Annotated in this window: 213 protein-coding genes and 2 tRNA genes (2 of these 215 cut by a window edge); 132 read left to right on the plus strand and 83 right to left on the minus strand. The window is 39.8% G+C overall.

Annotation, left to right across the window (positions count from 1 at the left end):
* The 4 genes from aceK to lepB all read left to right on the plus strand — a co-directional run.
* Positions 1 to 756, plus strand: the final stretch of a protein-coding gene (gene aceK, locus N523_RS0111875) for a bifunctional isocitrate dehydrogenase kinase/phosphatase (protein ID WP_028835152.1). 1,026 nt of this gene lie to the left of the window's left edge; only the last 756 of its 1,782 coding nucleotides appear in the window; its start codon lies beyond the left edge, outside the window; it ends in the stop codon at positions 754 to 756.
* A 395-nt stretch (positions 757 to 1,151) separates the two neighbouring features.
* Entirely contained in the window at positions 1,152 to 2,114 is a 963-nt protein-coding gene (locus N523_RS0111880) for a zinc-binding dehydrogenase (protein WP_028835153.1), read from the plus strand.
* A gap of 86 nt (positions 2,115 to 2,200) precedes the next feature.
* Positions 2,201 to 2,455 (plus strand): DUF2999 family protein, encoded by a 255-nt coding sequence (locus tag N523_RS0111885; protein ID WP_008113615.1) that lies wholly within the window; start codon positions 2,201 to 2,203, stop codon positions 2,453 to 2,455.
* A gap of 123 nt (positions 2,456 to 2,578) precedes the next feature.
* Entirely contained in the window at positions 2,579 to 3,229 is a 651-nt protein-coding gene (gene lepB / locus N523_RS0111890) for a signal peptidase I (RefSeq protein ID WP_028835154.1), read from the plus strand.
* A 74-nt stretch (positions 3,230 to 3,303) separates the two neighbouring features.
* On the opposite strand, the gene N523_RS0111895 is transcribed toward lepB, so the two are convergent.
* Both N523_RS0111895 and N523_RS0111900 read right to left on the minus strand, forming a co-directional pair.
* Complete coding sequence (locus tag N523_RS0111895; RefSeq protein WP_013465062.1) at positions 3,304 to 4,017, minus strand: flagellar brake domain-containing protein; 714 nt, start codon at positions 4,015 to 4,017, stop codon at positions 3,304 to 3,306.
* A 155-nt stretch (positions 4,018 to 4,172) separates the two neighbouring features.
* Positions 4,173 to 4,673 (minus strand): fasciclin domain-containing protein, encoded by a 501-nt coding sequence (locus N523_RS0111900; RefSeq protein WP_028835155.1) that lies wholly within the window; start codon positions 4,671 to 4,673, stop codon positions 4,173 to 4,175.
* A 240-nt stretch (positions 4,674 to 4,913) separates the two neighbouring features.
* Here N523_RS0111900 and N523_RS0111905 point away from each other — a divergent pair, with 240 nt between their 5' ends.
* The 3 genes from N523_RS0111905 (at position 4,914) to N523_RS0111915 (ending at position 6,592) form a co-directional block, all read left to right on the plus strand.
* Complete coding sequence (locus N523_RS0111905) at positions 4,914 to 5,444, plus strand: GlcG/HbpS family heme-binding protein (protein ID WP_036950478.1); 531 nt, start codon at positions 4,914 to 4,916, stop codon at positions 5,442 to 5,444.
* Positions 5,445 to 5,502: 58 nt separating this feature from the next.
* Positions 5,503 to 5,979 (plus strand): nucleoside deaminase, encoded by a 477-nt coding sequence (locus N523_RS0111910; RefSeq protein WP_028835157.1) that lies wholly within the window; start codon positions 5,503 to 5,505, stop codon positions 5,977 to 5,979.
* A 91-nt stretch (positions 5,980 to 6,070) separates the two neighbouring features.
* Positions 6,071 to 6,592 carry a DUF2937 family protein gene (locus N523_RS0111915; RefSeq protein ID WP_028835158.1) on the plus strand — a complete coding sequence of 174 codons (522 nt, stop codon included), beginning with the start codon at positions 6,071 to 6,073 and terminating at the stop codon, positions 6,590 to 6,592.
* Positions 6,593 to 6,606: 14 nt separating this feature from the next.
* Here the strand turns inward: N523_RS0111915 and N523_RS0111920 are convergent, their stop codons facing one another.
* Positions 6,607 to 7,149 (minus strand): Tll0287-like domain-containing protein, encoded by a 543-nt coding sequence (locus tag N523_RS0111920; protein WP_028835159.1) that lies wholly within the window; start codon positions 7,147 to 7,149, stop codon positions 6,607 to 6,609.
* Between the two features lie 135 nt (positions 7,150 to 7,284).
* Here N523_RS0111920 and N523_RS19570 point away from each other — a divergent pair, with 135 nt between their 5' ends.
* Positions 7,285 to 7,458: a hypothetical protein gene (locus tag N523_RS19570; RefSeq protein ID WP_197019873.1), complete on the plus strand. Its 174-nt coding sequence runs from the start codon at positions 7,285 to 7,287 to the stop codon at positions 7,456 to 7,458.
* Between the two features lie 224 nt (positions 7,459 to 7,682).
* Positions 7,683 to 8,324, plus strand: coding sequence for a hypothetical protein (locus tag N523_RS0111930; protein WP_231485823.1), 642 nt, complete (start codon positions 7,683 to 7,685; stop codon positions 8,322 to 8,324).
* Positions 8,325 to 8,437: 113 nt separating this feature from the next.
* Here N523_RS0111930 and metG read toward each other — a convergent pair whose 3' ends face one another.
* A complete protein-coding gene (metG, locus tag N523_RS0111935; protein WP_028835161.1) occupies positions 8,438 to 10,462 on the minus strand; it encodes a methionine--tRNA ligase in 2,025 nt (674 codons plus the stop codon).
* Between the two features lie 177 nt (positions 10,463 to 10,639).
* Here metG and apbC point away from each other — a divergent pair, with 177 nt between their 5' ends.
* Together apbC and dcd are read left to right on the plus strand one after the other, a co-directional pair.
* Positions 10,640 to 11,716, plus strand: coding sequence for an iron-sulfur cluster carrier protein ApbC (gene apbC, locus N523_RS0111940; protein ID WP_028835162.1), 1,077 nt, complete (start codon positions 10,640 to 10,642; stop codon positions 11,714 to 11,716).
* A 2-nt stretch (positions 11,717 to 11,718) separates the two neighbouring features.
* A complete protein-coding gene (dcd, locus tag N523_RS0111945) occupies positions 11,719 to 12,303 on the plus strand; it encodes a dCTP deaminase (RefSeq protein ID WP_013465052.1) in 585 nt (194 codons plus the stop codon).
* Positions 12,304 to 12,320: 17 nt separating this feature from the next.
* On the opposite strand, the gene N523_RS0111950 is transcribed toward dcd, so the two are convergent.
* The gene (locus N523_RS0111950; protein ID WP_028835163.1) at positions 12,321 to 13,106 is read right to left on the minus strand and encodes a CLCA_X family protein; all 786 of its coding nucleotides are present in this window, start codon (positions 13,104 to 13,106) and stop codon (positions 12,321 to 12,323) included.
* Between the two features lie 25 nt (positions 13,107 to 13,131).
* Positions 13,132 to 13,725 carry a tRNA-uridine aminocarboxypropyltransferase gene (locus tag N523_RS0111955; protein ID WP_028835164.1) on the minus strand — a complete coding sequence of 198 codons (594 nt, stop codon included), beginning with the start codon at positions 13,723 to 13,725 and terminating at the stop codon, positions 13,132 to 13,134.
* A 132-nt stretch (positions 13,726 to 13,857) separates the two neighbouring features.
* On the opposite strand from N523_RS0111955, the gene N523_RS0111960 reads away from it, so the two are divergent.
* Positions 13,858 to 14,202 carry an Hpt domain-containing protein gene (locus N523_RS0111960; RefSeq protein WP_013465049.1) on the plus strand — a complete coding sequence of 115 codons (345 nt, stop codon included), beginning with the start codon at positions 13,858 to 13,860 and terminating at the stop codon, positions 14,200 to 14,202.
* 128 nt (positions 14,203 to 14,330) lie between these two features.
* On the plus strand, positions 14,331 to 15,548 hold the full coding sequence (locus N523_RS0111965; protein ID WP_028835165.1) for a pyridoxal phosphate-dependent aminotransferase: 1,218 nt from the start codon (positions 14,331 to 14,333) through the stop codon (positions 15,546 to 15,548).
* Positions 15,549 to 15,581: 33 nt separating this feature from the next.
* Here the strand turns inward: N523_RS0111965 and N523_RS0111970 are convergent, their stop codons facing one another.
* The 5 genes from N523_RS0111970 to mnmA form a co-directional block, all read right to left on the minus strand.
* Positions 15,582 to 16,040, minus strand: coding sequence for a GNAT family N-acetyltransferase (locus N523_RS0111970; protein ID WP_013465047.1), 459 nt, complete (start codon positions 16,038 to 16,040; stop codon positions 15,582 to 15,584).
* 9 nt (positions 16,041 to 16,049) lie between these two features.
* Positions 16,050 to 17,192, minus strand: a complete 1,143-nt coding sequence (locus tag N523_RS0111975) for a ribosomal protein uL16 3-hydroxylase (protein WP_028835166.1) — start codon at positions 17,190 to 17,192, stop codon at positions 16,050 to 16,052.
* Between the two features lie 80 nt (positions 17,193 to 17,272).
* On the minus strand, positions 17,273 to 18,643 hold the full coding sequence (gene purB, locus N523_RS0111980; RefSeq protein WP_024603065.1) for an adenylosuccinate lyase: 1,371 nt from the start codon (positions 18,641 to 18,643) through the stop codon (positions 17,273 to 17,275).
* A gap of 31 nt (positions 18,644 to 18,674) precedes the next feature.
* Positions 18,675 to 19,277, minus strand: coding sequence for a high frequency lysogenization protein HflD (gene hflD, locus N523_RS0111985; protein WP_008113587.1), 603 nt, complete (start codon positions 19,275 to 19,277; stop codon positions 18,675 to 18,677).
* Positions 19,277 to 20,377, minus strand: a complete 1,101-nt coding sequence (gene mnmA, locus N523_RS0111990; RefSeq protein ID WP_008113585.1) for a tRNA 2-thiouridine(34) synthase MnmA — start codon at positions 20,375 to 20,377, stop codon at positions 19,277 to 19,279. The genes hflD and mnmA overlap by 1 nt, the downstream gene beginning before the upstream one ends.
* 467 nt (positions 20,378 to 20,844) lie before the next feature.
* On the opposite strand from mnmA, the gene N523_RS0111995 reads away from it, so the two are divergent.
* Positions 20,845 to 22,119 carry a sensor domain-containing diguanylate cyclase gene (locus N523_RS0111995; protein ID WP_028835167.1) on the plus strand — a complete coding sequence of 425 codons (1,275 nt, stop codon included), beginning with the start codon at positions 20,845 to 20,847 and terminating at the stop codon, positions 22,117 to 22,119.
* Between the two features lie 57 nt (positions 22,120 to 22,176).
* Here the strand turns inward: N523_RS0111995 and N523_RS0112000 are convergent, their stop codons facing one another.
* From N523_RS0112000 to N523_RS0112025, 6 genes are read right to left on the minus strand one after another with little or no spacing between them, the layout of a single operon-like run.
* A complete protein-coding gene (locus N523_RS0112000; RefSeq protein WP_028835168.1) occupies positions 22,177 to 22,854 on the minus strand; it encodes an rRNA large subunit pseudouridine synthase E in 678 nt (225 codons plus the stop codon).
* Positions 22,854 to 23,183 (minus strand): TusE/DsrC/DsvC family sulfur relay protein, encoded by a 330-nt coding sequence (locus tag N523_RS0112005; protein ID WP_008112024.1) that lies wholly within the window; start codon positions 23,181 to 23,183, stop codon positions 22,854 to 22,856. The genes N523_RS0112000 and N523_RS0112005 overlap by 1 nt, the downstream gene beginning before the upstream one ends.
* A gap of 3 nt (positions 23,184 to 23,186) precedes the next feature.
* Positions 23,187 to 23,453, minus strand: coding sequence for a DsrH/TusB family sulfur metabolism protein (locus N523_RS0112010; RefSeq protein WP_028835169.1), 267 nt, complete (start codon positions 23,451 to 23,453; stop codon positions 23,187 to 23,189).
* Positions 23,450 to 23,806, minus strand: a complete 357-nt coding sequence (gene tusC, locus N523_RS0112015; protein WP_008112028.1) for a sulfurtransferase complex subunit TusC — start codon at positions 23,804 to 23,806, stop codon at positions 23,450 to 23,452. The genes N523_RS0112010 and tusC overlap by 4 nt, the downstream gene beginning before the upstream one ends.
* Positions 23,803 to 24,156, minus strand: a complete 354-nt coding sequence (gene tusD, locus N523_RS0112020) for a sulfurtransferase complex subunit TusD (protein WP_028835170.1) — start codon at positions 24,154 to 24,156, stop codon at positions 23,803 to 23,805. Before tusD ends, tusC begins: the two co-directional genes overlap by 4 nt.
* Before the next feature lie 55 nt (positions 24,157 to 24,211).
* On the minus strand, positions 24,212 to 24,877 hold the full coding sequence (locus N523_RS0112025; protein ID WP_008112034.1) for a Bax inhibitor-1/YccA family protein: 666 nt from the start codon (positions 24,875 to 24,877) through the stop codon (positions 24,212 to 24,214).
* A 252-nt stretch (positions 24,878 to 25,129) separates the two neighbouring features.
* Here N523_RS0112025 and N523_RS0112035 point away from each other — a divergent pair.
* From N523_RS0112035 to N523_RS0112130, 21 genes are all read left to right on the plus strand, one after another.
* Positions 25,130 to 25,220 (plus strand) — tRNA-Ser (locus N523_RS0112035).
* A 51-nt stretch (positions 25,221 to 25,271) separates the two neighbouring features.
* A tRNA-Ser gene (locus N523_RS0112040) sits at positions 25,272 to 25,362 on the plus strand.
* 174 nt (positions 25,363 to 25,536) lie between these two features.
* On the plus strand, positions 25,537 to 25,917 hold the full coding sequence (locus N523_RS0112045; protein WP_028835171.1) for a hypothetical protein: 381 nt from the start codon (positions 25,537 to 25,539) through the stop codon (positions 25,915 to 25,917).
* Between the two features lie 128 nt (positions 25,918 to 26,045).
* A complete protein-coding gene (locus N523_RS0112050) occupies positions 26,046 to 26,504 on the plus strand; it encodes a GAF domain-containing protein (protein WP_008112037.1) in 459 nt (152 codons plus the stop codon).
* Positions 26,504 to 26,782, plus strand: a complete 279-nt coding sequence (locus N523_RS0112055) for a hypothetical protein (RefSeq protein WP_008112039.1) — start codon at positions 26,504 to 26,506, stop codon at positions 26,780 to 26,782. The genes N523_RS0112050 and N523_RS0112055 overlap by 1 nt, the downstream gene beginning before the upstream one ends.
* 16 nt (positions 26,783 to 26,798) lie before the next feature.
* The gene (gene proQ / locus N523_RS0112060) at positions 26,799 to 27,437 is read left to right on the plus strand and encodes an RNA chaperone ProQ (RefSeq protein ID WP_028835172.1); all 639 of its coding nucleotides are present in this window, start codon (positions 26,799 to 26,801) and stop codon (positions 27,435 to 27,437) included.
* A 27-nt stretch (positions 27,438 to 27,464) separates the two neighbouring features.
* Positions 27,465 to 29,489 carry a carboxy terminal-processing peptidase gene (gene prc / locus N523_RS0112065; protein WP_028835173.1) on the plus strand — a complete coding sequence of 675 codons (2,025 nt, stop codon included), beginning with the start codon at positions 27,465 to 27,467 and terminating at the stop codon, positions 29,487 to 29,489.
* Positions 29,490 to 29,648: 159 nt separating this feature from the next.
* Positions 29,649 to 31,133: a Na+/H+ antiporter NhaC gene (gene nhaC, locus N523_RS0112070; protein ID WP_016900378.1), complete on the plus strand. Its 1,485-nt coding sequence runs from the start codon at positions 29,649 to 29,651 to the stop codon at positions 31,131 to 31,133.
* Positions 31,134 to 31,183: 50 nt separating this feature from the next.
* Positions 31,184 to 33,778, plus strand: coding sequence for an aminopeptidase N (gene pepN, locus N523_RS0112075; RefSeq protein ID WP_028835175.1), 2,595 nt, complete (start codon positions 31,184 to 31,186; stop codon positions 33,776 to 33,778).
* Between the two features lie 3 nt (positions 33,779 to 33,781).
* Positions 33,782 to 34,003 carry a DUF2835 family protein gene (locus N523_RS19370; RefSeq protein WP_016900377.1) on the plus strand — a complete coding sequence of 74 codons (222 nt, stop codon included), beginning with the start codon at positions 33,782 to 33,784 and terminating at the stop codon, positions 34,001 to 34,003.
* A gap of 253 nt (positions 34,004 to 34,256) precedes the next feature.
* Positions 34,257 to 36,353, plus strand: coding sequence for a DUF1302 domain-containing protein (locus N523_RS0112080; RefSeq protein ID WP_028835176.1), 2,097 nt, complete (start codon positions 34,257 to 34,259; stop codon positions 36,351 to 36,353).
* Positions 36,354 to 36,366: 13 nt separating this feature from the next.
* Positions 36,367 to 37,731 carry a DUF1329 domain-containing protein gene (locus N523_RS0112085; protein ID WP_028835177.1) on the plus strand — a complete coding sequence of 455 codons (1,365 nt, stop codon included), beginning with the start codon at positions 36,367 to 36,369 and terminating at the stop codon, positions 37,729 to 37,731.
* A gap of 124 nt (positions 37,732 to 37,855) precedes the next feature.
* Positions 37,856 to 38,851, plus strand: a complete 996-nt coding sequence (locus N523_RS0112090; RefSeq protein WP_028835178.1) for a WD40/YVTN/BNR-like repeat-containing protein — start codon at positions 37,856 to 37,858, stop codon at positions 38,849 to 38,851.
* Positions 38,851 to 41,172, plus strand: coding sequence for an efflux RND transporter permease subunit (locus N523_RS0112095; protein WP_028835179.1), 2,322 nt, complete (start codon positions 38,851 to 38,853; stop codon positions 41,170 to 41,172). Before N523_RS0112090 ends, N523_RS0112095 begins: the two co-directional genes overlap by 1 nt.
* Before the next feature lie 210 nt (positions 41,173 to 41,382).
* Positions 41,383 to 46,224 carry an NAD-glutamate dehydrogenase gene (locus tag N523_RS0112100; protein ID WP_028835180.1) on the plus strand — a complete coding sequence of 1,614 codons (4,842 nt, stop codon included), beginning with the start codon at positions 41,383 to 41,385 and terminating at the stop codon, positions 46,222 to 46,224.
* Positions 46,225 to 46,330: 106 nt separating this feature from the next.
* The gene (gene pyrD, locus N523_RS0112105; RefSeq protein WP_024603052.1) at positions 46,331 to 47,341 is read left to right on the plus strand and encodes a quinone-dependent dihydroorotate dehydrogenase; all 1,011 of its coding nucleotides are present in this window, start codon (positions 46,331 to 46,333) and stop codon (positions 47,339 to 47,341) included.
* A 131-nt stretch (positions 47,342 to 47,472) separates the two neighbouring features.
* Complete coding sequence (locus N523_RS0112110) at positions 47,473 to 48,003, plus strand: cell division protein ZapC (protein ID WP_013465028.1); 531 nt, start codon at positions 47,473 to 47,475, stop codon at positions 48,001 to 48,003.
* Between the two features lie 90 nt (positions 48,004 to 48,093).
* Entirely contained in the window at positions 48,094 to 50,211 is a 2,118-nt protein-coding gene (gene rlmKL, locus N523_RS0112115) for a bifunctional 23S rRNA (guanine(2069)-N(7))-methyltransferase RlmK/23S rRNA (guanine(2445)-N(2))-methyltransferase RlmL (RefSeq protein ID WP_024603050.1), read from the plus strand.
* The gene (locus tag N523_RS0112120; RefSeq protein WP_016900376.1) at positions 50,204 to 50,443 is read left to right on the plus strand and encodes a glutaredoxin family protein; all 240 of its coding nucleotides are present in this window, start codon (positions 50,204 to 50,206) and stop codon (positions 50,441 to 50,443) included. The genes rlmKL and N523_RS0112120 overlap by 8 nt, the downstream gene beginning before the upstream one ends.
* 15 nt (positions 50,444 to 50,458) lie before the next feature.
* Entirely contained in the window at positions 50,459 to 52,372 is a 1,914-nt protein-coding gene (gene uup / locus N523_RS0112125) for an ATP-binding cassette ATPase Uup (RefSeq protein WP_028835181.1), read from the plus strand.
* Between the two features lie 11 nt (positions 52,373 to 52,383).
* Positions 52,384 to 54,123 carry a DUF3466 family protein gene (locus tag N523_RS0112130; RefSeq protein ID WP_028835182.1) on the plus strand — a complete coding sequence of 580 codons (1,740 nt, stop codon included), beginning with the start codon at positions 52,384 to 52,386 and terminating at the stop codon, positions 54,121 to 54,123.
* 92 nt (positions 54,124 to 54,215) lie between these two features.
* Here N523_RS0112130 and N523_RS0112135 read toward each other — a convergent pair whose 3' ends face one another.
* The gene (locus N523_RS0112135; RefSeq protein WP_028835183.1) at positions 54,216 to 54,722 is read right to left on the minus strand and encodes a DUF2062 domain-containing protein; all 507 of its coding nucleotides are present in this window, start codon (positions 54,720 to 54,722) and stop codon (positions 54,216 to 54,218) included.
* Here N523_RS0112135 and N523_RS0112140 point away from each other — a divergent pair.
* Genes N523_RS0112140 through tcdA form a run of 7 tightly spaced genes read left to right on the plus strand, consistent with a single transcriptional unit; the run spans position 54,702 to position 62,162 of the window.
* Positions 54,702 to 56,969 (plus strand): DNA internalization-related competence protein ComEC/Rec2, encoded by a 2,268-nt coding sequence (locus N523_RS0112140; protein ID WP_028835184.1) that lies wholly within the window; start codon positions 54,702 to 54,704, stop codon positions 56,967 to 56,969. The two genes, N523_RS0112135 and N523_RS0112140, sit on opposite strands and share 21 nt — an antisense overlap.
* A gap of 60 nt (positions 56,970 to 57,029) precedes the next feature.
* On the plus strand, positions 57,030 to 58,775 hold the full coding sequence (gene msbA, locus N523_RS0112145) for a lipid A export permease/ATP-binding protein MsbA (RefSeq protein ID WP_013465021.1): 1,746 nt from the start codon (positions 57,030 to 57,032) through the stop codon (positions 58,773 to 58,775).
* Positions 58,772 to 59,752, plus strand: a complete 981-nt coding sequence (lpxK, locus tag N523_RS0112150; RefSeq protein WP_028835185.1) for a tetraacyldisaccharide 4'-kinase — start codon at positions 58,772 to 58,774, stop codon at positions 59,750 to 59,752. Before msbA ends, lpxK begins: the two co-directional genes overlap by 4 nt.
* A complete protein-coding gene (locus N523_RS0112155) occupies positions 59,742 to 59,939 on the plus strand; it encodes a Trm112 family protein (RefSeq protein ID WP_008112074.1) in 198 nt (65 codons plus the stop codon). Before lpxK ends, N523_RS0112155 begins: the two co-directional genes overlap by 11 nt.
* Positions 59,927 to 60,691 carry a 3-deoxy-manno-octulosonate cytidylyltransferase gene (kdsB, locus tag N523_RS0112160; RefSeq protein ID WP_024603043.1) on the plus strand — a complete coding sequence of 255 codons (765 nt, stop codon included), beginning with the start codon at positions 59,927 to 59,929 and terminating at the stop codon, positions 60,689 to 60,691. Before N523_RS0112155 ends, kdsB begins: the two co-directional genes overlap by 13 nt.
* Positions 60,684 to 61,364 (plus strand): TIGR01621 family pseudouridine synthase, encoded by a 681-nt coding sequence (locus N523_RS0112165; RefSeq protein WP_028835186.1) that lies wholly within the window; start codon positions 60,684 to 60,686, stop codon positions 61,362 to 61,364. The genes kdsB and N523_RS0112165 overlap by 8 nt, the downstream gene beginning before the upstream one ends.
* Positions 61,365 to 62,162, plus strand: a complete 798-nt coding sequence (gene tcdA / locus N523_RS0112170; RefSeq protein ID WP_024603041.1) for a tRNA cyclic N6-threonylcarbamoyladenosine(37) synthase TcdA — start codon at positions 61,365 to 61,367, stop codon at positions 62,160 to 62,162. It abuts the gene before it with no gap.
* A 36-nt stretch (positions 62,163 to 62,198) separates the two neighbouring features.
* Here the strand turns inward: tcdA and N523_RS0112175 are convergent, their stop codons facing one another.
* The 3 genes from N523_RS0112175 to N523_RS0112185 all read right to left on the minus strand — a co-directional run bounded on the left by N523_RS0112175 (position 62,199) and on the right by N523_RS0112185 (position 65,252).
* Positions 62,199 to 62,615, minus strand: coding sequence for a SufE family protein (locus tag N523_RS0112175; protein WP_024603040.1), 417 nt, complete (start codon positions 62,613 to 62,615; stop codon positions 62,199 to 62,201).
* A 12-nt stretch (positions 62,616 to 62,627) separates the two neighbouring features.
* Positions 62,628 to 63,854: an aminotransferase class V-fold PLP-dependent enzyme gene (locus tag N523_RS0112180; protein WP_028835187.1), complete on the minus strand. Its 1,227-nt coding sequence runs from the start codon at positions 63,852 to 63,854 to the stop codon at positions 62,628 to 62,630.
* A 111-nt stretch (positions 63,855 to 63,965) separates the two neighbouring features.
* On the minus strand, positions 63,966 to 65,252 hold the full coding sequence (locus tag N523_RS0112185; protein WP_013465014.1) for a citrate synthase: 1,287 nt from the start codon (positions 65,250 to 65,252) through the stop codon (positions 63,966 to 63,968).
* 406 nt (positions 65,253 to 65,658) lie between these two features.
* Between N523_RS0112185 and sdhC the strand changes: the two genes are divergently transcribed.
* From sdhC to sucD, 8 genes are all read left to right on the plus strand, one after another.
* Positions 65,659 to 66,036, plus strand: a complete 378-nt coding sequence (gene sdhC / locus N523_RS0112190) for a succinate dehydrogenase, cytochrome b556 subunit (protein WP_076916082.1) — start codon at positions 65,659 to 65,661, stop codon at positions 66,034 to 66,036.
* A complete protein-coding gene (sdhD, locus tag N523_RS0112195) occupies positions 66,027 to 66,374 on the plus strand; it encodes a succinate dehydrogenase, hydrophobic membrane anchor protein (protein WP_013465012.1) in 348 nt (115 codons plus the stop codon). Before sdhC ends, sdhD begins: the two co-directional genes overlap by 10 nt.
* Positions 66,375 to 68,147 (plus strand): succinate dehydrogenase flavoprotein subunit, encoded by a 1,773-nt coding sequence (sdhA, locus tag N523_RS0112200; RefSeq protein WP_013465011.1) that lies wholly within the window; start codon positions 66,375 to 66,377, stop codon positions 68,145 to 68,147.
* Positions 68,148 to 68,157: 10 nt separating this feature from the next.
* Positions 68,158 to 68,874: a succinate dehydrogenase iron-sulfur subunit gene (locus N523_RS0112205; RefSeq protein WP_008112091.1), complete on the plus strand. Its 717-nt coding sequence runs from the start codon at positions 68,158 to 68,160 to the stop codon at positions 68,872 to 68,874.
* 87 nt (positions 68,875 to 68,961) lie between these two features.
* The gene (gene sucA / locus N523_RS0112210) at positions 68,962 to 71,781 is read left to right on the plus strand and encodes a 2-oxoglutarate dehydrogenase E1 component (RefSeq protein ID WP_028835188.1); all 2,820 of its coding nucleotides are present in this window, start codon (positions 68,962 to 68,964) and stop codon (positions 71,779 to 71,781) included.
* Between the two features lie 3 nt (positions 71,782 to 71,784).
* The gene (gene odhB / locus N523_RS0112215; protein WP_028835189.1) at positions 71,785 to 73,302 is read left to right on the plus strand and encodes a 2-oxoglutarate dehydrogenase complex dihydrolipoyllysine-residue succinyltransferase; all 1,518 of its coding nucleotides are present in this window, start codon (positions 71,785 to 71,787) and stop codon (positions 73,300 to 73,302) included.
* A gap of 176 nt (positions 73,303 to 73,478) precedes the next feature.
* Positions 73,479 to 74,645 (plus strand): ADP-forming succinate--CoA ligase subunit beta, encoded by a 1,167-nt coding sequence (sucC, locus tag N523_RS0112220; RefSeq protein WP_008464053.1) that lies wholly within the window; start codon positions 73,479 to 73,481, stop codon positions 74,643 to 74,645.
* The gene (gene sucD, locus N523_RS0112225) at positions 74,645 to 75,517 is read left to right on the plus strand and encodes a succinate--CoA ligase subunit alpha (protein ID WP_024603036.1); all 873 of its coding nucleotides are present in this window, start codon (positions 74,645 to 74,647) and stop codon (positions 75,515 to 75,517) included. Before sucC ends, sucD begins: the two co-directional genes overlap by 1 nt.
* Before the next feature lie 77 nt (positions 75,518 to 75,594).
* On the opposite strand, the gene N523_RS0112230 is transcribed toward sucD, so the two are convergent.
* Positions 75,595 to 76,665: a DUF3083 family protein gene (locus tag N523_RS0112230; RefSeq protein WP_028835190.1), complete on the minus strand. Its 1,071-nt coding sequence runs from the start codon at positions 76,663 to 76,665 to the stop codon at positions 75,595 to 75,597.
* A gap of 214 nt (positions 76,666 to 76,879) precedes the next feature.
* Between N523_RS0112230 and glnS the strand changes: the two genes are divergently transcribed.
* Positions 76,880 to 78,544 carry a glutamine--tRNA ligase gene (glnS, locus tag N523_RS0112235; RefSeq protein WP_013465005.1) on the plus strand — a complete coding sequence of 555 codons (1,665 nt, stop codon included), beginning with the start codon at positions 76,880 to 76,882 and terminating at the stop codon, positions 78,542 to 78,544.
* Positions 78,545 to 78,614: 70 nt separating this feature from the next.
* On the opposite strand, the gene fur is transcribed toward glnS, so the two are convergent.
* From fur to N523_RS0112260, 5 genes are all read right to left on the minus strand, one after another.
* Positions 78,615 to 79,058, minus strand: a complete 444-nt coding sequence (fur, locus tag N523_RS0112240) for a ferric iron uptake transcriptional regulator (RefSeq protein ID WP_013465004.1) — start codon at positions 79,056 to 79,058, stop codon at positions 78,615 to 78,617.
* Positions 79,059 to 79,241: 183 nt separating this feature from the next.
* Positions 79,242 to 79,769: a flavodoxin FldA gene (gene fldA, locus N523_RS0112245; protein ID WP_008113772.1), complete on the minus strand. Its 528-nt coding sequence runs from the start codon at positions 79,767 to 79,769 to the stop codon at positions 79,242 to 79,244.
* Positions 79,770 to 79,782: 13 nt separating this feature from the next.
* Positions 79,783 to 80,061 carry a LexA regulated protein gene (gene ybfE, locus N523_RS0112250; protein WP_008113775.1) on the minus strand — a complete coding sequence of 93 codons (279 nt, stop codon included), beginning with the start codon at positions 80,059 to 80,061 and terminating at the stop codon, positions 79,783 to 79,785.
* Positions 80,062 to 80,063: 2 nt separating this feature from the next.
* Positions 80,064 to 80,285 carry a DUF2788 domain-containing protein gene (locus N523_RS0112255; RefSeq protein ID WP_008113777.1) on the minus strand — a complete coding sequence of 74 codons (222 nt, stop codon included), beginning with the start codon at positions 80,283 to 80,285 and terminating at the stop codon, positions 80,064 to 80,066.
* A gap of 95 nt (positions 80,286 to 80,380) precedes the next feature.
* Positions 80,381 to 81,148, minus strand: a complete 768-nt coding sequence (locus tag N523_RS0112260) for an alpha/beta fold hydrolase (RefSeq protein WP_028835191.1) — start codon at positions 81,146 to 81,148, stop codon at positions 80,381 to 80,383.
* Positions 81,149 to 81,637: 489 nt separating this feature from the next.
* On the opposite strand from N523_RS0112260, the gene seqA reads away from it, so the two are divergent.
* The 6 genes from seqA (at position 81,638) to N523_RS0112290 (ending at position 89,048) form a co-directional block, all read left to right on the plus strand.
* Complete coding sequence (seqA, locus tag N523_RS0112265) at positions 81,638 to 82,222, plus strand: replication initiation negative regulator SeqA (RefSeq protein ID WP_028835192.1); 585 nt, start codon at positions 81,638 to 81,640, stop codon at positions 82,220 to 82,222.
* A gap of 9 nt (positions 82,223 to 82,231) precedes the next feature.
* Positions 82,232 to 83,869, plus strand: coding sequence for a phosphoglucomutase (alpha-D-glucose-1,6-bisphosphate-dependent) (gene pgm, locus N523_RS0112270; protein ID WP_028835193.1), 1,638 nt, complete (start codon positions 82,232 to 82,234; stop codon positions 83,867 to 83,869).
* Between the two features lie 80 nt (positions 83,870 to 83,949).
* Positions 83,950 to 85,002, plus strand: a complete 1,053-nt coding sequence (gene astE / locus N523_RS0112275) for a succinylglutamate desuccinylase (RefSeq protein WP_028835194.1) — start codon at positions 83,950 to 83,952, stop codon at positions 85,000 to 85,002.
* A gap of 265 nt (positions 85,003 to 85,267) precedes the next feature.
* Complete coding sequence (locus N523_RS0112280; protein WP_028835195.1) at positions 85,268 to 86,482, plus strand: thiamine pyrophosphate-dependent dehydrogenase E1 component subunit alpha; 1,215 nt, start codon at positions 85,268 to 85,270, stop codon at positions 86,480 to 86,482.
* Positions 86,482 to 87,459 (plus strand): alpha-ketoacid dehydrogenase subunit beta, encoded by a 978-nt coding sequence (locus N523_RS0112285; protein ID WP_013464999.1) that lies wholly within the window; start codon positions 86,482 to 86,484, stop codon positions 87,457 to 87,459. The genes N523_RS0112280 and N523_RS0112285 overlap by 1 nt, the downstream gene beginning before the upstream one ends.
* Positions 87,460 to 87,467: 8 nt before the next feature.
* Positions 87,468 to 89,048, plus strand: a complete 1,581-nt coding sequence (locus tag N523_RS0112290) for a dihydrolipoyllysine-residue acetyltransferase (RefSeq protein ID WP_028835196.1) — start codon at positions 87,468 to 87,470, stop codon at positions 89,046 to 89,048.
* An 80-nt stretch (positions 89,049 to 89,128) separates the two neighbouring features.
* Here N523_RS0112290 and N523_RS0112295 read toward each other — a convergent pair whose 3' ends face one another.
* Together N523_RS0112295 and N523_RS0112300 are read right to left on the minus strand one after the other, a co-directional pair.
* On the minus strand, positions 89,129 to 90,298 hold the full coding sequence (locus tag N523_RS0112295) for a putative manganese transporter (RefSeq protein WP_028835197.1): 1,170 nt from the start codon (positions 90,296 to 90,298) through the stop codon (positions 89,129 to 89,131).
* Positions 90,299 to 90,383: 85 nt separating this feature from the next.
* A complete protein-coding gene (locus N523_RS0112300; protein WP_024603030.1) occupies positions 90,384 to 92,012 on the minus strand; it encodes a M28 family metallopeptidase in 1,629 nt (542 codons plus the stop codon).
* 107 nt (positions 92,013 to 92,119) lie between these two features.
* Here N523_RS0112300 and N523_RS0112305 point away from each other — a divergent pair, with 107 nt between their 5' ends.
* Genes N523_RS0112305 through N523_RS0112315 form a run of 3 tightly spaced genes read left to right on the plus strand, consistent with a single transcriptional unit; the run spans position 92,120 to position 94,918 of the window.
* The gene (locus tag N523_RS0112305) at positions 92,120 to 92,932 is read left to right on the plus strand and encodes a DUF3025 domain-containing protein (RefSeq protein ID WP_028835198.1); all 813 of its coding nucleotides are present in this window, start codon (positions 92,120 to 92,122) and stop codon (positions 92,930 to 92,932) included.
* Complete coding sequence (locus N523_RS0112310) at positions 92,929 to 93,717, plus strand: ABC transporter ATP-binding protein (RefSeq protein ID WP_028835199.1); 789 nt, start codon at positions 92,929 to 92,931, stop codon at positions 93,715 to 93,717. The genes N523_RS0112305 and N523_RS0112310 overlap by 4 nt, the downstream gene beginning before the upstream one ends.
* Positions 93,710 to 94,918 carry an ABC transporter permease gene (locus N523_RS0112315; protein WP_028835200.1) on the plus strand — a complete coding sequence of 403 codons (1,209 nt, stop codon included), beginning with the start codon at positions 93,710 to 93,712 and terminating at the stop codon, positions 94,916 to 94,918. Before N523_RS0112310 ends, N523_RS0112315 begins: the two co-directional genes overlap by 8 nt.
* A gap of 159 nt (positions 94,919 to 95,077) precedes the next feature.
* Here the strand turns inward: N523_RS0112315 and N523_RS0112320 are convergent, their stop codons facing one another.
* The 5 genes from N523_RS0112320 to N523_RS0112345 form a co-directional block, all read right to left on the minus strand.
* On the minus strand, positions 95,078 to 96,802 hold the full coding sequence (locus tag N523_RS0112320; protein WP_028835201.1) for a proline--tRNA ligase: 1,725 nt from the start codon (positions 96,800 to 96,802) through the stop codon (positions 95,078 to 95,080).
* A gap of 129 nt (positions 96,803 to 96,931) precedes the next feature.
* Entirely contained in the window at positions 96,932 to 97,636 is a 705-nt protein-coding gene (gene tsaA / locus N523_RS0112325) for a tRNA (N6-threonylcarbamoyladenosine(37)-N6)-methyltransferase TrmO (protein WP_028835202.1), read from the minus strand.
* A gap of 172 nt (positions 97,637 to 97,808) precedes the next feature.
* Complete coding sequence (locus tag N523_RS0112330) at positions 97,809 to 98,378, minus strand: outer membrane beta-barrel protein (protein ID WP_013464990.1); 570 nt, start codon at positions 98,376 to 98,378, stop codon at positions 97,809 to 97,811.
* 250 nt (positions 98,379 to 98,628) lie between these two features.
* On the minus strand, positions 98,629 to 99,093 hold the full coding sequence (locus N523_RS0112340; protein ID WP_024602547.1) for an acyl-CoA thioesterase: 465 nt from the start codon (positions 99,091 to 99,093) through the stop codon (positions 98,629 to 98,631).
* Positions 99,094 to 99,194: 101 nt separating this feature from the next.
* Positions 99,195 to 100,841 (minus strand): electron transfer flavoprotein-ubiquinone oxidoreductase, encoded by a 1,647-nt coding sequence (locus tag N523_RS0112345; RefSeq protein WP_028835203.1) that lies wholly within the window; start codon positions 100,839 to 100,841, stop codon positions 99,195 to 99,197.
* A gap of 219 nt (positions 100,842 to 101,060) precedes the next feature.
* Here N523_RS0112345 and N523_RS0112350 point away from each other — a divergent pair, with 219 nt between their 5' ends.
* The 3 genes from N523_RS0112350 (at position 101,061) to N523_RS0112360 (ending at position 104,004) form a co-directional block, all read left to right on the plus strand.
* Complete coding sequence (locus N523_RS0112350) at positions 101,061 to 101,810, plus strand: electron transfer flavoprotein subunit beta/FixA family protein (protein ID WP_013464986.1); 750 nt, start codon at positions 101,061 to 101,063, stop codon at positions 101,808 to 101,810.
* The gene (locus N523_RS0112355) at positions 101,811 to 102,737 is read left to right on the plus strand and encodes an electron transfer flavoprotein subunit alpha/FixB family protein (RefSeq protein ID WP_028835204.1); all 927 of its coding nucleotides are present in this window, start codon (positions 101,811 to 101,813) and stop codon (positions 102,735 to 102,737) included. It begins immediately after the preceding gene.
* Positions 102,738 to 102,924: 187 nt separating this feature from the next.
* Complete coding sequence (locus N523_RS0112360) at positions 102,925 to 104,004, plus strand: acyltransferase family protein (protein ID WP_028835205.1); 1,080 nt, start codon at positions 102,925 to 102,927, stop codon at positions 104,002 to 104,004.
* Positions 104,005 to 104,066: 62 nt separating this feature from the next.
* Here the strand turns inward: N523_RS0112360 and asnS are convergent, their stop codons facing one another.
* Entirely contained in the window at positions 104,067 to 105,464 is a 1,398-nt protein-coding gene (gene asnS / locus N523_RS0112365; RefSeq protein WP_013464983.1) for an asparagine--tRNA ligase, read from the minus strand.
* A gap of 291 nt (positions 105,465 to 105,755) precedes the next feature.
* On the opposite strand from asnS, the gene N523_RS0112375 reads away from it, so the two are divergent.
* Positions 105,756 to 106,190, plus strand: a complete 435-nt coding sequence (locus N523_RS0112375) for an AAA family ATPase (RefSeq protein WP_013464982.1) — start codon at positions 105,756 to 105,758, stop codon at positions 106,188 to 106,190.
* A 57-nt stretch (positions 106,191 to 106,247) separates the two neighbouring features.
* Here N523_RS0112375 and N523_RS0112380 read toward each other — a convergent pair whose 3' ends face one another.
* From N523_RS0112380 to bioA, 5 genes are all read right to left on the minus strand, one after another.
* The gene (locus tag N523_RS0112380; RefSeq protein ID WP_028835206.1) at positions 106,248 to 107,258 is read right to left on the minus strand and encodes an ABC transporter ATP-binding protein; all 1,011 of its coding nucleotides are present in this window, start codon (positions 107,256 to 107,258) and stop codon (positions 106,248 to 106,250) included.
* 13 nt (positions 107,259 to 107,271) lie between these two features.
* Complete coding sequence (locus N523_RS0112385; protein ID WP_013464979.1) at positions 107,272 to 108,771, minus strand: ABC transporter permease; 1,500 nt, start codon at positions 108,769 to 108,771, stop codon at positions 107,272 to 107,274.
* Positions 108,771 to 109,817 carry an extracellular solute-binding protein gene (locus tag N523_RS0112390; RefSeq protein ID WP_028835207.1) on the minus strand — a complete coding sequence of 349 codons (1,047 nt, stop codon included), beginning with the start codon at positions 109,815 to 109,817 and terminating at the stop codon, positions 108,771 to 108,773. Before N523_RS0112390 ends, N523_RS0112385 begins: the two co-directional genes overlap by 1 nt.
* Positions 109,818 to 110,630, minus strand: coding sequence for a hypothetical protein (locus N523_RS0112395; RefSeq protein ID WP_028835208.1), 813 nt, complete (start codon positions 110,628 to 110,630; stop codon positions 109,818 to 109,820). It lies immediately after the preceding gene.
* A gap of 180 nt (positions 110,631 to 110,810) precedes the next feature.
* Positions 110,811 to 112,112, minus strand: coding sequence for an adenosylmethionine--8-amino-7-oxononanoate transaminase (gene bioA, locus N523_RS0112400; protein WP_028835209.1), 1,302 nt, complete (start codon positions 112,110 to 112,112; stop codon positions 110,811 to 110,813).
* Positions 112,113 to 112,207: 95 nt separating this feature from the next.
* On the opposite strand from bioA, the gene bioB reads away from it, so the two are divergent.
* The 6 genes from bioB (at position 112,208) to htpX (ending at position 118,796) form a co-directional block, all read left to right on the plus strand.
* Positions 112,208 to 113,248: a biotin synthase BioB gene (gene bioB, locus N523_RS0112405; protein ID WP_028835210.1), complete on the plus strand. Its 1,041-nt coding sequence runs from the start codon at positions 112,208 to 112,210 to the stop codon at positions 113,246 to 113,248.
* Positions 113,249 to 113,303: 55 nt separating this feature from the next.
* Entirely contained in the window at positions 113,304 to 114,458 is a 1,155-nt protein-coding gene (locus tag N523_RS0112410; RefSeq protein WP_028835211.1) for an aminotransferase class I/II-fold pyridoxal phosphate-dependent enzyme, read from the plus strand.
* Positions 114,455 to 115,273, plus strand: a complete 819-nt coding sequence (locus N523_RS0112415) for a methyltransferase domain-containing protein (RefSeq protein ID WP_028835212.1) — start codon at positions 114,455 to 114,457, stop codon at positions 115,271 to 115,273. The genes N523_RS0112410 and N523_RS0112415 overlap by 4 nt, the downstream gene beginning before the upstream one ends.
* Positions 115,274 to 115,291: 18 nt before the next feature.
* Positions 115,292 to 115,975: a dethiobiotin synthase gene (gene bioD / locus N523_RS0112420; RefSeq protein ID WP_028835213.1), complete on the plus strand. Its 684-nt coding sequence runs from the start codon at positions 115,292 to 115,294 to the stop codon at positions 115,973 to 115,975.
* A 156-nt stretch (positions 115,976 to 116,131) separates the two neighbouring features.
* Positions 116,132 to 117,703: an FAD-dependent oxidoreductase gene (locus N523_RS0112425; RefSeq protein WP_028835214.1), complete on the plus strand. Its 1,572-nt coding sequence runs from the start codon at positions 116,132 to 116,134 to the stop codon at positions 117,701 to 117,703.
* Positions 117,704 to 117,932: 229 nt separating this feature from the next.
* Positions 117,933 to 118,796 (plus strand): protease HtpX, encoded by an 864-nt coding sequence (htpX, locus tag N523_RS0112430; protein ID WP_028835215.1) that lies wholly within the window; start codon positions 117,933 to 117,935, stop codon positions 118,794 to 118,796.
* A gap of 72 nt (positions 118,797 to 118,868) precedes the next feature.
* On the opposite strand, the gene gloA is transcribed toward htpX, so the two are convergent.
* Positions 118,869 to 119,396 carry a lactoylglutathione lyase gene (gloA, locus tag N523_RS0112435; RefSeq protein WP_028835216.1) on the minus strand — a complete coding sequence of 176 codons (528 nt, stop codon included), beginning with the start codon at positions 119,394 to 119,396 and terminating at the stop codon, positions 118,869 to 118,871.
* Between the two features lie 368 nt (positions 119,397 to 119,764).
* Between gloA and N523_RS0112440 the strand changes: the two genes are divergently transcribed.
* From N523_RS0112440 to N523_RS0112475, 8 genes are all read left to right on the plus strand, one after another.
* Positions 119,765 to 120,499, plus strand: coding sequence for a hypothetical protein (locus tag N523_RS0112440; protein ID WP_016900358.1), 735 nt, complete (start codon positions 119,765 to 119,767; stop codon positions 120,497 to 120,499).
* Between the two features lie 113 nt (positions 120,500 to 120,612).
* A complete protein-coding gene (locus N523_RS0112445; protein ID WP_013464968.1) occupies positions 120,613 to 120,963 on the plus strand; it encodes a hypothetical protein in 351 nt (116 codons plus the stop codon).
* 216 nt (positions 120,964 to 121,179) lie between these two features.
* Positions 121,180 to 121,422, plus strand: coding sequence for a hypothetical protein (locus N523_RS19065; protein WP_051440324.1), 243 nt, complete (start codon positions 121,180 to 121,182; stop codon positions 121,420 to 121,422).
* A gap of 116 nt (positions 121,423 to 121,538) precedes the next feature.
* The gene (locus N523_RS0112455) at positions 121,539 to 122,138 is read left to right on the plus strand and encodes an RDD family protein (RefSeq protein ID WP_028835217.1); all 600 of its coding nucleotides are present in this window, start codon (positions 121,539 to 121,541) and stop codon (positions 122,136 to 122,138) included.
* 238 nt (positions 122,139 to 122,376) lie between these two features.
* Positions 122,377 to 122,748, plus strand: coding sequence for a hypothetical protein (locus N523_RS0112460; RefSeq protein ID WP_028835218.1), 372 nt, complete (start codon positions 122,377 to 122,379; stop codon positions 122,746 to 122,748).
* A 127-nt stretch (positions 122,749 to 122,875) separates the two neighbouring features.
* Positions 122,876 to 123,829 (plus strand): cyclase family protein, encoded by a 954-nt coding sequence (locus N523_RS0112465; RefSeq protein ID WP_028835219.1) that lies wholly within the window; start codon positions 122,876 to 122,878, stop codon positions 123,827 to 123,829.
* Between the two features lie 165 nt (positions 123,830 to 123,994).
* On the plus strand, positions 123,995 to 124,573 hold the full coding sequence (locus N523_RS0112470; RefSeq protein WP_028835220.1) for an excalibur calcium-binding domain-containing protein: 579 nt from the start codon (positions 123,995 to 123,997) through the stop codon (positions 124,571 to 124,573).
* A 121-nt stretch (positions 124,574 to 124,694) separates the two neighbouring features.
* The gene (locus N523_RS0112475; protein ID WP_028835221.1) at positions 124,695 to 125,003 is read left to right on the plus strand and encodes a DUF6419 family natural product biosynthesis protein; all 309 of its coding nucleotides are present in this window, start codon (positions 124,695 to 124,697) and stop codon (positions 125,001 to 125,003) included.
* Between the two features lie 176 nt (positions 125,004 to 125,179).
* On the opposite strand, the gene N523_RS0112480 is transcribed toward N523_RS0112475, so the two are convergent.
* From N523_RS0112480 to N523_RS0112490, 3 genes are all read right to left on the minus strand, one after another.
* On the minus strand, positions 125,180 to 126,373 hold the full coding sequence (locus tag N523_RS0112480) for an acetyl-CoA C-acyltransferase family protein (RefSeq protein WP_028835222.1): 1,194 nt from the start codon (positions 126,371 to 126,373) through the stop codon (positions 125,180 to 125,182).
* 231 nt (positions 126,374 to 126,604) lie between these two features.
* Positions 126,605 to 128,062 carry an aerolysin family beta-barrel pore-forming toxin gene (locus tag N523_RS0112485; protein ID WP_028835223.1) on the minus strand — a complete coding sequence of 486 codons (1,458 nt, stop codon included), beginning with the start codon at positions 128,060 to 128,062 and terminating at the stop codon, positions 126,605 to 126,607.
* A 182-nt stretch (positions 128,063 to 128,244) separates the two neighbouring features.
* On the minus strand, positions 128,245 to 129,126 hold the full coding sequence (locus tag N523_RS0112490) for a LysR family transcriptional regulator (protein ID WP_028835224.1): 882 nt from the start codon (positions 129,124 to 129,126) through the stop codon (positions 128,245 to 128,247).
* Positions 129,127 to 129,520: 394 nt separating this feature from the next.
* On the opposite strand from N523_RS0112490, the gene N523_RS0112495 reads away from it, so the two are divergent.
* Entirely contained in the window at positions 129,521 to 129,703 is a 183-nt protein-coding gene (locus tag N523_RS0112495) for a hypothetical protein (RefSeq protein WP_028835225.1), read from the plus strand.
* Positions 129,704 to 129,830: 127 nt separating this feature from the next.
* On the opposite strand, the gene msrA (N523_RS0112500) is transcribed toward N523_RS0112495, so the two are convergent.
* Positions 129,831 to 130,427 carry a peptide-methionine (S)-S-oxide reductase MsrA gene (gene msrA, locus N523_RS0112500; protein ID WP_028835226.1) on the minus strand — a complete coding sequence of 199 codons (597 nt, stop codon included), beginning with the start codon at positions 130,425 to 130,427 and terminating at the stop codon, positions 129,831 to 129,833.
* A 123-nt stretch (positions 130,428 to 130,550) separates the two neighbouring features.
* Between msrA (N523_RS0112500) and N523_RS0112505 the strand changes: the two genes are divergently transcribed.
* From N523_RS0112505 to N523_RS0112515, 3 genes are all read left to right on the plus strand, one after another.
* Positions 130,551 to 131,150: a MepB family protein gene (locus N523_RS0112505; RefSeq protein ID WP_036950509.1), complete on the plus strand. Its 600-nt coding sequence runs from the start codon at positions 130,551 to 130,553 to the stop codon at positions 131,148 to 131,150.
* A 92-nt stretch (positions 131,151 to 131,242) separates the two neighbouring features.
* Positions 131,243 to 131,437 (plus strand): CPXCG motif-containing cysteine-rich protein, encoded by a 195-nt coding sequence (locus N523_RS0112510; RefSeq protein ID WP_013464956.1) that lies wholly within the window; start codon positions 131,243 to 131,245, stop codon positions 131,435 to 131,437.
* Between the two features lie 17 nt (positions 131,438 to 131,454).
* Positions 131,455 to 131,925: a GNAT family N-acetyltransferase gene (locus N523_RS0112515; protein WP_028835228.1), complete on the plus strand. Its 471-nt coding sequence runs from the start codon at positions 131,455 to 131,457 to the stop codon at positions 131,923 to 131,925.
* A 15-nt stretch (positions 131,926 to 131,940) separates the two neighbouring features.
* On the opposite strand, the gene N523_RS0112520 is transcribed toward N523_RS0112515, so the two are convergent.
* Positions 131,941 to 132,144, minus strand: coding sequence for a hypothetical protein (locus N523_RS0112520; protein ID WP_028835229.1), 204 nt, complete (start codon positions 132,142 to 132,144; stop codon positions 131,941 to 131,943).
* Positions 132,145 to 132,277: 133 nt separating this feature from the next.
* Here N523_RS0112520 and N523_RS0112525 point away from each other — a divergent pair, with 133 nt between their 5' ends.
* Together N523_RS0112525 and N523_RS0112530 are read left to right on the plus strand one after the other, a co-directional pair.
* Positions 132,278 to 132,787, plus strand: coding sequence for a GNAT family N-acetyltransferase (locus N523_RS0112525; RefSeq protein ID WP_028835230.1), 510 nt, complete (start codon positions 132,278 to 132,280; stop codon positions 132,785 to 132,787).
* Entirely contained in the window at positions 132,784 to 133,656 is an 873-nt protein-coding gene (locus tag N523_RS0112530) for an alpha/beta hydrolase (RefSeq protein WP_028835231.1), read from the plus strand. The genes N523_RS0112525 and N523_RS0112530 overlap by 4 nt, the downstream gene beginning before the upstream one ends.
* Positions 133,657 to 133,989: 333 nt before the next feature.
* Here the strand turns inward: N523_RS0112530 and N523_RS0112535 are convergent, their stop codons facing one another.
* The gene (locus tag N523_RS0112535; RefSeq protein WP_028835232.1) at positions 133,990 to 134,511 is read right to left on the minus strand and encodes a TetR/AcrR family transcriptional regulator; all 522 of its coding nucleotides are present in this window, start codon (positions 134,509 to 134,511) and stop codon (positions 133,990 to 133,992) included.
* Between the two features lie 111 nt (positions 134,512 to 134,622).
* Between N523_RS0112535 and N523_RS0112540 the strand changes: the two genes are divergently transcribed.
* Positions 134,623 to 134,805: a hypothetical protein gene (locus N523_RS0112540; protein ID WP_024602491.1), complete on the plus strand. Its 183-nt coding sequence runs from the start codon at positions 134,623 to 134,625 to the stop codon at positions 134,803 to 134,805.
* A 96-nt stretch (positions 134,806 to 134,901) separates the two neighbouring features.
* Here N523_RS0112540 and N523_RS0112545 read toward each other — a convergent pair whose 3' ends face one another.
* Entirely contained in the window at positions 134,902 to 136,110 is a 1,209-nt protein-coding gene (locus N523_RS0112545) for a porin (RefSeq protein ID WP_028835233.1), read from the minus strand.
* Positions 136,111 to 136,728: 618 nt separating this feature from the next.
* On the opposite strand from N523_RS0112545, the gene N523_RS0112550 reads away from it, so the two are divergent.
* The 7 genes from N523_RS0112550 to N523_RS0112585 all read left to right on the plus strand — a co-directional run bounded on the left by N523_RS0112550 (position 136,729) and on the right by N523_RS0112585 (position 145,103).
* Positions 136,729 to 138,315: an ABC-F family ATPase gene (locus N523_RS0112550; protein WP_076916071.1), complete on the plus strand. Its 1,587-nt coding sequence runs from the start codon at positions 136,729 to 136,731 to the stop codon at positions 138,313 to 138,315.
* Positions 138,316 to 138,468: 153 nt separating this feature from the next.
* A complete protein-coding gene (gene purE / locus N523_RS0112560) occupies positions 138,469 to 138,951 on the plus strand; it encodes a 5-(carboxyamino)imidazole ribonucleotide mutase (RefSeq protein WP_013464946.1) in 483 nt (160 codons plus the stop codon).
* A 2-nt stretch (positions 138,952 to 138,953) separates the two neighbouring features.
* Entirely contained in the window at positions 138,954 to 140,099 is a 1,146-nt protein-coding gene (locus N523_RS0112565) for a 5-(carboxyamino)imidazole ribonucleotide synthase (protein ID WP_028835234.1), read from the plus strand.
* Between the two features lie 69 nt (positions 140,100 to 140,168).
* Positions 140,169 to 140,393 (plus strand): DUF2798 domain-containing protein, encoded by a 225-nt coding sequence (locus N523_RS0112570; RefSeq protein ID WP_013464944.1) that lies wholly within the window; start codon positions 140,169 to 140,171, stop codon positions 140,391 to 140,393.
* 4 nt (positions 140,394 to 140,397) lie between these two features.
* Positions 140,398 to 141,327: a YeiH family protein gene (locus N523_RS0112575; protein ID WP_028835235.1), complete on the plus strand. Its 930-nt coding sequence runs from the start codon at positions 140,398 to 140,400 to the stop codon at positions 141,325 to 141,327.
* The gene (locus N523_RS0112580) at positions 141,327 to 142,496 is read left to right on the plus strand and encodes an endonuclease/exonuclease/phosphatase family protein (protein WP_028835236.1); all 1,170 of its coding nucleotides are present in this window, start codon (positions 141,327 to 141,329) and stop codon (positions 142,494 to 142,496) included. Before N523_RS0112575 ends, N523_RS0112580 begins: the two co-directional genes overlap by 1 nt.
* Positions 142,497 to 142,601: 105 nt before the next feature.
* Complete coding sequence (locus N523_RS0112585) at positions 142,602 to 145,103, plus strand: S9 family peptidase (RefSeq protein ID WP_028835237.1); 2,502 nt, start codon at positions 142,602 to 142,604, stop codon at positions 145,101 to 145,103.
* 38 nt (positions 145,104 to 145,141) lie between these two features.
* On the opposite strand, the gene rrtA is transcribed toward N523_RS0112585, so the two are convergent.
* Positions 145,142 to 145,735, minus strand: coding sequence for a rhombosortase (rrtA, locus tag N523_RS0112590; RefSeq protein WP_028835238.1), 594 nt, complete (start codon positions 145,733 to 145,735; stop codon positions 145,142 to 145,144).
* A gap of 97 nt (positions 145,736 to 145,832) precedes the next feature.
* On the opposite strand from rrtA, the gene ggt reads away from it, so the two are divergent.
* The 3 genes from ggt to N523_RS0112610 all read left to right on the plus strand — a co-directional run bounded on the left by ggt (position 145,833) and on the right by N523_RS0112610 (position 150,496).
* On the plus strand, positions 145,833 to 147,611 hold the full coding sequence (ggt, locus tag N523_RS0112595) for a gamma-glutamyltransferase (protein WP_028835239.1): 1,779 nt from the start codon (positions 145,833 to 145,835) through the stop codon (positions 147,609 to 147,611).
* A 368-nt stretch (positions 147,612 to 147,979) separates the two neighbouring features.
* The gene (locus tag N523_RS0112605) at positions 147,980 to 149,674 is read left to right on the plus strand and encodes an NAD-dependent malic enzyme (RefSeq protein ID WP_028835240.1); all 1,695 of its coding nucleotides are present in this window, start codon (positions 147,980 to 147,982) and stop codon (positions 149,672 to 149,674) included.
* A gap of 111 nt (positions 149,675 to 149,785) precedes the next feature.
* Positions 149,786 to 150,496, plus strand: a complete 711-nt coding sequence (locus N523_RS0112610; protein ID WP_028835241.1) for an SIMPL domain-containing protein — start codon at positions 149,786 to 149,788, stop codon at positions 150,494 to 150,496.
* An 85-nt stretch (positions 150,497 to 150,581) separates the two neighbouring features.
* On the opposite strand, the gene N523_RS0112615 is transcribed toward N523_RS0112610, so the two are convergent.
* On the minus strand, positions 150,582 to 151,943 hold the full coding sequence (locus tag N523_RS0112615; protein WP_028835242.1) for a DUF2254 domain-containing protein: 1,362 nt from the start codon (positions 151,941 to 151,943) through the stop codon (positions 150,582 to 150,584).
* A 120-nt stretch (positions 151,944 to 152,063) separates the two neighbouring features.
* Between N523_RS0112615 and N523_RS0112620 the strand changes: the two genes are divergently transcribed.
* The 6 genes from N523_RS0112620 (at position 152,064) to N523_RS0112645 (ending at position 156,231) form a co-directional block, all read left to right on the plus strand.
* Positions 152,064 to 152,432, plus strand: coding sequence for an MAPEG family protein (locus N523_RS0112620; RefSeq protein ID WP_024602502.1), 369 nt, complete (start codon positions 152,064 to 152,066; stop codon positions 152,430 to 152,432).
* A 6-nt stretch (positions 152,433 to 152,438) separates the two neighbouring features.
* Positions 152,439 to 153,338, plus strand: coding sequence for a hypothetical protein (locus N523_RS0112625; protein ID WP_028835243.1), 900 nt, complete (start codon positions 152,439 to 152,441; stop codon positions 153,336 to 153,338).
* Positions 153,339 to 153,344: 6 nt separating this feature from the next.
* Positions 153,345 to 153,977, plus strand: a complete 633-nt coding sequence (locus tag N523_RS0112630) for a sulfotransferase (RefSeq protein ID WP_024602504.1) — start codon at positions 153,345 to 153,347, stop codon at positions 153,975 to 153,977.
* A gap of 74 nt (positions 153,978 to 154,051) precedes the next feature.
* On the plus strand, positions 154,052 to 154,624 hold the full coding sequence (locus tag N523_RS0112635; protein ID WP_013464932.1) for a tRNA-(ms[2]io[6]A)-hydroxylase: 573 nt from the start codon (positions 154,052 to 154,054) through the stop codon (positions 154,622 to 154,624).
* Positions 154,625 to 154,809: 185 nt separating this feature from the next.
* Complete coding sequence (locus tag N523_RS0112640) at positions 154,810 to 155,778, plus strand: ATP-dependent 6-phosphofructokinase (RefSeq protein ID WP_028835244.1); 969 nt, start codon at positions 154,810 to 154,812, stop codon at positions 155,776 to 155,778.
* A gap of 27 nt (positions 155,779 to 155,805) precedes the next feature.
* Positions 155,806 to 156,231 (plus strand): DUF1090 domain-containing protein, encoded by a 426-nt coding sequence (locus tag N523_RS0112645; protein WP_028835245.1) that lies wholly within the window; start codon positions 155,806 to 155,808, stop codon positions 156,229 to 156,231.
* A 396-nt stretch (positions 156,232 to 156,627) separates the two neighbouring features.
* On the opposite strand, the gene N523_RS19070 is transcribed toward N523_RS0112645, so the two are convergent.
* Positions 156,628 to 157,326: a hypothetical protein gene (locus N523_RS19070; RefSeq protein ID WP_231485826.1), complete on the minus strand. Its 699-nt coding sequence runs from the start codon at positions 157,324 to 157,326 to the stop codon at positions 156,628 to 156,630.
* Positions 157,327 to 157,577: 251 nt separating this feature from the next.
* Between N523_RS19070 and N523_RS0112660 the strand changes: the two genes are divergently transcribed.
* The 7 genes from N523_RS0112660 (at position 157,578) to N523_RS0112690 (ending at position 167,741) form a co-directional block, all read left to right on the plus strand.
* Complete coding sequence (locus N523_RS0112660; RefSeq protein WP_028835246.1) at positions 157,578 to 159,602, plus strand: AAA family ATPase; 2,025 nt, start codon at positions 157,578 to 157,580, stop codon at positions 159,600 to 159,602.
* Between the two features lie 172 nt (positions 159,603 to 159,774).
* The gene (locus tag N523_RS19075) at positions 159,775 to 161,724 is read left to right on the plus strand and encodes a hypothetical protein (protein WP_051440325.1); all 1,950 of its coding nucleotides are present in this window, start codon (positions 159,775 to 159,777) and stop codon (positions 161,722 to 161,724) included.
* A gap of 440 nt (positions 161,725 to 162,164) precedes the next feature.
* On the plus strand, positions 162,165 to 162,548 hold the full coding sequence (locus N523_RS0112670; protein ID WP_013464929.1) for a response regulator: 384 nt from the start codon (positions 162,165 to 162,167) through the stop codon (positions 162,546 to 162,548).
* Between the two features lie 8 nt (positions 162,549 to 162,556).
* Positions 162,557 to 163,462 (plus strand): AAA family ATPase, encoded by a 906-nt coding sequence (locus tag N523_RS0112675; RefSeq protein WP_028835247.1) that lies wholly within the window; start codon positions 162,557 to 162,559, stop codon positions 163,460 to 163,462.
* 4 nt (positions 163,463 to 163,466) lie between these two features.
* A complete protein-coding gene (locus tag N523_RS0112680) occupies positions 163,467 to 164,456 on the plus strand; it encodes a DUF58 domain-containing protein (protein ID WP_028835248.1) in 990 nt (329 codons plus the stop codon).
* Positions 164,449 to 166,422 (plus strand): transglutaminase TgpA family protein, encoded by a 1,974-nt coding sequence (locus N523_RS0112685; RefSeq protein WP_028835249.1) that lies wholly within the window; start codon positions 164,449 to 164,451, stop codon positions 166,420 to 166,422. The genes N523_RS0112680 and N523_RS0112685 overlap by 8 nt, the downstream gene beginning before the upstream one ends.
* On the plus strand, positions 166,419 to 167,741 hold the full coding sequence (locus tag N523_RS0112690; protein WP_028835250.1) for a Na+/H+ antiporter family protein: 1,323 nt from the start codon (positions 166,419 to 166,421) through the stop codon (positions 167,739 to 167,741). The genes N523_RS0112685 and N523_RS0112690 overlap by 4 nt, the downstream gene beginning before the upstream one ends.
* A gap of 184 nt (positions 167,742 to 167,925) precedes the next feature.
* Here the strand turns inward: N523_RS0112690 and N523_RS0112695 are convergent, their stop codons facing one another.
* From N523_RS0112695 to N523_RS0112705, 3 genes are read right to left on the minus strand one after another with little or no spacing between them, the layout of a single operon-like run.
* Positions 167,926 to 168,360, minus strand: coding sequence for an acyl-CoA thioesterase (locus tag N523_RS0112695; RefSeq protein ID WP_008114650.1), 435 nt, complete (start codon positions 168,358 to 168,360; stop codon positions 167,926 to 167,928).
* A 5-nt stretch (positions 168,361 to 168,365) separates the two neighbouring features.
* Entirely contained in the window at positions 168,366 to 169,184 is an 819-nt protein-coding gene (locus tag N523_RS0112700; RefSeq protein ID WP_028835251.1) for a M23 family metallopeptidase, read from the minus strand.
* A complete protein-coding gene (locus N523_RS0112705; RefSeq protein WP_028835252.1) occupies positions 169,177 to 170,034 on the minus strand; it encodes a 6-carboxytetrahydropterin synthase in 858 nt (285 codons plus the stop codon). Before N523_RS0112705 ends, N523_RS0112700 begins: the two co-directional genes overlap by 8 nt.
* A gap of 195 nt (positions 170,035 to 170,229) precedes the next feature.
* Here N523_RS0112705 and fabA point away from each other — a divergent pair, with 195 nt between their 5' ends.
* A complete protein-coding gene (gene fabA, locus N523_RS0112710) occupies positions 170,230 to 170,745 on the plus strand; it encodes a bifunctional 3-hydroxydecanoyl-ACP dehydratase/trans-2-decenoyl-ACP isomerase (RefSeq protein WP_008114654.1) in 516 nt (171 codons plus the stop codon).
* 63 nt (positions 170,746 to 170,808) lie between these two features.
* Here fabA and rmf read toward each other — a convergent pair whose 3' ends face one another.
* Positions 170,809 to 170,979 carry a ribosome modulation factor gene (gene rmf / locus N523_RS0112715; RefSeq protein ID WP_008114656.1) on the minus strand — a complete coding sequence of 57 codons (171 nt, stop codon included), beginning with the start codon at positions 170,977 to 170,979 and terminating at the stop codon, positions 170,809 to 170,811.
* A 363-nt stretch (positions 170,980 to 171,342) separates the two neighbouring features.
* Between rmf and acuR the strand changes: the two genes are divergently transcribed.
* From acuR to N523_RS0112730, 3 genes are all read left to right on the plus strand, one after another.
* Entirely contained in the window at positions 171,343 to 171,978 is a 636-nt protein-coding gene (acuR, locus tag N523_RS0112720; RefSeq protein WP_016900341.1) for an acrylate utilization transcriptional regulator AcuR, read from the plus strand.
* Positions 171,979 to 172,027: 49 nt separating this feature from the next.
* Complete coding sequence (acuI, locus tag N523_RS0112725; RefSeq protein WP_028835253.1) at positions 172,028 to 173,020, plus strand: acrylyl-CoA reductase (NADPH); 993 nt, start codon at positions 172,028 to 172,030, stop codon at positions 173,018 to 173,020.
* Positions 173,021 to 173,092: 72 nt separating this feature from the next.
* Positions 173,093 to 173,509, plus strand: coding sequence for a VF530 family DNA-binding protein (locus tag N523_RS0112730; protein ID WP_028835254.1), 417 nt, complete (start codon positions 173,093 to 173,095; stop codon positions 173,507 to 173,509).
* 63 nt (positions 173,510 to 173,572) lie between these two features.
* Here the strand turns inward: N523_RS0112730 and N523_RS0112735 are convergent, their stop codons facing one another.
* Both N523_RS0112735 and N523_RS0112740 read right to left on the minus strand, forming a co-directional pair.
* A complete protein-coding gene (locus N523_RS0112735; protein WP_028835255.1) occupies positions 173,573 to 174,004 on the minus strand; it encodes a DUF3859 domain-containing protein in 432 nt (143 codons plus the stop codon).
* A gap of 58 nt (positions 174,005 to 174,062) precedes the next feature.
* Positions 174,063 to 175,880, minus strand: coding sequence for a protein kinase domain-containing protein (locus N523_RS0112740; RefSeq protein WP_016900339.1), 1,818 nt, complete (start codon positions 175,878 to 175,880; stop codon positions 174,063 to 174,065).
* 240 nt (positions 175,881 to 176,120) lie between these two features.
* On the opposite strand from N523_RS0112740, the gene N523_RS0112745 reads away from it, so the two are divergent.
* On the plus strand, positions 176,121 to 177,638 hold the full coding sequence (locus N523_RS0112745) for a leucyl aminopeptidase (RefSeq protein ID WP_028835256.1): 1,518 nt from the start codon (positions 176,121 to 176,123) through the stop codon (positions 177,636 to 177,638).
* A gap of 567 nt (positions 177,639 to 178,205) precedes the next feature.
* Positions 178,206 to 179,369: a methyl-accepting chemotaxis protein gene (locus N523_RS0112750; protein ID WP_231485834.1), complete on the plus strand. Its 1,164-nt coding sequence runs from the start codon at positions 178,206 to 178,208 to the stop codon at positions 179,367 to 179,369.
* A 49-nt stretch (positions 179,370 to 179,418) separates the two neighbouring features.
* Here N523_RS0112750 and N523_RS0112755 read toward each other — a convergent pair whose 3' ends face one another.
* From N523_RS0112755 to N523_RS0112800, 10 genes are all read right to left on the minus strand, one after another.
* Positions 179,419 to 179,970 (minus strand): cytochrome b, encoded by a 552-nt coding sequence (locus tag N523_RS0112755; protein ID WP_010389965.1) that lies wholly within the window; start codon positions 179,968 to 179,970, stop codon positions 179,419 to 179,421.
* A 378-nt stretch (positions 179,971 to 180,348) separates the two neighbouring features.
* Complete coding sequence (locus N523_RS0112760) at positions 180,349 to 181,032, minus strand: DUF4386 family protein (RefSeq protein ID WP_028835258.1); 684 nt, start codon at positions 181,030 to 181,032, stop codon at positions 180,349 to 180,351.
* Between the two features lie 34 nt (positions 181,033 to 181,066).
* Entirely contained in the window at positions 181,067 to 181,966 is a 900-nt protein-coding gene (locus N523_RS19080) for a hypothetical protein (RefSeq protein WP_051440326.1), read from the minus strand.
* Positions 181,967 to 182,330: 364 nt separating this feature from the next.
* Positions 182,331 to 183,101 (minus strand): SDR family oxidoreductase, encoded by a 771-nt coding sequence (locus tag N523_RS0112770; RefSeq protein WP_028835260.1) that lies wholly within the window; start codon positions 183,099 to 183,101, stop codon positions 182,331 to 182,333.
* A 9-nt stretch (positions 183,102 to 183,110) separates the two neighbouring features.
* Positions 183,111 to 184,010, minus strand: coding sequence for a 3-hydroxyisobutyrate dehydrogenase (gene mmsB, locus N523_RS0112775; protein ID WP_013464907.1), 900 nt, complete (start codon positions 184,008 to 184,010; stop codon positions 183,111 to 183,113).
* A 4-nt stretch (positions 184,011 to 184,014) separates the two neighbouring features.
* Positions 184,015 to 185,172 (minus strand): enoyl-CoA hydratase/isomerase family protein, encoded by a 1,158-nt coding sequence (locus N523_RS0112780; RefSeq protein ID WP_028835261.1) that lies wholly within the window; start codon positions 185,170 to 185,172, stop codon positions 184,015 to 184,017.
* Positions 185,172 to 185,951: an enoyl-CoA hydratase gene (locus N523_RS0112785; protein WP_028835262.1), complete on the minus strand. Its 780-nt coding sequence runs from the start codon at positions 185,949 to 185,951 to the stop codon at positions 185,172 to 185,174. The genes N523_RS0112780 and N523_RS0112785 overlap by 1 nt, the downstream gene beginning before the upstream one ends.
* Before the next feature lie 10 nt (positions 185,952 to 185,961).
* Complete coding sequence (locus N523_RS0112790; protein ID WP_028835263.1) at positions 185,962 to 187,119, minus strand: acyl-CoA dehydrogenase family protein; 1,158 nt, start codon at positions 187,117 to 187,119, stop codon at positions 185,962 to 185,964.
* Positions 187,120 to 187,239: 120 nt separating this feature from the next.
* The gene (locus tag N523_RS0112795; RefSeq protein ID WP_028835264.1) at positions 187,240 to 188,730 is read right to left on the minus strand and encodes a CoA-acylating methylmalonate-semialdehyde dehydrogenase; all 1,491 of its coding nucleotides are present in this window, start codon (positions 188,728 to 188,730) and stop codon (positions 187,240 to 187,242) included.
* 70 nt (positions 188,731 to 188,800) lie between these two features.
* A complete protein-coding gene (locus N523_RS0112800) occupies positions 188,801 to 189,982 on the minus strand; it encodes a thiolase family protein (RefSeq protein ID WP_028835265.1) in 1,182 nt (393 codons plus the stop codon).
* A gap of 329 nt (positions 189,983 to 190,311) precedes the next feature.
* Between N523_RS0112800 and N523_RS0112805 the strand changes: the two genes are divergently transcribed.
* From N523_RS0112805 to N523_RS0112850, 9 genes are all read left to right on the plus strand, one after another.
* A complete protein-coding gene (locus N523_RS0112805) occupies positions 190,312 to 190,746 on the plus strand; it encodes a MerR family transcriptional regulator (RefSeq protein ID WP_008114692.1) in 435 nt (144 codons plus the stop codon).
* A gap of 37 nt (positions 190,747 to 190,783) precedes the next feature.
* Positions 190,784 to 191,959 (plus strand): isovaleryl-CoA dehydrogenase, encoded by a 1,176-nt coding sequence (locus tag N523_RS0112810; protein ID WP_013464901.1) that lies wholly within the window; start codon positions 190,784 to 190,786, stop codon positions 191,957 to 191,959.
* Positions 191,960 to 191,969: 10 nt separating this feature from the next.
* The gene (locus tag N523_RS0112815; RefSeq protein ID WP_028835266.1) at positions 191,970 to 193,577 is read left to right on the plus strand and encodes a carboxyl transferase domain-containing protein; all 1,608 of its coding nucleotides are present in this window, start codon (positions 191,970 to 191,972) and stop codon (positions 193,575 to 193,577) included.
* A gap of 12 nt (positions 193,578 to 193,589) precedes the next feature.
* Entirely contained in the window at positions 193,590 to 194,360 is a 771-nt protein-coding gene (locus N523_RS0112820; RefSeq protein WP_028835267.1) for an enoyl-CoA hydratase/isomerase family protein, read from the plus strand.
* A gap of 8 nt (positions 194,361 to 194,368) precedes the next feature.
* On the plus strand, positions 194,369 to 196,360 hold the full coding sequence (locus tag N523_RS0112825) for an acetyl/propionyl/methylcrotonyl-CoA carboxylase subunit alpha (protein ID WP_028835268.1): 1,992 nt from the start codon (positions 194,369 to 194,371) through the stop codon (positions 196,358 to 196,360).
* Positions 196,360 to 197,256: a hydroxymethylglutaryl-CoA lyase gene (locus N523_RS0112830; RefSeq protein WP_013464897.1), complete on the plus strand. Its 897-nt coding sequence runs from the start codon at positions 196,360 to 196,362 to the stop codon at positions 197,254 to 197,256. The genes N523_RS0112825 and N523_RS0112830 overlap by 1 nt, the downstream gene beginning before the upstream one ends.
* Positions 197,257 to 197,285: 29 nt before the next feature.
* On the plus strand, positions 197,286 to 197,984 hold the full coding sequence (locus N523_RS0112835; protein ID WP_013464896.1) for a CoA transferase subunit A: 699 nt from the start codon (positions 197,286 to 197,288) through the stop codon (positions 197,982 to 197,984).
* 15 nt (positions 197,985 to 197,999) lie between these two features.
* Positions 198,000 to 198,656 carry a 3-oxoacid CoA-transferase subunit B gene (locus N523_RS0112840; RefSeq protein WP_013464895.1) on the plus strand — a complete coding sequence of 219 codons (657 nt, stop codon included), beginning with the start codon at positions 198,000 to 198,002 and terminating at the stop codon, positions 198,654 to 198,656.
* Between the two features lie 247 nt (positions 198,657 to 198,903).
* Positions 198,904 to 199,782 (plus strand): LysR family transcriptional regulator, encoded by an 879-nt coding sequence (locus N523_RS0112850; RefSeq protein WP_028835269.1) that lies wholly within the window; start codon positions 198,904 to 198,906, stop codon positions 199,780 to 199,782.
* A 642-nt stretch (positions 199,783 to 200,424) separates the two neighbouring features.
* Here N523_RS0112850 and msrA (N523_RS0112855) read toward each other — a convergent pair.
* The gene (msrA, locus tag N523_RS0112855) at positions 200,425 to 201,711 is read right to left on the minus strand and encodes a peptide-methionine (S)-S-oxide reductase MsrA (protein ID WP_028835270.1); all 1,287 of its coding nucleotides are present in this window, start codon (positions 201,709 to 201,711) and stop codon (positions 200,425 to 200,427) included.
* 178 nt (positions 201,712 to 201,889) lie between these two features.
* Here msrA (N523_RS0112855) and pxpB point away from each other — a divergent pair, with 178 nt between their 5' ends.
* The 4 genes from pxpB to N523_RS0112875 all read left to right on the plus strand — a co-directional run bounded on the left by pxpB (position 201,890) and on the right by N523_RS0112875 (position 207,824).
* Positions 201,890 to 202,546, plus strand: coding sequence for a 5-oxoprolinase subunit PxpB (gene pxpB, locus N523_RS0112860; RefSeq protein ID WP_013464891.1), 657 nt, complete (start codon positions 201,890 to 201,892; stop codon positions 202,544 to 202,546).
* On the plus strand, positions 202,543 to 203,484 hold the full coding sequence (locus tag N523_RS0112865; RefSeq protein ID WP_028835271.1) for a biotin-dependent carboxyltransferase family protein: 942 nt from the start codon (positions 202,543 to 202,545) through the stop codon (positions 203,482 to 203,484). Before pxpB ends, N523_RS0112865 begins: the two co-directional genes overlap by 4 nt.
* Positions 203,485 to 203,779: 295 nt before the next feature.
* Complete coding sequence (gene asnB / locus N523_RS0112870; protein ID WP_028835272.1) at positions 203,780 to 205,444, plus strand: asparagine synthase B; 1,665 nt, start codon at positions 203,780 to 203,782, stop codon at positions 205,442 to 205,444.
* A 799-nt stretch (positions 205,445 to 206,243) separates the two neighbouring features.
* Positions 206,244 to 207,824, plus strand: a complete 1,581-nt coding sequence (locus N523_RS0112875) for a BCCT family transporter (protein WP_013464887.1) — start codon at positions 206,244 to 206,246, stop codon at positions 207,822 to 207,824.
* 78 nt (positions 207,825 to 207,902) lie between these two features.
* Here the strand turns inward: N523_RS0112875 and N523_RS0112880 are convergent, their stop codons facing one another.
* The 4 genes from N523_RS0112880 to N523_RS0112895 form a co-directional block, all read right to left on the minus strand.
* The gene (locus N523_RS0112880; protein ID WP_013464886.1) at positions 207,903 to 208,604 is read right to left on the minus strand and encodes a 3'-5' exonuclease; all 702 of its coding nucleotides are present in this window, start codon (positions 208,602 to 208,604) and stop codon (positions 207,903 to 207,905) included.
* 3 nt (positions 208,605 to 208,607) lie between these two features.
* Positions 208,608 to 210,503, minus strand: a complete 1,896-nt coding sequence (locus N523_RS0112885) for a putative nucleotidyltransferase substrate binding domain-containing protein (protein ID WP_016899937.1) — start codon at positions 210,501 to 210,503, stop codon at positions 208,608 to 208,610.
* Between the two features lie 86 nt (positions 210,504 to 210,589).
* Positions 210,590 to 213,670, minus strand: coding sequence for an efflux RND transporter permease subunit (locus tag N523_RS0112890; protein ID WP_028835273.1), 3,081 nt, complete (start codon positions 213,668 to 213,670; stop codon positions 210,590 to 210,592).
* Between the two features lie 2 nt (positions 213,671 to 213,672).
* The gene (locus tag N523_RS0112895; protein ID WP_016899935.1) at positions 213,673 to 214,689 is read right to left on the minus strand and encodes an efflux RND transporter periplasmic adaptor subunit; all 1,017 of its coding nucleotides are present in this window, start codon (positions 214,687 to 214,689) and stop codon (positions 213,673 to 213,675) included.
* Positions 214,690 to 214,910: 221 nt separating this feature from the next.
* Here N523_RS0112895 and N523_RS0112900 point away from each other — a divergent pair, with 221 nt between their 5' ends.
* Positions 214,911 to 215,348, plus strand: coding sequence for a hypothetical protein (locus N523_RS0112900; protein WP_028835274.1), 438 nt, complete (start codon positions 214,911 to 214,913; stop codon positions 215,346 to 215,348).
* Positions 215,349 to 215,404: 56 nt separating this feature from the next.
* On the opposite strand, the gene trhO is transcribed toward N523_RS0112900, so the two are convergent.
* Positions 215,405 to 216,412 (minus strand): oxygen-dependent tRNA uridine(34) hydroxylase TrhO, encoded by a 1,008-nt coding sequence (trhO, locus tag N523_RS0112905; protein ID WP_028835275.1) that lies wholly within the window; start codon positions 216,410 to 216,412, stop codon positions 215,405 to 215,407.
* Between the two features lie 205 nt (positions 216,413 to 216,617).
* Between trhO and N523_RS0112910 the strand changes: the two genes are divergently transcribed.
* On the plus strand, positions 216,618 to 217,940 hold the full coding sequence (locus N523_RS0112910) for a DEAD/DEAH box helicase (RefSeq protein WP_028835276.1): 1,323 nt from the start codon (positions 216,618 to 216,620) through the stop codon (positions 217,938 to 217,940).
* 2 nt (positions 217,941 to 217,942) lie between these two features.
* The gene (locus N523_RS0112915; RefSeq protein WP_008114734.1) at positions 217,943 to 218,773 is read left to right on the plus strand and encodes a CvfB family protein; all 831 of its coding nucleotides are present in this window, start codon (positions 217,943 to 217,945) and stop codon (positions 218,771 to 218,773) included.
* A 55-nt stretch (positions 218,774 to 218,828) separates the two neighbouring features.
* Here the strand turns inward: N523_RS0112915 and N523_RS0112920 are convergent, their stop codons facing one another.
* The 10 genes from N523_RS0112920 to gyrA all read right to left on the minus strand — a co-directional run bounded on the left by N523_RS0112920 (position 218,829) and on the right by gyrA (position 229,566).
* Positions 218,829 to 219,203 (minus strand): hypothetical protein, encoded by a 375-nt coding sequence (locus N523_RS0112920; protein WP_016899933.1) that lies wholly within the window; start codon positions 219,201 to 219,203, stop codon positions 218,829 to 218,831.
* A 90-nt stretch (positions 219,204 to 219,293) separates the two neighbouring features.
* A complete protein-coding gene (pyrF, locus tag N523_RS0112925; protein WP_028835277.1) occupies positions 219,294 to 219,998 on the minus strand; it encodes an orotidine-5'-phosphate decarboxylase in 705 nt (234 codons plus the stop codon).
* 33 nt (positions 219,999 to 220,031) lie between these two features.
* Positions 220,032 to 221,168 carry a lipopolysaccharide assembly protein LapB gene (lapB, locus tag N523_RS0112930; protein ID WP_028835278.1) on the minus strand — a complete coding sequence of 379 codons (1,137 nt, stop codon included), beginning with the start codon at positions 221,166 to 221,168 and terminating at the stop codon, positions 220,032 to 220,034.
* A gap of 2 nt (positions 221,169 to 221,170) precedes the next feature.
* Positions 221,171 to 221,452 carry a lipopolysaccharide assembly protein LapA domain-containing protein gene (locus N523_RS0112935; protein ID WP_008114742.1) on the minus strand — a complete coding sequence of 94 codons (282 nt, stop codon included), beginning with the start codon at positions 221,450 to 221,452 and terminating at the stop codon, positions 221,171 to 221,173.
* 21 nt (positions 221,453 to 221,473) lie between these two features.
* Positions 221,474 to 221,761, minus strand: coding sequence for an integration host factor subunit beta (ihfB, locus tag N523_RS0112940; RefSeq protein WP_024600987.1), 288 nt, complete (start codon positions 221,759 to 221,761; stop codon positions 221,474 to 221,476).
* A gap of 66 nt (positions 221,762 to 221,827) precedes the next feature.
* Positions 221,828 to 223,495, minus strand: coding sequence for a 30S ribosomal protein S1 (gene rpsA / locus N523_RS0112945; protein WP_002961176.1), 1,668 nt, complete (start codon positions 223,493 to 223,495; stop codon positions 221,828 to 221,830).
* A gap of 95 nt (positions 223,496 to 223,590) precedes the next feature.
* The gene (gene cmk / locus N523_RS0112950) at positions 223,591 to 224,301 is read right to left on the minus strand and encodes a (d)CMP kinase (protein ID WP_016899929.1); all 711 of its coding nucleotides are present in this window, start codon (positions 224,299 to 224,301) and stop codon (positions 223,591 to 223,593) included.
* 107 nt (positions 224,302 to 224,408) lie between these two features.
* Positions 224,409 to 225,686: a 3-phosphoshikimate 1-carboxyvinyltransferase gene (aroA, locus tag N523_RS0112955; RefSeq protein ID WP_028835279.1), complete on the minus strand. Its 1,278-nt coding sequence runs from the start codon at positions 225,684 to 225,686 to the stop codon at positions 224,409 to 224,411.
* Positions 225,686 to 226,768: a 3-phosphoserine/phosphohydroxythreonine transaminase gene (serC, locus tag N523_RS0112960; protein ID WP_016899927.1), complete on the minus strand. Its 1,083-nt coding sequence runs from the start codon at positions 226,766 to 226,768 to the stop codon at positions 225,686 to 225,688. Before serC ends, aroA begins: the two co-directional genes overlap by 1 nt.
* 98 nt (positions 226,769 to 226,866) lie before the next feature.
* On the minus strand, positions 226,867 to 229,566 hold the full coding sequence (gene gyrA / locus N523_RS0112965; RefSeq protein WP_008465686.1) for a DNA topoisomerase (ATP-hydrolyzing) subunit A: 2,700 nt from the start codon (positions 229,564 to 229,566) through the stop codon (positions 226,867 to 226,869).
* Positions 229,567 to 229,744: 178 nt separating this feature from the next.
* Here gyrA and ubiG point away from each other — a divergent pair, with 178 nt between their 5' ends.
* Positions 229,745 to 230,455, plus strand: coding sequence for a bifunctional 2-polyprenyl-6-hydroxyphenol methylase/3-demethylubiquinol 3-O-methyltransferase UbiG (ubiG, locus tag N523_RS0112970; RefSeq protein WP_028835280.1), 711 nt, complete (start codon positions 229,745 to 229,747; stop codon positions 230,453 to 230,455).
* Positions 230,455 to 230,686, plus strand: the 5' end (the start) of a protein-coding gene (locus N523_RS0112975) for an HAD family hydrolase (protein ID WP_028835281.1). Its footprint extends 449 nt past the window's final position; only the first 232 of its 681 coding nucleotides appear in the window; it begins with the start codon at positions 230,455 to 230,457; its stop codon lies beyond the right edge, outside the window. Before ubiG ends, N523_RS0112975 begins: the two co-directional genes overlap by 1 nt.

Below are 230,686 nucleotides of genomic sequence, written 5' to 3' on the forward strand. Positions count from 1 at the left end.
GTCATGCTTGTTTTTACAATTGATGGCCTAGACTATGTGTACAAAGTAATAAAAGATAAATTTAGTGCACCAAAAACGGCGACAAAACAGCAGGTAAAAGATAAATATAACTTTGTAAAACAGGCTGATAGAGTAGGGCGATTAGTTGATACTCATGAATTTAGATACCTAGCCTTTGATTTAAGTCGTTTTAGTGATGAATTGCTTACACAAATGAAAAAACACATTGGTGATAGCTTAATTATTTCGGGTAAAGCGTTAATACTCAAACATGTCTATGTTGAGCGAAAAATGACACCGCTTAATTTATATATCGGTCAATGTACCAGTAAATCACTGCAGCAGGTGATGGTTGATTATGGTAAAGCGATTAAAGAGCTTGCCAGTGCTAATATTTTTGCCGGTGATATGCTAATGAAAAACTTTGGTGTGACACGTTGGGGGCGAGTGGTATTTTATGATTACGATGAAATTTGCCCTCTTACTGATTGTAATTTTAGAGAAGTGCCAAATACTGACAACGCGTTAGAGGAAATAAGCTCACATTCTTATTTTGATATAGACCAAAATGATATATTCCCGAGTCAATTTAAGGTGTTTTTTAGTGCCAGCAGCAGTGCCTTTAGCCATTTTAATCATTATCATAGTGATTTATTTACGGCAAAGTACTGGAAAATGACTCAGCAAGGTATTGAGCAAGGTCAGCTTCCTGATGTATATCCTTATAAACAAAGCTGGCGCTTTAATAATTTATAGTTTTGTTTATCTTTCAAGGTTAAATTTGAAGTTGTGTTTTTAGACAATGCTTCCCCAGCAATTGCTAATAACGCAGCATAAATGCAGAACATGTACTGCCCAACGAGTTCGGTCTGAATTGAACAAAGGTTAGTCCACAAAGGCCAATAAACTGATTAAATCAGCACTGAATTTTTGTGCTTAAGGCGCTGTTAACTCCAAAAGGAGTATTATGAGTTTAAATTAGTTGGCTTTGCTTTTTTGTCAGGCTTTGTGTTTGCCAGTGCTAAAACCCCGAGGTTACATCAATAAAATTACTAACCACTACACACTTTAAATATATTACACAGAAAATAACGAGTTAGTTGAAGCCGAAGTATGGCGAAAATCAAATAGAATAAAATACGAGGAGATTTATGCAGTACATTTCACATCAAGATCAGCAATTAACGTTTGAACAAACCGACAAGCCGCAGATTAGCAGTAATGAAGTATTGGTAAAAGTAGCAGCGATTGGCGTTAACCGCGCCGATTGTATGCAGCGCCAAGGTAAGTATCCTGCTCCTGAAGGGGATAGCCCTATTCTAGGACTCGAATGTGCAGGTACCGTGTGTGAGCTTGGCAGTGAGGTAGATCCTAAATGGCAAGATAAGCGTATTTTTACTCTATGTGCCGGTGGTGCGTACAGTGAATATGTCGCGGTAGATGCGCAGCAATTAATGGAATTGCCAGATAATATTTCTATGGCACAAGGTGCTGCTATTAGTGAAGTGTATTTAACTGCCTTTGGCGCACTCTTTGAGTTAGGAAAACTACAATCAGGGCAAACGGCGCTTATTCATGCCGGTGCCAGTGGCGTAGGCGGAGCGGCTATTCAAATGGCAAAAAGTGCCGGTGCACAGGTGGTAATAACAGCAGGGTCTGATGAAAAATGTGAACACGCTAAAAGCTTGGGTGCTGACCATGTGATTAATTATAAAACCACTGATTTTGTTGAATATATGAAGGCACATAACTTAAGTGCAAACGCCATAGTCGATCCGGTTTCTGGCCGCTATTTGAATAAAAATGCCAAAGTGGCCGCAATGGATTGTCAGATTGTGATGCTCGCATTTTTAGATAGTCGCTTTGCCGAAGTCGATTTTGCACGCTTATTACAAAAGCGCATTTCGTTTCATGCCTCCACATTACGTAATCGCAGTATCGCGTTTAAGCGTGCGTTAAGAGATGCATTTGTCGCGCGCTTTTATGATGATATTGCCAATCAAAAGTATGACTTTAATATTTATAAAACCATGCCATGGCAACAAGCTAGTGAGGCACATGCCATTTTAGAGGGTAATGAAAACTCAGGTAAAGTTGTATTGTTGGTAGAGTGAAACAAGTAATGCCACAGGGATTAATATTGTTAATCCCTGTATGAGGCCATATACTTTAACAAACTATTTCGATTTTAAGGTTAATAATGAATCCAATTATTGCAATATTAAAAGAGCACAATGTCAGCGATGAAAAAGTAGCGGCATTATTTGAAGCATTTACCCAAAACCCAATGATGGCTATGGCTTTAGTACAAGAGCTGGGCATACCACCTGAAAAACTTCAGCAATTGATGGCGGTAGTAATGACCCAACCTCATTTAATTAAAGAAGCAACGGATGAATTAGGTTTAGATTTTGCAAAAGTACAAGAAGCGAAAGACAAGTTAAACCAGCAGTAAACTATCTTTAGAGACATGTTTTATGCATGTCTCTATCCCTAAACATGTTTTGTTACACACTCATTTGAACGGCTCTGCATTTATACAGTCAAATAAATACTTAACCTATAGCAGAGACAAAACATGAAGCGACTTTATAAATTTTGGAAAAATAACCGTTCTTTAATCGTTTTTATTATTTTAATGAGTGTGTTTCGTAGTGCCGTCGCCGATTGGTACGAAGTACCAACAGGTTCAATGAAACCGACTATTGAAGAAGGCGACCGAATCCTTACCGATAAAATGGCGTATGATTTACGTATACCATTTACGCATGTATCCCTGTTAAGACTGGCAGAACCACAAACCGGCGATATTATTGTATTTGATTCTAAAGTGGCGGATAACCGTTTAATAAAACGCGTTATTGGCACTCCAGGTGATATAGTTTCATTGCAAAATAACGAATTGACCATTAATGGCGAGAAAGTAAGTTATAGCACTTTAAACGAGAGTATTCGGTGGCTAGATAAAACTGAGCACTTAAAGGGGCATGCTCATACCATACGGCTTACCAAATCGGCAGCAAGCTTAGTGCAGTTTCCGGCAACACCAATAGCAGCAGATCATTATCTGGTTATGGGTGATAACCGCGATAACAGTGCGGACTCACGGGTTATTGGATTAATTCCACGTGATGAGTTGCTTGGTCGGGCAGAGCGAGTGATTGTCTCGCTTGATTATGATGATTACTACTTGCCAAGAAGTGACCGGTTTTTGAAGCGTTTAGAATAAAAAACTAACTATTACAATGGCTAAGCAAAATTGGTTAGCCATTGCTGTTTTTGCAGGTAGGATTATTTAAGGCATTAATCAATATCAATCGAGTAAGCTTCTAACAGCTTGTTAAGCTTAACTTGCTCTGAAGCATCAAACTCTATACCAACGCTAAGGCGGTTGCCTTTCATTTGGTTATTCCTAATGTAAGACGTAATAATTACAGGCTCGTTGTCTAATGGAGAAAGTATATGCACAAAAACTTGACGTTTTTTTAGTGCAACAAATCCAGAGCTTACGTGAATAGCAAAGCGACAGCCACTCGGAGAAATATCAATAATTAAACCGTGCAATAAGCTTTTATTATCAGCATCAATATCGCCTTTATGTAAACTAATTTTGGCCGGAATGTGTGTAGGCAACCTGCTAGTTTCACGTAATTGGCGGCTTTCAATTTTTTTAGGGTAAGCTAAATAAATTAATCGTTCAGGGCGAAATGAAATCGCTAATATGCTGGTTGAAAAAGCAACACATTCGCCCCGTTCGTCTTCAATGATATAACGTACAATAGCCCCATTACCTTCAACTAAAATGTCGCTGTAATCATTTTTACCTGCTTGAGCAGGGTATTTTAATATTAAATATTTACCGGTGTCGTAGCCGATTAAAGTGAGTTTAAAGCGAACCTGAATGGGATTGTTAAATTGTATATCAATTAGCTTTCCCGGGAGTAAATCGAGGAAAAACTTCTTTTGATCTTCAGTTGGTTTATCTTCAACAGTAGTATTATTTTTATTTGTTTCCACAAACACTTTCTCAATATTAACAGACGCTTAATTATCTTTTAATATAGTGTAAAAATCACTAGTATAAAAGAGGGCATTTAGTAAAAGAAAATAATACTTTGTGCTTGTAATAGTGAGCGGGGTTAGTATTTTACTCCGCTGTGGAGATTAGATTGTTACTCTTTTGGCAACAAAACAGTATCAATGACATGAATCACGCCGTTGCTCGCTTTTACATCTGCCATTACTACGTTGGCATTGTTGATCATAACAGAGCCATCATTGGTGGTTACATTCACAGACTGACCTTGTACGGTCGCTGCACTGTCTAATTTTACAACGTCTGCAGCCATCACTTTTCCTGATATCACATGGTAGGTAAGAATTGCAGTTAACTTGTCTTTATTTTCGCTCTTAAGAAGGTTTTCAACGGTACCTGCTGGTAGTTTAGCAAATGCTTCATCAGTTGGCGCAAATACAGTAAAAGGGCCATCTCCTTTTAACGTATCAACGAGGCCTGCCGCTTTGACAGCTGCAACGAGTGTTGAAAAAGAACCATTGGCAGCAGCTACATCAACGATATCTTTTTTCATACCATGGTGATCGGCATGAGCTGCTGTAGATAGGGTTAAACTTGCTAATACAAAAGTCAGAACAGACGCTATTTTCTTAAACATGTTACTTTCCTTTAAATTGATTAGATGTCGGTTAAATGTTACGCCGGGTTGCTAGCTTACGATCATTTTAAAAAAGGGTGGGTCATTGCCTTATCACAATAAAGGTATTTAATAAAAAGCAAAGCCTGCTATTAACCCTCCTAGTGAAAGCTTTTATGAGTAAACACGGTCTGTTTATTTTCAATTTTTTATATCCAGTTCAGCGATATAACGTCATTAATTAACAATAGGAAATAAACCATGAAAAAACGGGCTATTTTTACAGCGCTCATTGCATCACTTTCTTCATTAGCGTCTGTTGCTGGACAAACTGAAATGCAGATAAATACTCATAATCAACAGCTTGAAAATGTGGCTATGGTGGCACAATTAACGGGTGAAATGGCACAGCGTATAGTCAATGAAGCGTCTGCAGCGGCGCTCAAGGACAATTTAGCTGTATCAATAACCGTTGTGGATGCATCTGGGCAAACGCTGGCGGTACTTCGCGATCATCGTGCCGGTGTTCATACTCTTCGTGCCAGTTATAAAAAAGCCTATACCGCCAATTCGCAAAAGCGAGAAACCGCAGTTATAGCAAAAGGCATAAAAGAGGGCACTATTCCAGCAGACCTTCGTTATTTAGATGAAAACATTTTAATATTGGATGGCGGGGTGCCTATTTATATTAACGATACTGTGGTGGGGGCTGTGGGAGTTGGCGGTGCTCATGGCAGTGAGGATGTACGTGTTGCAAAAGCAGGGATCAAAGCGTTATGGTTAGCGCAGTAGAAAAACAGATCACGTTACTAAATATCCCCAAAAGTGATAGTAAAGGAGTTTACAGATTATGAACGAGACTGATTTAGCGCACTTAAAACGCACCGTAGCGCTAGCTAAAGAAGCGTTAGAAGCAGGTGATGAACCGTTTGGCTCTGTGCTTGTTGATGCTAATGGGCATGTATGTATGGAAGATCGCAACCGTGTTGCGGGTGGCGATCATACTCGTCATCCTGAGTTTGAAATTGCTCGTTGGGCAGCCAACAATATGACCCCAGAGCAACGCGCTGGGGCTACTGTGTATACCTCAGGGGAACATTGTCCTATGTGCGCCGCAGCACACGCATGGGTAGGTTTAGGTCGAATTATGTATGTCAGTTCATCTGCGCAATTAACTAGCTGGCTTAGCGAGCTCAAAATGACTAAGTCGCCGGTTAACCCGTTACCTATTGAAGCGGTTGCTCCTAATGTCGCTGTTTATGGGCCAGTATCAGCACTTGTTGAGCAGGTTCACGCCCTACATCGTCAATTCCACCAAGCAGATTAACAGCGCAGCAGCGCATGGTATTTAGACTAAAGCGACTACCTGCTATAGTTAACGGTAGTCACTTTTATTAAACGCAGCACAAGGGATTATTATGATCGTTAACCTGTTCGATAAGTTAATATTTGCTTGCGCTTTTATTGTTTCATTGCAACTACCGCAGCTGAGTGATCATTACAAACAACATTTAGCGGGCTTGTATCATGCGACCAAGTGGCAAGTTGATGGCTATGCAAAAACGGCCAAGCAATATAACTTTTCTAGCACGCAAGCGATGATAAACCGCCACTTAGCTAACGCTGAACCTAGCGTTAGAGCCGATGCAAATCAAAAACAGCAAACATTACTGCAATTTGCCGATTTAAAAAAAGGGATGGCTATTTTTGAACAAGGTAATTTAGTGCAAAAAATGCTGTATATGTTCTCCCCTGAGCGCGTTGACAGATTACAAAATACACTTGATAACTTTAAGTTAGGTATCCCTTTAACCGCGAGTGCAGTGTTGTTTGCATTGGTATTAGCTATTTTATTAAATCAATTACTTATGCTGCCACATACTTTATATGTTAGGCGTAAAAAGCGTATTGCATCCGATGCGGTAAAATTTAATAGCTGATCGTCAATGAATTATCATTGGTAATTTTCACTGGCCCTTTTAACAACAAATGCGCCACGAATGTCACCCAGTTTAAAATCAGTTGCCTGATCATTAGGGTATAAAGTCGCTATTTTTTTAGAAACTGTGGGGTCAATCTGACTGCCATGACACGCTAAACACGCTTTTTGAGTAGGAATCGCTTTTACAAAATACCAGCCATCCGGTCTTTGCTCTTGATATTCTATGCTTGCTACCGGCTCGCCATTGAGCTTACGTTGTTCAAAGTTTAATAAAACATTTTTGAGCCATGCATCGGGTTGATTATCTGAGTTACGAGTTTTCAAAGCACTGCGGCTAATTTGCCAAGGACTATTGCTGTGTTGTGAAGCGATAGCGGGTGCAGCTGTATTACATACACTTATTGCCGCTAGTGGGCCGCTTTGTTTCATAGTACTAACCAGTACCTGTTTTAAATCACTTGAAAATGCTTTGATGGTTTGTCGTGCATCGTCGGTATTGCTAGCAAAAGCAGCGGATGAAATAAATAAACTGGAAAAAAGTAAAATAATGCGCATAATACACCTCTAAACATTAGAAGGTTCTAATATACAGGGTGTCAGGTGTTTTTCAAGTAAATCGTTTAGCGTTTAAGCACTTTTTTACTTAAGGTACCGCGCCTAAAATCGATAAACAGTTTCAAGAGAAAAGATATGCACAATAAGCACGATGAGAATAAAATAATAAACCAACAAAATAACCATGATGCTGGTGGACTTAATGCACAAGATCCATTAGCCGCTATTAAAGCAATTCGACTCGAACAGTTAGCGCAATGTCTGCTTAAAACACAAAAAGAAATACAGCACATGCAAAACAAAAAATAGCCTTGGACGATAAAAACTTGCTAAGTTAACGTTATTAATTTTAAAGGCTGGATAGTGCAATTAATCCTTTATCTATAAAACATCCGCATCAAATTATTACTTTTATAGCTTGGCTGTGCGCTTTAGCTGTGATGTTAATAGGGCTACTTGCGCCTGAAAATAAACGTGTTTTAATGCTATTGACACTGAGTTCGCTCTGCTTACTTGTGTTTAATAGTGTAACGATGTCAGCTTGTGTATTTAAACGTTTTAAAGACCAACAATTACGCTTTATTGCTCTTTTAGGCAGTGGCGCTTTTATGTTGTGTATCGCGGGTGATGTGGTTAATTTTAATTTACCCCAACACTATTATCGCTATAGTACCTTGATAAAACATGATTACTTAGTGGATTCAATCTTATTTTTTGCACCTGGTTACAGCCTTTTATTTATAGCCTGTGTGTTAGCTTTTAATATAAAACGCCGGGTGTCGCTTATAAAAAGTGCACTTTTTTTTGTTGTTGTGTTGGTGCTAAGTAGTGCGTCGTTCTCTTCTATGTATCTTGAGGGGGCAGGAGATACTATTTTAGCTATGACAGGGGTTTATAGCTTAGTGATAACGGCTGTTGGACTTATGGGTCTGGTATTAGTTGTTGCCTATGGTGGGATTAACGCACCCAAATCAATAGTGTGGGTGAGCTTAGGGCTTTTCCTTGCTGCATTGGCTGATGCCATTATTGGTGCTTTTTGGATTTATGGTAATCAGGGGCAAGGCTTTTACCCTCAAGTGCGCTATATAAACTGGTTTGTGTATATTAGCTCGCAAAGCTTGGTGATTCACTTAGCAAAAGTTGTTGCAGTAATACCAAATCGCAATAATGCTTAATTATTTTTCAGGGAGCAAACCAGAGAATAGCGGCGTTAAAAATTCTTATTAGAATAGCTAAATAACAGATGAAAAAAAAGCCGCTAAATATTAGCGGCTTTAAGCGATAATAATTACATTACGCGCATACCCGGCTCAGAGCCGTCGTCTGGGTTAAGAATGTAAATTTCTTTACCACCAGGGCCTGCCGCAAGTACCATGCCTTCAGACATTCCAAAACGCATTTTACGTGGTTTAAGGTTAGCAACCATTACCGTTAATTTACCTTCAATGTCTTCTGGTGCGTAAGCCGATTTAATTCCAGCAAACACTTGGCGAGTTTCACCGCCTAAATCAAGGGTTAATTTAAGCAGCTTGTCAGCGCCTTCTACGTGCTCTGCTTTGGCAATTTTAGCAACACGCAGGTCTACCTTTGCAAAGTCATCAAACTCAATCTCTTCGCTAATAGGCTCTTTCGCAAGCGGGCTATTAGGATCGATTTTGTCTTTTTCAGCAACTAAACTTTCTTTTGATTCTTCAACCATTTTATTCACTTTGTCCATTTCAACACGTTGCATTAATGGCTTAAATTTATTGATAGGGTGGCTTATTAGTGCAGTTTGCACACCTTGCCATGTAAGCTCATCATTTAAGAAGGCTTCAACATTTGTGGCCATACCAGGCAGTACAGGCTTTAAGTAAGTGATCAACACGCGAAATAGGTTAAGTCCTAGTGAACAAACCTGATGCGCTTCTTCTTGCTTTGACTCATCTTTAATAAGCACCCAAGGCGCGGCATTATCAATAAACTGGTTTGCTTTATCAGCAAGTGCCATGATTTCACGAATTGCACGGCTGTATTCACGGTTCTCGTAATATTCGGTGATTGTCGCTGATGCGTTTTGGAATTCTGCAAGCAATTGAGGTTGCATAACTGTATTGCTCAGCTTACCGTCGAACTTTTTAGTAATAAAACCGGCACAACGACTGGCAATATTCACTACTTTACCCACTAAGTCTGAGTTTACACGTTGTGCAAAATCTTCAAGGTTTAAATCTAAATCGGTAATGCCACTATTAAGTTTAGCTGCGTAGTAGTAACGTAAAAATTCTGGGTCTAGGTTATCTAAATAAGTACGCGCTTTAATAAACGTGCCTTTTGATTTAGACATTTTTGCGCCATTGACCGTAACAAAACCATGGGCGAATACATTAGTTGGCTTTCTAAATTGAGCGCCTTCTAACATAGCAGGCCAAAATAGGCTGTGGAAATAGATGATGTCTTTACCAATAAAGTGATAAAGCTCAGCGTCTGAACCTTCTTGCCAAAATGCATCAAAGTCGATGCCCTGTTTATCACATAAGTTTTTAAAGCTCGCCATATAACCAATAGGCGCATCTAGCCATACGTAAAAGTATTTACCTGGTGCGTTTGGAATTTCAAAACCAAAATAAGGTGCATCACGGCTGATGTCCCATTGCTGGAGACCATCGGCAAACCACTCATCTAACTTGTTGGCCATTTCTTGTTGAATTGTGCCTGAGTGTAGCCACTCTTTAAGCATGTCTTCAAAGGCGGGTAAGTCAAAAAAGTAATGCTCAGAATCTTTTAAGATAGGCTCAGCACCCGACATAACAGAGCGTGGGTTGATTAGCTCGGTTGGGCTGTAGGTTGCGCCACAGGCATCACAGCTATCCCCGTTCTGATCTTCTGATTTACATGTAGGACACGTGCCAGTAACAAAGCGATCTGGCAGAAAAATGCCTTTTTCTGGATCGAATAACTGTGAAATAGTGTGCTTTTTGATATGACCGGCATCGTTAAGGCGGTTATAAATAAGCTCACTAAATTCTTTATTCTCTTGGCTATGGGTACTGTGGTAATTATCAAATTTGATATTAAAATCAGCAAAGTCGCGTTGGCGCTCGATACTAACGTTTTTTACCATTTCCTCAGGCGTGATCCCTTGCTTTTGCGCATTAAGCATAATAGGTGTGCCATGAGCATCATCGGCGCACACATAGTATGCTTCGTGGCCTTGTAGTTTTTGAAAACGCGACCAAATATCAGTTTGAATATACTCTAATAAATGCCCTAAATGGGTAGGGCCATTGGCATAAGGTAATGCGCTAGTAATCAGGATCTTTCGCTGTGCCATAATCATTCCGAATTAAGCGTTCCTAGTCAGGAACAGATGAAAATTATTACATTATCGATAAGCAAAGTGATAACAGAGCACACTGCTTATCGATATTTACTAATTGACTGGTGTTAATGCCCTGAATGTTACATAATTCCGTGGCACTTTTCATCAAAGAAACGCTATTTTATTGCTATGTTTGGACTGTCGAAACTATTCTCTGCAAAATCGGTGCAAAAACAACCGATTATTTCTGCTCTAGCGGCCTATCGCAGTGCCGCTTTCGCTGTGGGTATTGAGCAAGATTTCATTGCTGATATCACTCAAAACACTGATAAATCAATTACGGTTAAACTCAATCTCCCTTTTGCGGCGCAATCTGAAATGCCGCATGTGGCTCAATTTTTGACTGAGCGTTTAAAGATTGATGTAAACGTAACGGCTAATGTTCACCTCAAAGAGGCTGCGAAATTTAAAGCCATTAAACATATTGTTTTAGTCGCCTCAGGAAAAGGTGGGGTGGGTAAATCTACTACGGCTGTAAATCTTGCGGGCTCGCTTAAAAATGAAGGCGCAAAAGTAGGCATACTAGATGCCGACATTTACGGTCCGTCAATTCCTATGTTGTTAGGATTAGTTGGCAGTGAGCCGGTTACAAAAGACAATAAACAATTACAACCGTTTGATGCCAATGGTATTAAAGCGCAATCTATCGGTTTTTTAGTCCCCAGCGATGATGCCACCGTATGGCGCGGCCCAATGGCCTCAGGCGCGCTTAGTCAACTTTTAAATGAAACCGATTGGGGTGAACTTGATTATTTAATTGTAGATATGCCGCCAGGTACCGGTGATATTCAATTAACCATGAGCCAAAAAGTGCCAGCCAGTGGCACCGTGATTGTCACGACGCCACAAGACTTAGCGCTTGCTGATGCGCAAAAGGGTATTGCTATGTTTAATAAAGTAAATGTGCCAGTGCTCGGTTTGATTGAAAATATGAGCCATTACATTTGTGGGCATTGCGGCGAGGCCAACCATGTATTTGGTAAAGACGGTGCACAAAAATTAGCCCTTAAGCATGGTGTGCCTGTGCTTTCGCATATTCCGCTTGCAATTGATATCAGAGAATCCTCTGAGCAAGGTAAGTTGATTGCCGATGATACAGATGCGGTTATTAGCAAAACTTACAGCGCGGCCGCACGATTGATTGCCAGCACGCTTTACTATCAACAACATCACAACGCGATTGACGTTGTGATTACGGAAGATTAAAAATGAGACTTTCAGATACACATATTAAAGAATACTTAAACGATGGGCGCATTGTTATCGAGCCCGCGCCAACGAGTGAAATGATTTCAGGGGTTACCGCTGATCTTCGCTTAGGTAATAAGTTTAGAACATTTCATGCCCATAATGCCGCTTATGTTGATTTAAGTGGTCCAAAAGATCAGCTTAATAAAGCGTTAGAATCAATCATGAGCGACGAAATTGTATTAGCTGAAGGCGAAGCGTTTTTTCTACATCCTGGCGAGCTTGCGTTGGCAATAACCTATGAAAAAGTAACCCTACCTGCAGACATTGTTGGTTGGTTAGACGGGCGTTCATCGCTGGCACGCTTGGGTTTAATGGTGCATGTTACAGCACACAGAATCGATCCTGGTTGGAGTGGTAATATTGTTTTAGAGTTTTATAACTCGGGTAAGCTGCCGCTTGCGCTCAGACCTATGATGAAAATTGGCGCAATGAGTTTTGAAACACTTACCGGTCCGTGTGAAAGCCCTTATAACACCCGCATTGATGCAAAATATAAAGATCAGAATAGTGCGGTAGCAAGCCGTATCAGTGACGATAAATAACTAAGCTAAACAATAGCTTATTTTTCTAGTTGATGAAGCGCATAACCTAGTAGTTGAAAATAATGGTTAAGCGCTTCATTGGCGTGTAACGTGTGTTTTAGCTCAGGATAAATTAAATTATTATTGCTTAACCCGCCGACTAAGAAACTGTTTTTGATTGTTTGATGTTCATTGATACAAGCTTCAAAACACCGAGCAGCAAGCTCCTCTGGCATACTCATATACTGCTGATTATGCGCTTTATCAAACGCAATGCATTTATTTACAAATTCATTGGCATGTTCGCCGCTTTGCTCTAAAAACACCTGTTTATAAAATTGATTAAGTGCATCATTAAGTGGATGGCTTAAGTCGGGAGAGTGTGATAACCATAACTTAGAAGCGAAACCAAAGCGGGTTTTTGATTTAAACAAATGCTCACTAATATGATGATCAAAAGCATGAAACCATTCATGGGCTAAAGCGCCACCGCCTGCATTTTTAGCCAGTGCTAAGGTTTGGTCATACGCATTATAATGTGCTTGCACGCCTTTTTGTCCACCGTGACCAAAAGCGAAATTAAGTTTGCCACGCAGGCCAATGGCAGTGGGTGGTAAATGCAAAATCTGCGCTAAATCAGCCAGCGCATCATAAATTAAGTTGGCACTAATAAAGCGCTCTTCTTTAGTAACCCATTTACCAACCACCATAGAACGAAAACCAAAAGTGGTTCTTATATCATTAAAATCGACTTGATCGTCAAAACGATAGTCGGGGCCTTGGCGAGAAAAACCGCGTTTTAATCGAGATGTGGTATTACGCATTGGTTATTTTATTTCAGCTCATACATTACAAGTAACGTGCTTTTACGTGAGCGGGCATGTGTTGGGTTTGTTTTTTTATTAATTCCTCTAATAAACCATACAAGGGCGCAGGGTTTAGTGCTTCTATGAGCCATAAACTATGTGCTACTGCTTCTAGTGTCGATAAACTATCTGCTCTAGGGGCTTTACGAATAGCATAACGGTTGGTGGGAATATGGCTAAAGCTTACCGTTTTAAACTGTTGTAATAACGGGGTTAATTGCAAAATTTTAAAGGCTTTATTCCATGTACCATCAATCACAATTAAATGCGTAATCTCTTGTAGATTTTCTTTACTATTCGGTCGGTCTAATTTTACGGCGCTCTCGCTTGGGTAGAGTAATACGCTCGATTCTATAGGCAGGTTTTGTAAACAGGCGAAGTCCTGATTATTTTCGCCTCTAATAATTTTACAGTGGGTTAAACCCAAAGCTAATAGCTGCGCCGTATTTTTGCTAACTTTTGCTTCACTGGGGTGCTGCAAAATAATAACCTGTGTTTGGTTATTAACACGGGTAATTGCGCTGCAAATACAAGTGCTTAGCGAAAAGTTACACTGTTTACAAAGAGGACGTGCCATTGAATACACTATTTCGTTGGTACATTTGCCGTAATTATACATTTTTGCACTAATAAAGTTGGTTTTTTTTGTGCTTAGATATAGAGTAAGAGATAAGAAGAAAATCGATGGACCGTATTGAAGGGCATGAATATGACAGAGATCAATATTGACGAATCCGCTTTAGAAAGTATGGAATCGCTATTAGGTGAACAATTTCCAGATACGCTGGAATTTTGTTGTGCGGAATTTGAGCGATTGGGTAACGAAGCAATTGCTGCGCTTGGGCAAGATAAAGAGGCTGCTATTCGTCACTCTCATAGCCTTAAATCAAACGCCGCTCAATTTGGTGCGGCAAGTTTAGCCGAAGTTGCTCGTTTAATTGAATATAATTTAAATAACGGGAATGACGAGCAGGCTGTTAATGCAGCCGATGGATTAATGGCGCAAGTTACTGGTTCACAAGCAAAACTAAATGCATGGTTAGCTGGGCGCTAAACGCGTTTCAATAGTAATAAAAAAGAGTGTTAACGTGAATTTTTTTCAGTTTTAAGCGCTTAATTTTCCTAGTAATTCACGGCTTTATTGCGTTAGTCTAATGGCTAACTTGCTCTTTAGAGGTAACAATGTCAGAAATAAAAAAGAGTCATAAATTAGACGGCGTCTGTTATGACATCCGAGGTCCCGTTTTAGTGCAAGCTAAAAAAATGGAGGATGAGGGCCAAAAGGTATTAAAGCTTAATATAGGCAACCCCGCCGCATTTGGCTTTGATATGCCTGAAGATATGCATCGCGATATCATCCGTAATTTATATTCAGCTCAAGGATACTGTGACTCTAAAGGTCTTTATTCTGCGCGTGTTGCTATTTATCAGCACTACCAACAGCGTGGCTTACACAATTTAGACGTTGATAATATTTACATTGGCAACGGCGTGAGTGAGCTTATCCAAATGGTTACTCAAGCACTGTTGAATAATGATGATGAAGTGTTAATTCCCGCTCCAGATTATCCGCTTTGGACAGCCTCGGTAAAATTAGCAGGTGGTAATCCGGTTCATTACTTGTGTGATGAAGAGCAAGATTGGTTTCCTGACATTGATGATATTAAGAGTAAAATCACCTCTAAAACTAAAGCATTAGTGCTGATTAATCCCAACAACCCAACTGGGTCTGTGTACAGTGACGCTTTACTTGAAGAGTTGATCAATATTGCTCGAGAGCACAAGCTTTTGCTGTTAAGCGATGAAATATACGAGAAAATTCTATACGACGGCGTTACCCATACTTCTATTGGTTCATTATGCGATGATCTCCCTATCATCACCTTTAATGGCTTAGCTAAAACATACCGTGCTGCTGGGCTGAGAATGGGCTGGATGGTACTAAGTGGCCGCACCGCATTAATGACAGATTTAATTAAAGGCTTAGATATTCTTGCCTCAATGCGTCTTTGTGCCAATGTGCCCGCACAATATGCAATTCAGCAAGCATTGGGTGGCGTTCAGTCAATTGATAGCTTAATTGACCCCGGTGGGCGTTTATATGTGCAACGTGATATTGCTTGGCGCGGCTTAAATGCGATTGATGGAATTAGTTGTAAAAAACCTAAAGGGGCGCTTTATGCTTTCCCTAAAGTGGATACCGCTAAATTCAATATTAAAAGCGATGAACAAATGATGTTTGATTTGTTAAAAGCAGAAAAAATATTGTTAGTACATGGGCGCGCCTTTAACTGGCCAGAGCCTGATCATTTTAGATTGGTGTTCTTACCTAATAAAGATGATTTATCGAGTGCAATGATGAAAATGCAGCGTTTTTTCAAAGATTACCGACAAGAATAAAGAAAAAAACGAGCCAAGTGGCTCGTTTTTTCGTTAATGCACTAAAGTAAATGGTCGTGTTTCAAAGCATGCAATAGGGCACTGCATACGTTGCCTTGGGATACCTGCTTCCATAAAGACGTGGCCTTGCACAGTAAACCCATTATTTTTGAATCGTTCTACTTCGTTTAAAATACAATTAATACTGATTGCTTCAATACCTTGCTCCGCTGCTAATTTAACAATGAAATTAAGCAGTGACTTATAAACATTGCGGTTGCGATGCTGCGGCAATACGGCGATTCTACCAATTAAACCATCATTACATAATCGACCTGTGGCAACAGGTGAGTGCATATTATCGGTGACCAGAATATGTTGAGCGAGTGCATCTAAGTTATCAAACTCAATACGTTTAGGAATATGTAACTCATATACAAACACTCGCTCCCTTATATGTTGCAGTTGACTTTTTTCACTTTGCCAATCAACTTTGTCAACGGTATAAACCATGACCTCCTCCTAGCTAAACCAAATACCCTCATTAACCAGTGTAGTAAAAGTTTCGATAAAATCTAGGCTAGGTGTGGTTGCATTAAGCACGCTGCTATCAAATTCAATAAAATCAGTAAGCTGTTTTACCGCTTCTAAATCTGATAAGGGTAAAGCGTAGTTTTCGCCATTGATACTCAGAAGTAACTCTGTATCCATACATTGATAAATAGCACGTGTGCCCCCTAAACGCTCAAATGTTACTTGGTTTTCAAGCAGTTGTTGTATTTGTTCGACACTAAATGGGTCTTCTTCAGGGGCTAAGTCCATATCATGCTTAGGTTGGCTAAGGGTATTACCTAACCAGTGTTTAAATAAACTCTCGTCTTCTAGCAATGCTTGCATTAACGTTTTTACTTTATCGACTTCGCTTTGGGTTAGCTCACCTTTGGAATCACGCAGGGCGAGGGTATGGTCGGTATACCTTTTTTGGCCGCTTTCTGTGTCGATAATATGATCAGCAAAACTTGAAAGTAAATCTTGTTGATTAGGTGCTCTAAAACCGACTGAATAGTTGAGTGCATTTTCAACCGCATAGCCTTCATGAGGACAACCGGGTGGTATATATAAAATATCACCGGGCTCCAAAATACAATCAATTACTGCACTAAAGGCTTCAACTTGCAGTAATGTTTTATTTTGAGCAAATTGTTTTAGTGTTGGGTCGGGTAATCCTACCCGCCAATGGCGCTTACCTTCACCTTGAATAATAAATACATCGTATTGGTCTAGGTGTGGGCCAACACCGCCACCTGGGGTTGAGTAGCTGATCATCAAATCATCTATTCGCCAATTAGGTATAAAGCGAAAAGGTTCAAGTAACTGAGCAGCTTCTGGGTGCCAATGATCCACTGCTTGCACGAGTAGTGTCGAGTGCTGATCAGTGAGTATTTCAAAATCGTCAAATGGTCCCTGATGCGATTGCCATTGTTGATTGTGGTTAGTAATAATGCGCGATTCTATGCTGTCTTCCATAGCAAGGCCTGCGAGTTCATTCGCATCAAGTGGGTCTTGAAAATCTTTAAAACCAGCTTTGATCAACAGTGGTTTTTTTTGCCAATATTGACTTAAAAACGCTTGCTCTGATAATTCATTTATTTTTAATTGATACATAGAATGCCTATAACGTTAAGACCTAAATGAAAAAAGCGAAAGGCAGGTACCTTTCGCTTTATATTAGTAGATTTGAGTGATTAAACTAAATCATCAATAAACTTAACAGCGCGACCAATGTAGTTAGCCGGCGTTAGTTTTTTCATTTCAATTTTTGCAGCTTCTGGAAGGTCTAAACCATCGATGAAATCAGCCATAATTTCTTGATTTACACGTTTACCACGGGTTAAATCTTTTAGCTTTTCATATGGTTTTTCAATACCGTATTTACGCATAACGGTTTGAATTGGTTCAGCGAGCAGCTCCCAGTTTTGGTCAAGCTCATCTGCCAAACGTTGCTCGTTTACTTCAAGTTTGCTTACACCTTTAAGGGTTGATTGGTATGCAATTACCGCATAACCCATACCTACACCTAAGTTACGTAATACGGTTGAGTCAGTTAAATCACGTTGCCAGCGAGACACAGGTAGTTTTTGTGCTAAATGACCAAAGATAGCATTGGCTAAGCCTAAATTACCTTCTGAGTTTTCAAAATCAATCGGGTTCACTTTGTGTGGCATAGTTGATGAGCCAATTTCACCGGCAATGGTTTTTTGCTTAAAGTGATTAAGTGCAATGTAGCCCCACATGTCGCGGTCAAAATCGAGCAAAATGGTATTAAAGCGTGCAATTGCATCAAAAAGCTCTGCTATGTAATCATGCGGTTCAATTTGCGTGGTAAACGGGTTGAGTGTTAAACCTAGGCTAGTTACAAACTTATCGGCGTGGGTATGCCAATCGTAGTCAGGGTACGCACTTAGATGTGCATTGTAGTTACCCACAGCACCGTTTACTTTACCTAGCATTTCTACTTGTGCAATTTGGTCACGTTGACGCTTTAAACGCATGTAAACATTTGCAAACTCTTTACCCATAGTCGAAGGCGTTGCAGGCTGTCCATGTGTACGAGTCATCATTGGAATGGCTTTGTACTCAATTGCTTTTTCTTTAATGGCGCTTAATAACTCATCACAATAAGGTAAAACGACGTGGTTACGCGCTTCAGTTAACATTAAACCATGAGATAGGTTATTAATATCTTCAGAAGTACAGGCAAAGTGAATAAATTCGTTAATTGCGTGTAGCTCAGCATTATCAGCTACTTTTTCTTTTAGTAAATACTCTACGGCTTTAACATCATGGTTTGTCGTGCGTTCGATGTCTTTAACCCGCTGAGCATCAGCTTCACAGAAGTTATCTACAATTGCATTCAACAGCGCATTTGCTTCGTCGCTAAAAGCGGGGACTTCTTTAATCTCGCTTGCTGCAGCTAACGCTTGCAACCAACGCACTTCAACGGTTACGCGGTATTTGATTAATCCAAATTCGCTAAAAATACTGCGTAGTTCAGTGGTTTTGCTGCCGTAGCGACCATCAACCGGAGAGATAGCCGTTAACGCTGAAAGCTCCATAATAACTCCTAAATTTTAGTTTGAACGATAATTAAATTTTTGTTTTAGCTATGGCGAGAATTTTTCTTTTCGCAAAAAAGAAATGACGACGTTTGCCGCCCATTTGTCGCCATAATACTGCACTGCGAATTCCGGCTAAAAGTAATGCGCGGATTTTATTTTGCGTGAGCTGCTGTTTTAATAACTCGGGTTTACCATAAACCTGAATTCGGTGCCCAAGGGGGCTTAGCACCGACGAGTATATATCTGCTAAACCGGCAACAACACTGTCATCGGTAATAGCAAAATGATCTAAACGACGATGAATATCATCAATACGTTTACCTAATTCATTGAGGCTTTTACTGTTAGCACTAAGCGCACGCTCTAACTGCATTAAACCACCTACATATTTGACTATTTCTACATCTTTTTGAGCACCGGCACTCAGTTGTGCCATCAATGTTTTATAGCCGTCACGTAAGTTATGTTCACCTTGATAAACATCTTCTGGGGAAGCTGGCGAGGTTTGTACAATACTTGATAATAAAATCGATAAATCTTGTTCATCAGCGCGGCCATATTGGGCAACCTTCTGAACTTGCTTAGCCACTTGGCACATGGCAGCAAGCGCCATGACTTGATGTTGATTCATTATTTGATCACCGAGTCAATAATACCACCACCTAAACACACTTCATTAGCGTAAAATACCGCAGATTGTCCTGGGGTTACCGCTTTTTGTGGCTCATCAAATAATACGCGTGCCATACCATCTTCACCGACTAACAAGGTACAGCTTAGGTCTTCTTGACGGTAGCGTGTTTTTACGGTGCAACGAGTAGTACCTTGAGGACCAACACGATCTACCCAGTGTAATTGGTTGGCATTTAGGCCATTACTGTAAAGGCGAGGGTGATTTTTACCTTGGCCCACAATCAATACATTGCGTTCAACATCTTTGTCTACAACATACCAAGGTTCGCCTGAGCCTTCTTTCATACCACCAATTAACAAGCCTTTGCGCTGACCTAAGGTGTGGTACATTAAACCTTCATGTTCACCAACGTTGTTACCATCTGTGTCTTCAATAACACCAGGTTGAGCAGGTAAGAATTTTTGTAAGAAATCTTTAAATTTACGCTCACCGATAAAACAAATACCAGTACTGTCTTTTTTATCGTGGGTAATTAAATCTTGCTCTTCAGCAATACGGCGCACTTCTGGCTTGGCAATATCTCCGACAGGGAACAGCGTTTGCGCGATATGTTCATGACTCAATGTGTACAAAAAGTAGCTTTGATCTTTATTATCATCTAGGCCACGGCACATAACATATTTATCATCTCTGAGCTCACGACGCACGTAGTGGCCCGTTGCTATAAAGTCAGCACCAAGTGCTTGAGCCGCAAATTCTAAAAAGGCTTTAAATTTAATTTCTTTGTTACACATGATGTCTGGGTTAGGTGTGCGACCAGCTTTGTACTCTGCTAAAAAGTATTCGAATACGTTGTCCCAGTATTCCGCTGCAAAGTTAACGGTATGAAGTTCAATACCTAATTTGTCACAGACAGCTTGGGCATCTTTTAAATCTTCAGCGGCAGCGCAATATTCATCATTGTCATCTTCTTCCCAGTTCTTCATAAACAAGCCTTCTACTTGGTAGCCTTGTTGTTTTAATAAATATGCAGATACAGAAGAATCAACACCGCCGGACATACCAACGATGACTTTAATGTGACTATTTTCGCTCATGAATAATTTCGCTTATACAGATTACTGTTAACTTGGAAAGGCCGCGATTATAGCATGTATTTTGTAAGTGCTTAAAGAGAGGAAGGGCTATTGAATAGATTTTGTTGCTTTTTTTTATGTTGGTTAGGGATGATTTACTCTTTGTTAGTCGATTTTTACTTAGCCGATTAGATTAGACATTTTGTGGTGATATTATAGCCCCTTTGTTTGAACACATTTTAATTTGCAAAGAACAACAGGTCCTAGATGTCAGACCATTAAATTATAAACACTCATTTAAGTTATAAATGATGAGTAAATGTTGTTTATTTAAGGTGTTAGTACTATTTATAGAATATCAAAGAATATATTTATTATTGTTCATTAACAAACCTTTACAACCAAATGATTATGCAATACCTTTAGATGAGTTTAAATTGAATAAACACTCAAATAAGTATTTATAATATAGTCAATGGAATGAATATATGAATTATGCTTCTCAAGCACAAAAGGTAAAATCTTACGTTGTTGAGTTATCAACAAAGGTACAACGCGATGATTGCTTAGTAGCAGAACAATTACCACATAACGTTAAAGAATCAGCTTACAAACTGTTTTATCAAACCATTAGGGTTCCTCGCCCTTACCGCTTTGAAGAACCCAACCCTATTTCAGCGCTATTTAGGCTCATTGAACATTCTTTAGACTTTATTAATCCCTTTCAACAAGTCATTTTAAAGCAGCTAGAAAAGTGGTGGTTAGAATGGCATTTTGTTGCCACTATGAATGCTTCTCTTGAAATGAAACACGTTGAGCAGCAGCGTTTTGTTAGTAGTGCAACTGAACATCCAATGCGAAAACATGAGCTGAGCCATTATGCAAAATTATTTACTATTTTGCCTTTGCCCGTGTGTAATGTTTGTATGGTAACCGGCGATATTTTAAAGCTTAATCAACGCTTTGTAGATGTATTTGGCTATACAATTGATGATATCCCTAATTTAAAACAGTGGTGGAAGGTCGCGTATCCTGAGCCTAGTTATAGAGAGTCTGCTCAAACGATGTGGGGTGAGTCTTTAGCGCAGGCAAATAAAAATAATGACGATATTCCTGCTAATGACTATCAAATTGTATGTAAAGATGGTTCGAAAGTGATAATGCAAGTGTCAGGTATTAGTGTAGAAAGTGAATTTATTGCTGTATTTAACGATGCGACGGAGCGTTTGAAAACCCAAGAGATACTCAGCGATATGGCCTTTTTAGACTCATTGACTAAAATTGCCAACAGACGCCGTTTTGACGAAAAATTACATGCTGAATTTAAAAAACTGATAAAAGTAAATACTCAACTTTCTATGATCATTATTGATATAGATAATTTCAAAAAATTTAATGATAGGTATGGTCATATTGCAGGGGATAAGTGTTTACATAGCGTAGCGCAAAAGCTAGCAGAAACAGTCAGTCGTCCTGAAGACTTTGTAGCGCGCTATGGCGGAGAAGAGTTTGTTGTTTTACTCCCACAAACAGATAATCAAGGTGCACTCTTTATTGCAGAACAAATACAAAAATCTATTGAAGATTTAGCGATAGCTCATGAAGATAGTTTTACTGGCTTTCTCTCTGTGAGTATGGGAGTTCATACGGTAAAACATGGCGAAAAAACTAACCATGTCGATTTCTTTAAAGCAACGGATAGTGCGCTGTATTATGCAAAAAGGCAGGGCAGAAATTGTATTGCCTTAGGAAGGCATGAATAACACAGCATGTTTAACCTTTGCTTTTAATACCAGATAAGCAAAGGCTAACGTAAAGTATTAACTGTTGGTTGGTGGCCCACTGATTTTATATTGACCTGTTTCAATTCCATCGAGTGTGTATTTACCAATACTATAGCGAATTAACCGTAACGTTGGGTGGCCAATGTGTGCGGTCATTCGTCGAACTTGACGGTTCTTCCCCTCGTTTATAGTGATACTCAACCAAGATGTTGGAATTGATTTACGTTCTCTCACTGGGGGAGTGCGTGGCCAAAGCGCTGGTTCATCGATTAACTTTACCTGTGCAGGTAAGGTTAATCCATCTTTGAGTTCGACCCCTTGACTGAGCGCATCAATAGATTCTTCTGTAGGCACCCCCTCAACTTGTACCCAGTACGTTTTGTTGGTTTTTTTACCAGGAGCGGTTAAGGTATTTTGTAATTTCCCGCAATTGGTCAATAATAACAAGCCTTCACTGTCTCTGTCTAAGCGACCCGCAGCATAAACATCTTTAATAGGAATAAAATTAGCCAGTGTTTGTCTATTTTGCTCGTCTGTGAATTGGCAAAGGACATCATAAGGTTTGTTAAATAAAATAACTTTTTTATCGCTTTGGGCTATCTGCGGCTTAATTTCTCTTTTTATGGGGCTTTTTTTTACAGCACTGCGCGAATATGTGCGACCTGTATTGCGTTTACTTGTTGAAGATGACGTGTTTTTAGCTTTTTGTTTCATTAAATACACCGTGCAGGTTTAGGTAAGCCCGCAATTTTAGTGGCTTGTTTGGCCGGTCCCTTCGGAAAAAGTTTATACAAGTACATGCTATTACCTTTATCCTCACCGAGCGCTTTAGCCATCGCTTTGACTAACATTCTAATGGCTGGACTGGTGTTGTATTCAAGATAAAATGCGCGCACAAAGTTAACAACTTCCCAATGCTGTTCGGTTAATATAATGCTTTCATGTTGTGCAATAACATCGGCCAATTCTTTAGACCAATCAGTATGATCTAGCAGGTAACCTTGCTTATCTGTGTCTATTGTTTGATTATTAAATTCAAGCATAAATCACCAAGTAATTGATTGTTTAGATGATAAACTTAGGGTAACGAACTCATCATAGCTAATCGCTTTATCATTCAAATTTAAAGAGATACCACGCGCCGCTGCATCGTCCTTTAAAATATAAAGCGAATCGGCAAATTGCCTGTATTGCCCTTTAGCAAAACAGGCATCACCCACTAATAAAACCGAGTCTGTTAGCATAATCAGATTATCGAGACTGTTTGCACTGTAGTAATTCAGCGGTTTTGAAAATATATGTAAAGTGCTCATAGCGTTACCACGTGCTGCTGATTTTGAATTAACTGTTTTTGGGCATTAAAGTTAACGGTTTTTACTTCAATAAGTAGCTCATTTTTACTTAAACCGTAGTCAATGAGTGACTTCTCACACACGTAGATATTGTCAACATCATATATTTCTAGGGTTTTAATATTTTTAAAAAAATCTTTAAGTCCCAAACTATTCGGGCTTTGATTTTTTTTAAGAGCTAACACCGCAGGACCGCTAAACAACCAACTTATATTTTGATCAACTGCGGCAAAAATAAGCGTCATATCGAGTGCATCGCGAATATGCATGTCATCAAATGGACTTGATTGACTAATAACGAGTACATTAATCATTTAAATTGTATCCATTTATCTGCTTCACTGGCTAACATAGCAAATTCAGCGAGGCCTGCTACAGCGAATACACCAGTATTTTGCATATCTAAGCCACGCTTTTCAGCTGCGGTAACGCACAGCATTAAATTAATATTTTTGTCGGCTAGCTGCTGCCAAAGTGAGGATAAATTGAGCTCATCTGAGGTAAGCTCAAAATGAGTAGAAGCATGATAGATACCATCTTGGTATAAAAATATTGCATCAACACTATGCCCTTGTGCTAAACAGGCGTGAGCAAATTTAACAATTCGCTGTGTGGTATCGTGATCCGATGGTGGAGTATGTAAAGAAAGTACAAAGCGTGCCAAAACTATTCCAATAAAAAAGCCCCAATAAAGGGGCTATTTTAACAGAACTATTTAATTAGTCATTATTTGCGCCAAGTAACGCAAGTAAAGACGTAAATAAGTTGTACACACTCAGGTATAAAGAAACCGTTGCGCGGATATAATTCGTTTCGCCGCCATTGATGATTCTGCTCGTATCGAACAAAATTAGGCCAGACATGATTAGTACCACAGCTGCGTTTAGTACCATAAACATTAAAGAGCTACCTAGGAAAATATTTACAATACTTGCCACGATAACCACAATTAAGCCCACAGTTAAAAAACCACCCATAAACGAGAAATCTTTTTTAGTGTTAAGTGCATAAGCAGATAAACCAAAGAAGATTAACGCCGTAGAACCTAGCGCTTGCATAATTAGCATAGGGCCATTAGGTAATTGTGCATAGTGATTAAGGAGTGGGCCTAAACCAGCGCCCATTAATCCTGTAAACGCAAACACCCAAAATACACCAGATGCTGTGTCGGCTTTTTTGTTTACAACAAAAAGAAGGCCAAACGAAACCAGAGTGAATACTAGTCCCATGAAATAAGGTAATTGCAGTGCCATTGAAATGCCGGCGGTGACGGCACTAAATGCAAGTGTCATTGCAAGTAGAAAATAAGTGTTTTTAAGCACTTTGTTTGTTTCAATGGTCGACATTACCGGCTTTGCAGTATTGTACGATTGATTAAATGCCATTGTAGAGCTCCTGTAAGTGAAACTAAGTAGTTCCTGTAATTTAACTAAAATTAGATTACCAACTCTTATATGTTTGGGCAAACCTTTGTAGATCAATAGACAACTAAATTTAAATAAAAGTTCACTCGGCGTATAGGAATCGCCCTTTTTGCTTTATGTTTAAACAAATTAGTTGTTTTTTAATCACTTGAACAAATAATTGAAAAAAAAGCTTCACAAAGCCCATGGGTTTCCCTATTATTCAGGCCGTGCGGAGAGATGGCAGAGTGGTCGAATGCACCGGTCTTGAAAACCGGCAGGGGTTTATAGCCCCTCTAGGGTTCAAATCCCTATCTCTCCACCACCTTATTAAAATAACTATGAGTACTCTCTTACTTGTAGTTTATGCACTTTCGGAGAGATGGCAGAGTGGTCGAATGCACCGGTCTTGAAAACCGGCAGGGGTTTATAGCCCCTCTAGGGTTCAAATCCCTATCTCTCCACCATTATATTAAAGCCCGCTTATTAGCGGGCTTTTTTGTGTCTAATTTTCGCTATACCTAACCTCAAAACCAAGTATATTTAGTTAAAAAATACGACCATAGTCTCTATTTATAAGCTACAGCTCTTAGGGCATGCTAAGAAATAAGATTTATGCTTGTGTATTTAAGGTTCTTACTATGAAACATCAACTTGCTAAAAGCGTCGCACTTTCATTATTATCTCCTGTTATTATCGGCAGTATGCTAGGAATATATTACGCATTGACTATGCGTGGTGACGCGGTGTCTATCTTTTTAGGACTATTGATGACAGCCATATCTAATGCGCATATTGTTGGGTTAACGATGGCTGCGTTTGTGGTGCCAGGCTACTTACTTATGTTTAAGTATTCTAAGGTGAATTATTCTGGGGTATTAACTCTTGGCTTACTGGGTGGCGCTATTTTTAGCTATCTGCTTAGTGCGACTACTGGCGAGATATTTTTAATCAATAGTGTGATGTCGGGATTTGCTGCAGGACTGTTTTTATTTGGCTTGCGTAAATCGGTACAAAGCTAATTGCAGAATATTTAATCAAGTGTGTCGTAAAACCATGTAATTTCCTTTTTTTTACCCGCAAAAGGTTTCAATTTTTAGTGACAAAGAGTACCTTTAGCTACTGTATGTTTAATAAGAAGTAGTTTGGTATGCAAAAGCACGATTTTTACCAGTCATTAGTTAAGCAAACTGAATCGCTGATAGGCGGTGAATCAAACATAATTGCCAATATGGCAAATATTAGCGCGCTGTTATTTACTTCTTTAGAAGATGTGAATTGGGCGGGCTTTTATTTTATGGATTCACCGACAGAATTGGTACTTGGTCCATTTCAAGGCAATCCAGCTTGTATTCGTATTCCGGTAGGGAAAGGGGTATGTGGCACTGCTGCGGCAACCGAGCAAACCCAGTTAATTTCAGATGTGCATGCGTTTGACGGTCATATAGCCTGTGATGCGGCGTCAAATTCTGAGATAGTTGTACCTATCATGAAAAACGGCCGTGTATTTGCGGTACTTGATATAGATAGCCCAAGTATTGGCCGATTTGATACTGATGACCAAGCAGGGCTTGAAGCACTTGTAAAATGCTTAGAGGCTAGCCTGTAATGAAAGATTTGCTAAATGTTCAAGATTACCTATTCGCCGTTCAAGATGTAGGTGATTGGGAAGGTGAAGAAGAACATGTAGCGGAAACGCTCAATGATTTGATTCACATGGCCTGGGATCGTCTACCTGATGATTTAGACTGTGATTCAATTGATGAAATTATAAATGGTATTTGGGAACATTTACGTGGTGATATGGCTGTGATTGAAACTGACTTTGAAGAGTTAGTTGATTGGAGCATCCACTATGTTGATTCTGCCCTTGATGAAAAGATGTGATTAAATAGGTTCTAAAATGGAAACCACAAACAAGCTAAAAGATATTAATGAAGTATTGGAGTTCTTATACCAAGAATTTCCACAATGTTTTAAACAAAAAGAAGGCATTCAGCCGCTTAAAGTAGGTATCTTTAAAGATATCGCTGAGCGTATTGAAGGGTCTGAAAAAGTTAGTAAAACACAAGTACGCCAAGCACTTAGAAAATACACATCTAACTGGCGCTATCTTGAAGCGGTTACTAAATCTGAGTTCCGTATTGATCTTGACGGAAATCAAGGCGAGAAAGTTGAGCAAGAGCATATCGACCACGCACAAAAAGCGTTGGAAGAAAGCCGTGCTAAAATGGCAAAGCGCAAAAAGCAGCAACGCCCACGTCAAGACTCAGATGCAAAATCTTTTAAGAAGAAGCCAGTGCATTCAGCTAAAAATCCATCAGCTGCAGCAAAACCTGCCAAAGCCGCTGCGCCTAAGCGTTCAGGAAAAGTTGAACCTTTACCTGCAGGCGAGGTCAAGGTTAATAACAAGGTTAAAGTTAAACTTGGCCAAGCACTTGTTAATGCAGTAATCACTGAAGTAAACAAAGACGATGTTCACGTTGAACTAGTGACAGGTATGCAAGTAAAAACCAAAGCCGACAGCTTATACATTATTTAAGTTGCGAAAAAAATTAAGGAGTTGTGTATGAGTAAAAAGTTTACGCTCATTCCGTTAGTTGCTGCGCTGTTTTCAGGTTCGTTATTTGCTGCAGTAGAACCGGTAACATTAGAAGACTTACCCTTGTTAAAACAAGAAAGTCAGCACGGTACAGCCAGCAAACGAGTGGCTAATCTATTTACTCGTTCACATTACACACCCGTTCGATTTAATGATGAGCTTTCGAGTAAAGTATTTGATCGTTACATCGAATCCCTTGATTTTAATAAAAGCGTGTTTTTAAAAAGCGATGTAGACTCATTTGAGCAATATCGTAACCGTTTTGATAACGCGCTTCTTAGCGGCCAGTTAGGGTTTACGTTTGATATTTTCAACTTAAGCCTTAAACGCCGTTTTGAACGTTATGAATTTTCACTGTCGCTACTTGAAAACGAAATGACGTTTGACGAAGAAGATGAATATTTTTATGACCGCGAAGATTCACCGTGGGCAACTACCCAAGCTGAGCTTGATGAAATTTGGCGCGAACGGGTAAAATATGATGCACTGCGTTTAAAAATGACTGGCAAAGATTGGCCAGGCATTAAAGAGGTGTTGACTAAGCGCTATAAAAACGCAGAAAAACGCCTTGTTCAGTCAAAATCTGAAGACGCATTTCAAATTGTAATGAACTCGCTAGCACGCAGTATTGAAGCGCATACTTCATACTTGTCACCTCGTCGTGCTGAACAATTTAAAATGGACATGGACTTAGAGCTTGAGGGGATTGGCGCAGTATTAACGCCCGATGAAGACTACACAGTTATTCGTAGTCTAGTTCCAGGAGGCCCTGCGGACAAATCTGAGCAGATTAAAGCCGATGATCGCATTATTGGTGTGGCTCAAGAGGGCGAAGAGTTTGTTGATGTTATTGGTTGGCGTTTAGATGACGTGGTTGATCTTATAAAAGGTCCTAAAGGCACTAAAGTACGTTTACAATATTTAAAGGGTGCTGATGCTCACGGTACGCCAAAGGTAGTTGAGATTACCCGTGATAAAATTCGTCTGGAAGACCGAGCAGCAAAATCAGAAGTATTTGAAGCCAGCTATTCGGATCTAACCAGTAAGATTGGAGTAATTGAAATCCCTGGTTTTTACAACAACCTTTCTAAAGATGTAAAAGTAGAACTTGCTAAATTAAAAGAGCAAAAAGTTGACGGTATTATTATAGACCTACGTCAAAATGGCGGTGGTTCGCTATATGAAGCGACGCAATTGTCAGGCTTGTTTTTTGATCAAGGCCCAGTGGTACAAATTCATACATTAAATAATCGCATTGAAGAGCAAAAAGACCGTGATGGCATTACCTATTACGATGGCCCACTGACGGTACTTGTTGATAGATACAGTGCGTCTGCATCTGAAATATTTGCAGCGGCAATGCAAGACTATGGCCGCGCAGTTATCATAGGTGAACAAACCTTTGGTAAAGGCACTGTGCAGCAGCATAAAGGCCTCGCACGCGCTTATGATTTATACGATAACCCGCTAGGCAGTGTGCAATACACCATTGCTAAGTTTTACCGTATTAACGGCGGCAGTACGCAGCATAAAGGTGTGATCCCAGATATTACGTTCCCATCTGCCATTGACCCAGCTGAGTGGGGCGAAAGCAAACAAGACAATGCATTGCCATGGGATAGCATAGTAAAAGCACAGTATAAACAAATAGGGCGTTTAGATCCGGTCATCAGTCACCTTGAAAAACAACATGATGAGCGAATTAAAACAGAGCCTGAATTTAATTATGTGTTTGAAGATATTACCCGTTACAACGAAGAAAAAGATCGTAAAACGATTTCTTTAGTTGAGAAAAAACGTATTAAAGAAAAAGAAGAAAATGAGGCACGTGCATTAGCTCGTACTAACGAGCGTTTAAAACGTTTAGGTAAAGAGCCAGTAGAAAACCTTGACGATGTACCAGAGGTGATTGAAAAGCTCGACCCATTCCTTGAAGAAGCGGCACTAATAACGCAAGATTATATTAGATACGGTCGTATGGCTAAGCGCTAATTAAGGCTTTGCTCGTTAAAAAAAAAGGCGCTTAGGCGCCTTTTTTACTATCGATAATTTGCTAAATTGTTATAATCGCGGATTACCAAAAGTTGAGCTAGATCAACACTGCTCAATAAATGCGCGTACGTGCTAATAAAAATAATCAACATGCATCGAATGTGTGTAGGAGTCTATATTTTGAAGCCCATTGAAGAAAAACCACTTAAAAGTGCCACACTTTTTGATGCACTCATTCCAATTGCTGTATTAATTTGTTTGTTAGGTGCCGCCGTGTACTTATTTGGCGATGATTCATCATCAGGCCCGAATCAAATTGCATTACTGTTTGCAACTTTTGCTGCAGCACTGATTGGTTTAAAAAATGGCTACACATGGAAAAAATTAGAAGATGCAATGATTGAGGGAATTACCTTATCTCTTAGCGCTATTTTAATTTTACTCATGGTGGGGGCACTTATCGGAACATGGTTATTATCAGGAACGGTTCCGACCTTAATTTATTACGGCTTACAAATTATCAACCCTAGCTGGTTTTACGCCGCGAGTTGTTTAATTTGTGGCATTGTAGCAATGAGTATTGGTAGTTCGTGGACCACGGCAGCGACCATAGGTGTCGCATTACTTGGCGTTGCTTCTGGACTTGGCCTAGAGCCGACAGTTACCGCCGGTGCAGTTATATCAGGCGCTTACTTTGGCGACAAGCTTAGCCCATTGTCAGAAACAACCAATTTAGCACCGGCTGTTGCTGGTGCTGATTTATTTGAACACATTCACCATATGTTATGGACAACTGTTCCAAGCTTTGTGATTGCATTAATCATTTTTGTATTTATGGGCTTCAATGCCACCGCGGCAGGCGAGTCGGGTCAAATTGATGAAATAACATCAATTCTTCAACAAAACTTTAATATTGGTTTAGAAATGTTGGTGCCTTTAATCGTGTTACTAGTTTTAGCAATAAGAAAAATGCCAGCGTTTCCGGCTATTTCTATTGGTGCTGTAATAGGGGCTGTATGGGCATTGTTATTTCAATCTGATTTAATTGCTAACCAAATAGATATGACTCAAGGTGAGTTTGTTGGTTACTTTAAACTGGTTTGGACCACCTTTTTTGACGGTTTTACTATTAGTACCGGTGATGAAAAAATGGACTCTTTGCTCAGTGGCGGTGGCATGTCAGGCATGCTAACAACCACATGGTTGATCATGACGGCACTTATGTTTGGTGCGATTATGGAAAAAACGGGTCTACTTGATATATTTGTTAAAAGTATTCTTAAAATCGCAAAAAGTACCGGTTCATTAATTGCTTCAACTATTGCTACCTGTATTGGTACCAATATTATCGCAGCCGATCAGTATATTGCTATTGTTGTACCCGGGCGTATGTTTAAAGAAGAATATAAAAAGCGCGGGTTAAAGCCGGTTAATTTGTCACGCACACTAGAAGATGGTGGCACAATTACCAGCCCGCTCATACCATGGAATACCTGTGGTGCGTATATGCAAAGTGTCCTATTAATCAATCCGTTTGATTATGCACTTTATGCATTTTTCAACCTTATAAATCCTTTCTTAGCCGTTATTTATGCTTACTTAGGTATTAAGATACTGCGTATCAAGCCTAAGCAAACGGCTTAATTTAAGTAGCTCCTTTTATCACTAAAAGGGGCTATTTTTTTGGAGTGATCATGACTGAACTACAAAAACCTCAAGCAGAATATTTAAAAGACTATAAAGCCCCCGATTTTTCAATCGAGCATACTGAGCTGACTTTCGACTTACAGCCATTAACGACTCAAGTAAATGCTTTATTAACGCTTAAACGCGTGGGTGATTCAAATGCGCCTCTGGTATTAGATGGTATTGACTTAACTTTGATCTCTTTATCGATTGACGGTGCAGAGCTCACAGATTATAAAATTATAAATCAGCAATTAATCATTAATAATCTGCCTGATGAATGTCAGTTAAGCATAGTGACGCAAACTTCACCGCAAACAAACACATCACTTGAGGGATTGTACTTATCGGGAGGCGCTTATTGTACTCAATGTGAAGCGCAAGGGTTTAGAAAAATAACCTACTACATGGATCGTCCTGATGTACTTTCAACTTTTGATGTCACTATTATTGCCGATACGGCATTTCCGCATTTGCTCTCTAATGGTAACCAAGTGGACAGTGGTGAAACGCAAGATGGACGCCATTTTGTAAAATGGCAAGATCCGTTCAAAAAGCCGAGTTATTTGTTTGCTCTAGTGGCAGGGGACTTTGATGTTTTACACGATAAATACACTACCCGCAGTGGTAAGGATGTCACCCTAGCGTTATTTGTCGATAAAGGAAACTTACCTAAAACAGAGCATGCTATGACGTCGCTTAAAAAAGCGATGGCTTGGGATGAGTCACGTTTTAATTTAGAGTATGACCTTGATATTTATATGATTGTTGCCGTTGATTTCTTCAATATGGGAGCAATGGAAAATAAAGGGTTAAACATTTTCAACAGCAAATGCGTGCTGGCAAATCAAGAAACGGCAACCGATAAAGATTACCACACCATTGAGTCTATTGTTGGCCACGAGTACTTTCATAACTGGACCGGAAATCGTGTAACTTGTCGTGATTGGTTTCAGCTGTCTTTAAAAGAAGGTTTAACGGTATTTAGAGATCAAGAGTTTAGCAGTGATTTAGGCTCTCGTGCGCTAAATAGAATTGACGCGGTAAAAGTGATGCGCACTCATCAATTTAGCGAAGATGCCGGCCCAATGGCACACCCAATACGCCCAGAAAAAGTCATCGAAATGAATAACTTTTACACCGTTACAGTGTATGACAAAGGGGCTGAAGTTATTCGTATGATGCATACATTGTTGGGTGAGGAAAATTTTCAAAAAGGCATGACACTGTATTTTCAGCGTCATGATGGCCAAGCGGTTACCTGCGATGATTTTGTTGCGGCAATGAGTGATGCATCATCAATTGATTTATCACAATTTAAGCGTTGGTATAATCAGTGTGGGACACCACGTTTAAACGTTACCAAAGCGTATGATGAAAGTGCACAAATCTTCACGCTCACTATAGAGCAACTTGCGCCCCTGAATCAGCCTGATAATGCGATGTTACATATTCCTTTTGCGATTGAACTTTTAGATCAGCAAGGCCTTGGTATTGCATTGCAATACCAAGGTAAAAAGGTTGATAGCGTATTAAATGTTACTCAAGCTAAACAAACATTTCATTTTGATAATATTGAACACAGTCCAACCGCCGTATTGCTAGAAGATTTTTCAGCACCGTGTATTTTGAATCAACAGATCACTGAAGCTGATTTATTACATATTATGCGTTTTGCACGCAGTGACTTTTCACGCTGGGATGCACAACAACAATTGTTTATTAATGCACTCAAGGCAAACGTTATTTCAGCTAGTAATGCACCACTAAGCGATGCCGTTATTGATGCACTTAGGGTGCTAATATCGCAACGAGAGGGTGATTTAGCGCTGATTGCTGAACTCTTAAAACTGCCTAGTTTTGATACTTTAGCTGCGGAGTTTGACGTTATTCCGGTTGATGACATTATTGCCAATATTGAGCTATTCGAACAACAAATTGCCAAACAACTACATACTGAGTTTTTAAGTTGTTATCAGGCAATCACCGATGATGGTAGTGTGAGTGCCAAAGCGGTGGCTATTCGCGCTTTAAAACAACTTTGCTTGCACTATTTAGCAAAAACAGATAGTGCTGAGGCGGCAAGCTTAATTGAGCAGGCAGCAGCATCAACAAATATGACTAATGTGCTTGGCGCTTTGAGCAGTGTAGTTAAAGCTGCGCACCCATTATCAAATCAATTACTTGCGCATTTTGACAGCCAATGGCGCCATGATGTGCTAGTAATGGATAAATGGTTTGCTTTACAAGCAATGAATAGCGCTGATGATGCCATTGAGAAAATTAAGGCCTTGTATACACATCCATGTTTTGATTTTTCAAATCCGAATCGAGTTCGTGCATTAGTGGGGAGTTTTTCGCACTTTAATACCGCACAATTTCATCGCTTAGATGGTCAAGGTTATACATTACTTGGCGATTTATTAATTAAGCTTAATGCGATTAACCCGCAAAATGCATCACGTATGTTAACGCCGTTTATGTCATGGCGCCGCTATGATGAAACCCGTGCCAGTGCAATGAAAGCGCAATTAGAGCGCCTTTCGAATTTAGAAGGTTTAAGCGATGATTTATTTGAAAAGGTTGAAAAAGCTTTACAATAAATCATGATAGAACATTATTTTTATATAAATTTGAGCTATAACGAGTGCATGGATTATTACCATGGCCGGTATAGCTCAATTCAAGTAACAGCTGATAGCGGCAAAACAATTCGTTTTGCTGCGCATTATCTTCGGCCCTTCATGTCTAGTTTAGGTATTCGTGGTCGGTTTAGACTTATTTTAAGTAATGAAAACAAGTTCATCCGTCTCGAACGAGTAGCCTAGCTGTTGTTTTTTGTGATATAGATATACACAAATATTGCCTTTTTGTTAATTTCGATTTGTTCTATTGTTAATTTACGTGTATAAATTATCTGGTATGACGTCTTACCAATACGTAAACGTTAAACAAATAAAAAACTTATAACTGATTGAAGGCGACCATTTGTAATTTGTTTAATTCGCTTCTATCGTTACGATTACACTAAAAACAATAACTTGATCACACAAAAAATACCCGCGACAGGGGGGAACCAAAATGATAAGAAGATCGCTTTTTGTTAAAAATAAAATAGTACTCGGCTTAACAGCTGCGGCTATCGGTTTATCAGCAGCACAGACACAGGCTGCAACATTTGAGGTAGGCGGTTTTGATATCGCTTTCGACTCTACTTTTTCTTATGGGCAAAGTATTCGCGTAGAAGACCGTGACTTTAACCTCATTGGTAAAAGTAATAACCCATCATTTGATTGGACAGGTTATAACCCAGCAATCAATACAATTTATTCATCTCAAGATGTCTGGGCTCAACCGGGCTCTTACTCAAATAATGGTGATGCAGGCGATTTAAACTTTGATAGCGGCGAAACTTTTTCAAAGCTATTAAAAGGCACGCATGACCTATCAATAAGTAAAGATAACTACGGCTTATTTACTCGTTTTATGTATTTTTATGATTTTGAATTAATGGACGGCGATCGTGCCTACGTTAATCCAACATCTGGTCAGGGTGTAGATCCGTGTGATGATGATGATACTAAAGAGCAAAGCTGTGCTGACATTCGTTTACTTGATGCGTATGTGTGGGCAAACTTTGATTTAAATGAAGGCAAAAACCCGCTTTCTATTCGAGTTGGTCAACAAGTGGTTAACTGGGGGGAAAGTACATTAATCTCTCATGGTATTAACGTAAACCCGGTTGATATTGACCGATTAAAAGCACCTGGTGCTGAACTAAAAGAAGCGTTTATTCCGGTTGGTATGTTGTGGGCCTCATTAGGGCTTACAGAAAACATGACCTTAGAGGGCTTTTATCAGTATCAATGGCATGAAACACGTTTACCTGCAGCAGGGACTTATTTTTCTACCAATGATTTTGCGGCTGAAAACGGTTATCAACAAAATGTACAGCTTGGTTTCACCTCAAACCCTGATATTGACTTAGCGTTTTTAACAGATAACTTGAATAACCTGATGGCAACTTATGGCCAAGTGGCTGCGAGCCAAGGTATTGACCCTTCAAGTGCAGCTGGACAACAATTACTGGCCAATATGTACTTAGCGTACCCAACTAAGGTTGCCCTTAAAGGTAAAGGCTATGATGGAAAAACCGAACCTGATGATGGCGGTCAATATGGTCTGCGCTTAGGTATGTTTTTGCCAGAGTGGAACGATACAGAAGTGGCACTTTATCATGTAAATTATCACAGCCGTCGTCCACTTATTTCGGGCCGCGTATCTAATTTCACGCAAGCATCATTGCAACAAGATTTAGCGATGATTGCCACCACTGAAATTACCTCTGATAACGTCTCTGACTTAAAAGCATTTGCTAAAGCGACAAACGAATACCCTGAAGATATTAAACTATATGGTTTGAGTTTTAATACCTCGCTGGGTGAAACCGCGTTTGCAGGTGAATTCACTTTCCGTGAAGACGAACCACTACAAATCGATGACGTAGAATTACTTTATGCAGCTATGCCTGAGCAATTAGCGATTGCCGGCTTACGCCCTGAATTTGCGGGTATTTCGCAAATGAGTAAAGGTGATGCTGCAAGTGTTGTAGGTCCAGGCGAGCTGGCTAAAGGTTACATTGAACGTAATACTTCACAGCTACAGTTTACGGCAACGCATTTATTCGGCCCTTCATTAGGTGCTGATAGCTGGGCAGTTGTCGGTGAAATTGGTGGTGTTCGCATCAACAATATGCCTGAATACGATGAAATGCGTTTAAATGTTTCTGGTACTGGTCGAAGCGGTATTATGCAAGGCCCAGGTAGTTCAGACTATTCTGCATTGCATATGGCTTTATCAAATGGTCCTGAGCAAAAATCGTTTGCTACGGCGTCGTCTTGGGGTTATCGCTTAATTGCCAAAGGTGATTACTTTAATATTTACAATGGTATTAACTTTTCACCTCGTTTTGTGTTCTCGCATGATGTTAATGGTAATACGCCTGATCCAATGTTCTTATTCATTGAAGATCGTAAGTCACTAGGTGCTACTATGAGCTTTAATTACCAAAATGCATGGTCTTTAGATGTAAGTTACAACTCATTTTGGGGTGGTGGCGACACCAACACTTTCTCTGACCGAGATTACGTTTCTTTTAACTTAAAATATTCTATCTAGGGGTAACATTATTATGATTAAAAAACCTACCCTCATTGCTACAGCGTTTTGTAGTTTGTTTGCAAGTCACGCAGCACTGGCTAAAATTAGTCCAGAAGAAGCTGCGCGTCTAGGTAAAGACCTAAGCCCAATTGGGGCAGAAAAAGCAGCTAATGCAGATGGTTCAATCCCAGCGTGGAACGGCGGTATTACTGCTGCACCAGCAGGTTATGAGCCGGGTATGCACCACTTAGACCCTTACGCAACTGATGAAGTATTGTTTACTATAGATAAAAGCAATATTGATAAGTACAAAGAAAATTTAAGCCCAGGGCAAATAGCATTACTTGAAGCGTACCCAGATACGTTTAAAATGCCTATTTACAAAACACGTCGTTCAGCGTCATACCCACAGTTTGTATACGATGCGACAAAGAAATTTGCTACTACAGCTGAATTAGTTGAAGGCGGTAACGGCATTAAGAACACAGCAATTGGTATTCCATTTCCAATTCCTAAAACAGGTTTAGAAGCAATTTGGAACCATTTACTTCGCTATCGTGGTCAATCAATTGAGCGCTTCGGTGGTCAAGCAGCGCCAACGGCATCGGGATCGTACAACTATGTTGGCTTTGATGAGCAACTATTAGTTAAATATTCTGATCCAAATGCAACGCCTGCTGAGCTGCAAGACTCTAATATTTTGTTTAAGTTTAAACAGCAAGTGACAGAGCCAGCACGTTTGGCAGGTACGGCATTGTTAGTACATGAAACCATGGATCAAATATTAACACCACGTCAAGCGTGGACGTATAATTCAGGTCAGCGTCGTGTTCGTCGTGCACCTAATGTAGCGTATGATGCTCCGGGTACAGCAGCAGATAGCTTACGTACAACCGATGATTTTGACATGTTTAACGGCTCGCCAAATCGTTATAACTGGACGCTAAAAGGCAAGCAAGAGCTTTACATCCCATACAATAGCTACAAGCTTCATAGTGATAAGCTAACCTATGATGATATTTTAAAGCCGGGCCACATCAACCCAGAGCATACACGTTATGAAAAACACCGTGTTTGGGTTGTTGAAGCAAACTTAAAAGATGACACGCGCCATATTTATAAAAAACGTGTGTTCTACATTGATGAAGACAGCTGGCAAGTACATGTTACCGATATATACGATAATCGCGACCAACTGTATCGTGTAGCAATGGCTTATGGCCTTAACTACTACGAAGTACCGACTCAGTGGAGTACGCTTGAGGTTTACCACGACCTTAACTCACGTCGCTACTTAGCCATTGGTTTAGATAACCAAGAAAAGATGTATGATTTTTCTCAGTCATTTAATGATAATGAGTTCACATCGAGCGCTTTACGTCGCGCTGGCAGATAGTATAAAAGCAGGCACCTAGTTTCCTAGGTGCCTTTTTTCTTTCACATCGCGTTTGTCTATTAACGCACAGGTTTTCCTCTTTATAACAGACAAACAAATCCTCAGTTCAAGGCGAATTTAATTTATGAAGTATTTGGTTTATGCCAGCCTGATCCTAAGCGGTGCGAGTTTTGCACAAGACGCACCTTTAAGTGCGATTAGCGCGATTAATGCAGATAAAACACTCCTTACCGATATCACACAAACCTCAGCAGGGCTTATTGCTGTGGGTAAACACGGTACGGTAATTAAAAGTGTTGATGGTAACAATTGGCAACAAGCACAATCAGTGCCTACACAAGTATTATTAACGGCGGTTGAATTTACTAATGATTCTCACGGCTGGGCATGTGGACATGACGCCACAATTATAAATACCACCGACGGTGGTGAAAACTGGCAGTTACAACAAGCAAAGCCCTCACTTGATAAACCCTGTTTAGATATTTATTTTAAAGACGATTTACATGGTTATGCCGTGGGCGCCTACGGTATGTTTTATCAAACCAGTGATGGCGGCGAACATTGGCAAAAACGGTTTTTAGATTCACTGTTATTTAGTGAAGATAGAGCGTACTTAAACGATTTAAAAGAAACCGATCCCGAAGGGTATGAAATAGAAACTTCGTCTATTTTGCCACATTTTAACCGCATAGAACCGACTAGCACGGGTTTAATGCTAGTGGGAGAGATGGGCTTAATGGCAAAAAGTGATGACGATGGCCAAACTTGGCAACGGATAGATGAAATTTACCCTGGCTCGTTTTTTGGTTTTGCTTCTGATTCATCGCAACAAATCGTCGCGGGGCTACGCGGTAATATTTTCGTAAATAAAACCGACAGTGGACAATGGCAGCATTTAGAAAATGACAAAACCGCCACTATTAACAGCATTATCAACTACAACAATAAACAATGGCTATTACTGGCTAATAGCGGTGTTATTTTTCATCTAAAAGATGATGAGCTGTCATACGAGCAATTGGCCGATGGTAAGGCAATACTTGATGGTGTAATTGTTAAAGATAGACTTATTATGGCGACAGAAAATGGCATTAAAGTGAAGGAGTTGACCCCTTAATGCAAGCAATTTTAGATTTCTTAGAAAAAGCGATTTTTAGGCACCGCACAGTAGTACTCATAAGTTTTGTGCTAATTACCTGTTTGTTGGTTTTTAAAGCAACACAGATTCAACTTGATGCGTCATTTAATAAAAATATTCCGCTCAATCATGAATACATGAAGGTATACACTAAACATGAGAAACAGTTTGGTGGTGCAAATAGTATTTTAATTTCCGTATGTGACGACAGCGGAGATATTTTCAATCCTGAATTTTTTACCCAATTAAAAGCAGTGCACGATCAGCTTTATTTTATTCCTGGGGTAAATCGTCCTTTAGTAAATTCTATCTTTTCACCCAGTGCCCGTTTTGTTGAAGTTGTTGAAGACGGCTTTGCTGGTGGCCCTATCATTCCAGCTAACTTTAAAGCAGACAAGCAAGGGTTAGGCGTTGTAAAAGAAAACATTGAAAAGGCAAAAGTAGTTGGTCGTATGATAGCAAGCGATTATTCGTGTGCCATGGTCACCGCCCAACTGTTAGAGACTGATCCGCAAACACAAGAAAAATTAGACACCCTTGCGTTTGCAAAAAAATTAGAAACCGAAATTCGTGAACCTTTAAGTACTGATAATATCAGTATTCATATTATCGGTTTTGCAAAAATGGCTGGCGATATCGCTGAAGGTGCAAAAGGGGTTGTTTTATTTTTTGCCATCGCGATTGCGTTTACATTCGTCATGGTATGGCTATTTTGTGGCAGCTTGAAACTCACTATTTTACCAATTGTGTGTTCTATTATTGCCGTTATTTGGCAGTTAGGCTTATTGTCTAGTTTAGGCTTTGGCCTTGATCCTATGTCAATTTTAGTTCCCTTTTTAGTCTTTGCAATTGGTGTAAGCCACGGTGTGCAGATGATCAACGCCATTGGTAAAAAAGTCACTGAGGGCAAAGCGACCGCCGTGTGTTGTCAATCTAGCTTTAGAGCTTTGCTGGTACCAGGTGGGATTGCGTTGTTATCAGATACGGTTGGCTTTTTAACACTTTTAACCATAGATATCGGCATCATTCGTGAACTGGCTATTACAGCAAGTTTAGGGGTGGCTGTTATTATATTTACTAACCTTATTTTATTGCCTGTATGGGCATCGTATATGCGTTTTGAAAACAGCATCCATATTCAATCGGGTGATGCCAACAAACCGAATATACTCGATGCAATGCGCGATTTATTAGTTAAAGCAACCGACCCTAAAACAGCAAAAATGATCATAGGTTTCACCTTGGTTTTATTTGCATTAGGTTATTGGCAAGCAGATAAAATGCGAATCGGTGATTTACACGCGGGTGCGCCATCGTTGCACCAAGATGCACGTTACAACCAAGATACCTTTTTAATATCGGACAAATACACCATTTCGTCTGATATTTTAAAAGTGATTGTGGAAGCATACCCTGCGGCCTGTACAGAGCATGATGTAATGGAACGTATATCGCGTTTTCAATATAAAGTTGAAAACTTAGCAGGTGTGCAGTCAGCGGTGAGCTTAAGTTCAGTGGCACAATCAGTCAATGCCGGGTACAACGAGGGCAATTTAAAGTGGCAAAGTTTGCCGCGCAATTCTGCCAGTTTAGTGCAATCAACGTCACGTGTAGAAACCAGTACAGGGTTATTAAACGGTGATTGCTCGGTAATGCCGGTGATTATATTTTTAGACGATCACAAAGCACAAACAATTGATAACGTGATTGCAAAAGTAAAACAATTTGCTGATGAAGAGGGCACAGATAAACTTGCCTTTAAATTAGCGTCAGGGCCAGTTGGTGTTATGGCTGCAACGAATGAGTCTGTTTCAGCAGCGCAAATACCTATGATGTTGTATGTATACGGTGCGGTTATTATTTTATGCTTACTTAGTTTTAAGAGTGTAAAAGCAACAATTGCGGTGGTATTACCCTTGTACATAGTATCAACCCTTGCACAAGCACTGATGGTACAGCTTGAGATTGGTCTGACTGTTTCAACGTTGCCAGTGATTGCTCTGGGTGTAGGTATTGGTGTTGATTACGGTATTTATATTTTGTCATCGATGATGGGGCAGTTAAAACAAAACGTACCATTGAGTATTGCTTATCGTAATGCATTAGTTGAACGTGGTAGTGCGGTGTTATTTACCGGTATTACATTAGCGATTGGTGTAAGTACGTGGATTTTTTCTGATTTGAAGTTCCAAGTTGATATGGGAATTCTGCTTACCTTCATGTTTTTAGTAAATATGTTGGGCGCAGTGTTACTTTTACCTGCAATTGGCAGCTTGCTCTGGACTGACCAGAAAAAATAAGGTGAATAAATTTGCTCCAAAATGGCCAGTAATGGCCATTTATATCTATATTTTGTGAATAGATGACCAAATAGCTGAAATGCTTAAAATGTTTTCATCGAAAAGGCTGTTTATTAGTTTCAAAAGGGTTAGAATTTAACTGACTCCACGCTAATAAATGGCTGTACAAATACTCTGCTAAACTAGCAGTGATAGATTAAGGAACATACAATGACACGAAATGAAGGCCAAGCCTCGGTTATTTTAGATAACGTCTGTAAGCTTATCCAGAAAAAAGTTCGCGCTGATAATGTGTTACTCGTTGAGAAATTCGCCAAAGCCTTGTACAGCAATATGTCTAAAGAGGATTTGGCAAATCGCAACGACAGTGACTTATATGGTGCTGCACTTAGCCTTTGGAATTCGCTAGAAAAAAATACATCAGATGACGCAGTTATTCGCGTTTTCAACCCTGAAGTGGCAAAAGATGGCTGGCAGTCATCGCATACCATTGTAGAGATCATTGCTAAAGATATGCCATTTTTAGTTGACTCTGTGCGTATGGCCATGACACGAGAAAACATTGCCTCTCACTTACTTCTACATAGCCCACTGAAAATTCAACGTGATAAAAACGATAAAATATCAGGGTTATCAAGCTTAAAAGCAGAGCAAGAATCAACATCAACAAAAACAGTATTCTTCATAGAAATTGACCGTCAAACAGATGCTACTGTTATTGAGTCTTTCAAAAAAGAACTTGAATCTGTACTCGTTGATGTATCGGTTGCGGTTGAAGATTGGCAGCCTATTCGCGAAAAACTAATCGCAGTTAGCAAAAGCTTACCTAAAAGCCACAAAGATAAAAATGATAACGAAATAAATGAAACCGTTGAGTTCTTAGATTGGCTAGTAAAAGACAACTTTACATTAATGGGTTACCGCCAATATGAGCTCTCGCCAGTCCAAGGTGATTATCAATTAAAAGGTAAAATGGATACCAGCTTAGGGTTAATGAAAAACTCGGATGCTGAGCATACTCGTTTGCTTTCTGAGTTACCTGAAGTGGCTCGTCAAGAAGCGCGTAGTAGCAACTTATTAATTTTAACGAAAACCAATTCATTATCTCGAGTTCATCGCCCAGCCTATATTGATTATGTGGGTGTTAAGCGTTTTGATGACAAAGGTAATGTGATTGGTGAAGACCGTTTTATAGGTTTATTCTCATCTAACTTTTATAATAACAGCGCTGCTGATGTCCCGGTTCTTAAAAGCAAGATTAATCGCATTATGGATATGTGTGATTTTGCTAAGGGTACACATGCATACAAAGCGGTATTAAATATCTTAGAAACCTACCCACGTGACGAATTAGTGCAAGCTCGCGAACATGAGCTACTTGAAGTTGCTATGGGCGTGTTACAAATTCAAGAACGCGATATGTGTCGTTTATTTGTTCGCAAAGATGCATACGGTCGCTTCCTATCTTGTATGGTGTATGTACCACGTGAACGTTATAACACGGCGCTGCGCCGCGAAACGCAGGCTATTTTAGCGAATGCATTTAATTCTGACGTTAAAGTCGAATTTACTACCTATTTCTCAGAGTCAACACTGGCGCGTACTCATTACACCGTTCGTGTGACCGATAACAATATTGAATATAACGTGAAAGACATAGAAAATAATCTAATTGAAGCCGCTCGTACCTGGGAAGATAAACTCCAATCAGCCTTACTGGAATCTGCTGGTGAAGCACGTGGTAACGAATTAAACCGTAAATACTGCAACGCTTTTGCACGTTCATACAAAGAAGAAGTACTACCAAGTGCCGCTGTTGTTGATATTGAAAAGCTAGAAATGCTAAACGATGACAACAAACTTGAGATGTTGTTTTATCGTCCACAAGAAGAGGCGAGCAGCAATATTGTTCGTTTAAGCTTATTCCACAAAGATGAGCCAATTCACTTATCAGATGTGATGCCAATGCTGGAAAACTTTGGTTTACGTGTTGTAGGTGAAACACCTTACTCAGTTAAAACCAGTGATGGTGGCATTAATTGGATCATGGACTTCTCAATGCTGATTGATAGCAAAGGGATGGCCGATTTTGATAAAATTTCCGCACGTTTTCGTGCCGCACTAACCAGTGTGTGGGCAAATCGTTTAGAAAACGATGGTTTTAACCGTTTAGTGTTAATGGGTGGGTTAACCGGTCGCGAAGCATCAATTTTACGTGCGTACGCTAAATACATGCGCCAAATTGGGGTTACTTTCTCGCAAACGTACATCGAAAGCACCTTTGCTAATTACCCACACATCGCGGCTAAAATCGTTAATTTATTTGCTAAAAAATTCTCAGTTAAAAGTCCTGCAAGTGCTAAAACACTTGAAAAACTAGGCTTAGAAATTTATGCAGAGTTAGAAAACGTAGCGAATCTTGATGATGACCGTATTATCCGTTTATACGTTGATATGATTGTTGCAACGCTGCGTACAAACTACTTCCAAAAAGATGGTGAAGGTAAGTTTAAGTCATATATTTCACTTAAAATTCAACCAAGTTTAATTCCAGAAGTACCACTGCCTGTTCCTGCGTTTGAGATTTTCGTTTACTCGCCGCGTGTTGAAGGTGTGCATCTACGCTTTGGTAAAGTTGCGCGAGGCGGCCTTCGTTGGTCAGACCGTCGTGAAGACTTCCGTACTGAAGTTTTGGGCTTGGTAAAAGCGCAGCAGGTTAAAAATACCGTAATTGTACCGGTTGGTTCAAAAGGTGGCTTTGTATGTAAACAACTACCTAGTGAGCGCGAAGCGTTTATCAAAGAAGGCCAAGAATGTTACAAAATCTTCATTCGTGGCTTATTAGATATCACAGATAATATTGAGCGCGGCGAAGTTGTACCTGCTGTTGATGTTACTCGTCATGATGAAGACGATGCGTACCTAGTGGTTGCAGCGGACAAAGGAACTGCGACTTTCTCTGATATCGCGAACGGTATCGCAATCGAATATAACTTCTGGCTGGGTGATGCGTTTGCATCAGGTGGTTCAGTAGGTTACGACCATAAGAAAATGGGTATTACTGCGCGTGGTGCATGGGAGTCTGTTAAGCGTCATTTCCGTGAAATGGATATTAACTGTCAAACCACAGACTTTACTGCCGTTGCCATTGGTGACATGGCCGGTGATGTATTTGGTAATGGTATGTTGTTATCAAAGCACATTCGTTTGCAAGTGGCGTTTAACCACTTACATATTTTTGTGGATCCAAACCCTGATGCAGCTGCTTCTTACCCAGAGCGCGAGCGTTTATTTAATTTGCCACGTTCATCATGGGAAGATTACAACAAAGAGTTAATTTCAAGCGGCGGTGGTGTGTTCTCTCGTGCAGCCAAGTCGATTACGCTAAGCCCAGAAATGAAAAAAATGTTGGGCACTAAAAAAGCCAGCATGACGCCTAATGAATTGATCAAAGCCTCACTTATGATGGAGTTCGATTTATTGTGGAATGGCGGTATTGGTACATACATTAAGCACTCTAAAGAAACAGATGCGGATGTAGGGGACCGTGCAAACGATGCACTACGCATTAATGGTAAAGACCTTGGCGCTAAAGTCTTTGGCGAAGGCGGTAACTTAGGGGCAACCCAGTTAGGTCGTATTGAATTTGCTGCTAAAGGTGGCCGTGTAAATACTGATTTTATCGATAACGTAGGCGGTGTTGCGTGTTCAGATAACGAAGTAAACATTAAAATCTTACTTAATGGTTTAGTTGCCGAAGGTGATTTAACACGTAAGCAACGTGATGAGTTACTTTACTCAATGACCGACGAAGTATCTGAATTAGTGCTTAAAGACTGTTATCGTCAAACACACACTTTATCGATTACCCAATCGAAAGGGACCTCAACGCTTAAAGAAAAAATTCGTTTTATTCATGCGCTTGAAAAAGAGGGCAAGTTAGACCGTGCGATTGAATTTATTCCGACGGATGAGGAGTTAGCAGAGCGTGCTGCCGCAGGCAGAGATTTAACACGTCCTGAGCTTTCAGTGTTGGTCTCTTATGCGAAAATGGTTCTTAAAGAGTCATTAGTAACCGACGAAATTACCGAAAACCCTTACTATCGTCAGTTATTGGTTAAATCATTCCCACGTCCATTACGTGAGAAGTTTAACGATGCTATGAATAATCACCCACTACGCAAAGAGATCATTGCCACTAAGTTAGCAAATAATATTGTTAACGATATGGGCTTAAACTTTATGGTGCGTATGAATGAAGAAACAGGTGCAAACGAAGCTGAGATTGCATTATGTTATTCAATCGCAAGTGAAATATTCCAAATGCGTGACACTTGGTTATCAATTAGTGACTTAGATAACAAGATACCGTCTAACGTACAAACAGAAATGTTGTACCAGTTACGTCGTACTGTTCGTCGTGCAACTCGTTGGTTCTTACGTCACCGTACGAAAGCACAAACAATTGAGCAATCAATTGAAGCATTTGCACCAACATTTGCCGATTTAAGTGAAAACTTAAATAAATACATTGTTAAAGCAGAAAGCGATCGTATAGAAAGTGCACGTGAAGAACTAACGCAAAGCGGTGTTCCGGTTGAGATTGCTCAGCGTATTGTATCGTTATCAAGCTTGTTCTCTGTAATGGACTTGACACAAATTGCGCAAAACTCTAATCGTAAAATCGATATGGTATCGCACACTTACTTCAAACTTGGTGCGCAAATGGGGCTACATTGGTTCTTAGACCAAATTACTAATCAACCTGTTTCAAACCATTGGCAAGCACTTGCTCGTGCTTCATATCGTGAAGAGTTAGATTGGCAACAACGTACATTATCTGAAGTAGTGTTAAACAGCTTTGAAGGTGATAGTAGTGATGTTGATGGCCAAATTGAACAGTGGATGGATAGCCAAGATCTGTTGTTACAGCGCTGGAAACAAATGCTCACTGAATTTAAAACATCGCAAAGTCATGACTTTGCAAAATTCTCAGTTGCACTGAGAGAGCTTATGTTACTAGGCCACAACTGTGATACCTCTGCAAAGTAATAAACTGCAACTGATTAAAATTAATCGTTAAACAGTTTTTTGTTATATAATACCTCAGCCTTGTCTGAGGTATTTTTTTGTCTACAACTTTAAGAGGATTATATTCATGTTTTACGATTTAGCTCGCCGTTTTATGTTTACCCGTGATGCGGAGTGGGCCCATGATTTTGCTCTTAATAACTTACGTCGCTTTGCTAATACACCGTTAAGTGCCGCGTGGTCACAAAGCGTGGCAAATAAGCCTGTGAACTTTTTAGGCCTCGAATTTAAAAATCCCGTAGGGCTTGCCGCTGGTCTTGATAAAAATGCCGAGTGTATTGATGCATTTGCCCAAATGGGGTTTGGTTTTGTCGAAGTAGGCACAGTAACACCGCGTCCACAAGCAGGTAACGATAAGCCTCGTATGTTTAGATTGCCACAGTCGAATGCAATTATTAATCGCATGGGCTTTAATAATAAAGGCGTTGATAATCTAGTAAATAACGTAAAAGCAGCAAAGTATGATGGCATTTTAGGTATTAATATTGGTAAAAATAAAGATACGCCGAATGAACAAGGCAAAGATGATTACATTCACTGTATGCGAAAAGTGTTTGAGTATGCATCTTACATAACCGTCAATATTTCATCACCTAACACACCAGGATTGCGTGACTTACAATATGGTGCAGCATTAGATGACCTATTGCAAAGTTTAAAAAATGAACAGTTAGATTTAATTGCCAAGCATAATAAAAATGTACCTATGCTGGTTAAAATTGCGCCAGACTTAGATCCTATTCAAATTGAACAAGTGAGCGAATCATTATTAACGAATAAAATTGATGGTGTGATTGCCACAAATACCACCCTTGAGCGTAGCCTAGTGCAAGGTCAGCAGTATGCTGATGAAGCAGGGGGGTTATCGGGTGCTCCGGTAAGAGAACGTTCAACTCATATTGTTTCTGAACTAAAACGTTTAACTAATAATCAATTACCTATCATTGGTGTAGGCGGTATTGATGACGTTCAATCGGCTAAAGAGAAGATGAACGCAGGGGCTGATTTGATTCAAGTTTACACTGGATTTATTTATAAAGGACCACAATTGGTCAAGTCGATCATTAACGACTTATAAGGATCAGTTATGTAAGCTTTTGATCGTTCGATAAATGTTCTAAAAAGACGTTTTAAAAATGGTCAAAAGCAGCTATACTCTAAGCTTATTGTCTTATTTTATTTTTTTAAGTACTAAGTAGGGAGGAGCAAATGTTACAAGCGTCAAAGCAATGGCAGTGGATAGCGTGTGCTGAAAAAAACCGCTTACTGCTTGATTTAAATGACGATATGCAACTATGCACCCCTTATAAACTAAGGCAATTAACGGATTGCACCTTTAAAAACCCTTACTTTAGTTTAGAAGACGCCGCTTTTTATGAGCAGGTATATTATTACCTCGAGCAGTTTAACTTATGGAATCCTGCGCAATTATGTCAAATAGCGCTCAATGCCACCGCGGTTAAGTTTCAATTAAAGCCTGTTTTAGCTAAGAGTTGGTTTTTTAAACCCTACACGGGTACAACACCTAGTACTGAAGCCGTTATCAACTTGAGCTCTGAATCTCAAACTGGCGAGTTTTTAATTGTGGAGCATTGCCCTGATGCTTCTGTGTGTATTAATTTAAGCGAAACCTTTGCGCTTGACGATAATTTATCACTCTCACAGTTTGAAGTGATCCGCGTATTAAACAACCGTGTTCACCCGCTTATTATCTCACAGTACGATAGTCAAACCGCTTAATCTAATTTAGTTTTCCCACCGTGTTTATGGCGTATTTGTACGCAAACCTATGTTATAATCCCGCGCAATTAGCTATTAAGGGTTTTTACTTTGCAATTTATCGCACTTACTTCTATCGGAATCGAAAATTTATTGGTTGATGAACTTACAGAGCTTGGCGCTACGGTGTCAAAACAAACTGTGGGTTCTGTTCGCTTTGAGGCTGACTCATTGCTAGCGCAAAAGGTGTGTTTATCAACACGCTTTGCTACGCGTGTACTTATGCTTATTGAAGAAAAAGAAGGCGTAAATGACAAAGACAGCTTGTATAAATTTGCACGCTTACAACCTTGGCAAGAGTGGTTTGGGCCTACGCAAACCTTTGCTGTTGACTTTAATGGCACAAACGACTCGCTTAAAAATACCCAGTTTTCAGGGTTAGTGATTAAAGATGCGATTGTTGATTATTTTAATGATCTGTATGAACAGCGCCCAAATGTTGATAAGCAAGATGCGAATGTACGAGTGGTTGCACGTTTAAATCGCCATGGTGTTTCACTTTATATTGATTACTCTGGCCCGCGTTTATCAGAGCGTGGTTACCGTCAAGGTCAAGGTAAAGCACCAATTAAAGAACATTTAGCTGCAGCAATTATTAAGCGCAGTGGCTGGCTTGAAAATGTTAATCAGCCTTTATTTGATCCCTGTTGTGGTGCTGGAACTATTTTAATTGAAGCCGCTGGAATGGCGCGTAATGAAGCGCCAGGTCTATTTCGTGAAGGCTTTGCGTTTGAGCGTTTACCTAGCTTTAGAGTGGCAAAATTTAAAGAACTAAAAGAGCAGCTTTTAGCAAATATTACCGACCCTAAATTGTGGTTGATTGGCCATGATTACGACGCAAATGTCCTTGATAAAGCCATTGCCAATGCGCAGCGCGCAGAACTTGATACGGTAATTAAGTTTAAACAAAGCGATGCAACTAAATTGACTGCGGTTGCTAAATTGCCGGGTGTTGTTATTTCTAATTTACCTTATGGTGAGCGAATTGGCTCTATGGCTGAGCTGGTTAACTTACATCGCAGTTTAGGTGTTGGCTTTAAAAAACACTTCAACCACTGGAAACTAGCTTTATTAGGCATGGATGAAAGCTTGTTTAAACTGCTTAAATTGGTGAAGCAAAAACGTTATAAATTTAAAAATGGTCCACTTGATGTTGAATTAAACTTGTATCAACTTGATGACAAGCAAGTGAGTCTTACCACGGATGACAAACCGGCTTTAAACTTTGAAGGCTCAATGGCTTTTGCTAATCGCTTGAAAAAGAATAAGCAAGGCTTAAAAAATTGGCTTAAGCAAAATCAAGTACATGCCTATCGCGTGTATGATGCGGATATTCCTGAATATAACGTTGCGGTTGATATTTATGGTGATTCAGCGGTTATTTTTGAATACGCAGCACCAAAAGAAATTGATGAAAAAACCTCAGAAAAACGCTTGCAAGATGTTATTAGCTTAACAGCGCAACAACTGGATATTGCACCTGAAAACATTGCGGTAAAAGTACGTAAAAAGCAAAAAGGTGAAGAACAATATACCCCCATGGCTAAGCAAAACAGAACCATGGTGGTAGAGGAGTTTGGTGCTAAGTTTAAAGTTAACTTATTTGATTACTTAGACACCGGACTATTTTTAGATCACCGTCTTGCACGTCGTTACATTCAAGAAAATGCAAAAGATAAGCGCTTTTTAAATCTGTTTGCCTACACGGGAACAGCGTCGGTTCATGCTGCATTAGGCGGTGCAAAAGCGATTACTACCGTTGATTTATCTAAAACCTACCTAAAATGGGGGCAAGATAACTTTGCGCTTAACGATATTAGCAATACGCGTTATCGGTTTGAGCAAGCCGACTGTTTAAAATGGCTAGAGCATGCACAAGGCCAATACGACTTGATCTTTTTAGACCCTCCAACATTCTCTAACTCTAAGCGAATGAAAGATGCGTTTGATGTACAAAATGATCACATTAAGCTGTTAACTTGGGTTAAAAAAATATTGAGCCCATCGGGTACGCTTATATTTTCTAACAATAAACGCGGCTTTGTGATGGACGAAGTAGGGCTAATGGGCTTAGGCTTAAAAGCAGAAAATATTTCAGAAAAAACCTTATCTCCCGATTTTAAACGTAATAAAAAAATTCATAATAGCTGGTTAATTAAACATGGCTAAGTGGGTTTTATATCACACAGACGGTTGCCACTTGTGTGAGCAAGCTGAGCAACTGTTAAAACCGTTACTTTCATCAGCTGATGAATTACAACTTATTGATATTATGAGTGATGACTCCTTAATTTTAGAATATCAAATCAGTATTCCGGTTTTAAAAAATCAACAAGGCCAGCAATTATTTTGGCCTTTTACTGCACCTCAGGCGCAGCAGTTTTTAGCGCAAGCAGAATAAGAGTAAAGATTAACTATGGATTTAATTAGAATTTCAAAAGCACAATTAGCCTACGGTACGCACCCATTATTAGATAATGCCGATGCGGTTATAGAAAGCGGTGAACGTGTGTGTATTGTAGGGCGTAACGGTGCAGGAAAATCAACGCTTCTAAAAGTCTTAGATGGCCAAGTAATACTCGATGACGGCGAAATAAACCAAGTCGGTAGTTTAAAAATATCGCGTTTAGAACAAGATCCGCCTAAAGGCGCAAGCGGCACTGTATTTGATTATGTTGCCCAAGGTATGCCTGAAATTGCTAACTTACTGATTGATTTTCATCATGTAAGTACACAATTGCAAACAGATTGTACTGATCAGTTACTCAATAAATTAGAGCACTTATCAAATAAGTTAGAAGCAGCTGATGGCTGGCGTTTTGATAGCCGTATTCAACTGGTTTTAACCCAACTAGAATTAACCCCCGATGCAAAACTAGAGTCACTTTCTGGTGGTTGGTTACGTAAAGTTGCACTTGCGCGTGCGCTAGTGAGCGAGCCTGATTTATTATTACTCGATGAGCCTACCAACCACTTAGATATGACAAGTGTAATGTGGTTAGAGCAATTTTTAAAAGAGTTTAAAGGCGGGATTGTATTTATATCGCATGACCGTGCTTTTATTCGCGCCGTTGCAACACGTATTTTAGATTTAGATCGCGGTAAACTAATTTCTTATCCAGGTGATTATGCCACTTACTTAGAACAAAAAGCGCATGATTTAAAAGTGGAAGAAACGCAAAATGCATTGTTCGATAAGCGTTTAGCAGAAGAAGAAGCGTGGATCCGCCAAGGTGTTAAAGCGCGCCGTACGCGTAACGAAGGGCGAGTTCGTGAGCTTAAACAATTACGTAATGAGCGTAAAAAGCGTGTTGATCAAGTAGGCAAAACCGATTTCAATATTGAAACGGCAGATCGTTCAGGTAAATTAGTGTTTGAAGCGAAACACTTACACCATGCATTTAAAGATAAAATCATTGCTGATGACTTCTCTACTTTGGTTATGCGTGGTGATCGTATTGGATTAGTCGGCCCTAATGGCATTGGTAAAACAACACTATTAAAATTACTATTTGGTGATTTAAAAGCAGACAGTGGCGAAATAAAGCAAGGTGTTAATTTAGAGTTTGCGTATTTTGATCAGTACCGTGAAAAGCTTGATGAAGAAGCGACCGTTCAAGATAACGTGGCTGAGGGTAAGCAAGAGGTCATGATGGGCGGGCGCTCTCGTCATGTATTAGGTTATTTACAAGACTTTTTGTTTCCACCAGCACGTGCTCGTACCCCCGTAAAAGCGCTCTCAGGTGGTGAAAAAAATAGATTACTTCTGGCTAAGTTATTCTTAAAGCCATCAAATATATTGGTTCTTGATGAGCCTACCAACGACTTAGACATAGAAACGTTAGAGTTACTAGAAGATATCATCAATCAATACCAAGGTACTGTGCTGATAGTTAGCCATGACCGTGAGTTTATTGATAATACGTGTTCGAGTGTATGGGCCTTTGAGGGTAACGGCAAGGTAACAGATATCGTTGGCGGTTACAGCGATTATGAAGCCTATACCAACTATTTAGCAGAGCAAGAAAAGCAGCAGCAACAGCAGCCAGTGAAAAAGGTTGAAAAATCTGAGCCGGCACCCGTTAAAAGTAATAACAAAGCAAATAAACTCTCTTACAAATTAAAACTTGAACTAGAGCAACTACCTAATAAAATGGAACAACTTGAAGCTGAACTTGAAAAACAACAAGAACGAGTAAGTCATGAAGATTTTTTCAAGCAAGACAGTGATATAACAGCCAAGGAATTGAACCATTTAGCCCAACTTGAGTCTGACCTTGAAGCCGCTTTTGAGCGTTGGGAAGAACTTGAAGAATTAAAGAATCAGTAGTAAGGAATAAAATGAAATATAAATTACTCGCGGCCAGTGTTTTAGCCACACTGAGTACATCAGCATTAAGTGCAACGTACCAGTTAACCGAATTAGGTGACTTTGAAGCTGCCAAACATACTTATGTTACTGATGTGAGTGAAAACGGCCATATTATAGGTCAAGCTAACGGATTGTTTAACCTACCTATTGATATTAGTTATATCGACTTTACAGATAATATAATAAAGAGCGCATACGACACCGAAGTTAAAAGGTTTGAAAACATTGATAAAGAAATAACCTTTACCCTCGATGATATAGAAAATAATGATGCTGTTTACACTAATGCTGACGCACATACTTTTATGGTTGGCTTTCTATCTTCTCGGTCTGAAGATTTTGAATATCAAAAAATCAGTTCGCTTATTGCTACAAGCTATAATAACGGTTTAATAACTGAGCAGTCTCTTTTCGATGAATCTTCACTTGATTATGATGGGCTAACTCGATCAGTAAGTAACTTTTATACAGGTGTAGCGCAAGACGGTACTACGGTTGGTTGGGGAAGTGCAGCCTTTGATAAAGTGAGCTTTACACCAGATGGCGAAACTGATGAAGAAACGTGGTTTACTCGTGAGTTTATAGAGCGCGGAATTTTAATCTCTGCTGGTGGTGTTGAAGTGCCGCTTTTACCAGAATTTACTGAACACGGTGGGACTAGTAAAGCATCTGATATTGTTGCCACTGACACTGGTTACATTGTTGTTGGTAATGTATCGGTCAGTATTCCTGCTGAGAGACAAACCACAATTACAGACAATTGTGATGGCCTTGATGAGCCAGTTATGGCTTGTATCGAGTTAATTAATTCTCGAAATACGCGAGGTGTGTTTAATAAAACAGCGGTTAAATGGACTCTAGACAGCACTTATAATGTGACTTCAACAGAGTTGCTAGGTTTAGCGCTTACTCCGGAAGAAGATGAAGACAGAACTCCATTTAATAGTATTGCATTAGCTGTGAATAGTAATGGTATTGCTGTAGGGTCTTCAGATACCCGAGATATTGACAACGATAATAGAATCTACAGTATGCCAACTTATTTTAAAGACGGTGAGGTAGTTGACTTTATAAACCAGCAAGATGATTGGGAAGGAGGTAAAGCATTTGCAATCAATGATAATGACATTATTGCAGGTTATGCTACTAAACGCATTGAAGGCTCTTTAAGAAACAAACTTTTCTACCATGATGTAAATACAAACACGACGGTGTTTCCTGAAGATTATTTTATTAGCTCAAGCTCATATGCAAATGATATTAATAATCAAGGTTATATTGTAGGCGAAGGTGATGTTGGTGATACAGCGAGTACAAGGCGTTCAGAAGCGTTTATTTATAAAATTGGTGATGACAAAATCACTAATCTAAATAATCTACTACCATGTTTTGACAGTGATGGTGAAACTAGCTTTAGTTATAAAATGGTAGAGGCGAAATCAATCAACGAAAATAATGAAGTATTTGGTGTGGCAACTAAAACGGTTGAAAAATTAGACTCACTAGGTGAGGTCATAACCGACATAAATGGTAACATTCAATATGAAAGTGTTGCTGTTGCAGTAAAACTTTCACCGATTGCTAATGGTGAAGTTGAAAATTGTAAAGCCCCAGATGCAGAGTTTTATGAACGTAGCTCAGCCAGCTTCTCATGGTTTGGTTTATTACTGCTACCTTTAGTTGGATTAAGACGCGTTTTTCGTTTCTAAGTACTGCTATTCGTTTATAAAAAAACCAACTTGTTAAGTTGGTTTTTTTTTGTCTATAGTAATATTAACAGAAGTACTTGATGAAGTAGTCGCTAGTTATTTCTAGATATCCAAGCTTTTCTTACTGAGCGACGCCAAATTAAATCAATACCAAAATAGCCAATAACACTGGCAATAGATGCGCACACAAGCGAACCCACTAAAAAAGCAGGGCCAATGGTAGTAAGGCTTTCTATAAACCACGCCCAACTGGCCTCAAACGCAAAATGCTGCTCAGGTTGATTCAGTACTAATGTACCAACCAAGTATGAGCAGTAAAAAATAGGTGGCATTGTAAGTGGGTTGGTGATCCACACCAAAGCAACAGAAATAGGCAAATTAACTCTTAAGATTATGGCTGCGGCAGCTGCTAGCACCATTTGAAAAGGAACAGGGATGAATGCAAAAAAAAGTCCAACGGCAAAGGCACCGCGTGCTGAGCGTCGATTTAAATGCCAAAGGTTAGCATCATGTAAAAGACGACCAAATATCCTTAGTGATTTGTGATGTCTAATTTTATTTGGATCAGGTAAAAACCGTTGGATCGTTTTTTTAGCCATTTAAAGCAACCATTTACGTCTGTGTGGATGAGTCTTGGGTTTGTTATCGGTGTCGTTATTACCGTATTTTATTACCAAACCCTTGAATTTACAGTTATCACAATTTCAATCCTCATTGTGAGCACGTATTTTAAGCCGTTTTTAACTGTATTGTTAGGCTTTATTTTCGGTATTTGCTGTGTAGCAGCACATTTTATCTTGTTTTATTCATTTGAATTACCTAATCAGCACGAAAAATACGCATATTCTGTCAATGTTGTTGTCGAAGAGGTCATTTCTTCAACACATCCACAATACGTAAAAGTGAAAATAACCCGTTTGGAAGATAGCGAATATAGTCAGTTTAGAGCACCTAATGCCTTATTAAGTATTAATTCAACACAACCTGTTCAGCCAGGTGATGCTTTTACTGCTCAAGTTAGGTTAAAAAATTTTAGGGGGATTAAAAATTTTACTGTGTTCGACAGTCAACTCTATGCCTTTACACAAAAAATAGCGTTTAAAGGCACAGTATTAAATAAGCAGTTAGCGATTTACAACCGCCCACAAAATAATCATATCGCGGCTTACCGGACTTATGTCAAAAAGCTCGTAAGTAGTGCTGAACTTAATTGGCTATATTATGTGCTCTTAACTGGAGACAAGTCGTTAATGACCTTTGAGCATAAACAATTAATGCAAAGTCTTGGGTTAAGTCATTTACTGGCTATTTCTGGATTGCATATCTCTTTGGTTTTCGGCTTTTGTTATTTTGCAGTGCGCTGTTTACTTAAGTTGATTAAGCCTGAACTAAATCAATCATTAAATATTGCTATTTTTTATAGCGCTGCTGGCTTTGTTGCCGCTTTTATTTATGTTTACTTGAGTGATTTCATTATTTCGGCAACCCGCGCCTTAATTATGTTGGGTTGTTATTTGTTGCTTTATTATTTAGCGAAGCAAGCGCTTAGATGGCGAAGTATTTTATATGCGTTGGTTATTATTCTAGCGGTTAATCCATTTAGTTTGCTTAATCCTGGCCTGTATTTTTCCTTTTTAGCGGTATGTATTATTTTTATGGTTTTAAAACAGTTTCCGCTGCGAGGTCATTCATTGTTAGCCAATATTCGCACTCTTTTTATTATTCAACTGGGATTATTTATTGGCTTATTACCGCTGTCATTATACTTTTTTAATGGCGTGAGTTTAGCAGGTTTAGTTTTAAATCTTGTCGCTATTCCCATTTTATCTTTTGTATTAATGCCTGCTTTATTTTTAAGTGTGTTGCTGGGGTTATTAACCGACTGGCATGCGTTTATTGTGTTGTATGATTTTCCACTGACCTATATTTATCAAATGTTGCTGGCAATACCGCAGCACATACGTTGGCTTAATTTTGGTCAGGTAAGTATAACCACTGTGGTGATGCTTTATAGTGTCGTTCCTTTACTTTATTTTATTGAGCTTCGCGTACTGGCGTGTATTCCGCTTTTGACTCTACTGTCTAATTATTACTTTACGCAATCTAGCCTTTGGCAGTTGAACGTATTTGATGTAGGCCATGGCCTTATGGTACTGATAAAAAAAGATAAGCATGCGTTTATTTATGATTTTGGCCCGAGTTACTTTAATCGCTTTAGTCGTGTGCCTAGTGTATTACTACCCTATATTGACGCCCATAATCTAACGGTAAGTACCGCGATTGTCAGTCATCAAGATAACGATCATGCCGGAGGTGTTGCGCATTTTAAAGCGGCCGGTTATGCATGGAGTTTTGATTATTTTCATCCAAATGGTGTATATAACGACTGTATAGCAACAACACGCGATTTTAATGGATTGAGTATTCAAACTTTTGCTAAAGAGGAATTTAATAATAGTAATGATAATTCCTGTATCGTTAAAATCTCAGCTGCAAACTATAGTGTGCTACTTACCGGTGACATATCAAAAACGCGAGAGTCGCAATTAATTAAAAAGAAAGATGATTTACAAAGTACCGTTTTGATAAGCCCACACCACGGCAGTGACAGCTCCTCGAGTGACGAGTTTATTAAGGCAGTAAACCCAACGATTGTGATTCATTCAAGTGCCTATCAAGGTCAGTGGCAATTTCCAAGTAAAGCGGTAGTTGAGCGTTACAATAAAATAAACGCCAAACAATATAGCACCGGTGATGTAGGACAAGTTAGAGTTGATTTTTATGCTAAGCACCTTGAGCTTACTACAGCGAGGGCGCAGGAAAGTTATTGGTTTATCAAAGATTGACGTTTTGTTTTGCTGTTGCTAAGGATACAATAGAGGCTGTCAGTGGTTTTAGAGAGTGTTATGGATCAAAGTACTACACAAATTTATAAACGGCTTGTTTCTTACGTTGGTGCCTATAAGTCGGTTGCCATCGTCGCAATTATTGGAATGATAGGTTATTCAGGTATGGATGCATTATTCATCCAACTGATGAAGCCGTTTATTGATGAAGGTTTAAATGAGCGTAATAGTCAGGTACTTACTTATGCGCCATTTGTGGTTATTGCGTTGGTGATCGGGCGTGGCGTATTTAATTTTATGTCATCGTACTGTTTAAGCTATGTTGGTTCGCAGGTAGTGCGTGCGCTTCGCCAAGAACTATTTGAGCATATATTACATTTGCCAGTATCGTTTCATGATAAAAACTCGACTGGCGACCTTATTTCAAAAATTACCTTTGATACAGAGCAAGTACAGCAAGCGATTACCAAAGCACTGCTTATTGTAGTTCGTGAAGGCGCTTTTGTGGTGTTTTTACTTGCAGTTATGTTTTATACCAGCTGGCAATTATCGTTAATCTTTTTAGTTATTATTCCATTAGTGGCTATTATAGTGGCGGTGGTATCTAAACGTTTTCGTCATATATCTAAAAATATTCAGTCTGCGATGGGGCAAGTTACCCGCAGCTCAGAGCAAATGCTCAGTGGTCACAAAGTGATCCACGGCTTTGGTGGTCAAACTCAAGAAATCGATCAATTTTCTAAAATTAATAATCATAATCGCCAGCAACGTATCAAAATGGATGCGACTAAGGCGTTAAGTGTCTCTATCATTCAAATTTTAGCCGCCAGTGCAATGGCCGTTATTTTATGGGTGGTGTCTATGCCCTCAATGATAGACAGTATTAGCTCTGGGGATTTTGTAGTGCTCATTTCTTCGATGATGATGTTACTACGCCCGTTAAAACAGCTTGCCAATGTGAACAGCGATTTACAACGCGGTATTTCAGCTGCGCAGAGTGTATTTTTAGTGCTAGATGAAGAAATAGAAAAAGACACAGGCACCTTATCGGTTGATAAAGTTAAAGGTCATATTGAGGTAAAAAATGTCACCTTTAAATACCCAACCAAAGACGAGCCGGTATTAAATAATTTGTCTATGACTATTAAAGCGGGCGAGAGCATTGCGCTTGTTGGCCGCTCAGGCTCGGGTAAATCCACCATATCAAACTTATTACCTCGCTATTATGATTTAGAAGCGCCCAGTGAAATATTACTGGATGGTATTGCTTTAAATGAATATAAGCTCACCGATTTACGTCGTCAATTTGCTTTAGTATCGCAGCAAGTGGTGCTTTTTAATGACACGATTGCAAATAATATTTGTTATGGCCTCCAACGCGATGTATCGATGGAAGAGCTTCATGCTGTGGCTAAACAAGCTCATGTGTGGGAGTTTGTTAAAGATTTACCGGAGCAACTTAACACTATGGTTGGTGAGAATGGAGTGATGCTTTCAGGTGGTCAGCGTCAACGTATCGCGATTGCTCGCGCAATATTAAAAGATGCACCAATTTTAATTTTAGATGAAGCGACCTCGGCGCTGGATACTGAATCAGAAAAACTCATTCAACATGCCCTCGATACATTAATGAAAGACAAAACGTCTATTGTAATTGCGCATAGGTTATCGACTATTGAAAATAGTGACCGCATTTATGTAATAGACAGTGGTCAAGTTATTGAAAGTGGTACCCATACAGATTTACTTGCTAACGATGGCACTTATTCTGCGTTATGCAAAATGCAGTTTGGTGAGCAAGGGTGAGTAAAATAGAGCAAAGCTGGTATAAACCATTTAGCTTAATTACCTTATTGTTAATGCCGTTGTCAGCTGTTTTTGGCTGTATTTCTTTGCTGCGTAGATATTGCTATAAGTTCGGCATTTTTAAATCGTTTATCAGCAATACGCCGGTTATTGTAGTTGGCAATATAAGCGTTGGCGGTAATGGTAAAACGCCGTTTGTATTGTGGCTTTATGATTATTTAACTGCTAAAGGCTTATCTGTTGGTTTAATTAGTCGAGGTTACGGCGGGCGGGCAACTCATTACCCGTTATTGGTTACTGCACAAACGACTACACGAGAGGCTGGTGATGAGCCGGTGCTTTTATTTAATCGTTTACAGTGCCCATTAGTGGTTGGCCCTAATAGGCAACACAATATAGAAAAGCTCAACGCAAACTTTAAGCTTGATGTGATCATTTCTGATGATGGCATGCAGCATTACAAAATGGCACGCAGCATAGAATGTTGTATTGTTGATAGCAAAAGAAAATTTGGTAATGGTTTGCTAATGCCCGCAGGGCCACTGCGCGAAACCGTCTCTCGATTAAAGAGCGTAGACGTAGTAATTGAAAATGGCTCTGAGGATGAGTTTAGTTATCGCTTGCAGCCATCGGTTATTAAACGCGTTGCCGATAACACGGATATAGCGACGCCTTTAAAGGCTGCGCATGCGGTGAGTGCTATTGGTAACCCAGGTCGTTTTGAGGCTTCACTGCAAGCACAGGGTATTAAATTACTGTCTACACATCATTTTCGCGATCATTATGCTTATAGCGCTGATGATTTCGCTCAATTTGGCGATGACTGTGTATTAATGACAGAAAAAGATGCGGTTAAATGCCGTGATTTTGCAAAACCTAATTGGTATTACCTGCCTGTTGATGCTCAACCAACAGCGGCGGTAATAAACACATTAAATTTACTATTAAAAGAAAAAGGGATCCATCATGGCCTTTGATACAAAGTTACTCGAAATTATTGCTTGCCCTGTGTGTAAAGGTAAGTTGCGCTTTGATAAAGAAAACCAAGAGCTGATCAGTACAGCTGCAAAGCTTGCTTACCCGGTACGCGATGATATTCCGGTATTACTTGAAAATGAAGCCCGAGAATTGTCTCTTGAAGAGGTAGAAAAGTGGAATTCGTAGTTGTTATTCCTGCGCGTTACGCTTCTACTCGTTTGCCAGGTAAACCACTTGCTGATATTTGTGGCAAGCCAATGATCCAACATGTCTATGAAAAAGCGTGTTTGTCGGGAGCGAGTAAAGTGGTTATTGCCACCGATCATCAAAAAGTATTTGATGCGGCTAAACACTTTACCAATGATGTATTGATGACTCGAGAAGATCATCAATCAGGGACTGAACGGTTAGCAGAAGTCGTTGATTTACTAAATTTATCAGAAGATACTATCGTGGTTAATGTGCAGGGCGATGAACCATTATTATCCCCTGATAACGTGTCACAAGTAGCTACATTATTAGCGCAATCAACCGCGCCTATGGCAACCCTCAGTGTTGCCATTGAAGAGCGTGATGAGGTGTTTAACCCTAATGCGGTTAAAGTGGTCAGCGATATCAATAAAAATGCCTTATATTTTTCAAGAGCCAGCATTCCATTTGATAGAAGTGCCATGATGGCTGAGCAGCAACCACTTAACTTAGCGCCTTTTCAACGCCATGTGGGTATTTACGCGTATCGCGCTGGCTTTATAAAGCAATATATTCAATTATCGGTATCACCATTAGAAGTTTTAGAATCACTAGAGCAGCTAAGGGTGCTTTACCATGGCTATGCGATTAAAATAGAGCAAGCGCTGGTGACCCCTCATGCTGGGGTTGATACACCAGAGGATTTAGCTAAAGTCGTTGCGCATATTCAAAGTAAAGCGCGTGAATAAAGCAGATACGCCTGTGTTAAAGGTACAATACACGCACGATGATTTTTATATTATAACTAAACCTGCAGGGCTTAATTTTCATTCAGAAGAAAGCCCTGGTTTTGTGGTTCTTGCTGAGCAACAACTAAACGAAAAATTGTTTGCGGTTCACCGTCTAGACAAAGTGACTTCAGGGCTGATCATATTAGCGCGGCATAAAGACGCTGCGGCAAAGTTTACCCAGATGTTTACTGAGCATACTATTAATAAATTTTATTTAGCTGTAAGTGATTCTAAGCCTAAAAAAAAGCAAGGTTGGGTTAAAGGAGACATGGCGAAGTCACGTCGGGGTACTTTTAAACTATTAAACTCGCAAATAAATCCCGCTATAACGCGGTTTTATTCATTTAGTTTTAAAAGTGGTTTTAGAGCTTACCTATTAAAACCCTATTCGGGTAAAACCCATCAGCTCAGAGTTGCTTTAAAGAGTTTGGGTGCCCCCATAATGGGTGATGCGAGTTATGCAGGCAGCCCTGCAGAGCGTACCTATTTACATGCATTTGCGCTGGATTTTTTATGGAAAGGGCAAAAAATACAACATACCCTGTTGCCAGAATCTGGTGAAGAGTATGCGCAATTGATTAAACATCAAGATTTTAATTCTTGGCAAACGCCGTGGAAACTGGATTGGTAAATGAGTGAACAAGTAACTGATATCCGCTTTGGTGGTATTAAACGTCTGTATGGTCAACAGCAATTTGAGTGGTTACAGCAAGCACATTTTTGTGTTGTGGGTATTGGTGGTGTAGGCAGTTGGACTGCTGAAGCACTAGCGCGTACCGGCGTAGGTAAAATCACCTTAATTGATTTAGATGATATTTGTGCAACTAATGTAAATCGTCAAATTCATGCCTTAACAGGCACAATAGGGGAAGCTAAAGTTGAGGCGATGAAAACTCGCTGCAAGCTTATCAACCCTGAGTGTGTGGTGAATGTGATTGATGACTTTATTAGCCTTGATAATATTCAAGAACATATTCAAGGTTTTGATTATGTAATAGATTGTATTGATGCGGTTAAAGAAAAAGCGGCGTTAATAGCTCACTGTAAACGTAATAAAATGCCTATAATTACCACAGGCGGTGCAGGTGGGCAAACCGATCCGAGTCAAATTACTTTTGGCGATGTGGCAAAAACCACTCAAGATCCATTACTTGCAAAAGTGCGTTACATTTTGCGTAAACAATATAATTTCAGTTCAAACCCAAAACGTAAATTTAATATTGACTGTGTATATTCCACTGAACAGCTTGTTTACCCAGGTAGTGACGGCAGTGTGTGTCATGCGAAGCAAAATGCTGATGGCAGTATGAACATGGATTGTAATAATGGCTTTGGCTCAGTGACGATGATCACCGGTAGTTTTGGTTTTTTTGTTGCCGCTAAAGCGGTTCGAAAATACTTAGACAAGCGTGCGCGTCTAAATACTTAGATAAAGTGTTTTGGTTTAATAGTATTTAAAAAGCGCTTAAAGCGCTTTTTGTTTGGCCATGGTTTGTATTGTTTCAACCATGGCTTTTACTCCATTACCCCTTGACGCACTCAAATGACTGATTAAGCCAAGCTTTTCAAATTCATCATAAGCATTTACTGCTAACACTTCTTCGGGTGTTAAACCGTTATACAGGGCTAAAATTAACGCCAATAAGCCTTTTACTATGCGAGTATCAGAGTCTCCAATTACAACCAGTGCATTCTCGGTTAGGTCAAACTCAACAAACATCCATACTTTACTCTCACAGCCTGGCACTAACGCATCATCTGTTTTTAATATATCGGCTAAAGGTGGCAGCGTTTTACCGAGTAACATAATTTCACGGTACTTTTGTTGCCAGCTACTACTGCTTTGAATACTTTTAGTTACGAGTTGATATGTGTGTGTCATTATTTATCCAAATTAGTCTAATAAAGCAATGCATTCTTTGAGTGCGGCAATAAATTGGTCTACATCTTTAGTCGTATTATAAAAAGCAAAACTCGCTCTCAGTGAGCCATTTAGGTTTAAATGACTCATTAAAGGTTGGGTACAATGATGACCACTTCGTACAGCAACACCATAGCCGTCAAGTAAAGTTGACAGATCATAAGGATGTTCATTTTTATAATTAAAGCAAAGTGTGCCAATATTCGATTTGAGGTCGCTGTAGATAATAATACCGTCTATTTTGCCCAATGCGTTCGCTGCATAAATAAACAACTGCTGTTCATAGTGCTGTAATGTTTGCAGATCAAGCGCCATTAAATACTCAAGTGCAGCGCCAAAACCTAAAACGCCGGCGATATTTGGCGTTCCTGCTTCAAATTTAGCGGGAGCGTCACGATAAGTACTGTGCGTTAAGGTTACTTTCTCAATCATTTCACCGCCTGTTTGATAAGGCGATAGTGCATTAAGGGCTGTATAACGGCCATATAAACCGCCTAGCCCTGTCGGCCCCACCATTTTATGAGCAGAAAACACGTAAAAATCACAATCGAGCTTTTTTAAATTCGGTCTTAAATGCAGCGCCCCTTGTGCGCCATCCACTAAGGTTAGCGCACCTACCGCCTTCGCTGAGGCTATTAAGGGGGCTAAATCAGTAATATTGCCTAGTGCATTAGAGGCGTGAGTAATAGCCATTAGTGCAGGGTTGATACGCTTAATCACTTCACAACACTGTGCTATATCAAACGTAGCACCTGCATTAAGTGGTAAAGTTTTTAATGTTGCCCCGGTTTGCGCTGCCAGTTCTTGCCACGGCACGATATTAGCGTGGTGTTCAATTGGGCTAATTAAAATAGTGTCAGCAGCTGTTAATGTATTTCTTAAGCCATGAGCAACTAAGTTAATCGCTTCAGTGGCGCCTTTGGTCCAGACAATTTCGCTACTGGTTACCTGAAAATAATTGGCAACGCGTTGACGTACTTGCTCATAAGCCGCTGTAGCTTGCTCACTCAGCGTATGACGTCCGCGATGAACATTTGCATTCTGTAAGGTGTAAAACTCTGTGGTAGCGTCAATCACGCATTGTGGTTTTTGTGTTGTTGCTGCAGAGTCTAAATAAACAAGAGGGTAGCTATTAATTGTCTGATTTAGAGTAGGAAAGTCATTACGGATTTTTTTAGGATCAAACGAGGACACAGACATAGGCTCATAAAGTTAATCAAGTGGGCAGGAATTGTAATCTGTTTAAGATAATTCTCAAGTAGCAGGTAATAAAAAAGGCCGCAGAGGCGGCCTTTTAAACTAACTTAATGCTTAGCGCTTGTCAGTTGCTTTATAATCACGGTGTGTTTCACCTGTGTAAAGCTGACGTGGACGGCTGATCTTGTGGCCAGGTTGAGAAAGCATCTCGTCCCAGTGTGAGATCCAACCTACAGTACGTGCCATTGCAAAGATTACAGTGAACATGCTGGTAGGGATACCAATTGCTTTTAAGATAATACCTGAGTAGAAATCTACGTTAGGGTAAAGTTTCTTCTCAACAAAGTACGGGTCTTCAAGTGCAATTTGCTCTAGTTTCATTGCGATATCAAGCAATGGATCTTGAATGTTTAGCTCTGCTAACACTTCATGACATGTTTGACGCATTACTGTTGCACGAGGATCGAAGTTTTTGTAAACACGGTGTCCAAAGCCCATAAGACGGAACGGGTCCGCTTTATCTTTAGCTTTTGCTACGTATTCGTCAATGCGATCAACTGAGCCAATTTCTTCTAACATGTTTAAACATGCTTCGTTAGCACCGCCGTGAGCAGGTCCCCAAAGTGATGCAATACCCGCAGCAATACATGCATAAGGGTTAGCACCAGAAGAACCTGCTAAACGTACTGTAGAGGTTGATGCGTTTTGCTCATGGTCAGCATGAAGCATGAAGATTTTATCCATTGCTTTAGCTGTGACAGGGTTTACTTTGTATTCTTCAGCAGGCACAGAGAACATCATGTGTAAGAAGTTTTCTGCATAGCTTAAGTCATTGCGTGGGTATACAAATGGTTGACCGATGTTTGTTTTGTACGCCATTGCTGCAATTGTTGGTAACTTAGCAACTAATTTAATAGCGCTTGTTTTACGTTGAACTGCATCAGTGATATCCAGATCTTCATGGTAGAAAGAAGATAAAGCACCAACCACACCACATAGCATCGCCATAGGGTGAGCGTCAAAACGGAAACCTTGGAAGAAGTTTGCGATTTTTTCATCTAGCATAGTGCTACGAGTGATTTTTGTAGCGAAATCATCGTATTGCTCTTTAGTTGGTAACTCACCATTTAATAGTAAGTAGCATAACTCAACGTAGTTAGAGCTTTCTGCTAACTGTTCGATTGGGTAACCACGGTGTAATAAAACACCCTTGCCACCATCGATGTAAGTGATGGTAGATTCACAAGAACCAGTCGACATGAAACCTGGGTCATAAGTAAAGTGACCATGTGAGCCGAGTGTACGTACGTCAATTACATCTTGGCCAGCAGTACCTTGATAAATTGGAAGTTCGATTGGATCTAGCCCATCAATATGGACCGTGGCTTTCTTATCTGCCATCTATGTATCTCCTATTAAGATAACTATTCTGATTTTTATATTCTAAAATCTATTCTAAGCACATCTTTACATTTTAACGTGAAAGAGGGGTATAAAGTCAATTTTTATAAGTATTATGCACATATGTATAATAAATATTCGGTATAGATTGAATATTATACCATTGGCTAATTCGCAAACGACTCAAAGTAAACAAGAATTGTAAAAGAGTCTCCGGCTATATATACTAACGGAGGTTTTTAACCAATTTGTATTTGGGTAAACTTTTTTTTACATAATAATTTTCATAAAAAGTGAACTTTATTAGTATCAATACGTTTATTTTGATAGTTCCACCAGAAACATTTGGTGGGTTTTAGAAAAACAAGTAGATGAGCCCCACTGCGGGCAAGATGGGCAAGTAACTGTGAAAAAGCAAAGACCTGTAAATCTAGATCTAACAACTATATCTATGCCGGCAACGGCTAAAGCTTCAATTTTTCACCGCGTCACCGGTGTTGCATTATTTTTTGCTTTAACGTTTGTCATTTGGGCTTGGTCAGAGTCTCTTTCTTCAGCTGAAGGTTTTGAATTCGTCAAGAGTCTGTTTAACGGATTCATTGCCAAATTTATAGCTTGGGGCACCCTTTCTGTATTGGGTTATCACCTTATCGGTGGTATCCGTCACATTATTATGGATATGGGGCATTGGGAAGAACTTGAATCAGGCAATACTAGCGCTAAAATCGCGATGGCACTTGGCGTTGTGTTTGCTGTATTGGCAGGGGTGTGGATATGGTCTTAAATCAAGCAACTCTTAAACGTGATGGCGTACAAGATTTTGTATCTTTACGCACAACGGCATTAATAATCAGCGCGTATGCAATCTTTATTATTGGCTATTTTTTAGCAATGCCAGAAGTCACATATGAAGCCTGGACAGGCCTATTCTCAAACCTAGCAATGAAAGGGGCAACGTTAATCACCCTAGTTTGCATTATGGTTCATACCCGTATCGGCCTTTGGCAGGTTCTTACCGACTATGTAAAGAACGCTAAATTGCGTGCTTTTTTAGGCTTTGTACTAAACCTAATGGCTGTTGCTTACGTAGCTGTGGGTTTAATCGTTTTATGGGGTGTTTAAGTGAAATATTCTGTTCGTGAATTTGACGCCGTAGTAATTGGTGCCGGTGGTGCAGGTATGCGCGCTGCTCTTGCTATTACTGAATCTGGCAAAACATGTGCGCTAATCTCTAAAGTTTTCCCGACACGCTCACACACTGTATCTGCTCAAGGCGGTATTACAGTCGCGTTAGGTAACTCGCATGAAGATAACTGGGAATGGCATATGTATGATACCGTTAAAGGTTCCGATTTTATCGGTGACCAAGACGCTATCGAATACATGTGTCAAACTGGCCCAGAAGCCATTACTGAATTAGAAAACATGGGCTTACCATTTTCGCGTTTTGAAAATGGCCGTGTTTACCAACGTCCTTTCGGTGGTCAATCGAAAAACTTTGGTGGTGAACAGGCTGCGCGTACTGCAGCAGCAGCTGACCGTACGGGTCATGCATTATTACATCTTCTTTATCAACAAAACGTTAAAAACAAAACCAATGTATTCTCAGAATGGTATGCACTTGATTTAGTTAAAAACGATAATGGCGATGTAGTAGGCTGTACAGCGATTGAAATTGAAACAGGTGAAATCACCTTCTTCAAATCAAAAGCAGTTGTGTTAGCGACAGGTGGTGCAGGTCGTATTTTCGCATCAACAACCAATGCTCACATTAATACCGGTGACGGTGTTGGTATGGCTGCACGTGCTGGTATTTCTATGCAAGACATGGAAATGTGGCAGTTCCACCCGACAGGTATAGCTGGCGCTGGTACGCTAGTAACTGAAGGTTGTCGTGGTGAAGGTGGTTATCTTTTAAATAAAGATGGCGAACGCTTCATGGAACGTTACGCACCAAATGCTAAAGATTTAGCGTCTCGTGACGTTGTTGCTCGTTCAATGATGACAGAAATTCGTGAAGGTCGTGGTTGTGATGGTCCTTGGGGCCCTCACCTTAAGTTGAAACTTGACCACTTAGGCGAAGAAACGCTTAACTTACGTCTTCCAGGTGTATGTGATCTTGCTAAAACATTTGCTCACGTTGATCCTGCAAAAGAACCGATTCCAGTTATCCCAACATGTCACTACATGATGGGTGGTGTGCCAACAAACGTAAATGGTCAAGTACTTAATATCGATGCTGCTGGCAACGAAAAAGTAGTACAAGGTTTATTTGCTGTTGGTGAGATTGCCTGTGTATCTGTACATGGTGCTAACCGCTTAGGTGGTAACTCATTACTTGACTTAGTTGTATTTGGCCGTGCAGCAGGTAACTTCTTAGGTAAATACCTAAATGACGTTGAAATTTCTAAAGCGGCTTCAGAGTCTGACCTAGAAGCGTCTCTTGCGCGCTTTAACCGTTGGGAAAACTCAACAGCTGGTCAAGGCGAAGACCCAGTTCAAATCAAGAAAGACCTACAACAATGTATGCAGCTTAACTTCTCGGTATTCCGTGAAGGTGACTCAATGGCTACAGGTCTTACTGAACTTAAAGAAATCCGTGAACGTTTACAGCACGCGCGTCTTGATGACAAATCATCAGACTTTAACACCATGCGTATTGAATGTTTAGAACTAGACAACTTAATGGAAACAGCTTACTCAACTGCAGTAGCTGCAAACTTCCGTACTGAAAGCCGTGGCGCACACTCTCGCTTTGACTTCCCAGATCGTGATGACGAAAACTGGTTATGTCACTCAGTATTTAATCCGGTAACGGATGAAATGAGCAAGCGTAAAGTAAACTACGAGCCTAAAACACGTGAAGCTTTCCCACCTAAAGCACGTACCTACTAGGAGCGAGACGATGGCACAAGTACAATTTTCAGTTTATCGTTACAATCCGGATGTTGATAACGCACCTCGTATGCAAGATTACACTTTGCAAACTGAGGAAGGCCAAGACATGATGGTATTGGATGCACTTTTACTATTAAAAGAGCAAGATCCTACACTATCGTTTCGTCGTTCATGCCGTGAAGGCGTGTGTGGTTCAGACGGCGTAAACATGAATGGTAAGAACGGTTTAGCATGTATTACTCCTTTATCTACGCTGCAAAAAAATGGCAAAGGTAAAATCGTAGTGCGTCCATTACCTGGACTTCCTGTTGTTCGTGACCTTGTTATTGACATGAGTCAGTTCTACACTCAATACGAAAAAGTAAAACCGTATCTAATTAATGATGAGCCTGCAGCAGGTGAACGTCTTCAATCTATCGAAGAACGTGATAAATTAGATGGGCTTTACGAGTGTATTTTATGTGCATGTTGTTCTACATCGTGTCCTTCTTTCTGGTGGAATCCAGATAAGTTTATAGGTCCAGCAGGCCTTCTTCATGCTTACCGTTTCTTAGCTGATAGCCGAGACACAGCAACAGAAGAGCGTTTAGCTGACTTAGACGATGCATTCAGTGTGTTCCGTTGCCACAGTATCATGAACTGTGTTAGCGTTTGTCCTAAGGGTCTTAATCCGACCAAAGCAATTGGACAAATAAAATCTATGTTATTAAACCGCTCGGTTTAATTTCTAGTAGACGAAAGATGGCTAATAATTTATTAGCCATCTTGTTATATAACTATTAATTTCTGCGCTAAAAAAAAGGGCTTATAAATGCACGAAGGTGTGATGAAGGCATGGCTAGAATCTTCACATTTAAACGGCGGTAACGTTGCTTATGTTGAAGAGCTTTATGAAGCGTATTTAGACGATGCGACTTCGGTGCCAGAAGAATGGCGAGAAGTGTTCGAACAGTTACCAAAAGTAGATGGTGTGGATGTTGAAGTAAAACATTCAGAAGTTCGTTCACAATTTGCGGCGCTTGCTAAAAACAAGCATAGAGAAGTAGTGGTAGCAGAGGGCAGTGGTGGCGACCTTAAACAGGTTAAAGTACTGCAACTTATTAATGCTTTCCGTTTTCGTGGACACCAAAATGCAAACCTAGATCCACTAGGTATTTGGCAACGAGAACGTGTACGAGATTTAGAGCTAGAGTACCACGACTTATCGGATGCTGACTTTGACCGCGAATTTAACGTAGGATCGTTTGCCGTTGGCCGCGATACTATGCCTTTAGGTGAGTTATACCAAGCACTAAAAACCACTTACTGTGGTTCTATTGGCGCCGAGTATATGCACATCACATCAACAGAAGAAAAGCGTTGGTTACAACAGCGTTTAGAGTCTGTTCAGTCTAGGCCAAAATTTGATAAAAATGAAAAGCTACGAATCCTCAAGGGATTAACAGCGGCTGATGGTCTTGAAAAATATTTAGGGGCTAAGTTCCCGGGTGCTAAGCGTTTCTCACTTGAAGGTGGCGATGCGTTAGTGCCTATGTTAAAAGAGCTTATTCACCGTGCCGGTGAAAGTGGCCAAAAAGAAGCCGTTATTGGTATGGCTCACCGTGGTCGCTTAAATGTTCTTGTTAATGTGCTAGGCAAAAATCCATCAGAACTTTTTGATGAGTTTGCTGGCAAGCATAAAGAAACGTTAAGCTCAGGTGATGTTAAATACCACATGGGTTATTCATCAGATTTCGCGACTAAAGGTGGCAACGTGCACATGGCACTTGCGTTTAACCCGTCGCATTTAGAAATCGTAAATCCGGTGGTTATGGGCTCTGTGCGTGCACGTCTTGATCGTCTTAATGACAAAACAGGCAGCAAAGCACTTCCAATCACTATCCACGGCGACTCAGCAATTGCAGGTCAGGGTGTTGTTCAAGAAACGTTTAACTTATCGCAAACTAATGCATTTAGTTGTGGCGGTAGTATCCGTATTGTTGTTAATAACCAAGTTGGTTTTACAACAAGTAAAAAAGACGACGTACGCTCAACTGATTACTGTACTGATATCGCGAAAATGGTTCAATCACCAATTTTCCACGTAAACTCTGACGATCCTGAAGCGGTTGCTTTTGTAACTCAACTCGCGCTTGATTTTAGAAATCAGTTTAAACGTGACGTTGTGATTGACCTTGTTTGTTACCGTCGCCATGGTCATAACGAAGCTGATGAGCCTAACGCTACACAGCCAATCATGTACCAAAAAATTAAAAAACACCCAGTACCTCGCTTAATCTACGCGGATCAGCTGATTTCTGAAGGTTCTTTCACAGAAGATGAAGTGAAAGCGCTTGCTGATGATTACCGTAATGGTTTAGACGATGGCAACTGTGTTGTTGAAGAAATACAGCCAGAAACATCACACTCTTCAGATTGGGCTAAGTATGTAGGCCATGAATGGAGTGTTGATTACGATGCTAGCGTTTCGGTAGAAAAGCTTAAAGAACTTGGTAACATAGTTGCAAGTTACCCAGAAGAGTACAAAGCACAATCTCGTGTTAAAAAAATATACGATGATCGTAAAGCAATGGCTGCTGGCGAAAAACCACTTGATTGGGGTATGGCTGAAACTTTAGCGTATGCAACTATTGCAGCTGAAGGCACTGATATTCGTCTAACTGGACAAGATTCAGGTCGTGGTACCTTCTTCCACCGTCATGCGGTTGTTCATAGTCAAAAAGATGGTGCAACGTATTTACCATTACAGAACCTTAGTGAAGATCAAGGTACGTTTGAAGTGTTCGACTCAGTACTGTCTGAAGAAGCGGTATTAGCATTTGAATATGGTTATGCAACTGCAGAGCCGACTTCATTAGTATTGTGGGAAGCACAATTTGGTGATTTCGCTAATGGTGCTCAGGTGGTATTTGACCAGTTCTTAAGTTCAGGTGAGCAAAAGTGGGGTCGCTTATGTGGCTTAACGTGTTTGTTACCTCATGGCTATGAAGGTCAGGGTCCAGAGCACAGCTCGGCTCGTCTAGAACGCTTTTTACAGCTTTGTGCTGATCACAACATGCAAGTGTGTGTACCATCAACACCGGCACAAGTGTACGCAATGTTACGTCGTCAATCAGTTAGACCACTGCGTCGTCCATTGATTGTAATGACACCGAAATCATTATTACGTCATCCATTAGCAACATCGACACTTGAAGAGTTATCTGAAGGTGTGTTCCACAACATCATTGATGAAATTGATGAGATTGACCCTAAGAAAGTAGAACGTGTTGTATTTTGTAGCGGCAAAGTTTACTACGAATTATTACAAGAACGTCGTAAACTTGAGCAAGACAATATTGCAATTGTTCGTGTTGAGCAGCTTTACCCGTTCCCACATGACGAAATGAAAGCAATTATTGAACGTTACCAACACGTTACTGATTTTGTGTGGTGTCAGGAAGAGCCGCAAAACCAAGGCGCTTGGTACTGCTCACAACATCACTTTGTTGATGCAATTCCACAAGGTGCAAAATTGAAATATGCAGGCCGTAAGGCATCAGCATCTCCTGCATGTGGATATATGTCAGTACATACTAAAGAACAACAAGCGCTCGTTGCCGACGCGCTTACTATAGAAAAGAAAGGATAAGCAATGAGCACAGAAATTAAAGTTCCTGTTCTTCCTGAGTCGGTTGCAGATGCTTCCGTTGCTACATGGCATGTAAGTGTTGGCGACAAAGTAAGCCGTGACCAAAACTTAGTAGATATTGAAACAGACAAAGTGGTTTTAGAAGTGGTTGCACAAAATGACGGTGTAATCACTGAAATTTCACAAGAAGAAGGTGCTACGGTACTTGGTGACCAAGTGATCGGTTTAATTGGTGATGCGCAAGCAGCATCACCAAGTAAAGAGCCAAAAGAAGATAGCTCAGCATCAGAAAAATCAGAAGACGCGCCGGCGGCGCAATCAGCACCAGCATCAGAAGGTAAAGAAGTGGATATTAAAGTACCTGTACTTCCAGAATCAGTTGCAGATGCAACAATTGCTACTTGGCATGTTCAACCAGGTGACGCGGTAACACGCGACCAAAACTTGGTTGATATTGAAACAGATAAAGTTGTACTTGAAGTGGTTGCCCAAGAAGACGGCGTTATGGGTGAAATCATTCATGACGAAGGCGATACTGTTCTTGGTGAGCAAGTAATTGGTAAAGTAAAAGCAGGCGCTGCCCCCGCTAAATCTGACGCTAAAGCGGATGCACCAGAAGCCAAAGAAGAAAGCTCAAGCGAGGGTTCAGATGTGTTAACGCCATCAGTTCGTCGTTTAATTGCTGAGAAAGGCCTTGATGCATCAAAAATCAAAGGTTCAGGTAAAAATGGTCGTGTGACTAAAGAAGATGTTGATCAATTCTTAAAATCACCTGCGCCAGCGGCAAAAGCAGAAGCAGCGCCAGCAGCACCTATGGGTGACCGTACACAAAAACGTGTGCCTATGACACGTTTACGTAAAACAATTGCGAATCGTCTTCTTGAAGCGAAAAACTCTACTGCAATGTTAACTACATTTAACGAAGTTAACATGAAGCCAATCATGGATCTTCGTAAGCAGTACCAAGAAGTATTTGAAAAGCGCCACGGTATCCGTTTAGGTTTCATGTCTTTCTACGTGAAAGCAGTGACTGAAGCGTTAAAGCGTTTCCCAGATGTAAATGCATCAATTGATGGCGATGATATTGTTTACCACAACTATTTCGACATCAGCATTGCTGTTTCTACACCTCGTGGCTTAGTAACACCTGTACTTAAAGACTGTGACAAGCTATCTGTTGCAGAAATCGAAAAGGGTATTCGTGAGCTAGCGCTTAAAGGCCGTGATGGTAAGCTAACGCTTGACGATATGACCGGCGGTAACTTCACTATCACCAACGGTGGTGTATTCGGTTCGTTACTATCTACTCCAATTATTAACTTACCGCAGTCTTCAATTTTGGGTATGCACAAAATCCAAGATCGTCCAATGGCTGTAAACGGTAAAGTTGAAATCTTACCTATGATGTACTTAGCGTTATCTTACGATCACCGCCAAATCGATGGTAAAGAATCAGTTGGTTTCTTAGTAACAATTAAAGAGTTACTTGAAGATCCAACACGTTTACTGCTGGATGTTTAATTAAGTAGTATGAAATATAAGCTGTGAGTTAAAATCACAGCTTTTTTTTTGTGCCTATGGTCATACTGGGGTTTTCATGTAGCGCCATGAGATCTATACTAGGCACGCAATTTGGGATAGTTGTTTATTTGCATAAATATTCAACTCTTTTAATATAAAAAATTGGATAAAGCATCATGAATTTGCATGAGTATCAGGCAAAACAACTTTTTGCCGAATATGGTTTACCAGTTTCTCAAGGTTTCGCTTGCGATACACCTGAAGAAGCTGCAGCAGCTGCTGAAAAGATTGGCGGCGATATGTGGGTTGTTAAAACTCAGGTTCACGCAGGTGGACGTGGTAAAGCTGGCGGTGTAAAGCTAGTTAAAACTATCGACGAAGTTAAAGCGTTTGCAGCTAACTGGTTAGGTAAAAACCTAGTTACTTACCAAACAGACGAGAAAGGCCAGCCAGTTGCTAAAATTTTAGTAGAAAGCTGTACTGACATCGCTAACGAACTGTACCTAGGTGCTGTTGTTGACCGTGCTTCTCGTAAAGTTGTGTTCATGGCGTCTACTGAAGGCGGCGTTGAAATTGAAACTGTTGCTGAAGAAACACCAGAACTTATCCACAAAGCTGAGATCGATCCATTAGTAGGTCCTCAAGCTTACCAAGCACGTGAGCTTGGTTTTAAATTGGGTCTTAACCCAACGCAAATGAAACAGTTTGTTAAGATCTTCATGGGTCTTGGTAATATGTTCAACGATTTCGATTTCGCATTACTTGAAATCAACCCGCTAGTAATCACAGATGAAGGTAACCTTCACTGTCTAGATGGTAAAATCGGTATCGATGGTAATGCACTTTACCGTCAACCTAAAATCCGTGAAATGCACGATCCATCTCAAGAAGATGCGCGTGAAGCTCACGCAGCAAGCTTCGAGCTTAACTACGTAGCCCTTGATGGTAACGTAGGTTGTATGGTTAACGGTGCAGGCCTAGCAATGGGTACTATGGACATCGTAAACCTACACGGTGGCAAGCCAGCTAACTTCCTAGATGTTGGTGGCGGCGCAACGAAAGAACGTGTATCTGAAGCATTCAAAATTATCCTTTCAGATGACAACGTTAAAGCTGTTTTAGTTAACATCTTCGGCGGTATCGTTCGTTGTGACATGATTGCAGAAGGCATCATTGGCGCAGTTAAAGAAGTAGGTGTAACAGTACCAGTAGTTGTGCGTTTAGAAGGTACTAATGCTGAACTAGGTCGTGAAGTACTTGCTAAGTCTGATCTAAACATCATCGCTGCTGAATCATTAACAGACGCGGCTGAAAAAGTTGTTGCTGCTGCGGAGGGCAAATAATGTCTGTATTAATCAATAAAGATACAAAAGTTATCTGTCAAGGTTTCACTGGTGGTCAAGGTACTTTCCACTCAGAGCAAGCGCTTGAGTACGGTACACAAATGGTTGGTGGTGTAAGCCCAGGTAAAGGCGGTCAAACGCACCTTGGTCTTCCAGTATTTAACACAGTACGTGACGCTGTAGAAGCAACTGGGGCAACTGCATCAGTTATCTACGTACCAGCACCTTTTTGTAAAGATGCAATCTTAGAAGCAATCGATGCGGGCATCGAGCTAATTGTTTGTATCACTGAAGGTATTCCTACACTTGATATGGTTGACGTTAAAGTTAAATTAGATCAAACAGGTACACGTATGATCGGTCCTAACTGTCCAGGTGTTATCACTCCTGGTGAGACTAAGATTGGTATCATGCCTGGTCACATCCACAAGCCTGGTAAAGTAGGTATTGTTTCACGCTCTGGTACTTTAACGTACGAAGCAGTTAAACAAACTACAGATGCTGGTTTTGGTCAGTCTACGTGTGTTGGTATTGGTGGCGACCCAATCCCAGGTACTAACTTTATCGACGTTTTAGAAATGTTCGAAAAAGACGACCAAACTGAAGCAATCGTAATGATTGGTGAAATTGGTGGTACTGCAGAAGAAGAAGCTGCAGAGTACATCAAAGCTAACGTAACTAAACCTGTTGTTTCTTACATTGCTGGTGTTACTGCACCAGAAGGTAAGCGTATGGGTCACGCTGGCGCAATCATCGCAGGCGGTAAAGGTACTGCTGATGAGAAATTTGCTGCATTAGAAGCTGCGGGCGTAAAAACTGTACGTTCACTGGCTGATATCGGTAAAGCACTTAAAGAAAAAACAGGCTGGTAATCAGCGGTTATTCTTTAAAAAAGGCTCGCAATTGCGAGCCTTTTTTTATGTATGGCTAGAGCGTATTGCCCTTAATCTTAAAACGGGTAACTAATATGTTGAAAAAATCGCAGAGATAAATCTTGGCGCTGCTTATTAATAGCTAATTCATCACAGAATGCATGAACGGTTTTCTCTACTTGATTCATAAAGCGACCATAGCCAATCTCATGTTTATTATGCGCGGCGGCAACAATCACAAAATGCAGCGTCTCTACGAGTTTATTTTCATCAAAAAATACTTTCATTTGTGGCGCTGAATCTTCTATATCAAAACTAATTTTTTGTAACTCACCATTTCCCTCATTTCTATCTACTTCACTATTACGAATTATTGGCATTGCCCCATTGGCAACCATCGCTGCATGGGTGAGTTTATTATCTTCACAAAGTTGAGTAAATAACTGCAAAAAGTGGTTATAAAACGGTTTATAAGTATGGCTATTAATTTGTGTTTGAAATTGCGTTTTAATATTACGTGACACGGGAATAGAGAAGGTGACGTAAGTCATTTCAGCATGGCTACTAGGTATTGCGCATTGTCTGGATTGATAACGAGGATATAAACTTCTTAGTTTATATCCATAGCTTTCTTTATTACCTTTTTCTTTAGCGAATAAATCATAGGTTAAATGTTGATGATCGCGCAGCTTAAAGCTTGGCTGGTCTAAGAATAACTGATCTTGTAAATGACTCAATACTTTTTGTACATTGGTATGAAATTGCGCAGAGTGGGCACGTATATCTTCACCAGTAGCTAAAAACAATAGGCGTATTTTTTTACTTTGCTGATTTTCTGTGTGATGAAGTTTATGCGCTTCATGGTAACGAGGGTTATAAAAAAACAACATTTGCTTATCGGTTTCAAGTTGGTAAGACTCATCATGAAATCTCACCACGGGGAGTTTATCATTTGCGAGTAAATGGACATTATGCAGTTCATATTCATCACATGATGCAAATAACTGACGCGCAATTCGTTCATAGCAAGCATTAATATTACTGAAGTTTTTATAAAAATCTTCATTAGGTGTAATTTCGGCTAATAAGTAATGATTTGCACGTGCATTACTTGGAATATATATGCGGTGTTGATTTAATGAGGCCATCTTCGTTCCTTTAAGTTGGGGTTATTCGTTTACTATAAATCGCTTTAATGACTTTAATATTGCGCTAAAACAAATTTTGCTCATAAACTATCCCTTATCTAACAAACTTTGGTAATAACTGCATAAACCCGCATCTATTACTGTATGTTAAGGTTGGTTTTTGTAATAATGCAGTAGTTTTGTTATCACGCAATATACAGAGGTTTATAATCCTATGGCGGAAATCGAGAATCGCCCAAATAACTTTATTAGAACCCGAATTGATGAAGATTTAGCAAGTGGAAAACATGCCACAACGCATACCCGTTTTCCACCTGAACCTAATGGCTTTTTACATATTGGCCATGCAAAATCAATTTGCCTAAATTTTGGTATCGCCAAAGACTATAACGGTTTATGTAACCTTCGTTTTGACGATACAAACCCAGAAAAAGAAGATATTAACTACGTTAATTCAATTAAAGAAGACGTACAGTGGTTAGGGTTTAATTGGGATGGTGAGATTAAGTATTCGTCAAACTATTTTGATCTACTTTATGGTTATGCGGTAGAGCTTATTAATAAAGGCTTAGCGTATGTTTGTTTCTTAACTGCAGATCAAGCTCGCGAATACCGTGGTACATTAAAAGAGCCTGGTAAAAACAGCCCATACCGCGAAACATCACCTGAAGAAAACCTCGCATTATTTGAAAAAATGCGTAACGGTGAATTTAAAGAAGGTGAATGTGTCCTTCGCGCTAAAATAGATATGGCCAGCTCATTTATGGTGCTGCGCGATCCAATTATATACCGTATACGTTTTGCTAATCATCATCAAACAGCGGATAAGTGGTGCATTTACCCAATGTACGACTTCACGCATTGTATTTCTGATGCACTTGAAGGCATTACTCATTCATTATGTACGCTAGAGTTCCAAGATAACCGTCGTTTATATGACTGGGTATTGGATAACATCAGCCTTGAATGTCACCCGCAACAAATTGAGTTTTCACGTTTAAACCTTGAATACACAATTATGTCAAAGCGTAAGCTTAATGACTTAGTGGTTAATAAGCACGTAGAAGGGTGGGATGATCCGCGTATGCCAACCATTGCGGGTCTGCGTCGTCGTGGTTATACACCGGCATCTGTGCGTGAATTCTGTCAGCGTATCGGTATTACTAAGCAGGAAAATATGGTTGAAATGGGCATGCTTGAAGCGTGTATCCGTGATGACTTAAACGAAAATGCTCCGCGTGCAATGGCTGTACTTGATCCAGTGAAAATTGTGATTGAGAATTATGAAGCCGATAAAGTAGAAACGCTTTCTGTGGCTAATCACCCAAATAAAGAAGAAATGGGTCGCCGTGAAGTGCCTTTCACGCGTGAAATTTTTATCGAACGCGAAGATTTCCGTGAAGAAGCGAACAATAAGTTTAAACGTTTAGTGCTTGATAAAGAAGTACGCTTACGTGGTGCTTATGTGATTAAGGCAGAGCGTGTTGAAAAAGACGACAATGGTGAAATTACCACTATTTACTGTACTTACGATCCTGAAACATTGGGTAAAAATCCAAGCGATGGTCGTAAAGTAAAAGGGGTTATTCATTGGGTATCTGCGCCTGAGTCAGTGACAGCTGAAGTACGTTTATATGACCGTTTATTCAGTGTGCCTAACCCTGCAGCCGCAGAGGACTTTGAAAGCACGTTAAACCCAGACTCATTAGTGGTTATTTCTAATGCTAAACTTGAACCTTCATTGGCTAATTCTGTACCTGCACAAGGTTTTCAGTTTGAGCGTACCGGTTATTTCTCACGTGATACTAAATCAGAAAACCTGGTATTTAACCAAACGGTAGGCTTACGTGATTCGTGGGCTAAAATAGAGCACAAATAATATTGCTCTATTTTTTAGTTATAAAAAAACCTGCTAAATCGCAGGTTTTTTTATTAAACTAAATAGGCTTTTAACTATTGCTTTGCGCAAACGCTTTACACGCGTCTTTATCTTCACATTCGCCATATAGGTAAAGAGAGTGATTGGTCAGCTTAATACCGTTTTCTTCAGCTATTTCGAGTTGACGACGTTCAATTAAATCATCTTCAAACTCAACAACCTTGCCACATTTTAAACACACTAAGTGGTCATGGTGAGTGCTGCCAGAAAGTTCAAATACTGACTTACCGCCTTCAAAGTGATGACGGCTTACAATTCCTGCATCATCAAATTGATTTAAAACACGGTAAACAGTCGCAAGACCAATTTCTTCGCCTAGATCTAATAAAACCTTGTAAACATCTTCAGCGCTTATGTGTTGGTTATCTGGAGATTGAAGAATCTCTAAAATTTTAATACGCGGTAAAGTTACCTTTAGCCCGGCTTTTTTAAGTTCCAAGTTATGATCAGTCATTAAATCTGTCTCAATTTTATTTAGTTATACTAGACATCTTGCAAGATGTACTCGTCACAATAACAGTTAGGATAACGTGCCTTAGCAGGAAGTGCAAAGAACAATTGATCTATATCAATATTAACGCGGAAAATGCTAACTGTTTGATAATATTTTAAACAGTTAGCATTTAAAAGGGGGGGATTAATCTGCTAACTCACTTAAGCACATTTCATCATATACCTGAGCACACCACTGCTTAACACGCTGCTCAGTCAATTCTGGCTGACGGTCTTCATCAATACCTAAACCAACAAAATGTTTGTCATCAGCCATGCCTTTTGATGCTTCAAAATCATAACTGTCTGTTGGCCAATGGCCAACAACAATAGCGCCACGTTCTGTTACGATATCGTTGATCATGCCCATAGCATCTAAGAAGTATTCTGCATAGTCTTCTTGGTCGCCACAGCCAAAAATAGCCACTAGTTTACCTTCAAAGCTTACTTCTTCAAGCTCAGGAAAGAAATCATCCCAATCACATTGCGCTTCACCATAATACCAAGTTGGAATACCGAATAAGATCAGATCAAACTCAGCAATCTCTTCTTTAGAGCTTTTTGCAATGTCATGCACAGCAACGAGCTTTTTACCCAATTCTTTTTGGATCATTTTTGCTACGTGTTCTGTGTTACCTGTGTCACTTCCGAAAAAAATGCCTACACTTGCCATGGATTTAAACCTTTTATCTATCAATAGCCAATCTTTCTTGTAAAATTGTTTCGATCAACGCACTGCGGCTAATATTTTGTGCATCTGCCATATCACTCAGTGCCTGATACAGCTGTGACGAAACTTTAAATTCAACACGCTTTAAACCACGTGCCTTATCTCTTTTTATTTGATTACGTTTATTAACCTTTAACTGCATATCCCGAGGAAGGGGATTAGTTTTAGGTCTTCCTGGACGTTTCTCGTATTCAAATAAATCAAGCGTTGTTCTATCTGTTTCTGACTTGGCCATGCTTAACCTACACCCGCACCTTGCCAAAATACCTGAATAAGTCCTTTGGCAATAAAGCCAGAGCAACCTAAAAAGAGTACCAGCCACACAATATAACGACCAAATTTAGGCACATTGCCGCTTTTCAGTACGTCTTTAATTGCCAAGCCGATAAAAATAAAAATACCTGCTAAGCCAAAATACAACCCTAAGGTATCAAATTCGTTAATAAACTGACTGACCATCGACGTATAACCTTTAAATTAAACGGCGCGTACTATAGCACATAAATCTTTAATTATTTAGTGTGATAAATCAAAAACACGCCATAAAAATAACATTAAACTGCAGTTAAAAAATCATTGATTGCTTTGTTTACAGCCTGTGGTTTTTGGGCATGTAACCAATGACCTGCACCATGAATGATTTTTGCACTGACGTTTTTAAACAGCGCATTAATCGCTTCGCGATGCTCGGTTAAAATGTAGTCAGAGTCATTACCTTTAATAAACAGAGTTTCGCACAAACAAGAATTATTTGCATTAATGTTTGCTGTAATAGTTGAATATTTATCATCGAGCACAGGTAAATTAAAGCGCCAAACAAAGTGCCCATCATCATTTTTATATAAGCTTTTTAATAAAAACTGACGTACACCTATCTCCTCTATATACGGTTGCATTACTAAATCAGCTTGCTTTCTATCACTAATATCTGAATTTTTAACTGCATTTAAAGCCTCAAGTATTTGAGTATGGCGCGCAGGGTAGCTCACAGGCGCAATATCAAGAACCACTAGTTTATCGACTAAATCAGTATGGCTCAGTGCTATTTGCATCGCCACTTTGCCGCCCATAGAGTGCCCAACCAGATGCGCTTTTTGTATGTTTAATGCCGTCATTAATTCAACAACATCATTAGCCATTGCAGTATAATCCATTTCATCGCTGTGGGGCGAAAGGCCATGATTACGTAAATCAACGTTGGTTACACAAAAATGCTCGCTTAATGGCTTTGCAATCACATTAAGGTTTTCTAAAGAGCCAAACAGTCCATGGATCAAAATAACATTTGGACCTTGACCAATTTGTTTGTAATTTAATTGCATAGACGTCTCCTTCAATTTTGCGCATAGTTTGCCGAGCATTACCCTAAAAAGCAAAAAATACAGATATTATTTGTATGTTGGACTCAAAAATACCTAGCTTCCTGATTATTTGGTCATTATTAATTACTATTATGTTTAGGGGCGCGTGGGTTGTAACTCGCATTTCTAACTGGATTGGGTATATACCCAAACCATCACAAGATACAGAATTCAGCGTTTCACCGGGGCTTAATATCAAGGCGTTAGTTTGCAACAATGGTGATCCCTTTTAAAAATTAACAACGATGAGAGTAAGTTCCTGTGAAACGCCCAGAGGGTTGGTTTAAAAGCGATTTATACTGCGTTATTGGTTTTAGCAATAGAACGACTATTGTTTGCAATCAATGCCTTGCCTAAATCGCTTTTAATTCCAACTGAAACTCGCATCTTGAGGTGATTTGGGTATAATCATATCGAAAGAAAAATGTGACCCGTAATGACAGGAAGAACATGAAACAAATCGACATAGACGACGAGTTATATCAGTACATTGCAAGCAATACACAGAGTATTGGTGAGAGTGCATCCACTATTTTACGTCGTTTATTAAATCTCAACGGCGAAAAAATTACCACCACTAAACTAGACACTGATCATAAAAATGAAACCGTTAGTGTGTCTAATTCATCACTAGAACAACCTATAGCAGACGTTGAACAGCCAACCCAAGTGGCAAAACCGCCGGTAAATAAAAAGAATGCGAACGTATTTAACATTTTAAATAAAGAAGAGCTGGCAATGCAAAAAGGTGTTGTTGGTCGTTTCTTATTTATATTAAGTGCATTTTACCGAACGCACAAAACAGACTTCTCTGCGGTGCTAGATATTAAAGGTCGAGATCGTGTTTACTTCGCGACCAGTAAAGAAGACTTAGTGAATAGCGGTAGTAGTATGAACCCAAAAAATATCACTGACAGTGAATATTGGGTGATGACCAATTCTAATACCACGCGTAAAAAAATGATGCTGCATGAAGTTGCACTTAGTTTAGGCTATAGCAACGAGCAAGCTGAAAAAATTCGTGATTATCTTTAAGGAAAGACCATGGCAATTCATTCCGGCGCAGGTAAAACTGCACCACAATCGGCTTTAGTGAATGTACCAAAGTTAGTGTCTGCGTATTATTTAAATGAGCCTGACTTAGAGCAAAACCCCGAGCATTGTGTTGCATTTGGTACCTCAGGGCACCGAGGCTGTGCCTACGATGTAAAATTTAACGAATCGCACATATTATCAATCACCCAAGCTATTTGTGATTACAGAAAACAGAACGATATATTTGGTCCGTTATTTTTAGGTAAAGATACCCACGCACTGAGCGAGGCGGCCTTTAACTCAGCAATTGAAGTGTTGGTTGCTAATGAAGTGCAAGTGATCACCCAAGAAAATGGTGACTTTACTCCAACGCCAGTTATTAGCCATGCTATTGTTAGTTATAATAAAAATCATCCTAATGAGCTTGCCGATGGCATTGTAGTGACTCCATCTCATAATCCACCAGAAGATGGCGGTTTTAAATATAACCCGCCCAATGGCGGTCCTGCAGATACAGACGTTACAAAATGGATTGAAGACAGAGCCAATCAATTATTATTAGAAGACTTAGTTGAAGTAGAACTGTTTCCTTTTGCTAAAGCTTCACGTTCTGGTTTTATTCGCTACGAAGATTTAATGACGCCTTATATTGATGATTTAAAAAACATTATTAATTTAAAAGCGATTAGCGATGCAGGCATCAAGATTGGTATTGATCCATTAGGTGGCTCAGGCATTAACTTTTGGCCAGTGATTGCGCAAAAATATAATTTAGATTTAACGGTCGTTAATGACAGTGTTGATCCGCGTTTTGCATTTATGCCGCTTGATAAAGATGGCAAAATTCGTATGGATTGCTCATCACCTTATTCAATGGCTAATTTAATTGCCCTTAAAGATGATTTTGATTTATCGATTGGTAATGACCCTGATTATGACCGTCACGGCATAGTAACACCAGATGGGTTAATGAATCCAAATCACTTTTTAGCCGTAGCGATTGACTATTTACTAACGCATCGCGATTGGGATGCCAGTGTTGAAATCGGTAAAACGCTGGTTTCTAGCTCAATGATTGACAAGGTAACTCAGCGCAACAAGCGTAAAGTAAAAGAAGTACCCGTTGGCTTTAAATGGTTTGTTGAGGGTTTAAACAAAGGCAAATTGGCCTTTGGTGGTGAAGAAAGTGCTGGAGCGGCTTTCTTACGTTTTGATGGCACGGTTTGGTGTACAGATAAAGATGGCTTTATCATGGGCTTACTCGCCGCTGAAATTCTTGCAGTTACAGGTAAAACCCCGTCTGCGCTGTATAAAGAACTAGAGCAAGAGTTTGGTGCGCCACTTTATAAACGCCTAGATGCGCCAGCAACGCCTGAGCAAAAGTCGCGATTAAAAGCACTCAGTGCTGATGACGTAAAAGCAGATACCTTAGCGGGTGAGCCTATTTTACAAAAGCTAACTCATGCGCCAGGTAATAATGCAGCTATTGGTGGGCTAAAAGTGGTAACTGAAAGCGGCTGGTTTGCGGCGCGTCCGTCAGGTACGGAAGATATTTATAAAATTTACTTAGAATCATTTAAAGGCGAAGAGCACTTAGCCTTATTAGAAAAAGAAGCTAAAAAACTGGTTGATTCAGTGATTAGCTAATATGCAATTACAACTAAAAACGGCTGATTTTATCAGCCGTTTTTGTATCTATAATTTAAAATAAAAGGGCTTTTATCGTTATGTCAGCCACTGCAGAATATATTAATCAATTAAAACAAGATGGTGATTTTTTAACGCTTTCGCGTAACCATGAATGGCATTTAGAGGCAGGTCAATTTACGCTTAATAACAATACTCAGGTTACCATACACGATACCGGAGTGATTGAGTTTGAACCAGATTGTATAACGTCAAAAAATGTGGTGCTATCTAGTGCCATTCATGGCAATGAGACAGCCCCCATTGAAATTTGCGATGAACTGATTAAACACATTATTAGTGGGCAACTTGAATTACAACAGCGTGTTTTATTTATTTTTGGTAATCCTCAGTCAATTAATATTGGTAAACGATTTGTAGAAGAGAACTTAAACCGCTTGTTTAACGGCCACCACACTGTTGATGGTATAGCGATGAACGACGAACGCGTTCGCGCTGATAAACTTGAGCAATATGTTAGCGATTTTTACGCCCGTTCAGAGCAGGGTACGTATCGCTGTCATTATGATTTACATACCGCTATTCGCGGTTCTAAAAACGAAAAATTTGCTGTTTACCCATTCTTACATGGCAAGCCTTGGAAAAAGTCGCAACTGCAGTTCTTATTAAGCTGTGGTGTGAATACAGTATTGATGATGAAGTCGCCTGCTACCACGTTTAGCTACTATTCATCGTTTGTGCATGGGGCTGACTCATTTACTGTAGAGCTTGGGCAAGTGAAACCCTTTGGTGAAAACGAAATGTCACGCTTTGCAAAAACCAAACAAACTCTAACTGCATTAATTAGCCAAAAAGAAGTGAAATACCCAGAATTTGATGCAAGTGACTTTGAGTTGTTTTCTGTTCATCGTACTATTAACCGCACAGAGCAAAACTTTAGTTTTCCGTTTTCTGACGATGCCGAGAATTTTACAGGGTTTGCAAAGGGTGAGCTTTTAGCCACCGATGGCGATAATGCCATATATGCCGACGTAGAAGGGGAAGCAATTATTTTTCCTAACGCACAGGTTGCCATTGGGCAACGTGCATTACTTACAGTAGTCCCTATGCAAGTGGATAGCCGCTTTAGCTAAATCAACACATCAGACCACTTGTTATGAAAGTTTAACCAACTGATTAATAAGTGGTTAATTATATGTATAGTTAACTTGCCAGTTTTTTGCTCATTATTTACTTTTCTTTGGTCACAGTTTTGTTGAATAACACTTTACGTTAACGTAAAGTGTTGGCAGCTTTAATTAAATACAGTGCAGATGTTGCAAAGTTTATTCAGCAACTATCACCCATAATAATAATCCAAAGGGGCGCTGTGATACCGACAACAAAAGAAGGTAGGTTATGAGTAATCCCAATAACGTATCGCTGAATATTAATCATGAGCTTGAGTTTATTGACGGCCACGCACTTAATATTCCAACCCTGAGTATTTTAACTGAGGACGGCGACATTCATCCTAGTGCTCCTGCACCTGATATTTCTAAACACACCGCTATTAAATTATACGAAACCATGCGTTTTATTCGTTTATTGGATGAACGTATGCAGGGTGCTCAACGCCAAGGCCGTGTTAGCTTTTACATGCAGTGTTTAGGGGAAGAAGCGGCGGTAACAGCCTCTGCTGCAGCCCTTGATCAAGATGACATGATCATGGCGCAATACCGTGAACAAGCAGCCTTACACTATCGTGGTTTTACCCTTGATCAATTTATGAACCAAATGTTTTCTAATGAATTAGATTTAGGTAAAGGCCGTCAAATGCCGATCCATTATGGTTCTAAAGCACTTAACTACATGACCATTTCATCACCTTTGGGAACACAAATTCCACAGGCTACGGGTTACGCATATGGTCAAAAAATAAAACACATTGATGCTAAAACAGGTGAACTAGCAAGTACTATTGATAACGTTACTATTTGTTATTTTGGTGAAGGGGCTGCTTCAGAAGGTGATTTTCATGCAGGCTTAAATATGGCTGCAGTACATAAAGCACCGGTTATCTTTTTTGCACGTAACAATGGTTATGCTATTTCAACCCCAGCCGATGAGCAATTTAAAGGCGATGGGATTGCATCGCGTGGTGTGGGTTATGGTATTAAAACCATTCGTGTTGATGGCAGTGATGCGCTCGCCGTTTACGCGGCAACTAAAAAAGCTCGCGAAATTGCTGCGACACAAGGTGAACCGGTATTAATTGAATCGATAGCGTATCGTTTAGGTGCGCATTCAACATCAGATGATCCAAGCGGTTACCGTTCAAAAGATGAAGAAGCAAACTATAAAACATGCCCAATTGAGCGCTTTAGAAAATGGTTAGTAAAACAAAATTGGTTAGATGACGCAGAAGATATCAAAGCGAAAGAAACAATTCGTGATGATATTTTAGCGGCACTAAAACGCGCTGAAGTAATTGATAAGCCGGCGTTAGAAGAGCTAATTTCAGATGTTTACGATACGCCAATTCCATCTTTACAACGTCAATATGATGAACTTAAAACGCATATAAAAGCACATCCAGACGCCTACCCAACAACAGCAGGGAGAATTAAGTAATGGCTAAAATGAACATGCTACATGCAATTAATTCTGCTTTAGATATCACCATGAATGAACATCCTCAAGCGTGTATTTTTGGTGAAGACGTGGGTTATTTTGGCGGTGTTTTTAGAGCAACATCAGGGTTACAAGAAAAGTACGGTAAGCATCGCGTATTCAATACCCCGCTCACAGAGCAAGGTATTTTAGGCTTTGCAAATGGTTTGGCAGCCTTTGGTGCCCCCGCGCTTGCTGAGATTCAATTTGCTGATTACATCTTTCCTGCGTTTGATCAAATTGTGAATGAATCGGCTAAGTTTCGCTACCGTAGCGGTAATGAATTCAACGTAGGTAATCTAACAATACGCACACCTTATGGCGGCGGGATTGCTGGTGGTTTGTATCACTCGCAATCGCCAGAAGCATATTTTGCTCATACGCCAGGGTTAAAAATTGTCGTGCCGCGTAACCCGTACCAAGCTAAAGGCTTACTGCGTGCCTGTATTAAAGACGACAACCCAGTGCTATTTTTTGAGCCCAAACGTTTATACCGCGCTTCAACTGGTGAAGTGCCTGAAGAAGATTACAGCATTGAACTTGGTAAAGCTGAAGTGGTTCAAGAGGGTACTGACGTTACTTTATTAGCGTGGGGTGCACAAATGGAAATTATAGAAGCAGCGGCAAAGCAAGCCAGTGAACAGGGCATTAGCTGTGAAGTGATTGACCTTCGCAGTATTTTACCATGGGATGTTGAAACGATTGCTAAATCAGTGACTAAAACAGGCCGTCTTATTGTTAGTCATGAAGCACCTATTACTAACGGTTTTGGCGCAGAAATAGCCGCAACCATCGCTCAAGAGTGTTTTCTGCATTTAGAGTCGCCTATTTTACGTGTGTGTGGTTTAGATACGCCATACCCGCTGGCGCTCGAAAAAGAATATGTTCCAGATGCATTAAAAGTAATGGCCGCAATTAAACAATCAGTGAACTTTTAGGGGTTTCCATGGCTAAAGATTTTATATTACCCGACATTGGTGAAGGCATAGTTGAATGCGAAGTAGTCGAATGGCTGGTACAAGAAGGCGACACTGTAAAAGAAGATCAGCCTATTTGTGATGTGATGACAGATAAAGCCTTAGTGCAAATTCCAGCGGTACACGATGGGGTGATCACTAAGCTGCATTGTAAAAAAGGCGATATTGCTAAAGTACATGCGCCGTTATTTGCAATGGAAGTTGCCGGTGAAGCGCCTAGTGAAGAGACTCAAACAGCTTCTTCACCAACAAGTACTCGTGAACACTTAGAAGACTTTATTTTACCCGACATTGGTGAAGGTATTGTTGAGTGTGAAATTGTTGAATGGTTAGTGGCAGAGGGCGATGAAATAGAAGAAGACCAAGCCGTTTGTGATGTAATGACCGATAAAGCATTAGTACAAATACCGGCTAAATACACCGGTACAGTGCAAAAGCTGTATTATCAAAAAGGTGAAATTGCAAAGGTGCATAGCCCATTATTTCAAATGACGGTTGCAGGGCAAGTCGCAAAAGAAGACGTTGATGTTAACCAAGCAGTTGTAAAAGCACAAAGCAATGCAACTACCGATGCACCGGTTAAACAAACTCAACCACAACCACAAACTGCGATTGTTAACGAAAAAGCAGTTGCCTCACCTGCGGTTAGACGTAAAGCGCGAGAGCTTGATGTAGATTTAACTTGCGTACCAGGCAGTGGTAAAAATGGTCGTATTTATAAACAAGATATTGAAGCGTTTATAAAAAATGAAGTGCCATCTGGTATGGATACTTCTGAGCTTAACAAACCACAGACTACTGAGAGTAAAAAAACCAGCAGTACTGAACATGCAGCGAGCACAGGTGGAACGCGAACAGAAGCGATTAAAGGCATTAAAGCGGCCATGGCAAAACAAATGGTGGCGTCGGTTTCTACTATTCCACATTTTACCTACAGTGATGAAATTGACTTAACTGATTTAATTGCACTTCGAACTGATCTTAAAGAGCAATATAAAGCACAGGGCGTTAAACTTACGATGATGCCGTTTTTTATTAAGGCGTTATCGTTGGCAATGACTGAATTCCCGGTACTTAACTCAAAAGTAAACGATGATTGCAGTGAAATTACCTACTACGATGATCACAATATCGGGGTTGCAGTGGACTCTAAAGTGGGCTTATTAGTACCAAATATTAAAGCCTGCCAAACTAAAAGTATTGTAGAGGTGGCTAATAATTTAACGCAATTAACTGACTCAGCTCGAGAAGGCCGCGTAGCACCAGATGATTTAAAAGGCGGTACTATTAGTATTTCTAATATTGGTGCGATTGGTGGCACTATAGCTACGCCAATTATTAATAAGCCAGAAGTGGCGATTGTTGCCTTAGGTAAATTACAACACCTTCCGCGCTTTGACGAGCAAGGGCAAGTGGTATCGCGTGCAATTATGCAAGTAAGTTGGTCAGGGGATCACCGTGTAATTGATGGCGGCACTATCGCGCGCTTTAATAATTTATGGAAAGAATACTTAGAGCAGCCAGCTAAAATGATGATGGCAATGCGCTAACTCCTCATATTCATTTATAAATTAAAAAACCAGCAACTAGCTGGTTTTTTTATAACTTAATAAATAAAAGCTAGACTGATTTAGCTCAGAAAATACAGTCCATAACCAACTAATAACGCGGGAATAGCGGTATATAGCGTGGCAATAATAGCCGCTTTGGGTGTCATGGCAATGGCTGGGAAAAGCGCATCGCCATCGTTGGAAATGGCATTGGCCGCTAATGCGCTAAACGGAATAACCCCTTGAATATATAAAGTGGTAACAATTATTTGCGGGCCACAGCCAGGTAAAAAACCAATTAAAACCGCTATGAGCGGGGCCATATAAGCATAATTTAAAAACCATGTTTTTAAGTCAAGGCCAAACACGGTAACCAGTAGTTCAAATAATATAAAGGAGGCAACCACCCACGCGGTTACAAAATGAGTATCTTGCAGTACTTTTGTGAGTTTTGAAGGTGGACTGCATATATCATCTTCTGAGGTTACTTCTTTATAGCTTTCACCTTTTGAAGATAACGCCCACATAAATACGACAAACAACGCCATTAATGCGCCAAAATGAGTAACAGTGAATGTGGTGTACTGCCCAAATTGGCTCAAATCAATATTAAAAGCGAGTAAAAAGGCAATGAGTAACCCCGGAATAATAGCGATGTACCAAATAGGCTTACTGAGCGTAATTATTTTCGTCGGTAAAAGGGTAACCTGTGGTGTGTGCTTTTGATCAGTTGGGCATAAGTAGCCTGTTTTATGAAGTGTGTTGACGATTAAACCCGTTACTGAGCCAACCACAAACCCTATTGCCATGATGGTTAAACCCTCGGTAGGGCGAGTCGCTAACAATAAAAACGCGGCATCACCCATAGTGGCCGTTAATACAGCAACAATTGCGCCAAAGCTAGCTTGGCCTTTTGTAAATTGAGTCACCACAATAATCGCGCCACCACAGCCTGGTAACATGCCTAAAAAAGCAGCAAAGCTTACCTCTAATACCGGTGACTTAGCATTTAGGTAACGAAGTTCTAGCTGTGGTAAATGATCAATCGCGTAATAGTAAATAAATAAGGTCGCAGCAACAAATACACTGACTTGAAAAAAAGCATCACTGAGTGCAGTAATTGTTATGGTGCGTAAGCTGGGCAGGGCTAAACAGACTAAAATTAACAGAGGTAAAATTAGGCGTTTATTTTGATGAAAAACACGTTTTGCAGCTGGCGAAATAACTCCTAAATGGGATGTTAAAAACATACAGTACGACCTAATTAAAGAATGAGATCGCACTGTACTATTTTATTAAATGATAATCAATATCATTTACGTGTTGTCGCAGTAGTTACTTTTTACGTTGAAACTCTGAGTTTTCATTCCACGTAGGCCACTGAGTTTGTTGTGAAATATCAAAACCTACTTTATAAAATAATTGTAAATCTTGAACCGCACCTGATAAATCCCACTCATCGCGGTATCTATCACAAGGTTGATGGTAACAACCACGCAGTACTAAGCTCATACGCTTACGGTAATTTGCAGTTTCATCGTCAAACGCTTGTGTACCGCCACCGGCATACATGGCAGGAACACCCATATTAGCAAAGGCAAAGTGATCTGAGCGGTAGTAGCCACCTGAAGATGGTTTAGGGTCGCCCGATACTGTTCTGCCTTGCTCTTTGGCCGCAGTTGCTAATAGCTCATCCATTTGTGATTTACCAATACCCACCACACTAATATCTTTTACTTTACCTAATAGGTTTAAGCTGTCCATATTAATATTTGCAACGGTTTTATTAGCTGGAATAACTGGATTCGCAGCATAATATTTCGAGCCTAATAAACCTTGCTCTTCAGCGGTTACCGCTAAAAAGGTCATTGAACGGTCAGGGCGTTTACCTAGTTTGGTAAAGGCTTCGGCAACTTCTATCATACCGGCTGTACCTGTTGCGTTATCGTGTGCGCCGTTATAAATTTGATCGCCTTTACGGTTTTTATCCGTTCCTAAATGATCCCAATGCGCAGAGTAAATAATATGCTCATCGGGTGTTTTACTACCAGGAAGAGTGGCAATAAAGTTATAAGATACCGATTTTTTGATGGTGTTTTTTACATTTACAGTGGCTGTTAAATCGCCCATATCAACATGGTAAGCACCTTTGGCAGCGTTTGCTTTGGCGGTTTCAAAATCAAGGCCTGCTTTAGAAAAAAGCTCTTTTGCTACATCAACAGTAACCCAACCTTCAACAGCAACACGGTCCATATTATTGTTTTCTTTTACGAAACCAAATTGCTCGCCACTCCATGAGTTCTCAACCACAGACCAAGGGTAAGACGCTGGAGCAGTTTCATGAATAATAATAGCGCCTGCAGCACCTTGACGGCTTGCTTCTTCGTATTTGTAAGTCCAACGCCCGTAATAGGTCATTGCATCGCCGGTGAATAAAGCAGGATCTTTAGTTGCAAAACCCGGATCGTTTACCAGCATAACAACGGTTTTACCTTTAACATCTAGGCCTTCGTAATCATTCCAGTTATATTCAGGTGCGTTAACACCGTAGCCCACAAATACAAGCTCCGAGTTTTCAATTCCTTCTTGCGCACTAATACGGCTACTACCCATAACCATGTCTTTTTTGTATTGGTAGTCTTTACCGCCAATATTAAGCACCATATCAGAGTCTGCTTCTAACGATACAAGCGGCACTTCTTGGAAAAAGCTGTCGCCATTACCCGGCTCAAAGCCTAAAGCAGTAAATTCTTTTGTTAAGTAATCAAGCGTAAGCTTTTCACCTTCAGATGAAGGAGCACGTCCACCAAATTCATCAGAAGCTAACACTTTTACATGCTTAGCAATTTCATCCGCTTGAATGCTGTTGTAGCCTTTAGCGACATCATCAGATGTGATACTTGTTGTTGCACAACCGGCTAAAATTGCCGTTGTTATTAGGGTCAAAGAAAAATAACGTTTCATATTGGCTCTTTTTTTGTTCTAAGTGGCGTTAGTATATGAACTTCTGTTAATTAGAACCAGTTTTTGCGGTAAACTGTTGCTGATAAAAATGTACAGTAAAGGTAACAATGAAGCGTTTTACTCCCCCAGAACAATTTCAAGTAACGAGTATAAATGGAGGTGCATTTGAGCACCTTCGTCAGCTGTTTAAAATAGATCAGCAAACAGACTGGCCTGAGCCTGCGTACTTTACCCCGTATTTAAACGCCATCAATGCTAATAATCTGCCAATTCGTTTTGTCGATGATGCCAAGGTTGATTTTGCTGAGCGCTATTATGAACAAGTCATTTTTGAAACAGGGGACGTGCCCACCCGACAACAAAACTGGCATGATCTGTTTGGTGGTTTTATTTGGTGCTTATTTCCAAAAACAAAAGCCCTTATTAATCAGCGTCATGTTGATGAAATAGCGTTGCATGGGTTAAAACAACGAAGTAAACACCGTAACGCACTGACCTTGTTTGACGAATGCGGTGTGGTTTTAGCTATTAGCGAATCACAGTGGAAAGAGTGGTTAAGAGATCATCAATGGAAAACAGCCTTCATCGAACATAGAGAGCAGTGGGGTAAAACCATTGCACCTTTCATGTTTGGCCATGCCAATTATGAAATGTTAACCAAACCTTATATTGGACTAACTGGCAAAGCCTTATTTGTAAATGTACCGGATGAAATATTTTGTAAAGATTTAGTAACGCAATACCAGTACCTAGATCAGCGTCTTTATGAGATGATTAAAACTGATGATTGTTTAGCCGATAACAAACAGCTTTCACCTTTACCTTTATTAGGTGTTCCTGGTTGGTGTGATGAGAATAACAATCCATCATTTTACGATAACACGGACTATTTTAGACCGAAACGAAGGACACGAAAATGATAGAAGTTACCGCGCTTAAAAAGAAATTTAAGCTCACTAAAGATCATAAAAAAAATAAAATAGATGATATAGACCCCCGTGAAGATAAAGATTATTTTCACTCGGTTAAAAATGTCAGCTTTAGCTGTGCAAAAGGCGAAGTATTAGGGCTGTTAGGGCCTAATGGTGCAGGCAAAACCACAACATTAAGAATGATCTCTACCGCTTTAAAACCAGATGATGGCAGTATTACTATTGCAGGAAATGACATAATTAAAAAGCCACTCATTGGGCGTAAATCTATCGGTTTTTTATCCGGCTCTACTGGTTTATATGGTCGTTTAACGGTAAAAGAAAACATAGAGTACTTTGCAAAACTGCACGGCATGAGCAAGCCGGCTATTAAGGCACGCTGTGAAGAGTTATTTACCTTACTTGATATGCATAAATTTATTGATAAACGCGCTGAGAACCTATCAACCGGCATGAAGCAAAAAGCCAACATTGCGCGTGCTGTGGTACATCACCCTGACGTTGTTATTCTCGATGAGCCAACTACCGGCCTCGATATTATGACCACCCAAACGGTGATCAACTTTATTAAAGGCTTAAAAGCACAAGGTACTCCCGTTATTTTTTCTACGCATCATTTGGATGAAGTTGCGCTTTTATGTGACCGCGTTGCGGTGATTAATGAAGGCGTTAGTTGTTTTGATGGCACGCTTGCTGAATTTAAACAGGCAGGCAACAGTGAAGAATTAAATCAAGCGTTTATGAACATATTAACGGAGAAACATGATGTTTGAAGTATTTAAAAAGGAATTAACCGAGCTACTACGCGATAAAAAAACCTTATTGTTCGTGGTGGTATTTCCTATTGTAGTTTTCCCGTTGTTATTTGCTGTGGTTGCGTTTATATCCTCGCAAGCTGCGCTTGATGCTGAACAAAAAGTAAATACCTATGTGATTATCAATGGCGACTATGCACCAGAATTTACTGATAAAGTGTTTTATCACAAAAGCTTTGAGTTATATAAAGGTGATAAAACTTTCAACAGTGTTGAGGAGCTAAAAGCAGGTGTAAACGCTGGCGATATCGACATGGGAATATACCTGCCAAGCGATGCAGTGCAAACATTAAATGAGCAACAGCAAAGCGAATGGCAAGTTGTATTCAATGATTCAAAATCAATTAACTTTTTATTTGAGCGTGTCAAAGAGCTTGCTAAAGAGTACAGTGATACTTTACAAGAAAGTAAATTATTGAGCTTTGGTATAGATAAAAGCGCACAAGAAGCTATTTTAAAGCCAGTTAATGTAGTTAAAGTAGACACTGCCGATAAGCGCGAAAACCTAGGTGAAAAAGTGGGTGGGTTTTTACCTTATCTACTTATTCCGTTAGTACTGGTAGGCGCAACGTATCCGGCTATTGATTTAGGGGCCGGTGAAAAAGAACGAGGTACCTTAGAAACTTTATTACTTACACCTATTACTCGTACCGAGCTAGTATTGGGTAAATTCATTACTCTACTCACTACGTCAATTGCATCAACCACGATAACCGTTATTAGTATGGGGTGTTGGATAGCCTTAGCGCTGGCTTTTGCTGATCTTGAATTTATCAAAGCCGCTTTTAGTACATTGGCTATCACAGACTTACTAATGATTTTTGTCTTATTATTGCCTATAGCTGCAACCTTTTCTGCATTAGCTCTGGCAATATCAATCTATGCACGCTCGTTTAAAGAAGCGCAAAATTACATGACGCCATTAAGTATGGTCGTGTTTTTCCCGATTATTATTTCAATAATGCCTAACATGGAACTGACCTCGAAAACGGCGTTTATTCCGGTAACTAACGTCGCCTTAGCGATTAAAGAAATTGTTAAAGGCACCGTTGATTACACGCTGGTGGGATTGATATTCCTAGCAACAGCACTCATCGCTGGGGCACTACTGGCATTTTGTGTGAAATGGTTTAACCGTGAAGATGTGTTGTTTAGATAATTCATAAGTATAAAAAGGTCGCAGAGCGACCTTTTTTATTAATTATTATTAGGTTTTAGTGCTGAAATGAGTACTTAAAAATCTAGCTTGGCTTACAGGAATTAATAAAAAACCGCTGTATGAAAAAATCATACAGCGGTTTTTTAATTAATTTTAAGCTTATGCATTAAATTGATTTTTGATTGTTTCAATTGCGCTATCAATATCTATCATTAGCTTTTCACCAGTGCGGCGGTTTTTAAGTTCTACCTTGTTTTCATCAAGGTTACGCTCACCAATTACAAGCGTGTAAGGTACACCGAGTAATTCCATGTCGTTAAACATAACACCAGGGCGCTCTTTACGGTCATCAAATAGCACATCTAAACCTGCATCTTTCAAACCTTGATATAGATTATTAGCAATATCAGGGATACGATGCGATTTATGCATATTCATTGGCACAATTGCTAAATCGAAAGGGGCGATGGCTTTAGGCCAGGTAATACCGTATTGGTCGTTATTTTGCTCAATAGCTGCAGCAACAACACGCGATACACCAATACCATAACACCCCATAGTCATTGTTTGGTTTTTACCCGATTCGCTTAATACACCTGCTTTCATTGCTTCTGAGTACTTAGTACCTAGTTGGAAAATATGACCAACTTCAATACCGCGCTTAATTTGCAACGTGCCTTGACCACACGGGCTAGGATCGCCCTCAACAATATTACGGATATCAGCAACTTCGTAGTCTGTTACGTCGCGATCCCAGTTAATACCACTAAAGTGCTCATCGTCTTTGTTGGCACCAGCTACAAAATCAGCCATTACATTCGCTGTTCTATCAACAATAATTGGCATGTTTAAGCCAACAGGGCCTAAAGAACCCGGTTTTGCGCCAATGGCAGCCACAATATCTGCCTCGGTTGCCATTTCTAATGGTGCAGCAACCAGTGGGTGTTTTTCAGCTTTAAGTTCATTAAGCTCGTGATCGCCACGCAGTACTAGTGCAACTAAGCCACGTTTTCCGTCTTCATCAGGGGCGCCATAAACAATCAGTGTTTTAACACCGCGATGTGGTTTTACACCATAGTGTTTTTTCAGCTCATTAATTGTTTTAGCATCAGGCGTTGGGAATGCTTTTAGCTCTTTGCTTGCTTCAGGGCGCGATTCAGTTGGCGCTAGCGCTTCAGCTTTTTCAATATTAGCGGCGTAGTCACTAGCATCACTAAAGGCAATAGCGTCTTCGCCAGATTCAGCAAGTACGTGAAACTCATGCGATACACTACCGCCTATAGAGCCGGTATCAGCAATAACAGGGCGGAAATCAAGGCCTAAACGTTCAAAAATATTACAGTAGGCTTTGTGCATAACTTGATAAGTTGCATCTAAACATTCATCGGTTAAATGGAATGAGTAGGCATCTTTCATAGTAAATTCACGAGCACGCATAACACCAAAGCGCGGACGACGTTCGTCACGTACTTTAGTTTGTACTTGGTACAAAGTAATAGGCAGTTGCTTGTAGCTGTTAATTTCTTTGCGGACAAAATCGGTGATCACTTCTTCATGGGTAGGACCCATAGCAAATTCACGATTGTGACGATCGGTAAAGCGCATAAGCTCAGGACCAAACTCACTCCAGCGGCCCGATTCTTCCCATAAGTAAGCCGGTTGAATTACTGGCATGAGCATTTCAATTGCGCCTGCTTTATCCATTTCTTCGCGTACAATGTTTTCTACTTTTCTAAGCACACGTAAACCAGAGGGTAGCCAAGTGTATAAACCCGAAGCGACGCGACGGATCATTCCGGCTCTAAGCATTAATTGATGCGATACAATTTCCGCATCTGATGGCGTTTCTTTAAGTGTAGCGAGTATATATTGACTAGTACGCATGTTTTTTCCGAAATAGAGTAATATGTTCTTTTAATTAAGGCGCTCAGTTTACCAGCGGATGCATTGACACTAAAGCGCTAAGTGATTTTTTATCGCATTTTATAGCCATAGCAGGGTTTTAAAGTTAGTTTAACTGGGCTCTATATGAGAAACCAGATGATGAGAGTCAGTCACTTGCCAGGTAATGTTGTATTCATACAAATTCATACCATAACTTTGCATGCCTTGTTTTTGCTTTTTATACGCTGGGCGAGGGTCTTGTTTTAGTACATTACTAATAAACGCTTGTAGCTCAGGATAGTGGCTTTGTTTATTTATAAATTCCAAAGCTTGCTCACTAAATTCAACACTCATGTGAGTTTCTGGGCGCGTGTCGGCAAAGCCTGCACTGGCATCAGGTAAAGCGTCTGAATAGGGCAAATAAGGCTTAATATCAACAATAGGTGTACCATCAAGTAAATCAATACCGGCGAGCAATAACGCTAACTGCCCATTTTTGTATTCAATTCCCTCTAACTTAACAGCACTCATCCCTATAGCGTTAGGTCTGAATGTAGCGCGTGTGGCAAAAACGCCTTTACGTTCATTGCCACCAAGGCGCGGCGGGCGCACCATTGCTGAATAGCCTTTATCTGCGGTTTCATGAAAACGAAATAATAGCCAAATATGGCTAAATTCATCTAAACCACGAACAAATTCTTCACGATTAAAATCTGGAGCAAAAATAAGTTTAGCTTTTGCTTCTGGCACTAATCGAGGTTGTCTAGGAATGGCAAACTTTTGTTTATACGGTGATTGAATATGGCCAATAGCCGAAATCTGATAATCGCTCATAATGCTCGCTAACAAATAAAATAGGGGGGTATTCTACCTGTAATTACCATTGGTGGCATTAGCTTAATATAATCAGCATAAAGAGAGTTTAGACTGATTGGTTTAAATGTGGAATAAAAAAGGGCAAGGCTAAACCTAGCCTTACCCTTACATTGCAACTATTGAGTTGTTATTAAAACATATATTGGAAAGATACTGACGCAACGTCCATTTCTGGATCAATATCATCATCTAATTCGTAACGCTCATACTCTAAACGCACTTGCATATTGGTTGTGAAAGCATATTCAATACCTGCACCATAAAATACGTCACCACCGTCTTGTGATACGCTAACGCTGCCCACTGGTAGTTCTTGAGTTAAATCAGCATCCCATTCAAACCAACCGCCTTTTGCATATACAGAAAAATCTTCAGTGATTGGCGCTGCAAAACGCGCTGCCAGTGATACCCCATCAATTTCTGCTTTACTGTCTATGTCACTCACTTCATCAAAATTTTGATAGGCAAGTTCAAGGCTTAAATGTTCATTAAATTGAGTACCGATATAACCTTTTAACATTTGCGCGTCGTCATCGAAATCGGTGTCGTTTTCGCTATCTTCAAACTGAAATGAATATTGGCCGTAACCAATACCCGTATAAATACGTGGAGAGTCCATGTCGGTAACATCAGCCTGTGCTGCTGAATTAAAACCCAGTGTTGCTAAAGCAAGTGCAGAAAGAGAAAGTGTTTTAATCATTGTATAGCTCCTTTAAAAAATAAAATCTAATGTTCGATAGATTCATCAAACGTCGATTTACTAATTGCAGTGAACATGCCAATAATTTTTTTGTTTAATATTTGCTCTTAAAGTGTATTTATTGAACTTTTTTGGTGGTTTAAGTACGCAAAACATCCAGCTGTTAAGCGTACTGTTAATTTGTAAAAAAATAAAAATTGTAGAATTTACAGCTTGTTGTAGTTTATACATACCTGCAAAAGGTACTTAATTAAACTTGATAAAGTAAGTTTTCTGTTTCTATCGCTATTTGTTTCATTTTAATAGCGTAATTTTCTAGCTTTTTATCTTCGTCAGTAACAGATGTGAATTCAGGCACGGCAACAGGGTAACCAGTCTCATCCATAGCAACAAAACTTATAACACAATGATTAGTTTCAACTAAGTTTTGGGTTTTAGGATCGCCACAGCGTACTTGTATGAAAATTTGCATACTGGTTTTACCGGTGTGTGCAATTTTGGCTTCCACTTCAACAATTTGGCCAACCAAAATAGGACGGCTAAACTTAACGCCCGCAACCGATACGGTTACGCAGTAATGACCGCTCCAACCTGCAGCACAGGCATAGCCTGCTTGGTCAATCCACTTCATGACCACACCACCATGCACCTTACCACCAAAATTTACATCGGTAGGCTCTGCTAAAAAACGAAAAATTACACTCGACGACGCCATAACACACTCTCATTTATTCATATTACTTAACAGCATAGCGCAAAAAAGGGGCCGAAGCCCCTGCAATTTAGGATAAGTTTATAATTTCTTTAGAAAGGTTGTTACATATTGGGGTAGTTAGGACCGCCAGCACCTTCAGGGGTGACCCAGGTGATATTTTGGCTCGGATCTTTAATATCACAGGTTTTACAATGCACACAGTTTTGTGCATTGATCACAAAGACTTGCTCGCCTTCGACTTCTTGTACTTCATAAACGCCGGCAGGGCAGTATCGCTGTGCAGGTTCATCAAATTTAACTAAATTTACCTTAATCGGAATTGATGCATCTTTGAGTTTTAAATGACACGGCTGTGATTCTTCATGATTAGTGTTTGATAAAAATACCGAAGAAAGCTTATCAAAGCTGAGTTTGCCATCAGGCTTCGGATAGGCAATCTTTTCAGCTTGATCAGCGTCTTTTAAAGTGGCGTGATCGGGTACGTTATCTTTAAAACTAAACGGTAGTGCACCCTTAAATATGTTTTGATCAAGGGTGTTGTATGCACCGCCTGCAAATTTACCTAATGTATGCATTGCAGGGCCAAAGTTACGAGATTGATACAGCTCTTTATACGCCCATGATTTTTTAAACTCAGCAGTGTACTGGGTTAAATCCGTGTTAGCTAAATTGTTTTGTAGCGCATTAAAAATGACCTCAGCGGCTATCATGCCTGACTTCATAGCCGTATGATTACCTTTAATTTTTGCAAAATTAAGCGTGCCTGCATCACAGCCCACTAACAAGCCACCCGGGAAATGCATTTTAGGCAAAGAGTGTAAACCGCCTTTGGCAATGGCGCGCGCACCATAAGCAATACGCTCACCCCCTTCGAGGGTGTTTTTAAATACCGGGTGGTGTTTTAAGCGCTGAAACTCATCAAATGGGCTTAAATGTGGATTTGAATAATTTAAATCAACAATTAAACCAACCACCACTTGGTTGTTTTCGCTATGATACATAAAAGCACCACCGCCAGTATCGCCACTCAATGGCCAACCGGTTCCGTGAACTACTTTACCAAGCTGGTGTTTAGATTCATCCACTTGCCAAATTTCTTTAAAGCCTAAACCGTAATGCTGTGGCGAGCTTTCATCGTCTAAAGCAAACTGATTGATCAGTTGCTTACCTAAATGGCCGCGACAGCCCTCAGCAAATACCGTGTATTTAGCACGTAACTCCATACCCGGCATGTAACCGTCTTTTTCGTCGCCGTTTTTATCCAGCCCCATATCACCGGTGATAATGCCTTTAACAACATCATCTTCAATAATAAGTGAATGAGCACTAAAGCCTGGAAAAATTTCAACGCCTAAGCTTTCTGCTTGTTCAGCAAGCCAACGACATACATTCCCCATCGAAACAATGTAGTTACCGTTATTATGAAATGTGTTTGGGGTTGCAAAATGAGGAATAGAGGTTGCTTTTTGTTCGTTATTAAACCAATAAATTTCATCGCTTTGGACTTTAGTCGTAACAGGCGCGCCCAATTCTTGCCAGTTTGGCAGTAGCTCATCCAATGCTTTGGTTTCAAAAACAGCACCCGATAATACATGCGCGCCCACTTCAGAGCCTTTTTCAACCACACAAATCATACACTCTTGTTGTTTTTCTTGTGCTTGCTGCGCGAGTTTAATTGCTGTTGAAAGCCCAGCAGGGCCTGCCCCTACAACAACAACATCAAATTCCATGGTTTCGCGTTCAATCATAATAACCTCTTTATCTATGACGGACTCACTCTTGCCCTATAGGCAAAAAGTAAGCTAAGCAACCTGTTATTTTGTGATGCAAATTAAACGTTACAGGTTGTGAATAGTTTAAGGTTATTTCAGGTTGACGTTTACGTCAACAGGAAGTAGTCTGATTTCATAAAATAAATAGGTTGACGTATACGTTAGCTTATAGGTTTAAATAATTATGGAGTCCCTATGAAAGTTCTCGTACCAATAAAAAGAGTGATTGATTACAACGTAAAAGCTCGCGTTAAACCTGATAACAGCGGTGTTGATTTAACAAACGTAAAAATGGCAATGAACCCATTTTGTGAAATTGCGGTAGAAGAAGCGATTCGTTTAAAAGAAGCAGGTACTGCAAGCGAAGTGGTTGTTGTGACTATTGGCGCTAAAGCATCACAAGAGCAATTACGCACAGCACTTGCCCTTGGCGCTGATAAAGCGATTCATGTTGAAACCGAGCAAAACCTAGAATCTCTCCATATTGCAAAGTTACTTGCGAAAGTGGTTGAGCAAGAATCTCCTGAGCTGGTTATTTTAGGCAAGCAATCTATCGATTCTGATAATAATCAAACAGGCCAAATGCTCGCTGCATTAACTAATCGCGGCCAAGGTACATTTGCTTCAAAAGTCGTTATTGAAAATGGCAAAGTGAATGTAACCCGCGAAGTTGATGGCGGTTTGCAAACTGTTGCACTTAATTTACCAGCAATAGTCACCACCGATTTACGTTTAAACGAGCCTCGTTATGCGTCGCTACCTAATATTATGAAAGCTAAACGTAAACCGCTAGAAGTTATTGCGGCTGATTCGTTAGGTGTCGATTTAACACCGCGTATTGAAGTCGTTCGTGTAGAAGAACCAGCAAAACGCAGCGGCGGCATTATTGTTGAAGACGTTGCACAGCTTGTAGAAAAACTTAAAACAGAGGCAAAGGTGATTTAAATGAAAACTCTTGTAATTGCAGAGCACGATAACGGTGCCTTAAAACCAGAAACCTCAAAAACCATTAACGCCGCTAAAAAATTAGGCTTTGATGTCGATGTATTGTTAGCTGGCATAAACTTAGGTGCCATGAGTGAGTCACTTGCGAGCATCGAGGGTGTTACAAATGTATTACTTGCAGATAACGCGGTGTACGAACATCAACTTGCTGAAAGCATGACAGATCTAGTGTTATCACTTGCAGATGAGTATAGCCATATCGTGGCAAGTGCCACAACGACAGGTAAAAACTTTATGCCGCGTGTTGCCGCATTATTAGATGTTGCACAAATTTCAGAAATTATTGATGTTATTGACGCAGACACGTTTAAACGCCCAATCTATGCGGGAAATGCCATAGCAACGGTTAAATCACTCGATAGTAAAAAAGTAATCACAGTGCGTGCAAGTAGCTTTGATTTACAAGGCGAACAAGCGCCAGCTAATGTCACAACCTTAGATACGGTCTCTGATTCACAGTTAAGTAGCTTTGTTAGTGTTGAGCAAACCGAATCTGAACGCCCAGAGCTCACTGCAGCTGATGTGGTTATTTCAGGTGGTCGAGGCATGCAAAATGGTGAAAACTTTGCACTTCTTAATGGTATTGCCGATAAGCTGGGGGCTGCAATTGGCGCTTCACGTGCAGCGGTTGACGCAGGCTTTGTCCCTAACGATATGCAAGTAGGGCAAACAGGTAAAATTGTTGCGCCTAATTTATATATTGCCGTAGGTATAAGTGGTGCCATTCAGCATTTAGCAGGCATGAAAGACTCAAAAATTATTGTGGCCATAAATAAAGACCCAGATGCGCCTATTTTCCAAGTGGCTGATTACGGTTTAGTTGCTGATTTATTTGATGTATTACCCGAGCTTGAGCAGGCTTTATAAAGTTAAATAATCACAGCATTATATAAAGTTAAATATTCTGATTTAAAGCCGCCGTTTCATTACTGATTCTGCGGCTTTTTTAATTCAATAACGCTACTTATCTAAATTACTTGCGCTTGGCTTTTTTTTATAACAAAGTGACAGCGTTGTCATTTGTAGTCATACAAATTATTAAATAGGAGCCAAAATGACAAGGTATAAAGCGCTTGATGCTATGCGGGGGTTAACCATCGCATTAATGATACTGGTAAATACACCGGGTTCGTGGTCCCACGTGTATGCCCCTTTACTTCATGCCGATTGGCATGGGTGTACACCAACGGATGTAATTTTTCCGTTTTTCATGTTTATTATTGGCTCTGCGATGTTTTTTTCATTTAAAAAAACCAACAGCACAGCTAATGCAAGCCAAGTGTTACGGCTGATAAAACGAGGAGCAATTATTTTTGCTATTGGCTTAGCGTTAAATATTTATCCCTTTACCACGAGCATTGAAAACTTAAGAATACTGGGCGTATTACAGCGAATAGGCATTGCCTATATTTTAGCGTCTATCTGTGTATTGTTACTCAACAGGCGAGGGGTGATCAGCTTATCGGTTGTTATTTTAATTGCATATTGGTTACTGCTTTTAAGTGTTGGTCCTAATAATGCGCATACACTAGAGAATAACCTAGTTAGAACGGTTGATATAGCGGTATTAGGTGAATCGCATTTGTGGCAAGGTAAAGGATTAGCGTTTGATCCAGAAGGGCTTTTGAGCACCTTACCTAGTGTAGTAAGTGTTTTATTTGGCTTTGAGGTTACCCGCTTACTTACCAGCTCTAGCAGTCAATGGACAAGTATTAAACGTTTGTTGGTCATTGGGGTTGTTGGTATCGCTTTAGGGCAATTAGGCTCGCTGATTATGCCAATTAATAAATCGCTTTGGACCAGTACTTTTGTTATTTACACCTCAGGGATTGCCTGTATTGTACTGGCCTTTTTTGTGTGGCTTTGCGACATAGTAAAACCCGAACGTATTGTTAATCCATTAATTGTATATGGCTCGAATCCGTTGTTTATTTATGTGTTATCGGGTGTGTGGGTACTGAGCTATTCACTGGTTAATATTGGCGAGCTAAACTTGGGGGATTGGATGTATGATCAACTCGCTTTAGTTATGAGTGCTAAATTGGCATCGTTCACCTTTGCTTTATTACATGTTATTGGCTTTTGGTTAATTTCAAATATGCTTTATAAACGCAAGATATTTATAAAGATTTAGATAAAGACAATAAAAAACCAACCCGTAGGTTGGTTTTTTTATTTAACGTTACAAAGCGTGGCTTAGTACGTTGCGCTGCCTTTAGTACGAGGGAATGCAATTACATCACGTACGTTACCCATACCGGTAACATAAGCAACTAAGCGCTCAAACCCTAAACCAAAGCCAGAGTGTGGCACGCTACCGTATTTACGTAGGTCGCGGTACCAGCTGTAGTCTTCTTTATTTAAGCCCATTTCGTCAAGGCGTGCATCTAATACATCAAGACGCTCTTCACGTTGTGAACCACCAATGATCTCACCAATGCCAGGTGCTACTACGTCCATAGCCGCAACAGTTTTGCCGTCTTCGTTTTGACGCATGTAAAATGCTTTAATATCGCGCGGGTAGTTTTTAATAACAACCGGTGCTTTAAAGTGTTCTTCTGCTAGGTAACGCTCGTGCTCAGACTGTAAATCTACACCCCATTCAACAGCGTACTCAAATTTCTTGCCACACGCTTTTAGAATCTCTACAGCGTCTGTGTAATCAACTTGTGCGAAGTCTTTTTCAACAAATTCTTCTAAACGGCTAATCGCTGTTTTTTCGATACGTTGAGCAAAAAACTCCATGTCGTCACGGCGTTCTTCAAGTACGGCTTTAAACACGTACTTAAGCATGTTTTCAGCCAATTTTGCGATATCTTCTAAATCAGCAAACGCAACTTCTGGCTCTACCATCCAAAATTCAGCTAAGTGGCGAGATGTATTTGAATTCTCTGCACGGAACGTAGGACCAAAGGTGTAAATTTTTGACATAGCTGATGCATATGTTTCACCGTTTAGCTGGCCAGATACCGTTAGGAATGCTTCTTTACCAAAAAAGTCTTCGCTGTAATCAATCTCGCCTTTATCTGTCATTGGCAGGTTTTGCATATCAAGGGTTGATACGCGGAACATTTCACCCGCACCTTCACAGTCACTGGCTGTGATGATTGGTGTACTGATCCAGTAAAAGCCTTGCTCATGATAAAAACGATGAATCGCTTGTGCTAAGCAGTTACGTACACGCGTTACTGCGCCAATCATGTTGGTGCGCGGGCGAAGGTGAGCGTGCTCACGTAAATACTCAATGCTGTGGCGCTTAGCCGACATTGGGTAAGTATCTGGATTTTCAACCCAACCTAACACAGTCACTGAGTTAGCTTGAATTTCGAAAGATTGCCCTTGTCCTGCTGATTGTACTAATACACCGGTAACCGACACAGAACAGCCTGCTGTTAAGCTTGTAACTTCATCATAATTATTCAGTGAATTAGGAACTACCGCTTGAATAGGATCAAAACACGAACCGTCATGAACGGCTAAAAATGATATTCCTGCTTTTGAATCGCGGCGTGTACGGATCCAGCCTTTAATGGTTACTTGGCTGTCTACCGCAACATTGCCTTTTAATAGCTCTGAAATCGCTAAATGGCTCATCTTCACTCCAATGATATAAGTTGCCTAACTATATAAATTAATTGTGCGTTACTCATGCATTTATGTATGTAAGGTCACTGCACTTGAACCTTGTATAATACCTAGTAAAGTAAAATAAAAAAACTGTTGTGGGCAACTCTTTAAAAGTTTTTAGTCATGCGCGGTTTTTTTAACCAGTTTTTAGTGTTAAATGGCCACTATTACCATTTGTTACTCTGAAAATTCATCAATTTGTGGCATTATTAGTAAACAAACCAAATTTACGTTTACCATTAATAAAAAATGGATGCTATGAAACAAGTTTTTATTTTACGAGGACTGCCAGGCAGTGGTAAGTCATATTATGCGCAAAATCTCGCTGACGAATTATCGGGCGCAGATGAAAGCAATTATTTTATTTGCTCAACAGATGATTACTTTGTAAACGAGCAGGGTGAATATCATTTCGATAAGTTTAAATTATCGCAATATCATAACCTAAACCTAGCACGTTTTATTAACGCGTTAGCACAAGGTATTGAACTGGTTATTGTTGATAACACTAACATTAAAAAGTGGGAATTCATTGCCTATTCGCAAGCAGCGATAGCTTTAGGGTATCAAGTAAAAGAAGTGATTGTTGGTGAAGTAAAAGACAAATCAATGCAGCACTTATATGCCAAGCGCAACAGCCATAACATACCGCTTAAAACCATTAGTAAAATGGCCTACATGTTTGAGTGGTAATTATAAGAAAAGCCCAAAATTAGGGCTTTTGCATAAAACTACTCGTGTTATTACGCGCTAGCTTTTAAATGCCGCTAGGGGATGAGATGTACTGAGCGAAACATGTACCTTGTCACCTGGGTGTACAACCACCTCATGGCTTACTCGGCTAGTTACCACGGTTTCGCATGCAAGTTTAACCGCGCATAAACGGCTACCGCCTTCAAAGCGTACCCAAATTACTTCACCATTATTACCAATACTGCTTTGTACTAATAATACATCATCTGGACGAAGTAAAACTTCTACCTCACCAGTGTCACAATCAACGCCGTTTGCAGGTATATTACCAATATCGGTAAGCGCTTGGCCGTTATTTAGGGTTCCTTTTATAAAGCTGGCTTCACCTAAAAAGCGGGCCACAAAGCGGTTGTTTGGGGTACTAAAACACTGCTCTGGGGTGTCAATTTGTTGTATTTTACCGCCTTTTAAAACACCCACACGATCGCCCACCGAAAGCGCTTCTTCTTGATCGTGCGTTACCCAAATTGCCGGTACACCAGCTTCTTTTAATGCGTTGCGTATATCCCAACGCAACATATCTTTTAAGGCAGCATCAAGGTTAGATAACGGCTCATCAAGTAAGACAAAGTCAGGTTGGTGGGCAAGGGTACGCGCTAATGCTACGCGTTGCTTTTGCCCGCCTGACAGTGTGGCTGGTTTTTTATGCCTAAATGCATCTAAACCAAGAAGTTTTAGCCAGTGATCGGCAGGGCTGCTGTCTTTAAGTTTAAAACATACGTTTTGTTCAACTGTTAAATGAGGGAACAACGCAAAGTCTTGAAACACCATACCTACGCTGCGTTTTTCAGGCGCCACAGTATGCTTTGGTGTCGCTGTCCATTTAGCGACTTTAATTTCACCCTCGCTAATCGGTAAAAGCCCCGCTAACGCTTGTAAAATAGTACTTTTTCCGCAACCTGTTGGACCAACAAGCATTAATATTTCGCTTTCACCTAAGGTGAAATTTAAATCGCTAACAACACGATTACTGCCATAATCTATAGACAACTGACTTACAGATAGCATTTTTTATAAATCCTTAATGTTCAAACTGGTTGCGTTTTTCGCCAGACATCATAATAGCTAAAGCACCCGCAGAAATCACCACCAACAATAAGCCAGGAATAGCAGCACGGCCAAAATAACCGGCTTCGTAAACACGCCATAAGTAGGTAGATAGCGTTTCAAAGCCAGTGGGGCCTAATAAAAGTGTGGCTTCTAATTCACGCATTGACTCTAAAAAGACCAAGGCGCCACCTGCAATAATACCACGCATAGTCAGGGGTAAAGTAATACGCGTAAAGGCTTCGCGCGGGCTTGCGCCTAAGACCCGCGCTGATTTTACCAAGCTTGGGTCAAGATGCTCGGTGCTGGTACGCACAGAACCTACCGCAAGTGGTAAAAAACGTAGCATATAAGCAATAATCAATAAGCCCAGCGTTTGATATAAAAAGGGTAGTTGTAAGCCGCCATACACAAGCGCTGTGCCCATCACAATACCCGGAATACCAAAACCAAAGTAAGTAACGCGTTCCATTACTTTACCGGCCTTACCACTTAAAGCCGCATGGGCAACCGGAATGGCAACAATAACCGTAACAATAGCGGCAATGGCTGAAGCGTAAGTTGAATGCCAGGCAATACTAAAATCAAACGAGCTAAAGCCATCACGCACTAACCACAAAGTAAATACTGCTAAAGGTAGGCCAATAGCGAGTAATAAAATAGGCGCAAAGGTGGCAAACATAGCGCCTAGTTGCCATTTTTTAGGGAATAAAATAAGCGAACGACCTTGACGCTCTGAGGCGGTTTTTATCTGTGATTCAATCATTAATAAAAAGCCAACAATCACCATCAGTTGCAGTGACAACATAGCCGCACGGCTTAAGGCAAAAGCATTGTATTCCACATAAATAACACGGGTAAACGTATCTAAGCGCATCATTGCGGGAGTACCAAAGTCAGATAAGGTATACAGCGCAACCAATAATGACCCTGCAGCAATGCCATTTATTACGCGGGGTAAAATAACTTTAAATACGCTTTGCGTCATCGACATACCCAGTGTGCGAGCAGCGTTGACCATACTGGCATCTAAACTAAGTAAAGACGAACGGGTAGTCATCATAACAAACGGAAAAGTATACAAGGTCATGACAATGGCGGCTCCCGTTAAGCCATACATAGAAGGGGTTTCAAAACCAAGTAAGTTGTTTATTTCACCGCCGGGACCAAATGCAGCATAAAGCGTAAAAGCGCCAATGTAACTGGGAATAGCAAGCGGGGCTGCAAACACCACCAGCCAAAACTTTTTAAACGGTAACTGCACATAGGCGCTAATGAATGCCAAGGGCACACCAATTAAAATTGAACCTAATACAGTTAATCCCATTAACGACAGGGTATTGCCTAAAATAGTTAAATTATGGCTATCAAAAAAAGAGCTTGCGTCAGAGGCAAGCGTAATTAAAACAAAAATAGGAGTCAGGGTCACTAGCGCTGCAAGCAGCGCCATTGGGTAAGATGTAGGTATTCGCATTATAAAACGCCGCTGCTGCGCATTAAATCTATAGTTGGGCGTAAATCAGCCAACTGGGTTAAATCAATTTTAGGTGGCGAAATACTGGTTAACTTAGGCAATCCATCGGGTTGAGTAATGCCATTAACCAAAGGGATTTCATAGGCTTCGCTTGCTAAATAACTTTGCACTTCAATGCTAAGTAAATAGCGCATAAAGTTGATTGCCAGTGGGTCTTCAGATAACGATAAAATACCTGAAGCGTTAACTAAACAGCCAGCATCATTTTGCGTAAAGGCTAAATCAAGTTTTGCATCTGGCTTACCTGATTTTAAGCGCAGCGTGTAGTAATGATTAGCAAAACCAATGTCTACTTCACCACGTTCAACGCCCATTACCACACCGAGTTCACCTGCGTAGGTTTTAGAACGTTTTTTAACTTTTTTGAGCCACTTAGCCGTTTTATCATCACCTTCTAAAAGTCGCATAGCAGTAATAAACGATTGAAAAGAAGCATAAGCAGGCGCCCAACCAATACTTAAATCACTGTCGGCAATGTCCATAATGCTCGTTGGAATTTGCTCTTTGGTTAAGCGATCGGTATTAAAGGGTAAAGTACGAATACGGCCAGTAACAGGTGCCCATTCATCGTATCTAAATTGTGGCTGTAATTGCGCTGATAAATCACTCGGCATGGGCTTGGCAAGGCCCGCATCGGTAACTAAACCAATTGCCCCAGAGTCGACTGCCCAAAATAAGTCGGCACGTTTTACCCCTGCATTTGCTTCGGCAACAATAGTGTTGGCAAGCGCTGCGGTAGGGCCGCGACGAATGACAAGGTCAAGATCTGGGTTCTTTTTTTGAATGGCTTGTAATACGTTTTCGTATAAGCCACCTTCACCACGGCCTAAATAAAGCGTCAATGCACCTTTTAATTTAGGCAATGTATCAACAGACACGGGGTTTGCAATAGCAATATCAGCGGCAAAAGCGCGTGAAAGCGATAGCGGTAAAACACCCGCTACCCCTAACGCAGCTAAGCCTTGAATAAAGGTTCTGCGTTTCACTTAAAATACATCCTTACGTGCTTTTTCTGCTTTTTCAATCAGCGTTTGAGCGCGGCTTAGTTTGGTTTGCATATCAACAACCACATCACGAACTTCATCAACACTTTTATTATTAGAAATTGCTTGTGGAAGTGTTACGTTAAAGTCTTTTTCTAGAACTTCTACTAACTTCGCGTCTTGTTCAATTAGTGTACCTTCAACACCTTCAAATAAATGTAGGTAAGTATCGTGCACTATGTTGGTGGCTTCATCGCTTAAACGTTCTGCATATTTAGCGACCACTCGGTCTAATTTATGTTTAATTTCGTCGATAGTCGCGCTTTGCGTCATTTCTTTGGTTGCTGTTGCTTTAACGCTATCTAATAACCCTTTTTGTTGAAACTTAGCCGCCAGTTTAACTGCGCCTAATCCTTGCCATAGGGCATTATTCATTGCTTGTTGTTGTTTGCGTACTTCTAGCGCTGGTTTTTTATTATCGATAGCCATTTTTATGCCATACAAACCTTGCCAAATAGAGGCATAGACAGGCACGTAATTAGTTTCTATTGCGCTGTGGAATTTAACTGACTCCCAGTACTCAACCAAATCATCACTATTGACAGCTTTTGCGCCTTTTTTCTCGTAATCGCTTACCATGGTATCGACTTTAGAGATCATCCATTCAACGTCTTCATTGTAAGTTTTTAAATTAGCTTGAAGGTGATTAACATGCTCACCAATAGGGCCATTAGCAAGTGCCGGTTGTGCAAAAATCGCAGAGGCGAGTAAAAAACTTGCACTTAATGTCTTGGCAGGCTTAAGTAATATTTTCATAGCAAGTGAGTCCATAAATGTTATTGTAAATGATAGGCATTATCATATCCCTAAAGATCACTCAGATCAACACACTAAATGACAGGTCAGGGCTAAAAATACCAATGTTTTGGGACGAATAGGCAGCAAACTAATTATTTGCATAAATTTTAACGTAACCCTTAATAATAGTTAACCTACCTATACGTAATGTTTACCTTTTATGGCGTTATAAATAGCATCACATAAAGCGCGAATACTGTTTTTGTCACTTATATACGGTGGCATTAGATAAATTAGCTTACCAAAGGGGCGTATCCATACTCCTTGAGATACAAAATAAGCCTGAATTTTAGCGACATCAATGCTACCAGCCTCTTCTGTTAGCTCTACTACGCCAATAGCTCCTAAAGTACGTACATTCGCCACGGCGCTGAGCGCTTGGCATTTATGCAGCTGCTGTAATTGAGTATTCATTTCGCTGATACGGTGTTGCCAGTTTTGGCTTAGTAATAAATCAATACTGGCGCAGGCAACAGCGCAGGCAAGGGGATTTCCCATAAATGTAGGTCCGTGCATCAAAACCCCAGCTTCTCCTTCGCTGATTCCTGTGGCTATTTTGTCGCTAGTTATGGTTGCCGAAAGGGTCATTGCGCCACCAGTCAGCGCTTTACCTATACACAGTATATCGGGCTCTATATTGGCATGCTCTACAGCAAACAATTTGCCGGTGCGGCCAAATCCGGTGGCAATTTCATCGCAAATAAGCAGCACATTATATTGAGTGCAGAGCTTACGCACACAGGCTAAATACTCAGGATGATAAAAATTCATCCCCCCGGCGTTTTGCACAATAGGTTCAATAATAAACGCGGCGACTTGCTGGTGGTGCTTTAAAAAATAGCTTTCGAGTTCATCGGCCTCAGCTTGATTAAACGCACTATTAAATTGGCTAATAGGGGCAGGCACAAAAATATGCTCAGGCAAAAAACCAGCGTACAAACTATGCATAGAATTAATAGGATCGCACACACTCATCGCTGCAAACGTATCGCCATGGTAGCCTTTAAACGGGGTCATTAATTTTTGTTTTGTTGTAACCCCTTGGCTTAACCAATATTGCAGCGCCATTTTTATAGCTACTTCCACACTTACTGAGCCACTGTCGGCTAAAAACACCTTTGTTAATCCCTCTGGCGTTATCGCTACCAGCTTTTTACAGAGCTCTACTGCTGGCTGGTGGGTTATGCCACCAAACATTACATGGCTCATTTTATCTATCTGGGCGTGCATCGTTTCATTTAAAACCGGATGGTTATAGCCGTGAATAGCACTCCACCATGAGGCCATACCGTCAATGAGTTGTTCGCCCGTTTCTAAGTGAATAAGGTTGTGACTTGCATGTGTAACGGGGTAAACCGGAATAGGTTGTGTCATTGAGGTGTAGGGGTGCCAAATGTGCTGACGATCAAAATCGAGGTCTATCGTTTGTTTTTTATTCATATGTAAACTTTAACTAAGTGAGCTTCGTTGACAATGGTACGGCAATACGTATTCTAAGCCAATAACACCAAGAGCAAAAAATAAAAGAGAGTATTATGGAGCTTGCAACAGTTCGACACGATTGGACCCACAGTGAGGTGAAAGCCTTATTTGAAATGCCATTTAACGATTTATTATTTAAAGCAGCCTCTGTGCATCGCGCTAATTTTAATCCAAACGAAGTACAAATTTCTACGTTGTTATCTATTAAAACCGGTGCCTGCCCAGAAGACTGTAAATATTGCCCGCAATCGGGTCATTACAAAACTGATTTAGAACGCGAGCGCCTAATAGAAGTGGAAAAAGTGGTAGAGCAAGCACGGTTAGCAAAACAAAAAGGCGCCACTCGTTTTTGTATGGGGGCTGCATGGTCAGATCCAAAAGACAGAGATATGCCATACATTTCGCAAATGGTAAAAGAAGTAAAAGCCCTTGGCCTTGAAACCTGTATGACTTTAGGCATGTTAAATAACGAAAAAGCCCATGCACTGCGCAGTGCAGGGCTTGATTTCTATAACCACAACCTCGACACTTCACCTGAATACTATGAGCAAATTATATCAACTCGTACCTTTCAAGACCGCCTTGATACTATAGGCAATGTGCGAGACGCTGGTATGAAAGTCTGCTCCGGCGGTATTGTCGGTATGGGTGAGCAAGCAAGCGACCGCTATGGCTTATTAATGCAGTTGGCTAATTTACCCCAGCAGCCCGAAAGCGTGCCAATTAATATGCTAGTAAAGGTAAAAGGGACACCGCTTGAAAACGTTGATGACTTAGATCAGTTTGAGTTTATTCGTACCATTGCCACAGCACGTATTATGATGCCCCATAGCTACGTACGTTTATCAGCAGGGCGCACAGCAATGAACGAACAAATGCAGTCAATGTGCTTTTTTGCCGGTGCTAACTCTATATTTTATGGTGATAAACTTCTTACTACCGAAAACCCAGAAGCCGATGCCGACATGCAATTAATTAAAAAGCTCGGGATGAACCCAGAAACAGCCGAAGACTATTCTGATGAAGCCGTTGCTGCGTCTTTGTCATCGCAAGTGGCTGATAAAGCAACCGCAGAGTTATTTTACGAAGCGTAAAGTGCTCAGTACTATGCTAATGGTTTAAAGTATTGCGTTGAAGGTTAAAGCATTTATGTCATTTGAATTTATAAACACCCATTTAGATGAACGCAAAGCACAGCAGCTATTGCGTAAACGCTATGTAGTACAAAGCGCAACAGCGCGCACTATTACGGTTAATGATAAAACCTACCTTAACTTTGCGAGTAACGATTATTTAGGGTTTGGCGATTCGCCGGTGGAATTAACCAGCGCGCCATTACTCGGTAGCCACAGTTCAGCATTAGTGACGGGTTATCAACAACCACAGCAAGCGCTTGAGCAAGCTTTATGTAGTGCTTTGGGTTATGAAGCAGGCATGTTGTTTAATTCGGGCTTTAGCGCAAATAGCAGTGTGATTAAAGCCTTGTTTCAAGATAAAGCGACAGCGCAACACAGTGCGATTTTTCAAGATAAACTCAATCACGCCAGTTTAATTGATGGCGCATTACACGCCAACGCCGCGTTAATACGCTTTAACCATAACGATATAAACCATTTACGCTCACGGCTAGAAAAATCAAAAGCGCGCAATAAGCTCATTGTGTCTGAGGGTGTGTTCTCCATGGATGGTGATACCGCGCCAATTAAAGCGCTATTTACCTTAGCAAAGCAGCATAACGCCTGGCTAATGATAGACGATGCCCATGGTTTTGGTGCTTTAGGAAAATCGGGGCTAGGCAGTTGTGAAGCCTTAATTGCAGCCGACACCTTGCCCGATATTTTAGTGATCACCTTTGGTAAAGCGGTTGCTAGTAGTGGGGCGTGCGTATTAGGTTCGCAGCATTTTATAGATTACATGCTGCAGTTTAATCGTGATTATACCTACTCAACCGCTATGTCACCGTTTATTGCCGCTCATACTTTGGCGCGTATTAAAAGCATAAGAGACGCCAACGACAAGCGAGCTAAATTAAACGCTAATATTGCGCTGTTTAAACGCCTAGCAAAAGAGCAGCACATTGCGTTAATGAATTCTAATACCGCGATTCAGCCAATTGTTTTAGGCTGCGCCGAGCAAACGTTAAAAGCCAGTGAGCAACTAAAGCAGCAGGGCATTTGGCTAACGGCTATTCGCCCGCCAACTGTTTTACACAATACCTCGCGTTTGCGTATTACCTTAAGTGCAGCCCACACCCATGACGATATAAAACAACTCGTTGGTAGCTTACAAAAGGTCATTTCATGATAAGCCCGCAGGCAATTAAAACTAAGCCACTTAGCCCTACAACTGTGTGTTTAGCTGCTCAGGTTTTAAAAAAAACAACAGCGCATAACTTTTCAAAGGCAGCAAACAGTTACAGCCAGCATGCCAATGTGCAAAAACAAGCGGCAAATGATTTATTTAAACTCATTAGTGCAAACCCTAATAAGCTCTGTGTTGACCTAGGCGCAGGGCCGCTTGTTAATACTCAGGCTTTAAGGACATTATTTGGCCAAGTTGTTGCCATAGATTTGAGTTTTAACATGCTAAAAAGCAGTAATTTAAACACCCCAAAACTGTGCGCCGACATGGATAACTTACCGCTGCAAGCTAACAGTATTGACGTGCTATTTAGTAATTTTGCGCTGCAGTGGTCTGCTAATTTAGAAGCCTTAATGCACTCGCTTTACCAAGCATTAAAACCAGGCGGGCAAGCCTATATTAGTACGGTTGTTGCAGGGTCATTAAACGAGATCAAAACCGCCTTTGCAGTGCTTGATTCACATAATCATATTAATCAGTTTGCAAGCCATAATAATATAAACCAATCGGTTGAAAAGGCCGGGTTTAAGATCAACGCATCAAAAAAAGTCATCTATACCGATCAGCACAGCAGTGCATTAGCGGCTATAAAATCGATTAAAGCCATTGGTGCCACCACACAAAATCATGCAACAAGTCGTCGTGGTTTATTAACCAAATCAGCGCTGCAAAAAGTATGTGATGCCTATCCGATTATAAACAATAAAGCCCATGTATCTTACCATGTGGTATTGTTATCATTAGAAAAAGCCCAGTAAAAATAATAAGGCCATGCCATGAACCAGTTTTTTATTACCGGTACCGATACCGACGCCGGTAAAACTCATGTAACCAGTTTGCTGTTAAAGTTACTCGCGCAACATAAAAAGCGCGCAATAGGTTTTAAGCCGATTGCCTCTGGGTGTGAAATGGCGTTTGAGCAGCTCGTAAACGCAGATGCACTAATGCTAATGGAAAGTGCCACAGTCAGTGCTAAATACGACATAATTAACCCATTTGCATTTGCGCCGCCAATAGCTCCGCACATTGCTGCAGAGCAAGCGGGACTAAACATAACAGTAGAAAAGCTCAGCACGGCTTATCAACATGTTAAGCAGCAAGGTGCCGATTACCTGTTAACAGAAGGCGCGGGCGGCTGGGCATTACCTATTAATAACAACGAATATTTATACGACTGGGTAAAAGCAGAGCAACTACCCGTAATATTAGTGGTGGGGATGAAACTAGGCTGTATAAATCATGCTTTACTCACTGCTGCACACATGCAAAGCTTAGGGATTAATTGTGTAGGGTGGATTGCAAACCAAGTTGATGCCACTATGGATGAATACCAAGCAAACCTAGATTCACTAAAAACACGCTTACCATTCCCGCTGCTTGCTATAAGCCCCTATACCGAGCAAACCCCTAAATTACAAATTTATAAAACCCTTCTTACTGCACTTGCTATAAATGCCTAAACTATACTGCTTTGTAATTTTATAAATATACAAAGCAGTTTATATATTAAATACACCGGTTTAATAAATATGTTTAGCGCCTTGAAATACACACCTTGTATGCATATATAACGCTAATTACACAGTGCTATTGTTACTAAGGAAATAACAAATACCATGACCCACCCATTTATTAAGAACTACGCTTATAATACGCAAGTTAAGGCCGAATCAGATCTACCAAAAAGTGCTCTGCTTAAAACCCGTGTAGGTATTTTAGGTGGGGGAATTGCAGGGGCAACAATTGCGATTCGCCTTGCGGCATTGGGCATAAAAACGACTATATTTGAGAAAAAAAAGTCACTTATTGACGGCCCTCCTATGTGTCATCTGCACGCCGGTGGTAATTTATACCGTGAAATTCCAGATCAAGACTGTATAGATTTACTTAAACAATGTATTGATATTTTACGACTATATCCTTACAGCATAGATGTACGCCCAACTGTATTTGCTGTGCCAACGCGTGATGATGATTCACCGGATGATTTACTGCCAAGGTTAAACAAGCTTACTAACGCATATAAAAACTTAATTGAACAAGATCATAATAATAAAGTTCTTGGCGAGCCTGATAATTACTATCAGCTTTATAGCCATGAGCAAATGATAACCTTGAGTAAAAAAGAGCAGGTTGCAGAGCCTAAAACACTAGATGAGTGGATGATCCCTGTTGCTAAGCACCTAAACTTAAACAAAGTAAAATACCCGCTAATTGTTGCTCAAGAATACGGGTGGAATATTTTTAGGTTATCGGCCAGCGCCCAACTTGCGCTTGCCCAGTACGAACACGCTAATGTACTTACCAGCACAGAGGTAAAGCAAGTTAGCCAAGCTGAGCAAACCAGAGCCAATAGCCAATCGCCAACCTGGAAAATTGAATACCAAAACAACCAAAGCGACTCTACGCAAACCGTAGAGGTAGACTACCTTATTAATGCCTGTGGCTTTCAAACCGGTATTGTAGATGACATGGTAGGCGTAGAGGCCAAACGTATGGTCGAATTTAAAGCCTCTTACATTACGCATTGGCAAGGCGCTGGCGGGCAAATTCCAGAAATTATTATTTATGGTAACCGTGGCACGCCAGAGGGCATGGCACAACTAACGCCGTACCCTAATGGCTATTATCAAATTCATGGTATGACCAACTCAATTACCTTGTTTAACGATGGCCTAGCCGATACCAACGAGCAAAGTGCACAGCCGCTGTTGCCAGCTAAATATTTAAATTACATAAACAATGGGTGGGATCAGCAGGTATTAAAAGCACGTAGTCAAAAAGCCATTGATTATGTAGCCGAGTTTGTTCCCGCATTTAAAAATGCCAACACGCAAAACAATGCCTTGTTTGGTGGCCAGCAAATCCCAGGAGAAGACGACACCTTGCGCGTCGCAGATGTTAGCTTATATTCGCATATTAGCTACGCACGAGCCGAAAATGTAAAAGCGTCATCTACCTTAATCGCAGCCGATGAAATAGTGGCTGAATTTACTAAACTTGGCTTAATAAGCGACGATGCGCACATAAATGAGCATCGTACACATCACCAGTGGACGTATCTTCAACAACACAACCATGCAGATATAACCAAGGTGGCACAATTACTCGCAAAAGAGCGCGGTTTTCCTACAGATATGGCAACGATTAATAATTGCATTACAAGTAGCGGAATAACCAGCAACTAATTGTTTTTATTGGCGTAACGAGATTAAATAATTGCGTTACGCCACACTTTACTCAGTTTTTAAACTCCCCAAAAAATTTATTAATAAACCTGCAAATAACCCTTGCGTTATGACATAGTTTGTCACAGAATAGCCCTAACGCTTTGACATAGTGTGTCAAAGCGTAATGATTGCTTTAACCTAATTGAATTTTATGTTCGGTGATCAAACCTATTTTTGTGAGGACAATATGAAACGTATATTTTTGTTTTTATTAACTAACCTAGCAGTTATGTTGGTATTAGGTGTAGTGCTTTCAATAATAATGAGCGCGCTGGGTTTGAGCCATCGTAGCCTTGGCGGAATATTGCTTATAGCCTCTGTATTTGGCTTTGGTGGCTCGTTTATTTCGTTATTTATGTCTAAGTGGATTGCTAAAAAATCAACGGGCGCACAGGTAATTACTCAACCGCGCAATGAAACCGAGCACTGGCTTGTCCAAACTGTATCAGCACAAGCTCAAAAAGCAGGTATTAAAATGCCTGAAGTAGCAATTTACGACAGCCCAGAAATGAACGCCTTTGCAACTGGCCCAAGTAAAAACAACTCGCTGGTGGCGGTTAGCACAGGTTTATTACACAACATGACCCAAGAGCAAGCCGAGGCAGTGCTTGCCCACGAAGTATCGCACGTGGCTAATGGTGACATGGTAACACTAACGCTTATTCAAGGCGTGGTTAATACCTTTGTTATTTTTGCCGCAAAAGTGCTGGCGGGCATTGTAGATAATTTTATAAATAGCGATGAAGAAGAGGGCGGCAGCAGCTGGACTTACTTCTTATTCGATATGTTATTCCAAATATTATTTGGCGTACTGGCAAGCATAGTGGTTGCCCATTACAGCCGCAAACGTGAGTTTGCAGCCGACAACGGTGCAGCTCAGTTGGTAGGCGCAGACAAAATGCGTTCAGCCCTTGAGCGATTAAAGCAAAACCACCCATCGCAATTAGAAGGCTCAATGATGGCCTTTGGTATCGCAAGTGGTAAAGGCATGGCTGAGTTGTTTTCATCTCACCCACCGCTTGATGCACGTATAGACGCACTTCGTCGTTAAAAAATTCAAGTTTTTCACAGTACTTGTAAACAAAAAGCCTGCACTTGCAGGCTTTTTTATTTTTAATGTTTTTTATTGCGATTGAATAATGTCAGCAATGCCCTCTGGCGAGAGTATTTCAATCCAGTAACCATCAGGGTCTTTAATAAAGGCAAGGCCTTTCATTGAGCCGCCATCTGGCTGTTTTACAAACTCCACATCGTATTTAGCAAAGCGCTCACAGGCAGCGTAAACATCGGGCACGCTAATACCAATATGGCCAAAGCCTTTTGGTTCTTCATTACCACTGTGATAACCGCTAAAGCTGTCGTCGTTTTCAGTTCCCCAATTATGGGTAAGCTCAATCAGCGCAGGGCGGCGAAACACCCACTGTGTTTTTTGTTTATCATCGCCTTTTGGCATATCTTGCTCATAGCCTAAAAAGTACAAAGTAAACTCCATACCAGGAAAGTCGTACTTTCCTAATAGTTTCATGCCCAATACGTTTTCATAAAATGCCAGTGACGGTTTTGGATCTTTAATACGCAACATGGTTTGCTGCATCACAAAGCCCTCAGTGGCCTGTGCAATTTGCTCTGGAGATTCGTTATAGCTAGACATGAGATAATCCTTAATAAAATGACTGAAAAAACCTTAATGGATTTAAAAAGGCAGGGTATACGCTCATCATAATAAACAGCAGCAAAAATTAAAACCACCTTGCTAAATTGTTGGGTGCTTTGTAAGCAGAAAATGGCATATTTATGGGTACTGTATATTTATACAGTTTGTGGCATTTTGTCCAATATTACTGATCTCTACCATTTTGGTATATTTGTGCATTTATGAAGTATGAGCCGAAGTTAACTAGTTGTTTACAGGTGTTTATTTGAGGGCTAAGATAAATTCTATGTAATATATGGACATTTGTCGGTTTATAAAACGACAAATGTCGTAGACAAAGTTGTTAAGTTTCTAAGTAGGTGAACGTGGATAGTTGTCCAAATAAAGAAATATTCAATTCCTTATCATCCTCATTCGATAGAATTGATGAAGCTGCATGGTTCATTCGATTAATGGAAGAAAACTACCATGAAGCTGATAAATTTAGGTGGTCTTTAAACTCTTTTTTGAGAGCATTAAAAGAAATCATGCAATTGGTCACCATGGAAGTTCAAGGTGATAAAGGGCTTAAAAAAGTGGTCACTGCTAAGAAGGCAGAATTATCCAAAGATCCTTTAATATCTTTCCTTTATAAACAGCGTGACATAATTGTACATAAATCTATGTTAAAGCCTGCAAGCAAGGCTGGTGTTGGATTTACTCGTGGTAGAGGTATGAAATTGGGTTTAGGTTTTCCTATTGACCCGCTCAGTGATAGCGAAATAGGAATTAAAAAGTATATTAATTACGCAGCTAAAGATGTTGATTTCCTCGGTATTTTATATACCGAAGAAGATGGAGGTGGCGAATATACATGTGTGCAGCGAGAATGGAAATTGGAGCAATTTCCTGACGATGAAATCACTGCACTAGCAGCATCTGCTTGGGAGAAAGTCACACAAGCATTTTTTGATGTAGCTGGGGAAATGGGAGCCAAATTAGTAAAACCAACTTTTACACTAGGCAACCCAAACCATGTGCAATTTGAAATATATACTCCTGAATGGGTGAAAAATGAATTAGAACATGCAAAAAAATGGCATGCTGAAAACGAAACTTAACAAGTTGCTTAAACGGACAAAAAACAGTTGGCTTTTGCTCGTTCCTCGCTAATTTTAGCCAACTATTTTATTGCCGCTTAGCAAAGCGTTATGTTTACAAGGAAATTCGGCGTATGTTTAAAAAGCTATTTATATTATCGATATTGGTGTCATTATTCGGTTGTCAAAGTACCAATAATTCGAGTGGAGATAATGTAAATATTTACGGAGTTATATTTGCAGTTAAAGTAGATAAAGACGGTAAATTATCAAATCTACGCTTTTCAAAAGCAACTAACCCAATAAAAAATATCGATATTAATTTTCAGCCACCTTCTAACTATGTTAAAAAAGTGGAAGCTAAATTAGCTAAGCGCCAATTCGAAGTACCTAAAGATGGTGCGGATTTAAATAAAGAATCATTTATCCCATGTTTCTACGTTAAATCAAATCCATCTGACATAAAGTGCTACGGTGATGAGTAAACATAACAAGAAAATAAACAAGGACTTAAAACAGTTGGCTTTTGCTCCTTCGTCGCTTATTTTAGCCAACAAAAAACCAAATGGGGTCAAATCTTGACTTCAGACATCAATACATGCAGCAATCTTATAAGCTGCTTTTAAAATGCTGGTGACTCACTAGCTAATTAATCTTTGTGTTAAATTAAGGAAAAGGATTTTTAATGGAAGGTATTAATTATGAAAGGTATTAAACGTATTTGGTTTTGGTTTACGCTAGTTGTGTGCCCATTTTTAATTATTTTAGGTGTGGCTACCTTTGCACAGTTATTAGGGATGTACATGTATTCTGAGCAATTTAGTTTTTCGTCTCTATCTAGCTTTAAAATTGCTTTTATGTGTGGCGGGATTTGTGCGTTTTCTGTATTTTTTAAGCACATCAAAAGAGGCAAAAATACGCTTTGTGCAAAACGAGCCACTTAATATGTGATAATACCGTTGTTAAAGTGGACTATCCAAGGTTTGCTTGTTTTTTCTGTCTCTCGACAAACTAATATTCGGTTTTTAAAAGCTATTATGCAGCAAGGAGTAGTATACACATGGATTTTAAAGTTGATTTTTCTTCTTATTCTTTGGATGACCTTTACTCGTCAGCTAAATTGATTGATCGTGAATCGTATCCAGAAAGAGCAAGAGAAATTGATGAATTAATTCGTCAAAAACAAACTGAACCATCTCTACAAAGTAAGCACATAAAACAGGTAGGAGAAAAAGCTTCTAGATCAGTACGGTTACTCGCTGCGCTTATTGATGGTTTTTTTGCCATGATAGCTATTATTGTGCTCATATACTTTATTGGTTTTGATTTATTCAAAAACCCGACATTGATGTCACTGTTTGGTTCTTTTTTGTATGGCCTGTTTTTTACCGTTGCTTTGCATGGTTATTTTCTTCACTTTTATGGCCAAACAATCGGTAAACACTTTATGTCAATTCGCATCGAAAACTTAGATGGCACTAAAGCTAGTTTTGCAACTATATATTTTAAACGTATGCTGCCAATGCAACTTATGGGCTTAATTCCGGCAATAGGTCAGTTAATAGTGGGCTTTATTAACCCCATGTTTATATTTGGTAAAGAAAAACGATGCCTGCATGACTATATAGCTAAAACAAAAGTGAGCTACACAAATAGATAGCAATTTTTTCTTTTTAATAGTTTTTAAAGATTTACTTAAATAGTACCAAGTTTTAGCTACGACTTTAGAGAGGAAAATGTACTGTATAAACCCCCTAAATTTAATGCTTAAGTGATTTATAAAATGCCTATTGGTTAATTTTATCAAATTTTGTACCCTTTTTGTTTACATTTTAATTTCATATGCTAATTTTTAAATGCTCAGTTGAGCGAATAATAATCAAATTTAAGGATTGAAAATGAAAAATGTATTAAAAGCGCTATTAATTTCTGGTGCTGCGCTAACAGCAAATTCTGTTTTTGCAACTGATCTAGTATGCGATGTATATCCTAATGGCTCAGGTGGAAACTCAATGAACGGAAGATCTAATTGTTTTACCATAGACTTTAGTTTTGGTAATGAAACAACAGGGAAGTACTATTTACAGAATATTTCAAAACCTATTAACAAAGTAATTTGGCAAGGCGATGCATCTTGCACAGGTGGTACATCGTGCAATATGAATGTAAGAGCTTACAGAAGCTATAGTGCATCTGCTTTAATTTTATATAAAGATGGAACGTATGAAACGACAAATATGTCTCGTATGAGTTATGAAACAGGGCATTAGTAATCATCGCTCGAAATAGAAAACAATATAGATCAGTATTTATTGTTTGAATGCATATAGCGGCTTAGTTTTAGTCGCTATTTTTTTACAGGATTAAGCGTTACTCAGTCAGAAATAAGGAAATACTATGAAACAGATAATGTTGATGTCGTTTATGTGTTTGCTAATTAGTTGTTCGAGTTTAGCAACCAATAGCAAAGAGTTAAGTAAATCTGAGCAGAATGAAAAATTTATTACTCTTGTCAGTCACGCTAAAACCTATGATCTCTCCCATGTTTGGGATGAAAGCTCTCCCATAGCATCTGTTAACCCAAAATACTCAATGACACTTAATGCAACTCATGCCGATACACGGGGTACATTTGGTGATAACGGACAACTCTCATTCGCATCAGAAATAATGCAATGGAGTGGTCATCATGGAGGTCCTACTATTGATGCGTTAGGTCATATTGGTCGAGACGGTTTATTGTATGGTGGAGTAAATGCTGCGCAAGCGACTAATGATCGCGAAGGAATAGGGCGCAGCGGTGTAGGGGCTGAGCTGGCTATTGATCATTACCCTGTTAGCTTATTGAGTAACCGAACTGTATTGCTTGATGTGGCACGCTTTATTAATGGTGACGAAACCCCATTGGGAGCGGGTTTTGATGTAACGGCTTCACATTTAAAAATGACAGCAAAATCACAAGGGGTAAAAATTAAAAAGGGTGATACCGTTTTTATTAGAACTGGATGGGGGCAATATTTCAGTGATAACCCACAGCTATACATTGCTGATAATGCCGCAGGTGTTGGTTTAAGTGGTACACAATTTTTAATTAAGGCTGGCGCAAGTGTTGTAGGTAATGACACCCTAACATTTGAAAAGCGCCCCCCCATTGCTACAGATCCTTCATTTCAGGTTTTTCCGGTACATATGATGTTATTAGCAGATAACGGCATTTATATAATAGAAAACTTGTTCCTTGAGGAGCTAGCAAAAGAAAAAATCTATGAGTTTATTGCCATTGTGCCGCCACTTAAAATTCGCGGTGGTACAGGATCAGCATTACGAGTCTTTGCGCTTACAAGTGACTAATAATTAAATAAAAAAATGGGGTTAATGGTGGTGGCTGTGTATGCATAGATTGTTTAGCGTTTTTTTTGAAATAAGTAACATACACAAAGGTTATTTGTGTTTTTCTTTACAGAATATAAAAATATTATCTGTAAAATTAAAAATAATAAAGTAGGCGACTCAAGGATGAACAAAGGATTATTAAAATCGTGGAATGACGAGAAAGGCTTTGGCTTTATTAAATCAACTACACTGCTGCACGATACCTTTATACACATTTCATCGCTCAAACATATGAGCCGTAAACCCAAAGTGGGCGACATTATCTACTTTGAGGTTGCGACTGAGCCTAACGGTAAAACTAAAGCTGTAAATTGCCGTATTGAGGGCGTACTCGCACAACCACACATAAAAACTTCATCCAGGCCGGTTAGAATAAGCAAAACCTCAGGTAAAAACTCACCGTTAATGAAACTTATAACGCTTGGTATTATTTTTAGTATTGGTTTTAGTGTGTATAAAATCGGTTTTTTAAATACCAAGCAAACACCTGTAGTGACTAATGCTAACTTAGAGTCATTTATGCCTGCGAGTTCAAACTCAATTACTAAAACACCACCAACATTTCGTTGTGATGGCCGACAACATTGTAGCCAAATGACCTCCTATGCAGAGGCATTATTTTTTATTCAACATTGCCCAAATACCAAAATGGACGGGGATAAAGATGGCGAGCCTTGTGAACGGCAGTTTGGAAATAGATAGTTTTTATATTGGGGTTATTAATAAACTAAAAATTAGTTGATACCTGTTAAGTGGAATACGATTTTTAGTAATACAGTTATAAATAGCTGGTGGATTAAAGCCATTTATCATGGAGGTTGTTATGTTTAAAGTAATAATTGGGTGTGCTGTGATATTTTCGTTTGTTTGTATGTTACTAGCCGCCGCACCTTTTACGCCTGCGATATCAGGATCATTTATTATGCTTTTATTTGCTGGGGCTATTGGTTACAAGGGCTATTTGCAATCAAGTTTGATACTGCTGTTAATTAATACGCTGGCAGTTATTGGCAGCCCAGCTATAAATATAGAAAACACCGAAACATTACTGTTTTTACCAATATTATTTTTAATCTCATTTGGTGGTGTTTTATTAGGCGTAAGAAAGTTAACTTTAAAACACGTTTTGTAGACGAGAGTTTTGCCCACGTTTGAGGTAAAGCTTTTTGTTATTAAGCAATAAGGTGTAGCAGCGCTTTGCTCCCTTTGTGAAGATAGCCTTTCACATTGTTTGTTTCCTCTAAAAGCAAAGCGTCTGTTATTTCTCCTTGTGAATAAAGCCCTTAAATAGCTATTACAAACTTAAAGTTAAAGCGCTTCAAAAATGGCTGCAATGCCTTGCCCGCCACCAATACACATTGTGACTAGCCCATATTTGCCTTGAATTCGTTTGAGTTCGTACAAGCATTTAGTTGATAAAATTGCACCTGTTGCGCCTACAGGGTGCCCTAACGCAATGGCGCCGCCATTCGGGTTTACTTTATGGGCAGGGAAATTTAACTCGTTTGCAACGCACAGAGCTTGTACTGCAAAGGCCTCGTTAGACTCAATTACATCCATATCGTCAATGGTTAAGCCGGTTTTTTCAAATACCTGTTGTACTGCAGGAATAGGGCCGATACCCATTAAAGTAGGATCAACGCCTGCTCTGGCATAACCCACTAAACGAGCGAGCGGTTTTAAGCCTTGTTCATTGGCTTTTTGCTCTGACATAAGAACCAACATGGCTGCACCATCGTTTATACCGGATGAGCTTGCTGCGGTAACGGTGCCATCTTTTTTAAAGTAGGGCTTTAAAGTGGCAAGTTTTTCGGCTGTGGTATCGGCGCGAACGTGTTCGTCGGTGTCAAAAAGGTACGACCCTTTTCGCGACTTGATTTCTATTGGGAGGATTTGCTGTTTAAAATGGCCCGAGGCAATCGCTTTTGCGGCTTTATGATGACTGTTTGCTGTGTACTCGTCTTGCTGCTGACGGCTAATTGAATATTTTTCTGCGATGTTTTCAGCAGTTATTCCCATCGGGTTATTATCCCATGGGTCTTGTAAGGTCGTGGTGAGCTCATCGACCATAGTGCTATTGCCCATTTTTTGCCCCCAGCGGTTACTTTCGAGGGTATAGGCAGAGCTACTCATGCTTTCAGCTCCGCCAGCAAGGGCTGCATCTACATCACCTAATTGAATTTGTTGTGCCGCTTGAATAATGGCTTCAAGGCCAGAGCCACATAAGCGATTAAGCGTTACAGCGTGGCTGCTTATAGGCAACCCAGCATCGAGACCAATGACTCTTGAAAGGTATGCGTCTTTAGGGCCGTTATGAATAACTTTGCCTACCACACATGAACCTACTTGGTTAGGAGATAGTTTAGACCGATTTAGGGCTTCTTTAGCGCACAAAGTGCCAAGCTCAGCTGGGCTAAAATCTTTGAGGCTGCCACCAAAGCTGCCGATAGCGGTACGAACCGCACTGAGTATTACTACGCTGTTGTTTGTATTTTTTGTCATTGTGTTCTCTTATTATTTTTATAATCACTTTGTGCTGGTGTATGTTTAATAGACTAATGCGATTAATAGTTTTATTAATGCATCAAAGCATAATTTCTCAATAAACTAAAGGCGAGGTTGGTTCAGCTGTATATGTATTTTAATAAAGGGAATAGTAAAGTAGGTGAGTAGTAATAATATTTTTGTTTAAATTTATGAAATAGGGCTCTCATTATGAGAGCCCACAGGTGTTTATAAATCAATCATTTCAATATTAACAACGACATTTTTAAAACCCGCATCTTCAAACTCTTTTTTTAACTTTTCTGCACTAGAGTACTCACTAGATGAAACACTTCGCTTACTTCTTTGGTTAGTGACAAGTGGGGTTTCGTCACCAAAGTAAACACTGCCCGCAAATTGGCTTTGTGCATAAAAGTGGCCTGTTAGGGTTGTTTTTTTAGGTCTTAAAACATGGCTTAAATAGTATTGCATTGTTGATAAGCTTGTTTGTTGTATCATCCAAGGCCAATCCCATTTTTTATTCTCACCTGGTATATAGCGGTGTTCCCATTGATACTCAATGCTTTTATCTTGACCTGCCCAACGGCCAATTACAAAATTAGCAGTGTCGTTAGGTCTGTTTTCTGGGTGGCTTAATAAAGCATTGCCTCCCCAACGCATAAAGCCATTTATTGATAGATCGTAGGTAATATCAGCATCGAATGCATAAGGATACGATATTGATGATTTAAACAAATCGACCTTTGCATTAAGCTGTGTGTATGCTGGTACATTGGTTCTTGCCTGTACAACTACTCGCTCAGCTTCTGAGCCGCCATTACTTGTTCCCCATGCTTGCTCCGCTGCGATTGTGACTGATAACGAAGTGTCTGATCCGCCAGTAACAGAGGGAGACCTCCATGTATTAGATAATGTTACAGACTCAGAAATACTGTAATCATTGGTTTTAGACCAGTTGGTTGCCGCATCGTATTCAATTGTAACCACTGACATTTGAGCTGCTGACGTGTCATTCACTGCAGGGACTGTTAACGTTTTTATTAGTTCTTTGTCGGCAGCAACAATATCACCTGTTATTTTATATGACTCGTTATCCATCACATATTGAAAGTTAGATACGGTAATAGCTGACTTTTCATCACATCGATAACCATCACAACTGCCACCATTGTAACCTTGTATTTTCCACCCTGAGCCCGTTTTGGTTACCTCCATGTCATCACCCACATAGCTAGAGCGATTTCCACCAACCCACGCAAATCCCATTGTATGGGCAAGGTATGAAAGGGGTTTTATAAACCCCTCTTTTTGATTCACTAAGTCCCATTCAATTTGGCTTTGACTGCCTGGCGATACTTTTACGGGACTTAATGTAGGGATCTCATTAATAGGATCGTTAGGGTAGCACCAAGAATTTGCAGCAGTCCCTTGTTTTATTTCACCTGCGTAGCCAGAACCCATAATAACCCAGCCATTAGCTAATCCCGTTATTTGCCACTTACCCATTTTGTTAGTAAGTTCATTTCTGTAGGTTTGCGCTTCAGCCTTTGTAATTAGTCTATTATCAGCTGAGCAAACTCCAGCACCTAAGCTTTCATTTTTAAGTTGATCTGGATAAATTGCAGTTGTATTAGCACTTACAAAACTTGTATGCGACAACAGCAATAGGGGTAATATTTTTTTCATTAAGTTACATCCTTTAAAATTATATTTAAATGAGGTCCTAATTAAATAATCTAATTTTGGACCAATTTTGATTCTAAAGAACTCGCTTTATTTTTATAGAGTGTTATATGAAAGTTGATTTTTCAAAAATATTAGTTGCTTAAACATTACAAAAATTAATTAAATTATTAATGCTGCGGTAGCTACATTTTGATTCCTTTGAGAGAGTGCTCTAAAAAATCAATTAAATAGCGTGTGCTTTTTGGAATTAATTTATCAGGCCATATCAGGTTTACATCTCGCTTTATGGGTTTGAACTGAGTTAATACTTCAACTAAGCTTTCGTCTTTTATATGCGGTAATAAACAATATTTAGGGCCATAATATACACCTCTTCCTTCAATAGCAGCTAAGGCACACATTTCTATATCGTTAGAAATAAAGTTAGGTTGAGGTTTAAAAATTACCTGTTCATTTTTATTTGCTTTAAAGGACCAGTTTTCGAATGGCGAGCACGATATGTGGGGTAGTTTAGCTAAATCGTCAAAATTACTTGGTATGCCATATTGCTCAATTAAACTCGATGAACAAGCTAAAACAAAACTCATTTGGTTAATGACTTTACATATATTTTGAGAGCTATCTAGTTTTCCAATTCTAATGGCTAAATCAAACTCGGTGGCTTTTAAATCAAGGCGTTCATCCGATAGCATCATATGAATCTTAATATTTGGATAAAGTAATGTGAATTGATTTATAACGCCTGAGAAGTACACACTCTTTATAAAGTTTTGCGGCGCTATTAGTTTAATTTTACTCACTTTATTTTCACTGAAATTCTTAAAATTGCACAGCGTAGTTTGTAAACCTTCTACATGGGCTAGGCAGTGGCTATAAAAACTCTTTCCAGGTTCTGTTAATCGCAAACTTCCTTTTTCACGATAAAACAACGCTAACGATAAGTCTTCTTCAAGTTTTTTTATTTTTCTTTGTAAAGTGGGTAAAGGAATATTTAACTTTACTGACGCTTCATTAAATGTTTTGTAATGATTTACTTTTATAAAAAGCGCGATGATATCAAGCAAGGTAAATCTCCTGTATAAATTTAAGACATGAAATTGTATTTAGTACTTAATAATTAGTTAAAGTTATAAAACTAATTATTTAATTAAAGTACTCATTAGTCCCTTTTGTGGCAACAAAAAATTTACCTTTGTATTAGAACATTTAATAAATTATTGTGAGCGAAGGTGTACTTACTTGAGGTATTAGTAATTAAAGATTCTGCAAATAACGCGTTTTTTAAAATAAAAACTCAGTAGAAACAATGCGTAACATTTTACGATACGTTTTAATAGACAAACAATAAACGAGTAATTACGCTAGACACACTTTTTTGGGGAATAATCATGATGCATAGGATCTGATTACCTAAATGGAATTTGCCACGATAAATCAACAGAACTGAAGGTATTAAAGATGAATGTGTTTATAAAATGGTTGATTTTAGCTGCATTAATTATTGCTGCTATTGCCTGTTATTCTTATGGTAGCACTACTGGCTTATTTATTTTTATTATTGCGGGCTTTGTTTTTGAAATGGCATTTTGGTTTAAGGTGTTTCCTATAAAAATAAATCGTCATGATAGGAAGCCTATTTAACCGTCTTAAAAAATGAATTGTTTAAGTGGGCTTGCAGCTTTGAGCATAGAATGAATAATTAGTCTGCTATTACTTTGCTTAAATATTAGAAAGGCTGCATTTTTTGCAGCCTTTTGGTTTTTTAAACTCAGTGGGTAACTCTATCGCCCCAAATATCTTCTAGGCGACTATCACGGCCACAACGCCAGCGATAGGTGTTATAACGAATAGGATTATTTTTGTAATAATCTTGGTGATAACTTTCATCGCCCTTTATAGGGTAAAAGGTTTTAGCATCAAGAATAGGGGTTACCACTGTTTGGTTAGTAAACTCATTCATAACGGCTTGTTTAGATTTTTGAGCTAGCTTTCGTTGCTGCTCATTGGCTACAAAAATTGCGCTACGGTAGCTTGGGCCTTTATCACAAAACTGACCTTTTGCGTCAAAAGGATCAATATTCACCCAGTAATGGTTTAAAATATCTTGATAGCTTAATACATTAGTGTTGTAGGTAACCAGCACAGCTTCGTAGTGGCCTTGGTGATTACCATTGTAGGTTGGATTTTTAAGTTCACCACCAGTAAACCCTGAGATCACATCGGTTACACCTTCGAGTTTTTCAAAGTCACTTTCCATACACCAAAAACAGCCACCGGCTAAAATAGCTTGTTCGGTTTTAGCGTATGTTAATGAGCTAAACAAAAGCCCCACAGAGGTCAATGCTAGCGCTAATGTGTGTTTCATAAAAATGTTCACCTTTAGTTATGTATAAATACTTGTATAGTAAGACCCGCTAACTTTAAAAACTCTTTCATTACAAAGTTGCTGAAGGGTTTGAACTCACTTTATATAAAACGGATGCGAGATATGAAAAGTTTAATGACGAATGATCATTTGCATGATGAATTATTAATCATTTTACAAAACAACTTTGCTCCCTCAGGGTATAAACTACCAAACGCTGATGAGTTGATACCTCATAATCAAAATGCCCAATACCATGGCTATGCATTTACTTTAAACCAAAAACGTATAATTTACAGAAAAGCTAAAATTACACCCGACAGACCTGGCGCTTTTTTAGCACTATGGAAACGCCCAGCGGATTTGAGTAATTCTAAACCAATTCCATTTGCCAATGAGTTTGACTATTTATTAGTAGCGGTTTCAAGTGATGGATTAACCACTATTAATAACCAAGTAGCAAATATACAAAAAGGTTTCTTTTTATTTCCAGTTGAGTTGTTAGTTAAAAAAGGCATCGTCACAGGTAGAAACCATAAAGGCAAAACGGCTTTTAGAGTATTTCCGCCTTGGAGCGAAAGTAGGGCATTAAAAGGGACTGGCGCATTTAGTAATTCTGCTAAAGTCACTCAGCGTTGGCAATGCGATTATTTTTTAAATCAGAACCAACATGGCTTAGTTGATTTAATTAAGTTAAACAATATTTTAGCTAACGCTGTTTAAATTTGAATTATTAAGTCACTTTACGAGCATTGTCATATATAAGGTTGTTTACTAAAGTGAGATCACACAATCATACAAATATCAGGTGAAATATGAACCAGTTAACTGAAAAGTCAATCAGTTGTCCTTACTGCGGCGAAACCATAGAAGTATTAATTGATGTGGCTGATATTGATGAGCAATACATAGAAGATTGTCAAGTATGCTGTAAGCCCATTACGTTTGTGGTGTTTGATGATGAAGACGAGCTTGGCGTAAATGTGTATAGCGAAGATGATGCGTTTTGAAGGAATCAACAAGGCGAATGACATTACAACCACTTAATAATACGCATATTATCGAGCTAATGAGTTGGTTTAATGATCAACATGACATAACTCAATGGGCTGGCCCTTACTTTAGGTACCCATTTACGGCGCAGACTTTTATTGAAGACTTAAACCTTGATGTCTCGACTTCTTTTGTATTGGTTGGACAACAAAACGTATTACTCGCTTTTGGGCAATATTATCAACAAAAAAACAAATGTCATTTGGCGCGTTTAATAGTAAACCCTATACGAAGGGGGGAGGGAATTGCAGCCTCCCTAATTAAAGCATTATGTAAACATGGGCAATTAAACTTAAATGTTAATGATTGCTCATTGTTTGTTTATAAAAACAACCTAGCAGCAGTATCGGCTTATAAAAAGCTAGGCTTTAAAGTTGCTGCTAATACCCCAGAAAATCAAAACTTAAGCCCATTACCAGAAAACTGTGTACATATGGTTAAGTGATAAATTTTCTTTAATTTAGCTATTTTGCTGTTCACGCGCTAATTGGTTAGGCAACAACTGCTCTACAATTTCTCTCGCTGGTAAGGTGTAACGTACACCATCAAACATAACCGATGTGAACTCGTTAATATTAGTAATGCCGGTAAGGGTCCAACCTTCACCACGTTTTGGGCAGTAAACGGTCGTAGTTGGTTGTATTACTTTAAAGGTGTCGCTCATGGCTGCTCTCAATTAATGCTTGTTTAAACAGTATGGTAAGTTAATAATGCCATTCTATAAAGTTCTATTTAAAGCGCTGTAGTTATTTATAATGCTGCAGTGGTTGAACTTGTTTACTCTGTACGGCATTAGCATGTTTAAAACTATAAAATTACCTCGCGTTACCTTACGTTTAATTACTCACAAACATGGCTCAGCGTTATTAACTATTTTAAATAACCCGTTAGTGTATGAGTTTAATGACTATAAAACACCTTTAAACAAAGACCATATTAAACAATTAATTCAAGATGATATAAGCGGATATTACGAAGGTGAAGTGATTCGACTCGCTATTGAACATAATATGAGTGGCAAACTACTGGGTACATGTGGCTTATATAAAATATGTAAACAAACCAAAAGTGCTTATTTGGGCTTCGAACTCGATCCTTTTTATTGGCAGCAAGGTTTAATGCAAGAAGTGCTGCGCGGTTTTATGAGCCAGATACCGAGTGTATTAAAGATAGAGCAATTATATGCTGAAATTCACGGACATAACGTTCGTAGTTATAATTTACTGACTAAGCTTGGGTTTGTGTTAAACGAGCAATTAAACAATGGTATTTGGCATAAGCAATTAACTAAAATGGATGGCGCATGAGAATTAAAAAAGCGATTATTTTAAATGTATTGTTTGCTGTTAGTGTATTTTGGTTTGCAATAACTGGGTGTAGTTATTATCAAAATAATGTTTCAGACTTTGTTGATGTAACCTTAGATTCGAAAGTGCTTAATGAGTCTCGTAAGGTATTTATAAGGTTCCCCGATGATTTTGATAAAAATAAAGCGTATCCACTTATTATAAAAACAGATGGTAATTTTAATTTAGCTAATTGGGATAAAGCGCTAAAAGCATTAAATCCTGAAAGTATATTAAATGAGGCTATTTTAGTTGCTATACCTAATCAGTTTTTTACTGATACCCGAAATCGTGATCTTGTACCACCTTATGCAAGGAAGGACGTTAATACAAATCCTCGACCTAAACATGAAACTTCGTCAGAAATTTTTGGTAAAGCTGATTTGTTTTTAGCTTTTATAGAGCAAGAGCTACTTACTTATTTAGAGGCTAACTACAGGTTAACTGAAAACCGTATATTAACGGGATTTTCGGCAGGGGGCAGTTTTACTTTATATACGCTGCACACCAAACCAATGCTATTTAATGGTTACTTTGCATTTAGCCCTGCGGCTTGGTATGACGATATGACCGTAGTAAATCATCTTAATACCTTTTTACAAGTTAAAACACAGAGCTACTATAGACCCGCCTTATTATATTTTACTGTTGGCGGGGCTGAGCATAAATTAATGCTTGAGGCGTATAATAACTTGGAGCAAAGTTTAGTAAGCCATACTAGTAACTGGTTAGTGTGGGGCAGTAAAGTAAACCCTGATGCAAAGCATAATGATAATCCAGCATTGAGTATTACGGGGGCTTTAATGGCCTATGATGAATTTATTAATTAATAATATTGTTAAACTTTAATTAAAAGTAGTACTAGCAAAACGGCTTAACTGTATATATGTACAGTTAAGCCGTTTTGCTATAAATTATTTTATGGTGTAAATGGCTGGTGGATGTAAGGTAACACATGTAAGAACACATCATACTAAATTGTGTTTAAATGTAATCTTAGCAATGGCGTAATATAAATTATCGATTTACTCATAAGTGGAGTGGTGGGTTTATAACGCTTATTGAGTTTGGCTATCTGGATCGTTAAATAAAGAATTTAAATAACAAAAAAGGTGGGCGGTGCTTTATTTATATCAGCACCGATCTATACGTTTAGGACTTAATTACAAAAGCGCTATTTTATTACTTAACTGTCTAAGCATATTTTCAGCATTTGGTAAGGGATCGTTTAACCCATCTATTAAGGTCATAAAATAACAGTCCATCATTACGCTTGCTTTTGTTTCATCAAACTTCGGTTGTTCACTAAAAAGCAGTTGTTTAAACTCATCCATCTGCGCTTTAAAAAAAGACGTTCTCCAAATGATGTCGCTAATTAATAGCTTACTAAATTCACTATTTTCACAATAAAAAGAATAAAGCGGATGAGCGTAATGACGTAACTTTAAGCGAGGGGAGTGCTGCGTATCTAACTGCTTTGCTTGGTTAATAATAACGGCTATTTGTTGTTGCATACCGGCCATCAATAAATCAATTTTATTTTCAAAATGACTAAACACTGTACCTACAGCAACATTGGCTGCAACCGCTATTTCTCTTGTTGATGTGTGATCGTAACCTTGCAGCAAAAATAATTCCCATGCTGAAGCTAAAATTTTATCGCGTGTCTTTTCTTTTTTACTCATTATATTTCAATGCTTTACTTGTTTGTTAAATAAAAGGGCTAAATCATTATTTGATTAATTGAGCGCGCTCAATTAATATTGTGAGCGCGCTCATTTTTATAAGGATGTTACATGAAGTTTATCAAACGTGTTATTGGTTATGTACTTTTTATTCCACTAATTTATTTTTATTCTTATTTGCTAGGGCCAATATTAAAAGCAGTTTTAGTCCCAGGAGGGGTTGCTTTTTTATGGCTTATTCTAGGGCCAACAGAGGGGACGCGTGCGTTAAAAAAAGCATTTAAGAAAAAATAGCTCAAGCTTCAACTAAACAAATCGAAAAAAAGCCCTGCTATTTTGCAGGGCTTTAAGTTTAGCTTTGTGCTTTTAAGCTTGAAAGCTCAACTTATATTAAAGAACGTATCTAAAACCAAAAGCAATACCGTCATCTTCAGATTGCTCCATTAGCGCTTGCTGCTGTTTATTATTACTTTCAAAATCACCAAAGTCTTTACGTGCTTCTACATAAAGTTGTGTGTCTTGGTCAATTAAGTAATGCACACCAATAACTGCAAACTGACGCTTAAATACATCGTTAGGATCGGCATTAAAGTTTGGTTGAATTACGTAGTCATCACCTGCATCAAATAAGTTATAGGCAATAAATGGTCTAAAATCGTTATCAAAGCGATACGACACAAATGTTTCAATACCAATCGCATCTTTAATTAAACGACCTATGTTATCTGTATCGTGGTTTTCGTTTTTGTTTATATTAGCGGCTACATACAAGCCTGGCGCATCAATATTGCCCCAAATAACACCTGCACCATAAATTAAATCGTCAACAGAGCGGGTTGTTCCGTCGCCATAGGTTAATTCAAACTCGCCGCGGTTAATACCCGCGGTCAGTTTTAGCTTATCAGTCACGTTATAGGTTACTGCACCGCCAAACGTATAGTTAAATTCAACTTGTTGTGCAGCAGCATCCCCAGACTCAAAATTTGCTTGGCATTGTGATTCTGTAATATTACTTACATCACAAGTATAAAAAGCGCTATTTTTTAACTGAGTTTGAACACTAAAGTCAAAGTCGTTGTAGCTATTACGGTATTGCAGTGTTTTATCACCACGACCAGTACCATTTACTGCACCATCGTCTTTGTTATAAGTGTAAACACCGGCAGCATTACCATCCCATACATAGCTGTAGTTTGTTGCATACACAACATCAAACCACGCACCCCATTGTTTACCAATCGTAATTTGGCCGTATTTATCGTGTTTAAGTCCTGCATAACCTAAACGATTATATAAAAACTCATCTTGAATAGATTCAAAACGGTTGTTGTATACAATATCGCTACTGCCAACAGGGTTGACACCCCATTCAACTAAAGCCATTGCTTCCCAGCCGTTTTTTAGTTGGCGTTTAAAATCAAAATTAATTCGTGAGGCACCATTGACGATTTCGTTTTGACCTTGAGTATTTATCACTCGCGCATCAATATATCCGCCTACTGCGACTGTATTTTTTTCATCCTTAAACACTTCTACTGCTGAAACACTTGGAGCAGCTAAAATACCCGCAATTGCTAGCGATACTAATTTTCTTTTCATTGTGTGTGCCTTGCCTAAATTAAAGACGTTTTTATAATTACTAAATTCGAAGTCGTGCAGACTAGCAAAGCAATAAAAGGATCAAAAGTGAAAAATTATCAATGACAATTAGCACAAAACACGCAGCTTGTTCATTTTAAGTTAATGCTGTTTTTATTTTGTAGCCGTATAAACTGCCATTTAATTTTGGAATAAGACATTAGGCTTAAATGCAGGAGAGGGAGTGTTGAATTTTTTTCATAGTTGCACCTATCGGCATGGGTAGAGCTAAAACTCTAATACTATAAAAAACGTTAATATAGCCGTATTAATTGTTAATAAAAGTAAAATGCGACCAAGTCGCCTGTAAACGCGATTAAATAATTTATAAAGGGTTTTATGCTAGTTGTTTTTTTATTAAACATTTTTTTACTGCATCAACAGTACAATAATGAGTTTTACTCACCTTTTTAGCACATTTACTCGCCCAGTACTTTGGCTATTTAATTGCTTTTATAGTTAATAAACAGCCACCGTTTACTTTGAGTTTGGTGCTATAAACTTTCATAGAAAAAAACGGTGGTTTGGTTTAAACTGCGCGCAATTTAAATACTTCAGTCTCCCTTGGAGGGTAGCGCTATTATTAGTACAGCTAACATCACCATGCAATTTGGTGCTAAACCGTTATTTGAAAATATCTCAGCTAAATTTGGCGAATCAAACCGTTATGGTTTAATTGGTGCTAATGGTTGTGGTAAGTCGACCTTTATGAAAATCCTTAGTGGTGAATTAGAACCATCTTCGGGTAACGTAAGTACTGATCCAAATGAGCGCGTTGCTAAACTAAACCAAGATCAATTCGCCTACGAAGAATATTCTGTTATTGATACCGTGATTATGGGTCATAAAGAATTGTGGGATATCAAACAAGAACGTGACCGTATATATAGCCTACCTGAAATGAGTGAAGAAGACGGCATGAAAGTAGCCGATCTTGAAACTGAATTTGCTGAAATGGACGGTTACTCGGCTGAATCTAAAGCGGGTGAGTTACTATTAGGTGTGGGTATTGCTACAGAGCAGCACTACGGACCTATGTCAGAAATTGCACCAGGTTTTAAACTTCGTGTGCTTCTAGCTCAAGTTTTGTTTTCAGACCCTGATATCATGCTGCTCGATGAGCCTACCAATAACTTGGACATTTATACAATTAAGTGGCTTGAAGATGTATTGAATCAACGTGACTGTACCATGATCATCATCTCGCATGACCGTCACTTTTTAAATTCGGTATGTACGCACATGGCCGATATTGACTACGGTGAACTACGTATTTACCCGGGTAACTACGATGAATACATGTTTGCAGCTACTCAAGCACGCGAACGTTTATTAAGTGAAAACGCCAAAAAGAAAAGCCAAATAGCAGAGCTTCAACAGTTTGTATCGCGTTTTTCTGCCAACGCATCAAAGGCAAAGCAAGCCACTTCACGTGCAAAACGAATTGATAAAATTCAATTAGACGAAGTAAAAGCGTCGTCACGTCAAACACCTTTTATTCGTTTTGAACAAGAAAAGCAGTTATTCCGTAACGCGCTTGAAATGACCAGCTTATCGCAAGGTTTTGAAGAAACTTTATTCTCAGGTCTTGAGGGTTTAGTTGAAGTGGGCGAGCGTATTGCTATTATCGGTGAAAATGGTGTGGGTAAAACCACATTGCTTAACACCTTAGCAGGACGTTTAGCGCCTAAAAGCGGTGAGTTTAAATGGTCTGAAAATGCAAACATTGGCTACTATGCACAAGATCATGCCGATGAGTTTGAAAAAGACATGAATTTGTTTGAGTGGATGGAGCAATGGCAACAAGAGGGCGACGATGAGCAAGTTGTTCGTAGTTTCTTGGGTCGTATGTTGTTTTCACAAAACGATATCAAAAAATCAGTAAAAGTAATATCTGGTGGTGAGCAAGGTCGTATGCTGTTTGGTAAAATCATGATGCATAAACCAAATATCTTATTAATGGATGAGCCAACCAACCACATGGATATGGAATCAATTGAAGCGCTTAACTTAGCACTTGAAGCGTATGAAGGTACCTTGATGTTTGTGTCACACGACCGTCAGTTTGTATCATCAGTTGCCACCCGTATTTGGGAAATTAAAGACGGTAAAGTTATCGACTTTAGAGGTAACTACTCAGAATATTTAGCGAGTAAAGAAGCTTAATTGCTGATTGTTTCGCTGTTTAAAAAAAGCCATGTTTAACATGGCTTTTTTATTGCCTGCTGGTCGCATTAGTGCAGCATTTAAGTATATAATACCCGCCATAAAACCGGACATAAGTCCGCTATTTTTAAAATACATTACTGAGGAGTATTTATGACTGTTGGCATTATTATGGGTTCTAAATCAGATTGGCCAACCATGGAACACGCCGCCCTTATGCTAGAAAAATTTGGCATTGAGTATGAAACTAAAGTGGTTTCTGCCCACCGCACTCCTCAATTACTTGCCGATTACGCAAGTTCAGCCGCAGAACGCGGTATTAAAGTTATTATTGCAGGCGCAGGTGGCGCGGCGCACTTACCGGGAATGGCGGCAGCGTTTACATCTCTGCCAGTTTTAGGCGTACCCGTTAAATCTAAAGCGCTAAACGGTGTAGACTCTCTGTTATCTATTTGCCAAATGCCAAAAGGTGTTGCGGTAGGTACTCTTGCTATTGGTGAACCCGGTGCTGCAAACGCAGGTTTATTAGCGGCACAAATTTTAGGATGTCAAAATCCAGAAATCTTCGCAAAAATCGAAGCGTTCCGTAAAGAACAAACTGAGACTGTTTTAGCTAACCCAAATCCTGCAGAGTGATCATGAATATTTTAATTTTAGGGGCAGGGCAGCTAGCACGAATGATGAGCTTAGCCGGTGCACCGCTTAATTTAAATGTGGTTGCTTATGATGTAGGCAGCAAAAAGATTGTACATCCGCTTACAAACGAAGTGTACCCAACATCGCTCGAACAGGCGATAGAAAACGCTGATGCTATTACGGCCGAGTTTGAACATATTCCAGATGATGTACTTACACAGTGTTGTAATAGCAATAAGTTTTATCCGGGCAAACAAGCCATTAAAACCGGTGGCGACCGTGCGCTTGAAAAAGCGCTCCTAGATAAAACCGCTGTTGCATGCGCGCCATATCAATTAATTACTGAAAAAGCGCATCTTGAACTCGCGGTTCAAACACTTGGTAAGCCATTAGTCATTAAAACATGCCAAGCGGGTTACGATGGTAAAGGCCAATGGCGCTTAAAATCAGACGATCAAATTGAGCAAATTTGGGCTGAAATGGCTGATTTTATTGCATCAGGCACTGAGCACGCTCCGCACACCATAATTGCAGAAAAAATGATCCCGTTTGATCGTGAAGTCTCTATTATTGGTGCGCGCGATAAACACGGCCATGTTGCTATTTATCCATTAACTGAAAACGAGCACACCGAGGGTGTGTTAACGCTTTCGGTTGCAGGTAAAAACAATAATAGCCAACTAGAACAACAAGCAATCACGGCATTTACCCGAATTGCGAATGAGCTTAATTATGTGGGTGTACTCGCCATTGAGTTTTTTGATGTGCAAGGTACATTACTGGTTAATGAAATTGCGCCGCGAGTTCATAACTCAGGCCATTGGACGCAACAAGGTGCTCATTGCTCGCAATTTGAAAACCATATGCGCGCTGTTGCCGGCTTACCTTTAGGTAGTACGCAACTTAAGCAACCGACTGCTATGATAAATGTATTAGGCCAAGCACAAATCCCTACTGATGTGTTAAAAACAGCAGATGTAACCAGCCATTGGTACGGTAAAAGTGTAAAACCTGGTCGCAAAATGGGCCACATTAATGTATCTGCTGATAATTTACAGCAATTAGGTGAACGCCTTGGTGAACTCGCAATGTGTTTACCAGAGCAAGATTACCCCGGTGTATTAGCTACCAGCAAATCGCTATTATAAGTTAAAAAACAAAGCGATAAATTGAACTTAACTTCAATATATCGCTTTACCTTCTAAAGGTTCTTTTCAATGATCCATCCAAAGTTTCGTACTATTGTGTTTGCCTTTTTTATGGCACTTTTCATGTCAGGTTTTATGTCGTTAGTTATTTCTCTATTTAATGTTGGTATGGTCGATAACATCGTATCTATCTGGCTTAAAGCGTGGTTATTTGCCTTTTGTATTGCCTTTCCAACGGTTATATTTGTTGCCCCTGTTGTCCATAAACTGACTAATAAACTCATTCGCGCTTAACGTTATGATTATCGCTAAATTACATAAACCTGTATTTATAATATTACTGGCTTTGTGCATCACTCCATTTATTGGCGCTGGTAGTGCCTTGGTTATGGGGGCGTTATTTGCGATTACCTTGGGTAACCCGTTTGCTGAGTTATCACAAAAGGCCAGTAAATGGATGCTAAAGTTGGCGGTTATGGGGCTGGGGTTTGCTGTTGATTTTAATCAGGTAATTGAGGTTGGTCGCAGCTCTTTAGTGTTAACAATTGTCAGTATTACTGCCATAATTGGGCTTGGCGAAATTTTAACTCAAGTGTTTAAACTTAATCGTAACACAGGCGTGTTAATTTCCTTTGGAACCGCTATTTGTGGTGGTAGCGCTATTGCGGCCATGGCACCGGTTATAAAAGCCAAAGATCATGAAGTGGCTGTGGCGCTGGGTATCGTATTTTTACTCAATGGTGTAGGGTTATTATTGTTCCCTGCAATTGGGCACTATTTTGAATTAACCCAAGAGCAGTTTGGATTATGGGCTGCACTTGCAATTCATGATACCAGCAGCGTGGTAGGTGCATCGGCTACTTATGGTGCAGTGGCACTGAGCATAGCAACAACAGTGAAACTTACTCGTGCTATGTGGATTATTCCATACACCACGCTTGCGGGTGTGTTTATGCGCTCAGATGAAAAGGCGAGTATTCCATTATTTATTGTAGGTTTTTTATTAGCCGCATTAATTAATACCTATGTGCCGTCGCTTTCATCTTATTGGGAACTGATAAACATTGCAGCGAAACAAATATTAGTGATGACTTTGTTTTTAATTGGCAGTGGTTTGTCGTTATCGGTACTAAAGCAAGCGGGAATTAAACCGTTTTTAATGGCTGTGATTCTTTGGATCGTGGTTAGCAGTATTATTTTATTATTAATTTTAGATGGATTCATATAATGAGACATGATCTCGGTATTAAAATTATTGGTGGCTTTTTATTGTCATTGGTTTCAGCAAGCTATGTTCACGCAGAGTCATTACGTGTAGCAACGTTTAATGTCAGTATGGATGCAACCAATTACACCGCTAAAAATGAAAAAGTAAAAAGCGATGCCTTAGTTAACGCGCTGCGCTCTGACCACCAGCAAATTAAAAATATTGCTGAAATAATCCAACGCGTTCGTCCAGATGTGGTGCTTTTAAATGAATTTGACTACGTCCCTAAATCACAAGGGATAGAATACTTTAAAACCCATTACTTAAATGTAGGGCAAAATGATCAAGCGGCTATCGATTACCCTTATGTTTACATTGCACCGGTTAACACGGGCTTAGCCACAGAATTTGATTTAGACAACGATGGCAAAAAAAATGGTGTGATGGGCGATGCACAAGGTTTTGGATTTTTTGAAGGCCACTACGCAATGGCGTTTTTGTCACGTTACCCGATTGATTTTGACAACATCAGAACCCTGCAAACGTTTAAACACAAAGATTTACCGAATGTGAAAATGCCGGTAGACCCAAAAACCAATACAAATTGGTATAACGAAGAAGAATGGCAGGCGCTGCGCTTAAGCTCTAAATCGTTTTGGGATATACCGGTAAAAGTAAATGATAAAGTGGTTCACATGTTAGCCTCGCATCCTACGCCGCCTGTGTTTGATGGTGATGAAGACAGAAACGGCATTCGTAATCATGATGAAATTAGATTAATTGCTGATTACGTTAATAACGAAAGTTACCTGTATGACGATAACGGTAAAAAGGGCGGCCTTGCAGCAAAATCACGCTTTGTGATTTTAGGTGACTTAAATGCTGCCCCTGAAGGCGATAAAAAGCGCACAAATACAACGGATCAATTACTTAAAAGTCCGATGATTAATGCCGGATTTATTCCGACCAGTGAGGGCGCTAAAGAGCAATACCCACAAGCTTATGCTAAAAATTACACCGCTAACTGGCAAGCGCGCGTTGATTACGTTCTGCCTTCAAATTATGGATTAACCATTAAAGATGGTGGTGTGTTTTGGCCTAAAAAACAAAGCGAATTGTACCGTTTAATCAAAGATAGAAATGCATCAAGCGACCACCGCATGGTATGGCTTGATTTAACGGTTGAATAAACGGGTTACTCACCCCGATATCAGCGTTGTTTATCTTAAATAATTGCAATTATAAAGGTGCTTCTGCTTAAATACGGTTAATTATAATAACCGTCAAGAAGCACTATGATTTTTAAATTTTCATCTTCTAAAACACTTGTCGCAATGGCTGTTGCGTCAAGTGTTATGTTAGCGGGCTGTACAGCAACCGCCACAACTTCTAATGACTCAGCTATTCAAACAAATACCAAGGTTGCAAGTGTTGTTAACACACCTGCAGACATGGGTTTCTCAAAAATTACGCTTGAACAAGCGATGGCTCACCCTGATTGGATTGGACGCCAACCGCAAAGTGCATTTTGGAGTGCTGACTCAAGTACCGTTATTTACGCGCGTAAACAACAAGGCAGTGAGCTAAGAGACTTATTCACTCAAGCTGTAAACGCTCAAACAGCAGAGCAAGTGGCTTTAAATCAGCTTCACAGTGTAGGCTCAAGTAAAGCTGTTTTTTCTAACGATAAATCACTGCAAGCTTATGTGTTTGAGGGCAACGTATTTATTAAAAACGTACAGTCAGGCGTAATCAAGCAAATTACGCAAAGCTCTGCGACCGAATCAAAACCACAATTTTTAAACGATGGTAATTTAGCGTATCGCCAAGGTAATATCTTTTTTAAAGTAGATTTAACCACAGGTTTAACCCGTGAAATTGCTAATTTAAAACTGGCTGACAAACCACAAGGCGTAAAAGAGCCAACAACTTATATTGCCAAAGAGCAACATAAGCTGATTGATTACATTGCACTGCAGCATAAAAACAAACAAGATAAGTATGCGCGAAATGAGCAAGTTAAAACCCAAAATAGCTCAATTTCCAACACGCATTACTATTTAGGTGATGGCAGCACGGTTGATGAAGCCCAGCTTTCTCCAAATGGCGACGCGTTAATTGTGGTTGTTCAAGAAAAAAGTTCATGGCGTGGTGAAGGCGATATTATGCCTAACTACATCACTGATGATGCGACTATAGAGCCTAAAAAAGTTCGCCGTCGTGTGGCTGACGCTAAAGAGCAAACTTCTGAAATTGTTTATATTAACCTTGCAGATCAAAGCCAAACTACTTTAGGGTTTAATACCTTGCCTGGTTTTGATGAAGATGTACTCGCTGAGGTTAAAAAAGAAAACTATGCCCGCGAAGGCAAAACGTATAAGTCTAAGAAACAACCGCGTGGTATTAATGTAATTTCAGACTGGGGATGGGATCAATCGCCTATCAGCTGGAACGATGATGGCAGCCAAGTGGCGATTATGCTTGAAGCATGGGATAACAAAGATCGTTGGTTGGCCACTGTTGATTTTGAAAATAACAAACTCGTATCTCAACACCGTTTACATGACGATGCGTGGATTGCGTATGCGTTTAACGACTTTGGTTGGTTAAATGACTCAACCACGCTGTATTATTTATCGGAAGAGTCGGGGTACAGTCAGCTTTATAAAAAATCTTTAAATGGCAAGGCTACGGCTTTAACACAAGGTCAGTTTGAAGTGTCTGACTTAACGCTTACTGATGACAATAGTGCTATTTATTATAAAGCGAATATTGAGCATCCGGGTCTTTACGAAATATACCGCGTTAATCCACAAACAGGTGTTAGTGAGCAAGTAACCGACTTAAACGGTATGACGGATTACACCTTAAGCCCTGATCAATCTAAGTTATTACTTAGACATTCTAAAATCACTATGCCGACTGAACTTTATGTGGCAGAGGCTAAAGCAAACACAACCGCGACTCGTTTAACCAATACGGTATCTGATGCGTTTTTAGCTAAAAAACTCACAGCGCCTAAAATTGTTGCTGTGCCATCAAGTCATACAGATCAGCCCATATACGCCAAAGTCTATTACCCCGCTGATTACCAAGAGGGTGAAACAGGCAAAACCCGCAAAGCGGTTATTTTTAACCACGGTGCAGGGTACTTGCAAAATTCACACATGGGGTGGTCTGGCTACTTCCGTGAATTTATGTTCCATTCATTACTAGCAGATGAAGGTTATGTAGTAATGGATATGGATTACCGCGCATCTAAAGGCTATGGTCGTGATTGGCGAACGGCTATTTATCGCCAAATGGGAACACCTGAAACACAAGATCTAGCCGATGGCGTAAAATGGATGGCGGATAATGCCAATGTTAATACCCAAGCGGTAGGGACTTACGGTGGCTCTTATGGTGGGTTTATGACCTTCATGGCGTTATTTACCGCACCAGACTTGTTTCAATCAGGCGCAGCGCTTCGTCCAGTGACTGATTGGGCTCATTACAACACAGGTTATACGGCTAACATTTTGAATCACCCTGATGTTGACCCGATTGCCTATGAGCGTAGTTCACCTATTTATTATGCAGAAGGGCTTAAAAAGCATTTATTAATAAATGCGCCTATGGTTGATGATAACGTGTTCTTTCAAGATTCAGTGCGTTTAGTACAGCGTTTAATAGAACTTGAAAAAGAAAACTTTGAAACAGCAATCTTCCCAGTAGAACCGCATGGTTTTGTTCAGCCTTCGAGCTGGTTAGATGAATACCGTCGAATTTATAAACTGTTTAAAGAAACGCTGTAATCGACTAAAAATAAAAACGCCACTTATGTGGCGTTTTTTTAACTGTGTTTAGTATCGTTTTTGATGTGTTTTACAACCAGCGGCACAGCTAATATAACCCCACCAATTGCGCCAATTAAATGCGCATCAACGGCCACCGTTGATTGAATAAGTTGACCTATTTCTGCGCTTGGACCATTAACTTGCTCAAGAATAAGTTTTATCCATACGCCAATAAACAAGATATAACCTGATTTTAACCCAACAGTGACATCTTTTATCGCCCCCCACACGATCACGCCATGCAATAGCGCACTCAGCCCTGTATAAATAATGATTGTTGGACAAAACCAATAAACCCCCAAGCCACACCAAAGCGCAAGGAGTGCAATATTAAAGCTGTATTGCTTAGGTGTAGTGTATTCACCGTGCAATAACCAAATAAGTGCTATACCAGCACAATTTAAACCTAAATGTGCCCAGTTAGCATGCACAAATTGGCTGGTAAATAAGCGCCATAGTTGGCCTTGTTCAATTAATGGGCGATTAAACTCAAGCTCATTGTTCATACCAAGCCATGCTAAGAGCGTACTTAATACAATTAAACACAAGGGGGGTAAAACATAACGCGGCTGAAGGGGTAAATTAAGCATTTAATGATCATTTTTTTATATTTATTTTTGCATATTGTGCCTGTTTAACTTTAAGATGCCAATTATCTTCCATGCAATTTAAGTTTAATCAGTAATTATGAATTTTAAGCTCAACTCTTTATTTGCTCTCTCTTTAAGTGCACTGTCTTTACCTTTATTTGCACAGCAAGCAAGCCAAATTGAAACCCGTGAACCAGAAGCCGCCACAGGGGTAGTACAAAAGCAGTTAGTACCTGGCGATAAATACATGGTTGCAGCTGCAAATCCTTATGCCTCACAAGCGGGTAAGGCCATTTTAGCCCAAGGCGGAAGCGCCGTTGATGCGGCTATTGCCACCCAATTAGTGCTTACATTAGTTGAGCCGCAATCATCAGGCATTGGTGGTGGTACGTTTATGATGTATTACAACAAAGCTAACAATAAACTCACCAGTTTTGATGGTCGCGAAACAGCCCCCAGTAATGCCGATGAAAACCTGTTTTTAAATGAACATGGCAAAGCTGTTAAATGGATTGAAGCAGTTGTAGGTGGTCGCTCGGTGGGTGTACCAGGTATTTTACATGCGTTTGCCAGTGCCCATAAACAATATGGTAACTTGCCATGGGCAACGTTATTTAAGCCAGCTATTTCGCTAGCTGAACAAGGGTTTGAAGTATCCCCACGATTACATGGTTTACTCGTTAGGCAGTTAAACCCTGGTGTTATGAGTATGCCGGTCATAAATGAGTATTTTTTTCCCAATGGTGAAGTGATCAAAGTAGGCAGTATTAAAAAAAATCAGCCGCTTGCTAATTTATACAAAGACATTGCCTCACAAGGGATTGACGCTTTTTATAAAGGTGATAATGCAAAAGCCATGGTTAGTGCAGTGCAGAAATCAAAAATTGCACCGGGTAAATTATCTGAGCAAGATCTTGCTGACTACACCAGCAAAGAGCGCGCCCCTGTATGTATTAAATACCGCGTTTACAAAGTGTGCTCAATGGCACCACCTAGTAGTGGCGGTGTTGCAGTGCTACAAATTTTAGGCTTGCTTGAACACAAAGACATGGCCAATATTAAAGCTAATAGCGCAGAGGCTATTCATTACTTTAGCCAAGCATCGCGCATTGCGTTTGCCGATCGAAATAAATACATTGGCGATCCTGATTTTACCCAAGTCCCTACCGAGGAGTTATTAAACAAAGACTATATCGCCACCCGCGCAAAATTGATCACTGAAAAAGATCAAAAAGCATTTCCTGGTGATCCAGTTGATTACTTAAGCTACGCAAATGATGACTCTTTTGAACTTCCGTCTACGTCACATGTCTCGATTGTTGATAGCAAAGGCAATGCTGTTTCGATGACCAGCTCTATAGAAATGGCGTTTGGTTCGACGGTCATGGTTAATGGTTTCATTTTAAACAATCAGCTGACTGATTTTTCACTCTCGCCGCGTAAAAATGGCAAGTTAGTGGCTAACAGAGTAGAAGCCCATAAACGTCCGCGCAGCTCAATGTCACCCGTGATGGTATTTAATCAAGATGGGAGCTTACGTTTAGTGGTCGGCTCTCCTGGTGGTAGTCGTATTATTGATTATGTTGCGCAAGTTGTTATTGGCGTTTTAGATTGGGATTTGAATGCGCAACAAGCCATTAATTTACCGCGAACCACTAATCGCAACGACTACACCAGCGTAGAAAAAGGCACTGCACTTGAAGCGGTGGTACCAAAGCTTAAAAAGCGCGGCCATGATGTGCGCGTGATTGACTTAAACTCTGGGCTGCATGCGGTAGAAGTTAAAAACAACCGTTTGTATGGCGCCGCCGATCCTCGCAGGGAAGGGATGGCATTATCGGATTTAAGTAATAATAAAGCCTCATTTAAATTCTAAAACATGTATAATCAACAGCAGGTTTGCAGCTAATGTATTACCTGCTGTTATTTATGTAACAGTTTAATAGTTAATGATTATTTGATTGAAAATAGTATGTTAACTAACGTAAAAAATTAGCAAATCTAAAAATAACTGACACTGTTGTAATCATTGCACACAGCAAACGCTGGTCTAATGCCCGTTTTAATTTTTATAAACTCACAACAGCCAGCTAACATATTCACCAAATATGAGTGGCTTTATACTAAAGTAGCGCTTGTATTTGTAAATTTTCAATGGTCTGACAAGCTTAAATGTCATTGCAATTTAGCCTTTAACAATGATAATGGCAGATCATTACTTAAGATTCAGTAAAGCTTGGAAATATGACTACAAATACCGATCCAAATTATCTTTATATTCCTTATTCTGGCCCAGGCCTAATTGAAACCCCGCTATTGAATAAAGGAAGTGCTTTTAGCCAAAAAGAACGTGAAAACTTTAATCTTGCTGGTTTACTTCCTCCTCGTTACGAAACAATAGAAGAGCAAGTTGAGCGTTGTTACCAGCAGTACTCAAGTTTTAACGACAACTTAAATAAGCACATTTATTTACGCGCCATTCAAGATAACAACGAAACGCTTTATTACCGCTTAGTGCGCGATCATATCGAAGAAATGATGCCTATTATCTACACCCCAACGGTGGGTGATGCGTGTGAAAAGTTTTCTGATATTTATCGCAGTGCCCGTGGTTTATTTATTTCCTATGAAGATCGCTTTCACATTGACGATATTTTACGTAATGCCACAAAAGGCAAAGTAAAAGTGATTGTTGTTACCGACGGTGAGCGTATTTTAGGCCTTGGCGACCAAGGTATTGGCGGTATGGGCATTCCAATTGGTAAACTTTCTTTGTATACCGCGTGTGGCGGTATTAGCCCAGCCTATACGTTACCGGTTATGCTCGATGTGGGAACCAATAACGAAAAATTATTAAACGACCCAATGTACATGGGTGCCCGCCATAAACGTATTGCACAAGATGAATACGATGAGTTTTTAGATTTATTCATTAAAGCAGTTAAACGTCGCTGGCCAAATGTGTTACTGCAGTTTGAAGATTTTGCTCAGCCTAATGCAATGCCATTATTAAAGCGTTACCGCAACGAAATTTGTAGCTTTAATGATGATATTCAAGGAACTGCATCGGTCACTGTGGGTTCTTTATTAGCAGCATGTCGTGTTAAAGGTGCTAAATTATCAACTCAAAAAGTTGTTTTTGTAGGCGCAGGCTCTGCAGGCTGTGGTATTGCTGAACAAATTGTTAGCACTATGGTTGCTGAGGGTATTAGTGAAGCACAGGCACGTAGCCAAGTCTTTATGGTTGACCGTTTTGGCTTATTAACAGATGGTATGCAAGGCTTACGCGACTTTCAACAAATGCTTGCACAACCAACTAGCTGCCTAGCAGATTGGACTTACAGCGGCGAATACGCGTCGTTATTAGATGTAATGCATTGTGCTGAACCAGATATTTTAATTGGTGTATCTGGCCAACCTGGTTTATTTACCGAACAAGTCATTCGCGCTATGCATGCTAAATGTGAATCGCCAATTATTTTCCCGTTAAGTAACCCATCTAAACAAGTAGAAGCCTACCCAGAAGATGTAATTAAATGGACCGATGGCAAAGCAATTGTTGCAACTGGCAGTCCATTCGACCCAGTTGTTTATAACGGCGTGACTTACCCAATTCCACAATGTAATAATAGTTATATATTCCCAGGTATTGGCTTAGGTGTTATTGCCGCCAAAGCGACGCGTATTACCGATGCGATGCTAATAATGTCGAGCGAAATGTTGGCTGAGTCGTCACCTTTAGCTAATACAGGTAAAGGCAGCTTACTACCGGCACTGACTGAAATTGAAACGCTTAGTAAACGTATTGCGTTTGCAGTGGCTAAAAAAGCAATTGAAGAGGGCGTAGCCCTTGAAATTTCAGATGATGCACTGTGGGCAGCCATCGACAAAAACTACTGGTTACCAAAATACCGTAACTACAAGCGTTGTAGCATTTAATAACAGTAGAGATTAAAAAAACAGGCTTTTGCCTGTTTTTTTATGCTTGTTCATCTTTAATTAACCGCATAAGGTGTTAACTGAGGCAATCAAATTTAAAAGGATAGACTTATGAAAACGCTTTCGATTTTAACCGCCGCATTACTCAGTACATCAGCTTATGCGAGCAACGCCCCAGAAGAGCCGCATATTTATGTTAAAGGTGAAGCTTCACTAACGACGATGCCGGATCATGTTTTATTAACGGTGGGCATTACTGAAATAGATAAAGACTTAATTGCAGCAAAAAAACAAACCGATACCACTATGGCCAGTGCAATAAGTTTAGTAAAAAAACTCGGGGTAGATGATGCGGATATTAATGCCGGTCAAATTTCTATATACCGTGATAACCAATATAATCGTGAAACAGGTAAACAAGAGTTTACTGGCTTTAAAGTATCAAGAACGCTCACTATTAAACTCTCTGCAATTAATAAATACCCTGAATTACTACAAAGCTTAGTTAATAATGGCATTAATGAAATTAGACAAACGCAATTTTTAGCTAGCAACTACGATGAGCTGCATAAAAAAGCACAAAAAATGGCAATTAAACAAGCCAAAGCCGCGGCAAAAGAGCTAAGTGACGACTTTGATGTAGAGTTAAAAGGCTTATATAGCGCGTCTTTAACCCCGCTTGATATGCGATCTACACCGTACATGCGCAGTGAAAAAGTAATGATGGCAGACAGTGCACCTGGTAATTATGTCCCTGATGCCTATCATGCGGGTGAAATTACAATTAGCGCGTCAAGCTATGCAATTTATTATATAGATTAGGGTTTGATGATCTTTCAATACCAAATAGGCGCTGCCGAGGGCGATAACTCTTTGCCCCTCGGCAGAATAAATAGCTCTACAAAGCTTACTCGCTAATAGGTCGGTGCTGCTCAAAACGTGCCACCAACTGCTTACCTTGTAACTCACTAATTCGCACTATTGCTTGTAGCATATTTCTAATTTCTCGTCGGTCATACTCATTACAAATGTGCTGATTAATATCATCAACAATGGCACCTAAATAATTAAACACACTGTTTCGAGCTTCAACATCCTCGTTGGCAATAAACAAAATATTTTTAAATGCTTCAATAACGTTGGTCATTACATAGGCATCTGCTTTGGCATAATTACGCAAAGGAGTGAAGTTATCGTGCAGTAATTCATCAAAACTGGTTTCATGAAAATAGAGCAAAGGGGCTTCTTCTGGTTGATAACATGCGTAGTTAATCGCATTAATCTTTAGGCGAGCAATCAATAAAATACTCAGCATATCAATAGCTTTAACCGCTGTGCCCGGATCGTTAATCCCTGGGCTCATTGCTTTAACCGCAATTTCAGAAATTTGGGTTAATCCATAACGGTAATGATCGCTAATGTATTCTTCTATATAAAAAATAAAGCAGTCTAAGATTTTCTCTATTAACTCTTCGTTTTCACAAATGTCTTTATTACACTTTAAGAACGGGTAGCCTTTAACGGTAAAGTAACCTTGCTTAACGGTAATAAAAAGTTCTATTTTTTCTTCAGCCAAAATAGCACACAGCTTATTTGTGTGAACCCCTTTGTAGTAACCCTCAGTAGTACTTTTTATTGAATGCCAATTTGAAAATTCAGGAAAGTTATCAACGGGGTTATCGCCTTGTTTGTTGATGATGTCTTGGATCTCTTGTTTGGTTTGTCTAAATAAACCATTTAATACGTTATCAACCTGAATCGCTTTTGAAATAGAGTGAATAAAAAAAACGAACAAGCCCAAAGAAATCAAACCAAAAATTAACGCAAAGAGTACCCCTAATGAGGGTATTGCCGTATTTCCGTTATCTAACTTATTAATATTAATGAGCATTATAATAGAATAAATAATACTGCCTAAATAAAACCCTAATACCATTTGATGCGATTTACGGGTAATAAGCCCAGGAACGACTCTGGGTGACAAGCTAGCGCTGGCCGCATTTAAAACCACCATCACCATAGAAAAACTAAATACGGTTAACGAAATAATACTGCCAGCTAAGGTGCTTAATATGGTTCGTGCGTTTTCTGCACTGTCTACTAATACAAATGAGATTAATGATTTAAATTGCTCAATAGGGGCTAAATACTCAACAGACATAGTGAGTACAGCAAAAATTAAAAACGCAACTGACAGGAGTGAGGGATAAAAGCCAATACTGTTTATTATTTCACGATAGTGATTGGTGATTTTTGTTCTTAAATACATATTATCCTTACTTATTACTATTCCAATGTATAAATTACTCTAGCATAGTTCATGATAAAACTACTGATTTACCGCTTAACTTATGTGTTATTATTGCTGAAAAATTAAATGGACTATACTGTGATCATATCGAGCTATGCGGCCTTATTGGCCCTTTATTATATTTATTTGAGTGTTAATGTTATAAAAATACGTAAAGCCGAAGGGATTTCGTTAGGTAATGGCAGTAATACCGCGCTTGAACGTGCAACCCGAGCGCATGGTAATTTTATTGAGTACGTGCCCATTAGCTTAATTTTAGTTTTTTTATTGGAGTATCAGGGGTTAGCAAGTCATTATGTGCATGCGCTAGGCGGTTTATTATTTATCAGCCGTGTTGTTCATGGTTCTGCCATTATTAACAATAATTTAAAGGCACGTGGATTGAGCATGATGATCACCTTTGCTATTGTGATAGTAAGCGCGGTGTTATTACTTTTAAGTAGATAAACGATTATGCGGTTAGCTATTGTTTTTACATGTGTTTATTTTTTCAGTTCGCTGACATCATTTGCATGGGCAATAGAAAATAATAGCAAAAACACCGTTTCTAGTTTGCATGTTGTATACCCCAAAACAATGCGCAGTGGTGAAGATGAAATTTTTTACCCGTTAGTACTATTAAGAACAGCTCTGCAATTCAGCGGAGAAAATTTTACATTACAACCCTCAAGTATTTCGATGCCACAGAGCCGCTCGTTAAAGCAAATTCTTCATAATGATGAAATAAACGTAGCTTGGACCATGACCTCTAAACAGCGTGAGCAACAATTACTACCCGTTAGAGTGCCTATATTTAAGGGGTTATATGGGTGGCGTGTTTTGGTAACTACACAGGATAAAGTGAATACCTTATTAAACATCAATACCCTGAGCGACTTTAAAAGCATACATTTTATTCAAGGGCATGATTGGCCTGACACACAAATACTGCAGGATAACGGTTTAACTGTATCGACATCAATCGAATATAGTTCGTTATTTAATATGTTGATAAAAGGCCGAGGTGATGTATTTCCTCGTTCTGTGTTAGAGGTTGAAACTGAGCTCAATACCTTTAAAGATGAAGCCGGTGCGAACCTCACGATAGTGCCACACTTATTGTTGCAATACCCAAGTGCAATCTACTTCTTTTTTAGTAAAGAAAAGCCCGAAATAGCGCAAGCGGTTGAGAAAGGCTTAGCTATTATGCGTAAAAACGGTGAGTTTGATCGTTTGTTTAAGGCTTATCATCGCAGTGCGATTGAGCATGCAGATATAAAAAATAAAATCATCATTAAATTAAAAAACAATCAGTTACCCGCATTAACACCCCTTAATGATGCATCACTTTGGTTTTCAGAAAAAGACATTTAAAACGCCATGACACAAAAAATATTTATTATTGGTTTACCACGCACTGGGACGACTAGCGTATGTAATGCATTTTTAGATTTTGGTATACCTACTGCCCATACTGCTTACACTAACGCTTGTTTTGAAAATGCGGTGGCTATCGCAGACACACCCGTATTTAACGATTATCAAACATTAGATAAATATTACCCAGGTTCTAAATTTGTATATTTAAAGCGAGAACTTAGCGCGTGGTTGCCTTCAATCAAACAGCTTTTACTGCGTATGCATACTAATTTAACGCGTGCTGATGGGGGCTTTAATATTCATTTAAAGCGCTGTTACTTAAATACGTTTAGTGATTTTTCACTCGAAAACATTAATCAGGATGAATATTTAACTAATTGTTATAACACTCATTTTAATAGTGCTAATGCTTATTTTGCTGACCGGCCTAATGATTTTTTAGCCATTGACATAGCAAATCCCGAGAGTTTTAATAAGCTATGTGAGTTTTTAAATATTACCAGCAGCTTAGCTGGCTTTGAAAAAATGAACATGGGCGGTAAAGTCACTGCATGGAATGATATAAAGCACCCATTAAAAATTGAGTCAACGTCGAAAGGGCGGATTGATAAGTTTTTGCCTTATGAAAGTTAAATTTAAATCGCAACCAAAGATTTTTATTTTTAAATACGCTAAAATCCACGCATTATTTTATAAGTTGTATCCCTATGTTTGAATTAAAATACCACACGCCATTTGAATGGACCGAAGTTGTTTTAGCTGACTTCGAAACCTTTTTACAAGACCACGCTGCTGCTGAGAAAAAAGCATCTGGCATGGCTATGTCAATGCTTTCACATTATCCGGATAAGCGTAAATTAGTTAAAGCCATGACTGACTTAGCTCTTGAAGAGTTAATTCATTTTAAACAAGTACTTAAACTATTAATTGAACGCGATACTAATTTGGGTGACGATAAAAAAGATCCATACATTAAACAAATTCGTGCACACTTTAGGCATGGTCGTGACGGTTTTTTAATGGACAGACTATTAGTAGGTGGGGTAATTGAGGCGAGGGGACATGAACGTTTTTCTTTAGTTGCCGAGGCACTACCTGAAGGAAAAGAAAAAGATTTTTATGTCGCAATTGCTAAATCAGAAGAAAAACATAAAAATTTATTTGTGGAACTCGCCTACGAATACTTTGATAAGCAAGAAGTTGACGAACGCTTAGACGAGTTACTAACAATAGAAGCCGAAATTTGTAAAAACATTCCTTTTACAGCGGCTCTCCATTAAAAATCACAGTATGTTGTTTTAAAAGCAACATACCAACTTTTCAATTTATAACTACTCCCTTCATACTAATTAAACAATCAAATAAACCCTAAGTAGATCAACTTTACTGCGCTTACTTTACACAGCCTACTCATAAACAGCTATTATGAATTATTAAAGTTTAGCTTGTCGAAGGATGTGAACCGATGCAACCAATTAAACACATTGCCGTATTAACCTCAGGGGGCGATGCGCCTGGGATGAACACCGCATTATTTGCCATAGTAAAAACCGCTCAACAACACGGAATAAAAGTGTCGGGCGTTCGAAAAGGGTTTGAGGGTTTAATTGATAATGATTTAGTGACACTTGATTTCAAAAACCTACAACAAACCATGCACTTAGGTGGTACTGTGTTAAAAACAGCGCGTAGTGAAAGATTTAGAGGTGATGCCGGTAGAAATCAAGCACTAGCCACAATTGAACATAATAATATTGACGCTTTAATTGTGATAGGTGGAGATGGCTCCTTTAGAGGGTGTTTATGGTTATCACAAATTACTGACATACCGTATATAGGCATTCCAGGCACTATTGATAATGATATTGCGGGTACAGATTACACCTTAGGGTTTGATACCGCAGTAAACACATCAATGCAATGTATTGATAATATTAGAGATACTGCAGAATCACATAATAGGGTGTTTGTTATTGAAGTAATGGGACGTGATTCTGGTTATATTGGCACTTATGCCGGTTTAACCTCTGGCGCCGATTCGATATTAATACCTGAAAGTGATGAAGACATAACTTATTTAGTGGATAAAATTAGCGATTATCACAGTGAGCATGCTTTTATTGTGGTGGTATCTGAAGGTGATGAAATTGGCGTTGAACATATATGTGAGAAAATAAGTGCCGTTAATCCCAGTATAGATTTGCGCGTAACTAAGCTAGGGCACTTACAACGCGGCGGTAATCCATCTGCAGCGGATCGTATGTTAGCAATAAGATTAGGCGTACACAGTGTTAAGGCTTTATGTGCTGGAGAAAGCGCTAAAATGGTGGGTATTTTAAATAACAAAGTATCAAATACTCCTATGCAAGATGTTGTAAAACAACATGTTATAAATGAAGAGCTGCAAGGGCTGTTATCTGTATTTTGCCGCTAACAATGAATTAAAGAGGAATAATGACCAATGCGAGATAATAAAAACTCTAAAATGACGATTATTAAAGGTATTGCAATAAGTTTTTTATTTGCCGGTTCAACAGTCGTATTGGCCAAAGATGATTGTGCAGATTTAACGGGGTGTGCGAAAAAAGCCTGTGAAGTTAACCACCAGTTATTAACTGCAAAACGCCAAGGTAATTCACACCAAGCTGCAGGTCTTAATAAAGCACTCAATAATATAAACGAATACTGCACCCAGGATGGATTAAAAGCAGAGTTACAACAAAAAATAGATGATACCAATAGCGAAATTGAAGAATATAAAACCGCTCTTAAAAAAGCTAAGCGCCAAGGTAAGCATGACAAAGTTGAAAAGTATCAGCAAAAGCTAAACGACGAAACTAAACAGCTTAAGCAATTAATTGATGAGCTAAATAGCTTGGTTGATTAAAATGTCATTACAGCGTTTTTATATTTAATAAAGTAGAGCATATTACTATAAATAAATAATGTGCAAATAAAAGGGCTAAAATACCATGTTTATAAGTGACGTAATTGCCGATTGACAAAAGACTCATAACTTGAGATCAGACAGCCTTGAGATTAAAGAGCTGGGACAGTTAAGGCGAGATCCTAAAATCCTATTTGGGACTCTTAAGCTGAATCTCTTGGGGTCGTGCGACTCATAAAGTGAGATTTATTTCTCAACCCACTGTTTTTATTTAATTTATCTAATAATAATCTACGGCAAGAATATTAGAATTGCAACATAAAAAGGAATAAATTGTGATACTGGTTTGGAGTCGGGGCGATTATTATTATTTTTAGCCCACTTAAATAGAGAGTTTTAGGCTGGCTGGATTTGTTGAAATGGCCAGTTGTTCAACCTTTTAGTTTTAAAGGTTCTAATTGGCTGGATACTTTTCCCTTCCTTTATATAGGTAATCGCTTGAGTCTTACATTGATAGAAAGAATCACCAACAATTGGATCAATATTACTTTTTGACATTTCGGCTTTAAGGTTACCAAAGTCAATATTTCTAACTAAGCAGTATCGCTTTAGATTGAATACCTTGTTTTCAATATTTTCTAAATCGCGGATTCTAAAATAAGTTGCTCCTTGTTGCCAAGGTAGGGAATAGGCCAACTCTTGCTGCCAAAGTGCCTTGAGGTCTTTTTGAGTAAAACCAAACAAAGTGACAGCTTCTGCTTCAGTTACCTTTTCGTCAAGTCTTCCTTCATATATAGAAAGGATTGTTTTTAAAAACTGTCTTGTATCGTTAACTTTGAGCCTTTTGAAAAAACCATCTGTAGATTTCGACTGAGTAAATATTTTAGGTGTATTGCGTACCATCTCGAATACGTCTGCCAAATCACAGTAAAACAACTTCAAAAAATCGTTACTTAAGAGGTTATTAGCAAAGGTTTCATTTTCTTGAAAATCAACCTTTAAAACAATTGCGTTTAACTCTCTTATGTCAACTTGAGCTGTTACACCTGTTTTTGCTGAACGTAGAGTTTTCAGAAACCCATTTTTAATAATCAAATTAGCCTCATTTACGTTACAAGACAAAACATCAGCTAACGTATCAACAGGGGTTTTGCTTTGTGCAAGTTCATCTTGTTCAGTCTCGTTTAATCCCTTAGTTTTCCAACTAGGCTTTATGCCGAAGTCCTTAGGGCTGATAGAAGATAATTCCTCTGCTACAGAAATGCATTCGTTTATTCTTGAGCTAATTAAATCTGTAAATAGAAAGGAAGCAGAGTTTTCTCAATTTAATATAGGGTGTGCAATCAATGAATATTGAGAGTGTAGATTTAGAAGTTAAATCTCTTGATGCGGAAAAGTTTGGGTTTTATTATAAATTTAAGGAAGGATTAAATTTATTGACCGGTCATAACTCTAGTGGAAAATCTACAGTATTGTCCTGCATATATTATTGCTTAGGTTTGGAGCAATTGATAGGAAGTAAAGGCCCAAAAACGCTATCTCCAGCAATTCGTGAAAGCTTTAAATACCAAGGAAACACTTATCCAGTAGTTTCATCTTCATGTGCATTGGAAATTAAAGCTAATAATGGAAAAAAATATACATTAACGCGAGTTATAAAAGATCCAAGCAACCCCCATTCTATTAATAATGAAATTATTATTAAAGGTTGCGGCGATGAGTTTGGAAAATATGTCCATGCTATTCGAGATCATGATGAGCATGGATTTTACAGGTGGTTAGCTGATGTAAATAATCTAGTTATTTTGGAAAGCGAAAAAGAGCGGGGGAAGGTTTCCAAGTCTCTTTATATGCAAAATGTATTTGCTCTTTCTTTTATCGAACAAACCAAAGGCTGGTCAGATTTTTTTTCTATGCTGCCTAGCTTTGGAATTAAAGATGTAAAACAAAAAATTGTAGAGTACTGTTTACAATTGAACTCACTTGAAAGTAGATTGAAACTAGATGAAATAGAAACGAAAAAAGAAGAACTAAAAAAACTTTGGAAGTCTGATGTTGGACAACTTAGTCAAAAATTAGACCAACTAAATTTCTACATACCTTCATTAAACAAAAAAAATGTTTTAGAAGACAAGAAAGTTGAAAAATTAAGTCCTTTAATATTAATTGATGATAAAGAATGTGATGTAGACAAATACCTTAAGCACTTAAACTCACAAATAAATTATTTAAATAGAGCTATTGAATTAAGTACGGATACATTAACTACTAATGGAAAAAACTTAAAGCAAAAGGAAATGTTATTGACCTCCATTAGAATGTATGAAAATGATCATGAACATGTCTATGATTTACTGACTCAAGAAAAAGAAAAGCAAACTAGTTATAAAAGAATGCTTTTTGGAATTGAAGAAGACTTAAAAGACTTCCAAGATATTAAATGGATATCTTCTGATAGAACATGGGAAAAGATTTCAAACAGTAAGTGTCCTGTTTGTGAACAAGGCTTAGCCCAAGTTAGCAAAAAAAGTATTAGTGATGAACGTGTTACTAAGACTTCAGCTTTTTTAAAATCTCAGAGAGACCTTTATCAGTCATATTTGAATGCAAGTATTGGCTCTACAAAAAGACACAATGCAGCCCTAGATTTCTATTCACTAAAGATTAAAAGTAAACGGAAAGAATTAGATTATTTTTCAAAGGATATAAGTACACCGTCAGTACTTGCAATCCGATCAGAAATGCAAAATCTAGCAGAGTTAAATCAAAGACATGATCATGTAGAAGATTTCGTAAACTCATTTAAAGTGATTAAAAATAGCTTGAAAGAAATTAGTATTCAGTACTATGGATTATTAGAAGAAGAAAAAGGGGTTAAAGCTCTTTTAAAGCAAGATGAGTCAACAGTTAAGTCATTTGAAAATTTATTTATAAGTTTATTAAATAAGTTTGGTTACAGAAGTAATGGTACTAAATATATCCATATTGAAAACTCTGGAAACTACCCTTTAATTCCACAAATTAAGATGTATGGAGAAAATCAAAATATACGCTTCATTTCTTCTGCTAGTGACTTTGTTCGCTCTATATGGGCGTATTACCTATCTCTTTTAATATTAGGTAAAAGGCATCCGGGTTTTTTAGTGTTGGATGAACCGGGCCAACATCAAATGAGGCTTGATAGTTTAATTAAACTTTTAACTACATCTTCTGATTCAGGTAAGCAGGTTTTAATGGCTGTTTCTCAAGATAGAAAGTTTGATGACAAAAAAGTAAATATTAAAGAAATGTTGCAAGAGCTTGATGAAAGCGAATATCACCTTTTGCACATCGAAGATAGCGATGGTTGTGTAGTAAAAAAGGGGCTGTGAATTATAAGGAATAAAATAATCCTAGTTTAGATCTAATCTTTAGTGTTCGTGTTATAAAAATACCAATAAACTTATGAAATCACACTCCATTTTTATTGTTAAATTTTTATTAACTTTAATTAGCTGCTACAAGAATTCTGAAATTAAATTTGAGTAGAAATTTAGGTGTTTTATGTCTAAAAAATTTCCTATTCTGCTTGGTTCCGAAGAAGAATATGAGCTATCAGAATCTGCTTTGAACCATATAGTGAATGGTGATACTGTCGTAAGGCCAATAATAGTCGATGGCAGGAGAACTACTGAGCCAGCACTTTCTGGTGGTTTGCATACGTTATCCGCTTGGCAAGTTATATCAAGTAAATACCCTAAGATAGTGCATTTGCTTGAATATAATTCTGAGGAACATAAAGATTGGTTTTATGCTCGCGAACTTCAGAATGGGGTGATTACTCTAAAATTGCCTCGTTCAATTTTTACTGGAGCAGGCGCCAAAATTACCATGCAACCAGATAATTATTATAAATCTGGTTATCTTTGGAAAACCTTGTACCCTGAGTGTTTTTCAAATGGCGATATTATCAATTCAATAGCTGAAGCATTAGAAAACATAGATAGAGAAGACTCAACTTTTCCTACAGACGAACAACCTATGGGCGTACTATATGGCTATGCATTATTGGAAGACCCTCTTAAGACCCTTAAGCTGAGAGTTCAAATTAAAGGCAACAAGATTATATCTGCATTCCCATCATGGGAACAGCCGTTTACAGGTAACAATGGAAAGCCTTATTCGCATACTAATTCAATAAACTTCAATATTGCAGAATCCACAGTAAATTTTCTAGAGCACTATAAAACATGGGGCAGGGCTTTTCCAAAAGGTTATTTTAATATGGATAGCTTTTTGGATATTACTCCAGACTTTATTCTATACAGAACAAAGCGAGATATTAATATTGGAATAGAGTCTTGGCGTGATACTCGTGAAAAGACCCTTATAGATATCGGTAATTCTATTACTGAAGAAGAGGCTAAAGCTGTAGAAATATACTTACATGATTATGTTTGCTCTAAAGATCCTTTTGGCATACAAATTAATATCTATAAAAATTTTCTCAAAGATATAAAGGAAAATGACGGTATCTTTAATGCGGCACAATTACTAGAGAATATAGCTGAATGCACACAAGTATTAACGCATTACGACTTAAAAAATCAAACCAGAAAATCACTGGACTTTATCTTTAAGTTTATGAACATGGCTGTAGTTCACACTGGCGGCCTTTGTTCATTATTGTTCAAAAGAGTTCTTGGTGAATTTATAGAGGTAGCACTAGGTCATCACGACAATGGTTCAAGGTCTGAGTTTTTTGAAGCTTTGGCAAGTTCTCCGAGTAGGGCAGCATTATATACCGAATTCGATTTAAGTCCTTTTATTAAAGAAAACAATGATATGTGGCTAGGTTTAGCCGGTTTGCCAAAAGTTGATGTTGAATTAAAGTCAGAACATTTATTCAGTTTTTTAGCCTTAAATTTAGGCGAAAACTATCTTATGTCTTTTTCTAAAGAGCAGAGGATTGCAATTGCTAAAAGTTGCTTTTCAGAAACACCTATTAAATTGATGCTATCTCACAGTATGTCGTTTCTTTCAGGAGCAGACTTTCAATTTTTTATGCCTGTTCGTCTTCCTTTAGAAATGCTAACTTCTAAAGAGCCTCCAGTCGAAAAAGATCTGATTGCTGTTTTAAGGGATTATAGTCGCATTCTTGTTTTATATAGACAACGAATCGTCTTGGAAGATATAGAATCGTATTCTGCAAAACTTGACTATGCAAAGTATGGAAGCGAAGAGTTTTTTGCTTTAATTAAGCAAAAACATAAGCGTGATTTTGTTTGGATGATGCACAACGTGATGCTAAATGACATGCACAAGCTAGCGAAAAAGTTAAAGTATGAAAAATTAGAAGGTAAAGTAAAAGAAACAAAGCGTGTATTACCTAAAGAGGTAATTCCAATGCCCAAAGCTATACCTGAATACATTGTAAATCGAAAAGATTGGATTAAAAAGCCTACTGAAGACGTGGATAACAAAAACCTTGTAACTTTGATTCTAGGCGGTTAACTCACATAGTTTCAAAAAATAGCTGGTAATTTGGTTAACAAGTTCTTTCTAAAACTTGACTATTGAAATAATTCCATTTCGAAAAAAGGGAAGTACAATAGAAAATAATTGAATAAAGATCTCACTTTATAAGTCTTTGAGGGACTCAATCTCCAGAGAGTCCCAAATCTCAATTTAGAGTCCGTTTGTCAGATAGTTTAGTTTGCTTAAGTACATACATATACTATTTAACATAATATAAATTATAGGTAGTTATATATCTATATATAAGCAGCGCTCTATTTTAAAAGCTTCAAGCTTGCTAAGTCCAATACTAGACGGTATCGGACATTAAGTGGCTTTAAACAACTATTATAGTTATTCATAGTTATCACCTTGAGGTTCCTTAATGCTTAGCTTAATATTAAAGCACAAGCCGTAAAAAACATTGAAGTATTCATATGGAATTTGTACGCCCACTCGAACCAATTTTAATTATTGATGATGTTAAACAGATCCGCGCTGATTTAAGCCAAGTATTAGCCGGTTTAGGTTTTGATGACATTATTGAGTGCGATAATTTTAATTGTGCTAAACCTCTGCTTATTGAAAAATCACCCAACGTTATATTCTTAGATGTTGATTTACCTGATTCTGAAAGCATTGAAATTTTAGAGTCGATTAACAACGAACACCCTCATGCACATGTTGTTATGTGTTCAGGCCACAATAGCTTTGAAACAGTGCAAAATACCTGGGAGCTAGGCGCAAAAGAATTTATAGCTAAGCCCTTTAACGCGCAAAAAGTTGATGCGGTAATGAAACGTTTAGAACTCATAGATTAAAGGAAATTATGCAGCACATTGTTACGACAATAATTGATGACCTATCTACCGTTATATTTGGTAAACAACAACAAATAAAATTAGCGTTAGCCTGTTTATTTAGTGAAGGCCATTTACTAATTGAAGACTTACCCGGCATGGGAAAAACCACTTTGTCGCATGCATTAGCTGCAGTACTGGGGTTATCGTATCAGCGTATACAATTTACCAGCGATTTATTGCCCGCTGATATTATTGGCACCAATATATTTAATAATAATGAACATAGTTTTTCATTTCATAAAGGCCCAATTTTCAGCCAAGTGGTGCTCGCTGATGAAATAAATCGCGCGGGTCCTAAAACACAAAGTGCTTTATTGGAGGCGATGGAAGAACATCAAGTAACAGTAGATGGAGACAAGTACCCGCTCCCTACTCCATTTTTTGTAATTGCGACTCAAAATCCATTATATCAGGCAGGTACATACCCGTTACCAGAATCACAACTAGATCGTTTTTTAATGCGAATAAGTTTAGGGTTTCCACCTAAAGATGCAGAAAAACGGTTACTGTTAAATAATCTAAAACGTGATTATTCGCAGTTACCGCAGCGAATTGAACAACATCAACTTAAGCAAATTCAAGATGCTATATCAAATATCACGCTAAGTTCACCAGTGGTTGATTATATAATTGAGTTAGTGACTTATACTCGTGAGTCTCAAACATTAACGACTTCGCTTTCCCCAAGAGCCAGTATGGCACTGGCTAAATCGGCCAAAGCGTGGGCTTATATTGAAGGCCGTGACTACGTATTACCCGAAGATGTACAGGCTGTTTTTTCAAGTGTGTGTCAGCATCGATTAGGCTTACATAGTGATGCGGGCGATACACAAATAGCGGCCATTTTAAAACATGTTTTAGTGCCCGTTTAGGTAAATGCGTATTTATAAATTTAAGCGCCCTACTTTTATTCACGATATAAAAAGCGCGATTTTAACTGCCTTATTAAAAAATAAGCACAAAAAAAATAGCATCACCTTAAAACATAATACTATTTATGTTTTACCATCCACGCTTGGCGTTTACTTTAGCGTTGTTGCATCATTAAATTTTGTAATGGGGATTAATTATCAAAATAATTTAATTCTGTTTATGGCTTATTTAATATTTGTGATTATAATTTTTGCATTGTTATTGGGCTACAGTAATGCCAGAGGTTTAACTGTCAGCTTTAAATACGCCATTGACAGTTTTGCGCCTCAGACACCTCAACTAGTTTGGCAAATAGAAGCCGATGATCCTTGCCAATCCATTACATTGAGTTACCCCAAGGATTTAAAAAATGCGTGTTACATTACGCGCGTTAAAAATGAAGTAATAAAATGCCAATTATCATTACCTTACACCAAGCGAGGCTGTTACAAGTTAAAGCCAATAAAAATTGCCAGTAATTACCCCTTTGGTTTAGTCAGTGTGTGGAGTTATATACAACCGAATAAAGCAGTGTATGTTTATCCGTCAATAATTAAAACAACAAATCAAAAACACCAAAACCTAGTTGCAAATAATACCGATGAAGGCACTGAAAAACATAAAGGTGATGATGAATTTGAAAGTTTAATTACTCATTTACCAGAAATGGGGTTACAGCGAATATCATGGAAGCACTATGCAAAAACACAGGAATTACTTGTAAAACAATTTAGTGATTTTAAATCAGCGGATGCACAATTCGATTTTAACTTAGTCACGGGCGATACCGAACAGCGTTTAGGGCAACTCTGTTTTTTAGTTTGCCAAGCATTTGAAAGTGATATTAATTATTCTTTAAAACTTCCTAATAATTTAATCACCACCAATTCAGGCAAGTTGCATCATCAGCGCTGTTTACAAGCGTTAAGCCAAGTCGGTAATGATAATGAATGAGATTAAAAACCATCGCGTTATTAACTTTGCTCTATCGTTTATTTATTTAGGGCTAGTCAGTTTTTTTACAGAGCACTTACCCCTGCCCTTTATTGCAATGCTTAGCGTGTTATGTGGCTGGAATGTTTATTTAACAGTTAAACAAAAGCAGAAACCCAACGCGTGGTTTGCTAATGGATTGGCCGCCATTGCATTAATTATTATGCTAAGCAGCATAGGCTTTAAAGATACCGTTGTATTGTTTGTCGCCATGCTGTTATTGTCGTGTGTTTTTAAATTATTGCAGGCAAAATCAAAACAGCATTACCAATTGATCATTACCCTTACGTTCTTTTCACTCTCAGCGGTGTATCTGTTTAGCCAAACCATTTTTACTACCTTAGTTATAAGCATCTTCTATATTTTAAACTTTGCGGTGCTAGGGTTATTGGAGTCTAGTCATAGCTTAAAACTCTCTTCAAAACAAAGTGCTAAAATTATGCTACTGGCTTTTCCTTTAGCCGTAATACTTTTATTATTTTTACCTAAACTTCCGGCATTTTGGCAACTACCTGGTCCAAAAATGGCACAAACAGGATTATCTGAACAAGTCGATCCGTTTGATATAGCAAAGTTATCAAATTCTGATGAACTGGTATTTAGAGCAAAATTTAATGGTACACCACCCCCTACGCCCTATTATTGGCGCGCTATTGTACATGATGAATTCGATGGTGCAGCGTGGAAAACATCCTCCTTTTTAAAGCAAGCGTTGATATTACCCGCTAAAAAAAGCACGAGTGAAAATGAGGCTCAGTATACGGTTATAGCTGAGCCTGCTATTTCAGATTGGCTATATGGGCTTGGTTTTTCAAGCAGTGAAAGCCCCAATGTTATTGCCAATACTTTAGGTTTATTACGTAAACAACAATATAAATCCAAGGTTTTACAATATGCAGTTAATAGTGAACCGTTATCTAGTACATCGCTTAATAAGTCCCAACAGCGGTTTTATAGCCAATTAACTGTTAGTAATAATCAAAAATCTCAGCAGTTAGCGCAACAATTAAAAAATAATAGCGCCAATGCTGATGAATTTTTTAATCAACTTTTAAGCTATTTTTCAAAAAATGAATTTAGCTATACACTTACACCCACCCCCATGCGCGGCGAAAATACGCTCGATCAGTTTATGTTTAATAATAAGCGCGGCTTTTGCGGGCATTATGCCAGTGCCGCTGCCTTTATTTTTAGAAGTGCAGGTATTCCTGCGCGTGTTGTCAGTGGCTATTTAGGAGGCGAGCTAAATAAAAACAGTGATTATATGACTATTCGTCAATACGATGCGCATGCCTGGGTTGAAGTATATACTCGTGCCGGTTGGAAAATATTTGATGCCACGGCGGTTGTCGCACCCGAGCGGTTAAACGGCTCCTTGTCACAAAGTACCACCCTTAATGACGAATTTAAAAATAATATTAGCTTTGGACTCGTTAGTTTAAGTAACTATGCCGCCATTAATTGGCTTAGACTTGAATTAGAAAACTTAGATTATCAATGGTCTAGTTGGGTACTTGGGTTTGATAAAGACAAACAACAAGATTTATTTGCTACCTTATTTGGTAATAAGTTTATTTGGCTGGTGCCACTTGGGGTTATTATTATTTTAATTTTGAGTTTTACGGCTTACTTCATTTATTTAAACAGACCTAAAGCCTCAACAAAGCAACCGCCACTGGTAAGTGAATTTTATGAAATTATTCTTTGGGCTAATAAACATGCGATTAGCTATCCTGAAAATGCCACGCCGACCCAAACTTTAGAACACATTAGCAATCAAGCGCCCCATGCAGAGCAACAAATAACCGCTTTTTGTGAGTTATTTAAGCAAGTGCGTTATGCAAGGCATCCATTTACTAAAGAACGTAAAAATCAGGCTAAAGATCTGATAAAATTAATTAAATCTACAAAACAGAGAAATCTATGAACGCAGTAATTATCGGCGTTATTTTAATGCTTGGACTCACTTTAGTCCGTGTAAATGTGATTGTTGCAATGACGATAAGTGCACTGGTTGCCGGATTAACCGCTGGCATGGGCTTAAAAGAAAGTATTGATGCATTTAATTCTGGCTTATCATCAGGCGCCGAAATTGCTTTAAGCTATGCGATGTTAGGTGCATTTGCCGTCGCTATCTCTAAGTCAGGCTTAACGCGTATTTTGGCCGCTAAGTTACTCGCTAAAGTAAATGCACAAACTGGCTCAAGCGAAAGCCTGCTCAGCTATTTTATCCTGTTTATTATTTTGATTTGTGCTATTTCATCACAAAATTTAGTCCCTGTTCATATTGCGTTTATTCCTATTTTAATCCCGCCGCTATTAGTGGTGTTTAACAAATTGCGATTAGACAGACGCGCCATTGCTTGTATTTTAACCTTTGGTTTAGCCACCTCGTATATGGTACTCCCTTATGGGTTTGGTGGAATTTATTTATACTCTATATTACATAAAAACCTAGTGGATAATGGCCTTGAAATAGTCAATACCAGCGTACCTTTGGCGATGATTATTCCTGCTATTGGCATGTTCGTGGGGTTGTTAATTGCGCTGTTTATTACTTATAGAAAACGCCGAGAATATACAAATACCGCCCTTACCGTTGAGAGTAAACAAACAGAAATTGATAACCCCAAAAAAGTAATGATGGTTGGTTTATTTGCTGTTGTTGCGTCGTTAATTGCTCAAAATGCCAGTGGCTCTATGATATTAGGCGGCCTAGTTGGCGTGGTTATATTTAGTGTATTTGGTGTGGTTAAGTGGGAAGAAAACGGCGACGTATTTAGTAAAGGCGTGGCAATGATGGCCATGATTGGCTTTATTATGATCTCAGCACAAGGTTTTGCCGCGGTCATGAAGGAAACCGGACACGTAGCCAGCTTAGTTCACAGTAGCGCCGCAATTTTTGATGGTAATAAGCCGATGGCTGCGGCTGTAATTTTATTAGTCGGCTTATTTATAACGATGGGAATTGGCAGCTCGTTTTCAACGGTGCCTATTATTGCCACCTTATTTGTTCCTTTATGTTTAGAGCTAAACTTTTCCGTAATGGCAACCGCTGCACTTGTTGGTACTGCTGGCGCATTAGGTGATGCCGGCTCCCCTGCCTCCGACTCCACGTTAGGGCCAACTTCCGGCCTTAATGCTGATGGTCAGCACGATCATATTTGGGATTCAGTGGTACCAACCTTCATTCACTTTAATTTACCGCTATTGGTATTCGGCTGGATAGCCGCTATGGTACTTTAATTTTTAAAAGGTGTGCTTTGTGCACGCCTTTTTATTTTGAAATTTACACCCTCCTTTTTTACTCATTATCTCAAACAAACATTAATGCTAAGTTTGCAGCATTAAGAAATATAGTATGATGTGTTCTTAATGAGTTTTAATATAAGCACCTAGTTTGGTGCTTATATTAATTTACTATTTTGCGTTATAACTCAAAGCCATGTAGCATTTTATCGCATACTACCGGTGTTGGTCTGTGGTTATCATCCACAGCAACAAAGGTAAAACTACCCGTAATAGCAGAATGCTTATTATCTTTGTGCATGGTTTCTAGGAATATTTCAACATCTACCTTTAGGCTGGTATTCCCTACATGCGACACTTTTGAGATTAATTCGGCAAATGAACCTGCCGGAATAGCCTCTTTAAAATCTACCCTATCAGATGAAATAGTCACTAATGGCTTACGGCAAAAACGGGTAGCTGCTATAAAAGCAACCTCATCCATCCACGCTAATGCATCACCACCAAATAACGTATTGTGGTGATTAGTACGCCCAGGAAATACCGCTTTTGTAACCGATGTGGTCGAATCTTTTATACGCTGCGCAATAATTGCTTCGCGCTCTACTTGAGTCATAATCTCTACTTTTTGTTTGCTAATGTGTCTTGCATCAATAATGCAGGGTCAAGGCGTTCACCTTGCCAATTAAATCGCCAATCTAAATGTGGGCCAGTTACACGGCCCGTAGCACCTATTTCAGCCACTTTCATACCTTGTGTAATTTTATCCCCCACTTTCACATCTAGCTTGCTTAGATGAATGTAAGTCGAGGTAACACCGTGGCCATGATCTAAAATTAATGTGCCACCTGAGTAATATAAATCTGGTTCAGCAAATACCACGGTACCGCTGATCGGCGCATACACAGGAGAGCCTGTTTTATTTGCTATGTCTAAACCAAAGTGTGGTCTGCGTGGTTCACCATTAAAGTAACGCTGGCTTCCATAAACACCTGAAATACGGCCCTCAGCAGGCCTGAGCACAGGCTGTAAAAAGTACTCTAGGTCAGAGTTAACAGCGCGCGCTTTTCTTACCGCGACCGCTTCACGGCTAATACGTTCACTGACCGCTTTTGGTGGCGATACATATTTTTTTGCAACACCGGTTATTTTATCGATGTTGTAGTCACGAAGGGTTATAACTAAATCTTGGCTGTGGTTTTTTCCACTTTTATCAACCCATGATAAAGTGTGGTTTGGTTTTGCATCACGACCAAAACCAAATACAAATAAGCCAGTTTCAGATAGCTTTAATGGCTTATCATTTAAGCTAACCGATTTTGCGTTATTTAATTGCCCTGTAACCAAGCCGCCTTGAGTTAGATGCCCTTTTAGTTCAACTGCCAAAGCACTAAAACTAAATGATGCAATTAACGCTGACACTAATAAGGATTTAAGCATAACTAATTGACCCTTTGCCAACGCCTTCATAAGCGGTAATTTTTACGTCTTTTTCTGGATGCTGCAGTTTTACTTGGCCGGCAATATACTCAGCAATACATTCTACTGTGGTATCTATGGGTAAAATGTCGCAACGCGATTCGCTAATAGCCATTTCAAAATAACCTTGCGCGGCTGTATATGCAAAACACACGTCATCCTCTTTGGCGATAATGTGTTTTAATTCAGAGGCGCTGATTTGATCTTCGCTGGTAGCTAAGTAAATATCTTGCCATTTATCAGCCCACTGTTTTTGTAAACGAGGCATAGAGATACCACCTAAGCTGATCCCTATTTGTGAACGATGGCCATGAATAATGCGCTGGCAATTACCATCATGCTTTTTAAGGCCATGGCTGTAGTGGTAGTAAAAACTTTGGTTGTGCTCAGGCTTTAATACCAGTTCAATTTTTTCAATATTATCAGGAAGCTGTGGCAGTATTGTGGCAACTAAATACTCTGTAACCGACTCAATGGTTATCTTATCGGTATCTATCAGGCAAAAAGCTTGATGAGGCGCACTCATTGCAAGGTGCTTATTCTCACCAAATGTACAATCTAATGTTTTATGATCAGCAAATTCATTAATGCTACCGTTTATGTTATTTGGAACAGCTAAACGGTGATCAATACACTCATCAATAATGCCTTTTATTTGCTTTTTAACTAAGCCAAAGTCTAAAACCATAGACTCTTCATTTAGTTTGCCATGTAAAGTCAAATCAACAATCCAACTTTCGCCAACTGCACCGCGTTTATTGCATAAGTAAGAAAAATCAATCACAGTGAGTGAGTTAACAAAAAGGGTCATAAATTTCCTTTAAACTGATTAAAAGTCAGCCCTAATTATAATGATTTCTGTTAGTAATTGCGCGGTTTAATCATACTAAAATCAGTTGCATTGACTGATTGGCTATATTTAAACCATTTTTTAACTGCTCCGAGTTGTTTAGCGTACAAGTGTACGCTAAAGTACGGGGCAATTTCTAAGCAAAGATAAAGTGTTATGGAACCTAAAAATAGCTATACAAAAGAAGATTTGATCCTTTGTGGTCAAGGTGAAATGTTTGGTGAAGGAAATTGTCGTTTACCAAGTGACAACATGTTAATGATGGATCGTATCATCTCTATCACCGATGATGGTGGTGAGCACGGTAAAGGCCAAATTATTGCTGAGCTAGATATTGACCCTAGCCTTTGGTTTTTTGACTGCCACTTTAAAGGCGACCCTGTAATGCCGGGTTGTTTAGGCTTAGATGCAATGTGGCAACTGGTTGGGTTTTTCTTAGGCTGGTCTGGTGGCCCTGGTCTTGGCCGCGCATTAGGTGTAGGCGAAGTTAAATTTACTGGCCAAATTCTACCAACGGCAAAAAAAGTAACTTACCGTCTTGATATGAAACGCGTTATTAAACGTAAGTTGTTTATGGGTATGGCTGATGGCACTGTTGAAGTAGACGGCCGCGTTATATACGAAGCAAAAGATTTAAAAGTGGGCTTATTCCAAGACACTAGCGCGTTTTAATTTTAACGCACGCAACAGAAAAGCCTCTAACTAGAGGCTTTTTTGCTTAAATTCGTTGTGAGTTTATGTTTTATACATATTGCGATTTTCTATTGCCTCGCGCCAACCACCAAGCCACTCAGACTTAGGATCAACTTGTTGATAAGGGCAGTGCTCTTTTGAGCGACCAGCTAAACCAGCTTTAAAACCTTGAGAATGAGCTCTTTCTAAACGATCTCTTTTCTGTCTCTTCATCGGTAAAATCCTCACCTTTATATTTATATTTTTGTAGCATTAAGTTCATCTACATTTAATAAATAGCTAACAAAAATGTTAAATTCAAACACAAAATACAATTAATTTGTTTGACTTTAACTAAGCTGCTGATGCAATGATAAATTAATTTAAAAATAATTTTATTGCTCAACTTTAACCTATTTAACTTTATTAAAATGTTCCGATACATCGGTTCAAAACACATAAGTGTCATATTTGTGACTAACAATATACCCTTAAGTTCCCAATTAATTTGTAATCAAAAAATGAACGTCAGAGCTGTTTTAAAAACATCCCAAATAAAAGCTTGATTAATTAAAACCGATCGGTCTAATATAAAGCATGAACAAAACACCAGCAGTTGCAACTAGGCGTGGCCGCCCACCCAAAATAGCCAGAGACAGTGCCGATACAAAAGCGCTGCTCATTCGTGTGGGCTTAGAAACCTTAACTGAGTTTGGCTTTAGTGCCACCGGGCTCGATACCATATTAAAAAAAGCAAAAGTACCAAAAGGCTCTTTTTATCATTACTTTAAAAGTAAAGAAGCCTATGGCTTGGCTCTTGTTGATGCCTACGACGATTTTTTTATAAATAAACTTAAATTTTACCTAGAGCAATCTGAAGTCCCCGCACTTGAGCGCATTGTTAATTTCACACAAAGCGCAATTGCTGGAATGCAAAAATATGATTACAAACGCGGGTGCTTGGTGGGTAACCTAAATCAAGAGCTTAATCATTTAAGTGACGACTTTAAAACCCGTTTAATGCAAAGCTACATCGCTTGGCAACAACAATTAAAACGATGTTTAGATTTAGCCCAGCAGCAACAAACTATTAATCCACACATTAATACCGAACAAATGAGTGAATATTTTTGGGTGGGTTGGGAAGGCGCAGTAATGCGAGCTAAACTAACCCAATCAAGTAAGCCACTTACTTTATACACAGAAATGTTTTTACGCGCATTACTCAGTTAATGCATTTTTTATTACTAATTTAAAGACGATCGGTCTAAAAGGAAATCTAATGAGCAATTCTATTAAAGCTATTGTTATAGATAAGCAAGACGACAAATACACTGCAGCCCTAAGCACCATAAACAGTGACGATCTGCCAAACGAAAATGTATTAATTGATGTGCTTTACAGTACCTTAAATTATAAAGATGGCTTAGCCATCACGGGTAAAGGCCCTGTTGTACGTAGCTTTCCTATGGTGCCGGGGATTGATTTAGTGGGTACAGTGACTAGCAGCAACAGTGCTGAATTTAAAAGTGGCGACCACGTTATTTTAAATGGTTTTGGTGTTGGCGAAAAACACTGGGGTGGCTTATCTCAAAAAGCGGCACTGAGCAGTGATTGGTTAATTCCCCTACCCGCTAACTTATCACCTAAACAAGCTATGCAAATTGGTACTGCCGGTTATACGGCAATGCTCAGTGTTATTGCACTAGAAAAGCAAGGCGTTACTCCCGAGTCAGGTGAAATTTTAGTGACCGGTGCTAATGGTGGCGTAGGCAGTTTTGCTATTTATTTACTAAGCCAGCTAGGTTATCAAGTCACCGCTGCAACAGGTCGTATGGAGCAAGCAGACTATTTAAAATCATTAGGAGCAACTAATGTAATTGATAGAAATGAGTTTTCTAACCCTGGTAAACCTTTGCAAAAAGAACGCTTTGCTGCAGCTATTGATTCTGTAGGTAGTCACACACTTGCAAATATTTGTGCATCACTTAAATATGGGGGGGTTGTTACTGCTTGCGGGCTTGCTCAAGGTATGGACTTACCGGCCTCGGTTGCACCATTTATTTTACGTGGGGTTTCATTAATGGGTATTGATAGCGTTATGCGCCCTAAAGCGGATCGTGTTGAAGCATGGGATCGTTTAGCTTCATTAGTTAATGCCGATTACTTGGATAAAATTTCAACTGAAATAAATCTTGATCAAGTCATTGAAAGCGCCGAGCAACTAATGCAGGGCCAAATTCGTGGTCGTGTAGTGGTTAATTGTCAAAGTTAAGCATTTTTGCTACTAAACTCTCGTTATTAAATTTATAATGTTCGCTGATTTTTTAATAACGAGAAAGCACCTATGAGCAACCAAGAACTTTTCAGTAATAACCCACTGCAAGGCGTTAAATTAGAGCAAGTGGTTGAAGAACTGGTTGAGCAATATGGGTGGGAACTCCTGCATGCCTACTTACAACTTAACTGCTTTAAAAATAACCCTGACATTAAATCTGCAGTTAAATTTTTGCGTAAAACCGAGTGGGCACAACAAAAAGTAGATAATTTCTATTTGTACCGCCTTAAAAACTTACCTCGCCCAGATGACGCACAATACGAACTGCCTCCACGCGACCGCATTATTCCTGAAGGCGATAAACCAGGTGAGCCTTGCGAGTTAAGCTTTTCTGATGCAAAACGTATTCAAGAAAAAAAAGCAGCAAAACAACGTGCGCGTACCCGTAAGCAACGTTCAAATTCAAGTAACCCTTGGGGTAACTAATACACCTTTTAGGCAAGAGTTAACAATAAACGTTAGCTCTTGCGTTACTGCAAACTGTAGTAATTAATAACCGCGGTATTTCCAAAAGTCGTCTTCAGTTTTGGTTTTTTCATTGATAAGATTAAATGTTTTATCCGCAATGACTTTCCCCGCTAAAGATAAGGTCATACGCCAGTCACCTATTTTATCCTCAATAGGCTCCCATACCGTATCGCCTAAATAAAACGACCAGTCGTTGTCTTTAACATATACAATACCCTCAAAAGGCAGCATCACTTCGCCATTGGTATCTATAATACCTGGGTGGTAAATACAAAAATATAGTTTTTCGCCTTTAGCTTTTTTAATATTAACTATCAGACCAAATTCTACATCAAGTTCTGCTTTGACTTGCGTAGTGAATTGAGTAATTTGCGGTAGCGATTTACTGTCTTTGTCCCAGTGACTATATATGCCGAAACTTTGTAATGTAATTTGTGGTTTAGATTTTGCCATTGAACTTTCTATTTTTGTACTTTCAATTTTTAAACCACCAGCTTAAGCGAGCGGTTTATTAATTAAGTAGTTGCTTTGGATTTTTTGGGTAATAATTGCTTGGTTGTTGTTCACATAAACCGAACTCACGGGTGTTTTTATAAGGTAACTTCATAAAGCCAGCGACCCCCACATCGGTAATATTTACCGCGTATTGCATAAGCTTATTTAGTAAACGTTTAAATTCTACTTCTTTGCTGGCATCAAGTAATCTGTAGTAATGGTGAATTTTCATCCTATCTGGCAGCGCTTCAAAAATAATACAGCCGGTATGATGTATCTGGTTTAGCTCAAATACACATTTAATCACTTTTTTAGGCAGTTGCAATTGCTCATCGGGGTCTTTACCATCTTCAAAATATGAATGCGGACGGGTTACATCGCTGGCTTTTACATTAACCACTTCATAATCAAGCTCTGGTAACTGGTTAAATTTAAATGCACCGGTGCCATCGCGCTCTAGTTGAATCGTTTTACGGGCATCAAATAAACAACACTTAAATAAGCCTTTTTGGCTAATAGCCTGGGCTAACATTACAGTATTGTTTACCGCATCGGTAAATGCGGTTGCTAGGGTCTCGTCATGCATAATGAGTGACGATTCAACATACAAAGATTCATCTTTCCAATGAAAGCTGAGCCCTCCTACTACAGGATATTTAGCTAAGCGGCTAATAGAGGCTAAAAACGCTTTTTCGGTATCCCCAGTATCAAATAAAAACTCTTTATAATACCTATCAAGCTGAGCATCGTTTACATCGAGTAATTGCTGTTTATGGTCGGCTTGGCGTAAAAATTGTTTTCTAGAGCTATAAACTACGGTTTCGGGTTCGGGGTCTTGGCTAAACCAAAACGGAATTGCCGCTTTAGTTTCTGTTTTTGGTAGTTGTGGTAAATACGCTTTTGCCATGGTTTCTATGTTACGCATAAAATAGTCACCTGCTTTGTCTCTTACTAACCGTTCTTTTGAAAGCATGCCATCGATAACGTTTGCCAGCTCCTTAGGTAACATTAAACTACTGGCCGGTATAGCCTGAGCACCAAATCGGCAAGACTGCGCTGAGGCAAGTGCATATAGCGTTGATGCAACCCCTTGCTCATCAAAACGAGGGGACGACTTTTCACCCGACATTTGCGCATCACCTATAAAATAAACATCACCCATTCGTGCGTTAGTGGTACTTAAGTCACCTGACATTAAATCCATAAAATTACTGGCAATTGGGTTTCCTTGTTCATCTACTTGGGCATAAACAGAGCTTCCCCAGTCAACCAATGAAAGCTGCTTTTCATTTTCATCCCACACCAAGTTAGAGGGTTTAATATCACCATGTACAATAGGCTGCGGGCTTAAACCATTTTTATGACGACGTAAATCAAGCAACACATTTCTTAATTTAACCGCTAAGCTCATTATTTTGGCGGCCGGTAAGCGCCCTTGCTTTAGTGATACTTTTTCAAGGTCTTCACCAATGGCGCGCGCCATCATCAAAATACCTTGTTTTTTTATTCGCTCAAAACCATAAAATGTTGGCACTAAGGGATTTTTGATTTGCGAAAGCATATACGCTTCATCTTCAAGGCGATCACGTACACTTTGCGCGAGCGTAATTCTAGAAAACTTAAACACCCAAGGCAGGCCATGTTCATCATCCCCTGCAAATACAAACCCAAATGCCCCTGAGCCAATCATTTCTACCTTTTTATACCCAAGCAAAGTGAGCTGTTTAATACAAATATTAAGCCACTGACGATGTTTTTTTGCATCACGGTGTGACAGCAAATAAACCGACTGCTCTTCGTTGATATAAAAATTGCGAATTTCTTTAGCTTTCAATGCGGGTTCTCTAGGTTAGTTGTTAAAAGCGCAGTGTTACCTTTATATTTGATAGTAACGCGAGCATTGTGTTAATTAAACCTTTAAGCATCACAATATGTTTATCAAGCCGTTATGTCATGATATTTAGTAATGGTTTAGACATATATCGCTGTTATTTGCTATTTCGCCGTATCCTACTTAACCACAGCATCGTAAATAGGGTAAAACACACCTTTATATTATTCTTAGGTTAAAAAAATGAAACGTATTATAAAAGCCTCTTCAATCGCGCTTGCTCTGAGTATGTGCATGAATGCCCAAGCCGCAGACTTTAATTTTTCTTCAAAAGTGAACAGCGATGCAAATACGCTGGTTGTATTTTATAGCCAAGATGGAAATAACAGCCAATTTAAAGCGCTCGACAAGCAGTTCGATGGCCAATTGCAACGCGTTATTGATATAGAAAATTTTACCGGCGATTACGCTAAAGTGGCACAACTTATTGCGCCAAGTAAAAGTAACTACAACCGCGTTTTAGTCGTAGGTACTGGTAAAACTAGCGAGCTTGATAAAGCAAAAGCAGCTAAGTTAGGCGGTAATATTCACGCTCAACTAGTTAAAGCCAAAGTAGGCACTGCCAGCGTTGTATTTGAAGATGTAACCGGTGTAAGTGACAATGCATTACTTGCTGCTAACTTTGCCCATGGTGCAAACTTACGCGATCATCGTTTTGAAAACTATAAAAAAGAACCAAACACTGAAACAGTTAGCTACACATTTGATGTTGATAACACTAAGCAAACTCGCAAGCTTTACACCCAATTAGAAAGTATTCAAGCTGGTGTTTTTTTAGCCCGCGATTTAACCTCTGAATTCGCTACCGAAATGACACCTGTTGATTTTGCTAATGCGGCAAAAGAATTAGCATCTTTGGGCGTAACCATCAAAGTATTGGAGCCTAAAGAAATAAAAGAACTGGGTATGGGTGCATTAGAAGCTGTTGGTCGAGGTAGCCAGCAAGGTGCCCGTTTAGTGGTTGCCCATTATAAAGGGTCTGACGATGCCCCTATTGCCCTTGTTGGTAAAGGCATTACGTTTGACTCAGGTGGTTACAGCATTAAAACCGGTGCATCTATTGCACGTATGAAGTCAGACATGGCCGGTGCTGCTGCAGTGCTTGGTACAGTTAAAGCAATGGCGTTAGCTAAAGCTGACAAAAACGTAGTAGCCGTTATGGGCATGGCTGCGAATATGGTATCGCAGTTCGCTGTAGCCCCAGGCGATGTTGTTCGCACCGCTGAGGGCTTAAGTGTTGAAATTTTAAATACCGACGCCGAAGGACGCTTAGTATTAAGTGATGCTATGTGGTATGCACGTGAGCACTACAAACCAGAAATTATGATTGATGTTGCAACACTCACCGGTTCAAAAATCCGTGCTGTAGGCAATGAATATGCAGCAGTGTTCTCAGATGACGATACGCTAGTATCTCAACTAACGGTAGCCGGTAAACAAGTAAACGAAAACCTATGGCGCCTACCTTTAGGGTATAAAGATATGTTGGAGTCTGACATAGCTGATTTAACAAATGTGGGTTCAGGTGGCCCAGGTGCAACCACTGCTGCCACTTTCTTAGAGCATTTTGCTGGCGATACCCGTTGGGTGCATATCGATATTGCAGGTAATGCCTTAGTGAAAAAAGGTAAAGATGAGCTTTCACCAGGGGGAACGGGGTTTGGTGTTCGCTTATTAAGCGAATGGTTATTAGCTAACTAATTGTTTATTAATACTAATAAAAGCGCCAAAGTAGGTTTACTACTTTGGCGCTTTTTGTACTAAAACAGTTTTATAGAGCTCAATACATCACTATTAATAAATCCTTAAAAGTGTGTTTATTATTTGATTTTGTTTGATTTATAGTCAAAGATAGAAGGAACAATTAGTAACGAGGTCAAAGGAATGAAAATAACCTACCTGCTCTACAGCATTTTTTATTTAAGCATTTGTTTTCTTTTCTATTTTGAACAGCTCTCCACCATTGCTGCAGCAATTATAGTGCTGTTATCTGCAATTTTTTATATAAAACCAGCAAAATCTGAATCAGCAAATAACAATTCGTCACTAGGTGCCGTGCAGTCGTTCAATAACAAAATTGCACAAAACATTACCAAAGCCACCTCAAAAAATGCCATAGGCGCAGCTGAAGTGTCATTTTATGTTGATAGCTTATCTAAAGAAATAGACGCTTGTTATAACGAGAGTGAAACTGTCGGGCTTGCCACACACGAGCTTTCACAAAATAGTACTGAACTCAGTGACAGCATGACCACTATTAATCAAGCAATGGTACAAACAGCGCAAGCCTCAAGCTCTGCCGATAGCCGCTTACAAACGGCCACCAGCCAAATTGATTCGTTATCTGGCTCTATAGATAAAGTGGCCCAGCAATTAGATTTATTATTAAAAAGTGCCAGTGATATACAAAGCATTACCCAAGTTATTCAAAACATTGCAGAGCAAACCAACCTACTTGCTTTAAATGCAGCCATAGAGGCCGCTCGTGCAGGTGAGCAAGGTCGTGGTTTTGCGGTTGTTGCCGACGAAGTGCGTAACCTTGCAAATAAAACCAATGAAGCAACCAAACAAATTGCTGACATGCTCACAGACATTAACGCCAACAGTATAAAAACCAATGAAGATATGAAGCAGGTTTCACAGCAAAGTATTTCTGTAAAATCAGAGCTTGAAAACGTGACCCAATCCTTTTTAACAATTAACCAAGATATTGGTGCCTCATCTACCGCGCTTGATAGTATGCATCAGTCTGTTTCTGCATTTCAGCATGCAACCACCCAAATAAATAGCTCAGTCACTAGCATCAGTAGTTTATTGGGCGAAGTTACTAAAAAAGGCAGTACAATTTCTCAGCAAGCGTCTTCTTTATCGCTGGGATCAGAATCAATATTTAGAGAGCTTGAAAACATAGAGTATGACGCATTCTTTAAACCAATCCTGATATCGGCTAAACACGCCAGTAAAGCAATTGGCGAATGTTTTGAGGGTTGGATCCAAAGCGGAAAAATAACCCAGCAACAACTTTTTTCGCAAAACTATAAACCCATCGAGAATACTAATCCAACCAAGTACACAACCGATTACGATAAACTTACAGATCAATCACTGCCGGCTATTCAAGAACCAATACTGGAAAATAAAGACATAATTTTTGCAGGAGCCGTTGATACTAAGGGCTACTTTCCTACTCATAACAAACGCTATAGCCAAGCCCTAACCGGTAACTTTGAAAAAGATTTAGTAAACAACCGTACTAAACGTATTTTTAATGACCCGACAGGAATTCGCTGTGGTAGCCACACCGAAAGCTTTTTATTACAAACCTATAAACGTGATACCGGTGAAATACTGCATGACCTCTCGGTGCCAATTTATGTAAACGGTAAACATTGGGGCGGATTTAGAATAGGGTTTAAAAGTACAAATCATTAATTAATATAAAAAGGGAGACACATGGTCTCCCTTTTTATATGTGATGTGTTTATTTTTTAGAAAACAGCATACGTTTAAAGGTGTTATCAGCCAAAATGTAATGATGAAATAATGCAGCCGCCGCATGTAAGCCTATTACGTAATAACCAACTTCGCCCGCTGTTTCGTGTATTTCTTTAATGGTTTTACCCAGCTCTTTGTTTTCACTTGCCAATGGAGGCAGCTCTAAACCAAAAAATGGCACAGGTTTACCTGCCATACTTAATATTAACCAACCCGCAATTGGCATAGCAAACATAAACACATACAGCGCAAGGTGTACAAATTTAGCTAACTTATCTTGCCACTTTGCAGGCTCAGGGTGTATAGCTGGTACCGAGCCGCCCACTACACGCGCAACTACCCTCACGCTGACTAAAGCTAAAACCGATAAACCCAACATAAAATGCCACATTTTAAAAGCATCACGGGTTTCAGTGCCTTTATCAAATAATTCGCGAAGTTCAATACTGCCGTACACAGTCACAATTAAAATAAACATCAACCAATGTAAAGCAACAGAGAGTGTATTGTAATGAGTATCTGTGTTTTTAAAATTCATAATACCTCCTTATAAACGGATTAAAGTTAAAAGCTCACTTATGCGTATAAGTACATGTTTACAGCCTAACCTTTAATCACTCACAGCTTAATGATCTGAAACATAAAATGAGTCAGTAAATCAGATGCATGGTTTAAAGGTTCTTGAATTTGAGTATTAATAAGATAATTGAGCAAACTTAAAATAAACTTAAATAGTAGGCATAAAAAAAAGGCAACCTTAAGTTACCGTTTTAAACAATTAACATGTGTTTAAAAGTAATAAACCGTTAGAATTGAATGAATTTCTAGATCGTCAATCTTTGTATGCTAACCAATGCTTGTACAGTTCGCTCTTTGATGTCTGAAGTCAAGATTTGACCCCTTTGATTCTTTGGTTTCAATCAGCCGACCCGTTAGCGGTCTGCTGGATTGATTTGTTAGCATTTTCCTCGGTTAGTAAACATATACCCAACCAAATAAACCAAACAATTTGTGATACGCCAAATATTTCAGTAAATAGTTTGTCAGGATAAATCGTTGCAATGCCCGCTATGCCTACAAAATATCCGAGATAGTTAAGTGACCGGGGTAATCTACCTTCTTGTATAGCTGCTACGCTAATCAATAGAACCCAAAGTCCGCCAACTAATTCATTTCCACCACCTATACTTTCTGTTATCACTGAAACGATTATCCACATATCAAGGGCTTTTTCTGGATTTGCATCCATCAGATCGATTGCATGATCAAGCCCGATATTCGAAATCATTCCACTTGCGATCACCAGACCGACCCAAATGCCCCCGAATAGAGATCCAATAGTAATTAAGGGATTAACTTTATGTTTAAGCCTCTCATACATACCAATAACGAGTATGGCCAGAAAAATGCCAAACACCACGTACATTAGAAAATAGATCATTGAAAATAGAAGTTGATTTTCTGCCATGTAGGTCATTTTTTCGACTGGACTACCATCAACTGGATATGACCAAAAAGCCCCAAAATACACAAAGGCTGCTATGTAAATAAGCCCTTGGAAAATTGCTGCGATACCAGCTAGTTTTTGTAGACTCTTCATTTTGCGAAACCCCGTTTGTTGTATTGCTAACGCCTCAAGAATCGGCGGCGCTTGCGCCGTCTGCATTACTTGATTTGTTAGCTTTAAATTCAGCCATCGATTCGCGCTCAAATTTAAGCGCCTCTGAGCGATCACCAAGATACCTAGGAAGGCTTTCAAGTGCCATAAAGCCCCCCATGCGTTGTTCATGATGACCAACGATCAAGCCGCCGTGGCAATTGTGGGCACGACAGCCACGAATCAACGTGGCGTTATTCGTGACCAAGATGTTGCTTGGCTTTACAAGAATTTCAACACCATTTCTTAAGAATCGGCCCCGATTAATCACAACCTTATTTGGTGGTTGAAAATCAATTTCAATAAGTATCTTTCGATGTGCTTCCCGAACAGCCAGCCTCGTTCCTACAAGCTGTATATCCCATGGTTCTGTGGAGTAAAAAAGTTGATTATTCTTAATGTGAAGAACGGGAGCATTGAACTCATCAAAAATGACAAGATTTAGAAGGAAGTGTCCATCAGCCATAACCAGTCCAACCAAAGGCGTACCATCTACACTTATAGGTACCATTGCTGTTCCATACCCTTGATCTTCGCAAGTGAAACTATTCCCACCAATCTCAATTTCAGCAGTCTTTCCCGAAAAATGAAGGCTGTATGGTTTAGAAACACCTTCGCGTAGATTAAATGGATTTGAATCAGCCTCTCTAACTACTTCTTTAGGGAGAAGTCCACCAGTTTTCTCTCTATGGTGTTGATCACATAGTAGTGTTATTTCTTCAGCAACATGACGCTTGACGTTAGCCCACTCTTCCATGTGTTCATATTCATAGAGAGGCATTCCGCAAATAACACAGCCGAAACCACACCTCTGCCGCACCTCGCGCTGAATAGGGAGGGGGATATTACGACTATTGCAGTCTTGCTCTTTTGACATATAGCTTCCTTTCTAAAGCTAACAGCTTATTGAACACCACTTTTGGGGGTTATAAAACCCCAAAACGGCGTATATTACATGGCTCAATAATTCCACTAAATAACTTTTATGTAAACAAGTTATTACGCAAGTTATAAAATTATCGTTGTTAAAATACACCAAAACGACTTTTAATAATGTTATTGGACAAAACACCATTAACTGTCTATAAACACAGCACTTCTTTTTAAGTTAAATATCGTTTATGAAACCCCTGTTTCTAACCATGATTAAATTATAATGCTGCGATTTAAAACAAAAAAAGCACAACCCAAAGGGCTGTGCTTTTTAATCAACTAACACTCATACGTTTATAAATATTAGTTTACAAACGTATACCACCGTCTATCTCTACTACACGGCCAGTGAAAAAGTCGTTTTCGATAATATACTGAGCAGTATGGGCTATTTCAGCGGTTTCACCTAAGCGCCCTACTGGTGTTACAGCAAGCATGCGCTGTTTGGCTTCTGGCTTCATTACATCGGTCATTGCGGTGCTAATAACACCTGGGGCAATGGCGCCAACGCGAATACCAAAACGGCCAAGCTCTTTAGCCCATGTAGTGGTGAGTGCCACAACACCGGCTTTTGAAGCAGCATAGTTAGTTTGGCCAATATTACCCGCACGCGCTACACTCGACATATTTACAATTACGCCGCCTTTGTCTGATTCAATCATGTGGCTAGCCGCTTCGCGCCCTGCTAAAAATACGCCTGTTAGGTTAACGTCAATCACTGATTGAAATTGTTCAAGCGACATTTTTTTAACCACTTTGCCGTCTTTGGCTTTTATAAACATACCATCGCGTAAAATGCCGGCGTTATTAATTAATACCCCAATGTGACCAAAGTCACTGTTAATGGTATTAAAAACGTCTTCAATTTCGCTCTCAACGGTTACATTGGCGCTGTAGCCTTTAATAGTGCCTGTTACGCCTTCTAATGCAGATAGCTGCTCGGTTGCTTCATTTAACTGGGCTTGCGCCATATCAATTAAGGCAATATTAGCGCCCATTAAGGCAAACTTTTGCGCCATTGCAAAACCTAAGCCTTGTGCGCCACCGGTAATAACTACGGTATTATTTTTTATTTCCACAATACTTTCCTACTTCGAAAACAATTTAAAAATGGCACTAAAATCATCACTGCCTGCACCTTGATGCTGCATCATAGTGTATAAATTTTTAGCCATTGAGCCCATTGGAGTCAGTGAATTACTTTGTTGCGCTGCTTCCATAGCAAGGCCTAAGTCTTTAGCCATTAAATCGACCATAAAGCCAGGTTTATAGTCGTTACTAGCTGGTGCGGTTTCCATAACGCCTGGGCAGGGGTTATAAAGTTCTAACGTCCAGTTTCGACCCGAGCTTGCGCTCATTATGTCGCTGAGTACTTTTGCGTCGAGGCCGTTATTAATGCCCATTTGAATGGCTTCACTGGTGCCTGCCATTAAAATACTCAACAGCATATTGTTACATATTTTGGCAACTTGCCCTGCACCAATATCACCAGCATGGAATATGTTTTTACCCATATCGACTAATACCGTATTGGCTTTATCGAATGCAGCTTGCTCACCACCAACGATAAACGTAAGCGTTCCTGCTGTTGCACCTGCTACACCACCCGATACCGGTGCATCAACAAACGCAATACCTTGCTCACTTAGGGCATGGCCAACGTCACGTGCTGATTGTGCATCTATAGTTGAACAATCAATCACTAAGGTACTTTTACTCAGTACTTTAATTAAACCCGATTGCTCGTCTGTGCCTAAATAAAGTGATTTAACATGTTTGCTTGCCGGTAGCATGCTAATTAGCACATCAGCCTCGTGAGCACAGTCACTGGCGCTTTGCGCCGCACTAGCCCCATGATTCACAAGCTCTTTAACGGCCTCTGCACTTAAGTCAAACACGCGCACGCTGTGGCCAGCTTTAACTAAGTTTGCTGCCATTGGGCCGCCCATGTTTCCTAAACCAATAAATCCTATATTAAGTTTACTCATCGCTTTACCCTTGTAAATTTAGTTGTGAAAAGTACGGTTCTAGCGGATGTTGCTCGCCAAAGCGATTTGCAAAAAAGCTCTCTACCACTTCTTTTGGTACATCAGCTAACGTTTTAAACTGCCACTGTGGCGCACCGTCTTTATCGATTAGTAAGGCACGTACACCTTCTTGAAACTCGCCCACTTCACCGGCACGAACCGACATGCCCAATTCCATTTTAAAACACTCAGCTAAGTTTTTACCTTTGCTATGTTTGAGCTGCTCACTCACTAAGGCACAACTTAATGGGCAACCATGCGCCAACGATTTTTGTGCGCGTTGTAGCCATTTATCATCAGTGTTTAGATTTAAAATGTAATCTACCTGCTGCTGTAACGTGTCAAAGTCACCTAACTTTTGAATTAGCGATAAGTTGGCTTTTAAATTGCCTTTTGGCATACGGCTAGAGTTGTTATCTAACTCAATAAGCAAGGTACTTAGCTTGTCGTGATTTAAACTTGCTGTTTTACCCCATTTAGTATTGAGTAATGCTTCAACAAGCTCTGGGTACTTGTCGGCATTTACAAAGTGGTCGGCAAGCGATACAAGCTTAGCGTCTTCACAATTTATAGATGCCGAGGTCAGCCCTAAAAACAAACCAACATGGGCGGGCATTTTATGTAAAAAATAACTGCCACCTACATCAGGGTAAAGCCCAATGGTTTGCTCTGGCATGGCAATGCGTGATGTTTCGGTAACCACACGGTGGCTAGCACCGGCCATTAAACCTAAACCGCCGCCCATTACAATCCCGTTACCCCACACTAAAATGGGTTTGTTGTAACAGTGAATTAGGTAATCGAGCTGATACTCTTGAGTAAAAAATTCTTCAACCAGTGAGCTCGGTTTTCCCTCACTCATTGCTTTGTGTAAGCTCACTACATCGCCACCGGCACAAAATGCTTTTTCACTAGCGCCTTTAAGAACCACTAATGCAATGTTATCGTCTTTGTCCCATTGCTGTAGTTGCGGCTCGAGTAAGCTGATCATTTCAAAATTAAGGGCATTTAACGATTTAGGCGCATTTAAGGTTGCAAAACCAATGAGTCGGCCATTGTCTGAGGTTGCCGTTTCAAATACCACGGCAGCATCAGCTGAATTTAAACGAGTAAGTTCTGTCATTAGCCATTCACCCAAATAGCTTTACGTTTTTCTAAAAAGGCGTTCACGCCCTCTTGCTGATCTTCGGTATCAAATAAACCAACAAACAGTTCACGCTCCAGTGGCAATGTATTCGCCATTGGTTGATGACGCCCTTTTTGAATCAAGGTTTTACATGCAGCAACCGACGATGGACTTTGCTCTGCTACTTGGTTTGCCAGTTTTAATGATGCGGCAAAACTTTCACCTTGTGCAACCACTTCTTCTACTAAACCAATTTGCAGGGCTTTATCGGCTTTTAAGCGCTCACCGCATAAAATCATGCGTTTTGCCCAGCCTTCACCTACGAGCCATGCTAAGTTTTGCGTTCCACCAGCACACGGTAATAAACCCACTTTTGCTTCAGGTAACGCCATTTGTGCTTGCTCTTCTGCAATACGAATATCACAAGCAAGCGCTACTTCAAGGCCGCCACCCATTGCATAGCCATTAATGGCTGCAACCGACACACCTCTAAAATTAGTTAGCGCTTCAAACGCTTCACCAAATACACGTGACATATCTGCAGCTACACCTTTATCGCCACTGGCAAATACATTGAGGTCGGCACCGGCGCTAAAAAACTTCTCGCCTTCACCAGTCAGTACTAACGCATAAATATTTTTATTGGTATTTAATTGGTTAACCGTGTCTTTAAGCGCCACTAAGGTGTCTTTCGTCCAGGTATTCGCTGGCGGATTCGACATGGTTAAAATAGCAACATGACCTTCAATAGTTAATTCAATGCTAGGATTTGACATACTAATCTCCTTATAAAACTTCGCTGGCTGATTCGGCTAAAATACGACGCGCAATAATCACGCGCATAATTTCGTTAGTGCCCTCAAGAATTTGATGAACACGTACATCTCTAACATGGCGCTCAAGCGGATATTCTTTTATGTATCCGTAACCACCGTGAATTTGCAGCGCATCATTACAAACAGTAAAACCTACATCGGTTGCAAAGCGTTTAGCCATCGCACAATAAGTGGTTTTTTCACTGTCGTTAGTATCGAGTTTAAACGCCGCTAAGCGCACCATTTGGCGTGCTGCTACAAGCTCGGTATTCATATCAGCAATTTTAAATTGTAGCGCTTGAAACGCAGCCAATGGCTTGCCAAATTGAGTTCGCTCTTTTAAATATTCACGTGCGGTATTAAGTGCCGCTTGTGCTGTACCAATAGAGCAAGTGGCAATATTAATACGGCCGCCGTCTAAACCTTGCATTGCAAATTTAAAGCCTTCACCTTCTTGGCCTAATAAGTTTGCGGCTGGAATACGCACATCTTCAAAGCTAATTAAACGTGTGGGCTGTGCATTCCACCCCATTTTTTCTTCTGCTTTACCGTATTCAACGCCTTGTGCATCTGCAGGTACAACAAAAGCCGAAATACCACCAGGGCCGTCGGCTCCCGTACGCGCCATTACCACTAATATTTCGGTTTCACCGGCGCCAGAAATAAACATTTTTGAGCCGTTAATAACATATTCATCACCATCACGCACGGCTTTAGTTTTTAATGACGCAGCATCAGAGCCAGAGCCTGGCTCAGTTAAACAGTAAGAGGCTAACAACTCACCCATTACTAATTGTTCAACATATTGCTCTTTTATGGTATCGGTACCAAAGCTTGCGATCATCCAGGTTGCCATATTATGAATAGTTAACATGGCCGTTGTTGCCGTACAGCCCATCGCCAGCTGTTCAAAAATAATGCTTGAATCTAAGCGAGATAAACCTAAGCCACCGGCTTCTTCTGGGGTGTATAAACCACAAAAACCTAGCTCACCAGCGGCTTTTATTGTGTCTTTAGGAAAAATATGTTCGCGGTCCCACTTGGCAGCGTGTGGTGCTAGTTCAGACTCTGCGAATTGGCGAGCGGTTTGCGCAAAGGCTTGTTGATCTTCAGATAAGTTAAAGTCCATGGTAGACCTCTTTAAGTGTGTTTTGTTTGTTGTCAGATCATCCCATAACGGGAGTAATTAGTGAGGAGCGACAACACTGTGTGTTGTGCCCCTCTTTTTTATTAATTATTCAGTGCAATATTATTTAAGATTAATACTCATGTTTGGACCTGAGGCAATGTCATCCTCAAACCAACGAGAGGTAATTGTTTTAGTTTCTGTGTAAAAACGAATACCTTGTTTACCATAGGTGTGAGTATCGCCGTAGAATGAGCCTTTCCAACCCGTGAACGAGAAAAATGGTAAAGGCACAGGAATAGGCACATTAATACCCACTTGGCCTACTTCAATTTCGTGTTGGAATTTACGCGCAGCCGCACCACTTGAGGTAAATAATGAGGTACCGTTGCCGTAAGGGCTTTCGTTAATAAGGGCGATGGCTTCTTCAAGCGTATCTACAAACATACACGCCAGTACTGGGCCAAAAATCTCTTCTTTGTACAAGTTCATCTCTTTGGTTACATCAGTAAATAACGTTGGGCCTACCCAGTTACCTTGCTCAAACCCTTCAACAGTAAAATCAGAGCCATCAATTAAACAGGTTGCGCCTTGTGCTTTACCATCGGCAATCAGTGATAAAATACGCGCTTTTGCTGCAGGTGATGTTTGCGGGCCATATGCAGCCTCTGCATCATCCCATACACCTGGGCGTACACCTTCAAAGCCCGCTTTAATTTCATCAACCCAGTCTTTTGCTTGGCCAACAAATACCGCCACTGAAATACCCATACAACGCTGGCCTGCCGCACCAACTGATGCGCCTACTAAGTTATTAACAACATGCGATTTGCTTGCATCAGGCATAATCACCATGTGGTTTTTAGCGCCCACACAGGCTTGCACACGTTTTAGGTGTTGTGTGCCTTTAGAATAAATGTATGCACCCACACCACATGAACCCACAAACGAAATAGCGCGAACCGCTTTGTCTTCTAATAAGCGGTCTACTTGTGGTTTTGTACCGTGCACAACTTGTAACACGCCTTTAGGTGCACCGGCTTCAATAAATAGCTCAGCTAAGCGCATAGGCGTAAGTGGGTCTTGCTCAGACGGTTTTAAAATAAAGGTATTACCACACACAATTGCCAGTGGGAACATCCAAAGTGGGATCATTGCCGGAAAATTAAATGGGGTAATACCTGCACATACACCTAGTGGCTGCATGTATGAATAGGTATCGATTTTACGCGCTACGTTTTCCATCGTCTCGCCCATCATTAACGATGGCGCATTAGCAGCTTGTTCAACTACCTCAATACCACGCCACACATCACCTTTTGCATCTTCAAATGTTTTACCTAGCTCATGACAAATAATAGTGGCTAATTCATCATGGTTTTCTTTTAACAGCGCTGCGTATTTCATCATAATGCGCGCACGTTCTGTAATTGGTACGTCTTTCCACGTTTTAAACGTTTCGCTGGCAGAGGCAATAGCCGCGTCCATTTCAGCGTCTGTAGCACAAGGTACTTGCGCTAACACTTCTTGATTAGCAGGATTTACAACATCAATTAGTTCATTTGAAGTTGATTGAATAAATTCGCCGTTAATGAGTAAGGGTACTTGGTGCATAATTAAAATCCTATTGATTAAATTGGGTACCGCAGCGTTTTTGTTATAGTTGCTGCGGCTTTATTATTAGTTAAAGTGCTTCTACGGCCATGGCAACGGCTTCACCGCCACCAATACATAAAGAGGCTACGCCCTTTTTAAGATCCCGGTTTTTAAGTGCATGGATAAGTGTTACTAAAATACGCGCACCGCTGGCACCAATAGGATGACCCAATGCACAAGCGCCACCGTTAACATTAACTTTGTTCTCATCAAGCTTTAATTCGTTAATAGCTAGCATGGTAACCATGGCAAACGCTTCGTTAATTTCCCATAGGTCAACATCTGCGGTTGTCCACCCTGCTTTTTCAAGCACACTGTTCATTGCACCAACAGGCGCTACGGTAAATTCACTTGGTTTTTGAGAATGCGTGCTGTGAGCAACAATTCTGCAAAGTGGTGTTAAGCCCTCAGCTTTTGCTTTTGATTCGCTCATCAGTATTAGCGCAGCACCACCATCTGAAATAGACGATGAGTTTGCCGCAGTAATGGTGCCGTCTTTTTTAAATGCAGCTCTTAAGCTTGGAATTTTTTCAGGTCGTGCGTTGCCAGGTTGCTCATCAATTGAAACTGTTACATCACCTTTGCGGGTTTTAATAGTATGAGGGACGATTTCGTTGTCAAAGCTACCATTTTCTATGGCTGCGTTTGCTTTACTTAACGAACCCAGTGCAAACGCGTCCATTTGCTCACGACCAATACCGTATTCATCGGCTGTGTCTTGAGCAAAACAACCCATTGCTTTATTGTCGTAAGCATCTTCAAGGCCATCGCTCATCATATGATCTTTTATTTCACCGTGGCCCATACGCATGCCGCCACGTGCTTTAGGAATAAAATACGGCGCATTAGTCATACTTTCCATACCACCGGCAATGGCTGATTCAATAGAACCTGCTTTAATAAGGTCATTCGCTAACATGGCCGCTTTTAAACCCGAGCCACATACTTTATTGATTGTGGTAGCGCCGGTGCTCAGTGAAAGCCCTGCTTTAAGCATGGCCTGACGTGCAGGTGCTTGGCCTAAGCCAGCTGGCAATACACAGCCCATAATCACTTCATCAATTGCATCATTGCTTAAACCCGTTTGAGCAAGTGCACCTGCAATAGCTGTAGCACCTAGTTCGGTAGACTGCGCATCACTTAGTGCGCCCATAAATCCACCCATTGGGGTGCGTTTTGCTGCTACAATTACAACGCTTTCGAAAGACATAAAAGGCTCCATTTTCAATTACCGCAAACATGTTTTATTATGTTTAGCTTAATGTTTAAACTGATCTGATAAATACGAGCATACATAAAATTTACGTTTACGCCAACGTAAATCTAAAATCAACTTTCTAATTAGTGTAAAAACTGTAAAGCAAGCTTGCTAAAAATGTATGACAACCTCCACAAATGGCTTATAACGTTTATAAACACTCAACTTCTACTGTAAATCCGCATTTATTTTGTACGTCTAAAGTATAACAACCAGATCGCACTTTACCTTTACGTAAACTTCACTTATATTGGTGATATTCGAATGAGGTAAACATTACAATGAAATCAGATAATCAAACAAACTTTGCAAATTCAGCCAATGAGCCGGCTAAAAACGAACAAACTTTTAGTATCAGCGAATTAGCGAAAGAATTTGATATTACCACGCGCTCTATTCGCTTTTACGAAGACCAAGGGCTTATATCACCAGAGCGCAACGGCCAAACTCGTATTTACTCAAAGCGCGATAAAGTACGCCTTAAGTTAATACTTCGTGGTAAACGTTTAGGGTTTACCTTGGCTGAAACCGGTCGTTTGTTTGAACTTTATGATGCAGACAAATCAAGCGCTAAACAGTTAGTTACTATGCTTGACCTCATCAGCGAAAAAAAGGCCGACCTATCTCAACAAATGGACGACATTAAAGTTGTGCTAATGGAGTTGGTTACCGCAGAACGTCGTTGTCGCGACACGCTTAGCAAAATAGATGAATAAAATATAATAAACATCATCAAACACACAGGAATGAATCATGAGCACTATTTCACTATATAAAGAAATGAATTTTGGTCTTGGCGAAACAGCGGACATGATCCGCAGTCATGTTAATAGCTTCGCAAGTCAAGAAATTGCCCCACTAGCTGAAAAAACAGATCTGGATAATGCGTTTCCCAATCAACTTTGGCCGCAAATGGGTGAAATGGGCGTTTTAGGCATGACCGTTGATGAAGAATTTGGTGGTGCGGGTTTAGGTTATTTAGAGCACGTTATTGCCATGGAAGAAATTAGCCGTGCAAGTGCCTCTATTGGCTTAAGCTATGGTGCGCATTCAAACCTGTGTGTTAATCAAATAAACCGTAATGGATCACAAGCACAAAAAGAAAAATATTTACCTAAACTAATTAGCGGTGAACACATTGGTGCCTTAGCCATGAGTGAGCCTAACGCGGGCTCTGATGTTGTATCAATGAAACTTAAAGCCGAGAAAAAAGGCGATAAGTACATTTTAAACGGCAATAAAATGTGGATCACCAATGGCCCTGATGCCGATACCTTAGTTATTTACGCAAAAACAGATTTAAACGCCGGTGCGAAAGGTATTACCGCCTTTATTGTTGAGAAAACATTCCCGGGGTTTTCTACCGCACAAAAGCTCGACAAACTCGGTATGCGCGGTTCAAACACCTGTGAACTGGTATTTGATAACTGCGAAGTACCCGAAGAAAACATTTTAGGTAACTTAAACGAAGGCGTTAAGGTACTTATGAGCGGCCTTGATTACGAGCGAGTTGTTTTAGCTGCAGGCCCGTTAGGAATTATGCAAGCATGTATGGACATTGTGGTGCCTTACATTCATGAGCGTAAGCAGTTTGACAGCCCGATTGGTCAATTTCAGTTAATTCAAGGCAAAATTGCCGATATGTATACACAAATGAATGCTGCTCGCTCATATGTGTACACAGTAGCAAAAGCCTGTGATCGCGGCGAAACCACCCGTAAAGACGCAGCTGGCGCAATTTTATACGCTGCAGAGCTTGCAACTAAAATGGCCCTTGATGCAATCCAAATTTTAGGCGGCAATGGCTACATAAACGAATACGCAACAGGTCGTTTACTGCGTGATGCGAAATTATACGAAATTGGCGCAGGCACTTCAGAAATACGCCGCATGTTGATTGGCCGTGAATTATTTACTGAAAGCCGTTAAGGATTAATTTATGACGATTTTAAAATCGAGCGTTAATCCCCACGATCCTAGCTTTGTGCAAAACCACAAAAATATGTCGGCGCTGGTGGATGATTTACGCGATAAAGTTGCCAATATTAGCTTAGGTGGTGGCGCTGCACTTAAAGAGCGCCATGAAAGCAGAGGAAAGCTGTTTGTTCGTGACCGTATCAGTACTTTATTAGATGAAGGCTCACCCTTTTTAGAAATATCGCAATTTGCTGCATTTGGTGTGTATGAACAAGAGATACCTTGTGCCGGTGTAGTTGCAGGTATTGGTCGCGTGAAAGGCGTTGAATGTATGGTGATTGCAAACGACGCGACAGTTAAAGGTGGCACCTATTTCCCGCTTACTGTTAAAAAGCATTTACGCGCACAAGATATTGCAGAGCGTTGCCACTTACCGTGTATTTACTTAGTTGATTCTGGCGGTGCCAACCTGCCAGAGCAAGACGATGTATTTCCAGACAAACTGCACTTTGGGCGTATTTTTTACAATCAAGCACGTATGTCGGGTAAAGGCATTCCACAAATTGCAGTTGTTATGGGCTTATGTACCGCAGGTGGTGCGTATGTACCCGCTATGGCCGATGAAAGCATCATCGTAAAAGAGCAAGGCACTATATTTTTAGCAGGCCCACCACTGGTAAAAGCGGCAACCGGTGAAGAAGTTACCGCAGAAGAACTTGGCGGCGCCGATGTTCATTGTAAAACATCGGGTGTGGCCGATCATTACGCAGAAAATGATGCGCATGCATTATCAATTGCACGCCAATGTATAGAGCGAATTAATTACACACGTCCTACCGCCCCATTATTAGATGACGTAAAAGCTCCACGATACGATATTAACGAGCTTTACGGCATTGTTGGTACTGATCTTAAAAAGCCATTTGATGTGCGTGAAGTAATAGCCCGCACTGTCGATAACTCGTCTTTTGATGAATTTAAACGTTACTTTGGCGAAACACTAGTGACAGGCTTTGCCAGCATTTATGGTAACCCTGTGGGCATAGTGGCTAACAACGGTATTTTATTTAGTGAGTCAGCGCAAAAAGGCGCGCACTTTATTCAGCTGTGTGCTCAGCGCAACATTCCATTGGTATTTTTACAAAACATTACTGGCTTTATGGTCGGTAAAAAATACGAAGCCGAAGGCATTGCTAAACATGGCGCTAAAATGGTGATGGCGGTGTCGTGTGCTGATGTACCAAAATTCACCGTGCTTATTGGTGGCTCTTATGGCGCCGGCAATTATGGAATGTGTGGCCGTGCATTTGAACCGACCATGATGTGGATGTGGCCAAATGCCCGTATTTCAGTCATGGGTGGTGAGCAAGCTGCAGGTGTTATGGCACAAGTTAAACAAGATGGATTAGCCCGTAAAGGCGAAAGCATGAGCGAGCAAGAAGTTAGCGATTTTAAAAAGCCAATTATTAGTCAATACGAACAACAAGGTCATCCTTATTATGCCAGTGCCCGCTTATGGGACGATGGCATTATAGACCCTGTCGATACACGTAATGTGTTGGGGCTTGCATTAACTGCAGCTAAAAATGCACCACAGCGTGAGTCTAAGTTTGGCGTATTTAGAATGTAACCGGAGCGCACAATGTCAGTAACACTACAAATAACAAAATCTAATGTGGCTGTACTCGTTTTAAGCCGCCCAGAAAAACGTAATGCGTTTAATAGCGACGTTATCCATGAGCTTATTCAATGTATTGAACATGCTAATACGCTCGATATTCGTGCCTTAGTACTCAAAACCGAAGGTAAACATTTTTCAGCCGGTGCCGACTTAGCCTGGATGAAATCGATGGCAGATAATAACTATAACGATAACCTAGCTGATTCAATGCAACTGGCTAAACTTATGCAAGTATTAGCACAGAGCCCGCATCCTACAATTTGTGCGGTACAAGGTGCCGCCTTTGGTGGGGCATTAGGCTTAATTGCCTGCTGTGATATTGCGCTTAGTAAAGACGATGCACAATTTTGTTTAAGTGAAGTTAAACTTGGGCTAATACCTGCCGTGATCAGCCCTTATGTGATTAAGGCCATTGGTGAGCGTGCTGCACGCAGATATTTTTTAACTGCAGAGGTATTTGATGCCCATACCGCAAAGCAACTGGGTTTAGTGCATCAAATTACTGGGAACTTAGAGACAGCCCTCGATAATTTGCTGCAAACCTTGATTGATAACGGCCCTATTGCCGTTAAAGCCGCAAAAGCACTTATTAAAGATGTTGCCAATAAAGAGATAAACGAGGAGCTAATTGCACTGACTGCAGAGCGTATAGCTAAAATTCGTGTATCAACTGAAGGCCAAGAAGGACTGAGCGCCTTTTTTGATAAACGCCCTCCCCAATGGCAACTCTAGGACGCATTATGAACACAGTACAATTACAAAAAATTCTGATTGCTAACCGTGGCGAAATTGCCTGTCGTATTATGCGCACCGCAAAGCAAATGGGCTTAACCACGGTTGCGGTGTATTCAGATGCAGATAAAAACGCGCAACATGTAAAAATGGCCGACGAAGCCTACCATATTGGTGCCGCCCCAAGTAAAGATTCATACCTAGTCGCAGATAAAATTTTGCAGGTTGCTAAAACCAGTGGCGCTGATTGCATTCATCCAGGCTACGGCTTTTTATCAGAAAACAGTGAATTTGCTAAAGCCTGTGAAGCAAATAACATTGCTTTTATTGGCCCACCAGCAACGAGTATTGAAGCAATGGGTTCAAAAACCCGTGCTAAAGAAATAATGGCCGCGGCAAACGTTCCTTTAGTACCTGGTTACTATGGTGATAAACAAGACCCTGTTTTTTTGCAATCTGAGGCTGAAAAAATTGGTTACCCTGTTCTTATCAAAGCGGCCTTTGGCGGTGGCGGTAAAGGGATGCGAGTGGTAGAAAAGCCGAAAGACTTTATAGCTGCACTTGAAGGCGCTCAACGTGAAGCCATTGCCGGTTTTGGTAACGATTTAGTGCTATTAGAGCGCTACGTTAATCAACCTCGCCATGTTGAAGTACAAGTATTTGCAGATAATCACGGTAACTGTGTTTATTTGGGTGATCGTGACTGTTCGTTGCAACGCCGACACCAAAAGGTGATTGAAGAAGCCCCTGCTCCAGGTTTATCTGACGCGCTGCGTAAAGAAATGGGCGAAGCGGCTGTTCGCTGTGCATTAGCCATTAATTACCGTGGTGCGGGTACTGTTGAGTTTTTACTTTGCGGTAATGAATTTTTCTTTATGGAAATGAACACTCGCCTGCAAGTAGAGCACCCAGTGACCGAAATGGTAACCGGCGTTGATTTAGTGAACTGGCAAATTAATATAGCGGGCGGGCAAACACTGCCGTTAAAGCAATCTGATATTCAACTGCAAGGCCATAGCTTTGAAGCGCGTATTTACGCCGAAGACCCTGCAAATGACTTTATTCCGTGCTCAGGCACCATTGAAGCGCTACATGTCCCCGTTAATAGTGAATTTGTTCGCATAGATACCGGGATTGCCCAAGGTGATGAAATAAGCCCCTACTACGACCCAATGATTGCAAAGTTAATTGTTCATGATGATAATCGCGAACAAGCGCTTTCTCGTTTGCAACAGGCGCTTGAGCAATTTCATTTAGCAGGCTTTAGTACCAATATTGGCTTTTTACATAACTTAGCTTGCCACGCAAGTTTTAAACAAGGCGCGCCAAGTACACACTTTATTGCTGAGCAAGGTGATTCACTCGCTGCAGTTGATGAGTCATTATTGCTATCAAGCCAGCTTATTGCCGCTTTTGCCTATTTAGAGTCGTTAAACACGCGCCAAGCACAAAACAATAGTGCCAGCCCTTGGCAACAACTGAGTGGGTTTACTTTAAATGCACCGCAGGCAATTAAAATCCCATTTGTAGATTTACCGCTAAGCGCTATCAAAACTGCGCAGGGTTACAATGTGACACACAGTACGGGCGTATACAGTGTTCAAGGGACGTTAAATTATGGTGAGTGCTGCGTATTTATTAACGGTGAAAAGCACAGCGCACATGTCAACATAACTGATAATGAAATTACTGTAATGAATAAAGCACTGCAAACTAAGTTTGAATGTGTTGATAAACATTATATTAGTTCACACGAAAATGACGCGCTGCCGCTCGCTGCGCCACTCAATGGCACGGTAGTAAAACATTTAATTGAATTAGGTAGCACTATCACCAAAGGTGATGCCGTTGTTATTATTGAAGCCATGAAAATGGAATATACACTTAATGCACCGCATGACGGCATATTACAGAGTTACTGCTTTGGTGAAGGTGAACTAGTTTCACACGGCGCACTGTTAGCCATTGTTGAAGATACGACTGTACAGGAAGGTGCTTAATGAGTGCCTTTGCAAACAAAGTTCGTATTGTTGAAGTGGGTGCACGTGATGGTTTACAAAATGAAAAAACCGTCAGCACTGAAGATAAAGTAACACTTATTAATGCCCTCGCCGCCGCGGGATTAAAAGACATAGAAGCTGGTGCGTTCGTATCCCCAAAATGGGTGCCACAAATGGCAGACTCAAGCGAAGTGATCAGTGCCCTTGATCTTCCAGAGATTAATTTAAGTGCCTTAACGCCAAATTTAAAAGGCGCACAAGCTGCGCATGCTGTTGGTATTAAAGAATTTGCTATATTTACGGCGGCCAGCGAAGCGTTTTGTCAAAAAAATATAAATTGTTCAATAGCGCAAAGTATTGATCGTTTTAGCGAGGTAATGACTTTTGCTAAAGCCAATAATATACGCGTTCGAGGCTATGTAAGCTGTGTTTTAGGCTGCCCTTATGAGGGAGACGTTGACCCTCAGGTTGTTTTAAACGTGGCACAAAAGTTATTAGCACTTGGCTGCTATGAAGTGAGCCTTGGCGATACTATTGGTGTCGGCACCGCAGGTAAAGTGACTGAGCTGCTTACATTGCTGCTCAAGCATATTGATAAAAGTAAGCTTGCAGTACATTTTCATGATACCTATGGACAGGCGCTCACAAATATTTACGCTGCCTTAAGCCTAGGTATTTCAACAGTTGACGCTGCCGTTGCTGGCCTTGGTGGCTGCCCTTACGCTAAGGGTGCGTCAGGAAATGTTGCCACCGAAGATGTTGTTTACTTACTGCAAGGGCTTGGCATTGAACATGGAATTGATTTAAAAAGGCTTGCACAAGCAGGTTGGCAAATTACTAATGCGCTTAATAAACAGCCTGTTAGTAAAGTTTCAGTGGCATTACACACACAATAATTGCAATAGCATAGAATGAGGAGTCACTCATGGCCGGTTTTGATAAAGTAGTTTCGAGTTACGAAGCTGCAATGGAAGGTTTAAAAGACGGCGATACTATCATCGCTGGTGGTTTTGGTTTATGCGGTATTCCCGAGGGATTAATAGCCCAAATTAAAAAAATGCAAACCAAAGAGTTAACGGTCGTATCGAACAATTGCGGCGTTGATGACTTTGGTTTAGGACTTTTATTACAAGACAAACAAATTAAAAAAGTGGTTGCCTCTTATGTGGGCGAAAATGCTCTTTTTGAGCAACAACTACTGAATGGCGAAATTGATGTAGAGCTAACACCGCAAGGGACTCTAGCAGAAAAAATGCGTGCTGGTGGTGCCGGTATTCCTGCTTTTTATACCGCCACGGGTTACGGTACGCCAGTAGCTGAGGGTAAAGAAGTAAAAGAATTTAATGGTCGCCCTTATATTTTAGAAGAGTCAATCACGGGTGAATTTGCCATTGTAAAAGCATGGAAAGCAGACCGTTACGGTAATTTAGTATTTCGCCATACCGCAATGAACTTTAACCCAATGGCCGCAACCGCAGGTAAAATTACCGTTGCCGAAGTGGAAGAGATTGTTGAACCCGGTGAGCTAGAGCCAAGTCAAATTCATACCCCTGGCATTTTTGTAAATCGCGTGATCAAGGGCAACTTTGAAAAACGCATTGAACGTGTTACCACACGAGATTAAGCAGGAGCACTTAAAATGGCATTATCACGTGAACAAGTCGCAATGCGCGTCGCTCAAGAGCTACAAGATGGCTACTATGTTAATTTAGGCATAGGTATTCCGACACTCGTCGCAAACTATGTACCCGATGGCATAGAAGTTATGCTACAGTCCGAAAATGGCCTATTAGGTATGGGTGAATACCCAACCAAAGACACTGTAGATGCAGATATGATCAACGCGGGTAAAGAAACCGTGACGGCAGCTACCGGTGCAGCTATATTTAATAGTGCAGATAGTTTTGCCATGATACGGGGTGGTCATGTAGACTTAACGGTTCTGGGCGCATTTGAGGTAGACCAAAACGGGTCTATAGCCTCATGGATGATCCCTAAAAAATTAATAAAAGGCATGGGCGGAGCAATGGATTTAGTTGCTGGTGCAAAAAACATTATTGTTACTATGACCCATGCCAGTAAACACGGCGATTCTAAATTATTAGAAAGCTGTACGTTACCGCTGACGGGCGTTAACTGTGTTAAAAAAATAGTAACCGATTTAGCCGTATTAGAAGTTAAAGACGGCGCATTTCATTTGCTAGAACGCGCACCAGGCGTATCAGTTGATGAAATTATTAGTAAAACGGCAGGTAAATTGCTTGTTGACGGTGATATTCCTGAGATGGTGTTTTAAACTACTCACAATTTCACCCTGTACCGACCTCATTCCCAGTGCCAATGGCGCTGAGTTACCCAAAATCCCTCGCAAGAGGGATTTTTTTTGCCTTTATTTTAGTTTTTGCACTATAGTGAGAATTTAACGCACCACTTAGGTGAATTCGCCCTAATAAAAAAATTAAATAACTGATATAGTTAACTTTTATTTTTGGTTTAATAATTGCCTGTAATAAGGTGATTGAAATAACTTTATATTGGATACCATGCAAACACCTATTCGCGGCCTTCGCTCTTTTTGTTTTGCCGCAAAAAGCTTAAGTTTTAAACATGCCGCCAAAGAGCTGTATTTAACGCCATCGGCGGTCAGCCATCAAATAAAGCAGCTAGAAGAGCAGCTGGGCATTGATTTATTTCAAAGGCAAACCCGTTCCATAAGCTTAACGCCAGCTGGAAAAAACTTTTTTGAAGCGATTTACCCCATTATAAATATGCTGGAAAGCACCATTACCGAATTTAGTCAGTTACAACAAAATGTAAATTTAACCATTACCCTGCCCGAGTTTTTTGCCAGTGAATTGCTAATGCCAAAACTGAGTGAGTGGACGAGTGAGCATCCTAATATTAATTTACACATGGACACCCTTAAAACGCGCAAAGAGCTGACTCGCCAAAGTGATTTATCAATCATTTTATCTTCAAGTAAACCGCTTGATGGGCTGGCTACTGAGTTATTTAATTTAGAATATATTCCAGCGTGTAATAAAAAGCTGCTCGATCAGTGGCAAAACGATCACTGCCAGGCGCTCAATCAAGTGCCGCTTATTGTTCATAAAGCACGGCCTTGGGCATGGCATCAATGGGCTGAAAAAGTCGGTATTGATGACTTTTCCCCTGCACAAATTATTCAAATAGATAGTATGTTTGGCGTTGCACGCGCTGCACAGCAAGGTATGGGCATCGCGCTTATTCCTTTACCAATAAGTCAAAGCTGGCTGGATGAGCAATGGCTTTACAAACTGTTTGAGCAACCACTAACAACAAAAGACAAATATTATTTAGTTCAGCATGGCTCAAGTACCGCTAATCACCCTCTCGATTTGTTTGCGAAATGGGTGATTACCACCTTTAGGCAAACTAAATAGCACATTCAATTAAGCGCTCCTTGTTGAGCGCTTTTTAGCTAATTTTAAAGTGTGCAACTTTTATTTTTAAAATCCCCCCTACCGAAAAACAAAAAAGCGCTTATTTATCAGCGCTTTATTTATTGAAAAAATCTAGAACCCCATAAGTTAGTTTTTTTCACTTATTAGTTTTGTTTTTATCGCTTGTCGAAATTGAGTAAAAGCTCTAAAGTTAACTCAACCAAACGGCAACACGCTAAAAAATATAAAGCGTGTTACCAAAATCAGATTTCATTAGTTTGTAACAACGAGCTAGTAAAAAAGAATCTTTATTGTGTGTGAAGATGTTGTCAGTGTAAAAAACAGCTCAAGTTCGGTGGTGACTTAGCTTGAGTTGTTTTTATTTTTACCCTTACACCCGCCAATAAACTTAAGAATCTTTATTGTGTGTGAAGATGTTGTCAGTGTAAAAAACAACTCAAGTCCGGTGGTGACTGAGCTTGGGTTGTTTTTATTTTCATTCTCATCAACAACAATAAGCCAGAGTTAGTTTTGTACTAATACAACCCCCCGAATCTTTATTGTGTGTGAAGATGTTGTCAATTGAAATGCAGCGACTGTTAAGTATCTACTTAATCATCGCTGCTTTTTTTTGCTTAAAATTTACTGTTTTCTGGCTACAAATTCTAAAACAGTCGCATTAATACAATATCTATCTTGCCCTCTAGGCCCCTCACCCGGAAATAAATGCCCTAAGTGAATACCGGTACTTTTAGACTTAAGCTCAATGCGCTGCATTCCCCAGCTATTATCTTCATGTTGGGTTACACTGTCTTTTATTGGGTGGGTAAATGAAAGCCAACCGGTGCCTGAGTTAAATCTATCGCGGGTATCAAATAATGGCTCACCGCTTAGTTTATCAATAAAGATGCCATCGGGCGTGTTTTTAAAAATAGCATATTCTTTGCAGTAAGGGCTGTCGGTTTTAGCATTAAAAGCCACCTTATAAGCTTCACTGTTGCCAAGCTTAAACGCACCTAATGCTTTATAAAATTGCTCTGGGTTCATGTAGCCTTGGCGAGAATAGACCTCAACCCCATTTTCTAAAAATAATATGGTAGGTGTAGCCCATGTCGCCGATTTAATCGTTAACCCATCAAGCTGATCAGCATGGCGGAAAGTCATTGGAATTGTGCCTTTATAATCATTGGCAACGGCCGCTTTAAACTTTTCGCAGTAAGGGCAATAACTTTGCGAGTCTAAAATGACAATCTGTTTGCCATTTAATAATGCAGTATTATCTACCTTAGGTTTATCACTTTGGGTAAATACAACACCGGTTGAATGATCAGGGCAATAGCCGTTTGGATTTTTTTCAAGGTAATTTTGATGATACTCTTCAGCCGAATAAAAGCGCTCAAGTGGCTTTATTTGCGTCACTATTTTTCCATAATCGGCTTTACTTAATAATTGCTGATACTCACTCGTGACCGCTTTTGCGATGCTCGCTTGCTGATCGGTAGTGGTTAAAATAATAGAGCGATATTGCGTGCCTACATCATTACCTTGACGATTCTTTTGCGTTGGATCGTGGCTCTCATAGTAATTTTGCAACAGCTCTCTTGCTGAAATAATATTACTATTAAAGGTAACCTGCACCACTTCGGCGTAATTATCTTCATCAAAGCGACGGGATAACTTAGTGATATTTCTATAGGTTGGCTTAAACCCCCGGCCATCGGCGTAACCCGATTCAGCGTCTAACACACCATTAAGTGCCTCGTAGCGTTTTTCTGCACCCCAAAAACAGCCCGAACCCAGCACTATTTTTTCAACATGCATGGTTGCATCTAAATCAGTTGGTTTGATTATTTCATCTGACGATATAGCACTCATTGCACTTAGTAAGCCTAAAATGGCAAACGCCGATAGTATTACCCGCTTAAACATACGATGACCTCTTAGTTTTAGTTACCCTAAAGCAGACCTTTAAACGCAAGAATAAATTTCACACGCAATAAAACTTTACGAAGACGGGAATTTAATCGATCCGAGTTTGTCTATTAATATCGTAATAGCACAACGACTGTGATAGCTTAAATACAAACAATATTAATAAGTTATCTGTATGAGCACTTTGCCAAGTATAAAAATATTAACAAATTCTAGTCTGCTTTTTGATGTTTCTCACTACAGCGAACAACACATACTAGCGACGCAAAAAAAACTCTGGGCGCTGTCACAGTATTGTAAAAACACCAATGAGTTTATAGATTTAGTCCCCGGAATGAACTCATTAACCTTGTATTTAAAATCAGCCAGTAATTTACATCAATGGCAAAACACCTTAACCAAACTATGGGATGAGGTTGATGATTACGCCTTTGAAAGTCAGCATCATAAAATAGACACCTATTACCAAGGTGAAGATTTAAACTATGTGGCTAATTATCACAAGCTAACAATAGATGAGGTAATTAATTTACACAGTAAAGAAATTTACCATGTGTTGTTTTTAGGTTTTGTGCCCGGTTTTCCTTATTTACATGGGCTCAATTCTCAACTGTTTACCCCAAGGCGTGATAACCCACGAGTCAGTGTTCCTAAAGGCGCGATTGCGATTGGGGCAGACCAAACAGGCATTTATCCTGAAAACTCACCTGGTGGCTGGCATATTATTGCTCATACTGATGCCTGTTTATTTGATGCAACCGCCTCAAACCCTTGTTTATTTAAACCCGGTGACACCCTTGAATTTGTGCCTGTTAAAAGGAGTAAACAATGATTAAAGTAATCAAACCCGGTATACAGCTTACAATCCAAGATTTAGGCCGTGTGGGTTTTCGTCATTTAGGGGTTAGCCGCTCGGGTAGCTTAGACGCCTATGCGCACATTATTGCCAATCGCTTAGTAAATAATCACGATAACGATGCCGTACTTGAACTCACCGTTGGGTTATGTGAATTGCAATTTGAGTGCGATACCGTCATTGCTCTGCATGGAGCCGACTTAAACGCTAAACTTGACGCTCAAGCCGTTTACCCCGGGTGGAGTTATCCGGTAAAAGCAAAACAAACACTTAAATTTGATACAGGACGCGGTGGCTCCAGAGCTTACATTGCCGTAAAAGGTGGAATTGAATGCCCTGAAGTTATGGGTTCTAAATCAACCGACTTAGGGGCAGCCATTGGTGGTTTTAATGGCCGAGCATTACAAAGCGACGATATTATAAAAATAACCCCATATACTCAGCCTTGGCTATGCAATAAAGGTGCATTAACACCGCCTAAACGAAAAGTTATTCGGCTACATCAAGGCCCACATCATGAACTACTTACACCTGAGTGTATAAACGCTTTCTGTACCACCTCATTTACTATTAACCCGAATAGTAATCGAATGGGAGTACGCTTAGATCATAATAATAGCCAAATAATGCAACACTCGCTCTCACTGCACTCACTCGCGGTAGCACCGGGAAGCGTGCAACTCCCACCTGATGGCAACCCAATTGTGCTGTTAAATGATGCACAAACAACGGGGGGCTACCCATTGATAGGCCATGTAATAGAGGCGGATTTACATCAGTTTGCTCAGTTTAGAACCGCCGATTCTATTACTTTTGATTTTGTAACGCTTGAACAAGCAACCGCGGCAAAAAGTAAACTCGATGCGCATCTATCTCAGCTTAAACTGAGTTTAAATCGCTATTGGGCTAATTAACATAATACGATAACGCTGTTTTCTTAATGATTATATTTGCACCCACTTGGTGCAAATATAAATTTACATCAGCATGAAACGCTAACCCCTGCCGGTTTTAAATCAAAAATTGTACAATCCGTTGCTATCATACTATTAATCTCACCATATTGGTGCACCAGCAACTTGTTTGGTGCATAAATTATTCTTATTAATTTAAAAAAGCCGTGTGACTTAGTTATTTATTTCTGATAAAACAAGGTTAGTCTTTAGCAAACTCGCTATCGTAGGCACTTAATAGGAATGAGGAAAAATTATGTGTTCAATTTTTGGTGTACTCGATATTAAATCGGATCCCAGCCAGTTACGCACTCAGGCAATCGAAATGTCTAAACTGTTACGTCATCGTGGGCCAGATTGGTCTGGTGTGTATTCATCTGATAAAGCAATTTTAGTGCATGAGCGCTTAGCCATTGTTGGCGTATCAAGCGGTGCTCAACCCCTTTACAACCCAGAAAAAACCCATATTTTAGCGGTTAATGGCGAAATTTATAACCACAAAGAGCTGGCCGCTAACTTAGAGGTCGACTTTGATTTTCAAACCCAGTCAGATTGTGAAGTGATTTTAGCCCTGTATAAACAAAAAGGGCCGGCATTTTTAGATGACTTAAATGGTATTTTTGCTTTTTGTTTATATGACGAAGAGCAAGACGCGTACTTAATTGGTCGCGATCACATTGGTATTATTCCACTGTACACAGGTCACGATGAGCACGGTAACTTTTATGTAGCGTCAGAGCTCAAAGCGCTCTCACCTATTTGTAAGTACATTGAAGAGTTTCCGCCGGGGCATTACCTGTACAGCAAAGACGGCAAATTAACCCCTTACTATCAACGTGATTGGCAACGCTTCGACGCTGTTAAAAACAACGATGCCAAAGCAGAAGATGTAAAAGATGCATTGGAAGCGGCGGTTAAGCGCCAGCTTATGTGTGACGTACCCTATGGCGTATTGCTATCGGGTGGCTTAGATTCATCGGTTATTTCCGCTATTACCCAGCGCTTTGCTGCAAAACGTATTGAAGATAACGATGAAAGCGATGCTTGGTGGCCTAAACTGCATTCCTTTTCGGTGGGTTTAGAAGGCTCCCCCGATTTAGCCGCAGCGCAAAAAGTAGCTGATATGATTGGAACAATTCACCACCCTATTATCTTTACTATTCAACAAGGTATTGATGCACTTAAAGAAGTGATTTACCACATTGAAACTTACGATGTAACCACCATTCGTGCATCAACCCCAATGTACTTAATGGCCCGTCAAATTAAAGCCATGGGTATAAAAATGGTGCTCTCAGGTGAAGGTGCAGATGAATTATTTGGCGGTTATTTATATTTTCATAAAGCACCAAATGCACAAGAGTTTCATGAAGAGCTGAACCGTAAAGTTTCAAAGCTCCATATGTTTGACTGTTTACGTGCCAATAAATCAATGGCGGCTTGGGGTGTTGAAGCACGCGTACCATTTTTAGATAAAGAGTTTGTTGATGTGGCAATGCGCATTAACCCTGAAGCTAAAATGTGTAAAGACGGCAAAATTGAAAAACACATTTTACGTGCAGGCTTTGACGGCTACCTCCCAGATGAAGTGTTATGGCGTCAAAAAGAGCAATTCTCTGATGGCGTTGGCTACAGCTGGATAGATACCTTAAAAGAATTTGTTAATGAGCAAGTAACGGATCAAGAATTGGCGAATGCCAAATTTAAATACCCAATTAACACGCCAGACTCTAAAGAAGCGTATTTTTACCGCAGTATTTTTGAGTCGCACTTCCCAGGCGATGCCTCGGCTAAGTGTGTACCACATGGTAAATCAGTTGCGTGTTCAACCCCAGAAGCACTCGCATGGGATGCATCATTTCAAAATAATGCCGACCCATCAGGGCGCGCCGCGGGCGTTCATAACGAAGCGTACAAATGAAAATTTAACCATCCTAAGCTGCAGTGTTAAAGCTGCAGCTTTTTTTGGTGTCTTTGTGCGTAATTTTCTTAAAATGCTTATTGCACTGAGAGAAGTGAATGAGAAGAAAATGAGAAAGTAAAAGCCATTCTGCCTCATCATTTTTGTTTAATTATGTGGCTTTGTTACTTCTCTAAAAGCGCAGCGTCTCTTTACCCTCTTCGTGAGTTAAGCTGTTAAGACTCAAAATAAATGAGAAAGCAAATTAGTTTAAACTACAAAATAAGTATGCCACCTTTTTATAAAAACTACTTTAACATCGCTATTTTCATTGCTGATTCTATTAACCTCCCCTTGGCTAAAAATCCAAAGCTATAAAAATGTAATTAAAAAGTCATAAAAAAGCCCATTTAACAAATTACTCTTAGTTTTAAAAATCAGAGTACGCTTTTAGCGTATCCAATTAAGTGATTTATCTGTTTATACGCCCTATTAATATGAATATTCATTAACTTAGCTTTTGCATTCATTGCTATTTACTACTATAAAATAAAGTGCTAACGCGTTAGTTTTCATTTTCTTAGCGACCAGACATGTACAATAAAAAGACAAAGTCAGCTCAAAATTTTAGCAAAGTGTTAATTCTTTCGTATTTAATATTTAACTCCCCTAGCAGTAAAGGTATGATGGGCAATTAAATTAGTTAGTCTTCTAATTATTCGTGTTGTTAGCTTTGGCAAAGAATCTAATAAGACGAATACAGTGAACTATAAAAAACTGGCATTAAGCCAGCCTGTTTCATTAACCAATGAGGTATTGCATGAGCGAGAATCATGACAAGTACAGTATTGACAATACGGACTACACCGTAGGTCAAGACAACGTGCAAAAATGGGGGTTTGATATACATAACCCTGTATTCGGAATAAGTGCAGGGTTAATAGCGCTGTTTTTAATTGCCGTATTAGTATCTGATGCCGAAGTTGCTAAAACAACGCTAGATGGTATTAAAACCGATATTATTAATAATTTTGACGGCCTGTTTATGTGGGCTGCTAACTTCTTTGTTATTTTTTGTTTAGTTTTAATTTTTTCGCCTTACGGCAATATCCGTTTAGGCGGCGACGATGCTAAACCATCTCACTCTCGTATTTCTTGGCTGGCAATGTTATTTGCAGCAGGTATGGGTATTGGCTTAATGTTTTGGGGAGTTGCTGAACCGGTGGCTTATTACACCGGCTGGTATGAAACACCGCTTAATGTGGCTGCCAACACCCCAGAAGCAGCAAAGCTTGCAATGGGCGCAACTATGTTCCACTGGGGTCTTCATCCTTGGGCCATTTATGCGGTTGTCGCGCTTTCTTTAGCGTTTTTCACATACAATAAAGGCTTACCGCTTTCTATACGCTCAATTTTTTACCCTATTTTAGGTGATAAAGCATGGGGCTGGCCGGGGCATATAATCGATATTTTAGCTGTGCTTGCGACCTTATTTGGTTTGGCAACATCTTTAGGATTAGGTGCTCAACAAGCTTCAGCGGGTATTAACCACGTTTTTGGCCTTGAAGGTGGCGTAGGTTCACAAATTCTGGTTATTACAGGGGTGACGTTATTAGCCATTGTCTCAGTTATTCGAGGCATTGATGGTGGCGTTAAGCTACTAAGTAACGTCAATATGCTTATTGCTTTAGTGCTACTGGTATTTGTATGTTTAGTTGGTTTTGCTGTATCTATGGGTAATATACCAAACACAGTAATGGGCTATGTAGAAAACATTATTCCGTTAAGTAACCCACATGGTCGTGAAGATGAAACATGGATGCATGGATGGACAGTATTTTATTGGGCTTGGTGGATTTCGTGGTCACCGTTTGTAGGTATGTTTATTGCCCGTGTTTCACGTGGTCGTACAATTCGTGAGTTTTTAACCGCTGTACTACTTATTCCTACAGCAGTCACTATCTTATGGATGTCTATTTATGGCGGCATCGCAATTGACCAAGTAGTTAATGGAATTGGTGCCCTAGGAACTGACGGTTTAACAAGTGTGCCTATGGCGATGTTTCAAATGCTTGATGAAATGCCAATGGCGAACGTTTTATCTTTCATTGCTATTGTTTTAGTACTGGTATTCTTTATTACTTCTTCTGATTCAGGGTCACTTGTAATCGATTCAATCACAGCAGGTGGTAAGATTGATGCGCCGGTACCACAGCGTATTTTTTGGGCGTCTGTTGAGGGTGCTATTGCTGCTGCATTACTTTGGATTGGTGGCACTCAAGCGATTGAAGCACTGCAAGCGGGGGCTATATCAACCGGTCTGCCATTTACCATTGTATTGTTATTGATGTGTGTAAGCTTAATTTTAGGTTTACGAACTGAGCCTCGCCCAGTTAAATAACACAACACATTCCATAATAAAAAAGCCGCAAATTGCGGCTTTTTTTGTGCTCTATTTTTAACAGTAATGCTTCAATAGCTAAAGCCAAATTTCACTCACTGGCGTGTCTGATCTATAGTGGTAACTCAGCTGCGCTTGCAGCAGCTCGGCAGTGGCTAGTGCATCAGTAAGCGCATTATGGTTTTGATACAGTGGCAATGAATAACGCTCCCGTGTATCACTTAACCTAAGTGATCCTAGCTTTGAATTAAACAGCCTGCCTAATAACCCCTGCCGCGCTTTAAGCGCCCGCCTTTCTATTTCCATCGTATCAACTAGTGCAAACTCAATGCCCTCTTTTATACGCATAAGTAGCGCGTTATAAAAAAAATGACGTTCTATTGCAGCATAATGTACCACCACCACTTTGCCTTTAAGGGCATCAAGCAGTGGCGCTAAAATTCGATTAAGATCAGGGGCTTCATCCACTTCTGAATGAGTAATTCCATGAATAACGATTGACTCTTCACTTAAATCTCGTCGTGGTTGCACCACCCAGTGACGGCTCTCTTTACAATAAATACGATTTACATTAAAAGGCACCAGCCCCACACTAACAATATCATCGCTATTCGCATCAAGGCCGGTTGTTTCAAAGTCGAGCGCCACAAAAGGGACATCTTTAAGTGGAGCAGCCTGATTGGTAAACGCTTGTTGATAAAAGTCTTTAAGTAACGGGTTTTGCGCAGTTTGCAATAACTGCTCGTAGCGCTGTGACCAATCTAACGGTGATTTAGCCATAACTTATTTCACACCCGGGTGCGCAGAATAGCTAAATTTTAAAAAGCTTTGCGCTTTTTCTAAAATAGCAAAGGCTTCTTTTAAATTACTTTGCTCAAAGGGTGAAAGTAAATGGGGGTCTAGATCGTTATCTGGGGCTTCACCCTGCTCTATTTGCCACGCCTGATGACGAATACGTACTGTGGCAATATACTCAAACGCATCACGTAAATCTTGTGCTTTACCTTTAGGCAGTAAATTTGCCTCTATAATATCTTCTAAGCGCTCAAAGGAGTTTTGTTTACGTGAGCCAACCGCTAAGGCGTGCACGCGCACCACATCAGATAGCGGCGCCGTACCACGGCGTTTTAAGTTCATTGACCGCTTATGCTGGCCATTATGCTCAAGCACAAAACCGTTAAAGAATCCTAGTGGCGGCGTTCTATTGCGGGCATTGGCAGCAAGGTTCGCTAAAAAGCGTTTGTTTACTTTGCTTTCTTTGGCCACCAGCGTTTTAAGCTCATCGGCCCATTTTAGCTTGCCCCATACACCATCTAAGTCAAAAAATATCGAACTATTAAGCAGTGCTTGCGGTTTCGGCTCGGCCATCCAACTAGCAAATTTTTCTTTCCATTGTGTACGGGTCATACGCCATTTTTTAAACGACGCCATAATTTCACCGTCACAATAGGTATAGCCACATTTAGCTAAACCATCACACACAAAATCTGATAGGTTTTGAAAATACTCATCGTGCAGTGCCTCATCAAAACTATTATCCAAAATGAGAGCATTATCTTGATCAGTCACAATTAGCTGCTCGTCGCGGGCCATTGAGCCTAAGGCTATAAAACAATAAGGAATAGGCGGCTCGCCAAATTTTTCTTCGGCCAGTGCTAACAAACGCTGTTTAAAGGTACGGCCTATGACCGCCATAGCGGTTCCTATCATATGCGAATTTGCATCTTCATTAACCATACGTACAAATACATTAGGTAATTGGCGCGCGTAATGAACTAAGTCATCAACTGATTGCTGCGCTAAAATACCGCGTACTAACAGTAAGCTACTTTGTGATTCATAACGTAAAATGTCAGACAGCGATATTACCCCAATAGGCCGTTTTTTATGTACCACAGGTAAATGATGTAAGTTATCTCTTAGCATGGCTAATACGGCTTCAAACACATAGGCGTTGCTATCAAGTAGTACTAAGCTTGATGTCATTACTTCTTTGGCGGGTGTATCATATGTTAACCCTTGGGCAACCACCTTAGTGCGAATATCTCTGTCGGTTATGATCCCAACAACTTGACCGTCGTCTTCTTCTGGGTCGTCGCTTATTTGTTTTTCTATGTCGGTAACTAACACTGAAGAGACCGATTCTTGCGTCATTAAAAATGCGACGTCTTGAATAGCAGTTTGCATTGTTACTGTGACCACATCACGGTGTAATAATGACTTCACTTTCGCGGTGGTTAAATCATTGCTGTCGGCTTGCTCTACAATGGCTTGGTGCAAACGTACGTTACCATCCACTTCGAAAAAATCGGCAAAGGTTTCGTATTTATCACAGTATTCGTTGAAGGTATTAACATTAATACAATAGGTTAAGGTGTCTTCTAGGGCACGAGCCGGAAAGCGCACTTTGCGGTTCATCAATAGGCCCATTTGGCCAAAAATGCCGCCTGTGGCTAAACGATTATAGAGCTCGCCATTACGACGTGAAATTTCAACCGAGCCACTACGAATAATATATAAGTCACTAATATCTTGGCCTAAATGTAAAATATCAGTTTGCGCACGAAAATAAGCAACTTCAATTTGCATTGCTAGTTCGTTTAGTGCCTCGCTCTCAAGCGTATCAAAGGGGGGGTGTTCAACTAAAAATTGGGCTATTTCAACTTGCTCGGCCTGCATGGGTGATCCTTGTGGCTTTAATCTAGTTGAATTGTGGGCTTAATTGGCTATTTTTTCAAAGAAAAATAGCCAATTAGCGTAATTAGTTAGTCAAGTTGCTCCAGCTCTTGGGCTAATTGCTTTGACTCATCACCACGAGGACTGGTAAAGCGGGCTAATCCTAAATAAATCACCGGTGTTAAGTAAAGCGTAAACAATACCGCTAACGCAAGTCCACCAAATACCACCCAACCAATGGCATTACGTGCTTCTGCTCCGGCACCTGTTGACATAATTAGGGGTAACGCACCGAGTAAGGTCGATATTAAGGTCATGGTGATTGGTCTTAAACGTACCAATGTAGCTTGTTCAACCGCTTTTCGAACACTCAGCCCCTGATCTCTTAATTGATCTGCAAACTCGACCAATAAAATTGCATTTTTAGCGATTAACCCAATTAACATCACTAGGCCTATTTGCGAGTAAATATTCAGTGAGGTACCGGTTAAATACAGCGCTAGAATGGCCGATGTAATCCCAAATGGTACAGTGATCATTACCACGATTGCACTGTTAACATTTTCAAATTGCGCCGCAAGTACTAAAAACACAATTAAAAATGCCAATACGTAGGTCATTAATACTTCGTTGGAGGTTTCTTCAAATGTCAGTGCTTCCCCTTTAAATGCAAGAGTAATACCTGCTGGTAATGATTGCTCAGACACTTGCTTTATTTGTTCCACTAAGGTGGCAATTGTTAAGCCCTCAGGCAACTCCATACTGAGCTCTATGGCACGGCGCTGAGCATGACGCTCAAGCTCGGCAGCAACCCCTTCCTCTGAAATGTTAGCGACACTACTGAGCGGCACCAATTGATTATTACGGGCTCTAATAAACAAGTTTGCTAAATCACTTGGGTCGTTAATAGTTTGATTTTGTGCCTGTAGCATAATAGGAATAGATTGATCGCCAATGTTTAAATCAGCGATATCGTCACCATTAATAGCGGCTCTTAACGTAATTGCGATATCACTTAAAGACACGCCAAGTTCTTCTGCGCGTCGTCTGTCAATATTAACACGCAATTGCGGCTGCGATGGCTGATACGATACTCTTACCGGCGCAACTTCTGGCACGGCTTTTTCAAGATCAGCTGAGAACTGCTGTGCAGCCTTAAATATTTCAAGGTAATCTTGTCCCAGTAAAGCGATTTCTATGCCGCCACCTTGGCCACGTAAATTTAAGCTATTTGCTCCACCAGGGTAAGCTGGTGCACCAGGGATGTTGCCTAAAGGCTCGCGAATTTTATTAATAATTTCTTGTTGGCTAAAGTTACGTTCATCCCAATGCTTTAATGGCACAGTAATAAACACAATATTGGGATCCCATTGCCCAACCACAGTGTAAATAGACTCAATTTCACCACTTTCAACGAAAGGCAATAAGGTATCTTCCATTTTAATGGCTTGTCTATCCATAAAATTTAAGCCTACGCCATCAGGTCCGCGGGCAAATATTCTAATTTTACCGCGGTCTTCAGTAGGGAGCAGTTCGTTGTCTAAACTCATATACAAAGCACCCGAACCGCCTGCAACTAATAAACAAACAATAAAGGTAACCCACGCATGATCCAGTACTTTATGAATTGTTTTGGTATAAATATTGGCAAGCACGTTACCAAATTTCGCAAAGGGATGAAAACCACCTTGCTTAAGCTTTAGTTTAGAGGTGAGCGCCGGCACTAACGATAACGCAACAAAGCTAGATATAATTACCGCACCAGCTAGTACGCCACCAAACTCCCTAAATAAACGCCCTGCTGTAGAGGGTAAAAATGCGATGGGTACAAACACAGCCGCTAATACTGCAGTGGTGGCAATAACGGCAAAAAATACTTCACGGGTACCAACAACCGCTGCGGCACGCCTTCCAAGGCCTAACCCTCGCTGGCGTTGAATATTTTCACTCACTACAATTGCATCATCAACAATTAATCCTGTCGCTAATACCAGTGCTAATAAGGTTAAAATATTAATTGAAAACCCAAGTGCCCATATCAGTGCTAATGAACCTATAAGCGCAACAGGAATGGCAAATGCTGGGACTAATGTTGCACGCCATGAACCAATAAACACCCACAAGGTGATGATCACTAGCAGTACCGTTAGAACCAATGAGTTAATCACTTCATCTACTGAGCTTCTAATAAACTGCGCGTCATCTGATGTTAGCGTAAACTCCATCTCAGGAAAGCGCTCACGCATCCCCTCTATAAGGTTGAGTACTTCATCAGAAATTTCGATAGTGTTGGACTGTGCTTGGCGAATAATTTCCATACCAATAACAGGTTTACCATTAAGTCTTACCATAGAGCGCGGATCCGCAGGACCAAAGTACACGGCAGCAATATCGCTAATACGAGTATCGCCCTGAATTATAATGTCGCCCACCTGTGCGGGGGTAACAGACGTTGCATCAGCGCGCACTATTATTTGCTGATCGTTTGATTTTAAACTCCCTGCAGGCACATCAAAGGGGGCTTGCCTGAGTACATCGGCGACATCTGGAATCGTTAAATTAAAACTGCTGAGCTTTAATGGATCAATGCGAACCCTGAGCACACGTTCTCTATCGCCGTTTAATCGTACGTCGGCAACGCCAGGAATAGTTAAAAACTGCGGCGCTAAGTCAACATCAACCCGCTCTGTTAATGCCTCTAACGATAAACTTTCGCTTGATACTGTTAATGAAACCACCGCTTCAGCGTCGTTATCAGCCTTAATAATAGAAACGCGCTCTACCTCTTCAGGGAGCTCTCTTTGCACTCGAGCAACGGACTCACGCGTTTCATTCGCAGCGTCGTCAAGGTTAACACCCGGTCTAAATTCAACCACAATACGTGAATTACCTTCTTCACTTTGCGCACGAATCGATTTAACACCGCTCACACGGGCCACGGCACCTTCAAGTTTACTGGTAACTTCGGTATCAACGGTTTCAGGTGAACCACCAGGGAACGAGGCTGATACGGTAATACGGGGTCTGTCTACATCTGGAAGCTCTCGAACTTCTACGCCTGCTATGGCGGCAATTCCGGCAATAATAATCAGTAAATTCAGAACCACAATAAGCACTGGACGGCGAATAGCCATTGATGGCAAGTCTTGCATCATAGGTTGCTGTTTCATGGCTACTCCTGCGTATTAGCGATTGGCGCTGAAAAGCTTAGCTCTTGGTTCGCACGTAAACGTTGTACGCCCTCTACCACTAAGTTATCTTGTTCTTTTAAAGCCCCCGAAACTAATAAACGACCAGCAAGTCGTTGTTCAATTTTCACATCAATTCGAGTGGCTTTTTTATCAACACTTGTCCAAACGTAAGGGCCTGTGGCTCCCCACAGTAATGCCGCTTCAGGTACAGCAGCAAAACGTTGCCCTTCTACTTCAATATGAACACGAAAACTCATGCCAGGTAAGAACTTTTGCTGCGGGTTTTCAAGCTGCGCTTTTACACGTAAGGTGCGGGTTTGTGGGTCTATTCGTGAATCTAGATAAGCAATTTTTGCGTTTACAGCATTTTGTGACTGCCAAGGGAATACTTTTACATTGCCTTTATTGCGCAGCATATAAACGGCCGATTCTGGGGCGTTAAAATTTATATATAAAGCACGCGTATCATCAATACTTGCAATCGCCGTTTGGGGAGTAATTCTGTCACCCACTTCAACGTCGGTAAGTCCCATAGTGCCGTTAAAAGGCGCACGAACTTGGCGGTCTTCAAATTCTGTTTCTGCTTGGGTAAGAGTCACTTTTGCTAATTCAACAACTGTTTTTGCATCATCCACATCACTTTGTGGCACAGCCCCTTTTGCTTGGCTTTGCTTTAAACGTGCGAGGGTTCTTTGGGTGTCAGCAAGTTTTATTTTTGCCTCTTCAAGTGCCGCTTTTTGTCTGCGTGAATCAAGTTCAAGTAACACATCACCGGCCTTTACGCTATCACCCGGTTTAAAATGCACCGCCGTTACTTTATCGCCCACAGCCGGATATAAAATAACCGAATGAATTGCTTCGGCGTTACCGACAGCCTGAACTTGCTCTTTAGCACGTTCCATCGCTACCTGCTCCACCACGACATTGGCACTCTTTACAGATAAACTTAACGACATTAAAGAAAAAAACACGCTGGTAAAAAGAATTCGCGATTTCAAAGGATCACCCTAATTAATTATTATTTGCATTATGTTACGCAGTTTAACAGCTCTATGATCAATAAATAGCTAAGTACGACAAATTAGCAAAACAATAAGCTGAAATTAAGCATGCTAGCCACTCTACATATTTTTACAGCAGCATACAAAATCCACACATATTTAAATTACATTTATAACTATGATTTAGCTCATCAATATTTTTAATAAAGGCAACATTTATGAAAAAGAGTTTAATTATGGTGATCTTGCTATCAGGCTGTGCATCACCAGGGATTGATCGGGCAGATCAAAATCAAGTTGTTAAACGTTATTATGCGTCTGTTGAATCAATACAAAAAGTAACACTCTCCTCAGAAGTGGGAACTGGAATAGCTGCTGGTGCGGGGTTTGGCTTTGTAGATAGCTTAGATGGCAATAAAGAAGAAATGATTGGCGGCGCCATTGTTGGTGGATTAGTCGGTGGATTATTTACTGCTTTATTTGAAGGGGGCAACACCGCGTATCAGTATAATCTATATGCTGCTGATGAAGGTAAATTTACCGTTATTCAAAAGAAAAAGCTCGATAAAAACACAAAATGTGTGCTCGTCAATGCTGCCAACAAGGTCACGCTCTCTACTACAGATACAAGCAATTGTGAAAAGAGTTTAAAATAAAAAACCTCAGTTGAAACTGAGGTTTTTATTAATAACGTACAAACAAAAAGTACCGCTTATTTATTTCGCTGTGCGTCTTTTTGCGCTTTTTTAGCTTCTTTACGTTGTTGTAAAACAGCTTGTGCTTCGTTACCAATGTGGCCTTCACCGCGCGCTTGAGCAAGCTCTATTTGCTTTTGGCGCTCTGCAAAGCGAGCGCGTTGTTCATCGGTTACATTGTCAATACAGTGGTGACACGACACCCCTTCCATGTATTCTGGCTTTTGCTTTTCTTCTTCTGTGATAGGCATGCGACATGCGTGACATTGATCGTATGAGCCTTTTTGTAAATCATGATTTACTGCTACACGGTTATCAAATACAAAACACTCGCCTTCCCACATGGTTTCTTCTTTTGGCACTTCTTCTAGGTATTTTAATATGCCGCCTTCAAGGTGATATACCTCATCAAAACCTTGCTCTTTCATATAGGCTGTTGATTTTTCACAGCGAATACCACCAGTACAAAACATGGCTACTTTTTTATGTTTTGATGGGTCTAGGTTTTCTTTGGCCCACTGAGGAAATTCACGGAACGTTTTAGTGTTTGGGTCTACTGCGTTTTGAAACGTACCAATTTCAATTTCGTAATCATTACGGGTATCAACAAGGATCACCTCTGGATCAGAAATAAGGGCATTCCACTCATGTGGCTTAACATAACTGCCCACTACTTTTAATGGGTCTACGCCTTCAACACCCATAGTCACAATTTCTTTTTTCAGCTTAACTTTTGTGCGATAAAACGGGCATTCGTCATCAAATGATTCTTTGGTAACAATGTTGTCTAAATTTGGTTGGGTGTCTAACCACGCAAGTAAATTATCTATGCCTTCACGTTTTGCAGAGACAGTACCGTTAATCCCCTCTGCGGCAATTAATAAAGTGCCTCGTACTTCGTTTTGCTCCATTACATTAAGTAAAGGTTGGCGAAGTGCTTCAAAATCCGGCAGAGAAACAAATTTATACAGAGCGCATACAACAAAGTGTTCGCTGGTTACATTATCTTTATGGACAGCAGTCATGGTATTCCTATTTTGCTTTTAAAACCCGCAAAGGGCGTTTACCGAATCGTAAATCCGGCGCATATGGGGCGCGTATTTTACGCTTTTTTTATTTAAATGCAAAAAAATGGATGATAATGCGCTTTTTACTGTTAGCGCAGTAGCTCAGTGGGCTATAATGCGCGGATAAATTTATACAGACTTGCTCATATTGGAGAAACATACATTGCACTTTACTGATCTTGGGATTGATACTCGCCTAGAAACACAATTAGCGCACCAAGGGATCACCCAGCCTACCGATATTCAAGCTCATGCTGTGCCAACGGCACTGGCGGGACATGACATTTTCGCTCAGTCAAAAACTGGGTCAGGCAAAACTTTAGCGTTTTTATTACCGGCTGTGCAGCGTGTAATGAAACAAAAAGCACTCAGTAAACGTGATCCTCGTGTACTTATTGTTGCTCCAACTCGTGAGCTTGCGACCCAAGTTTTTACTCAACTTCGATTACTTATTGCCGGTACCAACATAAAGGCCGTTAAAATCCTCGGTGGCGAAAATTTTAACGACCAAATTAAAGCACTGCGTAACGACCCTCACTTTGTGGTCGCCACACCAGGGCGTTTAGCCGATCATTTAAAGCAACGTTCATTACAATTAAGTGGCCTAGAGTTACTTATATTTGATGAAGCTGACCGTATTTTAGATTTAGGTTTTACCGATCAACTTAAATTAATTAATGAACTGGCCGATCATCGTCTTCGTCAAACTTTGTTGTTTTCGGCGACATTAGATCATGCTCAAGTTGATGCGTTATCGCGTAATTTATTAAAAAAACCAAAACAAATTATGCTCAGTGCAGCCAATGAGCAACACAGTGATATTAAACAAACATTGTACTTAGCTGACCATCTTGATCATAAAGAAGCACTGCTTGAGCACTTTTTAAATCAAGATAACGTTGGCCAGTGCATTATATTTACTGCTACACGAGCTGATACCAGCCGTTTAAGTGAATCATTAAATAGTAAAGGCTTTAAATCTGTCGCATTAGCTGGGGATTTAACTCAAAGTAAGCGCCTTGATATTATGGATGCGTTTAGCCGTGAAAACTTTAAAATATTAATTACTACAGATGTTGCTTCGCGCGGTTTAGATTTACTCAGTGTTACCCATGTTATTAACTTTGATTTACCAAAACACGCAGAAGAATACGTTCATCGTATTGGTAGAACTGGTCGTGCTGGTTTTAAAGGTAACGCATTATCACTTGTGGGCCCTAAAGATTGGGCAAGTTACTTGGCAATAAAATCATTTTTAAATGATGAATTATCGTTTGCTGCTGTTGAGGGTTTAAAAGCGAAATTTAAAGGTATTAAAGAGAAAAAAGTAGCGCCAATTAAACCGACTAAAAAAGCAGTGACCGCGAATAAGCCACAGCCAAAACGAAAAGCAAAACCGAAAAAGCCAGCGGCCCCAATTAAAGCACCTCTTAATATTGATGGTGATACCCCGATGCGTCGTAAAAAAAAGCCTGAGCAGGAATAATTATGAGTTACCTAGGAACCACCCAAACCCTTTTTGTTAAAGAAGTCAGCAACGAAGGTGCCTATTTAGATGGGCACGACTTAGGTGAAGTTTTTTTACCTAAACATGAAATAAAACATGAGCTTGAAGCCGGCGATAGCATCAGTGTATTCACATTTTTAGATAATGCAAACCTGCCAACAGCCACAACTAAAAAGCCGCATGCTCAAGTGGGTGAATATGCCCTACTGCGTGTGAAAGAAATAAACAGCATAGGCGCGTTTTTAGATTGGGGCTTAGAAAAAGACGTACTCGCACCGTTTAATGAACAAAAACCACGTATGCAAGAAGGCTACTCATATTTAGTGCGTTTATATCTTGATAACGCCAGTCAGCGTATTTGTGCCTCAACTAACTTTAACCGTTTTTTATCAAAAGATGAGCCTCAGTATAGTCACTTACAAGAAGTTGACTTAATTGTTGCAGGCAAAACTGATATTGGTTACAAGGTGCTTATTGAAGAATCCCATTTTGGCGTCGTGTTTTACAACATGGTGTTTAAAAACCTGTTTGTTGGTCAAAAGCTAAAAGGATTTATTCAAAAAGTACGTGAAGACGGAAAAATTGACGTCATACTTGAAAAACCAGGCATGGGTAAAGTAAGCGAGCTTGGTGAAAAAATAATGGAAAAACTAAAGGATGAGGGTGGCATATTAGCCATAGGCGATAAGTCTGATCCTGAATTAATTAAAAAAGTGTTTTCGACCAGCAAAGCAAATTACAAAAAAGCCATTGGCGGTTTATTTAAACAAGGCTTAATTGATATTGAAGCTAAGTCTATTCGTTTAAAATAATTAAATAAAAAGCCACTTAAGTTTTAAACCTAAGTGGCTTTTTAGTATCTGAAATTTATAACCTAATATTTTTATAAGGTAAGGTACAGCGAGAATATTCATTTGAGTATTCAATTAATTCTTTTTTAGAATCTAGATTTAACGGCGCTAGCCTAAAAACTTTTTCTGTACACTCATTTTGCATTTCATCATGTGTCGCAACACAGTCTCTGCTGCTAACATCTATTCCTGCTAACACACCTTCATTGGTGTAACACAGATGCTGGGCATAATTTTGAGCAATTTTTTTAAACTTGAATAAATCAACGGGGTAACCAGATACCAAGTCAGTAACGTTTGAAACATCATCATACATTTTAGTTGAAAAAACATATTTATTAACAGCAAAGCCACTAATGATAATTACAACTAAAAATATTATTATACGCAAAGCAAATCCCTCACTGCACACCCATAATTTAAATGTAGCACAAAGAAAAGCAGTTGTAAGGAACTACACTCAATTATGCTAATTTTTAATTTAAGCTATTGATTCATTTACATCATTTAGTACTTTTACAGGGTTTTGTGCCTGAGTGATCGGACGCCCAATCACTAAATAGTCACTACCCGCTTCAATCGCTTCTTTAGGTGTCATAATACGTTTTTGATCGCCTGCATCACTTCCCGCTGGGCGAATACCTGGCGTAACTAATTTAAACTCTTTCCCTAAAGCAGCCTTTAAACTTTTCGCTTCTTGCGCGGAACAAACAACACCGTCAAGTCCTGCTTGCTTTGTTAATTTAGCTAAATGCATAACTTGCTCTTGGGGTGATTTAGTTATACCTAAACGCTCAAGTTCAGCTTCGTCCATGCTGGTTAATACAGTTACCGCAATCAGTAATGGCGCTTTATCGCCAAACTGCTCGAGTGCTTGTTTAGCTTTATGCATCATTTCATAACCGCCCGATGCATGTACATTGACCATCCATACACCCATTTTAGCCGCAGCTGTCACCGCTTTAGCAACGGTGTTTGGAATATCGTGAAACTTTAAATCTAAAAATACATCAAAACCTAAATCGACCAATTCTTTAACAAATGCAGGACCAAAATAAGTAAACATTTCTTTGCCCACTTTTAATCGACAGGTATCTGGTGATAACTGTTTTACAAATGCTAAAGCAGTTTGCTGATCATCATAATCAAGCGCGATAAGAATTTTTTTTGATTTTTCGAAAGACATAACTATCCTACTAGTGAGCGAAAAGTATAAAGATTAAAATCCGTCTAAGCCTCTGCTAGGCACAATGGTTTCCCAGTGTTTACATGAAGGGCAATTCCAATAAATGGTGTAGCTAGTAAAGCCACAATGCTGACATTGAAAGTCAGGTTTAGTGGCAATGTAAGAAGTAACAAGTTTATCTATTTGATTAAGCACATCTTTTGTATTTTTATTTTCTGTACTCATTAACTGTAATAAAAAACTAAAGCCACGAATAGTGGGTTGACGTTTTAAATTATCAGTTAAAAATTCAAAGGCTTGTTCAGTGTGTCCTTGCTCAAGCAAGGCTTGGCAATGCTGTATTTTTATCATCACTCCACCCTTTTCTAGTAACTCAGTAATGAGTTCATGAAATTGGTGAGTTAATTTTAATTGCTTATAGCTGTGAGCTAACTTTTCAATAAACAATGGCGCAAAAAAAGTAAATTGGCAGATTAATTCTCGCCAATAGTAAATTGCTTTGACGTAATCTTCTTTGGTATAAGCTGACAGTCCAAGCTCATATAAAGGCCTAATTGTTTTAAAGTTTAAGCTAATGGCTTTGCGCATAAGTTGTGGGTTATTACTGGCAATGGCATGCTCACAGTAAAAATTAGCGATGGCTTTAAAGTGTTGTTCTTTTGAAAAAAGCTCAGTATGCGCTTCAAACATATTAATGCCTTTTTGCCATTCACGGGTTTGTGAATATAAAGAAATTATCGGATCGAGTGCATCTGCATGGCTATTTTTTACCAGCCATATTAAATGTTCTTCTGCGCTGTCTAATAAGCCAGCCATAATATAATCTTCGGCTAGTTCTAAACGGCTATTAGCGGCTTGTTTTTCGTTAAGACTTGGGTGTTTTAGCAGCAGTTCATGAATTTTTATTGCGCGGTCGAGCTCACCACGACGGCGAAACATGGTGGCTAAAGTAGAATAATGTTCAACAGAGTCAGCAGCTACTTCGAGCAAATTAATTAAGTGCTCAAGCCCCTGATCTTCTTCTCTATCCAGTAAAAACTTTAACCCTTTACTGTATTCAGAAGTAATTTGACGATTAAATTGATGAGCCTGATTTTTAGCACTGTTTTTTCCCATGATCCAACCATAACCGGCTGCAACGGGAAGCAGTAAAAACAACAGCTCAATCATAATTAGGTGTCTTTGTTGGCAATACGCTTTTTATTATCTTTTTCAGGCGTTAATTGCTTTTTTAAACGGTAATTTTGCCACTTTAATTGCGTGAACAATTTAAAACTCACAAAACAACCCACTACAACACCTAGCAAAAAGCAGATACTTATTATAACGGCTAAAGGTAATGTATTACTGGCTATTATGTAGTTAATTTGTGTTAATTGTGGATTTTGAGAACCCAATACAAACGCACCAATTAAAAAAAGTGCCGCCAGAATAATTTTTAATACCTTGAACAAGTAACTACTCCAATAAGTTTACTAAGCAATGCTCTCGTTTACACGGTCACGTAGTTCTTTGCCTGGTTTAAAATGAGGTACATGCTTACCATCTAACTCTACAGTTTCACCTGTTTTAGGGTTACGGCCTGTACGAGGCGCACGGTAATGCAAAGAGAAACTTCCAAAACCTCGGATCTCAATACGATCTGAAGAAGATAATGAGCCGGCCATTTGTTCAAGAATTTCTTTAACAGCGTTCTCAACATCTTTCACAGGAATATGTGCGTGTTGTTCAGCAAGTGTTTCTATCAGTTCTGACTTAGTCATAGCGTTTCCTTAAAAGAAATAGTGGAAGGGCATAAACTGCCCTTCCAATTAAAAGACTATAATTAATTAGTCTTTTTGTGCATTTGCGAAAGCAGCTGCCATTGCGTTTTCGAACACTGGCTCTTCTTTCTTAAGCTTCTCTAGTACTTCTTTCTCTTCTGCTTCGAAAAGAGCTTTAACAGATAAGCTTAAAGTGCGGTTCTTACGATCAACACCAACGTATTTAACTTCAATCTCGTCGCCTACAGAAACAACAGTAGTTGCATCTTCAACGCGCTCTTGAGCGATATCAGCTACACGGATGTAACCTTCAACGCCTTCGATAAGTTCAACAGTTGCGCCTTTCGCATCAACTTCAGTCACTTTACCTTTAACAATAGCACCTTTTTTGTTTGCATCAAGGTAGTTATTGAATGGGTCAGCTTCGATTTGCTTAACACCTAGAGAGATACGTTCACGCTCTGGGTCAACTTGCAATACGATAGCAGTGATTTCGTCGCCTTTCTTGAATTCACGTACAGCTTCTTCGCCAGGTGTATTCCAAGAAATGTCTGAAAGGTGTACAAGACCATCAATACCACCGTCAAGACCGATAAAGATACCGAAGTCAGTGATTGATTTGATCTTACCAGTAACTTGATCGCCTTTGTTTTGTAGACGAGCAAATTCCTGCCAAGGATTAGCAATACATTGCTTAAGACCAAGAGAAATACGACGACGTTCTTCGTCGATTTCAAGAACCATAACTTCAACAGTGTCACCAAGTGAAACAACTTTTGAAGGGTGGATGTTCTTGTTAGTCCAATCCATTTCAGAAACGTGTACTAGACCTTCAACGCCTTCTTCGATTTCTACGAAGCAACCGTAATCAGTAAGGTTAGTTACACGGCCAGAAAGTTTAGAACCTTCTGGGTAACGACCAGCGATAGCTGCCCATGGATCTTCACCAAGCTGTTTAAGGCCTAGAGATACACGAGTTTTATCTTTGTCGAATTTAAGAACTTTAACTGCGATTTCGTCGCCAACATTAACGATTTCTGAAGGGTGTTTAACACGCTTCCACGCCATATCAGTAATGTGTAGTAGACCATCAACACCACCAAGGTCAACGAATGCACCGTAGTCAGTAAGGTTCTTAACGATACCTTTAACTTCTTGACCTTCAACAAGGTTAGCAAGAAGCTCTTCACGTTCTTGTGAGTTTTCTGATTCGATAACTGCACGACGTGAAACAACAACGTTGTTACGTTTTTGATCAAGCTTGATTACTTTAAATTCAAGCTCTTTGCCTTCAAGGTGAGTTGTGTCACGTACTGGACGAACATCAACAAGTGAACCAGGTAGGAAAGCACGGATTGAATCAACTTCAACTGTGAAACCGCCTTTAACTTTACCGTTGATAACACCAGTAACAGTCTCTTGCTCTTCACATGCTTTCTCAAGACGGATCCACGCTTCGTGACGCTTCGCTTTCTCACGAGAAAGGATAGTTTCACCGAAACCGTCTTCGATTGCATCTAGTGCAACATCTACTTCGTCGCCAACAGCAACTTCTAGTTCACCAGCAGCATTTTTGAACTGCTCTGCAGGGATAGCACTTTCTGATTTAAGACCAGCATCTACAAGTACAATGTTGTTCTCGATTGAGATTACTGTACCTTTAACGATAGAGCCTTGCTCTGCTTCAAAACCCTTTAAGCTTTCTTCAAATAACTGCGCAAAATTTTCTGACATACGAATATACGTCTCATATATTAATACCAATAAGCAACCATGCTGCATGGGGTTGTTAAAATAGCACTGGCATCCTGCTGGTGCATAAAATGTATTTAGCTTCGTTTAGGAAGCTTACCTTCTGAGATGCTCGCATCTAATAAAGTTATAACTTTATCAAAGACTTGCTGCGCGTTGAGTTCGCTAGTATCAAGCTCAATCGCATCCTCTGCAGGTACAAGCGGCGCAACGGCACGATTCATATCGCGATCGTCACGTGCTTGAATGTCCTGTAATAGACCACTTAGTGTAACATCAAGCCCGCGCTCATTCAACTCAACAAAACGTCTGCGAGCACGTTCTTCTGCACTTGCGGTTAGAAATATCTTTAATGGCGCATCTGGAAATACCACAGTGCCCATATCGCGGCCATCGGCAATTAAACCGTTTTCTGTTCTAAACGCACGCTGGCGGCGAAGCAACGCTTCTCGAACACGCGGCAATGCGGCCACTTTCGACGCTGCAGCACCCACTTCTTCATTTCGAATAGTGGTTGTAACATCTTCGCCTTCTAAAATAATCTTTCCTGCATTAGTGTCACTGTCTATCAAAAACTGCACATCAAGATTTGCAGCTAGTGGGACAAGTGCTTCTTCGTTATCTAACGCAATTTGGTGATGAAGTGCTGCAAGTGATAGTACGCGATAAATTGCTCCGCTATCTAACACATCCCAGCCTAATTTTTCAGCCAATAGGCGACAAACAGTTCCTTTACCAGAACCACTTGGGCCATCTACGGTGATTACGGGCATTAATAACGCCGGCATTTAAAACCTCCTTCAATGCACACCAAAATAAACCGCCACATTATACGCCAATTAATAAAGATTATCCGCTTTTAGTATGTAACTTTTTATAAATACTTATAAATAGCCTATTTACTGACAGATGCTAACACTTTGAAAAATGTTGGGAATGTCTTATAAGTACAGGCCGGATCGTTAATCGTTATGGGCTTGCCCCCTACCGCTACCATTGCAAAGCACATGGCAATACGGTGATCGTCGTAGGTATCTACAGCCACATTATTAAATTGCTTTGGCGGTGTGATCTCAATAAAGTCATGCCCTTCAACCACTTCGGCCCCTACTTTTTTAAGCTCGGTGGCCATCGCATGTAAACGGTCAGTTTCTTTTACACGCCAATTATAAATATTACGAATAGCGGTTGACCCTTTTGCAAACAAAGCAACAGTCGCCAGGGTCATTGCAGCATCAGGTATCGCATTAGCATCTATATCGATACCGTTAAGCTCGCCTTTACGAACAACTAAACGCTCGTCATACCAATCAATTTTGGCACCAACCTGCTCCATCACTTTAGCAAAGCCAATATCACCTTGAACTGATTTAGCGCCGACGCCTTTAATTTCTATTTCGCCACCGGCAATTGCTGCCGCAGCAATAAAATAAGAAGCCGATGAAGCATCACCTTCAACCATTATGCGCTCAACCGCTTGGTATTGCTGAGCACCTTTAACGAAGAACGTGGTGTAATTATCATGCTCAACAGTTACACCAAAGCGCGCCATCACATCCAGCGTAATATCAATATAAGGCTTAGAGACTAAGGTGCCTTTAATTTTTATGTGTGTATCGCCTTTAAATAACGGCGCAGCCATGAGCAGCGCCGTTAAAAATTGACTTGAAATACTGCCGTCAATTTCGACTTCACCGCCGGCTATTTGCCCACCGATAATTTTAAGTGGCGGGTAATCTTTATTTTTTAAATAACTTACATTACCACCCAAGGCTTGTAATGCATCAACTAAATGCCCTATAGGGCGCTCTTCCATGCGCGGCTCACCAATTAACTCATACTCACCAGCAATCGCACTCAGTACTGCCGTTAATGGCCGATACGCTGTACCTGCATTACCTAAAAACAACGGCTCAGTTGGCGTATTAAACACGCCACTCACGCCCTCTACGGTTGCTACGGTGCGCTCAGTATTAAGCGTTACATTAACGCCTAAGTGCTTTAACGCACCCAACATATGGCGAATATCGTCGCTGTCGAGTAAATTTTCAACAACCGTGGTGCCGTTAGATAATGCTGCTAATAATAAAATTCGGTTTGATAAACTCTTTGAGCCCGGTAATGTCACACTGCCATTCACTTGTGAAATAGGGGCTAAGAAAAGTTGCTCCATTAACTATTCTCCTTGGCGAAATTAGCCATAAAGTCAACTAGGGCTTGTACGCCTTCCAATGGCATCGCGTTATAAATACTGGCGCGCATCCCGCCAACAATACGATGACCTTCAAGCGCTAACAAGCCCGCTTCTTTTGACTCTTTAACAAACTTATCATTTAAGCTTTCATCAACCAGCCAAAAAGGCACATTCATACGTGAACGGCAATGCTTCGCTACTTTATTGGTATAAAAATCTGAACCATCAATAAAATCATAAAGCAGCTGCGCTTTGGCAATATTATGTGCTTCCATGGCTTTTACACCCCCGGTTTGCTCAAGCCATGCAAATACTTCCGCCGCTAAATACCAAGCAAAGGTTGGTGGGGTGTTAAACATGCTGCCTTGTTTTGCCTCAAGGGCGTAATCTAAAATACCCGGCTTGGCGAGCCCTTCACGCTCAAGTAGCGTTTTGCGAACAATCACAATAGCAATGCCCGATGGACCGATATTTTTTTGTGCACCCGCGTAGATTAAATCAAATTTATTAACGTCAATTTCGCGCGATAAAATAGTCGATGACATATCGGCCACAATCGGCGCCGTTGGATGACTGGGTACGTCAAATATTTCAAGGCCGTCTACGGTTTCATTCGGGCAATAGTGAATGTAAGACGCATCAGCAGGTAAAACCCAATCGGCTACCTGCTTAATAGAAAACAGGCCGTTATCATCATTGCGCACATCAACAGCGTGTGTATTTGTAAACTTATCTGCTTCGCTGGTTGCACTTTTTGACCAAACGCCATTTTCACAATAAACTGCTTTTTTACCGTTAACATGAAGGTTTAAAGGTACGGCACTGAATTGACCTCGACCACCACCGTGCATAAATAGCACTTCAAACTCGTCACTTATATTCATTAAACGACGCAGGCTGGCTTCACATTTAGCGGTTAATGCTAAAAATTCATGACTACGATGACTTATTTCCATCACCGATACACCAAGACCTTGCCAGTTTAAAAACTCTTTTTGCGCTTTTTGCATGACTGCCGGTGGTAACATTGCAGGGCCTGCACAAAAATTATATATACTCATTACCTTTTCCTCATTCCAGTAATTTAACTTGAATTAAACTAATTTAATTTTTTTCAACTACATAAAAAAAGCGGCCAAGGCCGCTTTTTTCAATCTAATTATTCTGAAGGAGGATTGTCATCCGCCACTTCATCAATAACTGTATCTACTGTTTCAACGTCTTCGATATCAACCAAGTCACTTTCAGTCACTTCAATCTCTTCTATACGTTGTAAACCAACTACTTGCTCTTCGTCAATAGTTCTGATCAAAATAACACCTTGGGTGTTACGTCCAACCGTAGAAACTTCATTAACGCGAGTACGTACTAAGGTACCACGATTCGAAATAATCATTATTTCGTCGTTGTCATCAACCTGTACAGCACCAACAACAGCACCGTTACGCTCACTCACTTTGATTGATACAACACCTTGTGTTGCACGACTCTTAGATGGGTAATCTTCAAGTTGAGTACGCTTGCCGTAACCATTTTCTGTCACTGTTAATATTGCACCATCATTCTTTGGTACAATAAGTGATACAACACGCTGATCGTCTGGCATCTTAATACCACGAACACCCGTTGCAGTACGGCCCATAGGACGTACGCCTTTGAAACGGATTTCAGGCTTACCTTCTTCATCAAGAACAGGGTTACCATTTTCATCAACAACAGCTGTTTCTTCAGCCTCTTTAAAGCGAACAACTTTACCCGCATCAGTGAACAACATAATTTCGTTGCTGCCATCGGTAATATCAACACCGATTAAACTATCACCTTCGTTTAAGTTAACCGCAATAATTCCGCTTGCACGTTGACGACTGTATGCCGTTAATGGCGTTTTCTTAACAGTACCAAATGCTGTCGCCATAAAGATGTACTTATCATCTTCATAATCGCGTACTGGCAGGATTGCAGTAATACGTTCATCTGCTTCAAGTGGTAATAAGTTAACAATTGGCTTACCGCGCGCTGCACGACTGGCAAGTGGCAACTGGTATACTTTAAGCCAATATAAACGACCCGCTGTAGAGAAACAAAGAATAGTATCGTGCGTATTGGCAACCAATAAACGTTCAATGAAATCTTCATCTTTCATCTTAGTTGCTGATTTACCTTTACCACCACGACGCTGCGCTTCGTAATCAGTTAATGCTTGATACTTAACGTACCCTTCATGTGAAAGCGTAACAACTACGTTTTCTTCGTTGATTAAATCTTCAAGGCTTATATCGTGTGCTGCAGCATTTATTTCAGTGCGGCGCTCATCACCATATTGCTCTTTAATTTCAACGAGCTCATCACGAATAACTTCCATTAAACGCTCTGGATTTGCCAAAATGAATAATAACTCGGCAATCAACTCAAGTAATGATTGATATTCGGTAAGAATTTTTTCGTGTTCAAGACCAGTAAGTTTGTGTAAACGTAAGTCTAATATTGCTTGAGCTTGTTGCTCAGAAATATAGTACTGACCATCACGAATACCAAGCTCGCTTGCTAACCAATCTGGGCGTGCCACGTTGTCTTCGCCTGCTTTATCAAGCATGGCTTTAACATTACCTAATTCCCATGGACGCGCTGTTAATGCAACTTTTGCTTCAGCAGGTGTTGGCGACTTACGAATAAGTTCGATAATTGGGTCAATGTTAGCCAGTGCAATCGCTAAACCTTCTAGCGTGTGCGCACGGTCGCGGGCTTTGCGTAAATCAAATACCGTACGACGGGTAACAACTTCACGACGGTGAATAATAAATTCTTCAAGCATTTCTTTTAAGTTGAAACACTTAGGTTGGTTATTAATTAACGCAACCATATTCATACCAAACACAGTTTGTAACTGAGTTTGTGAATAAAGGTTGTTTAAAATAACTTCACCTACGTCACCACGTTTGATCTCGATAACGATACGCATACCGTCTTTATCTGATTCATCACGTAATGCGCTGATCCCTTCAATTTTTTTATCTTTAACTAGCTCGGCGATTTTTTCAATCAAACGTGCTTTGTTAACTTGGTAAGGGATTTCATGAACAATAATGGTTTCGCGACCCGTCTTTTCATCGGTTTCGATGTCAGCACGCGCACGCATGTACACTTTACCACGACCGGTTTGATAAGCTTGTTCAATGCCTTTTTTACCGTTAATAATCGCCGCAGTTGGGAAATCAGGCCCAGGAATGTAATCCATTAACTCAGTAATGGTCAATTCAGGGTTTTGAATAAGCGCTAAACAGCCATTCACGACTTCTGTTAAGTTATGTGGCGGAATATTTGTTGCCATACCAACCGCAATACCCGATGAACCATTGACTAACAGGTTAGGTATTTTAGTGGGTAACACATCAGGAATTTGCTCTGTGCCATCGTAGTTAGGCACAAAATCAACCGTTTCTTTTTCAAGATCGGCTAATAATTCGTGCGACATTTTTGCCATACGTACTTCTGTATAACGCATTGCCGCTGCTGAATCACCATCAACCGAACCAAAGTTACCCTGACCATCTACTAGCATGTAACGCAGTGAGAATGGCTGAGCCATACGTACGATGGTGTCATAAACTGCACTGTCGCCGTGTGGGTGGTATTTACCGATTACGTCACCGACCACACGGGCCGATTTTTTGTAAGGCTTGTTCCAGTCATTACTAAGCTCGTTCATTGCAAACAAAACGCGGCGGTGAACAGGTTTTAAACCGTCACGTACGTCTGGTAATGCACGTCCTACAATTACACTCATGGCGTAATCTAAGTAGGAGTTTTTTAACTCGTCTTCAATATTGACTGGCAGAATTTCATTGGCGAGATCAGTCATTTGATATCACATTCCTTCAGTATCAGCTCTTAACAACCCAGTATTAGGTATTAAGAGTGTTTGTTATTATTTCTAAGTAACCATGCTATCACAATTAATTTTAATTTACAGGCGCAAAACTTTGCGATTTATCAATTTAGGCCTATATAATGGCCTCAGATTGACGAGGAAGTATTTTATGACCGAACATCAAAATGTAGATAACGCAGAAATAGCAAAGTTTGAAGCCATCGCAGAACGTTGGTGGGATTTAGAAGGCGAATTTAAGCCGCTTCACGAAATTAATCCATTACGATTAGATTTCATCGCAGACAAAACCAAAGGATTATTTGATAAAGAAACCCTCGATGTAGGATGTGGTGGTGGCATTTTAAGTCACAGCATGGCGCGAATGGGCGCAAACGTAACAGGCATCGATATGGGGCAAGAGCCTTTAACTGTCGCCAAGTTACACAGCTTAGAAACAAGTGTCCCCGTTGAGTATATAAAAGTACCTGCAGAGCAGTTTGCAGATGAGCACCCTGAGCGCTTTGATGTGATCACTTGTATGGAAATGTTAGAGCACGTCCCCGACCCTGCATCTATTATTCATGCGGTGGCTAAATTGGCAAAACCGGGGGCTGATGTTTTTTTCTCTACTCTTAATAAAACCCCAAAAGCTTACTTATACGCTATTGTCGGGGCAGAAAAACTGTTAAAAATGGTCCCCGAAGGTACGCACGACCATAAAAAATTTATTAAACCTGCACAATTAATTGCATGGGCAGAGCAAGCTGGCTTAAAAGTACGTGCCAGTGCTGGTTTAAGTTACAACCCGCTTTCTAAGCAATACACAATGAATGATGATGTAAGCGTAAATTATATGCTGCATTTTGAGAAGTTAGCGTAATGGCAAGCTCTCAAACCCCCATTGCCCCAATGGAATATCAAGCATTGCTGTTTGACTTAGATGGCACTTTACTCGATACCGCCGATGATTTAGGAGCAGCACTAAACACCGTGCTGCGTAATCATCAGCATCCTGAGGTGAGTCGTGATATATATCGACCCGCAGCTTCAAATGGTGCTGCCGCTTTATTGGCTGCTGGTTTTAAAGAAAGCTGGGCGCAACAACCGCAAG

Source organism: Pseudoalteromonas sp. 23_GOM-1509m (assembly GCF_000518425.1).
Classification (GTDB): domain Bacteria; phylum Pseudomonadota; class Gammaproteobacteria; order Enterobacterales; family Alteromonadaceae; genus Pseudoalteromonas; species Pseudoalteromonas tetraodonis.

What these genes read in the sequence shown, in the direction of transcription:
- N523_RS0111880 (WP_028835153.1), top strand. Translation starts at nt 1,152, where the DNA reads ATGCAGTACATTTCACATCAAGATCAGCAATTAACGTTTGAACAAACC.
- N523_RS0111885 (WP_008113615.1), top strand. Translation starts at nt 2,201, where the DNA reads ATGAATCCAATTATTGCAATATTAAAAGAGCACAATGTCAGCGATGAA.
- lepB (WP_028835154.1), top strand. Translation starts at nt 2,579, where the DNA reads ATGAAGCGACTTTATAAATTTTGGAAAAATAACCGTTCTTTAATCGTT.
- N523_RS0111900 (WP_028835155.1), bottom strand. Translation starts at nt 4,673, where the DNA reads ATGTTTAAGAAAATAGCGTCTGTTCTGACTTTTGTATTAGCAAGTTTA.
- N523_RS0111905 (WP_036950478.1), top strand. Translation starts at nt 4,914, where the DNA reads ATGAAAAAACGGGCTATTTTTACAGCGCTCATTGCATCACTTTCTTCA.
- N523_RS0111910 (WP_028835157.1), top strand. Translation starts at nt 5,503, where the DNA reads ATGAACGAGACTGATTTAGCGCACTTAAAACGCACCGTAGCGCTAGCT.
- N523_RS0111915 (WP_028835158.1), top strand. Translation starts at nt 6,071, where the DNA reads ATGATCGTTAACCTGTTCGATAAGTTAATATTTGCTTGCGCTTTTATT.
- N523_RS0111920 (WP_028835159.1), bottom strand. Translation starts at nt 7,149, where the DNA reads ATGCGCATTATTTTACTTTTTTCCAGTTTATTTATTTCATCCGCTGCT.
- N523_RS19570 (WP_197019873.1), top strand. Translation starts at nt 7,285, where the DNA reads ATGCACAATAAGCACGATGAGAATAAAATAATAAACCAACAAAATAAC.
- N523_RS0111930 (WP_231485823.1), top strand. Translation starts at nt 7,683, where the DNA reads ATGTCAGCTTGTGTATTTAAACGTTTTAAAGACCAACAATTACGCTTT.
- metG (WP_028835161.1), bottom strand. Translation starts at nt 10,462, where the DNA reads ATGGCACAGCGAAAGATCCTGATTACTAGCGCATTACCTTATGCCAAT.
- apbC (WP_028835162.1), top strand. Translation starts at nt 10,640, where the DNA reads ATGTTTGGACTGTCGAAACTATTCTCTGCAAAATCGGTGCAAAAACAA.
- dcd (WP_013465052.1), top strand. Translation starts at nt 11,719, where the DNA reads ATGAGACTTTCAGATACACATATTAAAGAATACTTAAACGATGGGCGC.
- N523_RS0111950 (WP_028835163.1), bottom strand. Translation starts at nt 13,106, where the DNA reads ATGCGTAATACCACATCTCGATTAAAACGCGGTTTTTCTCGCCAAGGC.
- N523_RS0111955 (WP_028835164.1), bottom strand. Translation starts at nt 13,725, where the DNA reads ATGGCACGTCCTCTTTGTAAACAGTGTAACTTTTCGCTAAGCACTTGT.
- N523_RS0111960 (WP_013465049.1), top strand. Translation starts at nt 13,858, where the DNA reads ATGACAGAGATCAATATTGACGAATCCGCTTTAGAAAGTATGGAATCG.
- N523_RS0111965 (WP_028835165.1), top strand. Translation starts at nt 14,331, where the DNA reads ATGTCAGAAATAAAAAAGAGTCATAAATTAGACGGCGTCTGTTATGAC.
- N523_RS0111970 (WP_013465047.1), bottom strand. Translation starts at nt 16,040, where the DNA reads ATGGTTTATACCGTTGACAAAGTTGATTGGCAAAGTGAAAAAAGTCAA.
- N523_RS0111975 (WP_028835166.1), bottom strand. Translation starts at nt 17,192, where the DNA reads ATGTATCAATTAAAAATAAATGAATTATCAGAGCAAGCGTTTTTAAGT.
- purB (WP_024603065.1), bottom strand. Translation starts at nt 18,643, where the DNA reads ATGGAGCTTTCAGCGTTAACGGCTATCTCTCCGGTTGATGGTCGCTAC.
- hflD (WP_008113587.1), bottom strand. Translation starts at nt 19,277, where the DNA reads ATGAATCAACATCAAGTCATGGCGCTTGCTGCCATGTGCCAAGTGGCT.
- mnmA (WP_008113585.1), bottom strand. Translation starts at nt 20,377, where the DNA reads ATGAGCGAAAATAGTCACATTAAAGTCATCGTTGGTATGTCCGGCGGT.
- N523_RS0111995 (WP_028835167.1), top strand. Translation starts at nt 20,845, where the DNA reads ATGAATTATGCTTCTCAAGCACAAAAGGTAAAATCTTACGTTGTTGAG.
- N523_RS0112000 (WP_028835168.1), bottom strand. Translation starts at nt 22,854, where the DNA reads ATGAAACAAAAAGCTAAAAACACGTCATCTTCAACAAGTAAACGCAAT.
- N523_RS0112005 (WP_008112024.1), bottom strand. Translation starts at nt 23,183, where the DNA reads ATGCTTGAATTTAATAATCAAACAATAGACACAGATAAGCAAGGTTAC.
- N523_RS0112010 (WP_028835169.1), bottom strand. Translation starts at nt 23,453, where the DNA reads ATGAGCACTTTACATATATTTTCAAAACCGCTGAATTACTACAGTGCA.
- tusC (WP_008112028.1), bottom strand. Translation starts at nt 23,806, where the DNA reads ATGATTAATGTACTCGTTATTAGTCAATCAAGTCCATTTGATGACATG.
- N523_RS0112025 (WP_008112034.1), bottom strand. Translation starts at nt 24,877, where the DNA reads ATGGCATTTAATCAATCGTACAATACTGCAAAGCCGGTAATGTCGACC.
- N523_RS0112045 (WP_028835171.1), top strand. Translation starts at nt 25,537, where the DNA reads ATGAAACATCAACTTGCTAAAAGCGTCGCACTTTCATTATTATCTCCT.
- N523_RS0112050 (WP_008112037.1), top strand. Translation starts at nt 26,046, where the DNA reads ATGCAAAAGCACGATTTTTACCAGTCATTAGTTAAGCAAACTGAATCG.
- N523_RS0112055 (WP_008112039.1), top strand. Translation starts at nt 26,504, where the DNA reads ATGAAAGATTTGCTAAATGTTCAAGATTACCTATTCGCCGTTCAAGAT.
- proQ (WP_028835172.1), top strand. Translation starts at nt 26,799, where the DNA reads ATGGAAACCACAAACAAGCTAAAAGATATTAATGAAGTATTGGAGTTC.
- prc (WP_028835173.1), top strand. Translation starts at nt 27,465, where the DNA reads ATGAGTAAAAAGTTTACGCTCATTCCGTTAGTTGCTGCGCTGTTTTCA.
- nhaC (WP_016900378.1), top strand. Translation starts at nt 29,649, where the DNA reads ATGTGTGTAGGAGTCTATATTTTGAAGCCCATTGAAGAAAAACCACTT.
- pepN (WP_028835175.1), top strand. Translation starts at nt 31,184, where the DNA reads ATGACTGAACTACAAAAACCTCAAGCAGAATATTTAAAAGACTATAAA.
- N523_RS19370 (WP_016900377.1), top strand. Translation starts at nt 33,782, where the DNA reads ATGATAGAACATTATTTTTATATAAATTTGAGCTATAACGAGTGCATG.
- N523_RS0112080 (WP_028835176.1), top strand. Translation starts at nt 34,257, where the DNA reads ATGATAAGAAGATCGCTTTTTGTTAAAAATAAAATAGTACTCGGCTTA.
- N523_RS0112085 (WP_028835177.1), top strand. Translation starts at nt 36,367, where the DNA reads ATGATTAAAAAACCTACCCTCATTGCTACAGCGTTTTGTAGTTTGTTT.
- N523_RS0112090 (WP_028835178.1), top strand. Translation starts at nt 37,856, where the DNA reads ATGAAGTATTTGGTTTATGCCAGCCTGATCCTAAGCGGTGCGAGTTTT.
- N523_RS0112095 (WP_028835179.1), top strand. Translation starts at nt 38,851, where the DNA reads ATGCAAGCAATTTTAGATTTCTTAGAAAAAGCGATTTTTAGGCACCGC.
- N523_RS0112100 (WP_028835180.1), top strand. Translation starts at nt 41,383, where the DNA reads ATGACACGAAATGAAGGCCAAGCCTCGGTTATTTTAGATAACGTCTGT.
- pyrD (WP_024603052.1), top strand. Translation starts at nt 46,331, where the DNA reads ATGTTTTACGATTTAGCTCGCCGTTTTATGTTTACCCGTGATGCGGAG.
- N523_RS0112110 (WP_013465028.1), top strand. Translation starts at nt 47,473, where the DNA reads ATGTTACAAGCGTCAAAGCAATGGCAGTGGATAGCGTGTGCTGAAAAA.
- N523_RS0112120 (WP_016900376.1), top strand. Translation starts at nt 50,204, where the DNA reads ATGGCTAAGTGGGTTTTATATCACACAGACGGTTGCCACTTGTGTGAG.
- uup (WP_028835181.1), top strand. Translation starts at nt 50,459, where the DNA reads ATGGATTTAATTAGAATTTCAAAAGCACAATTAGCCTACGGTACGCAC.
- N523_RS0112130 (WP_028835182.1), top strand. Translation starts at nt 52,384, where the DNA reads ATGAAATATAAATTACTCGCGGCCAGTGTTTTAGCCACACTGAGTACA.
- N523_RS0112135 (WP_028835183.1), bottom strand. Translation starts at nt 54,722, where the DNA reads ATGGCTAAAAAAACGATCCAACGGTTTTTACCTGATCCAAATAAAATT.
- msbA (WP_013465021.1), top strand. Translation starts at nt 57,030, where the DNA reads ATGGATCAAAGTACTACACAAATTTATAAACGGCTTGTTTCTTACGTT.
- N523_RS0112155 (WP_008112074.1), top strand. Translation starts at nt 59,742, where the DNA reads ATGGCCTTTGATACAAAGTTACTCGAAATTATTGCTTGCCCTGTGTGT.
- tcdA (WP_024603041.1), top strand. Translation starts at nt 61,365, where the DNA reads ATGAGTGAACAAGTAACTGATATCCGCTTTGGTGGTATTAAACGTCTG.
- N523_RS0112175 (WP_024603040.1), bottom strand. Translation starts at nt 62,615, where the DNA reads ATGACACACACATATCAACTCGTAACTAAAAGTATTCAAAGCAGTAGT.
- N523_RS0112180 (WP_028835187.1), bottom strand. Translation starts at nt 63,854, where the DNA reads ATGTCTGTGTCCTCGTTTGATCCTAAAAAAATCCGTAATGACTTTCCT.
- N523_RS0112185 (WP_013465014.1), bottom strand. Translation starts at nt 65,252, where the DNA reads ATGGCAGATAAGAAAGCCACGGTCCATATTGATGGGCTAGATCCAATC.
- sdhD (WP_013465012.1), top strand. Translation starts at nt 66,027, where the DNA reads ATGGTCTTAAATCAAGCAACTCTTAAACGTGATGGCGTACAAGATTTT.
- N523_RS0112205 (WP_008112091.1), top strand. Translation starts at nt 68,158, where the DNA reads ATGGCACAAGTACAATTTTCAGTTTATCGTTACAATCCGGATGTTGAT.
- sucA (WP_028835188.1), top strand. Translation starts at nt 68,962, where the DNA reads ATGCACGAAGGTGTGATGAAGGCATGGCTAGAATCTTCACATTTAAAC.
- odhB (WP_028835189.1), top strand. Translation starts at nt 71,785, where the DNA reads ATGAGCACAGAAATTAAAGTTCCTGTTCTTCCTGAGTCGGTTGCAGAT.
- sucC (WP_008464053.1), top strand. Translation starts at nt 73,479, where the DNA reads ATGAATTTGCATGAGTATCAGGCAAAACAACTTTTTGCCGAATATGGT.
- sucD (WP_024603036.1), top strand. Translation starts at nt 74,645, where the DNA reads ATGTCTGTATTAATCAATAAAGATACAAAAGTTATCTGTCAAGGTTTC.
- N523_RS0112230 (WP_028835190.1), bottom strand. Translation starts at nt 76,665, where the DNA reads ATGGCCTCATTAAATCAACACCGCATATATATTCCAAGTAATGCACGT.
- glnS (WP_013465005.1), top strand. Translation starts at nt 76,880, where the DNA reads ATGGCGGAAATCGAGAATCGCCCAAATAACTTTATTAGAACCCGAATT.
- fur (WP_013465004.1), bottom strand. Translation starts at nt 79,058, where the DNA reads ATGACTGATCATAACTTGGAACTTAAAAAAGCCGGGCTAAAGGTAACT.
- fldA (WP_008113772.1), bottom strand. Translation starts at nt 79,769, where the DNA reads ATGGCAAGTGTAGGCATTTTTTTCGGAAGTGACACAGGTAACACAGAA.
- ybfE (WP_008113775.1), bottom strand. Translation starts at nt 80,061, where the DNA reads ATGGCCAAGTCAGAAACAGATAGAACAACGCTTGATTTATTTGAATAC.
- N523_RS0112255 (WP_008113777.1), bottom strand. Translation starts at nt 80,285, where the DNA reads ATGGTCAGTCAGTTTATTAACGAATTTGATACCTTAGGGTTGTATTTT.
- N523_RS0112260 (WP_028835191.1), bottom strand. Translation starts at nt 81,148, where the DNA reads ATGCAATTAAATTACAAACAAATTGGTCAAGGTCCAAATGTTATTTTG.
- seqA (WP_028835192.1), top strand. Translation starts at nt 81,638, where the DNA reads ATGAAACAAATCGACATAGACGACGAGTTATATCAGTACATTGCAAGC.
- pgm (WP_028835193.1), top strand. Translation starts at nt 82,232, where the DNA reads ATGGCAATTCATTCCGGCGCAGGTAAAACTGCACCACAATCGGCTTTA.
- astE (WP_028835194.1), top strand. Translation starts at nt 83,950, where the DNA reads ATGTCAGCCACTGCAGAATATATTAATCAATTAAAACAAGATGGTGAT.
- N523_RS0112280 (WP_028835195.1), top strand. Translation starts at nt 85,268, where the DNA reads ATGAGTAATCCCAATAACGTATCGCTGAATATTAATCATGAGCTTGAG.
- N523_RS0112285 (WP_013464999.1), top strand. Translation starts at nt 86,482, where the DNA reads ATGGCTAAAATGAACATGCTACATGCAATTAATTCTGCTTTAGATATC.
- N523_RS0112290 (WP_028835196.1), top strand. Translation starts at nt 87,468, where the DNA reads ATGGCTAAAGATTTTATATTACCCGACATTGGTGAAGGCATAGTTGAA.
- N523_RS0112295 (WP_028835197.1), bottom strand. Translation starts at nt 90,298, where the DNA reads ATGTTTTTAACATCCCATTTAGGAGTTATTTCGCCAGCTGCAAAACGT.
- N523_RS0112300 (WP_024603030.1), bottom strand. Translation starts at nt 92,012, where the DNA reads ATGAAACGTTATTTTTCTTTGACCCTAATAACAACGGCAATTTTAGCC.
- N523_RS0112305 (WP_028835198.1), top strand. Translation starts at nt 92,120, where the DNA reads ATGAAGCGTTTTACTCCCCCAGAACAATTTCAAGTAACGAGTATAAAT.
- N523_RS0112310 (WP_028835199.1), top strand. Translation starts at nt 92,929, where the DNA reads ATGATAGAAGTTACCGCGCTTAAAAAGAAATTTAAGCTCACTAAAGAT.
- N523_RS0112315 (WP_028835200.1), top strand. Translation starts at nt 93,710, where the DNA reads ATGTTTGAAGTATTTAAAAAGGAATTAACCGAGCTACTACGCGATAAA.
- N523_RS0112320 (WP_028835201.1), bottom strand. Translation starts at nt 96,802, where the DNA reads ATGCGTACTAGTCAATATATACTCGCTACACTTAAAGAAACGCCATCA.
- tsaA (WP_028835202.1), bottom strand. Translation starts at nt 97,636, where the DNA reads ATGAGCGATTATCAGATTTCGGCTATTGGCCATATTCAATCACCGTAT.
- N523_RS0112330 (WP_013464990.1), bottom strand. Translation starts at nt 98,378, where the DNA reads ATGATTAAAACACTTTCTCTTTCTGCACTTGCTTTAGCAACACTGGGT.
- N523_RS0112340 (WP_024602547.1), bottom strand. Translation starts at nt 99,093, where the DNA reads ATGGCGTCGTCGAGTGTAATTTTTCGTTTTTTAGCAGAGCCTACCGAT.
- N523_RS0112345 (WP_028835203.1), bottom strand. Translation starts at nt 100,841, where the DNA reads ATGATTGAACGCGAAACCATGGAATTTGATGTTGTTGTTGTAGGGGCA.
- N523_RS0112350 (WP_013464986.1), top strand. Translation starts at nt 101,061, where the DNA reads ATGAAAGTTCTCGTACCAATAAAAAGAGTGATTGATTACAACGTAAAA.
- N523_RS0112355 (WP_028835204.1), top strand. Translation starts at nt 101,811, where the DNA reads ATGAAAACTCTTGTAATTGCAGAGCACGATAACGGTGCCTTAAAACCA.
- N523_RS0112360 (WP_028835205.1), top strand. Translation starts at nt 102,925, where the DNA reads ATGACAAGGTATAAAGCGCTTGATGCTATGCGGGGGTTAACCATCGCA.
- asnS (WP_013464983.1), bottom strand. Translation starts at nt 105,464, where the DNA reads ATGAGCCATTTAGCGATTTCAGAGCTATTAAAAGGCAATGTTGCGGTA.
- N523_RS0112375 (WP_013464982.1), top strand. Translation starts at nt 105,756, where the DNA reads ATGAAACAAGTTTTTATTTTACGAGGACTGCCAGGCAGTGGTAAGTCA.
- N523_RS0112380 (WP_028835206.1), bottom strand. Translation starts at nt 107,258, where the DNA reads ATGCTATCTGTAAGTCAGTTGTCTATAGATTATGGCAGTAATCGTGTT.
- N523_RS0112385 (WP_013464979.1), bottom strand. Translation starts at nt 108,771, where the DNA reads ATGCGAATACCTACATCTTACCCAATGGCGCTGCTTGCAGCGCTAGTG.
- N523_RS0112395 (WP_028835208.1), bottom strand. Translation starts at nt 110,630, where the DNA reads ATGAAAATATTACTTAAGCCTGCCAAGACATTAAGTGCAAGTTTTTTA.
- bioA (WP_028835209.1), bottom strand. Translation starts at nt 112,112, where the DNA reads ATGAATAAAAAACAAACGATAGACCTCGATTTTGATCGTCAGCACATT.
- bioB (WP_028835210.1), top strand. Translation starts at nt 112,208, where the DNA reads ATGGAGCTTGCAACAGTTCGACACGATTGGACCCACAGTGAGGTGAAA.
- N523_RS0112410 (WP_028835211.1), top strand. Translation starts at nt 113,304, where the DNA reads ATGTCATTTGAATTTATAAACACCCATTTAGATGAACGCAAAGCACAG.
- N523_RS0112415 (WP_028835212.1), top strand. Translation starts at nt 114,455, where the DNA reads ATGATAAGCCCGCAGGCAATTAAAACTAAGCCACTTAGCCCTACAACT.
- bioD (WP_028835213.1), top strand. Translation starts at nt 115,292, where the DNA reads ATGAACCAGTTTTTTATTACCGGTACCGATACCGACGCCGGTAAAACT.
- N523_RS0112425 (WP_028835214.1), top strand. Translation starts at nt 116,132, where the DNA reads ATGACCCACCCATTTATTAAGAACTACGCTTATAATACGCAAGTTAAG.
- htpX (WP_028835215.1), top strand. Translation starts at nt 117,933, where the DNA reads ATGAAACGTATATTTTTGTTTTTATTAACTAACCTAGCAGTTATGTTG.
- gloA (WP_028835216.1), bottom strand. Translation starts at nt 119,396, where the DNA reads ATGTCTAGCTATAACGAATCTCCAGAGCAAATTGCACAGGCCACTGAG.
- N523_RS0112445 (WP_013464968.1), top strand. Translation starts at nt 120,613, where the DNA reads ATGTTTAAAAAGCTATTTATATTATCGATATTGGTGTCATTATTCGGT.
- N523_RS19065 (WP_051440324.1), top strand. Translation starts at nt 121,180, where the DNA reads ATGAAAGGTATTAAACGTATTTGGTTTTGGTTTACGCTAGTTGTGTGC.
- N523_RS0112455 (WP_028835217.1), top strand. Translation starts at nt 121,539, where the DNA reads ATGGATTTTAAAGTTGATTTTTCTTCTTATTCTTTGGATGACCTTTAC.
- N523_RS0112460 (WP_028835218.1), top strand. Translation starts at nt 122,377, where the DNA reads ATGAAAAATGTATTAAAAGCGCTATTAATTTCTGGTGCTGCGCTAACA.
- N523_RS0112465 (WP_028835219.1), top strand. Translation starts at nt 122,876, where the DNA reads ATGAAACAGATAATGTTGATGTCGTTTATGTGTTTGCTAATTAGTTGT.
- N523_RS0112470 (WP_028835220.1), top strand. Translation starts at nt 123,995, where the DNA reads ATGAACAAAGGATTATTAAAATCGTGGAATGACGAGAAAGGCTTTGGC.
- N523_RS0112475 (WP_028835221.1), top strand. Translation starts at nt 124,695, where the DNA reads ATGTTTAAAGTAATAATTGGGTGTGCTGTGATATTTTCGTTTGTTTGT.
- N523_RS0112480 (WP_028835222.1), bottom strand. Translation starts at nt 126,373, where the DNA reads ATGACAAAAAATACAAACAACAGCGTAGTAATACTCAGTGCGGTTCGT.
- N523_RS0112485 (WP_028835223.1), bottom strand. Translation starts at nt 128,062, where the DNA reads ATGAAAAAAATATTACCCCTATTGCTGTTGTCGCATACAAGTTTTGTA.
- N523_RS0112495 (WP_028835225.1), top strand. Translation starts at nt 129,521, where the DNA reads ATGAATGTGTTTATAAAATGGTTGATTTTAGCTGCATTAATTATTGCT.
- msrA (WP_028835226.1), bottom strand. Translation starts at nt 130,427, where the DNA reads ATGAAACACACATTAGCGCTAGCATTGACCTCTGTGGGGCTTTTGTTT.
- N523_RS0112505 (WP_036950509.1), top strand. Translation starts at nt 130,551, where the DNA reads ATGAAAAGTTTAATGACGAATGATCATTTGCATGATGAATTATTAATC.
- N523_RS0112510 (WP_013464956.1), top strand. Translation starts at nt 131,243, where the DNA reads ATGAACCAGTTAACTGAAAAGTCAATCAGTTGTCCTTACTGCGGCGAA.
- N523_RS0112515 (WP_028835228.1), top strand. Translation starts at nt 131,455, where the DNA reads ATGACATTACAACCACTTAATAATACGCATATTATCGAGCTAATGAGT.
- N523_RS0112520 (WP_028835229.1), bottom strand. Translation starts at nt 132,144, where the DNA reads ATGAGCGACACCTTTAAAGTAATACAACCAACTACGACCGTTTACTGC.
- N523_RS0112525 (WP_028835230.1), top strand. Translation starts at nt 132,278, where the DNA reads ATGTTTAAAACTATAAAATTACCTCGCGTTACCTTACGTTTAATTACT.
- N523_RS0112530 (WP_028835231.1), top strand. Translation starts at nt 132,784, where the DNA reads ATGAGAATTAAAAAAGCGATTATTTTAAATGTATTGTTTGCTGTTAGT.
- N523_RS0112535 (WP_028835232.1), bottom strand. Translation starts at nt 134,511, where the DNA reads ATGAGTAAAAAAGAAAAGACACGCGATAAAATTTTAGCTTCAGCATGG.
- N523_RS0112540 (WP_024602491.1), top strand. Translation starts at nt 134,623, where the DNA reads ATGAAGTTTATCAAACGTGTTATTGGTTATGTACTTTTTATTCCACTA.
- N523_RS0112545 (WP_028835233.1), bottom strand. Translation starts at nt 136,110, where the DNA reads ATGAAAAGAAAATTAGTATCGCTAGCAATTGCGGGTATTTTAGCTGCT.
- purE (WP_013464946.1), top strand. Translation starts at nt 138,469, where the DNA reads ATGACTGTTGGCATTATTATGGGTTCTAAATCAGATTGGCCAACCATG.
- N523_RS0112565 (WP_028835234.1), top strand. Translation starts at nt 138,954, where the DNA reads ATGAATATTTTAATTTTAGGGGCAGGGCAGCTAGCACGAATGATGAGC.
- N523_RS0112570 (WP_013464944.1), top strand. Translation starts at nt 140,169, where the DNA reads ATGATCCATCCAAAGTTTCGTACTATTGTGTTTGCCTTTTTTATGGCA.
- N523_RS0112575 (WP_028835235.1), top strand. Translation starts at nt 140,398, where the DNA reads ATGATTATCGCTAAATTACATAAACCTGTATTTATAATATTACTGGCT.
- N523_RS0112580 (WP_028835236.1), top strand. Translation starts at nt 141,327, where the DNA reads ATGAGACATGATCTCGGTATTAAAATTATTGGTGGCTTTTTATTGTCA.
- N523_RS0112585 (WP_028835237.1), top strand. Translation starts at nt 142,602, where the DNA reads ATGATTTTTAAATTTTCATCTTCTAAAACACTTGTCGCAATGGCTGTT.
- rrtA (WP_028835238.1), bottom strand. Translation starts at nt 145,735, where the DNA reads ATGCTTAATTTACCCCTTCAGCCGCGTTATGTTTTACCCCCCTTGTGT.
- ggt (WP_028835239.1), top strand. Translation starts at nt 145,833, where the DNA reads ATGAATTTTAAGCTCAACTCTTTATTTGCTCTCTCTTTAAGTGCACTG.
- N523_RS0112605 (WP_028835240.1), top strand. Translation starts at nt 147,980, where the DNA reads ATGACTACAAATACCGATCCAAATTATCTTTATATTCCTTATTCTGGC.
- N523_RS0112610 (WP_028835241.1), top strand. Translation starts at nt 149,786, where the DNA reads ATGAAAACGCTTTCGATTTTAACCGCCGCATTACTCAGTACATCAGCT.
- N523_RS0112615 (WP_028835242.1), bottom strand. Translation starts at nt 151,943, where the DNA reads ATGTATTTAAGAACAAAAATCACCAATCACTATCGTGAAATAATAAAC.
- N523_RS0112625 (WP_028835243.1), top strand. Translation starts at nt 152,439, where the DNA reads ATGCGGTTAGCTATTGTTTTTACATGTGTTTATTTTTTCAGTTCGCTG.
- N523_RS0112630 (WP_024602504.1), top strand. Translation starts at nt 153,345, where the DNA reads ATGACACAAAAAATATTTATTATTGGTTTACCACGCACTGGGACGACT.
- N523_RS0112635 (WP_013464932.1), top strand. Translation starts at nt 154,052, where the DNA reads ATGTTTGAATTAAAATACCACACGCCATTTGAATGGACCGAAGTTGTT.
- N523_RS0112640 (WP_028835244.1), top strand. Translation starts at nt 154,810, where the DNA reads ATGCAACCAATTAAACACATTGCCGTATTAACCTCAGGGGGCGATGCG.
- N523_RS0112645 (WP_028835245.1), top strand. Translation starts at nt 155,806, where the DNA reads ATGCGAGATAATAAAAACTCTAAAATGACGATTATTAAAGGTATTGCA.
- N523_RS0112660 (WP_028835246.1), top strand. Translation starts at nt 157,578, where the DNA reads ATGAATATTGAGAGTGTAGATTTAGAAGTTAAATCTCTTGATGCGGAA.
- N523_RS19075 (WP_051440325.1), top strand. Translation starts at nt 159,775, where the DNA reads ATGTCTAAAAAATTTCCTATTCTGCTTGGTTCCGAAGAAGAATATGAG.
- N523_RS0112670 (WP_013464929.1), top strand. Translation starts at nt 162,165, where the DNA reads ATGGAATTTGTACGCCCACTCGAACCAATTTTAATTATTGATGATGTT.
- N523_RS0112675 (WP_028835247.1), top strand. Translation starts at nt 162,557, where the DNA reads ATGCAGCACATTGTTACGACAATAATTGATGACCTATCTACCGTTATA.
- N523_RS0112680 (WP_028835248.1), top strand. Translation starts at nt 163,467, where the DNA reads ATGCGTATTTATAAATTTAAGCGCCCTACTTTTATTCACGATATAAAA.
- N523_RS0112685 (WP_028835249.1), top strand. Translation starts at nt 164,449, where the DNA reads ATGAATGAGATTAAAAACCATCGCGTTATTAACTTTGCTCTATCGTTT.
- N523_RS0112690 (WP_028835250.1), top strand. Translation starts at nt 166,419, where the DNA reads ATGAACGCAGTAATTATCGGCGTTATTTTAATGCTTGGACTCACTTTA.
- N523_RS0112695 (WP_008114650.1), bottom strand. Translation starts at nt 168,360, where the DNA reads ATGACTCAAGTAGAGCGCGAAGCAATTATTGCGCAGCGTATAAAAGAT.
- N523_RS0112700 (WP_028835251.1), bottom strand. Translation starts at nt 169,184, where the DNA reads ATGCTTAAATCCTTATTAGTGTCAGCGTTAATTGCATCATTTAGTTTT.
- N523_RS0112705 (WP_028835252.1), bottom strand. Translation starts at nt 170,034, where the DNA reads ATGACCCTTTTTGTTAACTCACTCACTGTGATTGATTTTTCTTACTTA.
- fabA (WP_008114654.1), top strand. Translation starts at nt 170,230, where the DNA reads ATGGAACCTAAAAATAGCTATACAAAAGAAGATTTGATCCTTTGTGGT.
- rmf (WP_008114656.1), bottom strand. Translation starts at nt 170,979, where the DNA reads ATGAAGAGACAGAAAAGAGATCGTTTAGAAAGAGCTCATTCTCAAGGT.
- acuR (WP_016900341.1), top strand. Translation starts at nt 171,343, where the DNA reads ATGAACAAAACACCAGCAGTTGCAACTAGGCGTGGCCGCCCACCCAAA.
- acuI (WP_028835253.1), top strand. Translation starts at nt 172,028, where the DNA reads ATGAGCAATTCTATTAAAGCTATTGTTATAGATAAGCAAGACGACAAA.
- N523_RS0112730 (WP_028835254.1), top strand. Translation starts at nt 173,093, where the DNA reads ATGAGCAACCAAGAACTTTTCAGTAATAACCCACTGCAAGGCGTTAAA.
- N523_RS0112735 (WP_028835255.1), bottom strand. Translation starts at nt 174,004, where the DNA reads ATGGCAAAATCTAAACCACAAATTACATTACAAAGTTTCGGCATATAT.
- N523_RS0112745 (WP_028835256.1), top strand. Translation starts at nt 176,121, where the DNA reads ATGAAACGTATTATAAAAGCCTCTTCAATCGCGCTTGCTCTGAGTATG.
- N523_RS0112750 (WP_231485834.1), top strand. Translation starts at nt 178,206, where the DNA reads ATGGTACAAACAGCGCAAGCCTCAAGCTCTGCCGATAGCCGCTTACAA.
- N523_RS0112755 (WP_010389965.1), bottom strand. Translation starts at nt 179,970, where the DNA reads ATGAATTTTAAAAACACAGATACTCATTACAATACACTCTCTGTTGCT.
- N523_RS0112760 (WP_028835258.1), bottom strand. Translation starts at nt 181,032, where the DNA reads ATGAAGAGTCTACAAAAACTAGCTGGTATCGCAGCAATTTTCCAAGGG.
- N523_RS19080 (WP_051440326.1), bottom strand. Translation starts at nt 181,966, where the DNA reads ATGTCAAAAGAGCAAGACTGCAATAGTCGTAATATCCCCCTCCCTATT.
- mmsB (WP_013464907.1), bottom strand. Translation starts at nt 184,010, where the DNA reads ATGAGTAAACTTAATATAGGATTTATTGGTTTAGGAAACATGGGCGGC.
- N523_RS0112780 (WP_028835261.1), bottom strand. Translation starts at nt 185,172, where the DNA reads ATGACAGAACTTACTCGTTTAAATTCAGCTGATGCTGCCGTGGTATTT.
- N523_RS0112785 (WP_028835262.1), bottom strand. Translation starts at nt 185,951, where the DNA reads ATGTCAAATCCTAGCATTGAATTAACTATTGAAGGTCATGTTGCTATT.
- N523_RS0112790 (WP_028835263.1), bottom strand. Translation starts at nt 187,119, where the DNA reads ATGGACTTTAACTTATCTGAAGATCAACAAGCCTTTGCGCAAACCGCT.
- N523_RS0112795 (WP_028835264.1), bottom strand. Translation starts at nt 188,730, where the DNA reads ATGCACCAAGTACCCTTACTCATTAACGGCGAATTTATTCAATCAACT.
- N523_RS0112800 (WP_028835265.1), bottom strand. Translation starts at nt 189,982, where the DNA reads ATGTCTTTCGAAAGCGTTGTAATTGTAGCAGCAAAACGCACCCCAATG.
- N523_RS0112805 (WP_008114692.1), top strand. Translation starts at nt 190,312, where the DNA reads ATGAAATCAGATAATCAAACAAACTTTGCAAATTCAGCCAATGAGCCG.
- N523_RS0112810 (WP_013464901.1), top strand. Translation starts at nt 190,784, where the DNA reads ATGAGCACTATTTCACTATATAAAGAAATGAATTTTGGTCTTGGCGAA.
- N523_RS0112815 (WP_028835266.1), top strand. Translation starts at nt 191,970, where the DNA reads ATGACGATTTTAAAATCGAGCGTTAATCCCCACGATCCTAGCTTTGTG.
- N523_RS0112820 (WP_028835267.1), top strand. Translation starts at nt 193,590, where the DNA reads ATGTCAGTAACACTACAAATAACAAAATCTAATGTGGCTGTACTCGTT.
- N523_RS0112825 (WP_028835268.1), top strand. Translation starts at nt 194,369, where the DNA reads ATGAACACAGTACAATTACAAAAAATTCTGATTGCTAACCGTGGCGAA.
- N523_RS0112830 (WP_013464897.1), top strand. Translation starts at nt 196,360, where the DNA reads ATGAGTGCCTTTGCAAACAAAGTTCGTATTGTTGAAGTGGGTGCACGT.
- N523_RS0112835 (WP_013464896.1), top strand. Translation starts at nt 197,286, where the DNA reads ATGGCCGGTTTTGATAAAGTAGTTTCGAGTTACGAAGCTGCAATGGAA.
- N523_RS0112840 (WP_013464895.1), top strand. Translation starts at nt 198,000, where the DNA reads ATGGCATTATCACGTGAACAAGTCGCAATGCGCGTCGCTCAAGAGCTA.
- N523_RS0112850 (WP_028835269.1), top strand. Translation starts at nt 198,904, where the DNA reads ATGCAAACACCTATTCGCGGCCTTCGCTCTTTTTGTTTTGCCGCAAAA.
- msrA (WP_028835270.1), bottom strand. Translation starts at nt 201,711, where the DNA reads ATGTTTAAGCGGGTAATACTATCGGCGTTTGCCATTTTAGGCTTACTA.
- pxpB (WP_013464891.1), top strand. Translation starts at nt 201,890, where the DNA reads ATGAGCACTTTGCCAAGTATAAAAATATTAACAAATTCTAGTCTGCTT.
- N523_RS0112865 (WP_028835271.1), top strand. Translation starts at nt 202,543, where the DNA reads ATGATTAAAGTAATCAAACCCGGTATACAGCTTACAATCCAAGATTTA.
- asnB (WP_028835272.1), top strand. Translation starts at nt 203,780, where the DNA reads ATGTGTTCAATTTTTGGTGTACTCGATATTAAATCGGATCCCAGCCAG.
- N523_RS0112875 (WP_013464887.1), top strand. Translation starts at nt 206,244, where the DNA reads ATGAGCGAGAATCATGACAAGTACAGTATTGACAATACGGACTACACC.
- N523_RS0112880 (WP_013464886.1), bottom strand. Translation starts at nt 208,604, where the DNA reads ATGGCTAAATCACCGTTAGATTGGTCACAGCGCTACGAGCAGTTATTG.
- N523_RS0112885 (WP_016899937.1), bottom strand. Translation starts at nt 210,503, where the DNA reads ATGCAGGCCGAGCAAGTTGAAATAGCCCAATTTTTAGTTGAACACCCC.
- N523_RS0112890 (WP_028835273.1), bottom strand. Translation starts at nt 213,670, where the DNA reads ATGAAACAGCAACCTATGATGCAAGACTTGCCATCAATGGCTATTCGC.
- N523_RS0112900 (WP_028835274.1), top strand. Translation starts at nt 214,911, where the DNA reads ATGAAAAAGAGTTTAATTATGGTGATCTTGCTATCAGGCTGTGCATCA.
- trhO (WP_028835275.1), bottom strand. Translation starts at nt 216,412, where the DNA reads ATGACTGCTGTCCATAAAGATAATGTAACCAGCGAACACTTTGTTGTA.
- N523_RS0112915 (WP_008114734.1), top strand. Translation starts at nt 217,943, where the DNA reads ATGAGTTACCTAGGAACCACCCAAACCCTTTTTGTTAAAGAAGTCAGC.
- pyrF (WP_028835277.1), bottom strand. Translation starts at nt 219,998, where the DNA reads ATGTCTTTCGAAAAATCAAAAAAAATTCTTATCGCGCTTGATTATGAT.
- lapB (WP_028835278.1), bottom strand. Translation starts at nt 221,168, where the DNA reads ATGATTGAGCTGTTGTTTTTACTGCTTCCCGTTGCAGCCGGTTATGGT.
- ihfB (WP_024600987.1), bottom strand. Translation starts at nt 221,761, where the DNA reads ATGACTAAGTCAGAACTGATAGAAACACTTGCTGAACAACACGCACAT.
- rpsA (WP_002961176.1), bottom strand. Translation starts at nt 223,495, where the DNA reads ATGTCAGAAAATTTTGCGCAGTTATTTGAAGAAAGCTTAAAGGGTTTT.
- cmk (WP_016899929.1), bottom strand. Translation starts at nt 224,301, where the DNA reads ATGCCGGCGTTATTAATGCCCGTAATCACCGTAGATGGCCCAAGTGGT.
- aroA (WP_028835279.1), bottom strand. Translation starts at nt 225,686, where the DNA reads ATGGAGCAACTTTTCTTAGCCCCTATTTCACAAGTGAATGGCAGTGTG.
- serC (WP_016899927.1), bottom strand. Translation starts at nt 226,768, where the DNA reads ATGAGTATATATAATTTTTGTGCAGGCCCTGCAATGTTACCACCGGCA.
- gyrA (WP_008465686.1), bottom strand. Translation starts at nt 229,566, where the DNA reads ATGACTGATCTCGCCAATGAAATTCTGCCAGTCAATATTGAAGACGAG.
- ubiG (WP_028835280.1), top strand. Translation starts at nt 229,745, where the DNA reads ATGACCGAACATCAAAATGTAGATAACGCAGAAATAGCAAAGTTTGAA.